The organism is Paenarthrobacter sp. YJN-D (assembly GCF_015040335.1).
In the GTDB taxonomy this organism is placed as follows: domain Bacteria; phylum Actinomycetota; class Actinomycetes; order Actinomycetales; family Micrococcaceae; genus Arthrobacter; species Arthrobacter nicotinovorans.
This window is the reverse complement of sequence record NZ_CP053549.1, coordinates 3145312-3375997: the sequence shown is the minus strand read 5'-3', so window position 1 is coordinate 3375997 and position 230686 is coordinate 3145312. Positions and strand designations below refer to the sequence as shown.

At 63.0% G+C, this 230686-nt stretch carries 198 protein-coding genes, 3 tRNA genes and 1 pseudogene (1 of these 202 cut by a window edge); 116 read left to right on the top strand and 86 right to left on the bottom strand.

Annotation, left to right across the window (positions count from 1 at the left end):
- The first annotated feature begins 250 nt into the window (after window positions 1-250).
- From HMI60_RS15590 to HMI60_RS15565, 6 genes are all read left to right on the top strand, one after another.
- Window positions 251-973, top strand: a complete 723-nt coding sequence (locus HMI60_RS15590; protein WP_018776935.1) for a glycosyltransferase — start codon at window positions 251-253, stop codon at window positions 971-973.
- Window positions 970-2412 (top strand): glycosyltransferase family 4 protein, encoded by a 1443-nt coding sequence (locus HMI60_RS15585; protein ID WP_193589939.1) that lies wholly within the window; start codon window positions 970-972, stop codon window positions 2410-2412. Before HMI60_RS15590 ends, HMI60_RS15585 begins: the two co-directional genes overlap by 4 nt.
- A gap of 4 nt (window positions 2413-2416) precedes the next feature.
- Complete coding sequence (locus HMI60_RS15580) at window positions 2417-5479, top strand: glycosyltransferase family 39 protein (protein WP_193589938.1); 3063 nt, start codon at window positions 2417-2419, stop codon at window positions 5477-5479.
- Window positions 5480-6604 (top strand): glycosyltransferase family 4 protein, encoded by a 1125-nt coding sequence (locus tag HMI60_RS15575; protein WP_193589937.1) that lies wholly within the window; start codon window positions 5480-5482, stop codon window positions 6602-6604.
- Between the two features lies 1 nt (window position 6605).
- A complete protein-coding gene (locus tag HMI60_RS15570; RefSeq protein ID WP_193589936.1) occupies window positions 6606-7412 on the top strand; it encodes a PIG-L deacetylase family protein in 807 nt (268 codons plus the stop codon).
- A 93-nt stretch (window positions 7413-7505) separates the two neighbouring features.
- Complete coding sequence (locus HMI60_RS15565) at window positions 7506-8795, top strand: hypothetical protein (RefSeq protein WP_193589935.1); 1290 nt, start codon at window positions 7506-7508, stop codon at window positions 8793-8795.
- 61 nt (window positions 8796-8856) lie between these two features.
- Here the strand turns inward: HMI60_RS15565 and HMI60_RS15560 are convergent, their stop codons facing one another.
- Both HMI60_RS15560 and HMI60_RS15555 read right to left on the bottom strand, forming a co-directional pair.
- Window positions 8857-9768 (bottom strand): diguanylate cyclase, encoded by a 912-nt coding sequence (locus HMI60_RS15560; RefSeq protein WP_110503730.1) that lies wholly within the window; start codon window positions 9766-9768, stop codon window positions 8857-8859.
- A complete protein-coding gene (locus HMI60_RS15555; protein ID WP_227453559.1) occupies window positions 9765-13193 on the bottom strand; it encodes a response regulator in 3429 nt (1142 codons plus the stop codon). The genes HMI60_RS15560 and HMI60_RS15555 overlap by 4 nt, the downstream gene beginning before the upstream one ends.
- Before the next feature lie 445 nt (window positions 13194-13638).
- Between HMI60_RS15555 and HMI60_RS15550 the strand changes: the two genes are divergently transcribed.
- Complete coding sequence (locus tag HMI60_RS15550; RefSeq protein WP_193589934.1) at window positions 13639-14658, top strand: LysM domain-containing protein; 1020 nt, start codon at window positions 13639-13641, stop codon at window positions 14656-14658.
- Between the two features lie 10 nt (window positions 14659-14668).
- Here HMI60_RS15550 and HMI60_RS15545 read toward each other — a convergent pair whose 3' ends face one another.
- Window positions 14669-15265 (bottom strand): low molecular weight phosphatase family protein, encoded by a 597-nt coding sequence (locus tag HMI60_RS15545; RefSeq protein ID WP_018776926.1) that lies wholly within the window; start codon window positions 15263-15265, stop codon window positions 14669-14671.
- 201 nt (window positions 15266-15466) lie between these two features.
- Between HMI60_RS15545 and paaA the strand changes: the two genes are divergently transcribed.
- The 6 genes from paaA to HMI60_RS15515 are packed head-to-tail and all read left to right on the top strand — an operon-like array spanning window position 15467 to window position 20389.
- Complete coding sequence (gene paaA, locus HMI60_RS15540; protein ID WP_189075366.1) at window positions 15467-16462, top strand: 1,2-phenylacetyl-CoA epoxidase subunit PaaA; 996 nt, start codon at window positions 15467-15469, stop codon at window positions 16460-16462.
- Window positions 16462-16890 (top strand): 1,2-phenylacetyl-CoA epoxidase subunit PaaB, encoded by a 429-nt coding sequence (paaB, locus tag HMI60_RS15535; protein WP_193589933.1) that lies wholly within the window; start codon window positions 16462-16464, stop codon window positions 16888-16890. The genes paaA and paaB overlap by 1 nt, the downstream gene beginning before the upstream one ends.
- A complete protein-coding gene (paaC, locus tag HMI60_RS15530; protein ID WP_018776923.1) occupies window positions 16887-17804 on the top strand; it encodes a 1,2-phenylacetyl-CoA epoxidase subunit PaaC in 918 nt (305 codons plus the stop codon). Before paaB ends, paaC begins: the two co-directional genes overlap by 4 nt.
- Window positions 17801-18385 (top strand): 1,2-phenylacetyl-CoA epoxidase subunit PaaD, encoded by a 585-nt coding sequence (gene paaD / locus HMI60_RS15525; RefSeq protein ID WP_193589932.1) that lies wholly within the window; start codon window positions 17801-17803, stop codon window positions 18383-18385. The genes paaC and paaD overlap by 4 nt, the downstream gene beginning before the upstream one ends.
- A gap of 10 nt (window positions 18386-18395) precedes the next feature.
- Window positions 18396-19601 carry a 1,2-phenylacetyl-CoA epoxidase subunit PaaE gene (gene paaE / locus HMI60_RS15520; RefSeq protein ID WP_193589931.1) on the top strand — a complete coding sequence of 402 codons (1206 nt, stop codon included), beginning with the start codon at window positions 18396-18398 and terminating at the stop codon, window positions 19599-19601.
- Between the two features lie 8 nt (window positions 19602-19609).
- Window positions 19610-20389, top strand: a complete 780-nt coding sequence (locus tag HMI60_RS15515) for an enoyl-CoA hydratase/isomerase family protein (protein ID WP_193589930.1) — start codon at window positions 19610-19612, stop codon at window positions 20387-20389.
- Here the strand turns inward: HMI60_RS15515 and HMI60_RS15510 are convergent.
- The 4 genes from HMI60_RS15510 to HMI60_RS15495 form a co-directional block, all read right to left on the bottom strand.
- Window positions 20386-21945, bottom strand: coding sequence for a hypothetical protein (locus HMI60_RS15510; protein ID WP_227453558.1), 1560 nt, complete (start codon window positions 21943-21945; stop codon window positions 20386-20388). The genes HMI60_RS15515 and HMI60_RS15510 overlap by 4 nt on opposite strands.
- A 270-nt stretch (window positions 21946-22215) precedes the next feature.
- Window positions 22216-22527 (bottom strand): hypothetical protein, encoded by a 312-nt coding sequence (locus HMI60_RS15505; protein ID WP_039242699.1) that lies wholly within the window; start codon window positions 22525-22527, stop codon window positions 22216-22218.
- Between the two features lie 137 nt (window positions 22528-22664).
- The gene (locus tag HMI60_RS15500) at window positions 22665-26228 is read right to left on the bottom strand and encodes a DUF11 domain-containing protein (RefSeq protein ID WP_193589929.1); all 3564 of its coding nucleotides are present in this window, start codon (window positions 26226-26228) and stop codon (window positions 22665-22667) included.
- Between the two features lie 422 nt (window positions 26229-26650).
- Window positions 26651-28162 carry a sigma-70 family RNA polymerase sigma factor gene (locus HMI60_RS15495; protein WP_193589928.1) on the bottom strand — a complete coding sequence of 504 codons (1512 nt, stop codon included), beginning with the start codon at window positions 28160-28162 and terminating at the stop codon, window positions 26651-26653.
- 443 nt (window positions 28163-28605) lie between these two features.
- Between HMI60_RS15495 and HMI60_RS15490 the strand changes: the two genes are divergently transcribed.
- Window positions 28606-29910, top strand: coding sequence for a GAF domain-containing protein (locus tag HMI60_RS15490; RefSeq protein ID WP_193589927.1), 1305 nt, complete (start codon window positions 28606-28608; stop codon window positions 29908-29910).
- 72 nt (window positions 29911-29982) lie between these two features.
- Here HMI60_RS15490 and HMI60_RS15485 read toward each other — a convergent pair whose 3' ends face one another.
- Both HMI60_RS15485 and HMI60_RS15480 read right to left on the bottom strand, forming a co-directional pair.
- Window positions 29983-31005 carry an aldo/keto reductase gene (locus HMI60_RS15485; RefSeq protein WP_193589926.1) on the bottom strand — a complete coding sequence of 341 codons (1023 nt, stop codon included), beginning with the start codon at window positions 31003-31005 and terminating at the stop codon, window positions 29983-29985.
- 20 nt (window positions 31006-31025) lie between these two features.
- Window positions 31026-31922, bottom strand: a complete 897-nt coding sequence (locus HMI60_RS15480) for an aldo/keto reductase (protein WP_193589925.1) — start codon at window positions 31920-31922, stop codon at window positions 31026-31028.
- A 92-nt stretch (window positions 31923-32014) separates the two neighbouring features.
- On the opposite strand from HMI60_RS15480, the gene HMI60_RS15475 reads away from it, so the two are divergent.
- On the top strand, window positions 32015-32896 hold the full coding sequence (locus tag HMI60_RS15475; protein WP_018776912.1) for a helix-turn-helix transcriptional regulator: 882 nt from the start codon (window positions 32015-32017) through the stop codon (window positions 32894-32896).
- A 48-nt stretch (window positions 32897-32944) separates the two neighbouring features.
- Here the strand turns inward: HMI60_RS15475 and HMI60_RS15470 are convergent, their stop codons facing one another.
- Window positions 32945-34000, bottom strand: a complete 1056-nt coding sequence (locus tag HMI60_RS15470) for a 2,3-butanediol dehydrogenase (protein WP_193589924.1) — start codon at window positions 33998-34000, stop codon at window positions 32945-32947.
- 11 nt (window positions 34001-34011) lie between these two features.
- Window positions 34012-35802: an NAD(P)/FAD-dependent oxidoreductase gene (locus HMI60_RS15465; RefSeq protein ID WP_193589923.1), complete on the bottom strand. Its 1791-nt coding sequence runs from the start codon at window positions 35800-35802 to the stop codon at window positions 34012-34014.
- A gap of 328 nt (window positions 35803-36130) precedes the next feature.
- Between HMI60_RS15465 and HMI60_RS15460 the strand changes: the two genes are divergently transcribed.
- Window positions 36131-36523 (top strand): hypothetical protein, encoded by a 393-nt coding sequence (locus HMI60_RS15460; protein ID WP_193589922.1) that lies wholly within the window; start codon window positions 36131-36133, stop codon window positions 36521-36523.
- Window positions 36524-36601: 78 nt separating this feature from the next.
- On the opposite strand, the gene HMI60_RS15455 is transcribed toward HMI60_RS15460, so the two are convergent.
- Complete coding sequence (locus HMI60_RS15455; protein ID WP_193589921.1) at window positions 36602-36853, bottom strand: hypothetical protein; 252 nt, start codon at window positions 36851-36853, stop codon at window positions 36602-36604.
- A 95-nt stretch (window positions 36854-36948) separates the two neighbouring features.
- On the opposite strand from HMI60_RS15455, the gene HMI60_RS15450 reads away from it, so the two are divergent.
- Window positions 36949-38412: a YdiU family protein gene (locus tag HMI60_RS15450; RefSeq protein WP_193589920.1), complete on the top strand. Its 1464-nt coding sequence runs from the start codon at window positions 36949-36951 to the stop codon at window positions 38410-38412.
- 385 nt (window positions 38413-38797) lie between these two features.
- Here the strand turns inward: HMI60_RS15450 and HMI60_RS15445 are convergent, their stop codons facing one another.
- The 4 genes from HMI60_RS15445 to HMI60_RS15430 form a co-directional block, all read right to left on the bottom strand.
- Window positions 38798-39214: a MarR family winged helix-turn-helix transcriptional regulator gene (locus HMI60_RS15445; RefSeq protein WP_026267045.1), complete on the bottom strand. Its 417-nt coding sequence runs from the start codon at window positions 39212-39214 to the stop codon at window positions 38798-38800.
- Window positions 39215-39290: 76 nt separating this feature from the next.
- Window positions 39291-39698, bottom strand: a complete 408-nt coding sequence (locus HMI60_RS15440) for an ASCH domain-containing protein (protein WP_193589919.1) — start codon at window positions 39696-39698, stop codon at window positions 39291-39293.
- Window positions 39699-39718: 20 nt separating this feature from the next.
- Window positions 39719-40180 carry a hypothetical protein gene (locus HMI60_RS15435; RefSeq protein WP_018776905.1) on the bottom strand — a complete coding sequence of 154 codons (462 nt, stop codon included), beginning with the start codon at window positions 40178-40180 and terminating at the stop codon, window positions 39719-39721.
- A gap of 165 nt (window positions 40181-40345) precedes the next feature.
- Entirely contained in the window at window positions 40346-40927 is a 582-nt protein-coding gene (locus HMI60_RS15430) for a DUF1349 domain-containing protein (protein WP_193589918.1), read from the bottom strand.
- Window positions 40928-41132: 205 nt separating this feature from the next.
- Here HMI60_RS15430 and HMI60_RS15425 point away from each other — a divergent pair, with 205 nt between their 5' ends.
- On the top strand, window positions 41133-41546 hold the full coding sequence (locus HMI60_RS15425) for an STAS/SEC14 domain-containing protein (protein WP_110503746.1): 414 nt from the start codon (window positions 41133-41135) through the stop codon (window positions 41544-41546).
- On the opposite strand, the gene HMI60_RS15420 is transcribed toward HMI60_RS15425, so the two are convergent.
- The 4 genes from HMI60_RS15420 to HMI60_RS15405 form a co-directional block, all read right to left on the bottom strand.
- Complete coding sequence (locus HMI60_RS15420) at window positions 41530-42288, bottom strand: cation diffusion facilitator family transporter (RefSeq protein WP_110503747.1); 759 nt, start codon at window positions 42286-42288, stop codon at window positions 41530-41532. The two genes, HMI60_RS15425 and HMI60_RS15420, sit on opposite strands and share 17 nt — an antisense overlap.
- Complete coding sequence (locus HMI60_RS15415; protein WP_110503748.1) at window positions 42285-42611, bottom strand: helix-turn-helix transcriptional regulator; 327 nt, start codon at window positions 42609-42611, stop codon at window positions 42285-42287. The genes HMI60_RS15420 and HMI60_RS15415 overlap by 4 nt, the downstream gene beginning before the upstream one ends.
- 79 nt (window positions 42612-42690) lie before the next feature.
- The gene (locus HMI60_RS15410) at window positions 42691-43428 is read right to left on the bottom strand and encodes a GAF and ANTAR domain-containing protein (RefSeq protein ID WP_018776902.1); all 738 of its coding nucleotides are present in this window, start codon (window positions 43426-43428) and stop codon (window positions 42691-42693) included.
- 96 nt (window positions 43429-43524) lie between these two features.
- Window positions 43525-44724 (bottom strand): glycoside hydrolase family 26 protein, encoded by a 1200-nt coding sequence (locus HMI60_RS15405; RefSeq protein WP_227453556.1) that lies wholly within the window; start codon window positions 44722-44724, stop codon window positions 43525-43527.
- Between the two features lie 72 nt (window positions 44725-44796).
- Here HMI60_RS15405 and HMI60_RS15400 point away from each other — a divergent pair, with 72 nt between their 5' ends.
- Window positions 44797-45249, top strand: coding sequence for an SRPBCC domain-containing protein (locus HMI60_RS15400; RefSeq protein WP_110503749.1), 453 nt, complete (start codon window positions 44797-44799; stop codon window positions 45247-45249).
- Window positions 45250-45282: 33 nt separating this feature from the next.
- On the opposite strand, the gene HMI60_RS15395 is transcribed toward HMI60_RS15400, so the two are convergent.
- From HMI60_RS15395 to HMI60_RS15370, 6 genes are read right to left on the bottom strand one after another with little or no spacing between them, the layout of a single operon-like run.
- Window positions 45283-45957 carry a response regulator gene (locus HMI60_RS15395; protein WP_079580903.1) on the bottom strand — a complete coding sequence of 225 codons (675 nt, stop codon included), beginning with the start codon at window positions 45955-45957 and terminating at the stop codon, window positions 45283-45285.
- Window positions 45957-48566: an ATP-binding protein gene (locus HMI60_RS15390; protein WP_110503750.1), complete on the bottom strand. Its 2610-nt coding sequence runs from the start codon at window positions 48564-48566 to the stop codon at window positions 45957-45959. Before HMI60_RS15390 ends, HMI60_RS15395 begins: the two co-directional genes overlap by 1 nt.
- 33 nt (window positions 48567-48599) lie before the next feature.
- Complete coding sequence (gene kdpC, locus HMI60_RS15385; protein WP_193589917.1) at window positions 48600-49211, bottom strand: K(+)-transporting ATPase subunit C; 612 nt, start codon at window positions 49209-49211, stop codon at window positions 48600-48602.
- Window positions 49212-49220: 9 nt separating this feature from the next.
- Window positions 49221-51353, bottom strand: a complete 2133-nt coding sequence (kdpB, locus tag HMI60_RS15380) for a potassium-transporting ATPase subunit KdpB (RefSeq protein ID WP_193589916.1) — start codon at window positions 51351-51353, stop codon at window positions 49221-49223.
- Window positions 51350-53017, bottom strand: a complete 1668-nt coding sequence (kdpA, locus tag HMI60_RS15375) for a potassium-transporting ATPase subunit KdpA (protein ID WP_193589915.1) — start codon at window positions 53015-53017, stop codon at window positions 51350-51352. The genes kdpB and kdpA overlap by 4 nt, the downstream gene beginning before the upstream one ends.
- A gap of 6 nt (window positions 53018-53023) precedes the next feature.
- A complete protein-coding gene (locus HMI60_RS15370; RefSeq protein WP_193589914.1) occupies window positions 53024-53122 on the bottom strand; it encodes a potassium-transporting ATPase subunit F in 99 nt (32 codons plus the stop codon).
- Between the two features lie 285 nt (window positions 53123-53407).
- Between HMI60_RS15370 and HMI60_RS15365 the strand changes: the two genes are divergently transcribed.
- The 3 genes from HMI60_RS15365 to HMI60_RS15355 all read left to right on the top strand — a co-directional run bounded on the left by HMI60_RS15365 (window position 53408) and on the right by HMI60_RS15355 (window position 56943).
- Window positions 53408-54373: a GIY-YIG nuclease family protein gene (locus tag HMI60_RS15365; RefSeq protein WP_193589913.1), complete on the top strand. Its 966-nt coding sequence runs from the start codon at window positions 53408-53410 to the stop codon at window positions 54371-54373.
- Between the two features lie 214 nt (window positions 54374-54587).
- A complete protein-coding gene (locus HMI60_RS15360) occupies window positions 54588-55496 on the top strand; it encodes an alpha/beta fold hydrolase (RefSeq protein ID WP_227453555.1) in 909 nt (302 codons plus the stop codon).
- 415 nt (window positions 55497-55911) lie between these two features.
- Window positions 55912-56943, top strand: a complete 1032-nt coding sequence (locus HMI60_RS15355; protein ID WP_227453732.1) for a hypothetical protein — start codon at window positions 55912-55914, stop codon at window positions 56941-56943.
- A 1252-nt stretch (window positions 56944-58195) separates the two neighbouring features.
- Here the strand turns inward: HMI60_RS15355 and HMI60_RS21080 are convergent.
- Window positions 58196-58486 (bottom strand): hypothetical protein, encoded by a 291-nt coding sequence (locus HMI60_RS21080; RefSeq protein ID WP_227453554.1) that lies wholly within the window; start codon window positions 58484-58486, stop codon window positions 58196-58198.
- Between the two features lie 678 nt (window positions 58487-59164).
- On the opposite strand from HMI60_RS21080, the gene HMI60_RS15345 reads away from it, so the two are divergent.
- On the top strand, window positions 59165-59635 hold the full coding sequence (locus HMI60_RS15345; RefSeq protein ID WP_227453553.1) for a hypothetical protein: 471 nt from the start codon (window positions 59165-59167) through the stop codon (window positions 59633-59635).
- A gap of 224 nt (window positions 59636-59859) precedes the next feature.
- A complete protein-coding gene (locus HMI60_RS15340; RefSeq protein WP_193589910.1) occupies window positions 59860-61098 on the top strand; it encodes an SGNH/GDSL hydrolase family protein in 1239 nt (412 codons plus the stop codon).
- A gap of 1322 nt (window positions 61099-62420) precedes the next feature.
- Here the strand turns inward: HMI60_RS15340 and HMI60_RS15335 are convergent.
- Window positions 62421-63533, bottom strand: a complete 1113-nt coding sequence (locus HMI60_RS15335) for an acyltransferase (protein ID WP_193589909.1) — start codon at window positions 63531-63533, stop codon at window positions 62421-62423.
- Window positions 63534-63776: 243 nt separating this feature from the next.
- Between HMI60_RS15335 and HMI60_RS15330 the strand changes: the two genes are divergently transcribed.
- The 5 genes from HMI60_RS15330 to HMI60_RS15315 all read left to right on the top strand — a co-directional run bounded on the left by HMI60_RS15330 (window position 63777) and on the right by HMI60_RS15315 (window position 67760).
- Window positions 63777-64172: a hypothetical protein gene (locus HMI60_RS15330; protein WP_227453552.1), complete on the top strand. Its 396-nt coding sequence runs from the start codon at window positions 63777-63779 to the stop codon at window positions 64170-64172.
- 43 nt (window positions 64173-64215) lie between these two features.
- Window positions 64216-65037, top strand: coding sequence for an alpha/beta fold hydrolase (locus HMI60_RS15325; protein ID WP_189075345.1), 822 nt, complete (start codon window positions 64216-64218; stop codon window positions 65035-65037).
- A 576-nt stretch (window positions 65038-65613) separates the two neighbouring features.
- On the top strand, window positions 65614-66423 hold the full coding sequence (locus HMI60_RS15320) for an acyltransferase (protein ID WP_193589908.1): 810 nt from the start codon (window positions 65614-65616) through the stop codon (window positions 66421-66423).
- A gap of 80 nt (window positions 66424-66503) precedes the next feature.
- Complete coding sequence (locus HMI60_RS21290) at window positions 66504-67058, top strand: acyltransferase family protein (protein WP_370584031.1); 555 nt, start codon at window positions 66504-66506, stop codon at window positions 67056-67058.
- Between the two features lie 12 nt (window positions 67059-67070).
- Window positions 67071-67760: an SGNH hydrolase domain-containing protein gene (locus HMI60_RS15315; RefSeq protein ID WP_227453731.1), complete on the top strand. Its 690-nt coding sequence runs from the start codon at window positions 67071-67073 to the stop codon at window positions 67758-67760.
- A gap of 462 nt (window positions 67761-68222) precedes the next feature.
- Here HMI60_RS15315 and HMI60_RS15310 read toward each other — a convergent pair whose 3' ends face one another.
- From HMI60_RS15310 to HMI60_RS15295, 4 genes and pseudogenes are all read right to left on the bottom strand, one after another.
- Window positions 68223-68663: a VanZ family protein gene (locus HMI60_RS15310; RefSeq protein ID WP_189075342.1), complete on the bottom strand. Its 441-nt coding sequence runs from the start codon at window positions 68661-68663 to the stop codon at window positions 68223-68225.
- A gap of 276 nt (window positions 68664-68939) precedes the next feature.
- Complete coding sequence (locus tag HMI60_RS15305) at window positions 68940-69566, bottom strand: LPXTG cell wall anchor domain-containing protein (protein WP_189075341.1); 627 nt, start codon at window positions 69564-69566, stop codon at window positions 68940-68942.
- A gap of 156 nt (window positions 69567-69722) precedes the next feature.
- Entirely contained in the window at window positions 69723-71576 is a 1854-nt protein-coding gene (locus tag HMI60_RS15300) for a DUF4012 domain-containing protein (protein ID WP_193589907.1), read from the bottom strand.
- Between the two features lie 42 nt (window positions 71577-71618).
- Window positions 71619-72963 (bottom strand): annotated as a pseudogene (locus HMI60_RS15295) (sugar transferase).
- A 513-nt stretch (window positions 72964-73476) separates the two neighbouring features.
- Between HMI60_RS15295 and HMI60_RS15290 the strand changes: the two are divergent.
- The 6 genes from HMI60_RS15290 to HMI60_RS15265 all read left to right on the top strand — a co-directional run bounded on the left by HMI60_RS15290 (window position 73477) and on the right by HMI60_RS15265 (window position 80077).
- A complete protein-coding gene (locus HMI60_RS15290) occupies window positions 73477-74520 on the top strand; it encodes a glycosyltransferase (protein WP_189075338.1) in 1044 nt (347 codons plus the stop codon).
- A gap of 8 nt (window positions 74521-74528) precedes the next feature.
- Window positions 74529-75533 carry a glycosyltransferase family 1 protein gene (locus HMI60_RS15285; protein WP_193589906.1) on the top strand — a complete coding sequence of 335 codons (1005 nt, stop codon included), beginning with the start codon at window positions 74529-74531 and terminating at the stop codon, window positions 75531-75533.
- Complete coding sequence (locus tag HMI60_RS15280) at window positions 75530-76606, top strand: polysaccharide pyruvyl transferase family protein (RefSeq protein WP_193589905.1); 1077 nt, start codon at window positions 75530-75532, stop codon at window positions 76604-76606. The genes HMI60_RS15285 and HMI60_RS15280 overlap by 4 nt, the downstream gene beginning before the upstream one ends.
- Window positions 76606-77487 (top strand): glycosyltransferase family 2 protein, encoded by an 882-nt coding sequence (locus HMI60_RS15275; RefSeq protein WP_193589904.1) that lies wholly within the window; start codon window positions 76606-76608, stop codon window positions 77485-77487. Before HMI60_RS15280 ends, HMI60_RS15275 begins: the two co-directional genes overlap by 1 nt.
- A 149-nt stretch (window positions 77488-77636) precedes the next feature.
- Window positions 77637-78806, top strand: coding sequence for a hypothetical protein (locus tag HMI60_RS15270; RefSeq protein WP_189075334.1), 1170 nt, complete (start codon window positions 77637-77639; stop codon window positions 78804-78806).
- A 38-nt stretch (window positions 78807-78844) separates the two neighbouring features.
- Window positions 78845-80077 (top strand): hypothetical protein, encoded by a 1233-nt coding sequence (locus HMI60_RS15265; protein ID WP_189075333.1) that lies wholly within the window; start codon window positions 78845-78847, stop codon window positions 80075-80077.
- A 487-nt stretch (window positions 80078-80564) separates the two neighbouring features.
- On the opposite strand, the gene HMI60_RS15260 is transcribed toward HMI60_RS15265, so the two are convergent.
- Window positions 80565-82043 (bottom strand): polysaccharide biosynthesis tyrosine autokinase, encoded by a 1479-nt coding sequence (locus HMI60_RS15260; protein ID WP_189075450.1) that lies wholly within the window; start codon window positions 82041-82043, stop codon window positions 80565-80567.
- Between the two features lie 380 nt (window positions 82044-82423).
- Here HMI60_RS15260 and galE point away from each other — a divergent pair, with 380 nt between their 5' ends.
- A complete protein-coding gene (gene galE, locus HMI60_RS15255) occupies window positions 82424-83437 on the top strand; it encodes a UDP-glucose 4-epimerase GalE (protein ID WP_189075332.1) in 1014 nt (337 codons plus the stop codon).
- Window positions 83438-83494: 57 nt separating this feature from the next.
- On the opposite strand, the gene wecB is transcribed toward galE, so the two are convergent.
- From wecB to HMI60_RS15240, 3 genes are all read right to left on the bottom strand, one after another.
- Window positions 83495-84637, bottom strand: a complete 1143-nt coding sequence (gene wecB, locus HMI60_RS15250; RefSeq protein WP_305082341.1) for a non-hydrolyzing UDP-N-acetylglucosamine 2-epimerase — start codon at window positions 84635-84637, stop codon at window positions 83495-83497.
- Window positions 84638-84735: 98 nt separating this feature from the next.
- Complete coding sequence (locus HMI60_RS15245; RefSeq protein ID WP_193589902.1) at window positions 84736-85284, bottom strand: YdcF family protein; 549 nt, start codon at window positions 85282-85284, stop codon at window positions 84736-84738.
- Window positions 85281-85745, bottom strand: coding sequence for an Lrp/AsnC family transcriptional regulator (locus HMI60_RS15240; protein WP_018776870.1), 465 nt, complete (start codon window positions 85743-85745; stop codon window positions 85281-85283). Before HMI60_RS15240 ends, HMI60_RS15245 begins: the two co-directional genes overlap by 4 nt.
- A gap of 171 nt (window positions 85746-85916) precedes the next feature.
- On the opposite strand from HMI60_RS15240, the gene pdhA reads away from it, so the two are divergent.
- From pdhA to HMI60_RS15225, 3 genes are read left to right on the top strand one after another with little or no spacing between them, the layout of a single operon-like run.
- On the top strand, window positions 85917-87110 hold the full coding sequence (gene pdhA / locus HMI60_RS15235) for a pyruvate dehydrogenase (acetyl-transferring) E1 component subunit alpha (RefSeq protein ID WP_193589901.1): 1194 nt from the start codon (window positions 85917-85919) through the stop codon (window positions 87108-87110).
- Window positions 87107-88192: an alpha-ketoacid dehydrogenase subunit beta gene (locus HMI60_RS15230; RefSeq protein ID WP_193589900.1), complete on the top strand. Its 1086-nt coding sequence runs from the start codon at window positions 87107-87109 to the stop codon at window positions 88190-88192. Before pdhA ends, HMI60_RS15230 begins: the two co-directional genes overlap by 4 nt.
- Window positions 88193-88194: 2 nt before the next feature.
- Complete coding sequence (locus HMI60_RS15225) at window positions 88195-89658, top strand: dihydrolipoamide acetyltransferase family protein (protein ID WP_193589899.1); 1464 nt, start codon at window positions 88195-88197, stop codon at window positions 89656-89658.
- 448 nt (window positions 89659-90106) lie between these two features.
- Here the strand turns inward: HMI60_RS15225 and HMI60_RS15220 are convergent, their stop codons facing one another.
- The 3 genes from HMI60_RS15220 to HMI60_RS15210 all read right to left on the bottom strand — a co-directional run bounded on the left by HMI60_RS15220 (window position 90107) and on the right by HMI60_RS15210 (window position 91823).
- Window positions 90107-90790 (bottom strand): hypothetical protein, encoded by a 684-nt coding sequence (locus HMI60_RS15220; RefSeq protein WP_227453551.1) that lies wholly within the window; start codon window positions 90788-90790, stop codon window positions 90107-90109.
- Window positions 90791-90883: 93 nt separating this feature from the next.
- Window positions 90884-91369, bottom strand: a complete 486-nt coding sequence (locus HMI60_RS15215) for a hypothetical protein (RefSeq protein WP_193589898.1) — start codon at window positions 91367-91369, stop codon at window positions 90884-90886.
- Window positions 91356-91823, bottom strand: coding sequence for a MarR family winged helix-turn-helix transcriptional regulator (locus tag HMI60_RS15210; protein WP_193589897.1), 468 nt, complete (start codon window positions 91821-91823; stop codon window positions 91356-91358). Before HMI60_RS15210 ends, HMI60_RS15215 begins: the two co-directional genes overlap by 14 nt.
- Before the next feature lie 63 nt (window positions 91824-91886).
- On the opposite strand from HMI60_RS15210, the gene HMI60_RS15205 reads away from it, so the two are divergent.
- The 7 genes from HMI60_RS15205 (at window position 91887) to HMI60_RS15175 (ending at window position 101656) form a co-directional block, all read left to right on the top strand.
- Window positions 91887-92255 carry a VOC family protein gene (locus tag HMI60_RS15205; RefSeq protein ID WP_018776863.1) on the top strand — a complete coding sequence of 123 codons (369 nt, stop codon included), beginning with the start codon at window positions 91887-91889 and terminating at the stop codon, window positions 92253-92255.
- Between the two features lie 339 nt (window positions 92256-92594).
- Window positions 92595-94052: a hypothetical protein gene (locus HMI60_RS15200; RefSeq protein WP_193589896.1), complete on the top strand. Its 1458-nt coding sequence runs from the start codon at window positions 92595-92597 to the stop codon at window positions 94050-94052.
- A gap of 257 nt (window positions 94053-94309) precedes the next feature.
- Window positions 94310-96481 carry a S8 family serine peptidase gene (locus HMI60_RS15195; protein WP_064721513.1) on the top strand — a complete coding sequence of 724 codons (2172 nt, stop codon included), beginning with the start codon at window positions 94310-94312 and terminating at the stop codon, window positions 96479-96481.
- A gap of 101 nt (window positions 96482-96582) precedes the next feature.
- Window positions 96583-97455, top strand: a complete 873-nt coding sequence (locus tag HMI60_RS15190; RefSeq protein ID WP_227453550.1) for an MBL fold metallo-hydrolase — start codon at window positions 96583-96585, stop codon at window positions 97453-97455.
- Between the two features lie 112 nt (window positions 97456-97567).
- Window positions 97568-98632: a hypothetical protein gene (locus HMI60_RS15185; protein WP_193589895.1), complete on the top strand. Its 1065-nt coding sequence runs from the start codon at window positions 97568-97570 to the stop codon at window positions 98630-98632.
- A gap of 98 nt (window positions 98633-98730) precedes the next feature.
- A complete protein-coding gene (locus HMI60_RS15180; protein ID WP_193589894.1) occupies window positions 98731-100308 on the top strand; it encodes a cell wall anchor protein in 1578 nt (525 codons plus the stop codon).
- A gap of 130 nt (window positions 100309-100438) precedes the next feature.
- Window positions 100439-101656 (top strand): MFS transporter, encoded by a 1218-nt coding sequence (locus HMI60_RS15175; RefSeq protein ID WP_193589893.1) that lies wholly within the window; start codon window positions 100439-100441, stop codon window positions 101654-101656.
- A gap of 91 nt (window positions 101657-101747) precedes the next feature.
- Here the strand turns inward: HMI60_RS15175 and HMI60_RS15170 are convergent, their stop codons facing one another.
- Window positions 101748-103085 (bottom strand): acyltransferase, encoded by a 1338-nt coding sequence (locus HMI60_RS15170; RefSeq protein WP_193589892.1) that lies wholly within the window; start codon window positions 103083-103085, stop codon window positions 101748-101750.
- Window positions 103086-103293: 208 nt separating this feature from the next.
- On the opposite strand from HMI60_RS15170, the gene HMI60_RS15165 reads away from it, so the two are divergent.
- The gene (locus HMI60_RS15165; RefSeq protein WP_082924569.1) at window positions 103294-103539 is read left to right on the top strand and encodes a hypothetical protein; all 246 of its coding nucleotides are present in this window, start codon (window positions 103294-103296) and stop codon (window positions 103537-103539) included.
- Window positions 103540-103606: 67 nt separating this feature from the next.
- On the opposite strand, the gene HMI60_RS15160 is transcribed toward HMI60_RS15165, so the two are convergent.
- Window positions 103607-104518, bottom strand: coding sequence for a phosphatase PAP2 family protein (locus tag HMI60_RS15160; protein ID WP_064721517.1), 912 nt, complete (start codon window positions 104516-104518; stop codon window positions 103607-103609).
- A 154-nt stretch (window positions 104519-104672) separates the two neighbouring features.
- On the opposite strand from HMI60_RS15160, the gene HMI60_RS15155 reads away from it, so the two are divergent.
- Genes HMI60_RS15155 through HMI60_RS15140 form a run of 4 tightly spaced genes read left to right on the top strand, consistent with a single transcriptional unit; the run spans window position 104673 to window position 109381 of the window.
- Complete coding sequence (locus tag HMI60_RS15155) at window positions 104673-106091, top strand: sugar ABC transporter substrate-binding protein (RefSeq protein WP_079580870.1); 1419 nt, start codon at window positions 104673-104675, stop codon at window positions 106089-106091.
- Window positions 106088-107053 (top strand): carbohydrate ABC transporter permease, encoded by a 966-nt coding sequence (locus HMI60_RS15150; RefSeq protein WP_193589891.1) that lies wholly within the window; start codon window positions 106088-106090, stop codon window positions 107051-107053. The genes HMI60_RS15155 and HMI60_RS15150 overlap by 4 nt, the downstream gene beginning before the upstream one ends.
- 8 nt (window positions 107054-107061) lie before the next feature.
- Window positions 107062-107934 (top strand): carbohydrate ABC transporter permease, encoded by an 873-nt coding sequence (locus HMI60_RS15145; RefSeq protein ID WP_193589890.1) that lies wholly within the window; start codon window positions 107062-107064, stop codon window positions 107932-107934.
- 28 nt (window positions 107935-107962) lie between these two features.
- The gene (locus HMI60_RS15140; protein ID WP_193589889.1) at window positions 107963-109381 is read left to right on the top strand and encodes a glycoside hydrolase family 32 protein; all 1419 of its coding nucleotides are present in this window, start codon (window positions 107963-107965) and stop codon (window positions 109379-109381) included.
- 105 nt (window positions 109382-109486) lie between these two features.
- On the opposite strand, the gene HMI60_RS15135 is transcribed toward HMI60_RS15140, so the two are convergent.
- From HMI60_RS15135 to HMI60_RS15125, 3 genes are all read right to left on the bottom strand, one after another.
- Entirely contained in the window at window positions 109487-110536 is a 1050-nt protein-coding gene (locus HMI60_RS15135) for a LacI family DNA-binding transcriptional regulator (RefSeq protein ID WP_055971451.1), read from the bottom strand.
- 246 nt (window positions 110537-110782) lie between these two features.
- Window positions 110783-110923: a DUF2510 domain-containing protein gene (locus HMI60_RS21285; RefSeq protein ID WP_193589888.1), complete on the bottom strand. Its 141-nt coding sequence runs from the start codon at window positions 110921-110923 to the stop codon at window positions 110783-110785.
- Window positions 110920-111549, bottom strand: a complete 630-nt coding sequence (locus HMI60_RS15125; RefSeq protein WP_026267033.1) for a DUF2510 domain-containing protein — start codon at window positions 111547-111549, stop codon at window positions 110920-110922. The genes HMI60_RS21285 and HMI60_RS15125 overlap by 4 nt, the downstream gene beginning before the upstream one ends.
- A gap of 103 nt (window positions 111550-111652) precedes the next feature.
- Between HMI60_RS15125 and HMI60_RS15120 the strand changes: the two genes are divergently transcribed.
- From HMI60_RS15120 to HMI60_RS15100, 6 genes are all read left to right on the top strand, one after another.
- Window positions 111653-112246 (top strand): hypothetical protein, encoded by a 594-nt coding sequence (locus HMI60_RS15120; RefSeq protein WP_055971462.1) that lies wholly within the window; start codon window positions 111653-111655, stop codon window positions 112244-112246.
- A 60-nt stretch (window positions 112247-112306) separates the two neighbouring features.
- On the top strand, window positions 112307-113326 hold the full coding sequence (locus tag HMI60_RS15115; RefSeq protein ID WP_018776846.1) for an o-succinylbenzoate synthase: 1020 nt from the start codon (window positions 112307-112309) through the stop codon (window positions 113324-113326).
- A 75-nt stretch (window positions 113327-113401) separates the two neighbouring features.
- On the top strand, window positions 113402-115492 hold the full coding sequence (locus HMI60_RS15110) for a PhoX family phosphatase (protein ID WP_193589887.1): 2091 nt from the start codon (window positions 113402-113404) through the stop codon (window positions 115490-115492).
- An 811-nt stretch (window positions 115493-116303) separates the two neighbouring features.
- Window positions 116304-118004, top strand: a complete 1701-nt coding sequence (gene menD, locus HMI60_RS15105) for a 2-succinyl-5-enolpyruvyl-6-hydroxy-3-cyclohexene-1-carboxylic-acid synthase (protein WP_193589886.1) — start codon at window positions 116304-116306, stop codon at window positions 118002-118004.
- Between the two features lie 152 nt (window positions 118005-118156).
- The gene (locus HMI60_RS21075; protein WP_227453549.1) at window positions 118157-118321 is read left to right on the top strand and encodes a hypothetical protein; all 165 of its coding nucleotides are present in this window, start codon (window positions 118157-118159) and stop codon (window positions 118319-118321) included.
- A gap of 156 nt (window positions 118322-118477) precedes the next feature.
- Window positions 118478-119110: a hypothetical protein gene (locus HMI60_RS15100; protein ID WP_227453548.1), complete on the top strand. Its 633-nt coding sequence runs from the start codon at window positions 118478-118480 to the stop codon at window positions 119108-119110.
- Between the two features lie 109 nt (window positions 119111-119219).
- Here the strand turns inward: HMI60_RS15100 and HMI60_RS15095 are convergent, their stop codons facing one another.
- The 4 genes from HMI60_RS15095 to HMI60_RS15080 all read right to left on the bottom strand — a co-directional run bounded on the left by HMI60_RS15095 (window position 119220) and on the right by HMI60_RS15080 (window position 123217).
- Window positions 119220-120014: an amino acid ABC transporter ATP-binding protein gene (locus tag HMI60_RS15095; RefSeq protein ID WP_018776842.1), complete on the bottom strand. Its 795-nt coding sequence runs from the start codon at window positions 120012-120014 to the stop codon at window positions 119220-119222.
- An 11-nt stretch (window positions 120015-120025) separates the two neighbouring features.
- Entirely contained in the window at window positions 120026-120817 is a 792-nt protein-coding gene (locus tag HMI60_RS15090) for an amino acid ABC transporter permease (protein WP_018776841.1), read from the bottom strand.
- Between the two features lie 94 nt (window positions 120818-120911).
- Window positions 120912-121709 carry an ABC transporter substrate-binding protein gene (locus tag HMI60_RS15085; RefSeq protein WP_018776840.1) on the bottom strand — a complete coding sequence of 266 codons (798 nt, stop codon included), beginning with the start codon at window positions 121707-121709 and terminating at the stop codon, window positions 120912-120914.
- Window positions 121710-121867: 158 nt separating this feature from the next.
- The gene (locus HMI60_RS15080) at window positions 121868-123217 is read right to left on the bottom strand and encodes an isochorismate synthase MenF (RefSeq protein WP_039242602.1); all 1350 of its coding nucleotides are present in this window, start codon (window positions 123215-123217) and stop codon (window positions 121868-121870) included.
- Between the two features lie 91 nt (window positions 123218-123308).
- On the opposite strand from HMI60_RS15080, the gene HMI60_RS15075 reads away from it, so the two are divergent.
- Genes HMI60_RS15075 through HMI60_RS15065 form a run of 3 tightly spaced genes read left to right on the top strand, consistent with a single transcriptional unit; the run spans window position 123309 to window position 126556 of the window.
- Window positions 123309-124070: a demethylmenaquinone methyltransferase gene (locus HMI60_RS15075; RefSeq protein ID WP_026267031.1), complete on the top strand. Its 762-nt coding sequence runs from the start codon at window positions 123309-123311 to the stop codon at window positions 124068-124070.
- Window positions 124071-124099: 29 nt separating this feature from the next.
- On the top strand, window positions 124100-125443 hold the full coding sequence (locus HMI60_RS15070) for a geranylgeranyl reductase family protein (protein ID WP_193589885.1): 1344 nt from the start codon (window positions 124100-124102) through the stop codon (window positions 125441-125443).
- A 9-nt stretch (window positions 125444-125452) separates the two neighbouring features.
- A complete protein-coding gene (locus tag HMI60_RS15065) occupies window positions 125453-126556 on the top strand; it encodes a polyprenyl synthetase family protein (RefSeq protein ID WP_018776836.1) in 1104 nt (367 codons plus the stop codon).
- Window positions 126557-126680: 124 nt separating this feature from the next.
- Here HMI60_RS15065 and HMI60_RS15060 read toward each other — a convergent pair whose 3' ends face one another.
- The 3 genes from HMI60_RS15060 to HMI60_RS15050 form a co-directional block, all read right to left on the bottom strand.
- Window positions 126681-127550, bottom strand: coding sequence for a type IV toxin-antitoxin system AbiEi family antitoxin domain-containing protein (locus tag HMI60_RS15060; RefSeq protein WP_193589884.1), 870 nt, complete (start codon window positions 127548-127550; stop codon window positions 126681-126683).
- Between the two features lie 391 nt (window positions 127551-127941).
- The gene (locus tag HMI60_RS15055) at window positions 127942-128367 is read right to left on the bottom strand and encodes a hypothetical protein (protein ID WP_018776834.1); all 426 of its coding nucleotides are present in this window, start codon (window positions 128365-128367) and stop codon (window positions 127942-127944) included.
- Between the two features lie 13 nt (window positions 128368-128380).
- Entirely contained in the window at window positions 128381-129013 is a 633-nt protein-coding gene (locus HMI60_RS15050; protein WP_193591195.1) for a trimeric intracellular cation channel family protein, read from the bottom strand.
- A 39-nt stretch (window positions 129014-129052) separates the two neighbouring features.
- Between HMI60_RS15050 and HMI60_RS15045 the strand changes: the two genes are divergently transcribed.
- The 9 genes from HMI60_RS15045 (at window position 129053) to HMI60_RS15005 (ending at window position 139000) form a co-directional block, all read left to right on the top strand.
- A complete protein-coding gene (locus HMI60_RS15045) occupies window positions 129053-129826 on the top strand; it encodes a sirohydrochlorin chelatase (RefSeq protein ID WP_018776832.1) in 774 nt (257 codons plus the stop codon).
- Between the two features lie 153 nt (window positions 129827-129979).
- The gene (locus tag HMI60_RS15040; protein WP_039242596.1) at window positions 129980-131722 is read left to right on the top strand and encodes a nitrite/sulfite reductase; all 1743 of its coding nucleotides are present in this window, start codon (window positions 129980-129982) and stop codon (window positions 131720-131722) included.
- A complete protein-coding gene (locus HMI60_RS15035; protein WP_052247260.1) occupies window positions 131719-132453 on the top strand; it encodes a phosphoadenylyl-sulfate reductase in 735 nt (244 codons plus the stop codon). The genes HMI60_RS15040 and HMI60_RS15035 overlap by 4 nt, the downstream gene beginning before the upstream one ends.
- Window positions 132450-133457 (top strand): sulfate adenylyltransferase subunit CysD, encoded by a 1008-nt coding sequence (gene cysD / locus HMI60_RS15030; protein ID WP_018776829.1) that lies wholly within the window; start codon window positions 132450-132452, stop codon window positions 133455-133457. Before HMI60_RS15035 ends, cysD begins: the two co-directional genes overlap by 4 nt.
- On the top strand, window positions 133458-134876 hold the full coding sequence (locus tag HMI60_RS15025; protein ID WP_018776828.1) for a sulfate adenylyltransferase subunit 1: 1419 nt from the start codon (window positions 133458-133460) through the stop codon (window positions 134874-134876).
- Window positions 134877-134975: 99 nt separating this feature from the next.
- Window positions 134976-135929 carry a homocysteine S-methyltransferase gene (gene mmuM, locus HMI60_RS15020; protein ID WP_193589883.1) on the top strand — a complete coding sequence of 318 codons (954 nt, stop codon included), beginning with the start codon at window positions 134976-134978 and terminating at the stop codon, window positions 135927-135929.
- 154 nt (window positions 135930-136083) lie between these two features.
- Window positions 136084-137235, top strand: a complete 1152-nt coding sequence (locus tag HMI60_RS15015) for an ABC transporter substrate-binding protein (protein WP_193589882.1) — start codon at window positions 136084-136086, stop codon at window positions 137233-137235.
- 99 nt (window positions 137236-137334) lie between these two features.
- Window positions 137335-138066: an ABC transporter ATP-binding protein gene (locus tag HMI60_RS15010; protein WP_018776825.1), complete on the top strand. Its 732-nt coding sequence runs from the start codon at window positions 137335-137337 to the stop codon at window positions 138064-138066.
- On the top strand, window positions 138056-139000 hold the full coding sequence (locus tag HMI60_RS15005) for an ABC transporter permease (protein ID WP_018776824.1): 945 nt from the start codon (window positions 138056-138058) through the stop codon (window positions 138998-139000). The genes HMI60_RS15010 and HMI60_RS15005 overlap by 11 nt, the downstream gene beginning before the upstream one ends.
- Before the next feature lie 70 nt (window positions 139001-139070).
- On the opposite strand, the gene HMI60_RS15000 is transcribed toward HMI60_RS15005, so the two are convergent.
- Both HMI60_RS15000 and HMI60_RS14995 read right to left on the bottom strand, forming a co-directional pair.
- A complete protein-coding gene (locus HMI60_RS15000) occupies window positions 139071-139703 on the bottom strand; it encodes a DUF305 domain-containing protein (RefSeq protein ID WP_110503785.1) in 633 nt (210 codons plus the stop codon).
- A gap of 126 nt (window positions 139704-139829) precedes the next feature.
- Window positions 139830-140264: a hypothetical protein gene (locus tag HMI60_RS14995; protein ID WP_110503786.1), complete on the bottom strand. Its 435-nt coding sequence runs from the start codon at window positions 140262-140264 to the stop codon at window positions 139830-139832.
- Between the two features lie 186 nt (window positions 140265-140450).
- On the opposite strand from HMI60_RS14995, the gene HMI60_RS14990 reads away from it, so the two are divergent.
- The 6 genes from HMI60_RS14990 to HMI60_RS14965 all read left to right on the top strand — a co-directional run bounded on the left by HMI60_RS14990 (window position 140451) and on the right by HMI60_RS14965 (window position 147441).
- Window positions 140451-141008 carry a dihydrofolate reductase family protein gene (locus HMI60_RS14990; protein WP_110503787.1) on the top strand — a complete coding sequence of 186 codons (558 nt, stop codon included), beginning with the start codon at window positions 140451-140453 and terminating at the stop codon, window positions 141006-141008.
- Between the two features lie 35 nt (window positions 141009-141043).
- On the top strand, window positions 141044-142087 hold the full coding sequence (locus HMI60_RS14985; protein WP_193589881.1) for an LLM class flavin-dependent oxidoreductase: 1044 nt from the start codon (window positions 141044-141046) through the stop codon (window positions 142085-142087).
- Between the two features lie 119 nt (window positions 142088-142206).
- Window positions 142207-143118 carry a glutaminase gene (locus HMI60_RS14980; RefSeq protein WP_055971492.1) on the top strand — a complete coding sequence of 304 codons (912 nt, stop codon included), beginning with the start codon at window positions 142207-142209 and terminating at the stop codon, window positions 143116-143118.
- 112 nt (window positions 143119-143230) lie between these two features.
- Window positions 143231-144493: a uroporphyrinogen-III C-methyltransferase gene (cobA, locus tag HMI60_RS14975; protein WP_110503789.1), complete on the top strand. Its 1263-nt coding sequence runs from the start codon at window positions 143231-143233 to the stop codon at window positions 144491-144493.
- A 20-nt stretch (window positions 144494-144513) separates the two neighbouring features.
- A complete protein-coding gene (locus tag HMI60_RS14970; protein ID WP_018776814.1) occupies window positions 144514-145980 on the top strand; it encodes an FAD-dependent oxidoreductase in 1467 nt (488 codons plus the stop codon).
- 81 nt (window positions 145981-146061) lie between these two features.
- Window positions 146062-147441: a rhodanese-like domain-containing protein gene (locus HMI60_RS14965; protein ID WP_193589880.1), complete on the top strand. Its 1380-nt coding sequence runs from the start codon at window positions 146062-146064 to the stop codon at window positions 147439-147441.
- Window positions 147442-147449: 8 nt separating this feature from the next.
- Here HMI60_RS14965 and HMI60_RS14960 read toward each other — a convergent pair whose 3' ends face one another.
- The 3 genes from HMI60_RS14960 to HMI60_RS14950 all read right to left on the bottom strand — a co-directional run bounded on the left by HMI60_RS14960 (window position 147450) and on the right by HMI60_RS14950 (window position 150914).
- Entirely contained in the window at window positions 147450-148130 is a 681-nt protein-coding gene (locus HMI60_RS14960; protein ID WP_079580847.1) for a FadR/GntR family transcriptional regulator, read from the bottom strand.
- A complete protein-coding gene (locus tag HMI60_RS14955) occupies window positions 148127-149407 on the bottom strand; it encodes an MFS transporter (RefSeq protein WP_193589879.1) in 1281 nt (426 codons plus the stop codon). The genes HMI60_RS14960 and HMI60_RS14955 overlap by 4 nt, the downstream gene beginning before the upstream one ends.
- A 64-nt stretch (window positions 149408-149471) precedes the next feature.
- Complete coding sequence (locus tag HMI60_RS14950; protein ID WP_018776810.1) at window positions 149472-150914, bottom strand: PucR family transcriptional regulator; 1443 nt, start codon at window positions 150912-150914, stop codon at window positions 149472-149474.
- Window positions 150915-151057: 143 nt separating this feature from the next.
- Here HMI60_RS14950 and HMI60_RS14945 point away from each other — a divergent pair, with 143 nt between their 5' ends.
- On the top strand, window positions 151058-152488 hold the full coding sequence (locus HMI60_RS14945) for a gamma-aminobutyraldehyde dehydrogenase (RefSeq protein WP_018776809.1): 1431 nt from the start codon (window positions 151058-151060) through the stop codon (window positions 152486-152488).
- A gap of 72 nt (window positions 152489-152560) precedes the next feature.
- A complete protein-coding gene (gene gabT, locus HMI60_RS14940; protein WP_018776808.1) occupies window positions 152561-153916 on the top strand; it encodes a 4-aminobutyrate--2-oxoglutarate transaminase in 1356 nt (451 codons plus the stop codon).
- 158 nt (window positions 153917-154074) lie between these two features.
- Here the strand turns inward: gabT and HMI60_RS14935 are convergent, their stop codons facing one another.
- Entirely contained in the window at window positions 154075-154314 is a 240-nt protein-coding gene (locus HMI60_RS14935) for a hypothetical protein (protein ID WP_193589878.1), read from the bottom strand.
- A 56-nt stretch (window positions 154315-154370) separates the two neighbouring features.
- On the opposite strand from HMI60_RS14935, the gene HMI60_RS14930 reads away from it, so the two are divergent.
- On the top strand, window positions 154371-154859 hold the full coding sequence (locus HMI60_RS14930; protein WP_193589877.1) for a hypothetical protein: 489 nt from the start codon (window positions 154371-154373) through the stop codon (window positions 154857-154859).
- Window positions 154860-155131: 272 nt separating this feature from the next.
- On the opposite strand, the gene HMI60_RS14925 is transcribed toward HMI60_RS14930, so the two are convergent.
- The 3 genes from HMI60_RS14925 to HMI60_RS14915 all read right to left on the bottom strand — a co-directional run bounded on the left by HMI60_RS14925 (window position 155132) and on the right by HMI60_RS14915 (window position 159803).
- Window positions 155132-157552: a polysaccharide lyase 8 family protein gene (locus tag HMI60_RS14925; protein WP_227453547.1), complete on the bottom strand. Its 2421-nt coding sequence runs from the start codon at window positions 157550-157552 to the stop codon at window positions 155132-155134.
- A 131-nt stretch (window positions 157553-157683) separates the two neighbouring features.
- Complete coding sequence (locus HMI60_RS14920) at window positions 157684-158778, bottom strand: LacI family DNA-binding transcriptional regulator (protein WP_193589875.1); 1095 nt, start codon at window positions 158776-158778, stop codon at window positions 157684-157686.
- Window positions 158778-159803, bottom strand: a complete 1026-nt coding sequence (locus HMI60_RS14915; RefSeq protein ID WP_227453546.1) for a hydroxyacid dehydrogenase — start codon at window positions 159801-159803, stop codon at window positions 158778-158780. The genes HMI60_RS14920 and HMI60_RS14915 overlap by 1 nt, the downstream gene beginning before the upstream one ends.
- A gap of 256 nt (window positions 159804-160059) precedes the next feature.
- Between HMI60_RS14915 and HMI60_RS14910 the strand changes: the two genes are divergently transcribed.
- The 5 genes from HMI60_RS14910 (at window position 160060) to HMI60_RS14890 (ending at window position 167118) form a co-directional block, all read left to right on the top strand.
- Window positions 160060-161103, top strand: coding sequence for a sugar ABC transporter permease (locus tag HMI60_RS14910; RefSeq protein WP_227453545.1), 1044 nt, complete (start codon window positions 160060-160062; stop codon window positions 161101-161103).
- Entirely contained in the window at window positions 161087-162016 is a 930-nt protein-coding gene (locus tag HMI60_RS14905; RefSeq protein ID WP_227453544.1) for a carbohydrate ABC transporter permease, read from the top strand. The genes HMI60_RS14910 and HMI60_RS14905 overlap by 17 nt, the downstream gene beginning before the upstream one ends.
- 31 nt (window positions 162017-162047) lie before the next feature.
- Window positions 162048-163697: an extracellular solute-binding protein gene (locus HMI60_RS14900; protein ID WP_193589873.1), complete on the top strand. Its 1650-nt coding sequence runs from the start codon at window positions 162048-162050 to the stop codon at window positions 163695-163697.
- 110 nt (window positions 163698-163807) lie between these two features.
- A complete protein-coding gene (locus HMI60_RS14895) occupies window positions 163808-165757 on the top strand; it encodes a DUF2264 domain-containing protein (RefSeq protein WP_193589872.1) in 1950 nt (649 codons plus the stop codon).
- Window positions 165754-167118: an alpha-L-fucosidase gene (locus HMI60_RS14890; protein ID WP_227453543.1), complete on the top strand. Its 1365-nt coding sequence runs from the start codon at window positions 165754-165756 to the stop codon at window positions 167116-167118. Before HMI60_RS14895 ends, HMI60_RS14890 begins: the two co-directional genes overlap by 4 nt.
- Here the strand turns inward: HMI60_RS14890 and rarD are convergent, their stop codons facing one another.
- Window positions 167119-168189 (bottom strand): EamA family transporter RarD, encoded by a 1071-nt coding sequence (rarD, locus tag HMI60_RS14885; protein WP_110503795.1) that lies wholly within the window; start codon window positions 168187-168189, stop codon window positions 167119-167121.
- A 118-nt stretch (window positions 168190-168307) separates the two neighbouring features.
- On the opposite strand from rarD, the gene HMI60_RS14880 reads away from it, so the two are divergent.
- The 6 genes from HMI60_RS14880 to HMI60_RS14855 all read left to right on the top strand — a co-directional run bounded on the left by HMI60_RS14880 (window position 168308) and on the right by HMI60_RS14855 (window position 176116).
- The gene (locus tag HMI60_RS14880) at window positions 168308-169747 is read left to right on the top strand and encodes an FAD-dependent oxidoreductase (protein ID WP_064721539.1); all 1440 of its coding nucleotides are present in this window, start codon (window positions 168308-168310) and stop codon (window positions 169745-169747) included.
- A 145-nt stretch (window positions 169748-169892) separates the two neighbouring features.
- Window positions 169893-171236 carry a helix-turn-helix domain-containing protein gene (locus HMI60_RS14875; protein ID WP_079580837.1) on the top strand — a complete coding sequence of 448 codons (1344 nt, stop codon included), beginning with the start codon at window positions 169893-169895 and terminating at the stop codon, window positions 171234-171236.
- A 96-nt stretch (window positions 171237-171332) separates the two neighbouring features.
- Window positions 171333-172856, top strand: a complete 1524-nt coding sequence (locus tag HMI60_RS14870; protein ID WP_018776796.1) for an aldehyde dehydrogenase family protein — start codon at window positions 171333-171335, stop codon at window positions 172854-172856.
- A 95-nt stretch (window positions 172857-172951) separates the two neighbouring features.
- Window positions 172952-173974 (top strand): alcohol dehydrogenase AdhP, encoded by a 1023-nt coding sequence (gene adhP / locus HMI60_RS14865; RefSeq protein ID WP_181423237.1) that lies wholly within the window; start codon window positions 172952-172954, stop codon window positions 173972-173974.
- Window positions 173975-173985: 11 nt separating this feature from the next.
- Window positions 173986-174402 carry a DUF779 domain-containing protein gene (locus HMI60_RS14860; protein ID WP_026267023.1) on the top strand — a complete coding sequence of 139 codons (417 nt, stop codon included), beginning with the start codon at window positions 173986-173988 and terminating at the stop codon, window positions 174400-174402.
- 166 nt (window positions 174403-174568) lie between these two features.
- Window positions 174569-176116: an amino acid permease gene (locus HMI60_RS14855; protein ID WP_193589870.1), complete on the top strand. Its 1548-nt coding sequence runs from the start codon at window positions 174569-174571 to the stop codon at window positions 176114-176116.
- A 178-nt stretch (window positions 176117-176294) separates the two neighbouring features.
- Here HMI60_RS14855 and HMI60_RS14850 read toward each other — a convergent pair whose 3' ends face one another.
- From HMI60_RS14850 to HMI60_RS14835, 4 genes are all read right to left on the bottom strand, one after another.
- Window positions 176295-176930: a DUF2461 domain-containing protein gene (locus HMI60_RS14850; protein ID WP_193589869.1), complete on the bottom strand. Its 636-nt coding sequence runs from the start codon at window positions 176928-176930 to the stop codon at window positions 176295-176297.
- A gap of 148 nt (window positions 176931-177078) precedes the next feature.
- Window positions 177079-178560 (bottom strand): catalase, encoded by a 1482-nt coding sequence (locus tag HMI60_RS14845; RefSeq protein WP_018776791.1) that lies wholly within the window; start codon window positions 178558-178560, stop codon window positions 177079-177081.
- Window positions 178561-178574: 14 nt separating this feature from the next.
- Window positions 178575-179054 carry a Fur family transcriptional regulator gene (locus tag HMI60_RS14840; protein WP_018776790.1) on the bottom strand — a complete coding sequence of 160 codons (480 nt, stop codon included), beginning with the start codon at window positions 179052-179054 and terminating at the stop codon, window positions 178575-178577.
- A gap of 30 nt (window positions 179055-179084) precedes the next feature.
- A complete protein-coding gene (locus HMI60_RS14835; protein ID WP_227453542.1) occupies window positions 179085-179855 on the bottom strand; it encodes a hypothetical protein in 771 nt (256 codons plus the stop codon).
- A gap of 63 nt (window positions 179856-179918) precedes the next feature.
- Here HMI60_RS14835 and HMI60_RS14830 point away from each other — a divergent pair, with 63 nt between their 5' ends.
- Window positions 179919-181190, top strand: a complete 1272-nt coding sequence (locus HMI60_RS14830; RefSeq protein WP_064721544.1) for an MFS transporter — start codon at window positions 179919-179921, stop codon at window positions 181188-181190.
- 112 nt (window positions 181191-181302) lie between these two features.
- Window positions 181303-182172, top strand: a complete 870-nt coding sequence (gene htpX, locus HMI60_RS14825; RefSeq protein WP_039242510.1) for a zinc metalloprotease HtpX — start codon at window positions 181303-181305, stop codon at window positions 182170-182172.
- Between the two features lie 17 nt (window positions 182173-182189).
- On the opposite strand, the gene efeB is transcribed toward htpX, so the two are convergent.
- The 4 genes from efeB to HMI60_RS14805 form a co-directional block, all read right to left on the bottom strand.
- Window positions 182190-183599, bottom strand: a complete 1410-nt coding sequence (gene efeB / locus HMI60_RS14820; RefSeq protein WP_193589868.1) for an iron uptake transporter deferrochelatase/peroxidase subunit — start codon at window positions 183597-183599, stop codon at window positions 182190-182192.
- Complete coding sequence (gene efeO, locus HMI60_RS14815; protein WP_039242502.1) at window positions 183596-184768, bottom strand: iron uptake system protein EfeO; 1173 nt, start codon at window positions 184766-184768, stop codon at window positions 183596-183598. Before efeO ends, efeB begins: the two co-directional genes overlap by 4 nt.
- A gap of 65 nt (window positions 184769-184833) precedes the next feature.
- Window positions 184834-185688 carry an iron uptake transporter permease EfeU gene (gene efeU, locus HMI60_RS14810; RefSeq protein WP_193589867.1) on the bottom strand — a complete coding sequence of 285 codons (855 nt, stop codon included), beginning with the start codon at window positions 185686-185688 and terminating at the stop codon, window positions 184834-184836.
- Between the two features lie 217 nt (window positions 185689-185905).
- Window positions 185906-186397: a YajQ family cyclic di-GMP-binding protein gene (locus HMI60_RS14805; RefSeq protein ID WP_018776783.1), complete on the bottom strand. Its 492-nt coding sequence runs from the start codon at window positions 186395-186397 to the stop codon at window positions 185906-185908.
- Window positions 186398-186580: 183 nt separating this feature from the next.
- Between HMI60_RS14805 and HMI60_RS14800 the strand changes: the two genes are divergently transcribed.
- Both HMI60_RS14800 and HMI60_RS14795 read left to right on the top strand, forming a co-directional pair.
- Entirely contained in the window at window positions 186581-186847 is a 267-nt protein-coding gene (locus HMI60_RS14800; protein ID WP_018776782.1) for a hypothetical protein, read from the top strand.
- 127 nt (window positions 186848-186974) lie between these two features.
- Window positions 186975-187056: transfer RNA gene (locus tag HMI60_RS14795), tRNA-Tyr, on the top strand.
- Between the two features lie 224 nt (window positions 187057-187280).
- Here the strand turns inward: HMI60_RS14795 and HMI60_RS14790 are convergent.
- Both HMI60_RS14790 and HMI60_RS14785 read right to left on the bottom strand, forming a co-directional pair.
- Window positions 187281-188039, bottom strand: a complete 759-nt coding sequence (locus tag HMI60_RS14790) for a potassium channel family protein (protein ID WP_026267022.1) — start codon at window positions 188037-188039, stop codon at window positions 187281-187283.
- Window positions 188040-188088: 49 nt separating this feature from the next.
- Complete coding sequence (locus tag HMI60_RS14785) at window positions 188089-188307, bottom strand: hypothetical protein (RefSeq protein WP_026267021.1); 219 nt, start codon at window positions 188305-188307, stop codon at window positions 188089-188091.
- A gap of 209 nt (window positions 188308-188516) precedes the next feature.
- On the opposite strand from HMI60_RS14785, the gene HMI60_RS14780 reads away from it, so the two are divergent.
- The gene (locus HMI60_RS14780; protein WP_193591192.1) at window positions 188517-189062 is read left to right on the top strand and encodes a thioesterase family protein; all 546 of its coding nucleotides are present in this window, start codon (window positions 188517-188519) and stop codon (window positions 189060-189062) included.
- Here the strand turns inward: HMI60_RS14780 and HMI60_RS14775 are convergent.
- Genes HMI60_RS14775 through HMI60_RS14765 form a run of 3 tightly spaced genes read right to left on the bottom strand, consistent with a single transcriptional unit; the run spans window position 189059 to window position 191518 of the window.
- Window positions 189059-189859, bottom strand: coding sequence for an ABC transporter permease subunit (locus HMI60_RS14775; protein ID WP_026267019.1), 801 nt, complete (start codon window positions 189857-189859; stop codon window positions 189059-189061). The two genes, HMI60_RS14780 and HMI60_RS14775, sit on opposite strands and share 4 nt — an antisense overlap.
- Window positions 189852-190844, bottom strand: a complete 993-nt coding sequence (locus HMI60_RS14770; RefSeq protein ID WP_193589866.1) for an ABC transporter ATP-binding protein — start codon at window positions 190842-190844, stop codon at window positions 189852-189854. The genes HMI60_RS14775 and HMI60_RS14770 overlap by 8 nt, the downstream gene beginning before the upstream one ends.
- Window positions 190841-191518 (bottom strand): TetR/AcrR family transcriptional regulator, encoded by a 678-nt coding sequence (locus HMI60_RS14765; RefSeq protein ID WP_193589865.1) that lies wholly within the window; start codon window positions 191516-191518, stop codon window positions 190841-190843. The genes HMI60_RS14770 and HMI60_RS14765 overlap by 4 nt, the downstream gene beginning before the upstream one ends.
- A gap of 141 nt (window positions 191519-191659) precedes the next feature.
- On the opposite strand from HMI60_RS14765, the gene trxA reads away from it, so the two are divergent.
- The gene (gene trxA, locus HMI60_RS14760) at window positions 191660-192049 is read left to right on the top strand and encodes a thioredoxin (protein ID WP_018776775.1); all 390 of its coding nucleotides are present in this window, start codon (window positions 191660-191662) and stop codon (window positions 192047-192049) included.
- 97 nt (window positions 192050-192146) lie between these two features.
- On the opposite strand, the gene HMI60_RS14755 is transcribed toward trxA, so the two are convergent.
- Window positions 192147-192425 (bottom strand): putative quinol monooxygenase, encoded by a 279-nt coding sequence (locus HMI60_RS14755; protein WP_018776774.1) that lies wholly within the window; start codon window positions 192423-192425, stop codon window positions 192147-192149.
- Window positions 192426-192508: 83 nt separating this feature from the next.
- On the opposite strand from HMI60_RS14755, the gene HMI60_RS14750 reads away from it, so the two are divergent.
- Window positions 192509-194185, top strand: a complete 1677-nt coding sequence (locus HMI60_RS14750; protein WP_193589864.1) for an AMP-binding protein — start codon at window positions 192509-192511, stop codon at window positions 194183-194185.
- A 132-nt stretch (window positions 194186-194317) separates the two neighbouring features.
- Window positions 194318-195238: an endonuclease domain-containing protein gene (locus HMI60_RS14745; RefSeq protein WP_189075283.1), complete on the top strand. Its 921-nt coding sequence runs from the start codon at window positions 194318-194320 to the stop codon at window positions 195236-195238.
- 67 nt (window positions 195239-195305) lie between these two features.
- Here the strand turns inward: HMI60_RS14745 and HMI60_RS14740 are convergent, their stop codons facing one another.
- Window positions 195306-196277, bottom strand: coding sequence for a DNA-3-methyladenine glycosylase (locus tag HMI60_RS14740; RefSeq protein WP_193589863.1), 972 nt, complete (start codon window positions 196275-196277; stop codon window positions 195306-195308).
- Window positions 196278-196420: 143 nt separating this feature from the next.
- Between HMI60_RS14740 and HMI60_RS14735 the strand changes: the two genes are divergently transcribed.
- Genes HMI60_RS14735 through HMI60_RS14720 form a run of 4 tightly spaced genes read left to right on the top strand, consistent with a single transcriptional unit; the run spans window position 196421 to window position 200749 of the window.
- The gene (locus tag HMI60_RS14735; RefSeq protein WP_039242487.1) at window positions 196421-196813 is read left to right on the top strand and encodes a VOC family protein; all 393 of its coding nucleotides are present in this window, start codon (window positions 196421-196423) and stop codon (window positions 196811-196813) included.
- 45 nt (window positions 196814-196858) lie between these two features.
- A complete protein-coding gene (locus tag HMI60_RS14730) occupies window positions 196859-198244 on the top strand; it encodes a cystathionine beta-synthase (RefSeq protein WP_110503802.1) in 1386 nt (461 codons plus the stop codon).
- 47 nt (window positions 198245-198291) lie between these two features.
- Complete coding sequence (locus tag HMI60_RS14725) at window positions 198292-199461, top strand: cystathionine gamma-synthase (protein ID WP_018776768.1); 1170 nt, start codon at window positions 198292-198294, stop codon at window positions 199459-199461.
- Between the two features lies 1 nt (window position 199462).
- Window positions 199463-200749, top strand: a complete 1287-nt coding sequence (locus HMI60_RS14720; protein ID WP_193589862.1) for a glycosyltransferase 87 family protein — start codon at window positions 199463-199465, stop codon at window positions 200747-200749.
- 91 nt (window positions 200750-200840) lie between these two features.
- Here the strand turns inward: HMI60_RS14720 and HMI60_RS14715 are convergent, their stop codons facing one another.
- Window positions 200841-202955 carry a phosphocholine-specific phospholipase C gene (locus tag HMI60_RS14715; protein WP_227453541.1) on the bottom strand — a complete coding sequence of 705 codons (2115 nt, stop codon included), beginning with the start codon at window positions 202953-202955 and terminating at the stop codon, window positions 200841-200843.
- 164 nt (window positions 202956-203119) lie between these two features.
- On the opposite strand from HMI60_RS14715, the gene HMI60_RS14710 reads away from it, so the two are divergent.
- On the top strand, window positions 203120-203653 hold the full coding sequence (locus HMI60_RS14710; protein ID WP_193589860.1) for a helix-turn-helix domain-containing protein: 534 nt from the start codon (window positions 203120-203122) through the stop codon (window positions 203651-203653).
- Window positions 203650-205020 (top strand): MFS transporter, encoded by a 1371-nt coding sequence (locus HMI60_RS14705; RefSeq protein WP_193589859.1) that lies wholly within the window; start codon window positions 203650-203652, stop codon window positions 205018-205020. The genes HMI60_RS14710 and HMI60_RS14705 overlap by 4 nt, the downstream gene beginning before the upstream one ends.
- A gap of 75 nt (window positions 205021-205095) precedes the next feature.
- Here the strand turns inward: HMI60_RS14705 and HMI60_RS14700 are convergent, their stop codons facing one another.
- From HMI60_RS14700 to HMI60_RS14685, 4 genes are read right to left on the bottom strand one after another with little or no spacing between them, the layout of a single operon-like run.
- A complete protein-coding gene (locus tag HMI60_RS14700) occupies window positions 205096-208182 on the bottom strand; it encodes a glycoside hydrolase family 2 TIM barrel-domain containing protein (RefSeq protein ID WP_193589858.1) in 3087 nt (1028 codons plus the stop codon).
- A complete protein-coding gene (locus HMI60_RS14695) occupies window positions 208183-209097 on the bottom strand; it encodes a carbohydrate ABC transporter permease (RefSeq protein ID WP_039242474.1) in 915 nt (304 codons plus the stop codon).
- Window positions 209094-210041 carry a carbohydrate ABC transporter permease gene (locus HMI60_RS14690; RefSeq protein ID WP_018776761.1) on the bottom strand — a complete coding sequence of 316 codons (948 nt, stop codon included), beginning with the start codon at window positions 210039-210041 and terminating at the stop codon, window positions 209094-209096. Before HMI60_RS14690 ends, HMI60_RS14695 begins: the two co-directional genes overlap by 4 nt.
- Window positions 210038-211372 (bottom strand): ABC transporter substrate-binding protein, encoded by a 1335-nt coding sequence (locus tag HMI60_RS14685; protein ID WP_193589857.1) that lies wholly within the window; start codon window positions 211370-211372, stop codon window positions 210038-210040. Before HMI60_RS14685 ends, HMI60_RS14690 begins: the two co-directional genes overlap by 4 nt.
- A gap of 144 nt (window positions 211373-211516) precedes the next feature.
- Here HMI60_RS14685 and HMI60_RS14680 point away from each other — a divergent pair, with 144 nt between their 5' ends.
- The gene (locus HMI60_RS14680; RefSeq protein WP_018776759.1) at window positions 211517-212131 is read left to right on the top strand and encodes a TetR/AcrR family transcriptional regulator; all 615 of its coding nucleotides are present in this window, start codon (window positions 211517-211519) and stop codon (window positions 212129-212131) included.
- Between the two features lie 37 nt (window positions 212132-212168).
- On the opposite strand, the gene HMI60_RS14675 is transcribed toward HMI60_RS14680, so the two are convergent.
- On the bottom strand, window positions 212169-213344 hold the full coding sequence (locus tag HMI60_RS14675; protein WP_193589856.1) for an acyl-CoA dehydrogenase family protein: 1176 nt from the start codon (window positions 213342-213344) through the stop codon (window positions 212169-212171).
- A 132-nt stretch (window positions 213345-213476) separates the two neighbouring features.
- On the opposite strand from HMI60_RS14675, the gene HMI60_RS14670 reads away from it, so the two are divergent.
- On the top strand, window positions 213477-214835 hold the full coding sequence (locus HMI60_RS14670; RefSeq protein ID WP_227453540.1) for a glycosyltransferase 87 family protein: 1359 nt from the start codon (window positions 213477-213479) through the stop codon (window positions 214833-214835).
- Window positions 214836-214907: 72 nt separating this feature from the next.
- On the opposite strand, the gene HMI60_RS14665 is transcribed toward HMI60_RS14670, so the two are convergent.
- Genes HMI60_RS14665 through HMI60_RS14655 form a run of 3 tightly spaced genes read right to left on the bottom strand, consistent with a single transcriptional unit; the run spans window position 214908 to window position 218361 of the window.
- Entirely contained in the window at window positions 214908-216434 is a 1527-nt protein-coding gene (locus HMI60_RS14665; RefSeq protein ID WP_193589855.1) for an APC family permease, read from the bottom strand.
- Window positions 216431-217636: a glutathionylspermidine synthase family protein gene (locus HMI60_RS14660; RefSeq protein ID WP_193589854.1), complete on the bottom strand. Its 1206-nt coding sequence runs from the start codon at window positions 217634-217636 to the stop codon at window positions 216431-216433. The genes HMI60_RS14665 and HMI60_RS14660 overlap by 4 nt, the downstream gene beginning before the upstream one ends.
- A 2-nt stretch (window positions 217637-217638) precedes the next feature.
- Entirely contained in the window at window positions 217639-218361 is a 723-nt protein-coding gene (locus tag HMI60_RS14655; protein WP_193589853.1) for a Tat pathway signal protein, read from the bottom strand.
- A 152-nt stretch (window positions 218362-218513) separates the two neighbouring features.
- Between HMI60_RS14655 and HMI60_RS14650 the strand changes: the two genes are divergently transcribed.
- The 9 genes from HMI60_RS14650 (at window position 218514) to HMI60_RS14610 (ending at window position 227457) form a co-directional block, all read left to right on the top strand.
- Window positions 218514-220031 (top strand): ATP-binding protein, encoded by a 1518-nt coding sequence (locus HMI60_RS14650; protein ID WP_018776753.1) that lies wholly within the window; start codon window positions 218514-218516, stop codon window positions 220029-220031.
- The gene (locus tag HMI60_RS14645; RefSeq protein WP_018776752.1) at window positions 220028-220702 is read left to right on the top strand and encodes a response regulator; all 675 of its coding nucleotides are present in this window, start codon (window positions 220028-220030) and stop codon (window positions 220700-220702) included. The genes HMI60_RS14650 and HMI60_RS14645 overlap by 4 nt, the downstream gene beginning before the upstream one ends.
- Before the next feature lie 32 nt (window positions 220703-220734).
- A complete protein-coding gene (locus tag HMI60_RS14640) occupies window positions 220735-221391 on the top strand; it encodes an MOSC domain-containing protein (protein WP_193589852.1) in 657 nt (218 codons plus the stop codon).
- A gap of 381 nt (window positions 221392-221772) precedes the next feature.
- Window positions 221773-223959, top strand: a complete 2187-nt coding sequence (locus HMI60_RS14635) for a DEAD/DEAH box helicase (protein ID WP_079580800.1) — start codon at window positions 221773-221775, stop codon at window positions 223957-223959.
- 212 nt (window positions 223960-224171) lie between these two features.
- Window positions 224172-224714: a LysM domain-containing protein gene (locus HMI60_RS14630; protein ID WP_193589851.1), complete on the top strand. Its 543-nt coding sequence runs from the start codon at window positions 224172-224174 to the stop codon at window positions 224712-224714.
- Between the two features lie 118 nt (window positions 224715-224832).
- Window positions 224833-224904: transfer RNA gene (locus HMI60_RS14625), tRNA-Thr, on the top strand.
- A 61-nt stretch (window positions 224905-224965) separates the two neighbouring features.
- Window positions 224966-225039 (top strand) — tRNA-Met (locus HMI60_RS14620).
- Window positions 225040-225100: 61 nt separating this feature from the next.
- Window positions 225101-225757, top strand: a complete 657-nt coding sequence (locus tag HMI60_RS14615; protein WP_018776748.1) for an SDR family oxidoreductase — start codon at window positions 225101-225103, stop codon at window positions 225755-225757.
- A 128-nt stretch (window positions 225758-225885) separates the two neighbouring features.
- A complete protein-coding gene (locus HMI60_RS14610; protein ID WP_039242464.1) occupies window positions 225886-227457 on the top strand; it encodes a Na+/H+ antiporter in 1572 nt (523 codons plus the stop codon).
- Between the two features lie 38 nt (window positions 227458-227495).
- Here the strand turns inward: HMI60_RS14610 and HMI60_RS14605 are convergent, their stop codons facing one another.
- The gene (locus HMI60_RS14605) at window positions 227496-228725 is read right to left on the bottom strand and encodes an ROK family protein (protein WP_110503813.1); all 1230 of its coding nucleotides are present in this window, start codon (window positions 228723-228725) and stop codon (window positions 227496-227498) included.
- Between the two features lie 279 nt (window positions 228726-229004).
- Here HMI60_RS14605 and HMI60_RS14600 point away from each other — a divergent pair, with 279 nt between their 5' ends.
- Both HMI60_RS14600 and HMI60_RS14595 read left to right on the top strand, forming a co-directional pair.
- Entirely contained in the window at window positions 229005-230237 is a 1233-nt protein-coding gene (locus tag HMI60_RS14600) for an ABC transporter substrate-binding protein (RefSeq protein WP_181423261.1), read from the top strand.
- A gap of 24 nt (window positions 230238-230261) precedes the next feature.
- On the top strand, window positions 230262-230686 hold the 5' portion of the coding sequence (locus tag HMI60_RS14595) for a carbohydrate ABC transporter permease (protein WP_110503815.1). 520 nt of this gene lie beyond the right edge of the window; 425 of the gene's 945 nt are visible here — the first part of the coding sequence; its start codon is at window positions 230262-230264; its stop codon lies beyond the right edge, outside the window.

Sequence of the window (230686 nt, the reverse complement as noted above, 5' to 3'; positions counted from 1 at the left end):
CGCTCCGACACTGAACCAGCAATTTCGCTCAGAGCGCCGGGCACGTCCCGGGGAAGCCGGGAGCGACCCCATCTCCCGGGAGATCCTCGCGGATCTGCGTCATGACTCGCGCAGCACCCCCACTGCTTATAGGCGAGCACGATTTCGTACGGTGCCCGGAAAGTTGGAGGTTCGGATGTTCACGCTTTACCCGCAAAGTTTTCACCCCGGCAAGAGAGGGAATCCTCATCCCCGGTGGCCCTCCGAATCCATGCGCCGGTCCGTCGTGGACCTTGAGGTCATCATTCCTGCCTACAACGAGGCCGCCAGGATTCCCCACACCCTGCACCAAACCATCGACTTTCTGGCCGGCCAGGCATGGTCGTCGCGCATCGTGGTGGTGGACAACGGCAGTGTGGATGAGACAGCTGCCGTGGTGCGCCGGATCTCCCGTGAACAGCGCGGCATCGTGCCGGTGTCTGTGGTGGGCTGCGCCCGCCGGGGCAAGGGGGCGGCAGTCCGCCGTGGCCTGCTGAGCGGAACATCGAAATTCACCGGCTTCTTCGATGCCGATCTCGCCACTCCGCTGGAAACACTCAGCAAGACCATGGCCCATCTCTCGCGCGGCGCAGCCGCCGTCATTGCCTCGCGCCATTCGCCCGGTTCCACCTTTGTGCGGCCCCAGCATTTGGGACGCCGGATGGGAGGCACAGCCTTCCGGGTATTGACGCGCTCCAAGGTCAAGGGGATCCAGGACACCCAGTGCGGTTTCAAGTTCTTCGAACGCGACGCGCTCACCGCGGCCATGGTGCAGTGCCGGAGCACGGGCTTCGCCTTCGATGTCGAACTCCTCCTGCGGCTACAGAACAACGGCGCGAGGATCATCGAACTCCCCGTGGCCTGGACGGATGGTGCTGAGTCCACTTTCCGTCCCTTCCACGATGGCGTTGCCAGCTTCGCATCAGTGATCCAACTTCAGAAAGCAACATCATGACCTTTGCCCTGCCCGACATGAACTCTCCCGCGAGGCTTGCTGGAAAGCGGGTACTGGTGCTCAACTGGCGCGATATCCGGCACTCCCTTGCCGGCGGTGCCGAGCAATACATGCACCAGATATCCAAGAGGTGGGTGGACAGCGGCGTAAAGGTCACCTGGTTCACAGCGCGCGACGCCGGCCAGTTGCCGGAGGATGCAATCGACGGCATCCGGATACTCCGTGCCGGCGGACCGCTGTCCATCTACGGAAAGACCGCAGCCAGACTCCTGCGCAGCGCCGGACAGTTCGACGCCGTGGTGGATTGCCAGAACGGGATTCCGTTCTTTTCCCCGCTGTTCCTGCCCAAGGATGTTCCGATCATCCAGCTGGTGCACCACGTCCATCAGGAGCAGTTCCGCAGCAGGTTCTCGCCACCGTTGGCTGCCGTGGGCAGGTTTCTGGAGAGTGCAGGAGCCAAGAGGGTCTACGGGCGGCGCTCGATGGTTGCGGTGTCACCGTCAACGCGGCTGGAATTGCGGAAGCTTGGCTTTGGCAGCCCCATCCACGTGGTTCCGAACGGCACCATCGACATCCCCAAGGCAGTGGCCACACGGGCAACTGAGCCAACCGTCGCCGTCGTCAGCCGTTTGGTGCCGCATAAGCGGCTGGATCTGCTGCTGGGCCAGTTCGCCGTTGCCGCACGAAGCGTTCCGAACCTGAGGATGGACATCGTTGGGGACGGGCCGGAACGGGCACGTTTGCAGCAGATCGCGATGGATCTTGGCCTGGATCATGCAGTGACATTCCATGGTTATCAGCCCGACGGCGTCCGCGACGAACTGCTGGGCAGGGCCTGGCTGACAGCTTCCACCTCGGCCTCCGAAGGCTGGGGTTGTTCGGTGGTTGAGGCCGCGGCCTGGGGAGTTCCCTGCCTGGCGCTTCGCGTGCCCGGAATACGGGACTCGGTGGTTGATGGCAGGACGGGCTGGCTGGTGGACAACCCTGCAGATATTGGCCGCACCATGGTTCAAGTCATGGCCACGTTGTCCCAGCCGGGCAGTTTCACGGCCATTGCGGATGAGTGCCGTGAGTGGGCCCGTTGTTTCACTTGGGAGCGCAGCACCAGGCTGCTCACGGGGGTGCTGCTGGAAGAGGAGAAGTTGCGGCGGGACGGTGGAGATCCCCGGGCCTGTCACTCGGATCTCTCCACCCTGGTTCGTTTCGAACTGCCGCACGGAGCATCCCTCAAGTCGATTCTGCGGCCTACCGATGAAGTAGCCCTGAGCAGTGACGGGCGCGTGGCGATCCTGATGAAGGGACGCGACGAATTCGAGGCTTTCGCTGCAGCACAGAGCATTGGCGTTGCCAATCCGGAACTTCGCCAGGCGGGCCGCTACACGCTTCTTGCCGGACCCGAAAGCCTGTTTGCTCCGGCTGACGTAATCGATGGCCAATAGCTCCGTGGACGCGGACACCGCACCTTTCCCTTCCCGGGAGGCGGACACAGGAGGCCGCGCCAACCGAACGCCGGACCAAGGCACGAATGTATCGCAGAACAGTGGCCTTCTTGCGGTCTCGGCCGGTGTAGTCGGGGTGGTCAGCTACGGCTGCACGTTGCTGATGGCGGCCCTGCTTCCAACCACTGATTACAGCCTGTTCGCAGCGGCCGCGATGCTGGTAGGCATTGTGGGCATCGTCGCCGCTGCGTTGGTTCCCCTTCCTCTTTCCCACACCGTGGCTGTTCACGCGGAGGGCTCGGAGGGTCGGCGGGATGGTTTGTCGTTCTCGGTCTTTGTGTCGTGTCTGGCAGGGCTGGTGGCAGCCATCGTGACAGGCTGCCTCACTCTCGTCATTGGTACTCCCTCCATGGCTCTTGCTGTCGGCTTGGCCTCCTTCACGATTTTTGTGGTGGCGGTGCCTGCCGGATGGCTCCAGGGCGAATTGCGCTTTACGTGGTACGCCTTGGGAACCGTGGCCGAGGTTGTGGTCAGGCTGCTTGTCAGCCTGGTGGTGGCCGTGCTGGCTTGGGGTGCCGGGGGCGCGGTGACGGGCTTCGCGGTGGGGGCCTTGGCGGGTTTGGTGGTACCGCGGGCTTTCTACCGTGACCTGCGCTGGCGTCCCAGGGTGCTGCGTGAGAAATGGCGTTGGGCGGAAACCAGCGACATCGCCTCAGTTCTCTGCGTCGTGTCTGTGCTGGTGGGCATGGACGTGGTGGTGGTTGGTTTCCTGGACCAAGGATCGGTGGCAGCGGCTGGGTTCCAGGCCCTCTCCACCTTGGCCAAGGGGCCCGTCTATGTGGCGGCCGGAACCGCGTTGGTGGCATTCCCCTTGCTGCGGAGTCCTGGCGCTGATGTTGGCCGGATTCTGGCCGGAGCCTTTTCCTCGTTCGGGCAGTTGGCCGTGGTGGCCTTTGCCATCATTGCCACGGCACCGCCTCAGCTGGCCGGCCTGGTGATTCCCCGGAAGTACCACGGTTCCATTGACCTCCTCCCGTGGCTGGCCGCATCAGGTCTCGGTTATGCCGGCCTGATGGTGCTTTCCACGATCCTTCTGGCTGTGCGCGCCTATCGCCGATGCCAACTGGGCCTCGCATGTGCATGCCTCTTGGTGGTTGGCGGCCTGTGGGTCGGCTGGGAGTTGAACAGGGTACCGGGCATGGCGGCAGGTGCCGCGGCCGGGGCAGTGTCGGCGGCCTTGGTCATGGCTGTTCTGGCCCGCCCTGTGCTGGCCAACGCCAACCCCGGAAAGGGAGCAGGCCGTTTTGCCATCCTGGCGGTCGCCCTGATCGTGGTCCTCGGCGTGGCCGCCCACCTGCAGCCGCTGCTCTGGCTTCTGCCCGCCATGATCAGCGGGGTCGCTGTCTTGGCGCATCAGCGTGGGTTGCTGCCACACAGGAATGACTTCAAGTTTTTCCGCCGCCGCACTCATGGTGCCCGTAGAAGGAGTTCCGGCCGTCGGTCCAACCACACGGGATCCCGGCGCGCGGGGCGCCTGCCGGCCTGGATCAGAAGAAGAGCGTCCAATAAATCACTGGCAGTCGGCTCGGTTGTTGTCGCAGCGTTCGGTGTCCGGGCGCTGGGGCTGGAGCGCGGCTTCGAGTTGTGGGTGGATGAAATGTTGTATGTGCGGCTGGGGGAGTCGGTCAGCAACGGCATGTTTCCCACGCTGCCGGACGGGCCGTTCTTCCTGCATCCGCCCGGATATTTCCTGCTTGAAGCAGGAGTCATCAAGGTGTTCGGCATTTTCGGGGACATCATCGATGTGACGCTGCAGCTACGGTGGCTCAACGGCGTTTTGGGGGCTGTCACCGTGGGGCTCGGATTCTTGTTGGTCGGCCATCTGGCCACGAAGACCGCTGCATGGCTTACCGCCGTGCTCCTGGCCTTTGAACCGTTCATCCTGCGCAACAACAGCCACGCCTTCCTTGAGACATCTGCCATGGTTCCCGCGCTGGCCGGGATGTTGTTGCTTGTGGGCGCCCGCGAGCCTGGGAGCAGGGCGCGATGGTTCCTCAGATTGATGGCTGCCGGATTGTTGTTCGGGTGCTCCATCCTGTGCAAGGACTTCTTCTTCATTTGCACGCTGGCTCCCGTGCTGGCCGCCGTTGTGTGGAAGAAGACCCTTCCGTGGCGGGAAGCGCTGGTGCTGACAGTCTTCGGCGTACTGCCTTATGCAAGCTACTTGCTGGTGGTTGCCGCCGGCGGTCATTTTTCCGATTGGGTGTGGGCAAAGACCCACGGGCTGGTGCGCATGTCCGGTGTGGAGAAGACCACCGGCTTCACTTCTGAGGGATCACCGAGCTTGGTGTCGCGCCTTATTGAGCAAAGCGGGCATTTCGGCACGAGCTATCTTCTCCTGGGCCTGTGCCCGCTGGTGGGACTCATCCTGTGCTTCAGCCATCATGCCGGGAGGCGACTGGTCGGGCTGGGCGGCTTGGCCCTGGGAGCCGCCGGCGTCTACAGCGCAGCGTTTGGCACCTTTGAGGAACAGTACGGGTACGGCGTCATGGTGGCCGGCGCGCTGTGTTCGGTCATTGTGGTGGTGGAGCTCAAAGAGAGACACCACCGCGCACGCAGAACCCTTGGCGTCGTCAGCGTCTGTTTCGTGGCGTTGACCGTGGTGCTGGGTCTTCGGACTGAATTGACGGTGGACAACGGCTTCGTCCGGTCCAACGACTGGGTGCAGGCGAACCTGCCAGCGGACGCACGGATCAGCGTCACCAACAGCACAGGCCACTTCGCCTATCTGGATGACCCGCGGTTTGGTATCTGGCCTTCGGCGCCCCTGATGAAGCAGAACGGGGCCAGCTACATCCTGACCCAATCCAAACCCACCAGCCAAGGCTACGGCTATGCCAATCCCACCATGCTCGCCTGGTTGAAGGAGCATGCAAGGCCCTTGGTCTCGACGCCGGGCCCGACCAACGGCGAAACGACCATCTGGTTTGTCGAACCGGCTGATCTCGAACAGGCGGCGATGACCAACATCGGTGAGCCCTCCAAAAGCTACGGAACGGAAAAATAGATGAGAGTACTGCATCTGGGCTTCGAAGATCCACGCATGCCAGGAGCCGGCGGAGGATCCGTGAGGACCCACGAGATAAACCAACGGCTGGCGGCGAGGGGTTTCGACGTAACGGTCCTCACCACCCGGTATCCAGGATGGGAAGAGCGTGTCCAGGACGGGGTCCACTACGTCCCCATTGGCCTCGGGGAAGGCCGCAACCGGCTGTCCAGGCTCCTGACGTATGTTCTGTGTTTGCCGTTTGAAACCCTCAGGAGGCACGGGAAGACAGACCTGGTGGTGGAGGACTTTTTTGCCCCCTTCTCAACGATGGCCGCACCGCTCTGGACCCGGCGCCCCACCATCGGGGTTGTCCAGTGGCTCCATGCCAGGGAGAAGGCGCGGCAGTACAAACTCCCCTTGCACTGGCTCGAGCGGCTGGGGGTGCGCTCGCACCGGAGGCTCATCTCTGTTTCGCAGGGAATCGCGGAGCGGTTGACGCAGCTGAATCCGCGCCTCCACGTGGACGTGATCGGAAATGGCGTGGACCCGGCCGCGTGGAAACCCATTCCACATCGGGGGAAGGACGTCATGTTCATTGGCCGCCTGGAGTACGGCCACAAAGGCCTGGACCTCCTCCTGGAAGCCTGGGCGCAATGCTGTGACCGGGTGGATGGCGACCTGCTGGTGGCCGGCACGGGTCCGGATGAAGCCAGGTTCCGCGAAGGCATCCGGGAGACGGGGCTGTGTGGACGCGTGCGGATGCTCGGATGGTTGTCAGGTGACGAAAAGTTCCAGGCGCTGAGCGATGCGCGGCTCGTGGTGGTGCCGTCCCGGCACGAAACCTTCGGATTGGTTGCCATCGACGCCTTGGCGGTGGGGACCCCCGTGATTGCCTTCGACATCCCCTGCCTCCGTGAGATCGTCCCGACGGGTGTCGGCTGGCTGGTCGAAGCGCTGAACGTCGCCAAGCTGGCTGATGAGATCGCCCTCCGATACACGGAGCCGGCGCTTGACGGGGTGGCAGCAGAGGGACGCCGGTTCGCCGCTGCGTATGACTGGGACGTGTTGGCCGAGCGCCAGGCTGCAGCGTACAAGGACGCGGTGGCAACCCTGAAACCGACCGCATCCGGGGAAGGGGCTTGACGTGCAACTCCTTAACAGGATCGAACGGTCCATGGCCGGGGATGCGCCCTGGCTGGTCCTTTCCCCTCACCTCGACGATGCCGTGTTGTCCTGCGGAGCGCTGATGGAAGCCCAGGCCCGTGGCCGCCAAATAGTGGTGGCCACGCTGTTCTCCGACGCAGATCCCGGCCCGCACACCAGGGCTGCGGGGTCGTTCCTGCGCCAATGCGTGGTGGGGGACGCCGGTGGCCTTTACAGGGCCCGGCAAAGTGAGGACCGGGAGGTCCTGACGGACATGGGCGTTCAGTCCCTTCACCTCGGGGCCGTGGATGCCCTCTTCCGGCGTCGACGGCGGCCGGCGCGGTGGGGGAGCAGCGCATGGGACCGGCTCCTTCCGGAGTTCACCCACCGTTACCCCACCTACCGCTTCGACATCGCCCAGGGCAGGATTTCGCGTGGGGACAAGGGGCTCATCCGCTCGCTCGCAGCCACCGTCGCCACGCTGCTGGCGGAGACTCAGGCGGAGCTGCTCTTCTGCCCGGCCGGCGTGGGGAAACACGTGGACCATCTGATTACCCGCCAACTGGGGACGGACCACCGGGACAGGCTGGTGATGTACTCGGATTTCCCCTACGACCTCCAGGCCGGACACGATTCACGGTTCATGAACCAGCTGGGATACGAGCCCTGGTCCTGGGACGACGGGCTTGCCGGGAAACAGCGTCGGATCAGGCAGTACGCCTCCCAGGTAGAGGCGCTCTTTCCCGACGGCGGGATTCCACGGAAACCGGAAAGCTACTTTGTTCCCGGGGCCGATGCCGGATGGTGACTTCACTGACGTTATCCACGGGACGAGGTTCATCGTTTTGCCCGGCGAGTGTGTCCATACGCAGAGTCCGGCGAACGGCGCCGACGGAGCGTCTTGACACTTTGGGGGATCGCAGTGGGAACTGCTGACATTGAATTGGGACTGCCGATGCGCCGTACCGGGGCGCAACCACGACGGCGGTGGACCGCTTTGGCGGTAGCGGCCACAGTTGCCTCACTCGCCATGGCCGGGGCGCCTGTTGCTACGGCGACGGCGACGGCGACAGCAACAGCCGGTCGGGCATTTTCGCCGTCAGCAGCTCCCACGGCCACAACTGCGGATGCGGCATGCACCAAGAGCGGTGCGACAGGCAGCACCGCCACCAGAGCCTACACAGTCACTACTACCGTCAACGATGCCGGGGACGACACAAGCGCCATCCAAAACCGCATCAACGCCGCAGGAGCAGCCGGGGGCGGCGTCGTCAAACTTGTAGCAGGCACCTACATCATCAACGGCAAGCTCAGAATGGCGAACAATGTGAAACTGGAGGGCGCAGGCCCGGCCACGATCCTCAAAGCAGGCCCGGATTTCCTGTCGACAAAAGGACCGTACGGTGGTTACCCCATTGTCACCACCAACTACGCCACGAATACCACGATCACGAACCTCACGGCGGACCATTCAGGCAACACCCTCCCAGCCAGTAACAGTTTGGACGGGCGCTTGAGCGAGTACGTCGTGGACATCCGGGGCGGCTCCAACAACCTCGTGGATGGGGTGCATGTAAAGAACCCGTTCACATACTCCATCGCCGCCGCCGGGACCACGAAGTTCTGTGTTACGAACAGCAGCACCGTTGTGGTCACGAGCGGCAAATATGACCAGCTTGACGGCATTCACGTCCTGGACTCATCCTTCGGCGATGTCATCAGCAATGCCATCGACCAGCGCGTTGGAACCGACGGTGACGACGGCCTTGTAGCCCACACCATCGATGGAACCACTCACGACATCAACTACATCGGGAACACGGTCCGGGGCGGACACCGGGGCAGCAGCATGCAACTAGCGGTCGGCAACCACTCGATCTATAACCTGAAAGTCGCCGATAACGAGTTCTATGGGGCGCCGTACGGTATCCGTACCGGCTATTATGACAACCGCACCGGGGCAGTCACTGGGGTGATCCTGAGCGGCAACTACATCCACGATTTGGAATTCGGTCACGTGCTCCCCGAAGGCAGCTACGACGCCATCCACATAGGCGACTTCGGCGCTCAAGGCCCGATCACCAACGTGGTCGCCACCGACAACAGGGCGTGTGCAGCAGGGGATATCCACTTGGCACCCGGCACCAGCAACATCAAACGAAACAACACCATACAAACAGGAACATGCTGACCCTGCGCCAGGACCGGATCCTGGCCGGCGGATTTAGCCGGCAGCTACAGCCACGCACAGATCATTCCGCATAGAAGTTATGGGCAAGGGCCACCCTGTTCCTGCCTGCAGCTTTGGCTGCGTACAGGGCGAGGTCGGCCTCCCGCAGGAGCTGTTCGGTTCCGGCGGGGTGGCCCCCCGAGGAAGCGGCGATTCCCGCGCTGATGGTCAGGACGCCGTCGGGGTCGCCGGAGTGTTCGATCCGCAGATCGTGCACGGCTGAGCGCACGCGTTCCAGGACCGTTTCCGCGGTAGTGGCCGTCTGTTCCCGGAGCAGCAACAGGAACTCTTCCCCACCGAACCGATACACGGCGTCCGTGGCCCGGATTTCGCCGGAAAGGGTGGCGGCGATGGCCACCAGCGCGGCGTCGCCTGCTTGATGGCCGTAGATGTCGTTGTAGCTTTTGAAGTTGTCAACATCCACCATGGCCAGGCAGTAGCCGTGGCTTCCGTCGTGCAGGTCTCCCAGATCCTCGGAAAGTTTGAGCCGGTTGTGCACCTTGGTGAGGGGGTCCGTGCGTGCCTGCTCGGTCAGGGCCGAACGGTACCGGGCGAGGTCCGCGTGCAGCGACGTAATACGCTGGGCGGCCAGGAGCCGGATGTGCAGGCTGAACGGGTCCAGGGGTTTGGTGACGTAGTCGTCGGCTCCTGCTTCCATTCCCGCAAGGACGTCCTTCCGCGAGCCATGGGAGGTCACCAGGATGACGTAGGTGTACCTGTCCTTCTCCGCTGCCCGGATGGCACGGCAGAGGTCCAGCCCGTTGAGCCCGGGCATCATCAGGTCCGTCACCACGGCTTCCGGTCTGTGCTCTTGGAAGAGTTGCCAGGCCGAGTCGCCGTCCACGGCCACGATGCAGTCATGCCCGGATTGTTCCACGGCCGCTTTAGTGATCATGCGGGAGATCTGGTCGTCGTCCGCTATAAGGATCTTCATAGGGCTCCCAATAAGATGCGCTCAAGGGCATGGTCAACCCTTGCCAGTTCTGCGGTCAGCCGCTCCAGCAGCCGCGTTCCATCAGCGACAAGCTCCGGCCTGCTCTCCCGGCCAAGGGTTTCCAGTTCCCGGCACAAGGCTGCGGCGCCCACGGCTCCGATGTTGGCTGCTGCGCCTGCAAGTTTGTGTGCGGCCGCTTCGACGGCGGACGGTTGCCCGGCGTCGATGGCTGACCGCAGTGCCTCTACGGTTCCGCCGGCATCTTGCCGGAAGGCCTCGATGGCCGCCGGGAGCAGGCCCACGCCGTCGTCGGGTCCCAGTTCGCGGAGGATCTGGAGGCGCCCGGTGTCGAGAACAACCGCGTCCGACGGCGGTGCTTCCGCCGGCTGCGGCACCCCGGCGGCGGGCGGTGTGGGAGCAGCGGCGGCTTCCGCCGTCGTCGGTTCTTCCAACTGCGGCACCCAACGCGCCAGTACGGTTCCCAGAGTAGCGAGGTCGACGGGTTTGCTGATGTAGTCGTCCATGCCGGCAGCGAAGCAGCGCTCGCGGTCCTCGTTGAGGGCTCCGGCCGTCATGGCGATGATGGGGATCCGGGCCGAATGCCCGTTGCGGGCGCGTATGGCGCGGGTGGCATCGAAGCCGTCCATGACCGGCATGTGGCAGTCCATGAGTACCGCCGCGTAGTTCCCGGTGAGGGCCGCCGTCACGGCTTGTGCGCCGTCTTCGACTATGTCCACGCCGTAACCGAGGCGGTTCGCCATGCCGCGTGCCACCAGCTGGTTGACCTCGTTGTCCTCTGCCACGAGCAGTTTTCCCAGCCGTGCTACCGGCTCGGCGGACGGAGCGGCCGCTGAGGGTGCCGGTGCTGCGGGGGCACGCATGGTTCTGGTGGCCATGAGGCGAAGGAGCCGGTTGTAGAACTCGGAACTGCGGACGGGTTTGGTGAGGTACTCGCGGATCCCGGCTGCTGCCAGATCGACTTTGTCCACCAACATGGTGGAGGTCAGCAGGATGATCCCGGGTGTTCCGGGGTTGGTGCTTTCATGGTTGATGAGGCGTGCCAGCTCCAGACCGTCGGTGTCCGGCATGCACATGTCCACCACGGCGATGTCGTAGGGGTGGCCTTCCAGGACGGCGTTGCGGTATTCGGTCATCGCGGAGGACGCATCGGCCACAGCCACCGGCGTCATGCCCCAGCTGTCCAGCTGGGTCTCCAGCACGAGGCGGTTGGTGGCGTTGTCGTCCACCACAAGCACCCTCTTACCCGCCAGGGAAGCAGGCAGGGTGAGAGTTTCCGAGGCCGGCGGTCCGATGGGCAGTTCCAGTTCGAACCAGAATTTGCTGCCGTTGCCCAGCTCACTGTCCACACCGATGCGGCCGCCCATGGCCTCCGTGAGCCGCCGGGATATGGCCAGCCCCAACCCGGTTCCACCGTAGCGGCGCGTAGTTGAAGCATCTGCCTGGGCGAAGGAATCGAACAGGCGGTGGTGGTCGGTGGCACTGATGCCGATTCCCGTGTCACGGACTTCAAAGCGCAGCGAGGCGTTACCGGCATCTGTCCCCAGCACGGAGACTTTGATTTCGACTTCTCCGGACGGGGTGAATTTCACGGCGTTGGAGGAGAGGTTCACCAGGATCTGCCTGATGCGGCCGGAGTCGCCCATGAGCCGTCCCGGAACATCGGGGTGGCAGTAGGAGATGAGTTCCAGATTTTTGCCTTGTGCGGCCTCGGCCACGAGTCCGGCGACTTCTTCCACGAGTGCCCGGGGGTCGAAGGCGGTGACTTCCAGATCCACTTTCCCGGCTTCGAGTTTGGAGAAATCCAGGATGTCGTTGATCAGCGTGAGGAGGACTTCGCCGGCTCCCTTCACACCTTGGGCGTACTGCCGTTGGCCTTCGCTGAGGGGCGTGTCCATCATCAATGAGGTCAGCCCGATCACGGCGTTCAGTGGTGTCCGGATCTCGTGGCTCATGGTGGCCAGGAATTCGGATTTGAGTCTGCTTGCTTCCAACGCGGCTTCCCGCGCGGCCATAAGTTCGGATTCGGCGGCTTTGCGTTCAGTGATATCACGCGAAATGAAGGCCACTCCGCGTATCCCGGACGCGTTCCGTACAGGGGAGAGAGTGACGGAAACAGGGATGGTGGTTCCATCACCGCGAAGGCGTTGCGTTTCGTAGTTCTGCACGTCCCCGGTCCGGGCTGTGACGTCCATTGCCCGGCGTTCTTCCTCCTGCGCAGCTGCCGGAATGAAGAAGTCGCCCTTCCTGCCGATCACCTCCGAGGCCGGATACCCGAAGATTTTTTCGGCCCCGGGGTTCCAACTGGTGATGACACCGTCCAGGCTTTCGCCGACAATGGCGTCGCCGGAGGAATTGACGATCGCCCCCAGCCCCTCAAGTTCGGCCGTGCGTTCGGCCACTTTCGACTCGAGGTCGCGTGTGAGCGTCACATTTTCGACGACGATCAGCACCTGGCGCACGATGACGAACCCCAGGACCACCAGGCCGGTGACCAGCAGGACGGGGTCGGCGCCGATGGGGCCGGTCCGGGAGAAGAACACGGCACTGAAAACGGGGAGGTAGGGGAGCAGCTCAAGGGCGGCGGCATAACCGCGGCCGTCCTTGCGATTGCTGCCGGTTTCCGGCACCAGCGGGCTTATGCCCACCAGCAGGAAGGCTACTACCCACCCCAGCGCCAAGGGCGATCCTGTGACACCTGAAATGCCTTCCAGGGTGAGCCGCATGTAGGCGAGGTCCGTGAGGGCAAGGATCCAGAAACCGATGCCAAGACTTAGCCACGGCAGTCTGCGCCCCCGGGCCGCACGCATGGTGAGGACGATGACCACGGAGACCATGAGGACGTCTGCGATGGGGTAGGCCATCTGTGTTATCCGGGCAAAGGCGTCACTGTCCTTGGCACTGGCCAGCGGACCCAGGACCGAACTCCACGCGATGAAGAACGTGGAGCTCGCCACTACCCCCGTGTCGAGGATGGCCCGGCGCAAAGGCAGCCGCAAACCCTGTCCGCGCAAAAGCAGGACCAAGCCAATGGAGGCCGGTACCGCGTACCAAACAAAACCGACGTCGGCGAACGACGGAAAAGGGTAGTCGTGGTCGAGGGTGATGCCGTTGAACGTCCAGATGCCTTGGCCGACAGACCAGAGCGCCAGTCCCGCCACAACGAACCAGCGGCCCGTAGCGTTGACCGGCTGTTTGAGGGCTGCGCGTGTATGGGTCGTCAGTGCCGTCAGGACGGCTGTGAGGATCGCCAGGTCACCTGCGAGCTGGGCTGTATTGGTGCCGGTTCCGCTTGCCAGGCCAACGGCCAGCAGTACTGCGCAGAAGGCAACCGCAATCAGGAAGAACGGCATTCCGCGTCCCGACCACGAGCGCTTCGAAAGAACCTCGTGCTTCACTCCCGCCACTGAACCCCTGCCTTCAAAAGTGGCCCCACCAAAAGCGAACGACGCCGTCTTAGCTGCGCTGAGGAGAGCATACGCTGAAAACACCCGTTCAGGGCACAATAAATGTCCTGTGAAGCGCGCAAGGCTGCAGCTGTTCCCGCCAACGTCCCATCAACCGGGACCTGAGTACTGCCAAGTAGTCCGTTCCCGGAAACTGCGTAATACCTGACAGCGCCGCGCTTCCCTTGCAGGGAAAGTCGAGTATCTCCTACTCGTGCAGCCGGCAATGCCCAATTCCTATATTTGAATTCGCAGGGGTTTATTGCAATTCCGTTCCTCCGGCTCAGCGGTGGACCGCACCCCGCCGTAGTGCGGCGGTGCTCCTCCCTATACATAGCTGCGCTTTCTGCACCTGGGCCACAACGGCTCCCACGCGCGGTCCAAGCCATGGAGTCCCGGAGTTCCCATGAACATGAATGATGTAGATCTTCAAACTTCCCTTAGTAAGAACAATGGCGTTGTCCGGCATACGCCGTTCAGTAAATCCAAGCTCATGATTGCCGGCGCCGTTCTTGCATTACTGGCATTGATCCCGCTGCTTTTCGGGGTAGTCAATTGGGCCACGCAACCGGCCAGTGTCGAACAATCAGTGTCGAATGAACAAGCGGCGGCGCCGGAGGCGTCGCCGTCGTCCGACGCAGCTTCGACACCATCCGCGGACGCCGCACCGGCCGCCCAGGCAGCTCCCGCAGCGGCGGCACCGGCCGCAGAGGTACCGGCTGCGGCACCTCCCGCAGAGGCCGCACCGGCCGCCGTCCCCGCGGTAGTTGCCGAGCCCGCGCCGGCCGCCGAAGCTGCACCCGCCCCTCCGGCCGGTGACCCCAACCTCTACACGGTGGCATCCGGTGACACGGTGGGCTCCATTGCCGCAAGGTTCGGTGTGGACGTCAACGCCATGCTGGCTGCGAACGGCCTGGGTGCTTATTCGGTAATCGTGCCGGGCCAGGTCCTGAAGCTCACTGGACCGCCTGTTGCGCCCGTCGCCCCGCCGGCGGCAGTGCAGGCCCCGGTTGCGCAGGCCCCGGTTGCGCAGGCCCAGGCCGCAGCCGCCCCTGCCGTCGTGGCAGCGCCGGCACCGGCACCTGCTCCTGCCCCCGCTGTGCGTACCATCTACGTGGCCGGTGCCGGTGGACAATCACTGGTGGATGCGTGCATCGGCCCGATCAACTACACGCCAACCAACGCCTACGCAGTGTTCATCACCGAGCACGACTTCTGCGGAGGTTGGGCCCGGTTCTCGGGGATCGGTGTTGGTGAGACGGTTTCCATTCCGGGGTACGGGACCTTCACGGCCACGGGCAGGGGCCAAGTGCCCAACCCCGGCACCACCAATGATGTGGCAGCAGTGTTCGGCGGATTCCCAGCGGTGGTCCTGCAGACCTGCATCCCCGGAACCAACCAGATGCTGGTGATCGCCCTGAACTAGCAGCTGATAACTAGGCCGGCGCCGTAAGGCGCGCGAACCGGAGGATACCCAGGATGGCCGGGGCCAACTGATCCTCCATCTGGTGGTAGACCTCTTCCGCTCGTCGGTAGGGGTCTACCACGTCGTTGTCGGCAGGATCGGACGGGAGCGCGAGGTGCCGGACAGATGCTGCGCGGGCGGGGAGGTCGCGCCAGAAGTCCACGATATTCCCGGTGGCGGGAGCGCCGTCGCGGGTCTCCAGGACGGACAACATGCGTGCAAATTCGCGGACCGTAAACGTGCGTTTCAGCAGCGATGCGTCCAACTGGAGTACTTCGCCGCGGTGTTTGGACGTCATGGCCAGCACCAGATCCGTTTCCCGGAGGATCTTCTGGGTGAGCTGCCGGGCCGCAAAATCGTCCGGAGTTCCGCGGAAGGTGCTGATGATCTGTGCCGAAAGGGGCTGGATGGGTTCGCCCACCATGGCCCGGGTGCCGGCGCTGCGGACCTCGAATGATCCGGGACTTACCTGGTTGAGCCCAGCCTGGAGCAACCTCTCGGCCACGGGGGAGCGGCAGATGTTTCCGGTGCAGACGGTGAGGATTCGGAAGGGCTGGGGCGATTGCACGTAGGGCTCTTTTCTTGCGTTGGCGTGGGGCGGTTGAGGCCCCACCCCAAGTTAACACGGGGAATCTCAGGAGCCTTGTCAACAACGCCAGGCCACGGGAACAGTCATAAACCGCTGACGCGGCCTTCCGGTGAACGCTTGACTGAGATCATCCGCTCCGCATATTCTGAACGAACGGTCGGTAATTTATTAGGAGCAACCATGGCATCGCAGAATCTGCAGTCAGTGCCCGCTGAGCTGTCCCCGGAAGAGCAGGAGCGGGAGGCAGCCGGACAGGCGTATTTTGAGCGCATCATTTCGGAGGACTCGCGCATCGAACCGCGCGACTGGATGCCGGCGGCTTACCGCAAGACTTTGCTGCGCCAGATCTCGCAGCACGCACACTCGGAAATCATCGGCATGCAGCCGGAAGCCAACTGGATCACGCGCGCGCCCAGCCTGAAGCGCAAGTCCATCCTCATGGCCAAGGTCCAGGATGAGGCAGGCCACGGCCTGTACCTGTACTCCGCAGCAGAGACGCTGGGGCAGAGCAGGGACCAGATGATGGAAGACCTGATTGCCGGCAAGGCCCGGTACTCCTCCATCTTCAACTACCCCACGGTTTCCTGGGCGGACATGGGGGCCATCGGATGGCTCGTCGATGGCGCCGCCATCTGCAACCAGGTGCCCCTGTGCCGGGCTTCGTACGGTCCTTACGGACGCGCAATGGTGCGCATCTGCAAGGAAGAGTCATTCCACCAGCGCCAGGGTTTTGAGATCCTGCTTGAGCTCTCCAACGGCACGCCTGCGCAGAAGCAGATGGCCCAGGACGCCGTGAACCGCTGGTACGCGCCGTCGCTGATGATGTTCGGCCCGCCGGATGACGATTCACCGAACTCCAAGCAGTCCATGGCATGGAACATCAAGCGCTTCAGCAACGACGAGCTTCGCAGCCGCTTCGTCGGCATGATGGTGGAGCAGGTCAAGGTCCTGGGCCTGACCCTCCCGGACAAAGACATCCGTTTCAACGAAGAAACCAGGAAGTGGGAGCACGGACCCCTGGACTGGAACGAGTTCAAGGAAGTCCTGGCCGGCCGCGGTCCCTGCAACTCGCAGCGCATCGAGCGCCGCCGCGAGGCACACGAAAATGGTGCCTGGGTTCGGGAAGCAGCAGTGGCGTACGCCCGCAAGCAAGCAGAGAAAGTGAACGCAGCATAATGGCTCCCCACGGTAACCCGGAAGAACAGGCAAGCGCCGCCAGCGAGATCAAGCGCGAAGCCCCCAAGGTGGCGGCTACGAACGCAGAAAGCACGACGACGGCCGCCGCCGCGCGCCCGGCCGGCACCCCCGGCGGCGCCAAGGAAGAGCACCCGTGGTCCTTGTGGGAGGTCTTCGTGCGTTCAAGCCGCGGCCTGTCCCACGTGCACGCAGGTTCCCTGCACGCGCCGGATGCGGCGATGGCCCTCCGGAACGCCCGCGACCTCTACACCCGCCGGAACGAGGGCGTCTCCATTTGGGTTGTCCCGGCCGAGGCGATTTCCTCCAGTGATCCCGATGCCAAGGGTGCCTTCTTCGAGTCCCCGCAGGGCAAGGATTACCGCCACGCCACCTACTACACCAAGAGCGAAGGCGTGAAGCACCTGTGACCACCAAAGACACTGACTTCGCAATCGAAGGCCACGGCGATATCTCCGTCGGCGTTCACGGAGCCGGAGCTTCCGGTGACGGTTCGGCCAGCGCAACGCGCATCACGCCGGGCAACGCCCTGCGCCCTGAGGACATCGCGCTGGAAATCAGCCGCGGCCAGGTCAAGCCCGACGAGGATGTGGCTGAGTTTGCCCTTCGCCTGGGCGACGACGGCCTGATCCTCGCCCAGCGACTGGGCCATTGGATTTCCCGTGCCCCGGAGCTCGAGGAAGACATCGCCCTGGGCAACATCGCCTTGGACCAGTTGGGGCACGCACGCTCTTTCCTGACCTACGCCGGAGCCGCATGGGGCAAGTCGGAGGACGACCTCGCCTACTTCCGCCGCGAGCACGAGTTCCGTTCGGCGCACCTGTTTGAGCAGCCCAACGGTGACTTCGCTGTCACCATCGCCCGTCAGTTCATCGTGAGCTTCTACCAGTACGGGCTGTACAGCCGGCTGATGGAGTCCACGGACGCCACGATCGCCGCCATCTCTGCCAAGGCTGTCAAGGAAGTGGATTACCACCGCGACCACAGTGCCCAGTGGGTGCTGCGTCTTGCCGGCGGCACGGATGAGTCCCGCGCCCGCATCATCCAGGGCTTCAAGCTCGTGTGGCCGTACGTGGACGAACTCTTCGAGGACGATGAACTCACCACCCGCCTGTCCGAAGCCGGTGTGACAGTCCAGCCTTCCTCCCTCCGTGCCGAATTCGATCGCCTCACGGGGCAGATCATGACGGAGGCTGAACTGGACATTCCAGGTGTCCCGCAGGCACCCGGCGGAGGACGGCGTGGAAAGCACTCCGAGTTCATGGGCTACATCCTTGCCGAAATGCAGGTCCTGGCCCGCGAGCACCCCGGCGCGAGCTGGTGACCAGCGTGGCAACCCCCTCGCAAACGCAGCCGCAAACGCAGCCGCTCAGCAAGGCTGAGCAGCAGGCTTGGAACATCGCGGCCACGGTCTGCGATCCGGAGATCCCGGTCCTCACCATCGAGGACCTGGGGATCCTGCGCGGCGTCCGCGTTACGGAAGCACCCCACCATGAGGGCGCTCCCGACGACGGCCCGGCAAGTACCGCCGTCGAGGTCACCATCACGCCCACGTACTCGGGTTGCCCGGCGATGGACGCCATTGGCGACGATCTCCGCAAGGCTTTTGAGAAGGAAGGCTATGCGGGCGTCCACATCAACCTGGTGTTGTCGCCGGCGTGGACCACTGACTGGATGACCGAATCCGGCAAGGCCAAGCTGGAGGAGTACGGGATTGCTCCGCCCAGCGGCAGGGCTGCCGCCGGCGGCCATTCCGGTCCCGTCCGCCTGAGCCTGGCCGTGAAATGCCCCCAGTGTTCCTCACTCAACACCAAGGAACTCACCCGCTTTGGTTCCACCTCCTGCAAGGCGCTGTTTGTCTGCCAGGACTGCAAGGAACCATTCGACTACTTCAAAGTCCTCTAAGGAAGCAGCCATGACCACCGAAACACAGACGGCCAGCCGCCGTCGTGCGTCTTTCCACAACCTGACCGTCGCGGAAGTCCGGCGCCTCACGGACGATGCCATTGAGGTCACGTTCGGTGTCCCGGCGGAACTTGCCGGCCAGTATGACTACCTCCCGGGCCAGTACGTCGCCCTGCGCACGACGCTTCCGGACGAGAACGGTGAGCCGCACGAGGTCCGCCGCAGTTACTCGATTTGCGCAGAGCCGCGCAGCTTCGAGGACGGCAGCAGCGAGATCCGGGTGGCCATCAAGAAGGACCTGGGCGGCCTGTTCTCCACGTGGGCTAATGCCGAACTGAAGGCCGGGGACGTACTGGATGTGATGAGCCCGCAGGGTGCGTTCATTTCGCGGCACGGCAAGGACGGTTCACCGGTCCAGCACAACGTCATGAACTCCATGAACCACCCGGAGGAACTGGCGGGGGAGCCGGGCAACTTCGTGGCGATCGCCGCGGGTTCGGGCATCACGCCGGTCATCGCGATTGCACGCACGCTGCTGGCGGCTAACCCGGAAACCACCTTCGACCTCGTGTACGCCAACAAGGCCGCCATGGATGTCATGTTCCTGGAGGAACTGGCGGACCTGAAAGACAAGTACCCCACCCGCCTGGCCCTGCACCATGTGCTGTCCCGGGAGCAGCGGATCGCGCCGCTGATGACCGGCCGCATCGACTCGGAGAAGCTGCAGGCCCTGTTGTCTTCGGCGATCCACGCCGAGGACGTTGATGAATGGTTCCTGTGCGGGCCGTTCGAGCTGGTCCAGTTGTGCCGGGACACCCTCGCCGCCCGCGGCGTGAAGCCGGAACACGTCCGTTTTGAGCTGTTCACCACCGGGCGACCGGACCGCCCTGAAGGCAACGCCGGCCGTCCTGTTGTGGAGGACGAGTCGCAGAACACCTACAAGATCACGTTCACGCTGGACGGCCTCACCGGCGACGTCGCCAGCCCGACGCATGCCCGCGAATCCATCCTCAACGCAGCGCTGCGCGTCCGTCCTGACGTTCCGTTCGCGTGTGCCGGCGGCGTGTGCGGCACCTGCCGCGCCAAACTGATCACCGGTACCGTGACCATGGATGAGAACTACGCCCTTGAACAGGACGAGCTGGACAAGGGCTACGTCCTCACCTGCCAGTCCCACCCCACCAGCGAAGAAGTTACCGTCGACTTCGACGTCTAAGGAGTCCCATGATCGAGCTCTCCATTGCCAACGGCATTGCCGAAATTGTCCTCAATGCCCCCGAAAAGCTGAACTCCCTCAACGAGGACGCCCTGGCGGAACTGGATAAGGCGTACGACGACGCTGCTGCCGCCGCCTCGCGCGGCGAAGTGCGGGCGCTGCTGCTTCGCGGCGAGGGCCGTGCCTTCTGCGCCGGCCGCGACATCGCGGCCGTGACTCCTGAAACCGATGATGCACAGGCGTATCTCGGCGGACTCGTGGAGCCGCTGTTGAAGAAGATGGCTGCGTTCCCGGCGCCCACGTTTGCCGCCGCGCATGGTGCTTGCCTGGGAGTCGGGCTGGGGCTGCTCCTGGCCACCGACGTGGTGTATGTGGCGGAGAACGCCAAGTTCGGATCGCCTTTTGCCAAGCTCGGGGCGACCCTGGACTCCGGTGGGCACTGGTACTTTGCCGAACGCCTGGGCATGCACCGCACCCTGGACCTGATCTACACCGCTGATCTGATCTCCGGGGCCGAAGCCGTGGCCCAGGGGATGTTCAGCCGGGCAATGCCTGCTGATGTCCTGCTCGATGAGACCCGGGCGATTGTTGCGCGGGTCGCCGCGGGCGCGACCCAGGCGTTTGTTGCGTCCAAGGAGCTCGTGGCACACATCCGCGACCAGCGCCTGGGCCTGTGGGATTCCATGTTGGAGGAGAACGCAGAGCAGGCACGCCTGTGCAAGACCGACGACTACGCCGAGGGTTTCCGGGCTTTCCAGGAGAAGCGGGCGCCCGTTTTCAAGGGCTAGACGAACTCCTTGAGGAGCTTGTAGCCGGCCACTTTCCCTTCCAGGGAGATGACGGCCATGTCCTGATCCGTGGTGGTCACATCTGTCAGGGCGCCGTAGGTAAAGGCCAGGGTGGCCGAGCCCCCCTTCAGGCACGGGAACGCCGTTTGAGTGCCGGCACCTATGTCGCCTCCCGGCCGGTCCTTGTAGGGACCGTTCGGTGGAGCGGTATATGTTGCCTGCTTCCAACAGATGAAGCCGTCGTCGAAACTTGCCCCGCGGGGCTTTCCGGTGTGGGTGTCTACCAGGTTTGAGTCCCAGAACGTGCCTGCAATCAGGAACTCACCGTGGCTTGCTGAAGGGATGAGGCCGTACTCGTCCCAGCTGTACACATAGACAGGTTCGCTCTCCCAGGATGCTTCGCCGGTCAGGGGGTCGTAGCCCACTACTTTGGATCGGGCGCCCCGGTATTTGCCCGCGGGAAACTCGATGTAGCCGTCCACGTATTCGCACCGTATGGGCAATGCGGTTCCAGTGCCCATCTTGGTGTCACCGGCACTCATTGTCTTTGAGCATTCGAGTGTGGAGGCATCCGCTGTCCATAAAACCCGTCCGCTCGAGGCTCGGAAACCGACGGTCTTAGTGCTTTCGCGAAGATTCAGCGATAAGGATTTTTCCGGGAATTTCTCGGGGTCGACACCCGTCGGATTGATTCCGACCGAGCCCACATAGAGGTCAAGCTTCTCAGAGTAAGTGAAATGCCACCCCAAATCGGTGGAAGCACCTTTTCCAAAAACCTTCTCTACTTCGATCTGCCACTTAACCTCGCCGTAGGAGACGTGAGCCAGTTTTTCGACACCGTCTTTTTCCACCGCATACAGTTCTTTGCCCACCGGCTGGAAGAATCCTGTGAGCTCGTTGATGTCGGCGCCTCCGGACTCATCTCCGGTTTCCAAGTCCACCCAGTGTTCAACTGACTGCGCTGAGTCGTCAAAGGCGATAAAGCACATGTCGAAGAGTTCGTCACAGGCGAAGGGGCGCGTACTGACCAGTTCAGGCCTTCCCCGGTAGAGCTCTTTGCCTGTGCCCAGATCAAAGGCGACAGGCGAAGTCCACCAGACGACGTCACTGTCGATGCCCGCCGGAGCGGCAGCGGCCTGCAGGAAGATTGCGGCGCTTTTCCCCGAAGCAGTCCTTGTCAGCGCAGGCTTCAACGGGTTCCCCGGAGCGTCGTATCCCGGATGAACCGGCTGCTTCCACAACTCCTTGCCCGTAGCCACGGAAAGGGCGTGGGCTTCCACACCGGCACTGCCCCGGGTGTAGACCAGTGCTACCCCGTCGGCGACCACCGGCTGACCGATGGGATCGAGCGCAACTTCCCAGGCCGCCGTCGCGGTTTCCTTGTTGCGCGGGGGTGCCTCCGCTGACGCGGGAGATTTGCTCGGCGAGGGTTCGGCCGAACGTGGCAGCGGGAGCATGGTGCACGCCGAAAGCAGGACGGCGGTCCCGAGTGCCAGCGCACCGAGCCCCCAGGACGTGAGGTGGGCGCGCAGCATCGCGGGTCGAGAATGAGTCAAAATTCCCCCAGAAAAAAGGCCATCCAGACGTGGCTCAAATAGAGAATACAGCCACCGGAGTCAAGTCAACATCCCATGGCAAAGGTTGTGTGGCCGGACCTGAGGGCGTTAATAGTCAGGCCGGCCACACTGGCTGCTGCCGGGGAAGGGGGGAAAGCAGCCAAAGGCGCCGCCGGCTTCGTCGTCCAAAGGCCAGTCGGTGCTCGGTGATTGGTCAGCAAGGGCGTTGCCCTCCGACTACGGCTGTCTCACGTCCCCCATTGGACAGCCTCACATCAATTGAGTGGGAAGAACTGCCGGAACGTGTCGTGATTCCGGGGTCCTATTCGTAACGGATTGGGCAGCTTCCAGAATGCCTGCAATCCAGTGCTCTATTCCGCCGTTGGCCGGGCGGCTGATATAGGTGCCGGTGCCGGGCAGATCCAGGATGGCCACAGGGCTGCGGCCGGTGTGATGGGGGCCTGCGTAAAGGGTCAGCTTTCCCCGGTGGATCCCCGCCACGGAGAGGCAAAGCTCGGTCCGGGCAGCCAACGCGGACTCCCACGCGGCAAGCGAGGCAGGTGTATGGGTGGTGATGGCCATCTTTTCCTCGTTCGAAGTTGGTGCACAAAAGCGACGGCCGGGAGTCGGGGGGACGTGATCCGGCCGTCGCTTCGTGTTCCCGGCGGGCACCCGGGAAGTGTTCGGCTTCAGCTCATTGAGCGAGCATCAGCTTTCTGTCATGCACGACGCCGGCGGGTCATCAAAGCCAGCCCGACGCCTGCGGCCAGGAGTACTGCGCCGATGCCGGCCACCAGGAACGGAACTCCTCCGGTGACGGCCAGCGGTGCCGGCTGGGCCTTGGGACCAACCGGGGTTTCAGCCGAGTCCGTGGGTGAGGAAACGTCGCCATCGGGGCTGACTGCTTTGGCCCCGGCCACGTTCCGGATCGGCTGACCGGACTCCACATCCTTGGTCTGCACCTTGTAGGCAGCGGTGCAGGTTACCGTTTCTCCCGGGGCGAGGCTCGTCGTCGGGCATTCGATGGTGACGCCGGCCTTGCCAAGCATCGGATCATCAACCACGACGTCGTTCAGCGTCACGGTCCCGGTGTTGGTCACCGCGAACGTGTAGTTGACCGTTTCCCCGGCGTCGGCGAGGTTGTCGCCGTCGGCATCAACCAGTGCAGCAGACTTGTCGATCACCAGTGCAGCAGCGTGCGGCACGTTGGTGGTGGTCGAGTCTTCATTCGAGGTGGTGGGCTGGTTGTCGGGGTCGGTTCCAGTGGCCGTGGCCACGTTGTGGACCTTGCCCGCATCCACATCAGCCTGGGTGAGCACATAGGGTGCAGTTGCCCTGCAGTGAGTGGATGCACCCACAGCGAGATCGGCGGCTTCGCAGGTCACCGCACCGGCCAGGGGATCGTTGACCGTGATCCGGCGAACCGGCACATTGCCATCGTTGGTGACCACGAAGGTGTAGTCGATGGTGTCTCCGGCGTCGATGATGCCCGAGGCGTTGGTGTCCTTGATGGCCCCTGCTGATTTCTCAAGGGTCAGGGCCGGGGCCTGCTCGGTGACTGGAGTGTTGGTGGTATCCGGGTCGGAGACAACCTTTTCAGTGTCGGGGTCCATGCCCTCGGCGTGGGCGGTGTTACGCACTACGTGTGCTGCTTCATCGGCCGACGTCACAACGTATGGTGCATCGGCGGCACAGTTGGTTGTTGCGCCGGGAGCAAGCTCCGTGACTTTGCACGTGACGGCGCCCGCAAGCGGATCCACCACTTCAACGGCGGTTACCGGGACGTTGCCGGTGTTGGTGACCGTGAACGTGTACGCGATGGTGTCTCCGGCGTCAGTGATCCCGGAATTGTTCACATCCACCGGAGCCGCGGCGAACTTCTCCAAGGACAGGGACGGGGCGGGAACCGTGACCTTGGTGGTGGTGGTGTCCGGAGGGGATGTGACGGGGTCGCCGTCGGGATCCGTGCCGGTAGACGTGGCGGTGTTGTCCACCGAACCGTGAAGCTCATCCATGTCGGTTACAACGTACGGGGCATCGCCCGTGCAGCTGATGCTCTCGCCAGGTGAAAGAGCGTTCTTTTCGCAGGTGACGGAACCGATTTTTGGATCGTTGACCTTGACGTCATGCAACGGGATATTGCCGGTGTTGGTGACCACGAAGGTGTAGGCAATGGTGTCGCCGGCGTCCGTGATACCCGAGTTGTTCTTGTCCACTGGCGTGCCGGCAGTCTTCTCGATGGACAGCGACGGCGCGGGAGCGCTGACCGGGGTTTCGGTGCTGTCTTCGTTGGAAACTACAGGCTGGTTGCGGGGATCGGTGCCCTGGGCCGTGGCAGTATTGAGCACCTTGCCGGCTGTCTCGTCTGCTTCGGTGATGGTGTAGGGCTGATCAGCTTTGCAGTTCGTGGAGGCGCCAGGGGCAAGTGATGTGGCCTCGCAGCTTACTGCGATTGCCGGGTTCTGGCCGCTCAGCAGCTTGTCATTGATGACGACGCCGGAGACCGGCAAGTTGCCGCTGTTGGTCACCAGGAACGTGTACGCGATGGTGTCCCCGGCGTCGGTAAGACCCGAATTGTTGACATCAACCGGCGTTCCGGCGCTCTTCTTCAGGGTTAGCGCCGGTGAGGACGCAATCGGCGTCGTGGTGGAATCGTCGTCCGTAGCGTCAGGCAATCCGGCTACTGTCCCGGTGGCTGTGGCCTTGTTGATCACTTGGCCCGCAGTGACATCGTCCTGAGTGAGTTTGTAGGGCGGAGCCGTGCAGGTGACGGTCGCTCCGACGGCCAGGGGGCCGGGAGGGCATGTGACTGCTCCCACCAGGGGATCGTTTACGCTGACTATTTCCAGCGGGACGGTTCCGGTGTTGGTGACGTCAAAGGTGTAAGGGACAGTTGAGCCGGCTGTGTTCCCGCTGAGGGCACCGGCCTTCTTGTCGAGGACCAGATCCGTGATTCGTGCGGCGTTCGTGAACGTGCAGAGCACAGCAATTCCATCGGATCCAGCAGCCGGCATGGTGAAGCTCCCGCTGGTTCCTGTGCCGCTGGAGATCGGAGCACCGTTGTTTTCATTGATGCACGACCAGCTCGAGGCGTATCCCACGCCCGTGCTGCCGGACTCGGAAATGGCATACGTCGTGCCTGTGCGGCCGAAGACCGGGCCTACTACCTCGCCGGGCTGGTCCTGGAGTCCGTTCTCAGTGCCAGCGGTGGTGGCTTGAACGCCGGTTACCGGTAGACCGTCACCCTTCAGGGTGAGCGTGGCCTGGTCGGCAGGGGTGACGCGGCCGTGCGGGAAGTCCTTCTTGACCGTGATGGTGTTGGGGGTTGCACAGGAGCCCAGGTCCACGGAACCGGCCTGGGAGAAGGGCTTGGAACTCAGGACTTCGCCGGAGATGGGGTCCACTTGGCGGAGCGTGTCCGAGCTGCCCAGGTAGACCAGGCCGTCACCACCAAACGCGATGCCGTTGATGGGCTGCGGGGTGGCGATGGAGACCAGCTGGTTGGCCGTCACGGCAACGGGTGCGCCGGCTGCCGCGGGTATCTCCTGCTGGATGACAGAGAGGATGCTGTGGGTTGACCCACCGCCCATCACGTACAAGCGGCCCTGTTTGTCGAAAGCCCAGTCGCCGTTGGCTCCGGCGTTGGGGATGTCACCGCTGGCCACCAGGCCGATTGAGACGTTGTTGACGGTGTCGAATCCGTAAACGCGGATCGTATTTCCGGTGAATCCGCCGTAGTAGTAGAAGCCGTTTTCAGGATTGATGGCGCCGTGGGTGACGGGAGTTCCTGCTTCGCCCACGCCCAGTACCGAGGTGGTGTTGGTCGCCCGGTCGTGGCGGTAGATGGTCCGGCCTGTGTCGTTGCTGTTGGGCAGGACGCCGATGGCAGCACTGCCATCGGCTGCGATGCCCAGACCATTGAGGTTTTGGTTGGACCCGGCAATGGTGAAGTTCCCGACGCTGGTCTGCGTCCCTGTCGCGGTGTTGACGAGCCACAAGTTGCGGTTGCCGCTGCCCTGGACCGAGTACACGGCCCCACAGCTCAAAGCATCTGCCGCTGTGGCCGGGCCTGCCGACAATGTCAGCGCACCTCCGGTAAACAAACCGGCGACGACGGCGCTGCTCGCCAGGAGTGCCAAAGCCTGCCTGCCGCCGCGCCTGCCTTTACCGGTCCGTGGCCGGCGACGGGCGGGAAGCCCGGCTGGCCTGTGTATATGTCGTTGATCTGCACCGACGGCGGGACCTGTCGTCCCGCCGCTGAGTCGGTTAGTGCCGTCAGCCAATTACTGCACCCCTTTTAAGGTGTCCGGTGGGAGCAGAGCCTTCCGCTCCCAGAGATTCGGGCGCTCCGTAGCCGTTAGATCCTGCACGCAAGAGCCACCCCCCATGACCCGGCGATGGGCATCACCGGGCCGTAAACTTCTACTTCCGTAGCCCGCGTCTGGGCGCGCGCCATCAACAATTCGGTCTGGTTTGCCTCCCAAAGCCTCTTTGATGCCGTTTCGGCACAACTGTGATGCGTCCGGCTAACCGGCAGGCACACAGGAGTCAGCGCCGTTACGATGAACGGTTCGCCGATGAAACGGAGTCAGGGCACAAGCCCTTCAAGATGTATACGGCTGTCACTTAAAAACGTGACGCGGGAATTCGAAAGTTTTTTTATTCGGTCCTTGTCCGGGGACCGCGGGCAGTTTCGGAGTGGAAGCTACGGAGTGCAGAACCACCACCACCAGGGGCAGGGTTCCCCTGGTGTGACGGTAGGAGTGGGCGTGGGTGTTGGCACACTTGTGCTGGTCGGCGTGGGGGTTGGTGCCACAGTGGGTGTTTGCGTTGGCGTTGCCGTGGGGCTTGGCTGGTGCGTTTCGCTGGGGCTCGGCGCAGGAGTGGCGTTTGTAGGCAGGGGTGTGCTCGTCGGCAGGGATGTCGGGGAGAAGCCCGGCGTGGGACCGGCGATGGTCGGCGCTGCCGTGCTGCCTTGTTGTGGGAACCTGGGTTTCTCCCTGCGGGTGGTCTCCGGCGTCGAACCGGCGGGGGAGTCCGTTGGAATCGGGCGGATGGATACAGGCAGCGGGACTTGGAGTGCTTCGGCACGTGGCTGGTCCAGTGAGATCACGGCGTAATCCGGACTGACACCTGCCGGCGGCACCCCGGCGCTGCCCGGACCCGGGCCGCCGTCCGCTGGGGTGCCTCCTGCCGGAGGCGCGCCAAGGGGTCCCGCTTCGGCCGGAGAATTCGCCGCATCCGTAGCTGACGGGGTTGAACCCAAGCCTGTCGCGACGGCGATAGCGCCGGTTGCCACGCAGGCAACCACGGCGATGGCGGCGGCCCACGCCCCGATTCCCATTCCAGCGGAGTGCGCTGCGGAACCGGTGGTGGCTGGGGCTCCGGGAAGTTGTGTGCCTGTCGTGGCGGGCAAGGCTACGGCTCCGGAACCAATCATCACGGGCACGGCAGCCGGTCCCACCAGCCAGGGCGCGACGGCCCGCCGCATCGTGGACCGAACATCCATCAGGGCCGTGGCAGCTGAGGTGCAGGCGAGGCATTTTGCGAGGTGCTTCTGCAGCCGCACGTCTTCAAACGGAGACAACCCGTCGACTACCGACTTGGCCAGCAGCGGCACATACGGCTTGCACGTCTCATCGAGGGAGGAATCCACGTAGGCCTCCAGATAAGCCAACCGGAGTCCCTTGCGGGCCCGGGCTGCAATGGCTGAAACGGCGTTGGGTTCGAGGCCCAGCAGCGGCCCTACCTGGCGGGGCCGTTCGCCTTCGACGTCCACATGCCACAACACGGTCTGCCAACGGGCCGGCAAGGACGCGAAAGCAGCGCCGGCCAGTTCCCGGTCCTTCTCGTGCAGGATGTGCTCGTAGCCGTCCTCGTCGTGGGGCAACTCCATCGGCTCCTCCACGAGTTCGTGGCGTGAGCGTGCTGTCCAATGATCCGCAGCTGAGGTCTTGATGGCCCGCAGGAGATAGGGACGGAAGGGGCCATCCGGTCCGTTTCCCCGCTGGATGGCATGAATGACCTTGAGGAAGGCCTCGGAGCTGACGTCATCGGCGTCGAAGCCGTTGCCCAATAGCTTCTTGGCGTAGGAAAGCCCGGCAGCGGCATGGCGTCGGTAAAGCTCTTCGATGGCTGCGGCGTCCTGGCCCTGGACGGAAGAGATCAGTTCTTCGTCCGATGGGTTCTCCGGAGTTTTCCCGGTATGCCCGGTCATGGTTTTTTACCGGTGAAAGCGTGGCTGGGCCTGCCCGAAGGCATTAAAAGGTGCTTGCGTGTGTTCTTCATCGTTCTGTATCGCCCCCATAGCGTTTTCAAAACCGGCCTTAGCGGAAACGGCAATTTCGCCTGTTTCCGGACACGACAGCGCGTTTCCCATCAATGGGATTCCTGGCATGGATATTGGCGAGCCGTTTGGACCCCTCCAGGCTCTTCTGCCCGCTGACGCGTAGCCGTTCTTCCTGCATCCTATACGAGAAGCATGAATGCGAAATTGGGCCGAATTACGCAACGGACCGGACTCCGGAGACATGGTGGTGTCCGGGCGGTCGGCTTGGTGACCCGCACCACATCCGGGGCTTGCCCGGTCTACACTGGGAAGGCGGCGCACGCTCCTGGAACGTGGTCCGGGCAATTCGATGGTGAATTGGAGGAAACTGCATGCCAAGTGTCACTGCCTCTGCAGCGCGCATGGATGGTCTGAGGCTTTCCGCGCCGTCGGAGTACGCCCGCATCCTTCGCAAAGCCCACGAAGCCACGATTTCCGGGCGTCCTGATCCCCGCATCCCGCAGTCCCTCCTGGAGTCCTGGCAGCGCTCCTTGGCGTTGGGGATCAATCCTGAGCGGCACAGTCCGCTCCGTCGCCACGAGGTGGAGGATGCCCGCAAGCTCGGTGCCGGCCATCCCTTGGCCCCTGTCATGCCAGCGCTCACGCAACTTCTTGCGGACGAATCCGCAGACGGCCGGCACCTCCTGATCGTCACGGACCAGCTGGGTGAGGTGCTGTGGCGGGTGGGCAGCAGCCATGCGCTTCGACAGGCCGATTCATTGGAGTTCGTTGAAGGGGCGGACTGGTCAGAGTCCGGGATCGGCACCAATGCCATCAGTGAGGCCCTGATTACGGGGGCACCGGCCCAGCTCCTTTCAGCCGAGCACCTCGTGCGTTCCCATCACGAGTGGGCCTGCACCGCATCTCCCATCCGTGACCCGCACAGCAACCGGATCCTGGGAATCCTGGATGTATCCGGGCCCATCGACTCGGTAACTCCGGACAGCCTGCGCATGGTGCGTTGCGCCGTCCGGCTGGCCGAGGAGCTTTTGCGTACCGCCGGTCCGCGCACACCTCATGCGGCTCCCACCCCTGCAGACAAAAGAACACCCGCAACGCTGAAACTGAACTTGTTGGGGGACGCCCCGACAGCAGAGGTCGACGGCGGTGTGCGGCTGCCGCTGACGCTCCGGCGTGCTGAAATCCTGGCTTTGCTTGCCTCACGTTCGGGTGGTTGGAGCGCTGACGAGTTGGCCTACCAGGTGCATGGCGAGGATGGTGCCGCAGCTTCCGTCCGCACCGAGATGCACCGGATCCGCGCCGTCCTGGGGAAGGTCCTGGAGGCCAACCCCTATCGCTTTGCGGCCGGACTGACGGTGATCACCGACGTCTCCACCGTGACCGAACACCTGCGGAAGGCCCGCATCGCCGAAGCTCTCCAGGCTTACAGGGCTCCGCTCCTTGCCCGCTCAGGAAACCTTGCCATCGAGCTCCTCCGCGACGAACTCAACGCAGCGATCAGCGCATCGGTGCGCGCCACCGGCGACCAGAACCTCATCCTGCAATGGGGCTCCAGCGACATGGGGGCCGACGATTTCGAAGCGTTGGCTGCCGCGCAGGCAGCGGCCGGCAATGATCCCCGCCTTGGAATGCTGCAGGCGAGGATGGCCAGGCGCGACCGCGAATTCCGGGCGTAGCGGGACCCGGAAAATGCACGACGATGCCGCCCGCCGCGTGAGGCGGGCGGCGCCGTCGTCGACGTGTTCCTGTCAGCGGCGCCTGCGCGCCCGGGGTGTGAGTTCGTGCGCGCCGTAGCTGTTGTCGTCCGGGTTGACCGTGACGCCGGGTTCCACGATCTCATCGATGCGGTCCAGGACGTCTGTGCTGAGAGCGACTGAGGCCGCCGGAAGATAGGACTCCAGCTGTGCCATGGTCCGCGGGCCAACAATTGCGGAGGTGATGCCGGGATGGTTGATGACAAAGGCAATGGCGAGCTCTATGAGGCTAAGCCCGGACTCTTCGGCCAGTTGCGCCAGGTCTTCAACGAGATCGAGTTTGCGCTGGTTCGCGAACCTCGTCATGTCGAACCTGGCGCTCGGACGCGCACTTGATGTGGGCGAAGATGCTGAATCTTGCCGCCATCGACCCGAAAGCCAACCGCCGGCAAGGGGACTGTAGCTGAGGGTGCCCATCCCATGGCGCTGGACGGTGGGAAGGACGTCTTCTTCTATCCCGCGCGCAAGAATCGAGTAAGGCGGTTGCTCGGTGACGAAGCGCTCCAGGTTGCGTTCCCGCGCCGCCCATTGTGCCTCCACGATTTGGGATCCTGAGTAGGACGAGGAGCCGATGTAACGGACCTTGCCCTGGCGGACCAGGTCCGTGAGGGCACCCAGAGTTTCCTCCACATCGGTGTCGGGACTGGGGCGATGGACCTGGTACAGGTCGATGTATTCGGTGTTGAGGCGGCGCAGGGAGTTCTCCACCTCACGGATGATCCATCGGCGGGAACCGCCGCTCTGGTTGGGATCGTCAGGGTTCATGGGCATGAAGAACTTGGTGGCGAGAAAGACGTCGTCCCGCCTGCCCTCGATTGCCTTCCCTACGATTTCTTCAGAGGTGCCGCCGGAATAGACGTCAGCGGTGTCGATGAAGTTGATGCCGGCGTCCAAGGCCCGGTGAATGATGCGGATGGCGTCGGCGTGGTCGTTGTTGCCCCAGGAGCCGAACATCATGGCACCCAGGCACAGGGGGCTGACCTTCACGCCGGTTCGTCCCAGAAGACGGTATTCCATAGCGGTTCCTTTGCTCGGTTCTAGGCTTCGGGGATGACCATGGCGAAGCGCTCTTCGCGGGCTACGTCAGGGTCCGGTCCATTGCGGACGCCCGTGTCCAGGGCATCGATGGCGGCAAGTTCTTCCGCGCTGAGTTCGAAGTCGAAGACGTCGAAGTTCTCGGCGATGCGTGCAGGGTTGGTCGATTTCGGAATGGCTGACCGGCCCTGCTGCAGGTGCCAGCGAAGCATGACCTGGGCAGGACTCTTGCCATGCTTGCGGGCAACATCGGCAATGGTGGGGTCTTCCATGACGTTCCGGCGGGCTTCGCCCCAACCGGGGTAGAACGTGATGCCACCGATCGGTGACCAGGCCTGGGTGAGTATGCCGTGCTCCGCGTCCGCTTCCTGGACGTCCCTTTGGATGAAGTACGGGTGCAGCTCCACCTGGTTGAGTGCGGGGACGATGTCCGTTGCGGCCAGGAGCTGCTTCAGGTGGTGGGGCATGAAGTTGCTGACGCCGATGGCACGCACCTTTCCTTCGGCGAGCAGGCTCTCCAGTGCTTTGTAGGCGGCGATGACCTTGTCGAAGCGGTCCGGAGCGGGCTGATGCAGGATCAGCAGGTCGAGGTAATCAACGCCCAGTTTGGCCGCGGCCTTCTCCCAGGCGTGCCGTGTCTGCTCGTAGCCGTAGTCGCTGACCCAGACCTTGGTTTCGATGAACACCTCGGACCGGTCCAGGCCGCTGTTGCGGATGCCTTCGCCGACTTCCCGCTCGTTGCCGTAGGCAGCGGCCGTGTCGATGTGCCGGTAGCCGGTGGCAAGTGCAGCTTCCACCGCCGCTGTTGTCTGCTCAGGGGGACTTTGGAAGACACCCAGGCCCAGGGCGGGCATCGTGACGCCGTTGTTGAGAGTAAGTTCGGTATTCATGTTTCCCATGGAACAGCACTTCCAAGCACTCCGGGAGTAACTCTTGTTCAGGGTAATGTCAGTGCCTCCCACCCCGGGCTGGCCCCGCGTAGCGTAGAGCCATGACACTTAGCGACGACGTTCGCAAATTCCTGACCTCCCGCCGTGCACGGATCACGCCGGAAGAGGCCGGCCTGCCCGCATACGGAGGCAAGCGCCGGGTGACCGGACTGCGCCGCGAAGAGGTGGCGATGCTCGCCGGCATGAGCGTTGACTACTACATCAGGCTTGAGCGCGGTAATCTCTCGGGCGCCTCGGACAACGTCCTGGAGGCGCTCGCCCGGGCCTTGAAGCTTGACGACGCCGAGACGGCCCACCTTTTTGACCTGGCCCGCTCCACCGCGGCGTCGCCGCGGGTTCGCCGCAAGAGCAGTCCCCGGACGGTGCGTCCCAGCGTGCAGCGCGTCATTGATGCCATCAGTTCGGCACCGGCTTGGGTCCGCAATGATCGCGGTGATGTCCTTGCGTCCAACGAACTGGGCCGCGCTCTCTACATGGACATGATGGCTGAGCGTCCCGGTCCGCCGAACAGTGCCCGGTTTACGTTCCTCAATCCGAAGGCCCGTGAGTTCTTCATCGATTGGGAGCGCAGTGCTGACGACATCGTCGCGGCACTGCGCTCGGCCGCGGGCAGGAACCCCTACGACAAAGACCTCAGCGATCTCGTCGGAGAGCTTTCGACCCGCAGTGAGGAGTTCGGCACGCGGTGGGCCCGGCACGATGTGAAGTACCACCGGACCGGACGCAAGCGTCTCCACCATCCCATCGTGGGCGATCTGGACCTCAGCTACGAGGCCCTGGAACTGGCGGCAGATCCAGGGCTGCGCATCAATGTTTACACCGCCGAGGAAGACACGCCCTCCGCCGATGCCCTGAAAGTACTTGCCAGCTGGGTGGCCACCCAGCGTGAAACGACCAAGGCGGCTGTCAACGAGGAGCAGTAATCCGCCGGCGCTCCTGGCGCCGGCGGATATGCCTGGGGGTGGACCTACCTAGGGATGGACGAGGATCTTCACCGCGGTGTCATTGTGGTGGATGAGCGTATTGAAGCCTTGCTCCACCAGGTCTTCCAACGCAATCCTCGCCGTGATGAAGGGCTCCAGGTCCACCTTTCCCTCCTGGACCAGCTTGATGGCCTCGGCATGGTCCCGGACGTAGGCTATGGTGCCGCGCAGGTCGATCTCCTTCAGCACGATCTTCTGCATGTCCACTGTCGCCGGCCGGCCCCAAATGGAAACGTTCACCACCACACCTGCGGGTTTCACCGCTGTCAGGAGCGTATCCAGCACCGCGTTGACTCCGGCGCACTCGAAAGCGACGTCCGCGCCCACGCCGTCTGTCAGCTCCAACAGCCGTGCCTGCAGATTCTCCTGGCCGGGGTCGATGACATAGTCGGCTACCCCGCTGGAGATGGCTTTGTCTTTCCGGGCCGCACTGAGTTCGCTGATCACCGTGGTGACCCCCTGGCTTTTCAATACAGCGGCTGTCAGCAGCCCGATGGGTCCTGAGCCACCCACCAAGGCAACGTCTCCGGGCTTGGCACCGCTGCGGGCGACCGCATGGTGGGCCACGGACAGGGGCTCGATCAAGGCGGCTTGATCCAGCGGGATGTTGCCGACTTTGTGGACCCACCTGGTGTCCACAACCACCATGCCGCCCAGGCCTCCACCTCCGCCAGAGAGCCCAATGAAGCCCATTTTGGTGCAGAGGTGATAGTTCCCCGCCTTGCAGGGCGGACACTCGTCGCACACGAAATAGGGTTCCACGACTACGTTGTCGCCCACCGAGAGCGCCTGGACACCCTCGCCAACGTCCACGATTGTTCCGGAGAATTCGTGGCCCATGGTCACCGGGGCTTCTTCCCCCGAGAGGGGATGAGGGTGTCCGGGGGCCGGGACAAAGATGGGCCCTTCCAAGTACTCGTGGAGATCGGTTCCGCAGATGCCGCACCACGCCACCTGGATCTTGACGGTGCCGGGCCGTACCTCCGGCTCCGGGACGTCGTCGATCCTGATGTCGTTGCGTCCGTGGAATCTTGCTGCTTTCACAATCGGCTCCTTCAGCGGGTGTGGTGGGATGGCTGCAGGCTGTACACGGGGGTGGGGAGCCCTTCCATCCGGGCCTTGAGCTGCAGGGCGAGGTACTTGGAGTAGTGCCGGCTTTGGTGCAGGTTTCCGCCGTGGATCCAGAGGTTCTCCACGTTGGTGGGTTTCCACATATTGCGCAGTTCTCCTTCCCAGGGCCCGGGGTCTTTGGGGGTGTCGGAGCCGTACCCCCAGCACTTGCCCACTTGGTCTGCCACTTCGGGTGAGACGAGGTCGGCGAGCCAGCCGTTCATGGAGCCGTAACCGGTTGCGTAGATGATCACGTCGGCTTCGAGTTCGTCGCCGTTGTCCATGATCACGGCGTTGCCGGTAATTTTGTTGACCTGGCCGTTGGCGAGCTTCACGCGGCCGTCGATGATCAGCTGCGATGCGCCGACGTCGATGTAGTAGCCGGAGCCGCGCCTCAGGTACTTGAGGAACAGGCCGGAACCGTCCACTCCGAAGTCCAGCTCAAATCCGGCGGCTTCGAGCTGGGAGTAGAACCCGGCGTCGCGCTTTGCCATTTCCTGGTACACCGGCACCTGGGCCTCCGGAAGGATGCGGTAGGGCAGGGAAGCGAAGAGGAGGTCGGCCTTTTCGGTGGTCACTCCGTTGGCCAGTGCTTTTTCGGAATAGAGATCGCCAAGGGCCAGGTCCATCAGGGATTCGCTCCGGGCGATGTGGGTGGATGAACGTTGGACCATGGTCACGTCCGCTCCGTGCTCCCAGAGGTCCGCGCAGATATCGTGGGCGGAATTGTTGGAGCCGATCACTACAGCTTTCTTGCCGGTCCAGTCTCCACCGCCGGGGTGCTTGGAGGAGTGGTATTGCTCCCCAAGGAAGGAGTCGGCGCCGTCGAAGACCGGGATGTTGGGGTAGCCGGAAACGCCCAGGGCGAAGACAAGCTGCCGGGGACGCAAGGTGACCCGTTCGCCGTCGCGGATGACGGTGACCTCCCACGTACCGCTTTCCTCATCCCACCGGGCTTTGGTGCATTCGGTATTGGACCAGTAGTTGAGCTCCATGATGCTGGTGTAGTGCTCAAGCCAGTCGCCGATCTTGTCCTTGGCTGCGAAGACCGGCCAGTCGTCGGGGAAGTTCAGATACGGCAGGTGGTCGTACCAGACGGGGTCGTGCAGGTGGAGGGACTTGTACCGGTTTCGCCAGGCGTCGCCGGGACGGGCGTTCTTGTCCACAATAATGGTGGGCACGCCCAGTCTCCGGAGCCGTGCACCGAGGCCGATGCCGCCCTGCCCGCCGCCAATGACCAGGGCGTAGGGCTGGTCCTCATAGCCGAGCCTGGCAGCTTCTTCCTCTTTGCGTTCCAGCCAGGACTTCCTGCCTTTTTCGATACTGTGGGCCACTCCTTGTTCGCGGTGGGGGCCCTTCTTTTCTTCGTATCCTTTGAGCTCCTGCATGGTTGTCAGCAGTGTCCAGCACTTTCCGTTGCGGAGCCGCAGGTGTGCGTAGCCCTTTCCTTGCAGGGTCTCGAAATTGACCCAGGCTTCGGGGTTCATGGCGTCGCCCGCGGCGTCCTCGGCCAAGGCCCAGTTGGATGGCTGGACATCGCCGAGCACGGCCTCCAGCATGTCCTTGATCCCGGCCTTGCCCTCAAGGGTCTTGAGGTTCCAGGTGAAGGAGACGAAGTCGCGCCAATACGATTCGTCATCAAACAGCGCCAGTGCTGCTTCGATGTCCCGGCTGCGCAGGGCTGCGTCGAACTGCGCCAGCCAGGTTTCCATAGCACCGTTGGGTGTGTCAGGCATGATTCCTCTTTCCGTTGCTTGCGAGTGGACACCATCCGGCACATCATTCGCTGGAAAGTGGCCCACGTCACAAGTAAAGGGCGGAGGGGGTTACAAGAGGGTTACACGGGACGTTGGGGGTGAAAGCTACCCTCCAACAATGGAGTACTCGCTCTTCAGCTTCGTGGTCAGGCGCTCGACGTTCCAGGGGACTCGCGGGGGAGCGATCGATGGTGGCGATGTACGACGGCGGACGCGTCACCGTCCGCTGGTGCCCGCCCAGGGTTAGGCTGGGGTTTCATAAGTTTTGGGGGAATGAATGAGACGTGGCTGGACGCTTTGCTGCGCAATGGTCATCCTGGTGGCCTTGTCCTCATGTGCCCGGCCCGGCATCGAGGAACTGGGACGAAGCGCCATCCGGGACCGCGCTGCAGAGGGTATGGACTGGTTCATCGGGTTTACCGCGGCCACGGATACGTCCGACAGGGACGCCGTGCGCTCAAAGTTACAGGGAAACAGCGTCACTTACTCGTTCGGTTGGGAGGCCGACGGCAACTTCCATGCCGACCGGTACTTCCGCGAACACCTAACCACCAGTGGGGGTTGGTGGGCTGAACAGCGAACTGTCAGCGCGTGTGTGCGATACACAGCAAAACCCGAAGGGCCGGTGATGGCATCCGTGGCCTGTCCGGACAGGCTCCCGTTCACGGAGCGGGTCGACGAGCAAGTCACCATTCCTTGAGCCGGAGCTGTCGGGTGTTAATCGCTGTTGGCCCGCTCTTTCAGCCGTAGAGGCCGGAAGGGAGGGGAGTGCGCCCGCCTAAATGTTGAACGGCTTGAGCACTACCATGACCACGATCGCCAGGACGATATCAAGGACAGCCAGCACGATCCCAGCAGTGGCCTTGACGCCTTGGGTCTCGGCTTTGCGGGCAAAGATAAAGGCCGCGATGCCCAAAGGAATCCCCAGGATGAAGATGCCGATGACGCCCAGGATGATTGAGGTCTTCTTATACGACTGGCCGAGCCTTCGTTGAATCTCGGTCTCGGTGGTGTCGGTTGTAGTAGTCACGGTTTGAAGGATAACCCGCGGACACCCTGAGTCTTGCAGTCCGCGTCGCTCAGCATCCTTACCACCCCCGCCCAAAACCGCCCTATCCTTAATTGATGAGCCACTCCGCCGAATCGACCATTGCCTTCGAGGGCCACTTCGCCCGCGACTTCCCCGAGCTGGCTGTTCCGTGGCGGGCGGAGGAGGCCCCGGATCCGCAGCTTCTGCTGGTCAATGAACCACTCGCCGTCGAACTTGGCTTTGACCCTGGTTTCCTGCGGAGCCCGGAGGGCGTGCGGCTGCTGATCGGCAACGCCCTGCCGGAGGATGCAACCCCGGTGGCACAGGGCTATTCCGGGCACCAGTTCGGTTTTTATTCGCCGCGGTTGGGGGACGGGCGCGCGCTGCTTTTGGGTGAGGTCGCCGACGCTGACGGGAAGCTACGCGACATCCATTTGAAGGGTTCCGGCCGGACGCCATTCGCGCGGAACGGCGATGGCCGGGCCGTCGTCGGACCCATGCTGCGCGAGTACATCGTCAGTGAAGCGATGCACGCCTTGAATATTCCGACCACCAGGTCCTTGGCGGTCGTCGCCACGGGCCTATCGGTCCAGCGCGAGACGGTCCTCCCGGGCGCGGTCCTCACCCGCGTGGCGAGCAGCCACATCCGGGTGGGCAGCTTCCAGTACGCGAGGGCCGGCAACGACATCGAACTGTTGCGCCGCCTGGCCGATCATGCAATCGAACGCCACCACCCGTCGTCGAGCACCGAAGACAATCCGTACCTCGCCCTGCTCAAGGGCGTCATAGCCGTCCAGGCGCGGCTTGTAGCCCAGTGGATGCTGGTGGGCTTCGTCCACGGCGTCATGAACACGGACAACATGACGGTGTCCGGCGAAACCATCGACTACGGTCCATGCGCCTTCATGGACGGGTTCGATCCCGGTGCGGTGTACAGCTCCATCGATGAGCAGGGCCGGTACGCCTACCGCAACCAGCCGGTGGCGGCCGAGTGGAACCTGGCCCGGTTCGCGGAATCGTTGGTGCCCTTGATCCATGATGACGAGGAGCAGGCGGTGGCGCTCGCCGTCGAAGCACTGGGCGGTTTCCGGCAGCAGTACAGTGCTGCCTGGTTCAGTGGCATGCAAGCCAAGCTGGGGCTTCCGGAGGGAATCGACGACGCCGTTGCCTCGCCTTTGGTGGATGACCTCCTGAAGCTGGTCCAGGAGGCGCGCGCCGATTACACCTCGTTCTTCCGCAACCTCGGCGAAGCTGCCCGCGGGGATGCCGAGCCCGTCCGCCGCGTGCTTCTCGATCTCCCCGCGTTTGACGACTGGCTGGGACGGTGGCGGGCCCAGAAGCCCGACGCTGATGCCATGGACCGGGTCAACCCGGTCTATATTCCGCGGAACCACCTTGTGGAGGAAGCTCTCGCGGCTGCGACGAACGGGGACACGGGCCCGACGGCGAAACTGCTGGAGGCGCTCGGTTCGCCTTATTCGGAACGCCCTGGACTGGAGAAGTTCGCGGCTCCGGCGCCTGAGAGTTTCGGCCCGTACCGGACTTTCTGCGGCACGTAGGTTAAATGCCAAGGGGAAGCGACCCGGCTGGGTCGCTTCCCCTTGGCATTGTCCTTTGCCTTAGCTCCAGACGGCCCTGACTACCATGTCTGCACCGGCAGCCAGGTGGTTGCCGGTGTGCCCTGCATCCAGAACACAGACATCCTCTGATTCAGGCGCGCCTGTTGATACAAGGCATTCTGCTGCCCTGAAGCTAAGAAGGTCTACGGGGAGGCTGTCGCCTATTCGAAGTTCACTCATGATGCCCTTTTGCTTGGTCCGGGCATCGCAGTACGTCACGCTGGCCCGGGGTGTGGAGATACAACTTTTCTAGCGCCGGACTTCATCAGCGTTAACTCCATACTGCCTTGCCGCGGAGGGTTCCGTCTACGCAGGCCCCTGAGAGCTAGTGGAAGGGGGTGTCCCGCACGATGGCCATGAGTTCGTCGCGGAGTCCCTCGGAGTCCAGATTGATGGTGGAGAGCACCGAGTTTTCCTGGCCGTGGGACTGTTCCAACAGGTCAAGGCCCAATGGGGTGATCGACACCAGTTGGCTGCGTCGGTCAAAGCGGTTGGGTTCTTTGAGGATGTATCCGCGGGCTTCGAGCCTGTTGAGGAGCGGGCCCATGGTCTGCGCCTGCACGCGGACGTTCTGGGCCAGTTTTCCAGGGGTGATGGGCCCACCCGTTGCCACGGCATCGAGGGTGAGCACTGCCGGATAGGTGAGGCCAAGCGGGCGCAGTTTTTCGTTCCATGCCAGCTCCACCAGTCTCGCTGCCGTAGACAGCAACCGGCTGGTTGGCCAACGGTCCATATCAGGCATTCAGGCACCCCCGGCCTATCGCAAATAGTCAGCTTGCTTACTATGCTACATCAGCCGTTGGACGTAAGGGCGGTGGTCAACCGGCGACCCTGAATTGTTCAAGTACAACAAGCGATGAGTCGGTGATGGTGAAATCCTCGCCAAGCTCCGCCTTCATTGGCTCTGATGACCAGAATTCGGTGTGGCCGACCAGCCAATCTGTGACCGTACCGTACCCCTCTCCTTCGGCCAGCACGTGATCCAACGGAACATCGCGGAGTGGGACGATCCGGACCGCGGTAGTGTGAATCACCGCCACCCTCTGTCCATCCGAATCGATGACCGCACCCCTGTGCCCGACAACGGGCAGCGGTTCGTTGCCGACCTCGTATTCGTGGAGAAGGGAAGTTGTAGCAGTCTTGCGGCCAGCCAGGATCGCACTGACCAAGCGATCGCGAAGTGGCCCGGGGAAGGCGAATTCAACGATGGGGAGCTGTTCATGCATACGAACAGCTAATCACTAAGTCAGGAGAGCTCGAACGCCGGACGTCCGCCGCTTCGCTCGTCGCTGTGCACTTGCAAGGCCCGGCGCATGGCCTGGCGGTTCTCTTCCACCGCTTCGAGGTTGCCGGCCACCCGGTAGAGGTCCGCGGCCCACTGGAACTCGTCTGCAGCGGCACGGAAACGGGCTTCGTCGAACAGGCGGCGGCCAATGTGGTGGCGGACGTAGGCTTCCTCGTCGGGTGTCCGAACGGTCCGGAGCGCCTTTTCGTGAAGAACTGCGGCATCGTGCCAGCGGTATTGCCGTTGGTAGACCTGGGCGAGAATCAGCAGCAACTCGCGGCGGTCGGGGGAGTCGGGTAGAAGCTTGAAGCCTTCGTCCAGGGCTTCAGTGTCCCGGCGGAGCAAGCCCAGGTACCTTACGCGCTCCATGGGCGGACAATCGCCGGCCAGTGCAGCTTCCAGTGCGGCGCGGTCGATCACCACGTCGCGGAATGTCGAAGGGTCAGTACGCCAAAGACTTGCAGTATCTTCCACCGTGATGTGCCCCCCATAGGACTGTTACGGAGCCGACTGTGTTGCAGACGCCGTCGATGGCAAGCTGCGGAAGTCTCCATAATCTCATGAAGTGACCACCCCGCAAGCCAATCGTCAGTGGAGCTGGCCGTCAGGGGGAGAAACCCGCCAGGAGTGGAACGGAACGGTGAGTCCGGCGCGGGTCGGGGCGCAGGTGAATGGGCCGGCGAAGGCGGCCAGCTCCGGGGAGAAAGGAACCACGCGCACCAGTTGCAGCGGGCCGGTCCCTGCCGCGGCCCGGATGGTCAGTGCGTCGCCCGAGCGGCTGATGCGCACACGTACCCGGCCGCCGTTCCATTCCGGGACCGGCGCCAAAGACCAGTCCGAGAAACGGTCGGTGACCACTGCGCCCAGTTGAGCGGCGCCGTCGGCGAATTCAACGCCTGCCTTGACCCAATGCCCGGCGCTGACTCGGACGAAAATCCCCGCCTGGTCGAACTGCTGCGAGAACGCGGCGGTGAACTCAACCTCCATGGCGCTGTCCAGCGGAAACGGGGCAAGCAGCGCGTGTTCGGTGTCGTGCACGAAACCGTAGGAGGTGACGCGCCAGGCGTCGCTGCCTTCGGCTGCGGTAACCAGCAGGTCAGTTCCATCCTCGACGACGGCGGCCGGCTGGTTGGTCCACTCGCCGCGGCTCCACGCTAGTTCCGTACTCACAGTGCTCCTTGTTTCCCGCGATCAGTGACTCCACTTTGACACATGGCACGACAGTGCCAATTGCGCGCGTACGGGTAGGTAGTTCCTAATGCCGACGGAGACAAAAGGCAAGTACCGATTACTCGGGCGCAGGGCAGATAATTGTTCTTTACTAAGTCCAGCGGATCACCGCAGGGGCAGGGGACGGTTACGTAGGAGGTGCAGGATGGAACAGATTGAGTTGGACGACAGCGTCCTCCGTCTGGAAAAGGGTGTCCTGCATCTGGTGTGGAACCACGGCGTGCGCATCGAAGCGGGGAACGCCCGTGCGGCCGTGGATGCCGTCAATAGACTTGCGAACGGTCGGAAACTCCCGCTGCTGGTGGACATGGCTGCCACTGGGTTCCTGAGCCGTCGGGCGCGGGAGGTCTTCGAGGAACCGTGCGCCGCGTCCAGGATCGCGTTACTGGGAGAGAGCCCGGTGGACCGCACCGTGGTCCAGTACCAGCTTCACACCAGCAAGGTTCCGTGCCCCACCATGTTTTTCACGTCGCGACTGGAGGCGTTGGGGTGGCTGGCTGAAGCTTCCACTGCTGAGGGCGCGTCTGTTTCTGCCGGGCGGCCTACCGGCTTTCGATAGAGATCCCCGGGAGCGGGGTTGCCGAAGGTGCACACCCGGCACAGCAGGAATCTGTTGCGTCCGTTTCCTTGGTGCCGATAGTGACCGATTCACCCGTGCCTTTCGGGTGCTGCACCACAGGTGCGCAGCAGCTGTCCCCCTGCCAGGCGTTGATGCCTTCCCTGACGGCGATGCCGGCTATGACCAGTGCGGCGCCGGCGTCCGCCCACCACCACCCCAGGGTGCTGTTGAGCACCAGTCCGATCAGCAGGACGGCAGAAAGGTACGTGCACAGGAGCGTCTGTTTCGAATCGGCGACGGCGGTCCTTGAGCCGAGCTCCCGGCCCGCGGTGCGCTGTGCCCAGGACAGTACCGGCATGATGGCCAGGCTAAGGGCGGCAATGATGATGCCTGCGGTGGAGTGCCGGGCTTCTCCGGCCCCTGTCAGCGAGCGGACGGCGTCGAGGGCCACGAACGCGGCCAAGGCAAAGAAGGAAAGCGCGATCACCCGGAGGGTGAGATGTTCACGCCGTTCCGGATCCTTGCTGGAGAACTGCCAGGACAATGCCAAGGCGGACGTGACTTCGATGATTGAGTCGAGACCGAAGCCGACCAGCGCCGAGGAATCCGCGACGCCGCCGGCCCACAGCGCCACGGCGGCCTCGATGACGTTATAGCTGATGGTGGCTGCAGCGAAAATCCGAATGCGGCGCATCAAGGTGAGCCGGCGCGCGGGGTGCATTGTTTCTTGGAATGTGCTCATGCGATGCAGCTCCCGTCGGGTGCGCAGCAGGCGGGATCGACGGAGAGGACGACGCTCATCAGGTCCTTGATGGCATGGCCCAGCCGGGGATCGGCGAGTTCATAGCGGGTACGGCGGCCGTCGGGGATCGCGACCACCAGTCCGCACCCTCGCAAGCACGTCAGGTGATTGGACATGCTTTGCCGTGATACGCCAATCGCGTCTGCCAAGTCGGACGGGAAGGACGGAGCCTCGGCAAGGGCCAACAGAACCTTGGCTCGGGTGGCGTCCGAGATCGCGTAGCCAAATCTGGCGAGGACCGGTGCGTTGGAGAGAACCTGCATAACTTTAGAGTACATCGATGAGTGTATTCATCCAATGATGTACCTAAGGCCGTTACGCGGCTCTTTCGGGTTACTGCAGCTAGTCCTCGAAGTTGAGCTTTCCGTCGCTGCTCCCGGTTACCCTTTCAACAATCTCTTCGGCTACGACGCGGAGTTTCTGGTTTCGGTGGCTGGAGGCGGTGGTCAACAGCTGGAACGCCTCGTCGTGTCCACAGCGGTTCTGGGCCATGATCACGCCGCAGGCAAGGTCAATCACTGTTCTGCTGGCCATGGCGGCCTTCAGGTCCGTGTTCAGCTGCTCTGTGGCTTCGATCCGGATAGCAAGGCGCAACGTGCTTCCGGCAACGTCCGCGAAATCAGTGGCCTCCCTTATGACGTCCTCGGTGAAGAGTCCCGGCGCCGGCGCGAAGAAGTTCAGAACTGCCTCCGAGGTTTCGCCCAGCATCATAGGCACCCCGAGGGCGCTGTGGACGCCTTCCGCTGCAAGCAGCCGGCTGTACTCGGGCCAGTCGATGTCAGTTTCGACGTCGGCCAGCAGCACCGGGCGCCCCTTGTCCAGAGCTTCCAGGCAGGGACCCTCCTTGAGGGTTTGTTCAATATGGTCCAGGTGCACAGCCTTCTCACTGCTGCCCGCAACGGTGGCTGTGCGTTTGCGCCGGCGAAGTGTCACGGCACAATCGATCCGGGCTCCGCTGGCTTGGCTGATGGCAGTTGATGCGAACCGGGTCAGGCCATCGAGGATTGCCTTGATGTCCGCGGAGCCAGCCACCAGCTCGTGGAGCCCGCGGATGTGCTCGGTAGGGTCAAAGGTCTCCATGCGCCTAATGGTAGGCCACTCCAGCCGCGCCTGCTCCCTGCTGCAGCCCCCTATCTCCCTGCTCTGGCCCCCTAATGCTGGTGTGCGCGCAGGGGCTCAGGATGGTGCGTCTCCGGCGGGCGAACATGCTGCGGGAGCGTCGGCGAAGGTGAACCAGCCCGGGAGGGCCGCCGTGTACGCCTCGCGCACCTGGGGATTTTTGGTTGCCGTCCAGTCCACGGTGGCCTTCACCTCAACCTCGTTCTTGTCCCATTCGAACCAGTTGATCATTTTCAGGGCGGGGTAGTCCGTGGGGATGGCCGGATCGAAGAGCTGACCCCACCAGGCCTCTTTAATGGCCAAAGCGTCGGCACCCTCGCCTGATGCGACCGTGAGGGCCGCAGTCTCAGGGATGGCCACGGGTTTGTTCCGGGCGGTCCCGTACTCGGTATAGAAGTCCGGGACGGCGAGATCGTCGCCGCCGGCACCGTTGTAGTTGCCGGTCAGTTGCTGAAGGAATTTGCCCTGTTCGGGAATGACGTTGGCACCCCAAGGGTAGGTATTGCCCCAGTGGTAGAGGGACATGCCCACCCAATCCACTGCATCATCCCCGGGGTAGTAGGGGGCGTAGGGATCGTCAACGCCGGTGACTTCGCCATCTTTGTTGGTGTCCAACGCAGCGAACTCCGGTGTTCCGGCTACGGCTTGATACTTACCGCCGCTAAAGGGGTATCCGCCGCCATAGTTCGGGGCCCACATCATGGCGCTTCCTGCGGCCTTTGCATGAACTGCTGTGGCCACGCGCTGATAGGCGGCCACGTAGGCCGTGGGTTGCTGGCCCCAGGCGTACCAGGACCCATTCATCTCGTGGGCGAACCGGACGATCACGGGAACGCCTGCGTTGTTGAAGCGGGCCAGCATGGTTGATAACTCGACGGCAACCTCCGGTGTGACGGAAGCCAACCCTTGCTTGGGCTCGAGGGTGAGCAGCATCGTCCCGCCGTTGGCACGGATCTGCTCGAACGCGGCTTCAACGTTCCCTCTATCTGTCCCCGACATGGGAAAGTCGGTGAACGTCACCGTGACAGCGGGCCGTTGCCCGAGGTTCGTCGCGTACTGCTCAAGGGTTTCGTGCTCCCAGTCCAGATTCACGCCGGCCAGGATGCCTTCAGATGGTGCCGAAGGAAAGGCGGCCCGGCACGTGGGGAGCGGCGAAGTGGTGGAGCCTGGCTGTGGTCCAACGCAAGCGCTCAGGGAACTCCCCAGCAGGGCCGCGCCAGTGACAGCAGCAAAGAATTTACGGGCTCCCCAAATCATGGCTTTCAATGTAGCAGCGCACCTGTAGCATCATCATCATCACCGCATTCCCGCGTAGAGGAGCCGGAAGCCATGTCTGAGATATCCGATGGAACTGCCACCACTACCAGCAAGACATTCAGTCGTGAGACGCGGGTAGCCACTCTCATCGACGCGCCTCCCTCCAAGGTGTGGGGGCTGTTGACCGACGCCGGGAATTACCCCACGTGGAATTCCACGGTGGTGTCGGTGGACGGTGAGATTGCTCCGGGATCGAAGATCACCTTGGTGTCCACGTTGGACCCCAGCCGCACGTTCAAACTCAAAGTCAAGGAATTCCAAGCGCCTGCCAAGCTCGCCTGGGGTGACGCTCTGGGAACCCGGACTTACACCATCACCGAGACCAACGACGGCCGGTCCCGCTTCGAGATGGCGGAGAAGATAGGCGGGCCCGTCTTCCCGCTCTTCGCCAATAAGATTCCGTCCTTCGACGCCAGTTTCACCCAGTTCGCCGCAGACCTGAAAGCGGCTGCCGAAAAAGCTTGAGAATGACGACGGCGGTGCGGGCACCTGCCGGACTCAGGGGACAAACCTGTAGCCCATCCCTGGCTCGGTGATCAGGTGACGGGGGCTCCCCGGTTCTTTTTCGAGTTTTCGGCGGAGCTGGGCCATGTAGACGCGGAGGTAGTTGGCTTCCTTGGCATAGGCCGGTCCCCAGACTTCCGTGAGGAGTTGCTGCTGGGTGATGAGCTTGTCCGGGTTCCTGACCAGGATGTCCAGGATGTTCCATTCCGTGGGTGTCATACGGACGTCCTGGCCGGCCTTGGTGATTTGCCTCTTGCCCAGGTCCACTGTGAAGGAGCTGGTCTCTACCCTGGTGATCTCTTCGCTGGGTTCGGTGCTTCGGCGCAACAACGCCCGCAGCCTTGCCAGGAGTTCCTCCAACCCGAAGGGCTTGGTGATGTAATCGTCAGCCCCTGCGTCCAAGGCTTCGACTTTGTCGTTGGAGCCGTGCCGGGCGGAGAGCACCAGAATCGGTACAGCACTCCATTCACGAACTGCAGCGATGACGGCGTTCCCGTCCATGTCGGGCAGGCCGAGGTCCAGGATCATCACCGCGATGGGTCGTTGGGCGGCGGCGCGAAGAGCGGACTCTCCATCGGTGGCGGTCACCACCGTGTATCCCTGGCCTTTCAAGGTGATGGCGAGCGCCCTGACAATGTGGGGGTCGTCGTCCACGACCAGAATGTTCACTAGGGGCCTTTCGGGGCAGGCAGTGCGGTAACAGAGGGAGCCGCGGGGCGTTGCGGCAGGTCCGGGGCGGGACCTGTGGAGAGGGGAAGCCTGATGAGCATGGTGAGTCCGCCTCCGGGTGTTTCTTCGGCGGTGAGTGTGCCACCCATGGCCTCGGTGAATCCTTGGGCTACGGCAAGGCCCAGGCCCACTCCTGTGGTCGCGGGAACATCGTCCAGCCGTTGGAAGGGCTGGAACATTTTCAGGACGTTGCTGGCCGGGACGCCTTGGCCGTGGTCAATGATGCGCAGTTCGCCGGCGGGCCTGCCGTCCAGGGTTGTGGTGCTGAACCCTCCCGCGGCGCCGGCGATGACCACCTCGGAGTCAGGGGCGTATTTCACGGCATTTTCCACGATGTTCGCGATGACCCGTTCCAGCATGCCGGCGTCGGCGTCCACTTCGGGCATGTTGGGTGGCAGGTCCACCCTGACCCGTCCAGGTGCGATGCCGTGCAGGGCGGCGGGGATCACGTCGTACCAGCGCAGGGGCTTGATGAGGGCGTTGACGGAGTCTGAAGTGATGCGGGACATGTCCAGCAGATTGCCGACTAACCCGTCCAGGCGGTCCGAGCATTCGTCGATGGTTGCCAGCAGTTCCTGCTCTTCGTCCTCGGTGTACTGCACGCCAGGCTGGCGCAGCCCTCCAACAGCGAGCTTGATGCCCGCCAGGGGTGTGCGGAGGTCATGCGAAACGGCCCTGAGGATGGAGGTCCGCATGGTGTTGCTTTCGGCCAGCCGCGTCACTTCCCGGCGGGTGGCGGCGAGCTGGCCACGTTCGAGCAAAGCGGACAGATGCGCGCCGAAGGCTCCGAGGAGCCGACGATCGCTGGCGGGCAGTATCCGGCCGCTGAGGACCAGCCTGGTGGTGCTGTCCACCTGTTCAATGTTGTCGACGTCGTCCTGGTCACCTTGGGTGCTGCCCGCAGCAGCGACGCGGCGCCATTCCGGCTCTGCTGGGGACGGCCGGAGCTGCCGGTTGTCCGCGGCGGAGGAAACGTACAGTGCCGCGCCGTGGACCTGGAAGACTTCCAGTGCTTGTTCCAGGAGATCCTGCACGGGGTCTTCTGCGGTGGTTGCCCCGCGGGTGAGGTCTGCCAGGGTGGCTGCTTCAGAGCGTGCGCGTGCTGCCTCCTTCGAGCGCCGAGCGGAGAGGTCCACCACCACAGCCACCGCGGAAGAAACTCCGGCGAACACCAGGAGGGCCAGGAGGTTCTGTGGGTCACTGATGGTCAGTGTCCCCATCGGCGGGATGGAGAAGTAGTTCACCAGGACGCTGCTCCAGAGCGCACCCAGAAGGGCGGGCCACAAGCCACCCACCAGGGCAACGGCTACCGAGCCGCTGAGCTGGATCAGCACTGCCGTGGCAATGTTGTGGGTTGGGGCTGCCGCAAGCACCAGCTGCAGCAGCACCGGAACGATCACGGCCATGGCAAAACCAACGGCTACACGCACGCGCCCGAGGTCGCGTTTGCGGGTGCGCTCCAGGCCCCGGCCTCCCAGGGGGTGGGAGACCATGTGGACGTCGATGTCGCCGGATCCTCTGACGACTCGGCTTCCCACGCCACCGCTGAGCAGGTTCGCGGGGAATTTGCGGCGTGATACTCCCACCACGATCTGGGTGGCGTTCACACTCCGGGCGAAGTCCAGCAGCGCCTTGGCAGGGTCTTCTCCGGAGACGGTGTGGTAGCTGCCCCCGAGGTCCTTGATCAGCGTGCGTTGGGCTTCCAGGTCCTGGGGGGACTCGGCGGCCACACCGTCAGCGGCCCGGACGTGGACGGCCAGGAGGTCACCGCCGTTTACCCTCTTGAGGATCCGCGCGGCACGCCGGATCAGTACTTCGCCTTCGGCGCCCCCGGTCAGTCCAATGACGATGCGCTCGCGGGCAGGCCAACTTTCCTCGATCTGGTTCTCTGCCCGGTAGCGCGCCAATCCTTCGTCCACACGGTCAGCGAGCCAGAGCAGCGCCAATTCCCGCAGTGCTGTCAGGTTGCCCACCCGGAAGTAATTGGACAGGGCGGCGTCGATCTTGTCGGCATCGTAGATCTTGCCATCGCCCAGGCGCTGCCGGAGCAGCTCAGGCGAAATGTCCACCAGATGGATCTGGTCAGCGCGGCGCACGACGTCGTCCGGGACGGTTTCGGCCTGCTTGACGTCGGTGATGGCGCTGACAACATCCCCCAAGGAGGCCAGGTGTTGCACGTTCACCGTGGACAGGACATTGATGCCCGCGTCCAGCAATTCCTCAATGTCCTGCCAGCGCTTCTGGTTCCGGCTCCCGGGAATGTTGGTGTGGGCATACTCGTCCACGACCGCGGTGTGTGGGCGCCGGGCCAGGACCGCGTCCAGGTCCATCTCTTCGAAGGTGCTTCCCCGGTACTCGATGGACCGGGTCGGCACGATCTCCAGCCCCTGGGTGAGCGCTTGGGTATCGGCGCGTCCGTGGTGCATGGCGAATGCCACCACCACGTCTTCGCCGCGGCCCAGCAGTCTGTGGGCTTCTTCGAGCATTGCGTAAGTTTTGCCGACGCCCGGTGCTGCCCCCAGAAAAATCCTCAGTGTTGCCCGCGCCATGTCCTCATTCTTCCACTCGGGAACCGAAGCTACTCACGGGTTCGCGGCCAGCCGGGCGACGTCCAGATTCAGCAGGGTCACGTTGACCGACGGCTGGCTGAGGAAGGCCTCGAGCCCGCTGCTGGTCTGCTGGTCCACCAAGGTCTGAACGTCGCCGGTTTCGAGTCCGTGGGCTTTGGCAACCCGCTGGACCTGGAGATCCGCGTAGGCCTTTGAAATGTGCGGGTCCAGGCCTGATCCGCTGGCCGTGAGGGCATCAGCCGGAATGTCGGCTGGGTTGGCGCCCTCTGCTGCCGCGATAGCTGCACGGTTGCTGTTCACGGCGTCCAGGAGTTTGGGATCGTTAGGTCCTAGGTTGCTTGCTGAGGACGATGCCGGGTCCCACATGACGGCGGATGGCCGGGCGTGGAACCACTGGGGGCTCTGAGTTCCTGATTCGTCCGCCATGGTCTGGGCTATGAGCGCTGATGCTGCCGGCCGCCCGGCGGAGTCTTTCACGATGGATCCGTTGGCCTGGAACGGCGCAACCAGCTGCCCTGCGCCGAAGACCACCAGGGGGTAGAGCAAACCCAGCACGATGGTTGCCAGCAGCAGGAACCTGGCTGAGGTGCCTGCTTGGCGAAGGTATCCGGAAATGGTGTTCATGGGTGGCTCCTAGCCGATGCCTGGGATGAGGGACAAGACCAGGTCAATGAGTTTGATTCCGAGGAACGGGGCAACCAGACCGCCCAGTCCGTAGAGCAGCAGATTCCGGCCCAGGGCCTGGTTGGCTGACACTGCCCGGTACTTCACGCCCCGCAATGCCAAGGGGACCAGGACAATGATGATGAGGGCGTTGAAGATCACGGCTGACAGAATCGCCGACGCCGGACTGGCCAGCCCCATGATGTTCAGCAGTCCAAGCCCGGGGAAGGCTGCTGTGAACAGCGCCGGGACAATGGCGAAGTACTTGGCAACATCATTGGCCACAGAGAACGTGGTCAAAGCTCCCCGGGTAATGAGCAGCTGCTTGCCGATGCCCACAATGTTGATCAGTTTGGTGGGATCCGAGTCGAGGTCCACCATGTTGGCTGCTTCTTTGGCCGCCGGCGTACCGGAGTTCATGGCGACCCCCACATCCGCTGCCGCCAGGGCCGGAGCATCGTTGGTGCCGTCTCCGGTCATGGCCACCAGGCGTCCTTCACTTTGCTCCCGGCGGATGACGTCGAGTTTGTCCTCGGGCGTGGCTTCGGCAACGAAGTCGTCGACGCCGGCCTCCGCCGCGATCGCTTTGGCCGTCACCGGGTTGTCGCCGGTGATCATCACCGTTCGGATTCCCATGGCGCGCAGCTCGGCGAAGCGGGCTCTCATGCCCGGCTTGACCACATCGGCAAGGTGAACTGTTCCCAGAACCCGTGCGCCGCCGTCGTGCGTGCTTTCGGCTACCAGCAGCGGGGTGCCGCCTTGGGCGGAAATCTCCTGCACGCGGCGCTGGACTTCAGCCGGGAGGCGACCGCCGGCGTCGGTGACAAAGTGCCCGACGGCGGATGCGGCGCCTTTGCGGATGAGGCGGCCGTCCAGGTCCAGCCCGCTCATCCGGGTGCTGGCGGTGAACTCCACAACCGTGATGTCCGAGTAGGCGGTGCGCAGTCCGGCGAGGTCGGGACCGCCGATACCGCGGGCATCGGCGAGCTCCACGATGGAGCGGCCTTCCGGTGTTTCGTCGGCCAGGCTGGAGAGCCGGGCGGCGGCGGTGAGTTCATCGAGTCCGACGTCGTTGGCCGGGAAGAAGTTCACGGCACGCCGGTTCCCGTAGGTGATGGTGCCGGTCTTGTCGAGCAGCAGTGTGGTGATGTCGCCGGCTGTTTCCACTGCCCGGCCGGATGTTGCCAGTACGTTGTGCTGCACCAGCCGGTCCATGCCCGCGATGCCGATGGCCGGGACCAACGCACCAATGGTGGTGGGGATGAGGCAGACCAGCAGCGCCACCAACACGATGGGCGACGGCGTGGCGTTCGCCAGCGAAGCGAAGGGCGCCAGGGCCATGGTGACCACCAGGAACACGATGGTCAGTGAGACGAGCAGGACGTGGAGGGCGATCTCGTTGGGGGTCTTTTGCCGTACGGCGCCTTCCACCAGCTTGATCATGCGGTCGATGAACGTTTCCCCGGGCTCGGCGGTGATGCGCACAACGATCCTGTCGGAGAGGACCTTGGTTCCGCCGGTTACCGAGGACCTGTCGCCGCCGGATTCCCTGATGACCGGGGCTGATTCGCCGGTGATGGTGGATTCGTCCACGCTGGCCAGGCCTTCGATGATTTCGCCGTCGGAGGGGATGACGTCCCCGGCTTCACAGACGACGACGTCGTTGAGCTTCAGTTCTGTGCCGGGCACCTCTTTGGTGGTTCCATCGTCCTGGCGGAGCCGTGCCGTGACTCCTTGGCGGCTTGCCCGGAGGCTGTCCGCCTCGGCTTTGCCGCGGCCTTCGGCGATGGCTTCGGACAGGGTCCCGAACAGCACTGTCAGCCAGAGCCACGCGGTGACGGCGATGCCGAAAATGTCCGGTTTCAGGACGCTGATCACTGTGCAGGCGGCGGCTCCCACCAACACCACGAACATGACGGGGGAGTGGACCATCTGCCGGGGGTCGAGCTTCTTGAACGCGACAGGAAGGGCTGCCCGCACGGTGGCGGCATTGAGCTTGGCCGGTGCCTTGGTGTGGTGTTTGTGTTCTGCGGGAGCGTCGGCGGGTGTTCCGCTGGCGAGGTTGGTGGACTCCGCGGCCGGAGCCGTGCTGGAGTTGGTCATTTGATAAGTCCTTCTGCGAGGGGGCCCAGAGCCAGGGCCGGGAAATAGCTGAGCGCGGTGAGAATGACCGTCACGCCCAGCAGCAAGGAGCCGAACAACAGGCCGTGGGTTGGAACAGTTCCGGACGAGACCGGGATTTTCCTTTGCCGTGCCAGCGACCCGGCAAGGGCAAGTACCAAGGCGATGGGCAGGAACCGGCCCAGGAGCATCGCCACGCCCAGCAGCGTCGAGAGGTAGGGGCCCGAGCTGGTAATGCCGCCAAAGGCCGAGCCGTTGTTGTTGGCGCCTGAAGTGAACGCGTACAGCAATTCACTGAACTGGTGCGGTCCGGAGGCCGGGGTGTTCGCCATCACGTCCGGGAGCAGCGCCGAGATAGCGGCGAGAACTAGCACCAGAGTGGGCGTCACCAGGATGTACAGGGCCGCGAGTTTCATTTCCCGGGGACTGATCTTCTTGCCCAGGAACTCAGGCGTCCTTCCCACCATCAGCCCGGCAATGAAGACCGCGATGATGGCCAGCACCAGCATGCCGTAGAGCCCGGATCCGGTTCCGCCGGGGGCTACTTCGCCGAGCATCATGTTCAGCATTGCCACGCCGCCGGCCAAGGGAGGCAGGGAGTCGTGGGCGACGTTGACTGCTCCGGTGGAGGTCAACGTTGTGGAGGCGGCGAAGATTGAGCTCGCTGCCGGACCCAGACGCTGTTCGAAGCCTTCGCCCAGGCCGCCGGCTGCCGCCGTCGCCGTTCCTTGTGCGGAGGAAACGGCCCAGGCCATCAGGCAAGTGGACGTCAACCAGAGCGCGCCCATCACAGCGGCGACGGTGTGGCCCTGGCGTTGGTCACCCACCATCCGCCCGTACATGTATGGCAGTGCGGACGGGATGAGGAGGATGAGGAACACCTGGAACAGGCTGGTGAAAACGTTCGGGTTTTCGAAGGGGTGGGCTGAGTTGGCGTTGAAGTAGCCGCCGCCGTTGGTGCCCAGGACTTTGATGGCTTCCTGTGAGGCGACGGGGCCACCGGGAATGGTCTGGTTGACGCCCGTGGCCGCGTTGGTGACGTCGGTGGACCAGAAGTTCTGTACGACGCCGCCAATCACCAGGGCGATGGCCGCCACCGTCGCGATGGGCAACAGGATGCGGAACGATGCCCGGGCGAGGTCCACCCAGAAGTTGCCCAGGCGGTCGGTTTTGGTCCTCACGATGCCACGGATCAGGGCGACGACCACCACGATTCCGACGGCGGCAGAGAGGAAGTTCTGCACGGCCAGCAGGCACATCTGGACGAAGATGCCCACAGTGGCCTCCGGCACGTACGTTTGCCAGTTGGTGTTGGTGACGAAGGAGATGGCCGTGTTCATGGCGACCCACGGGTCCACGCCGGGCAGGGAGTTGCTGCCGGGGAGTACGCCTTGGAGGCGTTGCAACGCGAAGATGACCAGAATAGAGATGAGCGAGAAGAGCAGAACGCTGCGTAGATAGACAGACCAGCTCTGTTCAGTCCCGGCGTCGACCCCCGCGAGCCGGTAGAAGATCCGTTCCGGCTTTGCGTGCTTGGTGCTGGAGAAGACCCGGGCCATGTACGTGCCCAGGGGCTTGTGGAGCAGAGCCAGAACCAGCACCAGGACGGCGACCTGGGTGATGAAGGATGCAGTACTGAAGACCACCCGGTGTCACCACTTTTCCGGGTTGATGAGCACTGCCAGCAGGTACCCTGCCATGGCCAAGCCGAGGACGAACAGGCTGACACACATGATGGCGTCCGCGGTCATCGCCCACTCACCGGGCCTTCGCCGTCGACCATCTTGCCCAAGAGGTGGGCCACCCACATCACGATTCCCATGCAGACCAGGAGAATCACCACAACAGCCACGTCGGCCACTGGAACGTCCTTTCATCAGTGCCCCTTTCTTTGGGGGCTGATGTCAGTCAACTCCTCGAAAAAGGGCGGAAAGGCGTTCCTTACGGTTCCTTAATGCGGTGGTGGGGAATCTTGATGCGGTCTTAACGCGGGGGCGTCAGCGGGGCTGCGGATCCTCGTGTGCTAACGATGGACCATGAGCGAATACGTAACAGAAGTAGAAGATGCCGCAGCGGCCAGGGGCGTTCACTACGTTTATGCCTTACTCCGAACGCCAGGTGCTTTTCGCATGGAGGATATCTTCTACATCGGCAAGGGCAAGGGCCTTCGCAGCCGGTCCCATTTCAAGGAGGCGCAGGAGGCCTTCCGAGGCACAGCCAAACAGGCCTTGCTTCGCTCAATTCTGGAAATGGACGACAGCTTGGAGAATATTGAGCGTCATGCTTACGTCTTGGTAGGCGGCCTTTCAGAACAGGATGCCTTCAATGTTGAGAGTGCGCTCATCAAAATGCTGGGCGGCCCGATGGGTTCTCAGCTCTTCAACCTCCAGTCTGGCCACGGTGGACAAGATGTACCCCAAGTTGTCCCTCTGAATGAGGCCAGGATCTATTTTGATGCGCTGCCGCAGGTAGTGGAGAAGCTACCTGCGGCAGAGCTCGCGGAGTACGAACCGAAACGGGCCGGCCGAGCTGTTGTTGTGGTGAAGGGGACGCATCTTCCTATTGCTGAGCCGATGCAGGAGTCGACTGGCGAACAAGGACCTGTGCCGCAGTCGGAGATTTTCAATGAAACTGAGCAGCTCAGAAATCTGCGAGGTTGGGACCCAACGAATCCGTGGACGGATCCGGAGGCCAGGGAACGAGCTTCTGTGTGGTGGGCCATATCGCCTCAAAATGTTCTGGCCCTTCAGGCTCTTGCGGCGGATAAGCAGGTCTTGGTTGCTCTGCTGGTTAGGGATCCGCGGAGCGGCAGTTCGGTAGTTCGGTATGTATGGGAAATCGACCCGATAGGCACGTGGCAATTTGCCGGAACTCAGTGGGGCATACCCCTTGGGAGTGCGGTTGAGGATCATCCATGGCGTGGTAGCAAGCTTTTGGCGCCCAACAACAGGCAGGTTTTACATGGGCATTCCACTGGAATTGGTTATGTGTCTGAAGGCTAAGCCTTAGTGGCCGTTGGTGTCGCAAGAGTGGGACTTAGCCTGACTCCCTGCTACATGGACTCATCCTAAGGACGGTCCACCCATACCCCGAAAGAGGTACCCAAGTGAGAACCCTGGGGTGACGCGCCCGCGGCCGTGAAACGAAAGGCTGGATACAGGGCGCACGGCGCGCACTGGGAAGGGATGTTTGAAGAGGTCAGTTAAGAAATTGCTCGTGACAGTCTCCGCCATTGGAGCCGTGGTGGCGCTGGGGTTGGCGACCACCACCGTGGTGAACGTGGTGGCGAGCGACGCCGAGAGCAGCAAGATCGAGTCTTATGGCCAGCGGGTCGATGTGAACGGCAGCAAGATGAACGTCCTGGTGACCGGTAGCGGGCTCAAAGACGTCGTCCTCCTGCCCGGGTTTGGAACGTCGTCGCCTGTTCTGGACTTCGCGCCGCTGGTGAGGGAGCTTGCCAAGGACCATCGGGTGATTGTGGTGGAACCTTTCGGCTACGGGTTGAGCGACGGGACCGACCGTGAGCGGACCACTGAGAACATCGTGCAGGAAGTCCACGGCGCCTTGCAGTCCCTGCACGTAAACCGCTACATCCTGATGGGACACTCGATCGCCGGCATCTACGGCATCGACTACGTCAAACGCTACCCGGATGAGGTTACTGGATTCGTTGGCATCGATACTTCCGTTCCCGGGCAACCGGGCATGGATACGGAGTTCCCTACCGGGCTGATGGCGGTGGCGAAAAACCTTGGCCTGCTGCGGCTGCTCACGGCCTTGACCTCCGCGGACGACAACCCCGCCTACTCGGACTATGCGAATGATCAAATGCAGATGCTCACCAACCGGAACTCGATGTCACCTACGTACCTCAACGAGATGGAGCACATAGGCTCGAACTTCCAGCGCGCCCTGGGAACGGGCTTCCCGAAGGATCTGCCGCTGCTGCTGTTCGCGGTTGCGGAGAACAAACAGAACCCGGAGTGGCTCGAGCTGCACCGCCGCCAGGCCGCCAGCGTCACCGACGGCACCGTGGTGCCCATCCCCGGCGAGCACTACCTCCACCACACGCACGCGGGAGAGATCGCTGATGGAGTGCGGGCCTGGGAGGTCGGGCGGGGTTAGGCTCAGTCGCGAAAGCGATCAGAAACGCACGACGGCGGTGCTGGCGCAAGACTCTGATGGGTTGGGAAGATGGATCTGCCTCACGATGAAGATTGCACGTTCGCGCCGCTCCCGCACAGATGATTTTGCAGAACGAGCCTTGCCTTCGAACCGCAGTGAGCTTTTCGAACCCGCGGAACGATGACTCCGTCAACGCTTTCTTGAGACGAAACCCTAATAACGGGCACCAATTTTGTCGTTCAGTCTATGGCCATGCCCAATTCCCACCATATATGCTCCAACAACACGCACCTCTCCGGGACGATACGTGGGAAATTGGTGCGTACTAAACGGGTGCAAGCTATTGAATTGAGGCATTTCAATGGTGAGTCGAGTTTCTAAGCTCCTAGGTGGCCTAGGCACAGGCTTGGCGATCGTGGTGGCGGGCGCGGCCGGCGTGACTTGGTTTACGAGTCAGAAATCCAATGTCGCGGATGGGCAGGTGGCCGAGCGGGCTATTCAGTCTCCTTCTGTTTCTACCACTGCTACGCCTTCGGCCACCGCAGGTACGTCTTCGCCTCCGCAGCAGGTACTTGCGTCCCCAACGGGGCCGGATTCGCTTGCAGACTTGTCAGTTGATGTGTCCCAGCCAGCGAAGATGATGGTGATGAGCGAGCAATGGATAGTCAAGGCTGGAGCGAAGATCGAAGAGTTTCCCGTTCAGCCCGCCCGGTTGGTCAGTCTCAGTTGTCTGAGAAACGACTATTCCACCATTGAGGCTTTCGAAAATTGTGTCAATAAAACTCCCGGCTGCACGCCGCAACAGAGGGAGTGGCTAGCTGCGAACGCTATTCCGAACTACGTCCGAGACTATGCAGTGGATGGTCGGATGCATCTGGGATCGGTCACCCTGACGAATAAGTCGACCTCCCCGCAGTCGCTGTCGTTCAAGGACATACGTTTGAAAGCTGAGTTTGCGCCGATTTCTGATGCCGGCTACAGCATCACTTGTACCAACTACAACGATTGGTCGGGAGGTGCGACAGCGGGATTCGCAAATTCCCGGGAGGTTGTAATACCTGCAGGAGCAGGCATCGGTATCTTCGGCGGTCCTGCGATCTATGGAGAGGACCTTACCCGCAATATTCCAGAGGGAATGCCTGCAGTTTTTAACCTGGCTGCAGGCGAAACGTCGAATGTCGATCTTGTTGTTAAAGTTCCTTTTCCCGTAGGTACGGTTACCGGGGGCGTCTATGCGACGGTAGCGGGTGCTGATGGGGAACGAGAAATACCTGTTACGGTTTCCATGCTTGCAACCGGGGCTGCTTCCTACGTATCCCTACCGCGAACAACTCTATGGATTGATGGTGGGGCATTATGCCCGCCAGATCCACCAAAGACCAAGAAGTATAGCGCTCGAGAGATATGCTCGATCCCTCAACTGTTGTCGGTGAGCAGACATGGCTAAGTCCGATAACTCGAAACCTGTTCAACAAAGCAATCCCCATGCTGAGGCCGAGGACCGCCAACTCGTTCCGAATGGGAAAGTGGTAGGCCTTCGCGGGGAGGACCCCGGCGGGTCTGCAAAAGTTCCTGTGAAGTCAACGGAACCAGTGCCTGGTCCTCCACACGTTCAAGAAGCGGGGCTCAAGGACCCAAAGAAGACATCTGTATGGAAGTCACGCGCTGGACGCATGTGGACGTTGGCGGTGACGGTGGTGACCGTGACTACCGCGGTCATTTCTGTTTTCCCTGTCTTGTTCAAGGATGAATCGAGTGTGCAGTCTCTTAAGGCTGCAATGAAGCCATATCGTGCGGAATCGGTCACACACTTCGCCTTACCAGTTGGGGCGCCAATAGGATCCTTTCCTTCCGGCGGAACTCTTTGCACGCAGGAACAGGAGGAATGGTTGCGGCGGTACGGCTTCCAGTTTCAAAGGGATTATCTCATTGAACTACGGAATTCGGCCGGGGGTGGAGGGTCTCTGGCTGTAGCGAATATACGCGGTCATGCCACTAAGTCAAGTCCAGTGGGGTCTGCTTATATAGTCGAATGTGATAAGTCCGGTGACTCTGGTGTTGTCGCCGAGCCGGGCAGACTATTGCTTGATTCTGGTGAACCTGCGTTTTTTGACAAGACGACATTGGGTGCCGCGGGAACCGGGCAGCCCAATAGTCCGTTGGCGTATAACCTTAGGCCCGGTGAGACGGGCCAAGTTGTGCTGTCGCTCTCTGCCAGATCGAGTTTCACCGGTGAAGTACTCACGAGCGTGTCGGCGGGTGATCGAACTTCGGATGTAAAAATCTCCCTGGAGGACGGCGGGGAGATTGAGGTGCCAGGCGTCTTGAGTCCCCGGACAATACTGGTCACCGTCAGAGATGGGAAACTGAACTGCAACGTCATCCCCAATCCCACAGCTCAGATCAGCTCGTGCACGGCGGACGATCTCTTTCTTAGGTAATGATCTCTTTCTTAGGTAATAGGGCGGAGCAGCGAGAGGTTGGCGGTCCGGACGCCAACGACGGATCGCCCAGCACGCCTTTACCGGATTCAGTAGGCCATCCGGTACCTGGACGAGGTCAGTGCCTTTCGTTTACGTTGGTACGTCCGCCACGGGTACCTTGCGTGGATGCAGAAAGCAATGATTTCCGATCAACGTTTCTGGCATGGGGATGGGCAGCCTGATCTGACAGGCCGTGACTGGCTTTCGGGCCACGCTTCATCCGCGGATATCACCCACGGCCGTCGCCGCGACCTGTACGCTTTCCCAGCCGCGTCTGGCAGCAGCGACGGTGGTGCCTTGGACAACGATGCCCTTGTTAAGCAGGATGGCCACCAGTGTGGCATTGACTATGTCTTCGCGAATTTCGGTCAGCCAAGGGCCGCGGATAGTCGGCATTACTGGCACTCGTGCCATCACGGTGAGGTAATGGCCCCCGACGAAAGCAGCGACCAAACAGACGGCACCCGTGACCACAAGTTTGACGAGGTCGTTTTGGTTCGTGCTCACGATGTATGCCGGCGGAGCGATCAAGGCAATGATGAGTCCAATGCGCAACAGAAGGATCTTTTGTGCAAGGCCAGAAGCACGTCTGCGACCCGTCGTAGCTGCCAAGCGCTTATCGCGGATGTCTTGCGCTTTCAACCGCCACTGACGTTGAGATCCCAGATGCAAGTTCACCAGGGCACGCGCGGCAGCTAGCTCCTCTGGGTGATCTCTCCTAAGTGCCGTTACGGAAGGATCTGGAACCTCCGCCCAGGCACTCTCCAATCGGCGATCGATTGCAGCAGCCATATCATCCAAGCTCAAGCGCGCTGCGCCCTCCGCGGCTTCGTCGACTCGGGCTGCTGCACCCGACGGGGAACGCTCTCCAGCAGTGTCCGCCCGATTCCCATAGCGCGGCGATCCATCGGGTAAATGGTAGTCATTGCTCATAGATGTCCCTGGCTCGATCGCCAGGATCCGAAGAGTCGAAAGGTGACCATGGCGCGCGCGGCACCCTGCCGCCCAAATACATTGTGAGCTACACGGCCAACGTGTAGCGCGAATCGACGAAATCGTTACGGCCGCCCCAGAGTGCGCCCCACGCGCTTGCCGCCAACCGAGACCTCCGGCCATCCATCGCATCGTTCAGTTTGTACTCGCTATGCCGGCAACGTTGTGCTCTACAGGAGCTACCCGGACGAGGTGAGCGCATTTGTGGGCATCGATACCTCTGTCCCCGGGCAACCGGGCACCGATACGCAGTTCCCCACGGGCCTGATGTCAGCGGCGAAGAACCTTGGCCTGCTCCGGGTACTCACTGCTATCGCGTTCGCGGACGACAACAACCCCGCCTACTCGGACTATGCAAATGATCAAATGCAGATGCTCACCAACCGGAATTCGATGTCGCCCACGTACCTCAACGAGATGGAGCACATAGGCTCGAACTTCCAGCGCGCCCTGGGAACCGGCTTCCCGAAGGATCTGCCGCTGCTGCTGTTCGCGGTTGCGGAGAACAAACAGAACCCGGAGTGGCTCGAGCTGCACCGGCGCCAGGCCGCCAGCGTCACCGACGGCACCGTGGTGCCCATCCCCGGCGAGCACTACCTCCACCACACGCACGCGGGAGAGCTCGCGGATGGAATGCGGGCCTGGGAGGTCGGGCGGGGTTAGGCTCAGTCGCGAAAGCGATCAGAAACGCACGACGGCGGTGCTGGCGCAGCCTCGTGCACTGGCGGATCGTTAGGTTTCGCGAGGACAGGTCCCCGATTGTAACTAGGTGCAATCCGTCTCAGCCGGGCGCCACGGCGCTTAATGCCACTTATGCCAGCGCTGCTGCCCTCGCGGGGAAGGCTGATACTTCCTCGGTCACAGCCAAGCTGGACAAGACCGAGGCGGTGGCGAAGTACGGCCCGACCACCTCCGCGCTCCAGGATGCATTGGGTCGCATCTACACGGGTGCCAGCGATGTCAATATCCTGATCATCTCGGATTCAACCGTGGCCCAAGGCGCAACCACGACGTGGGGCATGGGCCTACCAGCAGAGTTGGCGGCGCTGTTTCCTACGCACAACATCGTGACGCGCTGGTACCGCGACGGGAGCGTTGCCTACAACAACCCTGTCACCATCACCGGTACAGGTGCGCGCAACATCAACCTGTGGATGGGTTCTGTTGCTGGCAAGGATTCTGCCTACCCGGTTACCGGCTACGCCACGCTGGTCACCCCGGCAAACGCGGACGTCATCATCTTTTCCCACGGCCACAACGAGCTCTCGACAGACACGTTACGGCAGATGCGGGACCGGTACGTCCAGAACCTCGAAACCATCCGAACTTGGGCTCCGTCCGCGTCAGTCGTCCTTATGTCTCAGAACCCGGGCAGCAGCGCATCCGCGCAGAAGTCCGGCGTCCGTGTAGACATGTACCGCAGGATCGCCGCCGAACGCGGCTACGCGTTCATTGATGCGCACATGGTGGTCCTCCGCGATGGGCGGGACGTCAACACCGTTCTTGTTCAGGGTGACGGCTTGCACCCCACGGCGGCTGGCCATCTCGTGTGGCTTGCCGAGGTTATGCGGCACTTCCAGAACACCACAGTGGGGCAGCCAGCCACCTCCACGACACCTAGCCTCTACACGTCCCGTCGCAACATGCTCACCAATGGGGACTTGACGGGCACCAGCGTGCCAGGCGGGTTCGTCCTGGCCGGATGGTACGGAAAGAACGTGACCCACTCGCAGTCCACGGCCATAAAGAAATCCAAGAGATACAGCTACAAGGTGGCAAAGACGGCTGCCCACGCTTCCGCGAAGCTGTTCCAGACCATCCCGCCCGCGCTCGTCGCTGGCAAGGACGTGACGGTGGCGGTCCGCATGGACATCCCATCAGGCAAGCCAGCAACAGCAGGGCGGGTGTCCGTGGTTGACACCGTCTCGGCCCTGATGAACTCGACAGAGTACCGGCCGATTTATGATCAGTGGCATTGGAAGATCGTCACGACCACTGTTGCCGCAGCATCAACAGGGCTCACCGTGAACCCGTTCACCGACCCCAACGGAACCGCGAGCCTGGAAGAGGTCGACGTCGACAGGATCGTGGTCACACAGGGAAGCTTCCCCAATGACGTCTACTAAGCCGTAAGGCCGTACCAGTCAGTGGCGGGGGTGGTGTGGAAAGGGTGTTCACAGGCGCAATCTTGGCTACCCAAGGCGGTGGCTTCCCGCTCCATCGACAGGTCCGCGCACCTAGCGGGGCGGGCGGGGGAAGCCCCACCACGCTCCGTCTCAGGGCGTTGCCGGTCTCGGGCTCTGAGTATTCATGCTGGCACTGGGGCACTGAGTGGCCGGCGATGGCATCTTTTCTGAGGACTCCCGCACGATGATCACGACAACACCAGCAACGAAGGCACCAACGACAGACAGCGTCCAGACCATTTCCGCGTGCATGAGTCCCCCAAAAGTCGAAACCAATTGAGCTTCAGTGCACGGGTACCTAGCTGTTTCCTCGACCCGCGTCACGCCGAATGAAACGCGAGGACCGGGTCTTTTGATATCCGCTACGCCTGGGCTTTACTGAGGTGCATGGTGACGCGAAAGATTCCTAGCAAGGTGCTCGATATCCTCAGGGAGGAGGTGGGGTTTCACTGTCCCATCGATGTAGATGGGGATGTCTGCGGAAGCCCATATTTGACGTGGCATCACTTTGATCCTCCGTTCAGAGTGGAAAAGCACCATCGTCCTGAAGGGATGATTGCACTCTGCCGGGAGCATGCAGATAAGGCAGACAACGGAAGCTACACCGATGACCAACTGAGGCGCTATAAGGCCGAAGGTAAAGGCCGCGGACTCTCAGTGTCCGGTCGCTTTGATTGGATGCGAAGGTCGATCCTCGCGGTCGTAGGCGGTAATGCTTTTCTCGACACTGACGTGCTTATTCAGGCCGGGGACCGCAAGATAGTGTGGTTCTCCAAAAACGCGCACGGTGAGCTCCAATTGAACTTTGAGATGCCGACCACGTCGGGCAGGCCGCGTGCTTCCATTATCGACAATTGCTGGGTAATCGAACCGGACGCTGACTGCAAGGTGGAATGTCCGCCGATGGGCCGGCTGGTTAGCGTCACATACGGAAACGGCGACATGTTTAGGGCGGAATTCCTCACAATCAGAGACGAAGCTGAACTGGTACAGCGTGTTCCGGTAGTTCGACTGGATCCGGAGTTTCCGTTCGAATATCCCCTGACAGTGGTACAGCTGGCGCAGGTGGCCTCCAACACCGAGCTGCAGTTCCACCCGAACAAGACCACGACAGGACCACTCTCTCTTTCGGGGGGGGGGGCTGACAATTGGAGGGCCCCTAGGCATCGCCTTCGACAACTTGGCTCCCGATTTTGTCAGATCCTCGCCGCTCTCTGGCTTCGGCGTGCTCTTCGAGAGCGATTAGGTGGTGAACTTCGGTGCTACCTGACAAAGGCCCTGCGGCCCCTGGACGGTCGCACTGCTCCACGTCCAGCCCAATGCCTAATCTGCTTCTCTACCGGGCGCTCGAACCACTCATGCAAAGCTGCTGATCCAAGAACCGCAGCAATGAGCACCACGCCAGAGGCGAGGATTCCTGCAACGTTCGGAAGCCTATTGATTGCAGGAGCTGCGCTGAGAATGAACAGCTCGTGGACCAGATAGAGCGCGAATGACCACTCGCCAAGCTTGACTATGGGGCGGGCCGCGAAGTGACCGCCTGTGGCTCGTATATCGCGCGAAGCAGCAGCAGCGATGATAGCCGCAAACCCGGGCAGCATCCAAAGGTCCGCAACCACGTACGGCATACGTTCCGGATCCTTCAAGGCCACGTCTGTTGCCAGCATGATCATGGCGTAAAGCCCCGCTGAGAAGAGCAGGGCATGACTGAGGGTGAACTTAGGAGTCCAGCCATTTTTGATCAAGGTAGCCAAGCAGATGCCAATGATGAACTCACCCAGTCGAAACGCGGGAAGGGTGTAGAGCAGGTACCCCAACTGGCTTGTAGGAAACACCAGTACGCAGATCCCTGCGACGCCAACCATTGATACAGCAGTTATGACCATGACTCGCGCCGGACGCAGGAACCGCAGAGCTTGGAACGCGAATGGGAACACCAGGTAAAAGAACATCTCGCAGGACAAGGACCACGAGACTCCGTTGAAGGCGTACCTTATGTCGCCCGCCGGGAACCATCCTTGCGTGAGCGTCAGGACAGCAGGGAGAGCAGCCCAGTTGATGGTTGCGCCGGTGATGAATAGGGCTGTGACCATAGCGAAAATGGTCGTAAGGGCATGCAGCGGCCACACCCTAGCGAACCGCCGCCAGTAGAACTGAGAATTGGGCAGTCCTGGCTTTCTCGACCAGGCAAGGACGAAACCGGACAACACAAAGAAGAAACTCACCCCGGTATAGCCGAGGCCGACGACCTTAGAAGCTGGCCCTGCCGGTTCCAAGTATTTTGCAGTGTGGAAGAGCACCACGATCAAGGCCGCGTAAAAACGAAGGCCCGTAAGGCTGTCCAGGCGCACGTTGGCAGCGGTGACGTTATGCAAGTAGTTCCCCCAATGCGAATGTTGTCAAGTCAAAGAACATTCTAGAGGCAACATAAGACCGGTCATGCTCCTCCTCCGGTACATGCTCTCACTCTTCTGGGTCCGGCTGTTGCTAAGGATGTTTGAAGAGGTCAGTTAAAAAGTTGCTCGTGACAGTCTCCGCCATCGGAGCCGTGGTGGCGCTGGCATTGGCGACGACCACTGTGGCAACCGGGCACCGATACGCAATTCCCCACGGGCCTGATGTCAGCGGCGAAGAACCTTGGCCTGCTCCGGGTACTCACTGCTATCGCGTTCGCGGACGACAACAACCCCGCCTACTCGGACTATGCAAATGATCAAATGCAGATGCTCACCAACCGGAATTCGATGTCGCCCACGTACCTCAACGAGATGGAGCACATAGGCTCGAACTTCCAGCGCGCCCTGGGAACCGGCTTCCCGAAGGATCTGCCGCTGCTGCTGTTCGCGGTTGCGGAGAACAAACAGAACCCGGAGTGGCTCGAGCTGCACCGGCGCCAGGCCGCCAGCGTCACCGACGGCACCGTGGTGCCCATCCCCGGCGAGCACTACCTCCACCACACCCATGCAGGGGAGATCGCGGATGGAATGCGGGCTTGGGAGGTTGGGCGGGGTTAGCACATCCTTCCTGCCAGCGGCCGGGCGAGCGTACGCTGAGGCAATGGAGTCCGAAGTCAGGACCTTATCCCTGAACACCGGGATCAGCGTGCCTTGTTTTGTGCAAGGGAACCTTGAACAAACAGCCGACGACGGCGGCGCACCACTGCTGCTCCTACACGCCTGGGGCGAATCCTGGCGGAGTTTCGATCGCCTCATTGCGGCCCTCCCGGGGTTGGTGATTGTGGCACCTGGCTTGCGGGGTCATGGCGCGGCCGACAAACCCAGCAGCGGCTACTCGCTTCCTAACGTTGTTGAGGACGTCGTCGGCATGCTGGAGGTGCTCGGCGCCAAACAGGCACATGTCCTGGGTTCATCCAGCGGTGGTTACGTAGCCCAGCAACTCGCTGTCTCTCATCCGGACCGTGTCGCATCCTTGACGTTGGTAGGCGCACCCCTGACGCTCCACGGAAGGCCACCATTTGCGGCCGAGGTGGAGCGGCTTACTGACCCGATCTCAGAGAACTGGGTTCGTGAGTCTTTGGCCTGGTACAGAATGCTGCACGCCGTGCCGACCTCATACATTGAGGACCGAGTACAGGACGGTCTAGCCATGCCAGCCTCGATTTGGAAGGCTTCACTGCGAGGATTCTGCGAGGCCGTTCCTCCAACGGAGACCGGCGAGATTTCCGTCCCGACGCTGATGCTTTGGGGCGCCCACGATCACCTTGTGCCGCGACAGCATCAGGAAACCCTGGTTGGCCGCATCAAGGGCGCACGAGTCCAGATCTACGAGGCGACCGGTCATCTGGTGCTCTGGGAGTGTCCGGAGAGAGTCGCCGAGGATTTGACGCGCTTCCTCGGAGGGCTGTTCGAACGCCCGTAGCTTCGCCGACAGTGGCTCGAGCCGTTCCGGCATCAGGCCGCCAGCGTCGCCGACGGCACCGTGGTGCCACTACCTGGCGAGCCATACGTCCACCACAATCATGTAGGCGGGAGATCGTTGATGGAGTGCGGGCGCGGGAGGTTGGGTGGGGTTAGTGATGTGTCAGCACATAGGACACGACTGCGATAGTTGCAACGAGGAGGGCTGTGAGCCCAGCGTAGGCAGGCCACTTCGGCTTTGACTTCTGAGGATTGATGTCGATGTATGGCAAGCGATGTCCTTTCTACAGCAGCAATGCTGGTTCTCTTTGCAGAAGTCCTTGGTTCTGCACTCAGGTACCCAAGTTCACGAGGGAGCGGCACGCCCCTGTTTGGGCAACATTGAGTTGGAGCGTGCCGCCCGCATAATCATAAGGCTACTTTTCAAAATTATTGAATGCTTGGCGTGGATTTCGACTAGACGCACAATCTGGCCCGTTTCGCGGCTACTTATTACAAGGTCCAGGACTGGTAATAAGTAGCCTTCGAATTGGTCCCGTAGGATATACCTAGTCTCAGATCCAACAGCGGGGGAAACATGGCGCAATCGACGCTGACCAAATCCAGCCTCTCAAGTCAACGCGCGAGGAAGCCATCCAGTAAACGACTTGATATCCATGGGCTCCGCGCTGTCGCGGTATTGGCTGTCGTCGCGAACCACCTAACCGGCTTGCCGGGAGGAGGATTCGTTGGTGTGGACGTCTTCTTCGTCATCTCGGGCTTTGTCATAACGCTTGGCCTGATGCGGGAACACGAGATGAAGGGCACGATTTCGTTTAGGGACTTCTACGTCCGGCGGGTGGCTCGAATTCTCCCCGCCAGCACCGCGACCATAGTCATTACGGTCACAGCTAGCTACTTCGTTTTCTTCGCCGCGCGAGCCAGTGGCGTGCTTCAGGACGGCGTATGGGCGCTTCTATTCTCGGCCAACTGGCGCTTTGCCTCGAGCGGCACGGACTATTGGGCCGAAGACAGCCCGATCTCTTCCTTGCAGCACTACTGGTCTCTTGGCGTTGAAGAGCAGTTCTACTTTGTTTGGCCTTGGGTCCTCGTCCTGGTCTTGGGTATCGCTGCCAAGTTCGGTGCGTCGGCGCTTCGACGAAGATACGCCCCTAGCGACCGTTCTCTTCGGTCTCGCGCTTGTTTCGTTTCTTTGGGCGATGGCCGAGATCGCAACCCACGCACCTTGGGCCTATTTTTCGACGGCTTCCCGCGCATGGGAGCTTGGCGTTGGAGCGCTACTTGCCGTCATTGCGCCCATGTTCAATACCATTGGGCAAACGCTTCGATCTGTCCTGGGGTGGACTGGCGTGGCAGGCGTGGCGCTGAGCCTCGTTATTATCACTAAATCCTTTACGTTCCCCGCGCCTTGGGCAGGGCTTCCCGTGCTTTCAACGGCTTTCATCATCGTGGCTGGAACGGGTGGCAATGTACCTGGATTCACGCTCGACCAACAAGGTCTCCGCTTACATCGGAAATGCTTCGTACTCGCTATACCTTTGGCACTTCCCCGTGATCATCTTGATTGGCGCGTTGTGGCCGAAAGATGACCTTATGTACTACCCCGTGGTGCTAGTACTGATCGCATTCTTGGCGTGGACGTCATATGAATTCATCGAACTACCAGCCCAAAGGTATCTAATGCGGGCGTACAGGGGTGGAGGGTGGAGACCGCGGCGTAGCGGGAAAGCCGTCCACGGGACTTCACGGTCGGCGCTCTTCGTGCTGGGAGCGCTTGCGGTGGGCGTCGTGGTCGTCGTGCCACTGTCCCTACGTCACACAGCGCCAGCTATCGTGGCCGGGGTGCCGGCTCCTGCATCTCCCACGAAAGCCTCATCTGATCGTCCCGCAACGAACACTAATGCGGCCCGGCTGCAGGTTGAGATTAACTCTGCGTTGGCTGCAACGTCGTGGCCGACGTTGAGCCCCTCATTCGATAACATAATGGACGCTGGCAGACCGGACGAAGATCGCGACGGCTAGGGTAATACTGACCTGTCCAAGGCCACCTGCATTTACGACACAGGGAAGCCTAAGACAGCTGTCGTATTCGGGGATTCCACCGGAATAACCCTGCTGCCCACCCTCCGTGAGGCACTGGCAGACGAGTACAACATTCGTGGCATGACCAAAGCTGGTTGCGTCATGCTGGATCTGGAAGTGAAGGACGACCGTGAGGGTTTCACGGAGCAATGCAGCGCATTCAGGTCGGCCGCCATAGCTGAGATCAACACAATCAAACCCTCAATCATTTTCTTGACCAATACGTCTGGAGTTCTCGGGCGCCTGGCATCCGGGACGGCCGAGGCAAGTGCAGGCCCCGAATGGCGTAACGCGACGACAAGTATCCATTCAGCGTTGAAGCCGAGCGGTGCGCAACTTGTCGTAATAACGGCCCCGCCGTCCGGCAAAGCACCTGCCGAATGCGCCACACGAACGAGTACTCCACGGGATTGTATGTACCAGATCCCCCAAAATTTCTACATCACCGCCGCGGCGATGTCTGAAGCGGCGATGGCAGCGGGAGCCAAGTTTATTGATACGCGCGGCTGGTTCTGTGGTTCGACCGACTATTGCCCGGCGTTCGTTCAGAACGTTCCGGTAAAGCGGGACACCGTACACACCACTAAGCAGTACGCCGTAGCCCTGGTCCCGGTGCTCAAGGAGGCTCTGGCCGCGCCGTAAGCTCGTTATGGCGCGCTGGAGGCGGTTGGCGTACGTCTAGGGCTAGAGGCTGTTCTGAGGGCAAACGTTGCAGCGGCACGTCCGGGAGAAGGGCTTCAGTCCCGTGGGGAAGTCTGCCGCTCACAACAGGGCGCCTGCATGCTTTACGTTCTAGCCTTTGTGGGAGTTGTGCCCACAGGGAACCTCCGGGCGCCGCTGCAGGGCTCATACCCGGTTTGGTGGAGTCGCGCTGACAGAAACAAGTTCTAGTGAGGTTGCTGTCGCCCGGCCCTGCTGGCGCATACTGGGTGCCTGTCGCAAAGAGCGGAAAGCTGATGCCTACTTCACGATAGTTTTCACCTTGGAGCAGTCGCTTGGGTCGGGGGAGAGGCCCGATGCATGCCATCTAGTCCCCCGGATTGGGGGGGGGCAAGAAACCCTAAAGTTTGAGTGAAGCGTTGTGGGTGCCGTTAGGAAGCCAACCTACCTGGGCTGTGCCGTGCAATCCGGCATTTTAGGCAGTGCTAGCGCGATAAGGCGGACTAATGAAATGCCAATGACGGCTCCGACTGTATTTGTGACAACGTCGATGAAGCTTGAAAAGCGGCCCGCTATGAAGAGCAGTTGTACCCCTTCCATGCAAACGGAGACAAGCAGGCCGAACACGGAGAGTTGCCACCACGATCTTGCTGGGAGTGCCATTGCAGACAGAATTCCAAATGGAATAAACAAGGCTACGTTGGCGGAGGCCTCGACGAAGTGATAGTCAAACCAGCCGGGCACCCCGTTACTGTGGAGGAATTTCAGAAGAGCGGCGAGATTTCCTTGGACTGGTTTATCTACAGGTGTCGGCCAGAAGCCGACCGCAGCGAGGGCAATCAGGTAGCTTGCCAGTCCTGCTCGCCAGAACAATGAGTTTTTCAATCGGGCCTTCAGGTAGTTCGAGCGAGAGCCCAGATGCTGGCGCTAAAAGCCGCAACGGCCAGGAGGCCGAGCAGGACATACTTCGGAAAGGTGACGAGTCCCAGAGATGGCAGCAAAGAAGGGTTACGCAGGGCGACACTCCACCTACGTCTTTGCCAATGCCGCCCCATGGTTCCTATGGATACCACAGCGCCGCGGGATGAGTAAACACAAACTAAGGGTGGGCTGCCAACAATGAACTTGTCAGCAACCCACCCTAGAGTGGTTCAGGTGTTACTAGGCAGAAACTTCAGTGCCCTTTGCGCGGCGGCGAGCCACTACGACGGATGCCGTACCAGCTGCCAATGCACCTGCGCCCACGAGGGACCACAGGATGAGGCTGGAGTCAGCACCAGTGTTAGCCAGCGGAACCCCGCCTGTGTTAGCCAGACCGGTGCCAGTGCCGGTTCCGGTGCTCCCACCAGTGTTGGAAAGTGCGGCACCGCCGACGACAACAGTTACCGGGCCTACAGTTACACCGGATGAGTTGCCGGTAGCAGTAACCGAGTACGCGCCAGGTTCGTTGATGACGATCGGAGCTGAGAATGCGCCGTTACCGTCAGCCGTAGCCGAGAGGGTAGACGGAGCCAGCGGGATACGCGCAGCTACCGAAAGGCTTCCGGCAGAAACGCTGCTGCCACTGGCAGCCGGCGTGCCCGTCGGCGTCACGGTGATCGTGATGCCCTCACCCGGAGTAAAACCCGTGCCGCTGAAGACAAATGCTTCACCCGGAGCTACGGAGGCGTCGGAAACGGCGACGCTGGTGTTAGGTGCCGGGTAATTGGCGTTGTTTGCTACGGCCGGAACTGCGCCGAGAAGTGCGATGGAGCCTGCAAGCGTAAGCGCTGCAAGAGATTTCCTCATGTGTGTCCCCCCTGAGACCTTAAGTGGTACGACGTGGTGTTTGGAGATTTCCGAGACCCTACGTGACCGTAAGCGAAATCTCAGTGTGCTGCCCAAATAGAACTTACCATTTGATGGCTCCTAGCAGCAAAGAAAATCCATACCCGTTACAAAGGATTAACGTGCCGGTCCCTGGCTATTCACAAGTGGACTTAGTGTGGCTTGGATCACATCCTTGACTGGCTGTGTCGTCGGTGTAACAACTACCTTCGGCTCCGAGTCCTGGACGATGTGGCCGAAATTGAAGTCAAGGGTCGTGCTTTGACCGGGAGCAAGCCTGATTGTGGATGTGCCGACCGCGCGTTGACTGTGCCTCTGCGCTGCGAACGGTACTTTTTCACCATCTTTGACAACCGTGTCAATATTCGACTGGACGGGGCCATAAGCTACGACATTGGTTTGTACTGACCCAGCCGGGATGCCGAAGGCTCCGCCGCCTGTGACGTACGCTGGCAGGGACTTGGCAGCGTCGATCGGGGCCGAGTTCGTACTGGTGACCCTGACGGTGACCTCCCGGTAGCCATCCCGCGTGCAGTCCTTCACTATCTGAACTGAGCGTTTGACCCAGTAATCCATCTTGGCGCCAGTCCCATCGTTGAAGTAAACCCCAAACTGGGCTGGTGAAATGGAAGCACCCGAGACCATACCGCCGAGAGCGTACTGACCTATAGTGCTCTCTTCTTCGACTGCAGCGGACCACAAGAGTATGCGTCGTTCCTCGGCGCCTCTTGAGAGGGCCTCCATAAGCTTCTTGGGGTCGGTCTTTCCCGAAGAAAGAGCCCCGAAAATCTCCTTTGCCGCGCCCGCGAAGTAGACATCCTGAAGCTTGGGCTCATCGATTTTGGCGTAAGCATCTGACAGCAGTGTCTGCACGACGTTCTTACCAGTCAGTTGCGCGGGTAGATCACGGCCAATCTGCTGAACAACGGGATCCTTGATCTGCACCGGGCCCGTAGCGTCGAGTATGAAGCTCAGCGCGACTGGATCCAGCGACAGCACGCCGTCAAGACGCTCGCCGGTGCTCTTTTCCCACATGGCCTGGGCTGTGCGGGCACTTGTGGCAAAGTCTGGCGTTAAGTTGACGTCTTGCATGAATTTGCCAATCCGCCCTGAATAGATTGCTTGCTGTTCAGCATCAACGGCAATTGGAGGCACAAAAGATCCGAGGGCCGCTGCGCTCGTTTGCGACTCAAGTTTTAGGCTTCCCTTGTCAACGTCGAGAACTGCCACGGCTCCAGGGATTCCACCCGTCGCTCGTATCTCCGCGTTGTTTTGCATAAGCAAGAGGTACCGCCGTGGCGAGTTGGCGCCAAGCATGTTGGGAGCAAGTTTGGCTGCGTCGGCGGCAGAATCGAGCTCGCCTTGAAGGTCCGTCAACTTCTCGCGGGCATCAATGAGTGGTGCCGAAACCTCTGCCATCAAGCTATCTGTCGGAATGTGGTTGAGCCGCTGAACCGATTCGCGGACCGCGTAAGCTGCCGAATCGACCATTGGCGCAGCCGCTTCCAACGGGGCAAGGTCCATGGGACCGTTGGTGGGAGTGAGAGCCTTCCAGTCGAGCGATTGAAACGCTTTGACAAGTGGCGTTGCTCCGAGTCGAGCAACATCGTCGGCAGACGTGGCAACTTCACTGGCCGCCTGAAGATTCGGGCCGATCCAGGGTAGGACAGCGGCCGCCTTCCAGAGGGGGTCACTTGCTGCGTCACGCGCCTTTCCGGTGTGTTGGACAAGTGTCTCGACTGTTTCCGTCGCTGCTACCGCATCATTTTCGGCTACTGCGGTCTTGAGGTTCGGAAGTAACTGAGTGGCGGCATGCAGTTCTGTTTTTACGATCGCCGCCCTTGAGCCAAGCCAAGCAGATGCGGCAATCAGGACTATCGCTATGGCTGCTGACCAGATGCCTGCAATTTTGAGGCGCTGTCGAATCTTGCGCTTGGAACGAGTGACGTTACTGCCAGAATTCGGGGACATGCAGCCATAACCTCTTTTGGATTGAGTCAGATCAGAACACGCTTAGTACGCGCCGGTGCTGTGGAAGACGGCCCTCACCGTTCGCAGGATGATCACTAGATCGCCAGCCAACGACCAATTCTCCACATAGTAGAGGTCTAGTCGCACAGAGTCCTGCCATGAGAGATTTGACCGGCCGCTAACCTGCCATAGGCCCGTTAGGCCGGGCTTGACCAAGAGTCTCCGGCGTACATCACTCTCGTACGCCTCCACTTCACGGGGAAGCGGGGGGGCGGGGTCCGACCAGACTCATAGATCCGGCAAAAATGTTGAACAGTTGGGGGAGTTCATCCAGGCTGTACTTCCGTAGCGTAAGGCCTACGCGAGTGATTCGAGGGTCGTTCTTTATCTTGAAAAGGACTCCTTGGCCCTCATTGCGATGCTGGAGTTCGGAAAGACGCGACTCAGCATCGACAACCATGGAGCGGAACTTAACCATCTGAAAGTGGCGCCCTTCCATTCCGACGCGATCTTGTTTGAACAACACCGGACCCTTGCTATCAGCCCGAACGAGGACGGCAATGAATCCCATCAAAGGTGCTGTAACCAAGATCAGGAGACCGGAAACTACGACGTCGAACAGACGTTTGGCAACACGCTGGCCCCCTTCCAGCGTTGGCGTTGTTACGTGAATTAGGGGCAGACCTGCTACTTGCTGCGTATGAATTCGAGGGCCGGCGATATCAGTTAGTGCGGGGGCCATGATCAAGCCAATATTGCGAGCTGCAAGTTCCCATCCGAGGTGCCGGATCGTTTGAGGGTGCAACTGAACGCCGGCTGACACCGCCACGGCGTCGGCTTTGCATTCGTCAATAGCTTCCAACACTGAGGCCGTATCGGTTGCGTGTCCGAGTATGGGAAGGTTTGAGCCGGGTTCGACGGAAATGCTCTCCGGACCGCCGGGAATGTATGCAGCTACGGGGAGGTATCCCGCGTGCTTTTCACGATGAAGTGAGGAGGCCAAATGTGCTACCGCGCTGGGGCCTCCAAGCAGGAGGAGACGCGACATGCTCCCCCCACGTTGCCTAGCGACACTGAGATGCTGGCGCAACAGCCAGCGAGCAAGGAGTAGACCTGCGAGTCCGACTGGCAGCGCGATTGCCACGTAGCCACGTGCCGTGTCCACTCGGAGAACGTACGAAACAATTGCAACGAGACCGAACAGCCAAAGAGTGGCGGCCGCGACACGTTTATATTCGTCGGGGCCGGCTCCGAGTATCCGGCTATGTCGACTGCTCCAAGCACCCAACATGAACCACCATGCGATGGCGAGCCCAATAGAGAGTAGAACGTAGGCAAACTCGTGATCCGACGGAAGAGGATCCGTCGTGTAGCCGAACCTACCGATGTATGCACCTATCACAGCCCACGTGACTACGAACCCATCTACAAGCGCGAGCCGCCGTGAGTGGCGGATTCTCCAGTCGTTTTCCCCCAAAGGAAGCAGCCTTTCATCAATTATGGAGCCGCCAATGGTCACAAGCATCCAACGAGGATGTTAGCTCAATTAACCTGCTTGTTAACCCCAGGACGTTGGTGGCATCTAGAGGGATGTTCTGCAGCGTAGACTGTCTCAAGCCTTCCATATCCGAGTGGTCGCTGCTCCATCGCCTCTCAAGATTTCGTCATTACGACTGTGGGTTGGCGCGCTGAAGCTGCAACCCATAGCATTTTCTGGGCGAGCCCGAGACTCTCCCAAGGGTGTGACCCAAGCGTAGGGCTGATTTTTTGGGCAGGCCGGCCTACGGCTTACCGAGCTTAGGTCAACCAGCTACTTGCGTAATGCACGCGTTGTCGGGAAACTACGAACATCATCCGTACCAAACCAAAGGACTGAGAGTCTGGGGCTCTCGTGGGGGACATGGCCAAGATTTTGCACGTGACGGAGTGTCATTATGGTGGGGTGAGCCGAGCCATAAGAAAGCTCGTCGATCTGACCAGCGAACATCAGCACTACTTGCTAGTTGACGGCCAGGATCAAGATTTTTCGGCTGGTGTTTTGGAAGCCCGTCGATTTCAGTCGAGCGGCACGATTGGTCGAACCCTAGAGGTTCGCAAGGCTGTCGCAGAATTTCGACCGGACTATGTCCACTTGCATTCAAGCTGGGCCGGCGCCTATGGCCGCCTCACGCGTCTTAGGGCAAAGATCATTTATCAGCCGCACTGCTATAAGTTTGACGATGTCACCTTAGAGCCTGCTAAGAAGTGGCTGTTTAGGTTCGCCGAGAAAATGCTGAGTTTCCGTTCTCATGCAACGGTTGTACTGTCCCCCCACGAACGAACTTTGACGATGCAGCTCAATTCCAATGCCGAATGCGTTTATGTTCCAAATGCACCCAGCTGCGACCTGCTCGAGAGCCTAGACGGTCGAGACGAGGTGACCAACAGGGTCAAGCGTGTGGTCATGGTTGGGCGGATTTGCAAACAGAAGGATCCGAGCTTCTTTGGGGAGATCGCGAGACTTGCTGCCTCCAGTTCTACGCTTTCTGATTGGGAATTTCGGTGGATCGGAGACGGGGAACCTGACCTCAGGCAGTCATTAGCGTCCCAAGGAGTGCAGATAGCCGGATGGAAGGAAAGCGATGAGTTGATCGCTGAGCTTGACGCCGGTGACTACTACGTTCACACCGCTGCTTACGAGGGCTTTCCGATCAGCATTCTTGACGCTGCGGCTCGAGGACTGCCAATTGTCGCCCGGGAGATAGACGCCCTTGCGGAATCCGGAGCTTACCAGGTAACTACCCCTGAGGATGTCGTCGCAGCCCTGGAGAAGTCTCATCTTGATCCCGAATTTCGCGCCATGCTAGTTGAAAAGTCTGTTCATCTCCTCGATGCAATGAATGAGTCGAGTCAGGAAAAAGCTTGGCACGGCCTCTACTCAGGACATGCGGGTGTTGCGCCGTGAGGGTCGTTATGCCAAGTCGAATCCTAGATCGGAATGTCGGGGGCAACACGACGTACGCCAGGGAAATTGCAACCAGGCTTCCGGAGCACGGTGTTGAGATAGATCGTCTCCGATCGGGCAGTAACCCGATTTCAACCATGGTCACGGAGTCGATCGACTCTAGGAAGTACGCACCTGAATCGGTCGTACATTTTGTGGCAGATACTGGCCCACTTCTTTCTCCGCGGATGCCTTCGGTCGTGACCGTTCATGGCGTGGCAAGCCGTTGGATATCGACTGCTAGGAGCTCACAGCAGGAGTTCATTTGGCGGGCCAGAGTGGGCGCGGCTATCCGCAACTGCGATCACGTCATAACGGTCTCAGAATCTAGTGCAGACGATGTCTCAACGGTTTTCAAGTTGGATAGAGCACTAATCTCGGTGATACCCCATGGCATCAGTCAATCCATGTTCGCGCATAACGAAGAATACTCGGACTCCATTGCTGGCCTCGTCCCGGAAGAGTTTCTCCTTTACGTCGGAAATATTGAGCCAAGAAAGAATCTCATCGAGCTGATCCAAGCTGTAGAAACCAACCGCGATCTCCCACGCCTCGTCCTCGCTGGCAAGCCGGCTTGGAACTTCTCGGAGTCGATGGATGCAATTACTAAAGCCACTCGCACTATCTATTTAGGCTTTGTCAGCAACGAGGATCGCGCGGCACTCATGAGTCGCTGCGCAGCCTTTGTGTTTCCTAGTCTCTACGAAGGTTTCGGATTCCCGGTATTGGAAGCCATGGCATCGGGTGCGCCCGTGATCACAACTGACCGCGGGTCTCTCAAGGAAGTAGCCGGACCGGCCTGGATACTTCAGGGGACCGACAGGCAAGCTATCGGCGACGGCATCGTGGCAGCCCTTGACGACACAGCTTGGCGGCGGGACGTCCGTGAACAGGGAAGAAGCTGGGCATCCAAGTTTTCGTGGGATGAGAGCGTAAGCAGGCACGTCGCTATATACAGGAGTCTATTGACATGAGTGCGACGCGAATTCTGCTTCTTCACGGCTACAGTTCAATCAACAGAGGGGACGGTCTTCTCGTAGACGAGTCCTTGCAAATGATTCGCGAGGTGCACGGTGAGGAGGCACGGATTGACCTGGTCACCTCGTATCCGGAGTCTTTTCGCTACGCAGGGCTCAAGTCATACTGCTCGAAACCCTCCTATTTGGGGTACGACACCAAATATCTACGTCTACTTCTGAGTAGATTCCGGGACTACGACCTCGTTGTCGGAGTGGGTGGTGGATACCTCAGGTTTGGCACACCAGTCGAGTGTCTCAAGACCTTGCTCGTCATGGGCCCGCAACTCCTGGCGGCTGCTGCCAGCATCCCGCCGACTGTCTATTTGCCGCAGAGCATTGGCCCAGCACGCTTTGGGTTCGGACGGCCGTTGCGGTTCCTGCTCGCTAAGCTGAACAGAGTCTGGGTACGGGACAACCGAAGCCTTGAGCAATTCGGGGTGGGACAAGTTGCTCGGGCCTCGGATCTGGCACTGCTTGCGATGAAGCGGAAGGTCCATCCAGACGTCAACGTTCTTACGCCCGTAATCAGCGTGCGTGAACACAGGGGCGGTGTACCTGAAGGAGCCGTCGTCTTGGCCGGCCAAATCGGTGACTTCGATGGGTATGTCCAAAGTGCAGTGGCTGGCAATAACGACGAATTAGCAGTTCGAAGCCTAAAACCATCCAAGATCTGCACTTACGACGAGTTCATCGGATCGCCGACATCTGCCCGAGTGGTCGTCGCCGTTCGTCTGCACGCTGCTTTGATGGCCATTCAGGCCGGCCACTACGTGGTGCACCTGGCCTACGAACGGAAAGGATTCGGAGCCTTCGAGGATCTGGGACTGGGCGACTTTGTCTTCAACGTGCACAGCTTTTCAACCAGTGATGTTGAGGACATCGTACGGCGATTGATGACAGATCCCGTAGCCCGGGAGGCATACGATGCTCGCATCTTCGCGGCGAGTGAATCCATTAGAGCAAGCAGAGTACGAGTCTTGGAGTCATTGTTGAACAGCACCGCCCGATCGAGTGTAGAGGCTCCGTGATGGCATCGGAAGCACCTTCACGCCCTGAGCCGGTTTCTGTTTCGGTCGTGATTCCAAGTTTGCGCCCAAGCGAGGGGATTCTGCGACTTGTGGGGTCGCTCGAACTGCAGCGCTTTGAATACTTGCAGATTGTCGTCGTAGACCAAGGCCCGGGGCTTGAATCGCAGAAATTATTGGAGCGCTATGACGGACCTCTTCGTTCAAAGATAGAGGTTGTTGCATCGCCGCCGGGATTGGCCAAGGCTCGCAACGCGGGTTTGAGGGCGCTTCGTGACGGATGGGATGTCGTTCTCCTGCCTGACGATGACGTGTGGCTTGATGGTGACGTCAGCGATTCCGTAACGCAAGCAATCCGGGAAGGTGCCGCCGCCGGAAGCGGACGACTGCTTCCCGAAGAGGTCGATGGCGAACACCGCATTGACTTCCCGGACCGCCAAATAGACCTAACACCACGAAACGTCTGGCGAAGCTCGATAGAAGCGTGCTATTTTCTCACCCCTGAATTTCTCCGCGGAGTGGGCGGCTATGACGAATCTCTGGGGCTCGGTGCGGATACACCCTGGCAGTCTGGAGAGGGTACGGATCTGTTGCTTCGCGGGCTTCAGCAAGGTCATTCAGTTGTTTACGTCCCGGGGTACGCGCTTGTTGAGGCCACTATGCCGACTCTGTCGGCAGAGAATAGCCGTCGCAGGCTACGTAACTACGCACGTGGCACTGGCAGGGTGTTCGCCAGAAACTACTCGTTGAGGGGGCGATGCACACTGCTCATCCGCTCGCTTGGAAGATTAATACTGCATGTCCGGCTGGGTCGCGAGACCTTCCAAGACAATTGGCAGATCTTGCTCGGCCGGGCTGAGGGCATAATAGGCAAGTCACTGTGAGACTCATACAGAACCAAACTGAGGCTGGAGCCGCGACAATTCGTGCCCCGTATTCTGCGGCAATTACCAGCCTCATTGGCGTTGGGATAGTCGTCGCGGCATACCTTCTTTGGAATGAGTCGAAGTCGGTTGGGATGGTCCTAGCGCCCGTGATAACGATCGTCACCGCGCTGGCGGTCCGCAATGCCCGGGCCGTTGCCATTGCAACTCTGCTGAACTACCCTTACGCTTTAGGGGCATATATTGGCGCATTAAATGGGGTGACGTTCTTTCCCCGCCCACCACTTTCTAGCTACGAAGCTGTTGCACATGAACAGACGCTTACGTTGCTCACAGCACTTGGACTCACTCTGGTTCTCGGTATTGCCCAAAAGTTTCAAAACGCCCTCGCGGATGGATGGAGAGTGTTTTCCGCCGTCGGGCGTAACAGTGTCAATTCAGTTCACAAGCGTATCGAGATCGTTCTCTGGGCTGGCCTCCTCGTTGGTCTTCATGACGCTGCGTTCCTAGCCGCTAACCTGGGTGCTGTTCTAAGCAGTGGTCGTCACAGTTTCAAGCAAGAGTTCTGGGTGGGGAATGGGCTTTTTGGTATCGTATTGGCCTTGGTGATCGGAATCATCTTGGTCAGCGTGTCAATGACAGTCAAGAGGTATCGCTTCAGGGCTTTGGCTATTCTAGGAATATTTTGGGGCCCTAGTCTTATCGCGGGATCCCGGAATTACTTCAGCGTGCTCATGGTGGCTGCCCTGTGCGCCGCCTTCTTCGCAATTAAATCGGGCCGTCATAAGCTCTGGCTAACGGTGGCCGCGATATTAGGAATCTCTGCATTTACCTGGCTTCCAACCTTGTGGTCTACGAACGATTTGGTTGGTTTCAATGAGTGGATACTGCCAACCAGTTCATTGCTTCCGTTGAGTCTGGGCCTCTATACCGCAGAGTCCCTGGGGGCGACTTCCATACTCCAACAGTGGGTTCTATTGTTACCTTCTCCACTGCGACCTTACCCCGTCACCCTGTACGCCGATGAGTTCGCCGAACGTAAGTTCACGAATGTTGGTGTAGCCGGAAACCCTTGGGCCGACGCGTATGATCCCGACCTTTTCGTAAGGGTCTTGATTTTTGCTATTGCGTTCGCGTGTGTTTTTCTAATCGCCGGGCTTCTGCGAAGAATCCATGTCTTCGTGCCATTTATTGCTTTCGGAATGATGGCATTTCTGGGGCGATCTATATTCTGGAATATTATTGTGGTACTTCTCTATTCTGCGATACTGCTTCGTTTGCTTATTCCAGTCAAATCAGTTGAGGGCCAAGTTACTTGAGGCTCCTTAGATACTCCCTGGGCTTTATAGATCAAGGTGTGCTCAGCCTAGCTAGTATTCTTTTCCTTGTTTTAGCCGCTCAATTTCTCTCTCCGGAGCAGTTGGGAACCTTTGTCCTTGGGCTGTCGACAGCAGTACTGATTCAAAGTCTCGTGAGGGCTCTGAGCGGCGAAACGCTTTTGGTTCGTTCAACACGGGAGAATTTTGCGGCGGACGAAAGAGGGAATTCTCTTGGTCTGTCCCTGGTAGTTGCCATTGCTATTGGGGCCGTCATGATAGCCCTGGCCTTTACCATTCCACAGAGTGCCGATTTCTACTTATCTCTTGCCGTGGCCCAATTTGGTCTTCTGATCCAAGACAGCGTGCGCTTTGCCGCTATCTCGACTGGGCGGACTGCGGGTCTTCTCGCCCTCGACGCGACATATACGGTGGCCAGTTGCTCGGGTATTTTCGTCGCGGGGACGCTTGGCCTGGACGGTAGCGGCATGCTCTTATTCCTGGGCGCGTCGGCTACCCTGCTGGGCGCGGTCGCAATGTTTGCTTTTCGTTTGCTGCCCAGATTCGGAGCAGGCATTCAATGGCTGGCGAGACACTGGAGGCTGAATTCCTCGTTCGTTTCCGAAGCTGTCTTGGGGGCCGTCCTCGGGTATTCCATTACTCTGATTCTCAATTTCTACGCAAGTGGTCCTGAGCTTGCCGCTTATCGGTCGGCATTGTCCATCTTCGGCATGACAAGCCTCGCCATTAATTTCCTTCGGACTATGGTTTTGCGGGATCTTCGCCCTAATCATCTGCTGAGAAGGAGATCCTACTGGCGCAGGATGGCTGCGATGTCGTTGTTGGTGGCGGTAACAGTGGGTGCAACGTACCTTGTTCTAGCCAACCTACCTGCGCGACTTGGTGCTGGTTTATTCGGCGAGACATGGGTCATTATGGTGGGGCTGTTTGGGGCGACAGCCCTCAACAGATTTTTTGCAGGCTTATCAGTGGTTCCCACAGTTTTTTTGCGCGTCCAAGGCGTTACGTGGCGGGCGACGATAGTAAGAATCGTCGTGACTATCTTGGGTTTTGGGCTGGGGCCGGTGGGCGCATTTCTTGCAGGTGCTCAAGGCGCATTACTGGCAGAAGCTGCCCTGTACCTCATGCTTGCAGTTTCACTCACGGTGTTGTCGCGCAGGTCGACCGGGAGGCCGCTGCACCGACGTTCCGGCCCGAATGCGCGTTTACTGCGTAGAGAGGGAGCTAGCGTTTCCGGGGGCCCGAACGTCTAACTGGAATAGCCGGCGTTGTTGCGACCTACAGCCCATGCCCGTTACTTGGAGGATAGGCACTTCGGCGGCTTAGGGCGGATAATCCGTTCCTCTTGCCTGACACTCAGTGGCGGCTTGCAGTTCGAAGTAGGCAAAAGGAATTCCCCTGAGTAGAACCGTGACAGTGCCTGTCAGGGTCTTTGCGTCTTGGTCTCTTTGTCTCTAAAAGAAGAACTGCGAGCTGGGATGCGTGAAGGTACAGCGGCGCCAACTCGACCGAGTGACGCGAGCTTCTGCGAGTGGCTGGCAACTCGGCATCTTCGCTGCAACTGTCCAATTTTTGGTCCGGAGCAGCAAGATAATAGGGGCTGCGGGTCTGGAGGACTACGGCTGTCGTTCAGCGCACCTAGTACCAATGAGCGGAGTTGACAAGAGAATTGGCCAATCTGTCCCGTTAGATATATCGAACCCGACCAGGATCCCAAGCGCTAGAGAGCTGAACCCTTAGCTAACCCCGGATGTCGTCCATATGCGAGGCAGGGAACCGCTGGGCTGCTCTGGCGGGTGGCTCCGGGGTCGAATCGTCCAGCCGGGCGGGAACTTCAGAGCGTTGAGCCCGACGAGTTTTGGCAGTGCTTTCAATGCTTCCGTAGTAGCCGTATCCATAAGCATCCGGACCCTTGATTGGAAGGCGGTTCAAAACAATGCCAAGAAGATTCGCGTTGACCATGCTCAGCGCGGCCATGGATTTCTGGACTTCCTGTTGAGTCGTTTTCTGGACACTGACAACGAGAACTACGCCACCGACGTTCCGTCCAAGAACGGCGGCGTCTGTAACAGGAAGCAGAGGAGGCGCATCTATGATTACGGCATCGAAAACAGTTTCCAGACGTTCGAGCAGGTTGCTCATTTCCGTAGAGCCAAGAAGCTCGCTTGGGTTTGGTGGAATTTGGCCGGAGGTGAGGACGAATAGATTGTCCTCACCCCAAGGTTGGAGCAAGTCATTGATGTCCGCGTTGCCAATGAGCGCGGTGGTCAAACCCGCGCTTCTGTCCAAACCGAGATACTCGTTGACCATCGGGCGGCGTAGGTCACCATCAATGAGACATACGCTCTGGCCAGCTTCAGCCATCGCGATTGCGAGGTTTGTTGCGGTTGTGCTCTTACCCTCGCCAGGAAGTGATGACGTAACGAGCACAGTCTTGGCATTGCCTGTGACATTAGTGAATTGCAGGTTCGTGCGGAGCTGTCGAAATGACTCAGCTCGGGGGCTTTGAGAGCCGGTCTGCGTCAGAAGCGGCTGTTTAGTCGCTGCAGGGTCGAAAGATATCCCGCCTAGCAGTGGGGCATCCGTTGCATGGCGGAGGTCCGCTTCACCGCGAATGCGGCTATCCAGCAGGCTTCGTGTGATGCTGGCAGCGATGCCGAGAGCGAGGCCGACTACAAGGCCAAGGAGCAGGTTGGTCCTGGCATTTGGCGCGGAGGGGCTCGTGGGAGCCTGCGCCGGTGTGATTATGGAAAGTCCCACTGGCGAGGTGCCACCAGTTTTTGGGCGTTCCAGAGACTCGACAGCGGTCACGAGGCTGTTAGCGACGGCTTGAGCAATTGCGGCCGCTTGGACCGGAGACTTATCGGAGGCGGTAATGCTTATCAATACCGTGTTTAGGTCAGCACTCGCTTTGACTCGCTTGGATAGATCTTCCGCAGATTCGTTCAGACCCAGCGCATCGATCGCGGGTTGCAGAACAACTGGCGTGGACACAGTCTTAACATAAGACTGCACTCGTGCTTGGCTGAACGTGTTTCCTTGCTGGAGTTCCTGGACTGACCCTGAATTCTGAATGGAGACGAAGAGCTCTGCCTCGGACGTATACGTAGGAGCGGTCAGCGCTGTCGCCGTCCCACCCACCAGAAGCCCAGCTAAAGTCAACGATGTAATCAGAATCCAATTTCGCCGCACCATTCGCAGGTAGTCGCGTAGATCCAAACCGGGGTCCCCCTGATAATTTTTGTTGCGCTGACGTGCCAACAGCTGAGCTGCGGATCGAGTCTATTCTAGCTGCCCCCTTCACGTAGCTAGCACATCACTACGCCGAACTGTCCCGCGGTAGCGGCTTTGCATAGCAGCTAGGTGTTGTAGCGGCAGGGTAGGCTTCTCGGTTGAACCTACCTTGCGCGGATGCACTCCGCATGCGGTGGCCCCGACCCGCTTGCCGGTCGGCGATTTCGCCGATGCCTGGGGCGGCTGCTTCGGGGGATGCGGACAGTTGACGAGCCAGAGCCCTCGAGGTCGACTGTAGCCAAGAGTTCATCGAACAAAAAAGTAACCGAACTGTTCAGGCCGCTGCCTCGCAATAGAATCGAAATATGAAGGTACTGGTCACCGGCGGCGCCGGATACATTGGGTCGCACACCGTCCTTTGCTTGCTCCAACAGGGCCACGAAGTGGTTGTGCTGGACAATCTTTCCAACTCAAGCCAAGAGTCCTTGAAAAGAGTTGAACGTCTGACCGGGGGGACCATACTCTTCGAATGTGTCGAGCTATTGGATGCCGGCGCTGTCGAGTCTGTCCTCAATCGGGGTGATTTTGACGCCGTAGTTCACTTTGCAGGGCTGAAAGCTGTAGGAGAATCGGTTGCTGATCCCCTCACTTACTACGAGACAAACATCGTTGGAACAATCAACCTTCTTCGAGGAATGCAGAAGGCTGGTGTCCGTAGGCTCGTCTTCAGTTCGTCGGCGACTGTTTATGGAAATTCTGAGAATGTTCCACTTACTGAGAAATTGCCCTTGGATGCGACCAATCCATATGGCCGCACCAAGGAACAGATTGAGGACATCTTAAGCGATCTGTGCGCAGCAGATCCCAGCTGGGGCGTGGCACTTCTTCGCTATTTCAATCCTGTCGGAGCCCACGAGTCGGGACTCATCGGAGAATCGCCACGAGGAGTGCCCAATAACCTCTTGCCCTACGTTGCTCAAGTTGCAGTGGGGCTGCGGGAGAAAGTGTTCGTTTTCGGCGCCGACTATCCAACTCATGATGGCACTGGTGTCCGTGACTACATACACGTGATGGATCTCGCCGAGGGGCATCTTGCCGCTCTGAACCACGTATCCAACAATTGCGGTGCTTTCAAGTGGAACTTGGGAACGGGGCGAGGCTCTTCTGTGCTGGACGTAATCAAAGCGTTCAGCACGGCAGCTGAACGGACTATCCGGTACGAAGTAGTAGCGCGGAGGCCCGGTGATGCCGCTATCAGCTATGCGGATGCTTCAGCAGCCTTAGCTGACCTTGGGTGGTCGGCACGGCGTGATTTGGCGCAGATGTGCGAGGATCACTGGCGCTGGCAGTCGTCTAACCCGAACGGGTACTCCCAGTAGACCCCGTTGGGCGCCGATGCCTGCCATCGAAGCTTCTTCCACGGGCAGGAGCTGCGCCTAACCCACCCGCTCCATCCCGAACTCCTCCACGCGCCTGCCCACTCCCAGCAGCTCAGCAATCGCAGCGATTGTCCGCTCGGCGGCAAGCCCATCCCCATACGGGTTCACGGCATTCGCCATGGCCTCGAAATGGGGAGCATCGTGAAGCAGCCGGCTAACCTCGGCCACGATCCGTTCTTCGTCCGTGCCGATCAGTGCCACTGTCCCGGCTTCAACGGCCTCGGGGCGCTCTGTGTTGTCGCGCATCACCAGTACAGGCTTGCCAAGGCTCGGTGCTTCTTCCTGGACTCCGCCTGAGTCGGTCAGGACAACGTGGGCCAGGGAGAGCATGCGGGTGAACTCGCCGTAGGCCAAGGGCTCGGTAACCAGAACGTTCGGCTTCCCTTCCAATGCAGGTAACACGGCTTCACGGACCACGGGGTTCTTGTGCGCAGGCAGAACGATCGTCAGTTCGGGCTCGGCGTCGGCGATCCGGGCAAGGGCCCGGCCCACTCCGCGCATGGCATCACCTTGGTTCTCGCGGCGGTGCGTGGTGACCAGAAGAATGCGGCGGCCACTCACAGCAAGCGACTCCAACGCAGGGTCAGAGAACGGCACTTGCTTGTCCACGGTGGTCAGCAATGCGTCGATCACTGAATTTCCGGTGACCACGATGTCTGCAGCAGCAACACCCTCGGCCAGCAGGTTGGCCCGACTGGTAGTGGTGGGAGCCAGGTGCAGGGAAGCGATCTGGCTGGTGATCTTCCGGTTGGCTTCTTCCGGGAAAGGGGAGAGCAGGTTCCCGCTGCGGAGGCCGGCCTCCACGTGGACCACGGGAATGCCGTGATAGAAAGCGGCGATGGCGCCGGCGGTGGAGGTAGTGGTGTCACCCTGGACGATCACCGCATCCGGCTTTCCAGCAGCAAACAGGGAGTCGAGCCCCCTCATGGTGCGGGTCATGATGTCCGTGAGGGACTGGCCCGGCTGAAGAATGTTGAGGTCGTGGTCCGGGGTGATCCCAAAAAGCTCGTTGACCTGATCCAGCATTTCCCGGTGCTGGCCCGTGACTGTCACAACGCACTCGAAGAGCTCCGACTCCATCAGTGCACGGACAATTGGAGCCATCTTGATGGCTTCCGGCCGGGTCCCAAAGATAGGCATGATGGTGTGCACGTTTTCCCCCAAAAAGACCGGCCCTAAGGCGCCCGAAACTAGTGCAATCCTAGCCGTTCACAAGCAAGCAGAATTCACCAGAACCCTTAGCATTCAGGGCGTAGCCAGACATCGAACAGACCACCTGTTTCCACCACGAAGCGCCAAAGCCAACCGGCGGGGGAGAGCTGCGGTTTGGTGCCCACCATGTGCACGTCAGCGGCTATGCATTGCTTCATCAAGGTTCCTGCCCGGAGCAGGTGATAGTCGGACGTCACCACAGTCACCGACTTCCAGCCGCGCTCCGCGGCAAGGTCCCGCAGATGGGCGGCTTCACCCCTGGTGTTCAGCGGATCCGGACGGAAGCAGTCAAGGTGAGCATCGCCGTCGTGCGCTTCACAAAACTGATCCGAACCGGCGTTGGCGGGCAATCCCGTGGTGACCACCACCAGGTCCGGAATGTTCAACTGCTCCCGCAAAGCCAAGCCCTCCGGGAGGCGTTCGCTGCTCATGCCGCCCAACACCACAATCGCGTCGGTCCGCTGGGGAGTGGGGTGGGGCGGGTTGTGGAAGAGCTGGTAGGCAGCCATCAGCCACAACAGCCCTGCGAGCATGGCAGCAACAACCGTCCAGATGACTTTTCGCTGGAACGTCACCGGGTATCGACGTCTTCGAACACCAGGAAAGTCTGGGTATCCAGGATGCCCTCCATGGACTGAAGCTGATCGAAGATCACGCGGCGGAGGTGGATGTTGTCGGTGGCGCGGACCAGGAGGATGACGTCGAAGTCGCCGCCCACCAAGGCGATGTGGTGGATCTCCGGGATGGCCCGCAGCTGTTCCTTCAACTCCCGCCAGGAATGCTGCTGCACCTTCAACGTCACATACGCGGACGATCGCAGGCCGGCTTTGATTGGATCCACCAGGGCCGTGAACTTGGTCAGCACGCCCTCGCCAGTGAGCCGCGCAATGCGGGAATACGCGTGGGCGCGGCTGATGTGCACGTTCTCGGCTACCTGCGTGATGGACATGCGCCCGTCCGTGGTGAGCTCGCGGATGATGTCGCGGTCCACACTGTCCAGCGGTACGGCGGTCTGCTCCGCCTCGGCCTCGCTCACGGTCTCTCCAATTCGTCTACAGCACAGGCGCGTAACCCAGCTCACAATTGCAATTCGTCTTTCAGAATACCCAGTTTAGGCAAGGTCTTCCATGATTCAGCGGAAAGCTGGATACGAAACTTCAGCGGGGAACATACTGGAAGCACATAGTGGCTAGAGAAGGACGGACCAATGACGATCCACGCAGACCACTCTGCGCCGGAAACGGTTGTAGAGGACCAGGCTGCTGACGTTCGGACAAAATTCGGCATCAGCGTTGAGGACTACATGCTTCCCGCCCGGCACCAGATCCAAATGGTGAACCCGGACGGCACCCTCCGCCCCCATGACGAACAAGGCACCGAACCCGGCCACGAGTACCCCACGCCCGGCGACTCTGAACTGATGGCCGCCTACGAGCAGCTCGTCGTCGGGCGCCGCGTCAACGACCAGAACTCGGCGCTCGTCCGGCAGGGCCGCATGGCCGTCTACCCCTCAAGCCACGGCCAGGAAGCCTGCCAGGTGGCAGCTGCCATGTGCCTCAGCGAAGGTGACTGGCTGTTCCCCACCTACCGCGACGCCGTCGCCGTCATGACCCGCGGGGTAGACCCCGTAGAGGTGATGACCATCTTCCGCGGCGACTGGCACGGTGGATACGACCCCAAAGAGCACAACGTCGGCATCCAGTGCACCCCGCTGACCACCCAGTTGCTGCACGCCGTGGGCGTTGCCCATGCCGCCAAGCTGCGCGGTGAAAACACGGTAGTGATGGCCATGTGCGGCGACGGTGCCACCAGCGAAGGTGACTTCCACGAGGCACTGAACTTCGCCGCTGTCTTCCACCTGCCCGTCATCTTCTTCGTGCAGAACAACAAGTACGCCATCTCCGTACCGCTCAGCCACCAGTCCGTGGCGCCGTCGCTGGCCCACAAGGCTGTCGGCTACGGCATGGCAGGTGAGCGCGTTGACGGCAACGACCTCGTCGCGCTGCTCGCCGTGATGGACCGGGCGGTGAAGCTGGCCCGCGAAGGTTCCGGCCCGTTGCTGATCGAGGCCCACACGTACCGCATGCAGGCCCACACCAACGCCGACGACGCCACCCGCTACCGTCCCGACAGCGAAGTGGCCGAGTGGCAGGCCAAGGATCCGCTGACCCGGATGAAGTCCTACCTGACGGACAAGGGACTCCTGGATGACGCCGCCAGCAACCGCATCGCCGAGCACGCGGAAGCCGTCGCCACCCAGCTCCGCGAAGGCCTGGGCGAGGACGTCCCGGTGCAGCCCCTGGACCTCTTCAAGTACGTCTTCGCCAAGCCCACCCCGCAGTTGAAGGAGCAGTCAGCCATGCTCGCCAGTGAACTTGCCCGCGAGGAGAGCGCAAAATGACCGTCACCACCGCCACCGCCAACGTCAGCGCCGCTACCGCCAGCGCCGCCGCTTCCGCTGCGGCCACCGCCGAGGCAACCGGGCCGCAGAGCCTCACCATGGCCAAGGCTCTCAACACCGCCATGGCCGACGCCATGCGTGCGGACTCCTCAGTGCTGGTCTTCGGTGAGGACGTCGGCATGCTCGGTGGCGTCTTCCGCATCACCGACGGGCTCATGGCCGAATTCGGCGAGCAGCGCTGCTTCGACACCCCGCTCGCAGAATCAGGCATCGTCGGCATGGCCGTGGGCATGGCCATCAACGGCATGCGCCCGGTCATCGAGATGCAGTTCGACGCCTTCGCCTACCCGGCCTTCGAACAGATCGTCAGCCACGTCGCCAAGATGCACAACCGCACCAAGGGCAAGCTCAAAATGCCCATGGTCATCCGTGTTCCCTACGCCGGCGGTATTGGGGGAGTGGAGCACCACTGCGACTCCTCCGAGTCCTACTACGCCCACACCGCAGGCCTGAAGGTCTACACCCCGGCCAGCGTCGCCGACGGCTACCGCATGCTCCGCGAAGCCATCGACTCCGATGACCCCGTCATGTTCATGGAACCCAAAAAGCTCTACTGGTCCAAGGACCAGGTGGACCTGGGCGCCCTGCGCGCAGAGCACGACGCCGGAACCTCCACCGAGGGCCGCGCGGCTGTAGCCCGTCCCGGCACGGACGCCACGCTCATCGCTTATGGACCGTCCGTTCCCACCGCACTCGCCGCCGCGGCCGCTGCCGCGGAAGAGGGACGTTCGCTCGAAGTCATCGACGTCCGCACCCTCGTCCCCTTCGACGACGAGACCGTCTGTGCGTCCGTACGCAAGACGGGACGCGCCGTCGTCATCGCCGAAGCCCACGGCTTCGCCTCCGTGTCCTCCGAGATCGTGGCCCGCGTCCAGGAACGCGCGTTCCATTACCTGGCCGCGCCGATCCTCCGTGTGACCGGTTTCGACGTCCCGTTCCCGTCTCCCAAGCTGGAGCACTACTACCTGCCAAGCGTCGACCGCATCCTCGACGCCGTCGACGACCTTCAGTGGGAGGACTAACCATGAGTTCAGATATGCAGGTCTTCAAACTGCCCGACCTCGGAGAAGGACTCACCGAAGCCGAACTGGTGAACTGGCTCGTCGCCGTCGGTGACGAGATCGTGGTCGACCAGCCCATCGCCGAGGTTGAAACCGCCAAGTCCATGGTTGAGGTGCCCTCGCCTTACGCCGGTACCGTTGCCGAGCTGCACGGGGAAGCCGGCCAAACGCTCGACGTCGGCAAGCCGCTGATCTCGATCGCCCGTGCGGGTGCGGGGTCGGGTTCGCCCGCTGCCGCGGCTCCGGCTGCCCTGTCTTCCGGGATCGAGGCGTCGCCCGCCGTGGATGCCGCAGCTGAGACGTACCGGACCGAGGAAAAGGCCGGCTCCGGGAATGTACTGATCGGCTACGGCACGCCCGGGGGAGCGACCGGCGGCCGGACCCGCCCGCGCAAGGCGAGTGTCGCAGTCGTCGACCGGGCAGCCGAGCGCGTGGCTGAGCCGGCTGCAGTAGCTGAACCGGTTCTTGAGCCGGCTGTTGCCGGGACACGCATCCCGGGCAAACTCAGCGCTGTCATCTCGCCGCTGGTACGGAAGATGGCGCGGGATCACGGTGTTTCGCTTGACGCGATTGAAGGTTCGGGCGCGAGCGGGCTGATCATGCGCAGGGACGTTGAAGCTGCGATTTCTGCGCCGGAGGCTCCGGTTGCTGCTGCGCCTATTGCTGAGGCTCCTGCTGTTGCCTCTGCTGCTGCGGGGGCCGTTGATGGCCGCACCGGATTGGCTGTGTCTGCCCGGACGCCTGTCCGTGGAGTCCGCAAGGCAGTGGCTGCGAACATGACGAAGAGCCGCTCGGAGATCCCCGAAGCCACGGTATGGGTGGATGTGGACGCAACCGCGCTCCTGGAGATGCGGGCCGAGCTCAAGAAGCGCGCTCCGCACGACACCCCTGGCCTGCTGGCCTTCATCGCTCGTTTTGTCACGGCTGGGTTAAAAAAGTATCCGGCCCTGAACACGCGCTTTGAAACCGCAGCCGACGGCTCCCAGGAAATCGTGGGCTTCGAAGGAATCAACCTCGGTTTCGCCGCCCAGACCGACCGCGGACTCGTGGTCCCGTCGGTGCGCAACGCCCACGGGATGAGCGCCCGCGAACTCGACGCAGAGATCCGGCGACTCACCGCCGTCGCACGTGACGGAAAGGCGACCCCTACGGAACTGGGCTCCGGCACCTTCACGCTGAACAACTACGGTGTGTTCGGCGTGGACGGCTCGGCCGCGATCATCAACTATCCGGAAGTTGCGATGCTCGGGGTCGGCCGCATCATCGACAAGCCCTGGGTGGTCAACGGAGAGCTGGCCGTCCGCAAGGTCACCGAACTGACCCTGGCCTTCGACCACCGCGTGTGCGACGGCGAAACCGCCGCAGGCTTCCTGCGCTACGTGGCCGACGCAATCGAAAACCCGGGCGGCGCGCTCGCAGACATGTAACCCCTCGACGCTCGCTCACATCCCTAGGGCTTGGGTCGGACGCTCGCTCACGTCCCTAGGGTTTGGGTCGGACGCTTGCTCACGTTCCGCGCCCTTGGGCGGGACGCTTGCTCACGTCCCGCGCCCATGGGCGGGACGCTTGCTCACGTCCCTAGGGTTTGGGCGGGACGCTTGCTCACGTCCCGCGCCCTTGGGCCGGACGCTTGCTCACGTCCCTAGGGTTTGGGTCGGACGCTTGCTCACGTCCCGCGCCCTTGGGCCGGACGCGCGCTCACTGTCCAAGGGCTATGGGACGTTGGAGAGTCTCTTGATTTACCGTAGGGGCCGCACCCGGCCACTCGCCGTATCGGGCCACGAGATCGGCCCCCATCGCCGGGCACTGTGCATCCGGCGAGCAACGCTGCGCAGAGCAACATGACGGTCATGCCCGCTCCTGGGTGTTGACCCCTCATTTGCCGGGCGGATCAATGTCGGCGCGCTCGGCGATCACGATGTCCTTAACATCGGTGACGTCTGAGGGCTCCGGCGCTGGGGCGAACAATGACACGGGAAGCATGGCATCGGCGCAGTCCAAAGTCGGGACGCTCGCTGAGGATTCCACCCGCATGGTGCCGTCAGCCAGCCGTTCCATCCGGTACTCGACGCCGTGGCCCTTCAGCTGGGAAGGCACTTCTCCCTTTTCCGAAGACCACGCAGTTGCTCTGCACCCCCTGACAGCTGCCCGGTCCGGGTCGCCCCGGAAGTTGGGCGTCACAGAGAGGGGCAAGAACGGCGTTGGCCCGGGAAGGATGTCCGGGCGCCGTCTCTGTTTCACGTCGTCGAATGCCGGTCTCGCTGCACGGCTCCGCATATCCCTGCCCGCCGTTTTGACGAGTTCAGGTATCGAGAAATCGTTGATGTTGCGGGCCACGGCTTCTGCTTCGAGGAAGTCCCTTGTGGCCATTACCCACGGGTCGGACTCCAACGGTCCTGTGGGAGCAGCCCCCTGCCATTCGACGGTCGGGTACGGCGGCGCCGGCCGCTTTTCAACCCTGCATCCTGCCAGCCCGCCGGCCGTAACTGCGGTGAGCACAACGATTGCCGTAGCCGAAAGCAGACGGCGATGCCGCCGTCGTGAATTTGTATTGCGCATGTCTTCCCCCAAAGTGCCCAAGGTTCCCGGGCACCTTCCACCCTAGGCGGACCGGGCCGATGCTGCGATGGGCACCCCAGCCCATGCGTGTCGTCAGCGTGCTGAGCGGAGCGACGGCGGAAGCGACGGCGGGGACGCGGGCCAGGTGCCGTATCGCTCGTCAAGGTCCTGGTTGGCGAGCTCCAGCGAGGATCCGCCACCGTATTGCTCCGAATTGATCCTTAAGGACACCAGTAGTGTCTTTGTTTTCTCCGGCGTCTGCCCCGGCCCATCAAAGTTCAGGCGCACGAACTGTCCCCGATCCACCTCGTCCTGGGAGGCCAGTTGTGCCAGCGAGTAGTCAAGAAGCGCGGCCGGATCGCCGGCGAAGGCGTCCGTTACGGACAGCGTCGCGTTGACGTAGGCCGTCGTACCGTTCCGCGCACGGTCCGCTTGGAACGTCGCGCCGGGGATTTCCGACACGGCTGCTTCAGCTGCCGCCATTGGGCGCGACGGTGCGGCGGGTGTGGTGCAACCGCTCAGCAGAACACCAACGACGGCGGCTGCGGCACCTTTCCGGAGGGTGCTAATGATCCGCATCGTTTGCATCCTGGTTGTCGTCGCGCAGGGAGTGGACCATGCTTCGCAGGATCCTGAGCGCTGTTGATTGGTCCTCTTGTGTCATGCCGGCCAGCATCCTGAGCTCAACCTCCCTGACCGCAGTGGTCGCCGTCTCCAGCTTTCGCCGGCCAAGGGGGGTGAGCTGCGTAGGCAGGACTTTTCCAACCCGGGCCTCTGCCGGTCGCGTTACGTATCCGTCCCGCTCCAGTGCTTGGAGCAGGACATTCATGGATTGCCGTGTCACGAACGCTCCACGGGCCAGTTCGGAGTTCGACAAACCGGGGCGCTGCGCAAGAAGCTCCAGGCACGAGTAGTGGGTCACGGTCATCCCGAGCGGCCGAAGTGCTGCCTCCATGGCGACGCGGAGGGCGCTCGAGGCTTCCTTCAGCAGATAGCCCAGTGACGTGGTGAGGTCGATCCCGCGTTGACTCATGTCAGTATTCTGACATAAATTGATGCGTGTCAGATAACTGACATAGAACTAAGGAGTTCCACCATGCCTGTCACCGGCCCCGACTTCATCTCCCTCCAAGTCCGTGATCTCGACGCCTCGCGGGCGTTCTACGAGAACTACCTCGGCCTCATCCGCTCGCAGGCCGGCCCGCCCCACGCCGTCGTCTTCGAAACCAGACCCATAGCCTTCGCGCTGAGGAGCATCGTCCCGGGTACTGATTTGGAATCCGTCGACCAACCCGGCATCGGCGCCGCTATCTGGTTGCACGCCACCGATGTCCAGGAAATCCACGACGCCCTGGCACGTGACGGCCACCCAATCGTCACGGCTCCGATCGACGGGCCGTTCGGTCGCACCGTCACCTTTGCCGACCCCGATGGATACCACGTCACGCTTCACGACCGGACCTAGGCAAAGAATGCGGGTGAGCTGTGGTGGTTCGCTCACCCGCAAATAAGAGACGTTGATCACTCTTCCGCATCTCGACATCACAAAACGCGGCCTGAAAACACGAACTTGCTGAGGGACCCCCTGCGCTGGATGCGCGGGCCGCCGTCCTTTGTTCTCGTTTAGTTCAAGTTGAAGGAAATAATGCTGAAACGTCTCGCCGCGGGTTTGGCCGCGTCAACTCTGTTGGTTGCGGGGGTATTTGCTGCGCAGTTAGGCATGCCGACTCCCGCAACCGCAGTGGCACCCCCAACTGCAAGCACCTCCTTTGAGGCTCCACCTTGCCCGGGTACCACCGCACATGTGACCGACCCGTCCACCACCGTCGAGGGAGTCAGCCTCGCCAACTACAACCGCGGGCTCGTCGTTCCCCTGTACACCGCCAACGGTGTCGCTCCTAACGGCGGCGATGCCACTGTTCCTCTGTGCGGCGTGCGGTACGCAACCGAAGCTGAAGGAGGACCTGCCAATGGCGGTCCTGTGAGCGCCTGGATGTACTGCACGGACCCGGAACTGCAGTCGTGCATCGATGGCCGTCCGCTTCATGACGACGTTGACAAGAACTCTGGCATGACCGACTTCCAACGTCGCGCCTTCGCCTACATCGTTCAGAACGGGTTCCAGTACACCAGCGGAACCGAAAGCGTATTCGTCACCTCTGATACGGACTCCGAGTCGCGCTACCGGGTTCAGCAGCTGGCCTGGTGCGTCGCGGATTACAACAACTTGCGGGAATACGCCCAGTCCATCTGTGATGAAAGCAAGCTGGGCCCGAACGATATCGAGGAGACACTCGACTTCCTGGCCGTGCCGTACGTTCCCGAGCTGGGCATTTCGCCGGTAACCCAGGGCCCCCTTTCTGTCGGCGACGAAGCGCGGGTAACGCTGAAAACCAACGTTGCAGGTACTCCCATCAACCTCTCGGCCTCCACGGGAAACGTAACCCTGTGCCCGGATGAAACAGACGCCACGCTGCGAGGCAACCTCCTGACTGTGGACACACAGCCCGTCGTTGGCGATTCCGTTGACGTCGATCTCTGTGTCACGGTTGACCAGCCCGGCACCCTGAAGCTGTCCGCCTCCGTGGTTCCCGCGACCGATGACAGCCTCAACTGGTTCCACAACGGCGACACTGACTGCCAGGTTTTCGCGGTCTTCAACCACGTTGACTCCAAGGTTATCAACGCATCGGCCACCGTCACTGTGGACGAGATCCCGGTAACGCCGACGCCGACTCCGACGCCTTCGGAGACGAAGCCGGTTGAGACGCCGACGCCGACCCCGTCGCCTTCGGAGACGAAGCCGGTTGAGACGCCGACGCCGACTCCGACGCCTTCGGAGACGAGGCCGGTTGAGACGCCGACGCCGACCCCGTCGCCTTCGGAGACGAAGCCGGTTGAGACGCCGACCCCGACGCCGTCGCCTTCGGAGACGAAGCCGGTTGAGACGCCGACGCCGACCCCGTCGCCTTCGGAGACGAAGCCGGTTGAGACGCCTCCGGCGACGTCGACCCCCTCGGAGACGACCCCGGCCGTGGCGCCGAGTGAGGACAGCTGCGAGGAAATCCCGGGCGTCGCAGGTAATGGAACCTCGAATTCGGGTGTTTGCGCGGACAGGTCCGTGAATGAGGGCTCGGATGAGAACCTGGCCTCCACTGGTGCCCAGGCGACTCCCTACGTAGCGATCGCTGCGGTTCTTGTCCTCTTCGGGCTGGTCCTGATGTTGGTCACCCGCAGGAAGGCAGCTTCCCGTCACAGCTAATCGTCACTAGCGGTAGGCACCAGCCCATTACGGCATCCCGTCGGATGCTGTAGTGGGCTGGTCCTGCTTTATCCGGCACCGTTCCCGTCACAAATGTGACGGTGTGCACGGAGAGTCGAGAGTCAGCTTACAATTTCCTGGGGGTCAGCTGGTGGTCTCCAGTTGCCCGCGATCAGCCGTTCAAGGCTGCCGCGATTTCCCTAGGATGCCCAGTGAATAATCCCCGACTCCGTTCTCTAAGAACCATTGGCTTAGCCATGACCACGCTTCTGATCACCGGAGGACTGGCCGTCCAGCCAGCCGCTGCTGACCAGATCAACATCATTCCGAGCACCCCCAAGGTCCTCAAGGCCGCTGCAGAGACCCCCACTGACCAGTTCATCGTGGGTATTCGCGACAGCGCGGCCCAGGCTGCTGCGGTGAAGGCCGAGAACGCGGCGGACAAAGCAGCCACCAAGCTGGGGGTGCAGGCCAAGAGCTCCCGCGAAAATGCCACCGGGGGTCACGTCATCAAGCTCGATGAGGCACTTTCGGCAACGGAAGCCCAGGCTTTTGTGGAAACCCTTCGCGCGGATCCCAACGTGGCCTACGCAGAGGCTGACGACATCATGCGTCCCACCTCGCACTCACAGGACTACGGCTACTTGGAGCAGTGGAACCTGTGGGACAACCTGTCCGGCGTCCGCACCCCGGGTGCCTGGGACTACAACCACGGCGAAGGCGTAGTTGTTGCCGTGGTGGACACTGGCATCACCAACCACCCTGAACTCAACGCCAATGTGTTGCCCGGCTACGACATGATTTCCAGCGCTGCCGATGCGCGGGATGGCAACGGCCGCGATCCCGACCCCACGGACCAGGGCGACTGGGTGCCGGCGGAAGAGTGTGAATCCGGCAGCCCCGCCGAGAACTCCTCATGGCACGGAACCCATGTGGCCGGAATCGTGGCGGCCCTCGGAAACAACAGCATCGGCATCTCCGGCGTTGCGCCGGGTGCCAGGATTCTCCCCGTCCGGGCGCTTGGCGTCTGTGGCGGCTACAGCTCCGATATCGCCGATTCAATCATCTGGGCTGCAGGTGGCGTAGTGGCTGATGCTCCCGTAAACCCCAACCCGGCCAAGGTCATTAACCTCAGCCTGGGCGGCATCAAAGAGTGCTCCACCACGTACCAGAATGCCATCAACTTTGCATACAACGCCGGAGCCGTGGTTGTTGCCTCGGCAGGTAACTCCAACCGCCCTGCGGCTGATGCCAGCCCTGCCAACTGCCAGAACGTCGTCGCCGTAGCTGCCAGCGACAAAGCCGGAGCCCGGGCCGTGTACTCCAACTACGGTCCCACCGTGGACGTCACCGCACCCGGCGGCGACATGTCGGTTGACGTGAGCCGCGGAATTTTGTCCACCCTGAACTACGGAACCACCACGCCCGGCGAGCCGGCTTTCGCATGGATGGAGGGAACGTCCATGGCCGCTCCCCACGTGGCGGGCGTTGCAGCTCTTCTTATGTCCGCCGAGGGCAGCACCGTCACTCCTGCACAGGTGGAGCAGCAGCTCAAAGAGTCGGCCAGGCCGCTGCCGGGTGGCTGCTCGGCCGGATGCGGCGCGGGCCTGGTGGATGCCACCGCAGCATTGAAGAAGTTCGGTGGCACCGCCCCCGCTGCAGCACTGAACAAGAAGCTCACCGACTTCAACGGAGACGGCACCAGCGACGTCATTGCCCGCGACGGCAGCGGTGCCCTGTGGCTTTACCGGGGCAACGGCTACGGAGGCTGGAAGGGCGGCCGCACCCAGATCGGTGTGGGCTGGAACGGCATGACCTCCATCGAGGCGCCGGGCGACTTCAACGGCGACGGCTACGCAGATGTCATTGCCCGCGACGGCAACGGCGTGCTTTGGCTTTACCCGGGCAACGGTTGGGGCGGCCTGCTGGGCGCCCGTCAGATCGGTGCCGGCTGGAACGTGATGACCTCCATCAAGGCATCAGGTGACTTCAACGGCGACGCAACTGCTGACATCATTGCCCGCGACGGCAACGGCGTGCTCTGGCTTTACCCGGGCAACGGCACAGGCGGCTGGCTGCAGCCTCGCCAGATCGGCGCCGGCTGGAACATCATGACGGCCATCGACGGCGTAGGTGACTTCAACGGCGACGGCAAAGCAGACATTATTGCCCGCAACGGGTCCGGAGCACTCCTGCTCTACCCGGGGAACGGCACCGGCGGGTGGCTGGCCACCAGCCAAATCGGCTCCGGCTGGAACATCTTCAACGCCATTGAGGCGCCGGGTGATTTCGACGGCGACGGCAAGGTGGACGTCCTTGGGCGCAACACAGCCGGAGATCTGCTGCTCTACACCGGCGATGGCTCCGGATGGTGGCTGCGCTTCGGCCAGGTCGGCGCCGGCTGGAACGTCATGACCGCCATTCTCTAAATCCCCGCACCGGCGGCCGGTTCATTCCGCTCCCTCCCAGCTTTCCGTGGGTAGAGTAGAGGCCTGAACATCGCCGGATTGCAGTGGATACGGAGAACGCATTGTCAGCTTGGCTGGAACTTGGACCGGACAACTACGTCTTGGAAACCGAGGGATCGTTACTCAACACCGGGCTGGTGGTGGGCTCTGAGCTCGCCATGGTCATCGACACCGGCTGCGGCCCGCGCCAAGGCCGGGAGATCCTTGCTGCGGTTCGTGAAAAGACCCAGCTGCCGCTGGTGGTGGTGAACACCCATGCGCACTACGACCACTTCTTCGGTAACGCCGTTTTCGCTGACGACGGCGTTACCGAGTTTTGGGCGCACGCCAACTGTGCGGCCACCATCGAACGCGACGCCGACAACCAGCGACGCTTCGTGGCCACCAACGAACCCGAGATGGCAGCGGGGGAGGGCGACGCCGTCGAAATTGTTGTCCCGAACGCGCTGGTCCACGACCAGCCTGTGCTGGTGGACCTCGGCGGGATCACCGCCACGCTGTTCTACCTGGGCCGCGCCCACACGGACGGCGACCTGCTGGTAGGCACCAGCTCCACCCTGTACGTGGGTGACCTGGTGGAGCAGGGCGCGCACCCGTCGTTCGAGGACTCCTATCCCGAAGAGTGGGCGGATGCGCTGCGGCACATCTCGGCGCTGAGGCACCGTTACGAATTCCTGGTCCCGGGCCACGGAAAACATGTCAGTGACGAGTTCGTCAAGACAATGGCAGACACCATGGGCACCGCGGTGCGCCAGGCAACCCAGTCCATCCGCGACATGCCCTCAGACGCCACGAAGGCCATTCCAGTGCTGCCTTACGGCCCGGAACAATCGCGCTGGTTCATCAAGCGGCTGCAGGAAACCAACGCCCAAGGACGCACCTCGCTGGGCACGGCAGACTTTGGTCCGGGGAAAACGGGCTCCTACCCGTCATAAACAAGGTTCCTTACAAATTTCTCATCTTCTTTACTCCTGACTATGGACTATTCCAATAGTCCTTCCTAGGATGAAGGCGACCATTGGTTCGCGACTACCTGGGGGTGTCGAGATGAGGGGTTCGCGCGTTTTTCCGCGTGCTGCCAGCATTCTCCGCTCCGTCATGGTCGCGGGTGCCGGTACCGCAATCTGGATGGCGCTCTCAGCCACCGCTGCAAATGCGGACGCGGGTCCTGGCGAAAAGAACCTCTTGGAGAGCACGACCTCATCGAGCTCCATCAGCATTCCGCTTCCCGACGTAGCCCTGCCGGCCGCCGTCAAGGGCTTGCTGCCGGCCGATCACCTCAACGTCCCCGTACCTGCCGTCACGCCCGTGGTGCAGCACGCGGGCGGCACAGTGGACCAGGCAATAAGCGCCGTGCCGGTGGTCAACCAGGTCCTCCCAGGGGACACCGCGGGAACAGTCGTGAACACAGTGCTCGTTCCGGCTACAGATACCGTGGACCGCACGGTTGACGTCGTTGTCCCGCCGGTGAACTCAGCCCTGGAACCCGTGCGCCTGGAACCTGTGACCGATGTGCTCAACCCCGTGGTGGAGCCGGTGGTGGGCGTGGTCGATGCTGTTCTGCCACCCCTCGATTCCGTGGTTCCACCAGTGACCCTTCCACCCGTGGTTGTGCCTCCGGTTGCCGTTCCTGCGGAAGAGGTCCCGGCTGCACCCGTTACCAGTGGATCAGTACCTCCGGCCGGACTGGACGCCGGCACCTCGCCGGGGACCGACGTCGTAATTCCAGCTGACCCGGCCACAAGTGCCCCGGCTGAACAAAGCCAACTTTCGGAACCGTCCGCGGCTGCGGGGGCCGCACTCGATGCATCTCCATGGGTGATGTCCACCCGCAGCTTCGGCCCCACCGGAATCACCGCGGTGCTTGGCGCCTCGTCGTCGTCCGCTGATCCGGCAACGCAACCCGGTCTGCCGGGGGACCGCGACACGGTCCCATCAGGCCTCGCCGGCGGCGGTTCAGCCGGGTCTTCCAACGGTCCGCCAAACCCGGCGGCAGCGTTCCTCGCCGCCGCCCTGATCATCCCTGCCGACGCACTTCCTGGCCTCGCAACGGCCAGCGACGAACAACATCCCAAGCCGGTTTCATTCGATCCCGGCTCCTCTCCTGACTAGGTCCCCAGCCTTGCTGCACCGACTTTCGCGGCAGACGGCACTACAGACGATCCGTCATCGGACGTCTCCGGGAACAAGACCTTCAGGAGAAAAAGACCATGAACACGACCATACGCAAGTGCCTGATCGGCACCTGCTTTGCCGGGGGCATGATTGTCCTCAGCGCCACCGCAGCAAACGCCGCGGATACCACCAGCGGCAAAGACGGACTTCTGTCCGGCACGCAAGTGGTGGCGCCAGTAACAGCGCCCATCAACCTCGGCGCAACCTCTTTGGGCCTGGTGGGGGACTCGGCAGCAACCAGTTCTGCCACACCTGCTGCAACTTCGGGTTCAGCACCCGCAGCCACCACCAACGGTTCCAACGGCATCGGATCCGGGACGCAAGTGGTAGCCCCGGTAACGGTGCCCGTAAATCTGGGCTCGTCGTCAGTGGGTCTGCTGGGGGGCTCCACTGCGGCGAGCTCAGCCACACCTGCCGCCCCGGCCGGGGCAACAAGTTCGACGCCGGCAGCAACCACCGGCGGCGCCGACGGTATCGCCTCGGGAACCCAGGTTGTCGCACCGGTGACGGTCCCCATCACGGTGGGGTCGACGTCGGCCGGCGTACTCGGTGACTCGGCAGCAACTTCAGGATCAGCAGCTCCTGCACAGGCCCAAGCGCCCGCGCAGGCAACAACGTCGGGGGGAGAGGGTATCGCGTCCGGCGCTCAGGTAGTGGCTCCGATTTCGGTCCCTGTTAACATCGGAGCCACTGCCGTGGGTGTGGCTGGGGATTCTGCAGCTACGTCCAGCGGTGGAGGTTCAGCTGCTTCTCCTGCCGGCATCGGTTCGGGTGCTTCGACGTCCGGGTCCGAGGGCGTTGGTTCGGGGACGCAGGTTGTTGCTCCGATTACGGCTCCGGTGAGCGTTGGTTCAACCTCTGCTGGCGTGCTGGGTGACTCGTCAGCCACCACCGGCGGTACCAGTGGTTCCACGGGTGGTTCGGCTCCTGCTGGTTCGGGTGCTTCGACGTCCGGGTCCGAGGGTATTGGTTCGGGGACGCAGGTTGTTGCTCCGATTACTGCCCCGGTGAGCGTTGGTTCAACCTCGGCCGGGCTGTTGGGTGACTCGTCAGCCACGTCCGGTTCCAACGGCTCCACCGGCGGCACGACCGGCACCTCGCCGGGTGCCAGCACCTCGGGATCTGACGGCATCCTTGCAGGCACCCAGGTGATCGTTCCGATCACCGCTCCCGTAACTATTGGCTCGACTTCGGTAGGCATCGGTGGCGGTTCTGCCGGTAACGTAACACCTCCGGTAGTCACTCCTCCGGTAGTCACCCCGCCGGTAGTCACCCCGCCGGTTGTTGCTCCTCCGGTAGTCACTCCTCCGGCCGAGTCCCCGATCACCGGAAGCCCCTCGACGGGCGGAGAACCTGGCGTGGACGAGCCCGTTGCCGGCGCCGTGACCGGAAGCATCACTGGCGGAAGTATCGTGACCGCAGGCAGCGTTCACTCGGCTGTTGGCACCAAAGGTTCGGTGACCGCGGCAGCTTCCACCGCCGTCGGAAATGCCAAAACCCTGGCCGCTACGGGACTGGATGGCAGCTTCGCACTCTGGGCAGGAGCGTTGCTCGTGATGGGCCTGGTCCTGACCGCCCTTGGTCGTCGGAAGGCAGCAGCCATCCGCAGCTAGGGCCGAGTGGTAATTCCGCTTCGCATGTAGTTGTTGCGGCTCCGGTCTTCGGAGCCGCAACAACTGCGCGCCGCACCCAAAACAGGGTGCGCGGTCAGTGAGGCTCTTGACGAGTTCTAGGATGAAAGGGATGACCACCACCCAAGCAGACAAGAACTTCAGCCTTCGCAGCATTGCGCTTCCGGCCTTCGGGCCCGCTCTGCTGTTCTGTATAGGCGAGGGGGCGGTCCTGCCGGTCATTGCGCTCTCGGCCCGGGAGCTGGGCGCTTCGGTGGCTGTGTCGGCGTTGATCGTGACGCTCATTGGGCTCGGCTCGTGGATCTTCAACATTCCGGCGTCGATCATCACCGAGAAGTTTGGTGAACGATGGTCAATCGTTGGCGCCGGTGCCTTGGGAGCCATGGCCTTGGGTGCTGCGGCTTTTGCCCCGCAGGTGGAGCACGGACTCTGGTTGCTCGCGGCGTCCATGACGTTGGTGGGCATGTCCGCGAGCGTCTTCAACCTTGCCCGGCAGAAGTACCTCACCGAGGCCGTGCCGGTCATCTTCCGGGCCCGGGCGCTGTCCACTCTGGGCGGTGTCACCAGGATCGGCATCTTCATTGGACCGTTCATTGGTGCCGGCGTGATGCAGTTCGCGGGCATCAGTGGTGCGTACTGGGTGGGGTTCGCGGGAATGATGGCGGCGGCTGCCTTGTCGCTCACCATCCCGGATTTGGTCGCCCCCGACACGTCCGACGGCGGTCCGCGCCCTCCGGCGTCGACGCTGCGGAGCGTAGCGGTGTCGCACGCGGGGGTGTTCCTGAGCGTCGGTTTCGGCATCCTGCTGCTGAGCGCACTGCGGGCTTCGCGCCAGGTAGTCATCCCACTATGGGCCGATCATCTGGGCCTCGACGCCACCCATGCTTCACTGCTGTTCGGCTTGTCCGGAGCGATCGACATGCTGGTCTTCTACCCGGCGGGGAAGCTCATGGACAGGAAGGGCCGGCAATGGGTGGCGATACCGTCCACGGTGATCATGGGGTCGGCACTGATCCTGATCCCGTTCACGGCTGGTTTTGTCCCGTTGCTCCTGGTCGCACTGCTGATCGGCTTCGGCAATGGCATCAGTTCCGGATTGATCATGACGCTGGGCGCAGACTTCTCGCCGGACAACGGGCGGAGCCATTTCCTGGGAATCTGGCGTTTCATCGCGGACTCCGGCGCCACCGGGGGACCCGTGCTGTTATCGGGGCTGACTGCTGCGCTCTCGCTCTCGGCAGGCATCTGGGCCACAGGAATACTTGGCTTCGCAGCGGCAGCGGTGTTCGCCGTCGCAATTCCGCGGCTGAAGCACCGCCGCAACTACTGAAGCGCGAGCCTTCGCTACCAACTTTTATCGTGTCCTCGCCTCAAATCAACCCCATTAGGTTGTTTCAGCGCCGATCCCGCCCCAAAGTAGGTCAGGAAGCCACGCGTCCCGCGAGCGGACGCTTCCACGTCCGGTCTGGCACCTTGCCCGTCACCAATGCCACAGCGATCACCAGCAGCACCAGCCCCCACGTCGCGTTCGCTGTGTCGAGGGCCGTCCGCATCACCACAAAGGGCGGAATGACAGCCAGAACAGTGGCAGTGATGATCCGCCACATCGCCGGCCTCGACGCACCCGGGGCCAGGGCAGTGCTTGCAAGTTCCAGCCGGACCAGCGGCATGGAGGCCAGCAGCACCAGGGCCCACGCTGCCACATAGAAGAGGGGACGGCTGAGCCACCAATCCAAGCCCGCAGGCTCAGGGAACGGAAGCCGCAGCAGCAATGCGATCCCGAACATGGCAATGATCAACGGCAGGTGCCACAGGTAGATGGTCATGGCCCGGCTGCCCACAACGAACATCACTTTCTGCACCCAGCCACGATGCACGCAGCGCTGCAGGGCCGGGTACGCAGCCTTGACCAGCAGCACATGCGCCAGGCCCACAAGGATCAGCGGAAACATCGGCGGGTTCTGGTTGGTCAGCATGTCCACGGGATACGGGCCCGAGTGAGTGAGCAGAACCATCGCCGCGTAGCAACCGACCGCAGCCAGAACCAGCTGCCAGCGCGCAAAGCGGTCGAAGAACCCGTCGGCGTAGAAGAATCCAAGCTGTTGCAGCAATCCCCAAACGAACACCATGTTCAGCAGCCCGATCGGGTTGGAGTCGAAACCCCAGGGATTGTGCTCCAGGCCCAGGCGGAGGACATCGACGACGACGGCGCCCGCGGCCAACGCGGCGATGGTCCGGTAGGGCGCGGCTTCGTGGAGCTTGGCCATGGTGGGGACCATGGCCTGGCAGATCAGGTAGGCGGCAAGGAACCACAGCTGTACTCCTGCTCCTGCGGCGATCACGGTGAGCAGATCGCCCGGGACGCCGGCCGCCGTCGCAATCCAGAGCGCAATGGCGAGGAACGCGTACAACGCAACCGTAGGACGAACCAGGCGCAGCACACGGTTCCTTAGGTAGTCGCCGGCATCGCCTCCCTTGCGGCGCAGGCTCCGCCACGAGGTCAAGGAGGCGAAACCGCCGACGATGAAGAAGAGCGGCATGACCTGGCCGAACCATGTGCCTTGAGCAAACCAGCTCAGGGAAGTCAGCGGATTGCCGACGCCGATGCCGGATTCGTCCACGCTGATGCCCATCATGAGCAGGTGCACAGCCACCACGGCGAACATGCAGGCAACCCGGATGAAGTCGACCACCAGGTCGCGTGAGGCAGGGGCGGCCGGATTGAGACCGCGAGGGCCGTGCTTAAGGGTGGAAGACATGGGAGCTCCTGGAGTTAACCGCTGTTTGTCCATCGATTGGAGTAACTCTAGCGCATGCGATCACATCCGTCGACGTCATTCGCGGAAACGTTGCGTCTTACCGGGTCAGTATTGCCGCCGCCGGGCGTAGCCTTGATGGGAGGGCCCGGCCAATTTCCCGAGTTTGAGGCAGTGCATTGAGGGTCCCGCCACATCCCACCAATCAAGAATGGCAGCGCTGATCACTATGCACATCAGGGAATTTTGGAATCAGCTTTCTTCCGAAACGCAGCAATGGCTCATCAACAATCCCGGCAGTGTCATCGTGCCGCGGACAGTCACGGCAATCATCAAGGGGCAGACGGGTGAGGACGGTGCCGTAGACGGACACGGGGGCACGGTGCTTACGGATGAGGACCGTGCCTTCATCCGGGAACAGGCCCGCCGGACCCGTAGCGAAGCTGTCGAGGGCTGAGCCGTTCGGTGGGCGGGCGCCGTCGTCGGGCTTTAGGCCTTACGTTGGGCTTTAAGCCTGACGGGGGTCAGGCCTTGCGGGCCGCCAAGCCGAACAGCCATGTACCGCCGAGCGCTGAAAGATATCCGGCGATCACGATGAAGGCCGTGCCCGCCCAGAAGTAGTCGATGGTGCTGTCCGCACTGAGTCCGGGCATCACCTGGAGCAATGAATAGGCGGCCACCATCAAGGCGGCCAGCAATGCGGCGACGGTGAGCCAGACCCAGATCCGGGAGGCGGCCCAATGCTCGCCGTAGCCCTTCCACACGTTCCATGTGCTGCCTGTCCGCAGGACCAGCCATCCCGCCGGCAGCATCACGGCGCCCACCACCAGGAACGCGGCGATGACGTCGGCGGGGCGGTGCCATTGGTTGATGAGGGTGGAGACTCCGGTGGCCACCGCGAAGGTACTTCCGAGGAAACCGGCCAGCGGACGCCAGCGTGGGGACACCATGAGGAAGACGGCTGCCGCGGCGGAGGCGGCCAGGGTGGTGTGCCCTGACGGGAGCGAGTTTAGTTCCAATGTCTGCACGCCGCGGTCGGGCCGGTCGGGGATGAAGAATTTGAGGATTTGGGTGGCCAGGTTGGCGGCGACGCATGCAGCCACGGCGATCCCCGCGGCCTTCCAGCGGCGGCGCGCCACCGTTACGAACAGCACCATGATGGTGGCTATTGCCAGCGAGAGCATGGGGAGCATGTCCAGGAATTCCGTGGAGGCACGGCCGGCGGTTCCGCTGAGGGCCGTCGCTTCGACCAGTGCCGACTCGTCGATGAACTGTCCAGGCGTGGTGCGCACAAAGAAGTAGTACGTCGCGACGAGGCCCACGATGCTTGCGGCCGTGGCCAGGCAGAAGAGGAAGCCTGTGCCTGCGCCTGCGTCGCGTGCTGGAAGCGGCCGTTTGCTCGACCTCCCGCTGGTGCGGAATTGCTGGGAACTCATTCTGACTAGACTGCCACAATTCGCTGGACGCCTCATGTGAGCTCCTCCCGCGCGTTGCGGGGTCAGTGAGCCACAAGCAACATTCCTGTGACACTTGACACGTGTTAGGCGCTCGTCATACGCTTCCTAACACGTGTTAGGGAAGGAAATCTACATGTCGGGAACCAATGGGGCTTTGCGCGAATTCACACGTAGAAGTGCCCTCACAGCCCTCGGCGCCGGGATCGTTGGAGTCACTGCGGCATCGTGGCCGCGCCTGACCGGGGCCGATATCCCAGGCCGGGGCGACAACAGCCTCAGCATCGCCATCATGGGCACCGCCGCAGACGCCGCAGCCCGCCAGAAGGTCATCGACGCCTTCGCGAAGGTCCACCCGGAAATCAAGGTCAAGGTCCAGGCCATCCAGGCAGTGGACTGGAAAGACTTCTTCACCAAGATCCTCACCATGGTGGCAGCAGGCACTCCGCCGGACGTCGTCTACGTCGCAACCGAAGGCGCCCAGCTGTTCGCCGAGAAGTTGGCACACCCGCTTGACGAGTACCTTCGCCGGGACGCCGACCACATGAAGGAGTACTTCGCGGACGTCCACCCCAGCCTGGTGGAAGCGTTCATGTACAAAGGCAGCCTGTTCCAGCTTCCCATCGACTGGAACGCCGCCAACATGTACTACAACACCACCGCACTCGGGCAGGCTGGCCTGGACAGGCCGGCCGACGACTGGACCCACACCGACTTCCGGGCCACCCTCGCGGCCATGAAGAAGGCCAATCCCAAGGACTTCACACCGTACTACTGGACCAACCGCCTGTTCGGCGGCGTGGTCCCATGGCTCTACGCCAACGACACCAGCTTCCTCAAGGAAACCAAATCCGCGGGCGGCGAATGGCTGTGGGACGGCTTCTACGCCAACGACCCCTCGCGCGGCCTCCGCTCCGGCGGCTACCAGTGGCTGGAACCCAACGCCGACGATCCCCGGGTCTTCGAATCCTTCGACTACCTCCGTGGACTGGTCAAGGACGGCCTTGGCGTCCGGCCCGAGGAAGGCGGCGGCAGCGCGCTGATCGGCCTCTTCGCCTCCAACAGGATAGGTACGACGCCGGCAGGCGGCTATTGGGTCCAAGGCCTCCATGAAGCGGGGATGACAGAGGACGAATTCGATGTCCAGTTCTTCCCGAAATGGCGGACACAGCGGCACCAGTTCGGCACGGCAGGCTACGCGATTATGAAGACCGCCAAGGACAAGGACGCAGCCTGGGAATGGGTGAAGTTCAGCTCCAGCCTGGAGGCCATGCGGATCGTGTTCCCCACACCAAACACCACCCCCGCCCGCCGCTCCATGGTCAATGAGCAGCTCTATGCAGGAACCGGTCCACGGAACTGGAAGGTCTTCTACGACACCTTGGACAAGTTCCCCACCACAGGTCCCATTCCGGCGCCACCCCAGCAGGCCGCCGTCGAGACCGCCCTGATGAAAAACGTAAGCCTGGCTGTCAGCGGCGACGAGCGCCAACTCAAGGACGCTCTCAACTCCATGCAGCGCGACCTTGAACTGGCCCTGAGGAGGCAGCCATGAGTACCGCAACCAGTACCTCCACGGGGACGGGAAGTGAGCCGGGCCGCCGGCAAGCGGCCCGTAAGAACGCACAGGAGACCAAGCGCGGCCGCGTGCAACAGCGCTGGCTGCCGTGGGCATTCCTGGCCCCGACCATCGCGGGCATGGGAATTTTCACCCTGCTCCCGATCTTCGCTTCGATCGCGCTGGCCTTCTTCCGCTGGGACATCATCTCCGCGCCGACGTTCGTTGGCTTCGACAACTTCGCCGAGGTAGTCCAGGACCCCACCGTCCGGGTCTCGTTCCTGAACACCATCGTGTTCGTGGTGGTGGCGGTGGCGCTCCAGCTGGGACTGGCGCTCGGCCTGGCGATCATGGTGCAGGAGAAGCTCCCGGCCTGGCTGCGGGTGTTCTTCCGCTCTGCATTCTTCTTCCCGCTGATCCTGTCCGCGGCCTCGGTGTCGATCTTCATGCGCTACCTCTTCAACGAGCAGTTCGGCGTCGTGAACTGGTTGCTGTCCATCGTCGGCATCCCCGCGGTGCCTTGGCTGACGACGCCAGGCGGGTCGGCCGCCGTCGTGATCCTTGTGTACGTGTGGCAGAACTTCGGGTTCTCGTTCCTGCTGTTCATCGGCGGGCTGGCTTCCATTCCCGTGGAGACGTACGAGGCCGCCTCCATTGACGGCGCGACGGGCTGGCGCAAGCACTGGTTCGTCACCCTGCCGCTGCTAAGCCCCACCACCCTGGTGGCCTCGGTCATGGCCATCATCAACGCACTCCAAGTGTTCGACCAGCCCTACGTCCTCACCCGCGGCGGGCCCGGCGACTCAACGCGCACAGCCGTGATGGTGATCTTCGAGTCCGCGTTCCAACGCCTCGAGTTCGGCCAGGCTTCGGCGATCGGCGTGATCCTCACGCTCATCATCATGGCCATCACCGCCGCGCAGTTCCGGCTCAGCAAACGATTCGTCTTCTACCAGTAAGGCCCGCCATGACAACCATTCAAGAACGTGTCACCACCACGGAGCCTGTCGTCACGCGGAAGAAGCGCGATTGGTCAGTGGCCGTACGCGTCGTCGTCTTGCTGATCGCGTCCGTCTTCGTCCTGGGCCCCGTGCTGTGGACGCTGTCCACCTCGCTGCGGCCGCCGTCGGAATCCTTCAAGCTGCCGCCCGCATTCCTGCCGCTGAACCCGGACCTGACCTCCTACGAGCAAGTGTTCAAACAGCTCAACATCGTGGCCTTGGTAGTGAACAGTGCCCTGGTGACCGGGCTGATCGCCGTCGGGCAGATGATCACAGCCGCCCTGGCAGGCTACGCGTTCGCACACCTGAAATTCCGGGGACGCGGCGCGCTCTTCTCCATCGTGCTGGCCACCATGATGGTGCCCGCGCAGGTGACGATCGTGCCGGTCTTCATGCTGATCCGTGGAGTAGGTCTCTCCGACACCTTGATGGCGCTGATTATTCCGGCCATCCCGACGGCGTTCGGCACCTTCCTGATGCGCCAATACTTCATGGGGTTGCCGGGTGAGCTCGCTGAAGCGGCAGCCATCGACGGAGCCTCGCCATGGCGGACCTTCCGCTCCGTCTACGCGCCGCTGGCCATGCCCGGCCTGGCGATCGTGGGCATCCTGGCGTTCAACTTCCACTGGAACGAGTTCTTCAGGCCCCTCATCATGACCATCTCCGAGCAGAACTTCACCCTGCCGCTGGGACTGGTGTCGCTCCAAGGCAACCTCGGCACCGGAAGCATTTCAGTGGTCCTTGCCGGTGTTGTCCTCTCCATGATTCCCGCGCTGGTGGTGTTCATGTTCGGCCAGCGCGCGCTGCAGGACGGGCTCACCGCAGGCACGGGCAAGTAGTTTCCCACTCACTCTGAAAGGTGTTCCGTTGACGGACCTTGCCCTTGACTCTCTCTCCTCAGCTACGACACATCCGGATGCGGCGTTCCCTCGCTTCCACCCGCGGCCGGCGCAGGGCTGGATCAACGACCCCAACGGCGTCAGCTACATCAACGGCCGCTACCACGTGTTCTTCCAGTACAACCCGGACTCCGCCCGGCACCAGCAGATCCAGTGGGGGCACGTCAGCTCTCCGGACTTGGTCCGCTGGGAAGAGCACCCGGTTGCACTCGTTCCCCAGGCCGATGGACCGGACTCCGCCGGGTGCTGGACCGGCGTGGTGACTTCCGACGACGGAGTGCCCACCGCAGCCTACTCGGGCGTTCAGGACCACGGAGGGCATTCGCAGGTTGTGATCGCGCGCGGCTCCTCGGATCTGGTCACGTGGGAGCAGGACGGGCACGTTGCCGTGTCCATGCCTTCCGACCCGCTGGTTACCGCCGTCCGCGACCCGTTTATCTTCCACTTCAACGGTGCACGCTACGCCATGCAGGGAGCCGGACTGGCCGACGGTCGCGCCGCCTTGCTGCTCTACACGGTGGAGTCCCTGGACGACTGGAAGTACCAGGGGATTTGGCTGACCACGGCTGACCCCGTAGCGGCTGTCCACACACCGGCTGAGATCTGGGAATGCCCGCAACTGGTGCAGGTACCCGCATCTTCGGGTGGTTCCGCATGGGTCATGATGTTCTCGCTGTGGCTCTCCGGGGACGACCACGAGCACGCGAACGGCGTGGGCCACCTGATCGGTTCCATGACCTCGGACCCCGACACCGGTTTGCCCGTTTTCGCGCCCGTGTCCGGCGGCAAGTCCGATCTCGGCCGGGACTTCTACGCTCCGCAGATCATGCAGCTCCAGTACGGTTCCGCAGATTCTGCGCCTGCGGCTCTCTTGTGGGGATGGGCCAACGAAGGCCCCGGACGCGACGGCCGGCGCGGCCGCACCCAGGAAGAAATCGACGACGCCGGGTGGTCGGGTGTCCTGACGCATCCCCGCGTTGTGTCGGTGGTTGACGGCGCGCTGGCAATCACTCCTGCGCCCGAGGTTGAGGCTTACCGGGGCACTGCCGTGGCTTCCGGTGCTGCCGGATCCGTGGCGCTTCCGGGGTTCGCCGAGGTGCTGGTCCGGGGTGCCGTGGCCGGGTCTGGGTCTTCGGGGGCCGGGGCCGGGTCTTTGGGGGCCGTGCAGTTGGTCCTTGGTTCAGGGGATAACGCACAGGTGGTCTACGCAGGTCCCTTGGCCGGGGAGTTGCGGATCTTCATTGATGCATCCCTGGTGGAGGTGTACCAGTCCGGGACCGTGGCCACCACCCTCCGGGCCTACCCGGCTCCGGGGGAGGGCTGGTCCCTCAACCTCCCCGACGGCGCGACTGCCGACGTCTGGGAGTTGGCGCTGCCCGCCGAGTAATCCTTCACATTGCGGGGCCCGGTCTGCGGTCTATCCCTGTCTTTTGGGGCGCAGATCGGGCCCCGCATTGTTGGGCCCAGCAATGCACGGGCCTCATTGTTCAGCTCAGTGAGGTGCCGGGCCGGTCGACTCACGCACCACCAAGCGGCAGGGGACCATCGTCTCCATGGTGCGTGCCGCCGTCGTGCCTTCACCGCCCTCGATGGTGTCCAGCAGGGTGGTCATGGCCGCGCGGCCGATTTCACGCAACGGCAGGGCCATGGTGGTGAGGGCCGGGACCATGGTGTCCGCGATGCGGGCTTCGTCGTCGTAGCCCATGATGGACAAGTCCCGGGGGACACTTAGGCCCAAACGGGCCGCGGCGAGGGCGACGCCGACAGCCAAGCGGTCATTTGCGCACATGATGGCCGTCGGGCGATCAGCCGGGGACACGCCGTCGAGCAGTTTCATTGCGCCGTGGTAACCGGCATCGATGTCCCATCCCGCCATGAAGACCCGCTCGTCGCGGAACGGAACTCCGGCCAAGGCGTGGGCATCCCGGTATCCCTGGACGCGGAGCGGTGCTGCGGGAGAATCCTCGGAGCCGGCGAGCAGCGCGATGTCCCGGTGCCCCCATTGCAGCAGATGCTCCGTGGCCTCCCTGCCGCCGGTGATCTCGTCGGGAATGACGTGGTGAAGCTGCGGTTGCGGATGTTCGTCATAGCAATTGGCCAGCACGGACGGTATGCGGAGCATCCCCTGCGGGATCTCGATCGGTTTCAGGCCGACAGTGACGTACATGAGGCCGTCCACCTGCCGGTCCAGAAGCGTCTCGATTGCGCTCGCGTCCCGGGCAGTATCGCGCTCGGTGTCCATGACGAGAGTTACGAATCCACGGCTGCGGGCGATGTCGTCCGCCCCGCCGATGATGTTGCCGTCGAACGGGCTCACCACTACTTCGTCGGACAGGATGCCGATAACCCTGGACCGCTGGTTCCGGAGGCTCAGCGCGATGGCGTTGGGGGAGTAGTTCAGCTCCTTGGCGGCCTGTCGGATGCGGTCCTGGCTCTCCTTGGCCACGTTCCCGTCACCGCGCCCGTTGAGCACCAGCGAGACCGCGCTCCTGGAAACCCCCGCCCTCTTGGCGACGTCCAGTGCGGTGGCCTTGCGGTTCATGGGCTTCCTCTCCTGCCGGTTACTCAGCAGTCTACCTAACGCGTGTGAGGGGGCGGTCTGTCAGGTCGGGTAGCCCAGTTCTGAGAAAACAGCCTGCATGAAAGAGAGCGATTTGAGAAGACGTAGCCGGGATCGATGGAGGCATAGCCGCTGCTGTTAATGTACGGACGGACCTCCACACTCCACGTCAGCATCAAGGCGCCCACGCCGAAAGGCAGGCAGGCGATGAGCCGGATGAAAGGGTTCTCAACGCCCTGGTCCTTGCCAAGCAATGGGCGTCGGTTGGAATGCGGGCGGTCGCACGCGGTCCGTCCAACCGGTGCCGTTCCACCAGCGCAAACAGCGGGGATCAGCCGGGTCGGGATACCATCCCGGCGCCGCCGTCACGTGGTGACCGAGTATCCGAACTGCGAGTACATCGACTGCATGAAGTTGGACATCCAGATGCCCGATACCACCAAGCTGATCACAAACACGGCAATGGTTGCCCAGATCGGCCACAAGCCTCTCTTGGGGGCGACCTTATTGACGATGACCGAACGGCCAATCACGTAAACAACGGAATTGAGGAACGCCCAAGCCCAATGGAAAGGACGCTCGACGCCGGACTTCAGCAGGCGCTGACGGTCCAGGTACGCGAAGAACACCGACAGTCCGTAGGAGACGAAGCCCGACCCCATGAGCAGGAAATACGCCGGGGTGTAAATGGAGAAGGGATCAACGGTAGTGACGCCCTGCCGGGTGGTGATCATCCTGAATTCCGGCTGCCAGGTCAGCATGAAAATGACCGAGACAAGCGGCAGGAACGTGATGACCCAAATGAAAGGGTTGTACACAGGAGTTTGCGCACTTATCTGCGGACGTGGCTGAGGAACCGGCGCCTGGTACTGCATGGTGCGCGGAGCCTGCTGGGCAGTCCACGCAGTGCCGTCCCACCAGCGCACGAACCTCGGGTCCGAAGGGTCGGGGTACCAGCCGGCAGGAGTTGTGGAACCGGGCATTGATTGAGTCATGTTTCCCCCACGTTGTGTTGTGACTTCGAGAATATCGCGGTTGCCGTCTCTCGGTTATCAGGCGACCTTCCCCAGAGGTTATGTGGCGGTGTAAGCATGAATAATGAGCTTCTTTGACGACCTCCCCGAGCCCCCTGTCCGGCAACCCCTGACACAGCCGGCTCAGCCGGAATGGTCGGGGCCGCCGTCGGGCGAACTGCCCGGTGTAGTGTCCCCCGGCGGCTTTGTACTCCGCGGTGCCAACGCGGTGGTGGCCCTGAAAATGGTGGAAGTCTTCTCTACGGGATGCCTCTTGGACCTCGTATGGTGTGTTCGGCGCTCAAACGAATCCGACCAGGAGTGGCGGGACGTCATGGAACGGAGCTTCCAGCGGCCCGGGCTGCCGGGAATCATGATCGGGGCAGGGCTCCCGGACGGGCGCAAGGCGTTTGCCGGGGCAACAAGGCCATCCATGTTCGAAGGTTCCGAAGAGGTTACGGGGCCGGTTCTCGTGGAATGGGGAGGTGCCGGCGGCAGTGCCGGGGATCAGCAGGCAGAAGGCTCTGCACGGTATTGGCTGTGGCCGTTGCCTGCAGAGGGGGAGCTGAAAATCGTTGCAAAGTGGGATAACCAAGGGTTGGCCGAAAGCACCTTGACAGTTCCCGGTGAACGGTTGGCAACGGCACGGGAAGAAGTGCGCGGGTACTGGTCGGAGTAGTTGTCCACATAGCCCGTTCGGCTTGTCCTGGGCCGAAAAGGCCGCCGGTACAGTGGCACTATGCCTGTTCGCCTTCCTGATCTCCAAGAACTTCTCGATTCCGCCTACGTCGTCTCGTTGCCCATGCGCGTGAAGTTCCGCGGCATCATGGAGCGCGAGACCCTCCTGTTGCGCGGACCGCTCGGCTGGGGAGAGTTCTGCCCTTTCCCGGAATACGACGACGACGAATCCTCCCGCTGGTTGGCGGCCGCCTTGGAAGCGGGCTGGCTTGGGTTCCCGGAAGCGTTGCGGGACGCAATACCGGTGAACGCGACGGTCCCCGCGGTTTCGGCTGACCGCGTCCCGGAGGTACTCGCCCGGTTCGGTCGCGTAGATGCAGTCAAGATCAAAGTCGCTGAAAAAGGACAGCAACTCGCCGATGACCTGGCGCGGGTAGTTGCCGTGCGCGAGGCCCTTCCCGATGCCGCCATCCGGGTGGACGCCAACGGGGGCTGGGACGTGGACCAGGCAGTGGACGCGCTGGGGAAGCTATCAGCTGTCGGCTTGGAGTATGCAGAACAACCCGTGCCGACCATTGACGGCCTGGCGGAAGTCCGCCGCAGGCTTTCTTCGGCGGGAACACCGGTCCTCATCGCCGCGGACGAGAGTGTTCGCAAGGAAGATGATCCCCTGCGCGTGGCACGGGCCGGCGCCGCCGACCTCATCGTGGTCAAGGTTGCCCCACTCGGAGGAGTACGCCGCGCCTTGGACATTGTCCAGCAAGCCGGGCTGCCCGCCGTCGTCAGTTCCGCACTCGACACCTCCGTAGGTATCCGGGCGGGCCTTGCCCTCGCGGCTGCCCTTCCGTCGCTGCCGTACGCCTGCGGTTTGGGCACCGTTTCGCTGTTCGCGTCGGACATCACCGTGGATCCCCTGGTGGCCGACGACGGCGCCATCCGCTTGCGGGACACGGCCGCGGATACCGGGCTGCTTGAGCAGTACGCAGCTTCGGCGGAGCGCCGGGACTGGTGGCTGGACCGCCTGCGACGCGTCCACTCCGTCCTTGCCGGGAACCAGCACCGTTTGTTCACCGGGTCTTAACCGGAGGGACCTCTCAGCTTTGGATTCCGCTGAAAGGCTCAGCGGGAACCTCGTACACACTCTGGAAGGTCCCCCATGTCTGAAACCACCGGACGCACGTTTCCGCTGCTCCCCATGCTCGGCCACACCAAAGGCAAGCGCAGCGCCGTAACCTGCGCACTCAAGTGTGACAACGCCTGTGCCGGCGATGTCTGCAACACCAGCGCCAACGGCTACTTCCGCGACATCGCCTCCACGGCCATGTCCCGCCGCGCCGCCCTGGGCCTCGGCGCGGCAGGTGCGCTCGCCGTCGTTCTTGGTGGTGCCGTAACCGGTGCTGACTCTGCAGTCGCCGATTCGGGCAACGGACTGTCCAACGCCGCCAAGAAGGGCTTCGAGAAGTCCAAGCTTCAGTTCACGGCCATCAAGCCGGTCGACGCCGCCGTCGACGCTTTCACCGTTCCCGAGGGCTTCGGCTGGAACCCCATCATCCGATGGGGAGACCCGCTGTTCGCCGACTCACCGGCTTTCGATATCACCAAACAGACAGCTGCCGCCCAGGCCCGTCAGTTTGGTTACAACAACGACTACACGGACATCCTGCCGATCCCTGGCTCCAAGGACCGCCGTGCCGTTCTCTTCACCAACCACGAGTACACGAACGAGAACATCATGCTGCCGGTCGGCTTCGACGCAGCAGAAGCCCGTGCCATCGGCCGGGCCGCCCACGGCCTGGCCGTCGTGGAGCTCGAGCGCAAGAACAAGAACAAGCCGTGGAGCTACGTCCAGGGTGCTGCCCTGAACCGGCGCTTCCTCACCGACACTGTGTACGAACTGACCGGTCCCGCCGCCGGTACCAACCTCGTCAAGACCATCGATGATCCCGCGGGCCGCTGGATCAAGGGCACCCTGGGCAACTGCTCCGGTGGCACCACGCCGTGGGGCACCATCCTCTCCGGCGAGGAAAACTTCAACGGCTACTTTGCGACACCTGGAACCAGCGACGCAGACAAGCGCTACGGCCTGTCCTCGAAGCCAACCACCCGCCAGTGGGAGCTCGACGAGCCGCGCTTCGACACCCGCAATTCCGGCTACGCCAACGAAAGCAACCGCTTCGGCTGGATCGTGGAAGTTGATCCGTTCGACCCCACCTCTACGCCGAGGAAGCACTCCGCCATGGGCCGCTTCAAGCACGAGGGCGCCAACGTCATTCTTGCTACGGACGGCCGCGTTGTTGCCTACATGGGTGACGACGAGCGCTTCGACTACCTCTACAAGTTCGTCTCCAAGGGCAAGTACCAAGCTGGTGACTCCAAGGCAGCACGCAAGAACAATATGAGCCTGCTCTCCGAAGGCGACCTGTATGTCGCACGCTTCACGGGCGACTCGCCTGCGGCCGAGATTGATGGCACCGGCAAGGTCCCCGCCGACGGAGCCTTCGATGGTTCGGGCGAATGGTTGCCTTTGGTTGTCGGCGGCGCCTCAGCAGTTCCCGGCATGTCCGTGGCAGAAGTTTTGGTGTACACGCGACTGGCAGCTGACAAAGTCGGCCCCACCAAAATGGACCGTTGCGAAGACGTTCAGCCCAACCTGCGCACCGGCAAGGTCTACGTGGCCTGCACCAACAACTCGGACCGCGGCAAGGCAGGCAAGGAAGGGGCGACCGAGGTCAACCCGCGCACCCTCAACCGGGATGGCCACATCGTCGAGATCACCGAAGGCAAGGAGCAGACCGGCACCAAGTTCAACTGGACCCTGCTGCTGGTGGCCGGTGATCCCGCCAAGAACAACGCCACGTACTTCTCCGGATTCCCGGCCAACAAGGTGTCGCCGATTTCCTGCCCGGATAACGTAGCGTTCGACTCCGTCGGCAACCTTTGGATTTCCACCGACGGAGCCCCGTCCACCATCGGCTACAACGATGGTTTGTTCAAGGTCACTTTGGAAGGTCCGGAGCGCGGCAAGGTAGAACAGTTCCTGGCCGTTCCCCGCGACGCCGAAACGTGTGGCCCGATCGTCCACGACGAAGAGCGCACCGTGTTTGTCGCGGTCCAGCACCCGGGTGAGGAAGGCACGTTCGACGCGCCCCACTCATACTTCCCGGACTATGTTCCGGCCGGGGCCACCCCGGCTGCCGGCGCGATTCGGGCACCCCGCCCTTCGATCGTGCAGGTGTTCCGCAAGTAACTGAAACCCCGAAACGCTCCCTTACCTCCTGGAGGTAGGGGAGCGTTTCTGCACCCCCCCAACGCTTGCTCACATCCCTTGGGTTTGATCCCGACGCTTGCTCCCATCCCTTGGGTTTGATCCCGACGCTTGCTCACATCCCTCGGGTTTGGTTCGGACGCTTGCTCACATCCCTTGGGTTTGGTTCGGACGCTTGCTCACATCCCTTGGGTTTGATCCCGACGCTCGGTCATGTTCCTCGGGTTTGGTTCGGACGCTTGTTCACATCCCTTGGGTTTGGTTCGGACGCTTGCTCATGGTTCCCGATAACCACGGATCCACCGCTATTCCGACAGCCCCATTGGGACGTCAACGAAGGTCCCGCCAAACACCCGGGGCGTGAGCAAGCGTTTGGTGGGAAGGGCACGGGGAGTGAGCAAGCGTTTGGGGGAAACGCACGGGTTGTGAGTGAGGGAGAGGGGGAAGCGCACGGGTTGTGAGTGAGGGTTGGTGGGAAGGGCGCGGGGAGTGAGCAAGCGTTTGGTGGGAAGCGTCTGGAATGTGAGTGAGGGTTGGTGGGAAGGGCGCGGGGCGTGAGCAAGCGTTTGGTAGGAAGGGCGCGGGGAGTGAGCAAGCGTTTGGTGGGAAGCACCTGGAATGCGAGTGAGGGCTGGTGGGAAGGGCGCGTGGCGTGAGTGAGGGTGTGGGTGAAGGGGCCGGGTTGTGAGTGAGGGTTGGTGGGAAGGGCGCGGGGAGTGAGCAAGCGTTTGCTGGGCAGCGCCCGGGATGTGAGTGCGCGTTGGGGGACTGCAGCCCCCAATAGACTGGAGCGGTGACTTCACAGGACTCTCTGACTTCCATCGCCGCCGCCCGGATCGCCGTTACTGCATTGCTCGACGGCGGCGTGCGGCACGCGGTGGTGGCCCCCGGTTCGCGGTCGGCGCCCATGGCCTACGCCCTCGCCGAGGCAGAAGCCGCGGGGCGGGTCCGACTTCATGTCCGGATCGACGAGCGGGACGCCGGCTTCACCGCCCTGGGCCTGGCGCTCTCCACGGAAGCCCCGGTCGCGGTCCTGACTACCTCGGGCACAGCCGTGGGGAACCTCCTGCCCGCTGTGATGGAGGCCAACCACTCGGCCGTTCCTGTGGTGGTCATCTCCGCCGACCGTCCCGAGGAACTGCACGGTACCGGGGCGAACCAAACCACCATCCAACTGGACCTTTTCGGCGATCACGTGCGCTTCGCCGTCGACGTCGCCGCGGGGGACAACCCGCAGAAGGCAGTTGCCACTGCGCTGTATGCAGCCACCGGTGCGCTGGAGGACACGCCGCCAGGTCCGGTCCAGGTGAACATCGCCTTCCGCGATCCGCTGACTCCCGGAACCGGGGATGCCCTGCCGGATGCGCAGGGACACGGCGTGTTCCATTACGACGCCGGACCGCAGGCTTTGGAGCTTCCGGCAGCGTCCAGCGAACTTGCCGAGCGACGGACCGTGGTCCTCGCTGGCCATGATGCCGGACCGGTGGCGGAGGCCTTCGCCCGAGCTCACGGTCTTCCCTTGCTGGCAGAGCCGTCCTCGAACGCCCGCTTCGGCCCCAATGCCGTTGGTCCGTATCGTGTGCTGCTGGAGCACTTTGGCCCCGGTTCACCTGCTCCCATCGAGCGTGTTGTCCTCTTCGGCCGCGCCACGCTGTCCCGCCCCGTTGCGGCACTCCTGGCCCGCGAATCGGTGGCATCAGCGATCTACCAGCCTGTCCCGGTCGCTTGGTACGACGCTGGCCGACGCCGCGAAACGCCCATCGAAACCCTCCCGGAACTGGCCGCTTTCGCCGGCCGCGGCCCGACTGAATGGCTCGATACCTGGCTTCTCGCCGGCGCCGCGGCCCAACATGCACTGGATGGCGTGCTCGCGGGGGAGAGCCTTGCCAACGGCCCGTCCGTAGGAGCCGCCGTTTGGGAACACTCCCGCGGCCAACTCGTCCTCGGCTCCTCCAACGGCATCCGCGACGTGGACCTCGCAGGCCAACCGCATCAGGGCCCGATCGCCACCGTGTACGCCAACCGTGGCCTCGCCGGCATCGACGGCACCATCGCCACAGCTACCGGAATCGCACTTGGCAGCGGACGCGAAACCACCGTCCTCTTGGGCGATGTCACCTTCCTGCACGACGCCGGGGGCCTGCTCCTGGGTCACGGTGAGCCGGTGCCGGACCTCCGCATCGTGGTGCTCAACGACTCAGGTGGCGCCATCTTCGCACTCCTCGAACACGGCGCCGTGGAAGACTCAGGCGCCTACGGCACCGCCGTCGAACGCCTCTTCGGTACCCCGCACTCAGTGGACATCGCGGCACTCGCGGCGGCGTACGGCGTCGGGCACCAAGCAGTAAGTACGACGGCGGAACTCGCCGACGCACTCAAGTCGCCCTTGAAGGGTCACACCATCGTGGAGGTACGCGTGGACCGGGCGGGTCTGCGCGGACTCCATGCCCGGATCAAGGAAGCCATCAACGCCGCCGTGGGCCACGGAAACTGAGGCAGGCCACAGACACTGACGGGGGCCACCCAAATTTGGGTGTCGTCAGTCCGTTTTCCGGGCACTCGGCAGTTTGCGTGGCGAGCGGTGGGTTGTCCACATAGGCCAACTCTGCCCTCGTGCCGCAGAAGCGGCCCACGAAGACTGTTGGAATGCGAAGGCTACCCAAACTCATTCTCGCCAAGGACCTGTCCATCCTCGGAGGCAATTCCAGGCCATTGTCCATGGATGCAAAGGCCGGGAAGCTCGTCCGCATCAGGCACGGTGTCTACGTCGATGCCCCTCAATGGCAGCAGTTGGAGAGCTGGGAACGTTAAGCCCTGAACGTAGAAGCGGCAGCGGTGTGCTTGACGGCTCCGACCATCTTCTCGCACCACTCGGCGGCGTCGATTCACGGAATCCCCACTATCCTGCGCCACCAGCCTGTTCATGCCCTGACGACTTACACCGGAGGAGGCCGTTCGCGTGCGGGGGTGAGACGCCACTTGGTAGCCGAAGGAAGCGAGCGGGCCCAGGAAATCAACGGCTTCCTGGTCACAGACAGGATTCGGACCGTACTGGACATCGCCGCGTCGGTTCCGTTTGCCGAGGCCGTCGTCCCCGTGGATTTCCTGCTGAACAGAAAGCGAAACTCCCAGCCTGTGACCAAGGAGCAACTCTTGGACGGCATCAGCGGGACTTACTCCAAAGCAGCGGTCGGGCGAATCACAGCGGCGGTAAAGTTTGGTGCCGGGAACTCCGGTTCACCCGGCGAATCCTATGCCCGCGGCTTGATGCACGTCCTCGGATTCGAGACTCCTTTGCTGCAGTATGCGGTGAACACCTCAAGGGGAACGGTGTACACGGACTACTACTGGGAGGGGCTTGCGTTGGTTGGAGAATTCGACGGCCGCGAAAAGTACATGAAGCCGGAGTACTTGCAGGGACGTACGCCTTCCCAGATAGTGATCGAAGAGAAGGCCCGCGAAGACGCCATACGCGCCACCGGCCGAAGAGTGTTCCGGCTGGTGTGGAGCGACCTGACGGTGAGCAAGCTGGAACGCGTGCTTGAGGCCGCCGGGGTTCCCCGCCGTCGTCGTGCTTCTGCAGTCCACCCAAATTCGTAGGCGAACCGGAAACGGGAGGGCGACACCCAAATGTGGGTGTCGCCCTCCCGTTTCTGTGGCGCCAATCAATATGCGCGGCGCCGACGGCGCCAGCGGCGCCGCTGAAAAGCTACGCTTCCTCGACGCCGATGTGCGTCGGGTCAAGGACGCGGCGCAGGAATTCCTTGGTACGCGGCTGGGTGGGGGCGCTGATGACGTGCTCCGCCGGCCCTTCCTCCACGACGACGCCGGCGTCCATGAAGACCACGCGGTCGGCCACTTCGCGGGCAAAGCCCATCTCGTGGGTGACCACCAGCATGGTCATGCCTTCCTGAGCCAGCTTCCGCATGACCGCAAGGACGTCGCCCACGGTTTCAGGGTCCAGTGCAGAGGTCGGCTCATCAAAGAGCATGAGCTTCGGATCCATGGACAAAGCGCGGGCGATGGCTACGCGCTGCTGCTGGCCACCGGAGAGCTGGTCCGGGAAACGGTCGGCCAAGTGTCCCAGGCCAACGCGCTCAAGGTTGTGGCGCGCAACGTCGGCCGCTTCGGACTTGGAGCGCTTGAGCACTTTCATCTGCGAGATTGTGCAGTTCTCCAGCACGCTGAGGTGCGGGAACAGGTTGAAGTGCTGGAAGACCATGCCCACGCTTTGGCGCATCTTGTTGAGGTCCACGTCGGGGTCGGTCGCTTCGAACTCGCCCACGTTGATGGTGCCGGCGTTGGGGTGTTCCAGCAGGTTGACGCAGCGAAGAAGGGTGGACTTGCCCGAACCTGATGGTCCGATCAGGCACACAACCTGGCCGGGTTCCACGGTCAGTGAGATGCCCTTGAGGACCTCGTTGCTGCCGTAGGACTTGCGCAGGTCTTTGATGTTGACGCCGGCGGCGCGAACGGTGGCCGTGCTCCCAGTGGAGTTATTCATGACTGTCCTGCCTATCGCTTGGTCCGCGCGGAGCGGCTTTCGAACTTCCTGGCAAGGAGGCTCAAGGGGATGGTGATGACCAAGTAGAAAGCACCTGCCACGAGCAGGGGGGTGAGGCCCGCGCCGAGGCTGGAGATGCCGTCGCGGCCGAACTTGGTGAGCTCGTACTGGGACGCTGTGAGGCCCAGGACGTAGATCAGCGAGGAGTCCTTGGTGAGCAGGATGATCTCGTTGGTCAGCGGGGGGAGGACGATCTTGAAGGCCTGGGGAATGACGATCGAGACCATGGCACGCCAGTGCGGCATACCCAGTGAACGCGCTGCTTCCATCTGGCCCTTGGGCACGGCTTGCAGACCGGCGCGCAGGGTTTCAGCGATGTACGCAGACGCCACCATGCCCAGGGAAACCATGACCACGATGTTGACGTCCCACTGCACACCGAAAGCCAGGGGGACACCGTAGCCGAAAGCGATGAAGACCAGCAGGGCAGGCACGCCGCGGAAGAACTCGATGTACCCGGTGGCGATCCAACGGTACAGGGGGAAGGAAGAGAGCTTCATGAGGGCCAGCAGGAGGCCGCCCGACAAGCCCACCACGAAGGCCAGCGCCGTGTAGATAAGGGTGTTCTTGAGGCCAACCAGGAAGATATCCGGGAACATCGGCCCGATTTTGGCGAAGTTGAAGACGCTGGTGCCGATCGTCTTCCAGTCCACAGCAAGGATTACTGCGGCCAGGACCACAACGAATATCCCGGCCTGGACGTACAAACTGACTTTGGCTCGTTGACGTGCAGTCATTGCCATGGTGTTCTCACATTCATGTTGCGCAGCCGGGCCCCGAAACAACGTATCGTTTCGGGGCCCGCCTGCGTGGATCTCGGGAGAGCCGGGGCTCGGACTACTTGGTGGCTTCGCCGAACCAGGTGGTCTGGAACTTCTTCAGGGAGCCGTCATCAGTGATGCGCTTCAGGGTGCCGTTCACGGCGTCAGCCATGGCGGTGTTGCCCTTCTTGATGGCGATGCCCAGCTTCTCGCCCGTCGCGTAGTCCTCGACGCGCTTGAGGTTGGAATCGTCCTTGATGGCGTAGCCCAGCACGGACTGGTTGCCGATGGCTGCGTCGATGGTGCCGGCCTTGAGGGCCTGGACCAGGAGGCCGGAGTCCTCGAACTGCTGCGCGTCGATGCCCTTATCCTTGGCGTACTGGGCGCCGGTGGTTGCCTGCTGGACACCCACCTTCTTGCCCTTGGCGCCGTCAATGTTGTTAATGCCCGACGACGAGGTGGCCACCAGGGTCAGGTCGTCATCGAGGTAGGGGTTGGAGAAGTCCATGACGTTCTTGCGGACGTCAGTGATGGAGATCGAGGAGATGGAGACGTCGCACCCAGTCAGTGCAGTGCCGGTCTCGATGGCTTCGAAGGAGCTGTCCACCACGTTGAGTTCTGCCTTGATGTCCTTGGCGATCTCGGCAGCGATGTCCATGTCGAAGCCGACAATCTTGCCGTCCTTCTGGAATTCGAAGGGCTCGTAGGGCACATCCGAGCAGACAGTCAGCTTGCCGGCATTGATGAGTTTCAAGCCCGAGCCATCCGAGGCTGCGGGAGTGGAGGAACCACCGCAGGCGGTGAGGGCCAGTGCGCCGGCTGCGAGCACGGCGGCAATCTTGGTGCCGGACAGAACCGAACGGGAGATCTGCATGTTGTTTACCTTTTGTTGCGGTGGATGCTGAACTGAGTCGGTTTTAGTGTAGCGCCGAACATGAGATGTGCATCACAGGAAACGAAGTTTCACTATTAGATAACTAGTTTACGCACTTATCAACCACCGGAACCGAGGTCCTGTCTGGAATCCCAGATTCAGCGCTTGATTCCCAAGGCCTCAAGCATCGGCCGGAACTTTGCCCACGTCTCGGCCAGTTCAGCCTCCGGCTGCGAACCCTCCACGATGCCGCACCCGGCATAAAGCCGCACGGTGTTGGCGTCCTCGATCACGGCTCCGCGCAACGCAATTCCCCACTCGCCGTTGCCTGCAGCGTCCAGCCATCCGACCGGTCCGGCATAGGGGCCGCGGTCCAGATGTTCGAGTTTCCGGATCAACGCACCGGCCACCAGGGTGGGGGTTCCGCACACCGCAGCGGTTGGGTGCAACGCGTTGATCAAGGCCAGGCAGGTCGGCACGTGACCTTCGATATCGGCCAGTTCCGCCTTCACATCCGACGCCAGGTGCCACACGTTGGGCAGCTCAAGGATGAAAGGCTCGCTATGGGAGTTCATCGCCTCGGAGAACGGTGCCAACTGTCGGGTCAGCGAATCGATGGCGATCTCGTGTTCGTGGCGCTGCTTTTCCGAACCGGCCAGGACCCGCTCCGCATATTCCATGGGGGAGCCGTCCATGCCGTCCGCATCCCGGCGATCCAGCGTCCCGGCCAGGACCCGCGCTTGCGCAGTGCGGCCCTCCACCTGGATGAGCATCTCGGGGGTCGCGCCCACCAGGCCATCAACACCGTACGTCCAGCATTCGCGGTACCTTGCGGCAAGTTGGCGAAGTACCTCCGCAGCGTTGACGCCCGCGGGAAGGGTGGCAACGACGTCGCGCGCCAAAACCAGCTTCTCCAGCTTGCCGGCGCGGATCTCCTCGACGCCGTCGGCAACCGCCTTCATCCAGTTCGCCTCGCTGAGGGAACCATGGCTGAGGTAACCAGCCGAACCGTTGGCGGCAACAACCTCAGGTGGGAGTTCGACGTCGGACCCTCCTGTCGCTGAGCCGTCGCCATTGGGTTCGGTCAGCCAGCGTTCCACGGCGGCGAGGACACCGGCCTCGGTGAGGGGGCCGTCGTCGAACGTCAATTGAGTGGCCCAGCCGCGGCCGTCGCGGATACCGACCACCAATTCCGGGAGGATCAGGCGGGACACGTGCGGGGATGTTTTGGAGAAGGCGAACGAGCCGAAAGCCACGGGACCCGTGCCCGGAAGCTCCACGTGGTCCGTGATCTCTGCCTCAAGAATGAGGTGCCGCCACCAGATATCAGCCTCAAGGAAGCGCTCCGGGCCGGTGGCATTGAAACGGGTCAGCTCGCCGTAGCCCACCAGGCCGGCCTCGCGCCGGGACCAGCAAAGGACGTCGTCCCGCACCAGAAACGACGGCAGCCCCCCTGGGGATGATTCAACATCGAGGGGGACTGTCAAGGTGCGGAGCGTGCTCGTCATGATGGAACAACAGTACTCCCGCGCGCAACCAGAACCTGAGCCGACTTCTACAGCGAAGCAAAGTCTGCTGAATGTCTGAGACAATTACTGGGTGAACCGAGCATCCTTGGAAAAGCGTCCGGACGAAGTTGCGACGATGTTTGATGATGTCGCCCCAAAATACGACGTCGTCAATGACGTCCTGTCCATGGGACAGACCCGGCGCTGGCGCCGGATCGTGGTGGACGCCATGGATGTGAAAGCGGGCCAGAAGGTCCTTGACCTCGCCGCCGGAACGGGCACTTCCAGCGAACCCTACGCCGACGCCGGCGTGGACGTGGTGGCCTGCGACTTCTCCCTGGGCATGCTCAAAGTGGGCAAGCGCCGCCGCCCGGACATCGACTTCATCGCCGGTGACGCCACCAATCTGCCCTTCGCGGACAACAGCTTTGACGCCTCCACCATTTCCTTTGGCCTGCGCAATGTCGTAGAACCCCGCAAGGCCCTGGAGGAAATGCTGCGCGTCACCAAGCCCGGCGGCCGCCTGGTCATTGCCGAGTTCTCGCACCCCGTGGTTCCACTGTGGCGCAACCTCTACACCGAATACCTGATGCGCGCCCTGCCGGCCATCGCCACCAAGGTGTCGTCAAACCCGGATGCCTACGTCTACCTCGCTGAGTCCATCCGCGCCTGGCCGGACCAGGACCACCTGGCCCAGTGGCTCGCCGATGCCGGCTGGACCGACATCACCTACCGCAACCTCAGCGGTGGCATTGTTGCCGTGCACCGTGCGCAGAAGCCCGCAGAGCACCGCGAGAGTGTTCCCGTTGCCAAGCTGCGACGCCAAATCAAGCCGCGCCACCAGGCCGGCTAGCTCCGTACTGCCTGCTGACTTAGGACGACGTGAAAGTACTGATTGTTGGCGCGGGCCCGGCCGGGTCCACAGCCGCGTATTACCTCGCCCAAGCGGGCATCGACGTCACGGTGCTGGAAAAGACGTCGTTCCCCCGCGAGAAGGTCTGCGGAGATGGCCTCACCCCGCGGGCTGTTCGCGAGATCCAGAAGCTCGGCCTGCCCCACGCTGTTGAGGAAGGGTGGCGCCGCAACAAGGGCCTTCGCCTCATCGCCGGTGGTCGCACCATCGAGTTGCCCTGGCCCGAAGTTGCGGATTTCCCCACCTACGGACTGATCCGCACCCGCCTTGGCTTCGACGAGGACCTTGCCCGCCACGCGGAGTCGGCCGGTGCGGTGGTGCTGGAACGCCACAGCGTCACGTCCGCACTGACCGCCGATGACGGACGTGTCATCGGAGTCCGCGCTTCAATCCTGGACGAGTCCGGACGCAAGACGGGCGAAACGCGCGACTTCCACGCCGACGTCGTACTCGCCGCCGACGGAAACTCGACGCGAACCGCCGTCTCGCTGGGTATGCACAAGCGTGACGACCGCCCGCTGGGCGTCGCCGTGCGTACTTACTTCACGTCCCCCCGCCATGAAGACGACTGGATGGAAGGCTGGCTGGAACTCCCCGGCAAGTCCGGCAAGCCACTGCCCGGCTACGGTTGGGTGTTCGGCGTCGGCGACGGCACGTCCAACGTCGGCCTGGGCATCCTGAATTCGTCCAAGGAATTCGGCAAGCTCGACTACAAGCAGGTCCTGCGCGAATGGACCGCCGGTATGCCCTCGGAGTGGGGTTTCACCCCTGAAAACCAGATGGGGGAAATCCGCGGCGCGGCGCTGCCGATGGGCTTCAACCGCACGCCGCACTACTCGCCCGGGCTGCTTCTGCTGGGCGACGCCGGCGGCATGGTGTCCCCGTTCAACGGCGAAGGCATTTCCTACGCAATGGAGTCGGCCCGGTTTGCCGCTGAGTTCATCATCGACGCCTCCTCCCGTTCGGCTTCAGCCGGGTGGACCGCCGACGACGCCGACGCGCACCTTTCCCGGTACGCGGACTATGTGCGGGACCAGTGGGGATCGCACTTCACGCTGGGAAGGCTCTTTGCTTCCTTGATTGGCAAGCCCGCGGTGATGAAGCTCGCGCTGCGCACCGGTATGCCGATTCCCGTGCTGATGCGTTTTGTAGTGCGCATGCTCGCGAACCTGACCGACCCGTCCGCGAAGGGCTTCGAAGACCGCGTGATCCGGGTCCTCGAGATGCTGGTTCCGGCAACGTCCAACAGTTCCTCTGCCCGCGCTGTGACGCCGGCAGGCTCCGACACCGCGGTTTCCGCAACAACTAGTTAGGGTTAACCCGTGACGAACTCTGCCGAACACAGCTGGACGCATGCCGGGCACGGCTTGCCGGACTCCACCGAGCCTTCCTTGAACACCACGGCAATTGCGACGGGCCTCCAGCTGCCCGCAGGTTTTGCTGCCATTGCAGGCGACGCCGAGCTTGGCCCTGCCATCACCAACAACCTTGCCCGGGTGGAGAAGAAGCTTCGCGAAGCCATCTCCAACTCGGATCCCTTGGCTGACGCGACGTCACGTCACCTGGTGGAAGCCGGTGGCAAGCGCATCCGTCCGCTGCTCACCCTGCTGTGCGCACACCTGGGCGATGCTTCCCGGCCCGAGGTTGTCCAGGCAGCCGTGGTTGTTGAGCTCACGCACCTCGCGACGCTCTACCACGATGACGTGATGGACTCCGCCCCGTTCCGCCGTGGAGCTCCCACCGCCCACGAGGTCTGGGGCAACTCCGTGGCCATCCTTACCGGTGACCTCATCTTCGCCCGCGCCTCCATCCTGGTCTCCGAGCTCGGCTCCCGTGCACTCGGCATCCAGGCGCGCACCTTCGAACGCCTCTGCCTTGGCCAGCTGCACGAAACCGTGGGGCCCCGCGAGGACGAAGATCCCGTAGAGCACTACTTGTCCGTCATCGCCGACAAGACCGGTTCACTCGTAGCGGCGTCCGGCCAGCTGGGTGCGATCTTCGCCGGCGCTGATGAGGCATTTGAAGACTTGTTGGTGGAGTACGGCGAAAAGGTGGGCGTTGCCTTCCAGCTGGCTGACGACGTCATCGATGTCACCGGGGTGAAGGTCAAGTCCGGAAAGTCCCCGGGCACCGACCTCCGCGAAGGCGTACCCACTCTGCCCGTCCTGTTGCTGCGACGCGATGCTGCCGCAGGGGATACCTCCGCTGCCGAACTCCTTGAACTGATCGACGGCGACCTCTCCTCCGATTCGGCACTGGCTGAGGCCGTGGCCGGCCTGCGCGAGCACCCGGTCACGAACGAGTCCTGGAAGATCGCCCGCCAGTGGTCCGCCGAGGCCGTTGCTGCCCTGGCTCCGCTGCCGGAGGGTGTGGTGAAGGATTCACTGACCAACTTCGCCCACGCAGTGGTGGACCGCAGCAGCTAAGTCTTCCTGGGCGTGGCTTCCTGACCCGCTTTAGGCGCTTGACGGCCGCTTTGCACCCTTTTCGGGTTGCAAAGCGGCCGTTTTCGTTCCAAAGTAGCTCGGGTCGCCACGGCGGACGGTCGAATCACGACGCCGGCACCCACTTTGGCGTCCACCTGGACGGTCCGAAGTGCCCGGCTTCCCTGTTACCCAGCACGATGAGCACTTCAGCCACCATCTTCCCCGGATGGTGGACGACGTCGGAGTAGTAATAGCGGAGAACCAGCAGCCCGCCACGCATGCTGGCGTTGTTCCGGTACTGGTCCTTCTTTACCTGCCTGCCTTCCAAGTGGGTACCGCCGTCCAGCTCGATCACCAGGCAATCGTTGATCAGGCAGTCGACTTCACCAACTCCGGGTAGCTGCACGTGCATCTTCACCCTGAGTCCTGCCCTGGTGAAGTGGACATGAGCCAGGACTTCCAGCAAAGAATCTGCCCTGGGAAGGACCAACCCCACAACAGCCCGCGCCCGGCCATTGCGGGGACCCGCCAGTTTGGACCTTAGATAATCCGGGCTGAGCAGCGCCTGGCTCACAGCACTCTGGACCATGACCAGGGACTCCAGCTCCGGCCGGCAACGAAGGGCGTGAATGAGAACGTCAGCCACGCCTGCAACAGGTAGATAGGGATGCGGGGGATGGGTCACGCCGGCGTGGTCGACAACCCGCGGGTTGGGCAGGCCGTTGCCGCAGCTTAAGTGCGAAGTTTCTGGTTCGCGAAGCACCCAAAGGCCGTAGAACCTCGCTGCCGAGATACAGGTCAGGCGGCCATTCGCGCGAAAGGCGGCTACGACGTCGGGGTCTGCTCCTTCAGTGACGTAGACGCCTCGCTGCAATCGGGTGATCACCCCGTTGCTCAACGCCGATGCCAGTGTTCGTTCAGAGAACCCGGCCCGCTTCAAGTCTGCGGTTCTGGCCGCGCCGAGTCTGGATCGGAGGAATTGGGTGAGGTCCATCAGGCTATGGTTGCGGCGTTGGAGACTCCCCAGAGCCTGCTTTTCGGCCTATGTGGATAACTACACCGGGCCGTAAAAATGCAACGGCATCTTTGAATTTACGTTGACGCTAAGAGTTGCGCTTGTGACAGGATTGTCATAAGCTATTCACGGATCCACTAAATGCCTCCGGTGGGTCTGATGCGAACGGAGATTGTGGTCCCGGTTCGGTGCAGCGTATGACTCGTAACGTTGCAGCGAGCCGGGGCCATTCCGTTTAAGCCCGGAAACCCGTGGCTTTGTGACCTTCTTTCAACGCAAAACAGCCCCTATGCAATCAATCAAGGTTGCATAGGGGCTGCGCGTCGTTCAAACAAGGTCAGGAAGCCACGGGGGCGCCCTGAAAAAGAACCTAGTCCTCGTCGTCGTTGAAGGCCCACTCGAACATGTCGAAGACGAACTCGGAGAACGTGCCTTCCTCGCTCTTCCATTGGCCGCGGGCGTTGTTGCGGCGCCAGACGATGGGGTCCGGGATGCTGAGGTCGGCGGTGCGGAAGCCCCAGGTGAACTGTTCGTCCTCGTCCTCAAGGAACATGAGGAAGCCTTCGTCATCGACTTCAAGTTCCTCGGGGTCCCAGAAGTAGTGGTAGGCCTCCATGAGGTCCTCGCAACCGCCGATAGCGAGGTAGAACTCGCGAAGGACCAGCGGGATGGTGAAGGAGTGTTCAGCGAGGGCGTCGTCCAGTTCGTCGGGCGTGAGGCCGTCTTCTTCCTGCCATTCATCCTCGAGATACTTTGGGACCAGCGCGCGGAACTTCTCGAGGAACATGTCAGTCATGCTCTTATCCTAGCTAATCCCGGGGACCCGAAATTGCGCCCCCACCAGTACCGGCACGGTGCCATCCCCGGACAGCCAACGGCACGTACCAGCTGCGTCGCCAGGCCGTCACCCGGAACGCGAAAACGACACCGGCAATGACACAAGCAGTGAGCCCGCTGAAGAGCCCCAAATGCCACATCAAGGTGGTCAAGCCAGCACCCACGAAGGCAGGCAGCGCATAGATGTCGCGGTTGTTGAACAGGGTGGGGATCTCATTGGCGGTGATGTCGCGAAGCAAACCACCGCCGACGCCCGTGGTCACACCCAGCAAGATCGCAGCCACGGGGTTCATGCCGGTACTGATGGCTTTGAGCGTTCCGGTAATGCAGAACAAGGCGAGTCCGCCGGCGTCGAACAACGTCAAAAGCGAGGTGAATCGCTGGACGGAGGAGAACAGGTAGTAGACCAGCATGGCTGCGAGCAGCGGCGGCGCCAGATAGGCGGGATTCGTGAAGGCGATGGGAGGCCCGGCATTGATGACGATGTCGCGGATCACGCCGCCGCCCAAGGCAGCGATGGAGGCAAGCAGTATGGAGCCCACAAAGTCGAACTGCTTCCGGGCGGCCAACAGCGACCCGGAAACCGCGAAAAAGAACACGCCGATGAGGTCAAGCTAGAGAAGAACAATGTCAATGGAAATCAAGTGGACTGGTTCTTTCTTAACGTGCTTCACAACAGGTGCTGGCTCAACGTTACGCTAGCTCCCATGAACAGCCCCGTTTTGATCGCTTGCGCCCACGGAACCCGCAACGCTGAGGGCCAGGCGGCCATTCGCCGGGTTATGGCCGAGATCGAGGAACTCCGTCCCGGACTCCAGGTCCTGGAGGCCTACGTCGACGTCCAGGAACCCGAGTTGTCCGGCGTGGTGGAGGGCCTGCCCGAGGGGACTGCCGCCGTCGTCGTGCCACTCCTGCTGTCCACAGGCTTCCACATCAAGGTCGACGTGCCCAAGGCGATCAAGAGCCGGCCCGAAGTCGTGGCCGCCAGGCCGCTGGGCCCGGATCCCCGGCTTGCCGAACTGCTGGCCACTCATCTGCGCGCCTCGGGACTGGAAGAGAACGACGGCGTCCTGCTGGCTGCCGCGGGCTCGTCGCTGCCGGACGGATCGGTGGACTCGGAGGAGCAGGCTCGCCTGCTGGGGGAGCTGCTGCCGAACAAGGTGCGGGTCGCCTATGGTGCCAGCGCCCAGCCCAACGTGCCCGACGGCGTCGCCTCCTTGCGTGCCGAACTCGCCAACGATCCGAGCGGCTCCCACGGCAGGGTCTTCATTGCCTCCTACCTGCTGGCCACCGGCTACTTCCATGACCAATTGGCGAAGGCCGGTGCCGACGTTGTTGCGGCTCCGCTGCTGCCGTCGAAGGTTCTGGCCGAGATTGCCCTGGAACGCTACGACGCAGTGTTGGAAAGCCTCTCCTAACCTTTGTTTGCAAGGAAAACCGCCCTTCGGGGACCTGCATATCAGGCTGTCCGGAACAAGGCCGCTGGCGTGTTCGTGACGAAATGTTTCCCTAGGTGACTCAACATTTCCGGACCTTTGCTGGCGAAATCTGGCCAGACCTACAGTCGATGTATGACAGATACAGCTGTAGCCGGTGCGTCCGCTGACGCCGCAGTCCCTTCGCGCCCAGCACGCACCCGCCCGGCGGCCAAGCCCCATGGCCAGTGGAAGGTTGACGGCACCGCGCCGCTCAACGCCAACGAGACCTGGAAGCAGGAAGACAACGGCCTGAACGTCCGTGAGCGGATTGAGTCTGTCTACTCCAAGGAAGGCTTCGATTCGATCGACGGAACCGACCTGCATGGCCGTTTCCGCTGGTGGGGCCTCTACACACAGCGCAAGCCCGGGATCGACGGCGGCAAGACCGCCACCCTGGAGCCGCACGAGCTCGAAGACAAGTACTTCATGCTGCGCGTCCGCATCGATGGCGGTGCGCTCACCACCGAGCAGTTGCGCGTTATCGGCCAGATCTCCGTGGACTTCGCCCGAGGCTCCGCCGACCTCACGGACCGCCAGAACATCCAGCTGCACTGGATCCGCGTGGAGGATGTGCCGGAAATCTGGCGCCGCCTGGAGGGCATCGGCCTGTCCACTACGGAAGCCTGCGGCGACGTCCCGCGCGTCATCCTCGGCTCCCCGGTTGCGGGTATCGCCAAGGACGAGATCATCGATCCCACGCCGCTCATCCACGAACTCGCGGAGCGCTTCATCGGCGACCCCGAGCTCGCCAACCTGCCGCGTAAATACAAGACCGCCATCACGGGCCACCCGTCCCAGGACGTCGTGCACGAGATCAACGACTTCGCCCTGGTGGGCGTAGTCCACCCTGAGCTTGGCGCCGGCTACGACCTCTGGGTTGGCGGCGGCCTGTCCACCAACCCCCGCCTGGCCGAACGCCTGGGGGTGTTCGTTTCCGCCGACGTCGCCGCTGAAGTGTGGCTGGGCGTCACCAGCATCTTCCGTGACTACGGCTACCGCCGGATGCGCACCAAGGCCCGCCTGAAGTTCCTCATGAACGACTGGGGCCCGGCCAAGTTCCGCCAGATCCTCGAAGACGAATACCTTGGCTTCAAGCTTCCGGACGGCCCTGCCGCGCCCAAGCCCAACGCCCCGGGTGACCACATCGGCGTGCACGAGCAGAAGGACGGCAAGTTCTTCATCGGCGTGACCCCCACCGTGGGACGCACGTCCGGCGAGGCACTGGTGACGCTGGCCGACACCCTGGAAAAGCACGGTTCCTACCGCCTGCGCACAACTCCCCACCAGAAGCTCGTCATCCTGGACGTGGCCAAGGAGCAGGTGGAGCCGCTCATCGCTGAACTGGACACCCTGGGCCTGTCCGCCCGCCCGTCCGTGTTCCGCCGCGGCACCATTGCCTGCACGGGCATTGAGTTCTGCAAGCTGGCCATCGTCGAAACCAAGGTCACGGCAGCTACCGCCATCGCCGAGCTGGAACGCCGCTTGGCCGACCTCGTGGAGACCAAGCAGCTGCCCTCGGCACTGTCCCTCCACATCAACGGCTGCCCGAACTCCTGCGCACGTATCCAGACGGCCGACATCGGTCTGAAAGGCATGATGCTGCCAACGCCCGACGGCGACCCCACCCCGGGTTTCCAAGTCCACCTCGGTGGCGGGCTGGCGAACAACGAGCGCGAGGAAGCCGGTTTGGGACGTACCGTCCGTGGCCTCAAGGTCACGGTGGAAGACCTGCCCGATTACGTGGAGCGCGTGGTCCGCAAGTTCGTCGCCGTCGGCGCCGAGGGCCAGACCTTCGCCGAGTGGGCACACTCCGCAGATGAAGGAGACCTCCAATGACAGATCCCCAAACGCTTCCGGCCGTGCGTACCCTGCGGTCTCCGGAAGAGCTCAAGGCACTGGCCGAAGCCGGTGCCGCGGAGCTTGGCTGGAACGCCACGGCCCAGGAGGCAATCGCCTGGGTGGCACGGAACTTCGAACTGCCCGCCATCACCGTGGCGTGCTCCATGGCCGACGCCGTCCTGCCGGCCATGGTCGCGGACCAGCTTCCCGGCGTCGATGTTTTGTTCCTCGAAACCGGCTACCACTTCAAGGAAACCTACGAGACCCGCGACGAAGTAGCTGCCAACCTGCGCGTCAACGTCGTGGACGTCCTGCCGGAGAACACCGTGGAACAGCAGGACCGCTTGCTGGGCAAGGATCTGTTCGCCCGGGACGCCGCACAGTGCTGCGCGCTGCGCAAGGTCCAGCCGCTGCGCCGCTCGCTGTCCGGCTATGAGGTGTGGTTCACCGGCGTCCGTCGCGATGAAGCCCCCACCCGCACCAACACACCGGTGGTCACCTGGGATGAAGGTTTCGGCCTGGTCAAGGTGAACCCGATGGTGGACTGGTCCTTCGATCAGTTGCTGGAGTACTCCGAGGACAACATCCTCCCCGTCAACCCCCTCCTGAGCCAGGGCTACCCGTCCATCGGCTGCCAGCCCTGCACCCGCAAAGTGGCCCCGGGCGAAGACCCCCGAGCCGGCCGCTGGGCAGGTTCCGACAAGACAGAATGCGGACTACACACATGAGCACTCAAACAACCAGCGAGGACCTCGAGTTGAACCAGTTGCAGAGCGAAGCTGAAGGGGCCGCCGCGGCGTGGCGGGCATCGCGAAGCGGGCACGGCGGCCCTTCAGCTGAGCGCCTGAGCTCACTGGACACCCTCGAGTCCGAAGCAATTCACATCATCCGTGAGGTAGTTGCCGAATTCGAGAAGCCTGCGCTGCTGTTCTCCGGCGGCAAGGACTCCGTGGTTATGCTGCACCTGGCCACCAAGGCATTCTGGCCCGGCAAGGTCCCTTTCCCGGTGCTGCACGTCGATACCGGCCACAACTTTCCGGAGGTCATCGACTTCCGCGACCGCACCGTTGAGCGCCTCGGTTTGAAGCTGGTTGTCGGTTCGGTGCAGGAGTTCATCGACCGCGGCGAACTGGCTGAGCGTGCCGACGGCACCCGCAACCCGCTGCAGACCGTCCCGCTGCTGGACGCGATCCAGCGCAACAAGTTCGACGCCGTTTTCGGTGGTGGCCGTCGCGACGAGGACAAGGCCCGCGCCAAGGAGCGCATCCTGAGCCTCCGTGACGAATTCGGCCAGTGGGATCCGCGCAACCAGCGTCCCGAACTCTGGAACCTGTACAACGGCCGCCACACGGTGGGCCAGCACGTCCGTGCGTTCCCCATCAGCAACTGGACCGAGCTGGACATCTGGCGCTACATCGAGCGCGAGAACATCGAACTTCCCAGCCTGTACTACGCACACGAGCGTGAAGTCTTCGCCCGCGACGGCATGTGGCGTGCAGTGGGCGAAGTTTCCCAGCCGCTGCCCCACGAGGACGTCATCACCAAACTGGTCCGCTACCGGACCGTGGGCGACATGTCCTGCACAGGTGCGGTCGAGTCCGACGCACGCACCGTGGCCGACGTCGTAGTTGAAGTCGCTGCCTCCACCCTGACAGAACGTGGCGCCACCCGGGCAGATGACCGCATCTCCGAGGCCGCCATGGAAGACCGCAAGAAGGACGGCTACTTCTAAATGAGCACCGAAACATTGGCTGCCGGGCTGGAAACAGCCCTGCCCACAACCCTGTTCCGTTTCGCCACTGCCGGATCGGTCGACGACGGCAAGTCCACTCTGGTGGGCCGCCTCCTTCACGATTCCAAGGCGATCCTTGCCGACACGCTCGACGCCGTCGCCCGCACCTCTGCCGACCGCGGCTTCGGTGGGGAGAAGGGCGGAATCGACCTCGCCCTCCTGACAGACGGCCTGCGCGCCGAGCGTGAGCAGGGCATCACCATCGATGTGGCCTACCGGTACTTCGCAACGGACCGCCGCAGCTTTATCCTTGCCGACTGCCCCGGCCACGTTCAGTACACCAAGAACACGGTGACCGGCGCGTCCACCGCGGATGCCGTCGTCGTACTCATTGACGCCCGCAAGGGTGTGCTGGAGCAGACCCGCCGGCACCTCTCCGTGCTGCAGTTGCTGCGCGTTGCCCACGTCATTGTGGCGGTCAACAAGATCGACCTGGTGGACTTCAGCGAGCAGGTGTTCCGCGACATCGAGGCTGATGTGCAGAAGGTCGGCCGTGAGCTTGGCCTTGGTCGTGACGATTCAAATGCGGGCGGGGTGACCGATCTTTTCGTGGTTCCGGTATCCGCCCTGGATGGCGACAACGTAGTGGACCGCTCGGACCGTACCCCCTGGTACACCGGCCCTGCGCTGCTGGAGGTCCTCGAAACCCTTCCCGCCGCCGACGAGCTCGAAGCCGAACTGGAGAGCTTCCGCTTCCCGGTACAACTGGTCATCCGTCCGCAGGGGGCCTTGGCTCCTGATGCTGTGGCCGGCGGGCTCGACGTAGAGGCCTACCGCGATTACCGGGCCTACGCAGGCCAGATCACGGAAGGCTCCGTGAAGGTAGGCGATGAAGTGTCCGTCATCAGCCCCGGCCATGAACCGCGCATCACCACGGTGGTCGGCATCGACTTCGCCGGCCAGTCGCTGGAGGAAGCTGCGGCACCACAGTCTGTGGCCGTCCGCTTGGCTGACGAGATCGACATCGCCCGTGGTGACACCATCGCCGCTGCCGGGACTGTCCGCGAAAGCTCCGCCGACCTCTACGCATCGTTGGCCTGGCTGTCACCGAAGCCGCTGCGCGAAGGCCAGAAGGTCCTGGTGAAGCACGGTACGCGCACGGTCCAGGCCCTGGTCCGCAACGTCACCGGCAAGCTGGACCTGGCTACCTTCACCGTAGAGCCCACCAGCACCTTGGAACTGAACGACATCGGGCATGCCCAGCTTCGGCTCGCCGCTGCTTTGCCGTTGGAAAATTACCTGCACCACCGCCGCACCGGCGCATTCCTGGTGATCGACCCCATTGACGGCAACACGCTGGCCGCCGGTCTGGTCAAGGACCACCCGGGCGACCACGAGGACGAACGTTACGTCATTTAGGGTCATACGTAGTCACAAACCGCAGCTTGTTCGCGACCCTCACGTTGTAAGGCGTGACCGACGAACAAGCTGCGGTTTTCTTTTACCGGGGAAGGACCCATGCCACAGAACACCACACTCAGCACCCTCCTTGAGGCAGGCACAGACCTGGTCCTGGACGGAGCGCTGGCCACCGAATTGGAAGCCCACGGCTGCGATCTGGAAGATGCCCTGTGGTCTGCCAAGGTCCTGCTGGAACAGCCGCACCTGATCAAACAGGTCCACCGCGACTACTTCGACGCCGGTGCCTCCGTAGCCATCACAGCCAGCTACCAGGCGACCCCACAGGGCTTCGCGCGGCGCGGGCTTTCCGTTCCGGAGTCATTGGAACTGGTGGCATTGAGCGTCCGCTTGGCCGATGAGGCGCGACAGGAAGCCTTGGCGGGGGGTTCTGCGAATGGGCCATTGCTGGTATCCGGATCCGTTGGACCGTACGGCGCCTACCTTGCCGACGGCTCCGAGTACCGGGGCGATTACACGCTTTCCGCCGCGGAATTCCAGGATTTCCACCGGCCACGGATCGCGGCGCTGGTAGCGGCCGGCGCGGATTTCCTGGCCTGTGAGACGCTGCCGTCGTACGCCGAAGCAGAGGCGCTGTTGGCGCTCGTGGCGGAGTTCGACGTCGAAGCCTGGTTTACGTTTACGCTGCGGGACAGCGGCCACATCAGTGACGGAACGCCGCTGGAGCAGGTGGCTGCGCTGCTCAGCGCGGAACCGCGCGTGGCCGCCGTCGGCATTAACTGCGTGCCGCTGGAACTGGTGTCGGAGGCGCTGGGCAACCTTCAGCAGGCCTCCGGCAAACCACTCGTGGCGTACCCGAATTCGGGTGAGACCTACGATGCCGTGACGAAAACGTGGGGACCGTCCCAGGGTGTCCAGGGCGGCGCCACGCTGGCGGGTAACGCTGCGGACTGGCGGGATCGTGGAGCCCATCTCATAGGTGGCTGCTGCCGCACAACTCCGCGCGACATTGAAGAGCTTGCGGCGAATATGACGCCACGTGAACCTTCGTGAACCTTGGTTTCTGCGGGATTGAAGCGGAAATATGACAGTCCTTACTGTGAAGGCATGACCTCTCCGGAATGGTCCTTCCTTGCCCAACACGGGCGATGTCACGGGGCCTGATCTTCGCCCCCTTTCGCATCCCACTTCTCATAAGGACCCCCCCATGGCAAACACACCCGAGTCACAGAAACCCGATTCCGGTACCACCCGCATCGTCGCCGGTGAGACCGCACCCAAGCCCAAGCGCCGCCGCACCATCGAGATCGCCCTGGCCGTCGGCCTCGTGCTGCTGATCGGTGCAGGCGCGGCAGTGGCCTCCGCAGTTTCCAACAGCAACCAGGCTGCGCCGGCCCCCGCCACCACACCGGCGGCGGAGCTCAAGCTCGGCTACTTCAGCAACGTCACGCACGGTCCGGCCCTGGTCGGTACCAGCAAGGGCATCTTCGCCAAGAACCTCGGCGACACCAAGCTCACCACCCAGATCTTCAACGCCGGTCCCGCCGCCATCGAAGCCCTGAACGCCGGAGCCATCGACGCCACCTACATCGGCCCGAACCCGGCCATCAACTCCTTCGTCAAGAGCAACGGCGAGTCCATCAGCATCATCGCCGGCGCAGCATCCGGCGGCGCCCAGCTCGTGGTCAAGCCGGAGATCAACTCCGCAGCCGACCTCAAGGGCAAGGTCCTCAGCACGCCCCAGCTGGGCGGTACCCAGGACGTTGCACTGCGCGCCTGGTTGGGTCACCAGGGATTCAAGACCAACACGGACGGCAGCGGCGACGTCAACATCAACCCGACCGAAAACGCCCAGTCGCTGAAGCTCTTCCAGGACGGAAAGCTCGACGGCGCGTGGTTGCCTGAGCCGTGGGCCTCCCGTTTGGTCCTCGAAGCCGGAGCGAAGGTCCTGGTTGACGAGAAGGACCTCTGGGAGAACGGTGACTTCACCACCACCATCCTGATCGTGAACAAGAAGTTCGCCGCCGAACACCCGGAAACCGTCAAGGCACTCCTCAAGGGCCACGTGGAATCCGTGAACTGGCTCAACTCGGCCTCGGCTGAAGAGAAGGCCACCACCATCAACGCAGTCCTCAAGGACACGGCAGGCAAGCCACTTCCGGCGAATGTCATTGAGCGTGCTTTGAAGAACATCAAGTTCACCACTGACCCGCTCGCCGGGACGTACAAGAAGCTGCTCCAGGACGGCGTGGACGCGGGTACCACCAAGACCGCGGATATCAACGGCATCTTCGACCTCCGCACCTTGAACGAGGTTGAAGGCAAGAAGACCTCCGCCGCGGGTCTTGGCCAGGACTAAGCAGTAACGGGCTGGTCCGCTTCCCCTTGCGATTCTCATGGGGGAGCGGGCCGGCCCTTAGGCACATCAGCTCTACCAATCAACACGAAGGACGGGACCATGCCAGTCGTACTCGAGAACCTGGGCAAACGCTTCGGCGACGGCGCCCCGGTGCTGGACGACGTCAACGCCACCATCGCGCAGGGCGAGTTTGTCGCCCTCCTCGGCGCGTCCGGCTGCGGCAAGTCCACCCTGCTGAACATCATGGCGGGACTGGAGAAGCCGACGTCGGGCGCTCTTGAAGTACCCAGCGATGGTGCCGCCTTCATGTTCCAGGACGCGTCCTTGTTCCCGTGGTTGACCGCGCGGGGAAACATTGAGCTTGCGCTGCAGTTGGCCGACAAGTCCAGCACCAAGGCGGGACGTCGGGAACGTGCCAACGAACTGCTGGAACTCGTGCACTTGGGCGGCGCGGGGGACAAGCGTCCCCACGAGCTCTCCGGCGGCATGCGGCAGCGCGTGGCCTTGGCGCGTTCACTGGCACAGGACCGGCAACTGCTGCTGATGGACGAGCCTTTTGCCGCCTTGGACGCCATTACCCGGGACCTCCTCCACGATGAGCTTGAGCGCATCTGGAAGGAAACCGGCCGGACCATCGTGTTCGTGACCCACAACGTCCGTGAAGCCGTTCGCCTGGGCCAGCGCGTGCTGTTGCTTTCGTCGCGTCCGGGTCGTGTGGTGGCCGAATGGGAAGTCACCGAGGAACACCGGACCGACGCCGGCCGTGCCGGGGAGTTAACCGGTGTCATTACCCGACGCCTTCGCGAGGAGATCCGCCGCCATGCCAAGTAACCCCATCACCACCGAAGAGCGGACCCTTCCCGTGACTGAATCCAAAGAACACATCACGTCGCCGTCGCTGAAGGGCAATGCCTCGGATCTCCGCGACCTCGAAGCAGGTTTGGACAACCTCCAGTCAGACGTCGGGGGCAAGCGAGGCATCGACTGGAAGCGTGTCCTCCTGCCCGTCGTGGCGCTGGTGGTCCTCATCCTCGCCTGGCAGTTCTACGTGTCGCTGGGCCTCAAGCGCCGTGACCAGGTTCCCGGTCCTCTTGATGTGCTCAACCAGCTTGTGGTCCTGTGGAGTGAGGGCAAGGTCCAGGAATCCGTGTGGACTTCGTTGCAGCGCGGCTTGGTTGGCTTCCTGATCTCGGTCGTCGTCGCCACGCCCGTGGGCTTGCTGCTTGCCCAGGTTGCGCCTTTGCGGCGTGCCTTCGGTCCGCTGATTTCCGGTCTTCAGGTGTTGCCGTCAGTGGCCTGGGTTCCCGCCGCCATCATCTGGTTCGGTTTGACGGACGCAACCGTGTACTTTGTGGTCCTCATGGGCGCCATCCCGTCCATCATCAACGGGCTCATCTCCGGCGTCGACCAGATCCCGCCGCAGTACCGCAGCGTTGGAACCGTCCTTGGTGCGAACCGGCTCCAGATGGCGCTGCAGATCGTCCTTCCCGCGGCCCTTCCCGGGTACATCGGTGGCTTGAAGCAAGGGTGGGCCTTCTCCTGGCGCTCACTGATGGCCGCCGAAATCATTGCTGTGGGTGGCACCATCGGCTTCGGCCTGGGCTCGCTCCTTGACCAGGGACGCGCGTTGTCCGATATGGCTATCGTCATGGCCGCGATCCTGTTGATCCTATTCGTGGGCATCCTGATCGAGCTCCTGGTGTTCGGGCCGATCGAGAAGCGCCTCCTGCAGCGTAGGGGTCTGCTGGCAGGCAGCTCGCGCTAACTCCGAGAGCGTTGTTGTTCGGAACGCCCGACGGCGGCCTCCCGCCGTCGGGCGTTGACGTTAACGCGCGTTAGAGACCGGCCAGCAGCCCCTTCATGTCCTGGATCTCCCGCTCCTGCGACGTCACGATGTCGCGTCCCAGCTGGATTGCCTCCGGATATTTACCCTGAGCGATCTCGGTCTTGGCCATGGCCACCGCACCTTCATGATGAGTGATCATCTGGGTCAGGTAGAGCTTGGCCGCTTCCGTACCTTGGGCGTCCTTGAGCTTCTGGAGTTCGGCCTCGCTCAGCATGCCGTCCATACCGTGTCCTGCGTGCCCGGAGGACGCCATGACGGGCATGTTCCAGCCCTCCAGCCAGGCCGTCATCTTCTGGATTTCGGGTGCCTGGGCCGCCTTGATCTGAACGGCCAACTGCGTCACCGACGCAGGAATGTCCTTCTTGGCCAGGATCGCGTCCGACATTTCCACGGCCTGTGCGTGGTGCGGAATCATCATCTGGGCGAACATGACATCCGCCGCGTTGTGGGCTGTATCAGAGCTGCCCGCGGAGCCGTTGCCTGGTGAAGGGCTGGCCGAGGGTCCCGACATCCCGTGATCCATGCCGGGCATCGAATCGGAGCCGGGGGTCGATGCGCAGCCGGCCAGCGCGATCAGGGCCGCAAGGGCAGTCCCCGTGACAGTAAAGCGTGTTTTATTCATCAGTGAATGGTCCTTTGCCAATTCAGGCGGCTCATTGATGCCGCCAAGGGTAAGCAGATGAGTGCCCCGAGGCTTTGGGGCGTCGGGGGGACGGCAGGGTTGCCAGTCGGCGACCCTGTCCAGTGCTTACGTCCTGCTAATGCTGAGTTGCCCCGGGGTGGGGCCTGCAGGTTGATAGGACCAGGATGGCTGGGGCTCGTCATGTCCACGGACAGGGGAATCGGCGGCGACGGCGTCGCCGGGAGCCGATGCAGCGAGGGAACCCGTCTTCAGGGAAGGGGTACAAGTGGGGCCGGCGGCCTGGGAGCAGGCGCAGCTTCCCGACGTGCATTTGTCTGCTTCGGCAAGCGGAGTCTGCGAAAGGTGCTGCGAAGTGCCGTGCGCGTGGTGGGCAGCAGCGGCCGTCGGCAGCGTTGCGGCTGCGGTGAATGCGTGCGTGCTATGGGATCCGTTGACCACGTGCATCCCGAAGATGCCGGCGATGACCGCGGCCACCAGCAGCAGGAGTGAGGCCCGCCGTCGAAAAGCCGCAAAAGTCCGGTAGGACAGGCGATTGGACACGTTTACCTGTGCTCCTTCCCTTGCTCCGGACACGGCCAGTATACCCCTGGAGGGTATATGAGTCGAGTCATTCAAAGTGTGCAGCGCCTCAACCGGAACACTGCCTGACCCGGCGAATCAGGCAATCCCGAAAAGGAACACCTCGACCCTGCTGCGTCGATCTGCCGGTAGCCCTACAATCGGCGAATGGGCCTTCTAACGTTCAGCATCAACGTCACCTTGGACGGTTGCGTCGACCATCGGGAGGGCATCGCCGATGACGAAACGCACGCCCTTTTCACCCGGCTCCTGGACCAGAGCGGCGCGATGCTCTGGGGCCGCACCACGTACGAGATGATGGAAAGCTACTGGCCGCTGGTAGCCAGCGGGGAAATCGATGCCCCGCCGGCGCTGCGCGAGTGGGCCCTGACATTGGAAACCAAACCGAAGTATGTCGTGTCGGCTACCCGAAGTGATTTCCCGTGGACCAACAGCCACCACGTCACGGGCGACCTCCGAGCAGCGGTCCAGGAGCTCAAGGACAGGACTCCTGCGGGGGTGCTGGTCGGCAGCGGAAAGCTTGCCACCGAGTTGGACCGGCTGAACCTGATCGACGAGTACAAGTTCCTGCTCCATCCCTTCATCGCCGGCCATGGCCCCACTTTGTATCACGAGGGACTGCCCGCCACCCGGCGCCTGGAGCTGGTCTCGGCGGAGCCTTTGAGCAACGGCACGGTCGCCATGCATTACCGCCGTGCTGATTGAGGAATGAGCAGGCGCCGGCCAGCGTTGTTCCGGACATGCACAACAAACGGATCGGTTTCCTGTCCTTTGGCCATTGGGCCCGCGTCCCCGGCTCCTTGGTTCCCACTGCCGGTGAGGCCCTGAAGCAAGCGATCGAACTGGCCGTCGCCGCGGAGGAAGCGGGCATCGACGGTGCGTTCTTCCGTGTGCACCACTTTGCGCGCCAGCAGGCCTCGCCGTTCCCCCTTCTTGCAGCCATCGCAGCTCGGACCAGCCGTATCGAGATGGGCACCGGCGTGATCGACATGCGCTACGAAAACCCGCTCTACATGGCCGAAGAAGCTGCCGCCACGGACCTCATCAGCGACGGCAGGCTGCAGCTCGGCGTGAGCCGTGGTTCACCCGAGCCTGCCCGGAACGGTGCCGCGAACTTCGGCTATGTCCCCGCCGATGGTGAAGACGGCGGCGACATGGCCCGGCGTCACACAGCATTGTTCCGCAAAGCAATCGCCGGTCACGGCGTGGCCGAAGCCGATCCGCACTACTCCGGAGGTGCGACAGGTTTGCTTCCCATCCAGCCCCAGTCGCCGGGCCTTCCGCAGCGGATCTGGTGGGGAGCCGGCACCCGAAAAACAGCTGTGTGGGCTGCCGAGCAGGGCATGAACCTGATGAGTTCAACACTCCTTACTGAAGACACCGGCGTGCCCTTCGATGAATTGCAGGCAGAACAGATCCGGATGTTCCGCGAAGCCTGGGCCGTTGCAGGTCATGATTTTGAGCCCAGGGTCTCGGTGAGCCGCAGTGTTATCCCGATCGTCGATGCTGAGGACAACCGCTACTTCGGCCTCCGCGCCCAGGCGGACAGCCAGGACCAGGTAGGGATCCTCGATGGGGCCTTGTCCAGGTTCGGCAAGAGCTACATCGGGGAGCCGGACGCGCTTGCGGACGAACTGGCCAATGACGCAGCTGTCCAGGCTGCGGACACCGTCCTGCTGACGGTACCCAACCAGCTGGGAGTGGAATACAACGCCAAGCTGCTGGGGAATGTGGCCAAACACATAGCGCCGGCGTTCGGATGGCAGGCCAACCACGTAGTGTGAACCGGACGGCCCCTAAAGGCCGGTAGTGTTGCTCGCTGTGCGCGGTTGCCGTGCACCCCAGGAGCACTTGTGCGCCACGTCAACGACGACGGGACGCACCCAGGCATTAGAGGTTTCCCATGGACATTCAGAATCTCCTCGAAGACATCGTCGGCGCAGTCCAACCGCACGTTGGCCAAGGGAAGGTGGCCGACTACATTCCACAGCTGGGATCCGTAGACCCGGACCAGTTCGGGATCTCGGTGGTTACCCGGGAAGGCGAGGTGTTCTCGGCCGGGGATGCCCATGTGGAGTTCTCCATTCAAAGCATCTCCAAAGTCTTCGCCCTCGCCTTGGTTCTGGCTTCCGACGGCGACCGTATCTGGAAGCGCGTCTTCCGCGAACCCTCGGGCAACCCCTTCAACTCGCTGGTCCAGTTGGAAAGCGAGGAAGGCATTCCCCGGAATCCGTTCATCAATGCCGGTGCGATCGTCGTGACGGACCGGCTCCTGAGCCTGACAGGCGACGCTGCGCACGCTGTCCGGGAATTGATGCGCCAGGAAACCGGAAATACGGGCCTCGATACGGATCAGGTCGTGGCGTCGTCCGAACTGGGCAAAGGGCACCGCAATGCCTCCTTGGCCCACTTCCTGGCCAGCTGCGGCAACTTGGAGAACCCGGTGGATGATGTCCTGGACTCCTACGCCAAGCAGTGCGCCTTGGCCATGACCTGCGAAGACCTGGCGCTGGCGACCCGGTTCCTCGCTTCGAACGGTCTGGGAGCCGACGGAACCCTGGTGCTGTCACCGGCGCAAACCAAGAGAATCAACGCCGTGATGCTCACCTGCGGAACGTACGACGCCGCCGGGGAGTTCGCGTACCGGGTGGGCCTGCCCGGGAAGAGCGGGGTTGGTGGCGGAATCGTGGCCGTGGTTCCGAACAAGTGCGCCATCAGCGTGTGGAGCCCTGGGCTGGGGCGTTCCGGCAATTCCGTGGCAGGTGTGGCCGCGTTGGACGAGTTCACCACGCGCACCGGGTGGTCCGTCTTCTAGCCCGCCGGATCCCGGGGCCCTTTGCAGACTTTTTGTGACGTTGGATTACCCAGCGTTACCGGTTGTTTCCGAGCCTTTGAAGCATATTACGGCGCCGCCCTACAGTTTTTTCATGGCAATACAGGACATTTACCCCACCGCGCTGAGGCTGCTCGGCCGCCCGGTGCTGGTCGTGGGCGGCGGCCCCGTCGCGGAACGCCGCGCCAAGGGGCTGCTCGACGCCGGTGCGAAAGTCACCGTGGTCGCTCCCATTGCCACTGAAACACTTCAAAGCCTCGACGCTTCGGGACTCCTCTCCTGGGAAGCGCGCGAATACCGCACGTCAGACCTCGACGGCGTCTGGTTCGTCCAGACGGCGACCGGCACTTCCGCCGTGGACACCCAGGTGGCAGCCGACGCCGAGGCGCAGCGCATCTGGTGCGTCAACGCCTCCGACCACGAAGCTTCAGCCGCGTGGACGCCTGCCGTGGCCGTGGTGGACGACGTCAAGATTGCCATCAACGCCGGAGGAGACCCACGCCGCGCCATGGCACTGCGCAACGCCGTGGCCACAGCCCTTGAAACAGGTGACCTCCCGCTTCGCAGGCACCGCAAGCCGGGAGCAGGCGGCTCTGTGGCTCTGGTCGGTGGCGGTCCGGGCGACTCGGGACTCATCACCGTCCGCGGCAGGCGCCTGCTGGGCCAGGCCGACGTCGTTGTTGCCGACCGTCTTGGTCCCCGCGAGCTGCTCAAAGAGCTCGCGCCCGACGTCCGCGTGATCGAGGTCGGCAAGACGCCAGGCCACCATCCCGTGCCGCAGCTCGAGATCAACCGCATCCTCGTGGATGAAGCCCTGAAAGGCAATCGTGTGGTCCGCCTGAAAGGCGGCGACCCCTACGTCCTGGGGCGCGGTGGCGAGGAAGCAGAATTTTGCCGGCAGAACGGCGTCGAGGTTGAAGTGGTGTCCGGCGTGACGTCCGCGATCTCGGTTCCGGCAGCCGCCGGCATCCCGGTGACCCACCGCGGCCTGGCGAAGGGCTTCAGCGTGGTCACCGGCCACGAGGAGCTGTCCGAAGTTCCCGCACGGCCCGATCACACTGTGGTGTTGCTCATGGGAGTGGCGCAATTGCGCGATTCCGCGGCTGCCCTGGCAGGCTCGGGTCTGCCTTTGGACACTCCAGTGGGTATCGTAGAGAACGGGTATTTGCCGGACCAGCGCGTCACCATCGGCACTTTGGGAAGCATTGCGGACCAGGCGGAAGCCGTGGGTGTGGCCAATCCAGCGGTCATCGTGATCGGCGACGTCGTCCGGGTCAGCCCCTTTGCGCCCCAGCATTTCAAGACCGCCGACTACAGCACCATCACCCCCAACCGTCCCCGCGTCCGCAGTAACTGAGAAGAAGAAGGAACACAGCCGTGTCAATTAGCACCCCCGTAGGTTCTGCGGACCGTCCGCTCCGCGTCGCCGTCATCGGCTCCGGCCCCGCCGGCGTGTACGCAGCTGACATCCTGACCAAGAGCGAGGCCGTCAAGAGCGGCGAACTCAACGTCAGCATCGACCTCTTCGACCGCTACCCGGCCCCCTACGGCCTGATCCGTTACGGCGTTGCTCCGGACCACCCCCGCATCAAGGGCATCGTCAACGCCCTGCACAAGGTGCTGGACCGCGGCGACATCCGCTTCTTCGGCAACGTCGATTACGGCACGGACATCTCCATCGAGGACCTCCGCAAGCACTACGACGCCATCATCTTCGCCACCGGTGCCATCAAGGATGCCGACCTGAACATCCCGGGCATCGAGCTTGAGGGTTCCTTCGGCGGCGCGGACTTCGTGTCCTGGTACGACGGCCACCCGGACGTTTCCCGCGAATGGCCCCTGGACGCCAAGGAAATCGCCGTCCTGGGCAACGGCAACGTGGCCCTGGACGTGGCACGTGTCCTGTCCAAGCACGCTGATGACCTCCTGGTCACCGAGATCCCGGACAACGTCTACGCCGGCCTGAAGAATTCCCCGGTCACGGACGTCCACGTCTTCGGCCGCCGTGGCCCGGCCCAGGTCAAGTTCACCCCGCTGGAACTCCGCGAGCTTTCGCACTCCAAGGACGTCGACATCATCCTCTACGCCGAGGACTTCGAGTTCGACGAAGAGTCCGACCGCCAGATCCAGACGAACAACCAGACCAAAACCATGGTCGGCACGCTCACCAACTGGATCGCCGAGCAGCCCGAGGACCTGTCCGAGCTGAAGGCTTCCCGCCGCCTGCACCTGCACTTCCTGCACAGCCCGGTGGAGATCGTTGACTCCGCGGAGACTCCGGGCAAGGTTGCCGGCATCAAGTTCGAGCGCACCGAGCTGGACGGCACGGGCAACGCCCGCGGCACCGGCGAGTTCATCGACTACCCGGTCCAGGCCGTGTACCGCGCCATCGGCTACTTCGGTTCGGCGCTGCCGGACGTCGAGTTCGACCACAAGAAGGGCGTCGTGACCAACGACGGCGGCCGCGTCCTGGACGCCGACGGCCAGCACGTTCCTGGCCTCTACGCGACCGGCTGGATCAAGCGTGGTCCCGTCGGCCTCATCGGCCACACCAAGGGCGATGCCCTGGAAACCGTCACCTACCTGCTGGAGGACCGCGAAAACCTGCCGCTGGCTGAGGTCCCCGCGGCAGACGCCGTCGTAGATCTGCTGGATGCCCGCGGCGTGAAGTTCACCAGCTGGGAAGGCTGGCTGGCACTGGATGCCCACGAGCTCGCCCTCGGCGCAGCAGCCACCGAAGCCGGCGGCTCCCACGGCGTTGAAGTCAAGCGTGAGCGCATCAAGGTTGTGCCGCGTGAGGACATGGTCGACATCTCCCGCGATGGAGTCTCGGCACAGGTCTAAGACCAACGCGGGGTCACTTAGGGCCCATTCGGAGCTTCCGGATGGGCCCTAAGTGACCCCGCGTTGTTTTAAGGTGGGGGTATGGACGTCGTCGTCATTGAAACGCCCCAGCTGGGGGACCGGAGCTACCTTGTCCACGACGGTGCCGTCGCCCTGGTGATCGACCCGCAACGGGACATCGACCGGGTGGAAGCGGCAGCCGCCGACGCCGGCGTCCGGATCACCCATGTGGCCGAGACCCACCTTCACAACGACTACGTCACTGGCGGCCTCGTCCTGGCTGAAGCGCACGGAGCCGAGTACTGGGTGAACGCTGCGGACGAGGTGTCATTTGCGCGCGTCCCCGTCTCCGACGGCCAGGTTCTCCGCGTCGGCCGGCTGTTGGTGAAAGTGGTTGCCACTCCCGGGCACACCCACACGCACCTCTCATACGTGGTCCGCGATGACGCGCCCGACGGCGGTCCGGAGGCTGTGTTTTCAGGCGGCAGCTTGCTCTACGGTTCCGTTGGGCGGACGGACCTGGTGTCACCCCACGACACCGCCAAGCTGGCCCACAAACAGTATTCTTCGGTCCGTCGGCTGGTGGACGCGGCACCCCCGGACGCGGCACTCTACCCAACCCACGGATTCGGCTCGTTTTGTTCCAGCGGATCCGCGAGCTACCAGGATTCATCGACGATCGGCGAGCAAGCCCGGACCAACCATGCCTTGACGGACCCCCATGAAGACCACTTCGTCTCAGAGTTACTGGCGAACATTACGGCATACCCTGCGTACTACGCCCACATGAGTCCCCTCAACGCGGCCGGTGTTGGTCCGGCGGAGCTGGAGGTGCCGGACCCCGTGGATGCCACGGAATTGGACAGGCGGCTCAAGGCGGGGGAGTGGGTAGTGGATCTGCGCAACCGCGTGGCTTTCGCGGAGAGCCATCTGCACGGCAGCGTGAGCTTCGAGTACGGAAAGGGGGACAACTTCACCAGCTACCTCGGCTGGGTGATCCCGTGGAACCAACCGCTCACGTTGTTGGGACCGCGCGACGAGGTGGAGAAAGCGATCCGGGACCTGGCGAGGATAGGCATCGAAAGGCCGGATGCCGCCGTCGGGCCTGACGGCGGAGCCGTGGACATAGGTGCCTTGGCGCCGGAGTCTCCACAGGCGAGCTACCCGCACGGTGACTGGGCTGCACTCCTCAAGAGCAGGGAACCGGAGGACATGGTGTTGGATGTGCGCCGACCGGAGGAATTCGTGGCGTCCCACATCCAAGGTGCCCTGAACGTTCCTGTCTACGAGCTCCTCGGCAGGATCACCGAGCTGCCGGACGCCAGGATCTGGGTGCACTGTGCCACGGGATACCGCGCCAGTGTTGCTGCCAGCCTGCTGGACCGGGCCGGCCGTGACGTGGTGCTGATCAACGCAAGGTTCAGGGACGCGGCCGGGGCAGGGATCGAGACCACGCCGTAATTGATGGGCTAGCGCGGGTTTTGGTCCGAGCAATAGTCGAGATTCCGGTAGACGCTGCGGACAGCGGCGTCGGGATCCCGCGCTTCCAGGGCGTCCACCAGTTCGTCGTGGCCCTCACGGGGAATGCCGTTGAAGCCGCCCTTGCGTTGCTGCCGCAAGAGATCGTTGTGGAAGACGCCGCCAAAGGAAACATAGAGCTGGTGCAACAGCGGATTGCCTGATGCCAGGGCGACGCGTTCGTGGAATTCCCAATCGGCGCTGGCCCATGCAGGGTAATCTTCCGCAAGCCATGCATCGTGGCGGGCGGCAAGGAGCCGGCGCATCTCTGCCAGATCCTCCGTGGTGGCGTGCTTGGTGGCCAGGCGGGCAGCCTGGGTGTCCAGGCCAAGCCGGACTTCCACGATGTGTTCCTGCGTGTGCTCGAGGTACATGCGCTGGGCTGCCCCGGACATCTCGCTGTTTGCACGCACATACGTGCCGTCACCGCGGCGGACTTCCAACATGCCTGAGTGCGCCAGTGCTTTGATCGCCTCGCGGAGGGTGCCTCGGGAAACCCCCAACGTGGACATGAGCTCGGGCTCAGCCGGGATGCGTTCCTGCAATGGCCACTCGCCGGACTTGATCATGTCCCGCAGCTTCGCGGTAATTTCCTCGGCCAGGGCCGGGCGGTGGGAAGGCGTCAGGGTCATACGGTCCTCGGTGCGGTCTTGGTGGCAGTGCGCTTGCTGGTGAGCAGGTGGCAAGTGACCATGAGCGCCACAGCCACGATGGACAGCAGGCTCATGGGCAACACCCAGCCGCCGGTGGCGCTGTGGAGCAGCCCCATCCCGAAGGGGCCGATTGCCGCAATCAAGTATCCCAGCGATTGGGCGATGGTGGAGAGTGCGGTGGTTTCCGCCGTCGAACCTCCGCTTCGGCTGATGATCACCAAAACCAGCGGGAAGATGCCCAAGCCGAAGCCGAACAGCACAGCCGGCACCACGGCCATCGACGTCGGCAGCCACAGCATGGCGGCGATGGCCACCAGCGTGGAGCTGCTTGCGAGGTAGAGCGCGGGGCGGAGCATGCCGGGCCGTGAGCCGAAAGCGAGGAGGATCATTCCGGCCGCCACCGAAACCAACTGCATGACGCCGAACTGGAGGCCGCTTTCGGAGGCACTCAGCCCTTGGGAGGTGAGGATATAGGCGAACCAGCTCATCACGGCATATGCGAGGAAGGCCTGGAAGGTGAAGATGGCGGTGATCAGGATGCCGAGGCGCGTGCGGAGCAGTGGCCACATGGAGACGCGCGGGCGGTCGGTCTTGGTGGTGTTCCGGTGCGTGTGCAGGACTACGGGCAGGAAACCGAGGAGCGCCGCGACACCCAGCAGGCCCCATGCCGCCAGCCCCATGGACGGCGAGCCGAGCTGCTGTGCCAAGGGAACGCTGACCGCTGCGGCGAAGGTTGCGCCGCCGGACATGGTGAACGTGTAGAGGCCGGTCATCATGGACGTGCGGTCCGCATAGTGCTCGCGGATGAACGACGGCATGGCCACGTTGCACACTGCCAGTCCTGACATGGCCAGGACCGTGCCGCCCAGCAGGGCGCCAGTCACCGGCACGCCACGGACCAGCAAGCCCGCAGCCAGGAGGGCCAAGGCGATGGCAATGGCTTTTTCGACACCTACGCGGCGGGTCAACCACGAGGTTCCCATGCCCGCCACTGCGAAGCACAGCAGAGGGATGGATGGCAGGACCGATGCCACCAGGGCCCCGTAGCCCAGGACCTGCTGCAGCTCGTGGAACAGGGCCGCGGCACTGGTAATCCCGGCACGCAGGTTCAGGCCGATGAGCACTACGGCAATTATGCCGACGACGGCGACGACGCGCGTCCTGGGGGCTGCCTGGCTGGCCGAAGCGGAAGAAGCCTGGGTAGCAGCAATCGTCGGGATGTTTCCTGTCGTGGGTGTCAGAGGGGTCGTCGCCATATTTAAAGGTTAGACGTTTGACGTCTAATGTCTACAGTTTTGTGGCGAAGCTCTCCGGGAGCGGCTACCTGGGGTTGCGGGAGCCGAGCCGCTGAACCGCCAAGGCGAGCCACAGCTGAACCCGGTCCTGGGTTTGCGAGGGGTCGTAGCCGGTCAGTTCCGTGATCTGGGCCAGACGGTATCGCACGGTGTTCCTGTGGAGGGTAAGCGCCTCGGCAACCGCGGCCACGGAGCCGTTGTGGTTCAGGTAGCTCTCCAGGGTGGCCACCAACTCTGCGCCATGGGCGGCATCAAACTTGCGCAGCGGGGTGAGGGACTCGCTGGCCATGTCCGCCAACGGAACGTCCTCGCTGGCCAGCAGCAGGGAGGTCAGGCTCAGGCGTTCGGGCTCGTTCACCGGCAAGCCGTGCGCCGCGGCGTCGCGCGCTTCGAAGTAGCTCCACCGCAGGCCGTTCGGCTTGGTGTAGGCCCCGCCGATGCCGATCACGGCGTGGATGCCGGCCTCTTGCAGGTGATCGCTAAGGCTCTTGGCCAGGGCGGTGGCGGAACTGCCGTCGTCGCTGACTACCGTCACCAAATCCTTGCCGACGACGGCGCTGACGCCGCCTTCCAGCGCCTGGGGCAGGGAAATACTGACCAGCTGTTTGTGGTGTGCCGTGGACTCGGCAACCAGCACGACGTTTTTCCTTGTGCTGTTGATGCCCACACCTGCCAAACGGCGGGCTGCCTCGATGGTTTCCAGGGTGCCGTGGATGACGTCGTCCAGCACCTGCCCGGCCATGGCACGCTGGGACTGCCGCTGCTTGACCATGTTGTTGAGCTCCACGCTGATCAGGTTCTGCGCGTAGCTGACGATTCCCGAATCGATGAAAGGCTGCCGCAACCAGAGCGTGCAGGCGTCCCTGCGGCCGGTGGGAATCGGATACGAAGCCCAACCGTCCGCCGTCGGGGCCGGTTTCCCCACCACGCTGTTGTAGAGCTGCGCGCTGAACTGGGTGAGCACGACGTCAGTTCGCAGCATGCTGCCAAGTTGCTTGAGGAGTTCATTGAGGCCGCCGCCGGTCAGGAGCGAGCGGGCCAGGATCTGGTGCCCGGCCAAGAGGCGTTCGAGATTGGAATAATGGTCGGCGGAGTGGGACTCTGCCACGAGTTTGCCGATGGCGATGAACGGGATTTCGTAGGGCACCTCCACCAAGGGCAATCCCCAGCGGTTGGCCTCTGCGATCAGGGCTTCGGGAACCGATTCATGGGTGAGGCCTATACCGAAACCGATCCCCACAGCACCCGCGCGTTGGACCTGGCGGACGAAGCGCCGCTGATCAGCCGCGCTTTTGAGGCGAAGGCCCGTGGTGAGGACCAGCTCGCCGCCACTGAGGAAGCGTTGCGGGTCTTCCAATTCGGTCACCGCGACCCAGCTGATGTCCTGGTTCCACGTGGTCTCGGCGAGGCCGGACTGACGGAGTTTCAGGGAGGGGACAGCGACGAGCGAAGCGAGGGACAGAGCCATGTTTAAAGCGTAACCCGGCGCTGGGCAAGCGCACTAAGCGGGGTGTGCTTGTGTGTGCAGCTGACTATTCCTTGCACCCCCTCCCTGGCATAGGCTCTGATCAGCTAAATCCATGCCCAGACACCGAAAGAGGGTTGCACGCCGTGGTTCAAACCTTGCAGAACTTCATCAATGGCGAATTCGTCACGCCGGCAGGTACGGGTCTCCTGGACATCGTTAACCCTGCCACCGGGGAAATCGTTGCCAAGTCGCCCATTTCGGTGCAAGCCGACGTGGACGCAGCCATGACCGCCGCCAACGAGGCCTTCAAGACCTGGAAGAAGGCAACCCCCGGCCAGCGCCAGCTCATGCTGCTCAAGCTCGCCGATGCCGTGGAAGCCAACAGCGACGAACTGGTAGAAGCCCAGCACCGCAACACCGGCCAGGTCCGCTCCCTGATCGCCTCCGAGGAAGTTGCGGCCGGCGCCGACCAGCTCCGCTTCTTCGCCGGTGCCGCCCGCATCATGGAAGGCAAGTCCGCAGGCGAGTACTTCGAGGGCCACACCTCCTACGTGCGCCGCGAACCGATCGGCGTCGTAGCCCAGGTTGCGCCGTGGAACTACCCGTTCCTCATGGCCATCTGGAAGATCGGCCCCGCCTTGGCCGCGGGCAACACCGTGGTCCTGAAGCCCTCGGACACCACCCCGGAGTCCACCCTGGTACTGGCACGCCTTGCCGGCGAGATCTTCCCGGCCGGCGTCCTCAACGTTGTCCTGGGCACCGGCGAAACCGGCGCCATGATGGTTGACCACAAGGTTCCCGGACTGGTGTCCATCACGGGCTCCGTCCGCGCAGGCATCGCAGTTGCCAGCGGCGCAGCCAAGGGCCTCAAGCGTGCGCACCTGGAACTTGGCGGCAAGGCTCCGGCCATCGTCTTCAAGGATGCCGACATCAAGAAGAGCGCAGCGGCCATCGCCGAGTTCGCTTTCTTCAACGCCGGCCAGGACTGCACCGCCATCACCCGTGTGCTCATCGAGGACTCCGTCCACGATGACGTCGTGGCAGCCATGGTGGAGCACACCAAGACCCTGCACACCGGTTCGCAGAACGACGAAGACAACTACTTCGGTCCGCTCAACAACGTGAACCACTTCAACGCCGTGACCTCCGTGGTGGAGCACCTCCCGGCGAACTGCAAGATCGAAACCGGTGGCCACCGCGCAGGCGAGAAGGGCTTCTTCTTCGAGCCCACCATCATCACCGGCGCCAAGCAGAGCGACGACATCGTGCAGAAGGAAACCTTCGGTCCGGTCATCACCGTGCAGAAGTTCAGCACGGAAGAAGAAGCACTCGAGCTGGCCAACGACGTCGAATACGCCCTGGCGTCCAGCGTCTGGACCACCGACCACGGGACGGCCATGCGCATGAGCCGCGACCTGGACTTCGGTGCGGTCTGGATCAACACCCACATCCTCCTGACGGCAGAGATGCCGCACGGCGGCTTCAAGCAGTCCGGCTACGGCAAGGACCTCTCCATGTACGGCGTCGAGGACTACACGCGGATCAAGCACGTGATGAGTGCATTGGATGCATAACGCAATTGCATAACGCAGTTGCGTAACGCGTCCGCGTAACCCGTACGAATTTCCCAGAAAGGCAACCACCCCATGACCACCACCGCGAACGAACTGTCGTACCGCATCGAGCAGAAGCGCAACATCAACGGCGCTTTCCCCGGACCCAAGTCGCAGGCACTGGCCGAGCGTCGCTCCGCCGTCGTTGCTGCCGGCGTCGCCTCGGGCGTCCCCGTCTACGTTGAAGACGCCGACGGCGGCATCATCCGCGACGTCGACGGCAACTCCTTCATCGACCTCGGCTCCGGCATCGCCGTGACCAGCGTCGGCGCGTCCGATCCCGCCGTCGTCGCCGCTGTCCAGGAAGCTGCAGCGCACTTCACGCACACCTGCTTCATGGTTACCCCCTACGAGGGCTACGTTGCAGTTGCCGAGCAGCTCAACCGCCTCACCCCGGGCGACCACGCCAAGCGCACCGTGCTGTTCAACTCCGGCGCTGAAGCCGTGGAGAACGCCGTCAAGGTTGCACGCCTGGCCACCGGCCGCGACGCCGTGGTTGCTTTCGACCACGCCTACCACGGCCGCACCAACCTGACCATGGCACTGACCGCCAAGGCCATGCCGTACAAGACCAACTTCGGCCCGTTCGCGCCCGAGGTCTACCGCATGCCCATGAGCTACCCGTTCCGTGAAGAGAACCCGGAGATCACGGGTGCCGAGGCAGCCAAGCGCGCCATCACCATGATCGAGAAGCAGATCGGTGGCGACCAGGTTGCCGCGATCATCATTGAGCCCATCCAGGGCGAGGGCGGCTTCATCGTTCCGGCCGAAGGCTTCCTGCCGGCACTGTCCGCATGGGCCAAGGAAAAGGGCATCGTCTTCATCGCCGACGAAGTCCAGTCCGGCTTCTGCCGCACGGGCGAATGGTTCGCCGTTGACCACGAAGGTGTTGTCCCGGACATCATCACCATGGCCAAGGGCATCGCCGGCGGCCTCCCGCTGTCCGCGATCACCGGCCGCGCCGACCTGCTCGACGCCGTTCACCCGGGCGGCCTCGGCGGCACCTACGGTGGCAACCCGGTTGCCTGCGCAGCAGCACTCGCCGCGATCGACACCATGGAACAGCACGACCTCAACGGCCGCGCCCGCCACATCGAAGAGCTCGCCCTGGGCAAGCTGCGCGAACTCGCTGAAGAAGTTTCCGTGGTCGGCGATATCCGTGGCCGTGGCGCCATGCTGGCCATCGAGCTCGTCCAGCCCGGATCCAAGGAACCCAACGCCGAGCTCACCAAGGCCGTTGCCGCTGCTTGCCTCAAGGAAGGTGTCATCATCCTCACCTGTGGCACCTACGGCAACGTGATCCGTTTGCTCCCGCCGCTGGTCATCAGCGACGAACTGCTCCTCGACGGCCTCGAGGTCCTCGCCGCAGCCATCAAGGCCAACGCGTAACTTTCACCGCTGTACACAGAGGGAGGGCCGGGGTTTCCCGGCCCTCCTTCTGCGTGTGCGCCGGGTTCGCTGGTTCGCCGGGTTCGCCGGGTTCGCCTGAGCGCGCCGAGATCGCCGTTCCTCGTCGAGATCGCCGTTCCTCGTCGAGATCGCCGTAGCTATCCAGCGATCTTGCATGGCTCCCGCGATTTCGACGCCGGAATGCACGAGGTGCCCAGCGTCAGGTTCTTCTGGTGACCATGTCCGTCCAGCTGGACCTCGATGACCACGGGCCCGACACTGACCAGGCGCACGCCGTCGCCGGAGCACGCCGTCGCCGGAGCGCGCCGAGATCGCCGGAGTGCGCCGAGATCGCCGGAGCGTGCCGAGATCGCCGTTGCTATCCAGCGATCCTGCATGGCTCCGGCGATCTCGACGCCGGAACGCCCTAGGCGCCAAGCCTCAGGTTCTTCTGGTGGCCATGTCCGTCCAGCTGGACCTCGATGACCACTGGCCCGACACTGACCAGGCCCACGCCGTCGCCGCAGTGGCCCGAGTTCGCCGGAGCGCGCCGAGATCGCCGTTGCTATCCAGCGATCCTGCATGGCTCCCGCGATTTCGACGCCGGAACGCCCTAGGTGCCCAGCGTCAGGTTCTTCTGGTGACCGTGTCCGTCCAGCTGGACCTCGATGACCACGGGCCCGGCACTGACCTGGCCCACGCCGGGATTATCGTAGCGAGCCGAGATCGCCGTTCCTCGCCGAGTTCGCCGTTGCTATCCAGCGATCCTGCATGGCTCCCGCGATCTCGACGCCGGAATGCACGAGGTGCCCAGCGTCAGGTTCTTCTGGTGGCCATGTCCGTCCAGCTGGACCTCGATGACCACGGGCCCGGCACTGACCAGGGCCACGCCGGGATCTTTGGAGTGTGCCGAGTTCGCCGGAGCGCGCCGAGATCGCTGTAGCGAGCCGAGATCGCCGTTGCTATCCAGCGATCCTGCATGGCTCCGGCGATCTCGACGCCGGAACGCCCTAGGCGCCCAGCCTCAGCTTCTTCTGGTGGCCGTGTCCGTCCAGCTGGACCTCGATGACCACTGGCCCGACACTGACCAGGCCCACGCCGTCGCCGCAGTGGCCCGAGTTCGCCGGAGTGCGCCGAGATCGCCGTTCCTCGTCGAGATCGCTGTAGCTAGACAGCGATCCCGCATGGCTCCCGCGATCTCGACGCCGGAGCGCCCTAGGTGCCCAGCGTCAGGTTCTTCTGGTGGCCATGTCCGTCCAGCTGGACCTCGATGACCACGGGCCCGGCACTGACCAAGGCCACGCCGTCGTCGGCCTGTACAACGGTGCGCCACTGAGAACCAGGCAGCGTGATCCGGACGCTGGCTTGGGTCCAGGATGGGTCGGCCACGGACAGGGTGAGCTGGTTCCCGGCCTGGTGGGCTGCCAGGGTGCACGAGCCGGAGACGGCATAGCCGCCTGCAGTGCCTGCTGCGAAGAAGTTGGCCAGGACGAGTTGGTCCTTGACCAGCTCAACCATATGGACCTCCGACGAATTGGCCAGGACGTTGACATCGGGGTTGGCCGACTGGGAGAACGTAGTGGAATGGCTTGCCGCGGGCAACACCATGTAGGCATAGCCCGATCCGGATGGATCCACACCGTGGCGGTGCGTGACGGTCACATAGTCCCGGGTAACAGGATCGGTTGACCCGCCGGTGTCTGCTCCGGAGTTCACGTCGAACCAGCTCCCCGTTCGGCGGACCACGGCCACTTCAGGCACCCCGGACACTCCCGGCGCATCAAGGAACACGTAGCCGCCGTGCCCCTCGATGTGCACGGACTTCTGGAGCTGTACTGCTGCATCGCCGGGTGCCATGCGACGGTTCCGGGAATCGGTCCGCAACGCAGGCACGGTTCCTGACGCGAACGCCCTGTTCTCCACCGTGGTCTGGACGGCAGCCCCACCCGTGCCGGTGATGCCCGCCCCCAGGCAGACCACCGCGTCATCAAGGAAGAACCAGGACTTCCTGCCGGACAAGGTCTTGTTGTGGTTGAGATGGTCCATGCCGATGACACCCCACCGGGCATCCACGGTGAGCCCACCGGCAAAAGCCTGGAAAGCGCGCGGAATTCCGGTCCCGGCGCCTCCCGCGCCGCTGGCCCGTGCTTGGTCATTGACCGTGGTGCCGGGAAGGGCGTAAGGATCCACCGTCGGCCAGAAATCGGAGCTGAACTGCGAGGGGTCCTGGCGGGTGTAAACGAACGTCATGCCGTCGCCCTGGTACCAGCCAAGGTTGTTCTCGCTGTTGCCCCACTCGTACCTGCCGATGCGCTTGGAGGACAGGTTCACCGTGCAACCCCACTGGGGGCGGTGGTGGACCAGTCGGTCCTGATCGGCGAACATGCGGCTGTACACCGGTGCCGGCGCGGAGACCACGGCGGTATCGGAGAGGACGTCCAGGGACAACAGGGACTTTGCCAGGCTCTGCGTTGGGTGCCCTACGAGTTTCTGGTCTGCGCAGCGTTCCAGCCAGCCCTTGGCCAAGGCCAGGAACCGGGAACGGTACGGCTGCTCGCAGCCCGGCGCCAACAGCAGCACCGCGGAGATCAGGCCGAAGCCGCTGACGTAGTCGGGTTCCCGTTGCCGCGACACGGCACGGCCGCGGACGGTGTCCATGATCCGGCCGTCCCACACGAACGGGGCATAGGTCTGTTCCACTGCCTCAAGGAGTACGGTTCTTTTCGGGTCGCTGACGGCCCACAAGCTCCCGCCCAGCATGGCAATGATCTCTGCGATACCGGCTAACGCCACCACGCCGTAGGTCCCGGCATAAGGCAGGTACGTGTGCTGCACGAAGGAGCCGTCGGTATAGAAGCCGTCGCCGCTGGTCACGTAGGTGAAGACGCTGTTGACTCCACCGCGGACGGTGTCGCTCAGGGCATCACGTCCCAACGCGATTTCATCCGGATTGTTGTCCAGGATGCCGCGCATGCAGCAGGCCAGCGCCTTGTCCACGCGGTTGGCGCCTGTCTCGGCGAAAGATGTAGCACGGCCGCGCCAATTCGGGTTCGGTGCGAACCAGCGGACAGCTGCCAGCAGGGACGTCCGCAGGGCTTCGGGGACCTCGGTATGAAGCAGTGTCAGGATATCCACTGACTTGCGGGGAACACCGATTTCCCAGAACCACCAGTTTCCGGCAGCGCGCATCCCGGGCTTGTACGCGGTGTCATTGAGGAGCTTCAGTCCGGCAACAATGTCAGCGGCCAGTTCCGGGTTCCCGGCGTAGGGATTGCCGGGGACCGCGTAGCCCAACGCCATGTCGTAGAGGCGGTTGAAGTGCAGGCCCATGTTGCTGGTGGCCGCGGTGGACTGTCCTATGCCCGTCAAGGGGATGTCGCTCCACAGAGAGGTCCGGACCGGCGCCTTGTCCATGGACGTCCACCACGTACCGGCGGTGCTGCCCATCCCTTCGAGCTGCCCTGCGAGTTCGGGGACATCCGCGGCGCTCCGGCTCCCGGTAAGGACCAGGCGTCGACGATCTATGAGTTCCTGCAAGCCGGCGTCGCCGGCTGCCATGGACGGCGCTGTCTGGGACAGCAGTGCCCCGGCGAGGGCGGCAGCCCCCGTGGTGCGGAAGAGATTTCGGCGGCTCATGGTGGGTCCAGTGAAGTTCAAAACTGCTCCGTTCAAAACTGTTTCGGGGGTGATGGGAATGCGGCTGCGGTGAAGCTCTCCGCAGCTTTATGTCCGGTTCCCGGGCCCCTCAACAGCAGTGAACGGAGAGTTCACGACTGTTTGGGAAATGACACCGAGTCCCGGATGACTATGTGCGTGCCGACGGTGAGGGTGTTGTCGGAGGAGGCGCCGGCGTCGTGCGGAGACTGGGCCAGCGCCAGCCGCACGGCTTCGCGTCCCAGTTCCTCGAGCGGCACCCGCACAGTTGTCAGGCGGGGACGCAGCTCGCTGGCCACGGGAACGTCGTCGTAGCCAACAACCGAAATGTCCTCCGGGACCCTGATTCCGCGTTCTTCGAGAGCCTCCAGGATTCCGGCGGCGACGAGGTCGTTGGCACCAAAGACGGCGGTGAACCCAAGGTCCTGCTCCAACAGTTCGCGCATCCGGCTGTAGCCGAAGCCGCGGCCAAAGGCTCCTTCGTGGACCAGGGCAGGATCGCGTTCGATACCTCGGGCATCCAGGGCGCGGTAGAAACCGGCCAGCCGGGACGCCGTCGTCGAAAAATCACGGGGGCCACCGACGTAAAGGATCCTCCGGTGTCCCTGCGAGATCAGGTAGTCGGTAATGGCGAAGGCGCCTCCTTCGTTGTCGTAGGTGACCATCTTGGTGGGAACACCAGTGCCCAGGGACGGCCTGCCGCACAGGACCAACGCGGATCCTGCCGCAGCAAGCGCCCGGGCACGGTCGGCCATCTGCTTCCGGTAACGGGGGTCGTCCGACGCGCCGCCCACCACGATCACCGCATCAGTCCGCTGCTCGCGCATGAGGTCCACCAGCGCGAGCTCCCGTTCCTTGTCGCCATGGGTGGCGGTGATCAGGCACAGGCGGCCCTCGGCGCTCGCCTGCCGCTCCACGCCCCGGGCAATGTAAGCGAAGAAAGGGTCGGCGACATCGTTGATGATGATTCCGACCGTGCGGGTAGTGGCACCGGCCAGGGCACGGGCATGCGCGTTGGCCACGTAGCCGAGGTCCGTCACGGAGCGGAAGATCCGCTCACGCGTGGCTTTGGCCACCGGGTAGTTGCCACTCAGGGCCCTGGAAACGGTGGCCACGGACACGCCTGCCGCCTGCGCGACGTCGGCAATGGTGGCGCCGCTGCCGCCGCGGGCATGGATCGGATCTGTGGGGGAGCTTTTGTCAGTCACTAGGCGATTCTCGCAAGATCCGCCGCCAATACCGGATAAGCCAAGGGCAAGCCCTCGCTCAATCGCCGGACTTCCGTGACGGCGTGGCTGCCCAGACGGTGGATCTCGTTGCCCATTGCCCCCGCGATATGAGGCGTCAGCACCACATTGGGCAGGGTGTGCAGGACCGAGTCGGCAGGAAGCGGTTCCGGATCCGTGACATCCAGATACGCGTCCAGCCGCCCCGACACGAGTTCCGCCGTCAGGGCTGCTGCATCGATCAGCGCGCCGCGTGCGGTGTTGATGACCAGTGTCCCGTCCTTCATGAGGGCAAGTTGCTGCGCACCGATGATGCCGCGCGTTTCAGCGATGTCCGGAGCGTGGATGCTGACCACATCGGAGAGGGCGCAGAGCTGGTCCAGGCCAACAGTTTCAACACCCAGTTCGGCGGCCTCGACGGCGGTGAGGTAGGGGTCGTAGACCAGTACCCGCGCGTCGAGGTTCTTGAGCAGTCCGATCACTTGGCGCCCGACGCGGGAGGCGCCCACCAAGCCGATCGTGACGCCGTTGGTTCCGATGGTGGGAAACCCTGCGGCGTTGCGGGAGGCGCCTGTCATGCGCAGTTGCTCACTGAACCTCCGGGCCCTCTTCAGGCCCATGACGATCGCGGCGAACGTGAACTCGGCCACCGGCACGGCATTGGCCGCGGCCGACGACGACACCTGGATTCCCCGGGTGTACACCTCAGGGGACAGGAAAGTTTTCACGGTGCCTGCCGCGTGGACGATGCAGCGCAACCGGGGCAAGTGGTCCAGTACGAAGGCATCAATGAGAGGGGCGCCCCACCCGGTGATGAGCAGTTCGGCGTCTCCGAGGCGCTCAAGGGTGCCCGGGACGGTGAAATCGGAGACGGGCTCGGGATCCAGCAGTGTGACGATTCCACGGAGCCGGGCAAGGTCCTCGGTGCTGAACAGGGTGGGCAGATTACTGCGGCCCATCACGAACGCAGCCTTGATGGTGCCGGCGTGCTGGAGGTTGGTGGTCACTGCAGGTTTCCGTCCGGTCGTGGTGATGAAAGCATAGAAAGCGCTTGCTATTTGCATGTCAGCGTAGGTGTGTCGAAGAATGGCTGTCAATCCCAGATTCCAATCAAAATAAGGATCTTTGTGTGTTATTGACATCACACAATTCTTCTGGGTAGCTTGTTCCCCATAGTAAACGCTTACTATTTCTAGCCGTCGAGCGCTTCCGGGCGCCGGGCCACTCCACATCCGCCGGCTTCGGCGCAGACAGAGGAAATACATGAGCAGCAACAGCCAGACACTCACGCCCCAGGCGACGCCCGACGTCGGCGGGCCGGCGCCGGTGGCGGACGGCCGCCGTCGGGGTCGCCCACCCGGGGGACCCGCCGCAGGCCGCGGCCGCAAGAAGAGCCTCATGGCCCGGATCCGCCGCGACAAAGTGATGTTGCTGCTGATCGCGCCGGGCTTCCTGTACTTCGTGGTGTTCCACTACGTCCCGCTGGCCGGCAACATCATCGCCTTCCTTGACTACAAGCCCTACCTCGGATTCGTGGACAGTGTTTGGGTGGGCCTGGACAACTTCGCAGCCATGTTCCAGGACGGCGCCTTCTGGGAAGCCCTGCGCAACACCCTGGTGATCACGGGCCTCCAGCTGGCCCTGTTCTTCCCGGTTCCCATCTGCCTGGCCTTGCTGTTGAACAGCATCGTGTCCGACAGGATCAGGAAGTTTGTCCAGAGCGTGGTCTACCTGCCGCACTTCATTGGCTGGGTGATCATCGTGGCAGTCTTCTCCGAAGTCCTCGGTGCCACCGGCGCTGTCCCGCACCTGCTGGAGAGCCTGGGCCTTCCGCGCTTCGACGCCATGACCACCCCGGAGTTCTTCCCGTTCCTGGTCACCATCCAATCCATCTGGAAGGACGCCGGATGGGGCACCATCATCTTCCTGGCAGCCCTGATGAACGTGGACCAGGAACTCTACGAAGCCGCGGCCGTAGATGGAGCCAATGCACGGCACCGGCTCTGGCACATCACCCTCCCCGGAATCATGCCTGTGATCATCCTGCTCCTCATCCTCAACCTGGGCAGCATCCTGTCCGTCGGTTTCGAACAGATCGTTCTCCAGCGCGACAACGTGGGTCCCGGTGCCGGAGAAGTCCTGGATACCTATGTGTACTTCCACGGCATCCAGGACGGGCAGTGGGGTCCGGCGGCAGCCGTGGGCCTGGTGAAGGGCATTGTGGGCCTGATCCTGGTGCTCGGTGCCAACAAACTCGCCCATCTCTTTGGACAGGAAGGTGTCTATTCCAATGGCAAATCCAAGTAGCACCCTGGTGGCCGGCCTGGGCCGGCTGAAGCCCAAGGACACACGCCCGATCTGGATGGAGAAACCCAAGCCCGCCGTCCAGGTTGCCAAGACCATCGCATTGGTCATCATCTGCTTCCTGGCCCTGTACCCGCTGCTGGCCGTCTTGGCTACGAGCCTCTCCAGCCAAAGCGAGATCGCCAACAACAACGGCTTGGTCCTCTTCCCCAAAGAGCCCACGTTCGCTGCCTACCAGACCATCTTTGCCGGGGGAGTGGTGACTGATGCGTTGATCCGTTCACTGCTGATCACCACCGTGGGCACGGCCCTCTCCTTGGTGGTTACGGTGGCCATGGCCTACGGCCTCACGCGCCGGGACCTGGTCGGCGGGCGCTTCTTCCTCATGACCGCCCTGTTCACCATGCTTTTCAGCCCCGGCATCATCCCCAGCTTCCTCATGGTCAAGGAACTCGGACTGCTGGACAGCTACGCGGCGCTGGTCCTGCCCACCTTGATGAGTGCCTTCAACCTCGTGGTGGTCCGGTCCTTCTTCATGAACCTCCCGCGGGAACTGTTCGAGGCCGCAAAGATCGACGGCGCGGGGGACTTCCGCATCCTGGTCCAGATGGTGTTGCCGCTCTCGCGAGGCGTGCTGGCCGTCGTCGGACTGTTCTACGCGGTGGGCTACTGGAACGCGTTCTTCAACGCCATGCTCTACCTGAACGATGACAAGTGGCCGCTGTCCATGATCCTGCGGCAATACGTGTTGCTCGGCCAGCCCATGGGCGACTCCGCAGTGGCCGAGATCGCGGTGCCGTCGCAAGCGATCCAGATGGCCGTCGTCGTGATTTCCCTGATCCCGATCGTGATCGTGTTCCCGTTCCTCCAGCGCTACTTCACCAAGGGCGTCCTCACCGGCGCCATCAAAGGCTAGTCCAACTCTCCATTCTTGAAAGGGAAGACCCATGAACGCAGTACCCTCTGCCGGCCCCAGCCGCCGGAACTTCCTCTCCGTAGCAGGCATCGGTGCGCTGGCTCTCTTCAGCGGCGGGGCCCTGGCCGGCTGCGGGCAGCGCACCACCAGTGTCGCCTCGAACGCCAGCGAAGCATTGTTGCCCACGCACATGCCCCTCCAGGCAGCCGCTGCCGACATCCCCGGTACAGCGCAAGGTGTGCCGTCGGCGTTCTACAAGTACCCCGCGCCGTTCCGCAGCGTGCAGACAGCACCGCTGAAGGGAGGCAAAATCACAGCTATCACCAACTTGTTCGGCACGGCGCCGAACGCGCGGGCGGACAACCCTGCGTGGCAGGCCATCGAAGCCCGTCTGGGCGGGCAGGTGGACATCACCTCGGTCTCCTCGGACGACTACGCCACCAAGTTCAACACCATCATCGCCGGCGGCGAGCTTCCGGACCTCATGCTCAACGACGGCGCCGCCGTGCCCAACATCGTGGAGTTCCTGCAGGCCAAATGTGCGGACCTGACACCGTTGCTGGGTGGCGACAAGATCAAGGACTATCCCAACCTGGCGGCCATTCCGGAGGTGTTCTGGAAGCAGACCGTCCAGGCCGGCAAGCTGTACTCGCTGCCCATTCCGCGCAACCTCACCGGTGGGTCCGGCTTCGTGAACCAGACGCTGTTGGAGAACGTCGGCGTCAAGTCCACTGAAGACATCAAGGACAAGGACGACTTCTACCGGGTGGCCAAGGAACTCACCAACCCCTCCAAGAACCAGTGGGCGTTGGGCAGCACCAAGTTTGGGCTCACCATGCTGCACCACATGTTCCGCACACCGAACGTCTGGAAGAACGACGGCGGCAAACTCACCAGGGCGTTCGAGACGGACGAATACATGGCCGCGATCGAGTTCGCAGCCAAGCTCTACAAAGATGGCTTGTACGTTCCCGGCTCCGAGGGCTGGACGAAGTCGCAGATGGTGAACTCCTTCATCTCCGGCAAAGTGGCCATGATCTACGACGGACTCCCGGCCTACATCGGACCCACTGGGTACGGCCGCAGCGTTCCCGCAGCCAACAAGGCCAACAAAGCCGTCCCGTTCATCCCTGTGGGCCACGACGGTGGCAAGGCGCAGACCTGGTTGGACAACATCACGTTCGGCACCGTGATGCTCAAGAAAGCCGACGAAACCAAGCTCAAGGAAGTCCTGGCCGTGGCCAACTTCCTGGCGGCTCCGTTCGGCAGCGAGGAGTACCTGCTGCTCAACTACGGCGCAGAAGGGGCCGACTACACCTTGGACGCCAGCGGTAATCCCGTGGTGACCGATCGCGGCCTGCTGGACAACGCCGTGCCGTGGAAGTACCTGGCCGCACCGCAGCAAGTGGTGTACGACCCCAGCAACAAGGACATTGTGGGCGTCATGCATAATGCCTACTCGAAGCTCATCCCGTTGGGTGTCGAAGATCCCTGTGGCACGCTGTTCAGCCCGACGAACGCCAGCAAGGGCGCCAAGCTGGGCCAACCCGTCTCCGACGCCGCCACAGCAGTCATTGCCGGACGTGGCACCATGGACGCACTTAAGACTGCCGTGGCGGACTGGAAGAAGAATGGTGGCGACACCATCCGCGGCGAATACGAGTCAGCGCTGGCCAAGTAGCCGGCCCGCCCCGCCCCGGTCCGCTAAACCGGCCAGCACAACCCGGCCTGCACAACCCGGCCAGCACAACCCGGCCTGCACAACCCGGCCTGCACAACCCAAGGAACCCTGTGACACAGCTCCCGCCAGTAACCCAGCCCTGGCTTCCCCATCCTGATCCCGTCCTGTCCCCGTTCACGGGCTGGACCCGCGGCCATTGGGAAGCCACGGCCGACCATTGGCTCGGACACATCCGTGCCTACTCCAGCCCGCTCAAGGCCAGTCCACGCCTTCCGGGCCCGGTGACGCGTGACGGCGAGCGCCGGGAAGGCATGGAGACCATCGGACGGAGCATGCTGATGGCCGCGCCGCGGATCGCCGGTGCCCGTGGCCGGGACCGCTTGGAGTTGGCGGCTTGGTACCGGGAGGCGCTGCTGGCCGGTACCGATCCTGACGGTGCAGAACGTTGGCCGTTGGGTGTCACGTGCAAGTCTCCGTTGCTGGGGGTGACCAACTCGATTGTGGAAGCGGCGAACATCGCTTTCTCGCTCCACATCGCCAGGGAGTGGTTGTGGGAACCGTTGGATGCCGATGAAAAGAAGCAGGTTGCCGGCTGGTTGCGGCACCATGCCCGGCTCGAGGTGTGGGGTAACAACTGGCAGCTCTTTCCGGCAATGGCGGAGGGTTTCCTGCGTTCGGTGGGGGAGGACGTGTCGGGCTGCACGGGTGCGCGGAATGTGGCCCGGGTGGAGTCCTGGTATCTGGGCGATGGGTGGTACACCGACGGGCCGGAGCACGCCATCGACTACTACAACGCGTGGGCCATCCACCCTTATTTGTGGGCCTGGTACAAGATGACCGGCCGTGAGGATACCCCCGAGGGTCGCCGTCATCTGGAGCGCTTGCGCGAATTCGTGGGTACGCAGAGCCTGATGTTCGCCAGTGATGGGGCAGTGCTGCATGTCGGGCGATCCCTGGCGTACCGCACCGCGGTCCTGGCCGCTTTGTGGTGTGCCGAGATCTCTGGCGTAAACCCGTTGACGTCGGGTGCCACGCGTCGCCTGGCGTCCGGGGTCCTGGCGAACTTCACGGCGAAGGGCGTTGGCGTTGATGGGCCGCCGAACCTGGGCTGGTATGACGAACATCTGGGCTCCTGCCAGGCGTACAGCGGGTTCGGTTCACCGTATCTGGCAGGCATCGGCTTCCTGGGGTTGGCGCTGCCGCCGGAGCACAGGGTGTGGCAGGACGTGGAAGAGCCGCAGCCCACAGATGGCCCGGCCGCTGTTCGGGCGTTGCCTGATGCGGGTTGGACTGTGATCAGCGATGGCGGCTTGGTCCGTCTCACCAACCACGGCAGCGACCATTGCGGCCTGCCCGTGGGCGGCGGCACGGACCCCGATGATCCGCACTACGCCAAGTTCTCCTATTCCACCCATACAGCGCCGGGTACAGGAGTTGCGTGGGAGGACAACGTGGATGGTCACCTTGCGTTGTTGGGGTCCGACGGCGTGGCGAGCCGGCGCTGTGCCCTGCGCGCCACCCGCACGGACGGACTCGTCAGCGGATCCGTCCACATCCCTCAGCTGCACGGAAAGACCCTGCCCGGCACGGCCGTCATCACAGTGTCGGTGGTGGACGGCATCCACGAGCTTCGCTGCCATTTGGTCCGTGGCCCGATGGAGTATTCCGTCCGGGAGGGTGGCCATGCTGTTGCCGGCGCCACGCCGGTGGACGTTGGAGCGACGGACAACACCGCGTGGGCCGGCAACGGTGATGTCTACGTCGCTGTGACGGCGGTGCACGGCTGGGAAGAGCCGCGGACCACGCGGTATACGGATGCCAACGCCATGGGCAAGCACTCAGCAGTCCCGAGCCTTGGCGCGGAGCGCAACAGTGAGGAAACGGTCCACGTTGCCCTCCACACGCTGACCCGGGGACCGGCTCCTTCGCCGGAAGCGCTCCAGGCGGCTGCCGCCGTCGTGGTTTCAGGTACGGAAGTTTCCGTGTCGTGGGCTGGCGGCGCACAGCAATCTTTTGACCTGCGGACGTTTGTGCCGTGGGACGGGCAGGTGGGGAAATGATCGAGCTCAAATATGGAGCCGCCAGGCAGGAACCACGGCAGGATGCTGCGATGCAGCGGTTCCGCGGCCATCGCGTGGGGCAGTTCATTCACTGGGGACTATATGCGTTGCCCGCCGGTCGCTGGGAAGGCAAAGATGTGGAATTCGCCGCTGAGTTCCTGCCCCGCGTGGCGAAGATTCCGCAACAACGCTGGGAGGCGCTCGCGAACGATTTCACCTTGGCGGATTTCGACGCCGAGCGGTGGGCGGACACGGCAGTGGCGATGGGTGCCCGCTACATGACCATCACCACCAAACACCATGATGGTTTCTGCCTGTGGCCGAGCGCGCACACGGACTTCCACATGGGGAACACGCCCTCCGGCCGCGATGTCCTGGGTGAGCTGGTGGCCGCCTATGAAGCCCGGGGGATTGACGTCAACTTCTACTACTCGGTGCTGGATTGGCGGCACCCGGACTGGCGCTTCACGCTGGAGAACGACGCCGACAACCTGGCTTTCGCCCGCTACCTCGACTTCGCGATGAAACAGTTGGAAGAACTGGCCGAACGCTATCCGAGCGTGAAGGGCTTCTGGTTCGACGGCACGTGGGACGAATCCGTGAAGGCCAACGGGTGGTGGACCTGGGAGGTGGAACGGATGTTGAAAGAACGTCTTCCCGGCGTGGTGGTCAACAGCCGCTTGCGGGCGGACGACCTTGGAGCCAGACACGTGGACTCCAACGGCCACCTCATGGGCGACTACGAAAGCGGCTACGAGCGCCGGCTTCCCGAGCCCTGGGACACCAGCGTTGCCACCCGTGACTGGGAAGCCTGCATGACCATTCCGCAGGCGAGCTGGGGATACCACCAAGGCCCGTGGGCGCAGTCGACGCTCAAGCATCCCTGGGATGTGGTGGACATGATCGCCCACTGCACATCCCTGGGTGGTAACTTCCTGCTGAACTTCGGCCCCCGCGGCGACGGTTCCATGGCCCCTGCCGAGGTGGAGATCGCCCGCAGGGTGGGGGAGTGGCTCGCGGTCAACGGTGAAGCGATCTACGGGTGCGGGTACGCCGAGGGCTGGGACTATCCGGGGTGGGGGTACTTCACCCGGGACAGCAGCAGCGGACAAGTGTTTGCTGTGGTCACGCGCCTGCCGGCGTCGGGGCGGGTGCGCCTGCAGCTCCCTGCGGGCCTGGAGCTCACGGGGCTCCGGACACCCGGGACCGGCGCGCACCCGTACAACAGGCTGGCAGATTCCGTATTCGAGGTGGAACTGCGGGCTGGCTCAGAGGCTGGTCCCGCCGTTCTTGCCCTGGAAACTGGACTCCTTGCCGGGCCTGCTTCCGAAAAGGAGCCCAATCCGGACGTGCTCGACTAGCTAAGCTCCGGCCGCTGCCACCCGGGCCTTCTTCCTCAGCACGGAATTCTTCCTGGTGGTCCGCAGCATGTCGATGGTCAGGAGGACCAAAGCAAGCCAGACAACGCAGAAGCCGATCCAGCGGGCCGTCGTCATTGTTTCGTGGAACACCAGCAGCGCCACAACAAACTGGAGGATCGGCGCGAAGTATTGGAGGAGGCCGATAGTGGTCATCGGGAGGCGACGGGCAGAGGCGCCGAAGAAGAGCAGCGGAACAGCGGTGATCACGCCGGAAGCCACCAGCAACCAGAAATGTCCGGCGCCCATCGTCGTGAGGGTTTCAGCCCCCGTGACACCCAGGACCACCATGGTGATGGCAGCAAAGGGAGCCAGCACCACGGTCTCAACGCTCAGGCTCGTCAAGGCATCCACCTTGGGACCAACGCGCTTCTTCACGAAACCGTACAAGCCAAAGCTGAACGCCAGAATCAGGGCGATCCAGGGGAGTTGCCCGTACGAGAAAGTCAGGACTCCCACCGCGACGAATCCAATGCCCACGGCCGTCCACTGCAAGGGGCGCAGCTTCTCCTTGAGGACGAAAACACCCAGGAGGACCGAGACCAGCGGGTTGATGAAGTAGCCCAGGGAGGTCTCAACAGCATGCCCGGTAGTGACGCCGAACGTGTAGGTGAGCCAGTTGATGGCGATCAGGCCGGCGGCGAGCGCGAGCGGCCCGAAGACGGTACGGTCCTTCAACGCTGCACCGAAAACCCGCCAGGCCCGCGTGATGGTGATCAGGAGGGCGCAGAAGATGAGGGACCAGACAATCCGGTTGGCCACGATTTCGATCGCCCCGGCAGGCATGAGGATAAAGAAGTAGAGGGGAAGCAGGCCCCACAGGCCGTAAGCGCCGATGCCAAACAGGATTCCCGCCGTCGACTCGCTCCTCACAGGCTTGGCTGAACCGCCGGTTCCTGCTCTACCGCCCTTGGCCGCCGCCGTCGGGGGCTGGTTTGAAGGGGAGCCTGAGATGATCTGTTCCGGAGTCGACACATTGTCGCCAACACCGGGTATTGCTGCAATATTCCGCAATTTTTATGAATCTCTGTGACTCCTGCCATATAAGCGGCCGGGTGTAGGGTCGACACCTAGAATTGAAGTCTGCGCGCCCCCAACAGCGGCGTGGCTCACTGCTTCGGAAGGGCTCACGGTGTCCAACTCAGCCGCAACCATCCCCAATCGTCCCCTTCGCGTTGCCATTGTCGGCGCAGGCCCCGCAGGGGTTTACGCCGCGGATATCCTGACCAAGTCCAACGAGGTCAAGGACGGGCATGTTGAAGTGAGCATCGACCTCTTCGAGGCGTATCCCGCGCCCTACGGACTGATCCGCTACGGTGTGGCGCCGGACCATCCCCGCATCAAAGGAATCGTCAACGCCCTCCACAAAGTGCTGGACCGTGGCGACATCCGCTTCCTGGGCAACGTCACGTACGGCCGTGACCTCACCCTGCACGATTTCCGCTCCTTCTACGACGCCGTGATCTTCTCCACCGGCGCCATCAAGGACGCGGACCTGAACATTCCCGGCATCGACCTGGAAGGGTCCTTCGGCGGCGCCGACTTCGTCTCCTGGTACGACGGCCACCCGGACGTGCCCCGGGAATGGCCGCTGGATGCCAAGGAAATTGCCGTGATCGGCAACGGCAACGTTGCACTGGATGTAGCACGGATGTTGGTCAAGCACCCTGAAGAGCTGTTGGTCACCGAGATCGCGGACAACGTCTTCGCAGGCCTCAAGAATTCGCCCGTCACCGATGTCCACGTGTTCGGGCGCCGCGGCCCCGCCCAAGTGAAGTTCACGCCGCTGGAGTTGCGCGAGCTCTCGCACTGCAAGGACGTGGACATCGTGCTGTACCCGGAGGACTTCGAGTTCGACGAAGCCTCGGATGAGGCGATCCGCAGCAACAACCAAATCAAGATCATGGTTAACACCATGACCAACTGGCTGGTGGAGGAGCACGCCGAATCCGAGCAGCCGTCCTCCCGCCGCCTGCACCTGCACTTCCTGCACAGCCCCGTGGAGATCCTTGACTCGCCGGAGACGCCCGGGAGGGTGGCCGGCATCAAGTTCGAACGTATGGAGCTGGACGGCACAGGGAACGTCAAGGGCACCGGGGAATTCGTGGAGTACCCCGTCCAGGCCGTGTACCGCGCTATCGGCTACCACGGCTCGCCGCTGGATGAACTTGAGTACGACGCCCGCCGCGGCGTCATCCCGAACGACGGCGGCCGCGTCCTGGACGCCGACGGCAAGCCCGTGCCGGGAATCTACGCCACCGGCTGGATCAAGCGCGGACCCGTGGGGTTGATCGGCCACACCAAGGGTGACGCCCTGGAAACCATCGGCTTCCTCCTGGAAGACCGGCTCAACCTGCCGCCGGCCGAAAACCCGGACCCGCAAGCCATCATCGACCTCCTGGAAGAGCGCGGGGTGGAGTACACCACCTGGGAGGGCTGGAACCGGCTTGACGCCCACGAGGCCGCACTTGGTGCTGCCTGGTCAGCGTCCGACGAGAATCCGGACGGTGTGGTTCGTGAGCGCATCAAGGTTGTGCCGCGTGAGGAAATGATCCGGATCTCCCGCGGCTGACCCTTGGAGTTTTTGTACACCTAATGCCCCTATTCGGACGCTTTAGGGTCATCAGCTGTACAAAAACTCCATCTGGCGAATTAGACTCTCTCGTACTGTGCTGCCCACCGCGCGCGGCCCAACGCACAGAATGTCAGGGAGTTCGATGAGGAATCCAGTCCACCCGCCGGTTCCAGGCAGCGATGCCGCGGAGCTGCTGCAGAAGCGTGCCCTGGCCGGCCATGAACGCCTCGAATCCCTGCGCATTGGCGTGCCGGAAGATATCGTCGGGCTGCGCCGGCTGGTCCGGGAATCCTGGCAGCGTTCGGCGAGTCTCCAGGCCAACCCCGACGTCGCCGAAGCCCCCTTGGCGATGGACCGCGATGAGCTGGAGGAGTACCGCCGGCAGCACCCTTTGGCCACCATCATGCCCGTGATCAGGAAACTGCTGGTTCAGCCCAGCCATGACAGCGGTCTTCTCGTGGCCGTGGGGGACGACGTCGGGCGGCTCTTGTGGGTGGACGGCGATCCGGTGATGCAGCGGCGGGCCGAAGGCATGATGTTCGTGGCCGGCGCCGACTGGTCCGAAGCCTCCGTTGGCACCAGCGCACCCGGCACGGCACTCGCCCTCGACCGGAGCATCCAGATCTCCGGAGCCGAACATTTCAAGCGCTCCGTCCATCCCTGGAGCTGTACCGCGGTTCCCTTCCACGATCCCGATTCCGGCGCCGTGCTGGGCGTTGTGGACATCACCGGGACAGAAACGGCCGTGGCGCCGCACACCCTGTCCCTGGTGGAGGCGACGGTCGCAGCAGCCCAGGCGCAGCTGCGGATTGAACGGCTGCAGCTCGCAGCCGCCGTTCGCGACAAACCACGACGCCGGAGCGCGGCCGCCGCTTCAAGCCCCGCTTTGTACCGCAACAGCCTGCAGTTGCTGGGGCGTGACAATGCCCTGCTCAGCATCGCCGGCCGGACGGTCTCCTTGTCCGCACGGCACAGCGAAATCCTGGCCATCCTGGGCAACCATCCGGATGGACTGAGCGCCGATGACCTCTGCGCCCTGCTGTACCCGGGCGACGGTTCTTCCGTGACGCTCCGGGCGGAGATGGTGCGGCTCCGGAAAGTCATCCAGGAGATCAGCCCGGACGCGGTTCCCGAATCCCGCCCCTACAGGCTGCCGGTCGAGTTGCTTCCGGACTCCGGACAGGTCCTCAATTGCCTGCAGCGCGGCGCCCACCGCATTGCCCTGGAAATCTACAAAGGTGCGCTTTTGCCGCGTTCGGAGGCACCAGGCGTCGTGCAGTTGCGGGAGCGGGTGTCCCACCTGCTGCGGGAAGCGCTGCTCAGCGACGGCAGCGTCGATTCGCTCCTGAAGTATGCGGAACTGCCCGAGGCGAAGTACGACGTCGACCTCCGCCTCGCCGTGCTGAAGCTGCTGCCGCCGCGCTCACCAAAGCGGGCGGCCGTGGTCGCCGATCTTGAGCGGATCGACGTCGAGTTGAAAGCGTGAGCTGACTCACACTGTTGCAACGTAGCTGCAACCCCCTGGCTCCTAGGCTCGGATCAATGGCGACAGCCACCGTGATTCGCAGCAAAGGAGCTAGCAATGACTGTTTATGCACAGCCGGGTGCCGAGGGTTCGAAGGTCACCTTCAAGGACCGCTACGAGAACTGGATCGGCGGCGAATGGGTTGCCCCGGTCAAGGGCGCCTACTTTGAGAACATCACCCCCGTGACGGGCAAGGCCTTCTGCGAAGTTGCCCGGGGGACGTCGGAGGACATCGAACTGGCCCTGGACGCAGCGCACAAGGTTGCACCGTCCTGGGGGAAGACCTCCGCCACCGAACGCGCAGCCATCCTGAACAAGATCGCCGACCGCATTGACGAGAACGTGGAGCTCCTGGCTGTTGCCGAGACCTGGGACAACGGCAAGCCCGTCCGCGAGACCTTGAACGCTGACATCCCGCTGGCAGCTGACCACTTCCGCTACTTCGCCTCCGCCGTCCGCGCCCAGGAAGGCCACCTCTCACAGCTCGACGAGGACACCACGGCGTACCACTTCAAGGAGCCGTTGGGCGTTGTCGGCCAGATCATCCCGTGGAACTTCCCCATCCTCATGGCCGTGTGGAAGCTGGCCCCGGCGCTCGCAGCCGGCAACGCCGTGGTCCTGAAGCCGGCTGAGCAGACGCCGACGTCGATCCTGGTTTTGATGGAGCTCATCGGTGACCTGCTTCCGGCCGGCGTAGTAAACGTGGTCAATGGATTCGGTGTGGAAGCAGGCAAACCGCTGGCGTCCAGCCCCCGCATCCGCAAGATCGCCTTCACCGGCGAGACCACCACCGGCCGGCTGATCAGCCAGTATGCGTCCAACAACCTCATTCCGGTCACGCTGGAACTTGGCGGCAAGAGCCCGAACATCTTCTTCGACGACGTCGCCGCCCAGAACGATGCCTTCTACGACAAAGCGCAGGAAGGGTTCACGCTCTTCGCCTTCAACCAGGGCGAAGTCTGCACCTGCCCGTCCCGCGCACTCGTTCAGGAAGGTATCTACGACTCCTTCATGACCGACGTCGTGGCCCGGACCAACAAGATCATCCAGGGCAACCCCTTGGACACCGACACCCAGATCGGCGCCCAGGCCTCCAACGACCAGTTGGAGAAGATCCTCTCCTACATCGACATCGGAAAGCAGGAGGGCGCCAAGGTCCTCACCGGCGGGGCCCGGGCAGAGCTGTCAGGCGACCTGGCCGGCGGCTACTACGTCCAGCCCACCATCTTCGAAGGCCACAACCGGATGCGGATCTTCCAGGAGGAAATCTTCGGCCCGGTGGTGTCCGTGACCAAGTTCAGCGACTACAACGACGCCATCGGCATCGCCAACGACACCCTCTATGGTCTTGGTGCCGGCGTCTGGTCGCGCAACGGAAATGTCGCCTACCGCGCGGGCCGGGAAATCCAGGCCGGCCGTGTGTGGGTCAACAACTACCACGCCTACCCGGCAGGTGCCGCTTTCGGTGGCTACAAGTCCTCAGGTATTGGCCGTGAAAACCACGCCATGATGCTGGACCACTACCAGCAGACCAAGAACCTCCTGGTCAGCTACAACGAGAACAAGCTCGGCTTCTTCTAAGAGTTTTTGTACAGCAGATGCCCTTATGGAGCGGACTTAGGGGCATCAGCTGTACAAAAACTCCCATCATTCGTACAGATCAAAGGAGATCGTCAATGACCACCACTATGCAAGCAGCAGTAGTCACTGAATTCGGAACCGACCTGAAGGTCATGGAGGTCGAACGCCCGACGCCGGGTCCCGGCCAGGCGCTGGTCCGCCTCATTACGTCGGGGGTATGTCATACCGACCTGCACGCCGCCGAAGGCGACTGGCCCGTCAAGCCGACACCACCGTTTATTCCCGGGCACGAGGGTGTCGGCGAAGTGGTAGCCCTCGGCGAAGGGGTCACGGACGTGGCGGTCGGCGACCTCGTGGGCAATGCCTGGCTGTGGTCGGCCTGCGGAGACTGCCAGTACTGCCGGACGGGGTGGGAAACCCTGTGCGAGTCGCAGCAGAACGGCGGCTACAGCGTGGATGGCTCGTTCGGTGAATACATGTTGGTGGACACCCGCTTCGCTGCGCGCATCCCGGCAGGCTCGGATCCGGTGGAGGTTGCACCCGTGCTCTGCGCCGGCGTCACGGTGTACAAGGGCTTGAAGATGACCGAGGCCAGGCCGGGGCAGTGGGTCACCATCTCCGGCATTGGCGGCCTGGGGCACATCGCCGTCCAGTACGCAGTGGCAATGGGTCTGCGGGTGGCAGCGGTGGACATTGCCGACGACAAACTGGCACTCGCCAGGGAGCATGGTGCCGAGTTGACGGTCAATGCACTGCATGAGGACCCGGCGGAGGTCATCCAGCGCGAAACGGGCGGCTGCCATGGCGTGCTGGTCACGGCCGTGCACCCCTCGGCGTTCGGACAAGCCATTGGCATGGCCCGGCGCGGTGGAACGATCGTCTTCAACGGCCTTCCGCCCGGAGATTTCCCGGCGCCGATCTTCGAGATTGTCCTCAAGGGCCTCACGGTCAGGGGATCGATCGTGGGCACCAGGCAGGACCTCGAGGAAGCGCTGGAGTTCTATGCCCAGGGGAAGATCAAGCCAACGGTATCCACCCGGGAGCTCTCGGAAGTCAACGCTGTCTTCGACGAGATGAAGCACGCCAAGATCGACGGCCGAGTGGTTCTGAAGTTCTGATGAACGCCAACATGTCCCAGGACATCCTGGAAGCTTCGGTGACGCTGCCCGGGGAGGACTTCTCCCGGGTGGCGCTCACCGGAGCATCCGTCGAGCTGCTCCTCAAACTCTGGGAGCAGCACGGCCCTTTGATGTTCCACCAATCGGGCGGCTGCTGCGACGGCTCGGCTCCCATGTGCTACCCGGCGGGGGAGTTCTTGACAGGTGACTCCGACGTTCTCCTTGGGCGGTTCGACCTCGGGCCCGATGGAAATGCCAAACCACTGGAGTTCTGGATGTCCAAGGAGCAATTCAATTACTGGTCCCACACCCACCTCACCGTGGATGTGGTTCCGGGCCGAGGCAGTGGGTTCTCCGTTGAGTCTCCCGAGGGGAAGCGATTCCTGATCCGATCAACGCTCATGGACTGGGACGTGCCAAGCATTTAGGGTGGGTGGCTGGTGTGATGAGGGTTACGGGCCTTCATCACACCAGTCACACCTGTCACGCGAATTCGGCAAGCGTCTCACTATCTGGGATAAATATGGCCGTCCATTGGTCGGACACTATTCTTGATGAGTCCTATACCACCCCCATCCAGAATGTGGCATTTTTATGAACATTTTCAGGACCAAGTCGATTGAGCAGTCGATCGCCGATTCCGACGAGCCTGGTCGCAAGCTCAAGCGCAGCCTGAGCACGTGGGACCTCATGATCATGGGCGTCGCCGTCGCTGTCGGCGCCGGTATCTTCTCGGTGGGCGCGAAGGCTGCCGCCAACTTTGCCGGCCCCGCCGTCACCATTTCCTTTGCCATCGCAGCAGTCACCTGCGCGTTGGCCATCATGTGCTACGCGGAGTTCGCGACCGCAATTCCCGTTGCCGGTTCCGCCTACGTCTTCACGTACGCCACCATGGGCGAAGTCCTTGCCTGGATCATCGGCTGGAACCTCATCCTCGAACTTTTCACCGCCGCGGCAGTGATCGCCAAGTACTGGGGCATCTACCTCAGTACGGTGTTTGGCTTGATGGGCGTGGAGATGCCGCCCTCGATCAGTGTGTTTGGCGTTGACCTTTACTGGGGCGCCTTCCTCATCGTCGCGATCTTCACCGTGCTGCTGGTGCTGGGGACAAAGTTGTCCGCCCGCGTTGGCAACGTCTTCACGATGATCAAGATCGCTGTAGTGCTGTTCGTGATCGTAGTGGGTTTCAGCTACGTGAAGTTCTCCAACTACACACCGTTTGTTCCGGCCTCCGAACCGACTGCCGGAACGGGCGCGGCCGATGTCATGAAGCAGTCCTTCTTTGGCTTCCTGACCGGTGCTGCTCCGGCCCAGTACGGAACGCTTGGCATCTTCGCAGGCGCGGCCTTGGTCTTCTTCGCCTTCATCGGCTTCGACGTGGTGGCCACCTCCGCCGAGGAGGTCAAGAACCCGCAGAAGACCCTGCCCCGGGGCATCTTCGGCGGCCTGGCGCTGGTGACATTGCTCTACATCCTGGTCTCCCTCGCCCTCACGGGAATGGTTTCCTATACGCAGCTGGCCGAAGTCAAGAACCCCACCCTGACCACGGCTTTCGAAGCTGTGGGCAACACAGACGCCGCCAAGGTCATCGCTTTCGGTTCGCTGGTAGGCCTCACCACCGTCATCATGGTGCTCCTCATGGGCTTGTCCCGCGTGGTGCTTGCCATGAGCCGAGACGGTCTGCTGCCCCGCTCCCTTTCCAAGACCAGCGAGAAGCGCTCCACCCCGGCCCGCCTGCAGATCATCTGCGGTGCCGCCGTGGCGATCGTGGCAGGTGTGACCAAGGTGGACCTCCTGGAGGAAATGATCAACATCGGAACGCTGTCCGCGTTCGTGATGGTCTCCCTGGGCATCCTTGTGCTCCGCAAGAAGCGCCCCGACCTCAAGCCGGCGTTCCGCGTTCCGTTCGGCAAGGTCCTGCCCTGGGTCTCCGCCGCACTGTGCGTCTACCTCATGACCAACCTGGCCGTGGAAACCTGGATCTTCTTCGCGATCTGGCTGGTGATCGGCATGGTGATCTACTTCTCCTACGGCCAGCGTCACTCGCGGCTCAACGAGAAGTTCGCAGCCGCCAAAGCCGCTGTCGCAGGCGGCGGCAAGACCACCGGCGACGAGGACGAAGACACCTTCACCAAGGTCTGACCCATCGCTGTTGCTTGTCAGACAGCTGCTTTGTCATAGCTCAAGGGGAACGCCCGGGAACCGCTGGTTTCCGGGCGTTTTCTGTTTCCGGGAGCGCACCCGTCCAGAGGGCCCTTCGCTGGGCGCCAGCCTTGGGACCCTGGCCCTCGCAGCGCTGGCCCCAACGCCCCACCAGCCCTCACGGCGCCGCGTACTCACTGACCCACTCCACCAGGGGCCTCAGCGTCTCCCATCGCGAGGCAATCTCATCCTTGGCCGCTGCGGTGGACAACCATGCCGGCTGCCCGACTTCCACACCGGCCGACAAGGACTTGTGCTTTAGCAGCTCCGCCCGCGGATGGTCCTTGTCAAAGCCGCGGGGAACGGTCTTGAGTTTTTCCCCTTCAATGGCAAAACCAGCAGCGGAGACGGCGTCGGTGATCTGTTGCAGCGCCAGTCCACTCTCCGGCGCGTCGACTGCGGCCCGGTAGCGTGCCAACTGGGCGGGCGTGTGGGAGTGGTAGCCCCCACCGATCAGGAGACCGTCGGCGCTGATCTGCACGTAGTAGCCAACGCCCTCCCGTGTGGCTGCGAAGGCTCCCTGGGCCGTTTTATAGGGTGACTTGTCCTGGGAGAACCTGATGTCCCGGTTGGGGCGGAAGATCTTTGCAGGCCCGAACCTCGGCTCCAATTCCGCGAGGAGAGCCGTCAGCGGTTCCCTGACCTCGGCGTCGTAGGTCGCTTTATGCTCCAGCCACCACTCGCGGTTGTTGTTCTCTTCAAGGTCCTCGTAGAAGCGGAAAGCGGCTGCCTGAATGCCTTCAAATGTGTTCATACAGGGATCCTATGGAGCGGCATGAGGGCGCAGCCATAGCTGGAGGCTGCTATGTGGAAACAAGTGCTATGTGGAAAACAAAAAGAACACCCCGCCGCGGAGTGGATCCGCGGCGGGGTGTTCTTGGCAGTGCTTGGAGCAAAGACGCTTAGAGCTTGTTGGCTGCTTCGGCGTCGGACTCGGTCTGGCCTGCGCCCAGGTTGGCGCGGAGCTTGGCGCCGAGGTCGGCGTCAACGTTCGTCCAGTACTGGATGGCGCGTTCCTTGATGTCGGCGTTCTTCACGCCGCCAACAGCACCGGTGATGGTGTCCAGGAGGCGGGCCTTGGCGGCGTCATCGTAGACCTCGCGGTACAGGGTACCGGCCTGGCCGAAGTCGTCATCCTCAGCGTGCAGGGTGTGCGCGGAGAGGGTGAGCTCGCCGTCGTTCTCCCAGCCACCGGCGGGGGAGGTCGGCTCGACAGCAGCCGGGCCACCAACGGAGTTCGGTGCGTAAACCGGGGTGGACGGAGCGTTGAACAGGTAACGTCCCTGGCCATCCTGGCTGTAGTTGTTGACCTGGTTCTTGGGCTGGTTCACCGGGATCTGCGCGTGGTTGGTGCCAACGCGGTAGCGGTGTGCATCGGCGTAGGAGAAGATGCGGGCCTGCAGCATCTTGTCCGGGGAAGCAGCGATGCCCGGCACGAAGTTCGACGGCGCGAAGGTGGCCTGCTCGATCTGCGCGAAGTAGTTCTCCGGGTTCTTGTTCAGCTCCATGGTGCCCACGTGGATCAGCGGGTAGTCGGAGTGCGGCCACACCTTGGTGAGGTCGAACGGGTTGAAGCGGTACGTCTTGGCATCCTCGTACGGCATGACCTGGACGTGGAGTTCCCACGACGGGAAGTTGCCGGCCTCGATGTTCTCGGAGAGGTCGCGGATGTAGAAGTCTGCATCCGAACCGGCCAGCTCTTCAGCCTGGTCACCAGTGATGGTCTTGACGCCCTGGTTGGACTTGAAGTGGTACTTGACCCAGAAACGCTCGCCGGCGGCGTTGATCCACTGGTAGGTGTGCGAACCGTAGCCCTGCATTTCACGCCAGGAAGCCGGCAGGCCACGGTCGCCCATGAGCCAGGTGACCTGGTGTGCGGACTCGGGGGAGAGGGTCCAGAAGTCCCACTGCATGTCAGCGTCACGCAGGTGGGTACCCGGGAGGCGCTTCTGGGAGTGGATGAAGTCCGGGAACTTGATGCCGTCGCGGATGAAGAAGACGGGGGTGTTGTTGCCCACGAGGTCGTAGTTGCCCTCGGAGGTGTAGAACTTCACGGCGAAACCGCGGGGATCGCGCCACGTGTCGGGAGAACCGTTCTCGCCTGCAACGGAGGAGAAACGGATCAGCATGTCCGTCTCGACACCCGGCTGCAGGAAAGCAGCCTTGGTGTAGGCAGAAACGTCAGAGGTGGTCTTGAAGGTACCGAAAGCTCCGCCGCCCTTGGCGTGCACTACGCGCTCCGGGACCCGCTCGCGGTTGAACTGGGCGAGCTTTTCCACCAGGTAGTGGTCGGTCAGGATGATGGCACCGTCAGCGCCGACGGACTTCGAGTGCGCGTCGGACGTAACGGGGGCACCTGACTGGGTCGTTGAAATGGCAGTCATTGTTCTCCTTTTTCCTATTTCTGAGTTACTGAAGTATTTACGGGAAGCTGTTGTTTGGCCTGGCAATCCTGGCAGATGCCTTGGTAAAGGACGTCTGCGATCTGGATTGTCATGGGCTTGGAATTTTCGTTCCAGTGCGGTGTGAGGCACGGTGCGTGGCCCACTGCGCAGTCCACGTCCTCCACCTTGCCGCAGCTGATGCAGACGGCGTGGTGGTGGTTGTCGCCTACCCGGGTTTCGTAGAGCGCCGGGGAGTGCGGGGGTTCAAAGCGGCGCAGCATCTGCAGATCCGTAAGGTCGCTGAGCACTACATAAACGGACTGCGCCGTCAGTTCAGGCAGTTCCTGGCGGGCAGCGGCAAGGATGCCTTCTGCCGGGGAGTGCGGATGGTGCTGGACTGCGGCCAGCACTGCCAGCCGCTGTTTGGTCACACGCCTGCCGTGGGCATGCAGGGCCGCGGCCCATGCTTGCTGCTCAGCAGTGTGATCTGTCATGCATTCATTCAAACACTTATTTTGATAAGTTCACAATAAGGCAAGGCTAACTTCCGGTGAACGAAACAATTCCACTACCGGGTTGAGTTCTTCCGCGGCCGAGCGGCCGAGCGCATGCACCCGCAATGGCGTTCCCGGGGTCAGCGACTCCACGGCCAGGCAACTGAACCCGCTGACGCCACCGGACAGCGGCAGCGCGCCCAGCGATGCACCGATCGCCAGAAGGTCAGCAGGCAGGAAGTCCCGAACTGAGGCCACGCCGCTCACGGGCTCCATGACGGTATGGCGCTCACCCGCAGGAATCGTCCGTACCAGCACTGCGGGGTCCGGAACAGGTTCGACGGCGGCCCTGGCCGCGTCTGCGGACGCCACGATCGCGTCGGGCAGCTCCCGGCGTAGTGACTCACGGATCGCCTCGTCGGTCGCCTCCAGTTCGGACTCGGGGAGGGCCACCCGACGGTGCGCCGGCAGCGAGAGCTGAAGTCCCGGCGTCGTGGTTTCGCCTGCCCAGCGTCCAAAAAGATGGAACGTCGGAGTTGACGATTCAGCCACAGGTTCACCCAGCCCGGCTCCCAGCGGATGCCACTGATGGGCGAACATGACGGCGCAGTGCTCGACGCCCAGGACCTTCGCCAAGGCGGCGCGTGCCAGATGGTGGCAGAAAAGCCAGTCAGTTGCGGACGGGAGCGCGAAATCCGTGGACGGATCAGACAACCTGACCACTACGTGCGCGGCTGTGAGGGGATGACGTGGCCGGGCGATCTCCCAAAAGCCCGAACGGTACAACAGTCGTCGTGACATGACCATGTCAACTCCTTCCCCGGGGTGAGCCTACCAAGCCGTGGCGCTGGTTAGGGTTGGACGGTGGCAAAACTACTGGCAGACATCACTCCGCTCAAGGAGAGTCCTGCTTTTCGTCGTCTCTGGCTGGGGGCGTCCGTTGCCGCCATCGGCACCCAACTGACCCTCGTGGCTGTCAGCCTGGAGGTGTACCGGCTCACCCAGGAAAGTTTCTACGTGGGGCTCCTGGGTATCTTCGCGTTGGTTCCCCTGGTCATTGCCGGCCTCTACGGTGGATCCATCTCCGATGCCTACGACCGACGCAAAGTGGCCTTGATTGCGTCCCTCGTCCTATGGGCTTCCACGGCCGGCCTGGCACTGCAGGCGTGGCTGGGTCTGGGCAACATTTGGGTCCTTTATGCGCTGGTAGCCATCCAAAGCGGCGCGCAAGGCATCAACGGCCCGGCCCGGAGCGCCATCATTCCACTCCTGGTCCGCAAGGACCTGCTCCCCGCGGCCAACGCCTTGAGCATGCTGACCTTTGGCCTCTCGATGACCGCCGGACCACTCCTGGCCGGGGTACTCGTGGCAACCATCGGCTTCGGGTGGACCTACACGATTGACGTCATCAGCTTCACCTTCGCGCTGTGGGGACTTTTCAGGCTTCCGCCGCTGCCGCCCTCCAAGGATGCCGTCCGGCCCGGGTTCCGCTCCGTGGTGGAGGGCTTCCGGTTCCTGGGCGGGCGGCCCAACGTCCGCATGACCTTCATCATCGACCTCATCGCCATGATCTGCGCGCAACCCCGGGCCCTGATGCCCGCCATTGGCGCCGTGATGATCGGTGGAGGCGAAACCACCGTGGGTGTGCTGCTCGCTTCCACGGCTGTGGGAGCGTTCCTTGCGGGCCTCTTCTCTGGTCCGTTGGGAAGGGTACGCCGGCAGGGCAGCGCCGTGGTGTGGTCCGTGATGGGGTGGGGCGCCTCAATTGCCGGCTTTGGACTGGTGGTGCTCCTCGCAGGTGACGCCGGACGCAATGGAACCACGCCGTGGCTGATACCGGCTGCGCTCTGCTGTGCGCTCGCAGGTATTTCGGATTCCGTGAGTGCCGTTTTCAGGACCACGATTCTCCAGGCTGCTACCCCGGACCATCTCCGCGGGCGGTTGCAAGGGGTGTTCATCGTGGTGGTAGCTGGCGGGCCCCGGGTGGGAGACATGCTTGCCGGTGGAGTGACCCAGTTCCTCAGCGAAGGCGGGGTGCTGTTGCTGGGTGGAGTTCTGTGCATTGCCCTGGCATGGCTCGCTTCCCGACTCCAACCCGGCTTCGTCGCCTACGATTCAAAGCATCCGGTGCCCTGAGCAGGCGGGGGCCAAGCCAGGAACCGGCGCCTGGGCCCGGAACAGGCGGACCGGCGTCGGCGTTAAACGAAGCAAAGCCCTGCAAGAGCTGAAGAAAGAGAACGAGAGCAACGTGCATAAACACAACAATGGACTCAAGACCGCGGCACTCTTCGGTGTGCTGTGGGCGGTGTTGTTGGGTTTGGGCGCCATCATTGCCTCAGGAACCCGGAGCACCGCCCCCATCTGGATCATGGCCCTGATCGGCGTGGGCACCACAGCGTACGGCTATTGGAACAGCGACAAGATCGCCATTCGTTCCATGGCTGCCTACCCGGTCACTGAGGCCCAGGCTCCCCAGCTGTACCAGATCGTCAGGGAGCTGTCCGTGCGGGCGAACAAGCCCATGCCACGGATCTACCTTTCACCCACCATGACACCCAACGCCTTCGCCACCGGCCGGAACCCCAAGAACGCCGCTGTCTGCTGCACCGAGGGCATCCTGCACCTGCTGGACGCCCGGGAACTCAGGGGAGTGCTGGGCCATGAACTGATGCACGTGTACAACCGCGACATCCTGACGTCGTCCGTGGCCGCGGCCGTGGCCGGCGTCATCACATCCGTGGGCCAGATGCTGTTGATCTTCGGAGGCGGCGACCGGCGCAATGCGAACCCCTTGGCGACCATTGCCATGGCGCTGCTGGCACCATTTGCGGCCTCGCTCATCCAGATGGCGATCTCCCGCACCCGTGAATTCGACGCGGACGAGGACGGCGCCCAGCTCACCGGGGACCCGCTGGCACTGGCCTCGGCGCTGCGCAAGATCGAGTCCGGGGTGAGCCAGTTGCCGCTTCCGCAGGACCAGCGGCTGGTCAATGCCTCGCACCTCATGATCGCCAACCCGTTCCGTGGCGGCGGCATGCGGCGCATGTTCTCCACCCACCCGCCCATGAAGGAACGCATCAGCCGACTGGAGGGAATGGCAGGGCGCCCGCTCGCCTGACGTGCTCGCAGGGACTGCTACGCGAACAGTCCTTCGCCGATGAACCCGCCGGCCTGCACCCCGGGAGGAACCGCAAACAAACCCGATCCGGTGTGCTTCAGGTACTCCACGGACAACGTGTCGCCCTTGGCCATTGCCAGTTGCATGGACACGTAGTGCGTCCGCGGATCCTTCACGAAAGCGATGAAGAAGAGACCGGCATCCAGATGCCCCAGCCCATCCGAACCGTCCGTGAAGTTGTAACCTCGGCGGAGCATCCGCACGCCGTTGTTCTGGTCCGGGTGGGCCAGCCGCATGTGCGAGTCCATGGGAATCAGCGGCTCGCCATTGCGGCCCGCCATGGCAAAGTCCGGTGTGCTGAACTCATCGCCGCCCGACAAAGGAGCCCCGACGCCCTTGGTGCGCCCAATCAGCCCCTCCTGTTCACGCAGTGAGGTGCGGTCCCAGATCTCAATGTGCATCTGGATCCGGCGGGCCACCAGATAGCTGCCGCCTGCCATCCACTGCTCGGATGCAGGGCCGCCAGGGGCCACCCACACGTGCTCCTCCAGCAGCGCGTTGTCCTCGACCTTGAGGTTGTTGGTGCCGTCCTTGAAACCGAAGAGGTTGCGGGGAGTCACCTGTGCCCGGGACGTTGAGGAGGTGCGCCCGAATCCGAGCTGGGACCAACGGACGCGGACCTTTCCGAATCCGATTCTCGCCAGGTTGCGGATGGCGTGCACCGCAACCTGCGGGTCATCGGCGCAGGCCTGGACCACGATGTCTCCTCCTGTGCGCCCGGGCTGGAGGTCGTCGCCCGGGAAGTGGGGGAGGTCGATCAGAGCTTCGGGTCGCCGCCCGTCCAGGCCGAACCGAACCTTGCCGTCCTTTTCGAACAGTCCGGCACCAAAACCAAACGTCAGGGTCAGTTTCGACGCCGCCAAGTCCAAAGCCTCGCCGGTGTCCTCCGGCGGGGCGTCATAAGGTCCATCGACGGCGCCGGTCTTGCCGGTGGGGTCCCCGGCCGCCATCGCCTGCGCCGCGGCAGTCCAGTCCTTCAGGAGCTTGATGAGTTCCTTGCGGTCCTCGGTGGTGACATCGAACGCGGCCATGTGGAGACGGTCCTGGGCAGGGGTCGTGATGCCTGCCTGATGGTCTCCGAAGAACGGGACTACCGCTTCTCCGGCGGCCGGAACGGAGGCAGATGCTGCGGTTGCCGTCACGGCGTCGTGGCCCAGGAAGCCGGCGGCCAGGCCGGCAACGGCTCCGGCCCCGCCCACGCCCGCCAGCGACAGCAGGCCACGGCGGGACATCCGGGGGGTGACGGCTTCAGCGGTAGCCGCTGTGCCGCCGTCGGACGCCCCTCGGGACGTTACGACGTCGTTCGGCTCACCGGAACGCTCGACGCCGGCGGCGTCACCGGTTTGCCCGAAGGGGCAGCCGCTCACAGAACCACGGCTGAGGTGAGCTTGGAAAGGGGCTCACCCAGCGAGTCAACCAGCGAAGCCAACCCCTGGACCTGCTCCGGGCTGAGCTCGTTGTAGTAGGCAAAGCCGTCGCCCTTTGCGTGCTTCTTCAGTTCGGCCTGCAGCGCCGCGAACTTTTCATCCAAGGACTTGGAGAGCTCAGCGTCTTTCTGCTCCAGGGCCGGCTTCAGGCTCTCGAAGGCGATGCGGGCGCCGTCAACATTGGCCTGGAAGTCCCAGAGATCCGTGTGCGACCAGATTTCTTCTTCGCCGGTGACCTTGCCGGTGGCCACTTCATCCAGGAGTTCCTTGGCGCCATTGCCCAGCTTGTCCGCAGTGAGCTCCACGGTACGGGTGCGGGTGGCGAGGTCCTCGGTGTCGGCGACCAACTGCTTGGAGATGGCGGTGCGCTCAGCAACGGTCATGGCCGTGTAGCCTGCGGGCGGGAAGAGGTCCTTTTCGGCGCGGTGCCATCCGGTCCATTCCTGTCCGGGCTCAAGGTCGGCTTCGCGGGCATCCAACTTGGGGTCGAGGTCGCCGAAGGATTCAGCCACCGGCTCGATCCGTTCCCAGTGCATGCGGGTGGCTGCGTAGAGCTCGCGTGCCTTCGCGGCATCACCGGCTGCAAAAGCGTCGGCGAATGCCTTGGTGCCGGTGACGAGCTGTTCGGTCTGGTCCTTGACGTAGGCGGCGTACTGCTGGGTGCCGGTGTCCAGGAGCTTCTGGAAATCGGCGTCGACGCTGGGCTTGTTGCCGGACTCGGTGACCTCGAAGGAAGCGCGGATGCCATCGCCCTGCATGCCGGGCTTGCACGCGGTGTTGTACTTGCCGGCCGGGGCCGTGACCACCAGGTTGCGGGTGATCCCGGGTCCGATGTTCTCCACTTCGCCCAGGATGCGCAGGCCGTCTTCTGCCAGCAGGTAGAACTCCGTGACCTCGGTGCCTTCGTTCTTCACCGCGAAGGTGAGGTTGCCGCTGGGTGCGGTGGCAGCCGAAACCTTGCACTCGTTGGCCGTGCTGCTGACCTGGATGGGGCCATCCGCGGCGGCTGTGGTCTTCGTGTTGTCAGTGCAACCGGCGAGGACCAGGGGTACGGCCGCGGCCGCGCCGATCACGGCAAGGGTCTTGCGGAGTTTCGTTGAAACGGGCATGGGTGAATCCTTTGTCTATGAATGGGCGCACGGCGGTGTGCCTGAAGGCGTAAGGGGAGACAGCCTTAGGGCTGTGCTGCGACTGCGGGAGCTGGGATGGTGCCGGCGGCTTTGGGACGGGAGGAACGGTTGGCCCGGATGTACAGGGACAGCACGGGGATCACGTACAGCAGCCAGGCTGCCGCTTCCAGCCACGTGGTGGCGGGGGAGAAGTTGAGGGTGCCTTTCAGCAGGGTGCCGTACCAGGACGACGGCGGGATGGCGGCTGAGACATCGAAGGCCAGGTTGTGCAGTCCCGGAAGGATGCCGGCTTCCTGGAGGTCGTGGACACCGTAGGCCAGTACGCCGCCGGCGATGATGATGAGGCCGACTCCGGTCCAGGTGAAGAAGCGGCCCAGGTTGACCTTCAGGACACCCCGGTGCAGCAGATAACCCAGCCCGGCGGCTGCGACCAGGCCGAGCAGCGCACCGAGCAAGGGGAGGGTTGTTTCGCCTGTGGCTTGGGCTGCAGCCCAGATGAAGAGGGCAGTTTCCAGCCCTTCCCGGCCCACGGCCAGTGCCGCCACGAGCACGAGGCCCCATGCGGCGCCGTCGGCCGCTTTGTCCACTTGGGAGCGCAGCTCGCCGCCGAGGCTGCGGGCGGTCTTGGCCATCCAGAAGACCATCCAGGTCACCAGTGCCACTGCAATGATGGAGAGCCCGCCGCCGATTGCTTCCTGGGCCTCGAACGTCAGCCCGCGGGGGCCGAAGGTCAGCAGTGCGCCGAAGCCGAGGGAGACGCCCATCGCGATTCCCACGCCGATCCAGAGGCGGGGAATCAGGTGCCGCCGTCCGGTCTTGATGAGGTAAGCCATCAGCAGGACCACGATGAGGGAGGCCTCCAGGCCTTCGCGCAGTCCGATCAGGAAGTTGGCGGTCATGGTGAGTGTTCTTTCGCTAAGGGGAGCCGTACTTAGGCTCGCCTAAGGAAGAAGAATACTGTGCCGCGGCTATTACGCAAACTAATCGTGCTCTAATTTTCCCGTCCATTACGACAGTCGCTGTAGTTACAGGCAACGAAAAAGCCGGGACGCGCTGCCCCGTGGGGCGTGCATCCCGGCTTTGGCGCGCCCTGGCCAATGCCGGGCGACCGCTTGGTTAGCTGCGGAAGTTCACGAACTGGAGGTCGGCCTCTTCGAACTTCTTGAGGATGTTCATGGTTTCCTGAAGGTCGTCGCGGGACTTGGAGGTCACGCGGAGTTCGTCGCCCTGGATCTGGGACTTGACGGACTTGGGGGCTTCATCGCGGATGATCTTGTTGATCTTCTTGGCGATGTCCTGGGCGATGCCTTCCTTGATGGTGCACTCCAGGCGGAATTCCTTGCCCGAGGGGTAGGGCTCGCCCTGGTCGAGGGACTTCAGGGAGATGCCGCGCTTGATGAGCTTGGACTGGAAGACGTCCAGGACTGCAAGGACGCGGTCCTCCGAGTTGGCCTTCATGAGGATCTTTTCGCCACTGAAGTCGATCTCCGCGCCGACACCCTTGAAGTCGTATCGCTGCGCGATTTCCTTCTGGGACTGGTTCAGTGCGTTGGCGACCTCTTGCTTGTCTACCTTGCTGACGACGTCGAATGTGGATTCGCCTGCCATGACTCTCCTTAGGTTGGGGGCCCTGTGAGGGCGGGTTGGGTCTGGCATCCAGCCTAGTACGGAAGCCGGCACTTGGGACGGTGGAGGGCTTTCACAGTTCGCTCACAGCACACGCAAGGTGGGAACCGAGGTAGCTGGCCGAGAGTTGTACCAGTTGAAAGAACGTATCGTCGGAGGATCAGCATGAGCAGCAAGGCCGTCCAGTCCATCAGCAAGTCCGCCTCGGCAGCAGCCGGTTCGATTGGCACGGCAGCCGTGGCAGCTGCAAGCGCCGTCGCTGCGGCGGCCGTGGCTGCGTCGATCGTACTGAGCCCGGTTCCCGATGCCACTGCCCGGATGGACGGCGTCCACGCAGATCTTCTGCGGGCCGTGCAGCTCAACCAGATCACTGCCGAACAGGCCGAGAGGTTCGAAGCCAAACTCGCGGGCAGGATCCTCGGACAGGCCTGAAACACGCGGAAAATCAGGGTGTCTGCGCCCGATTAGATTCTTCGCTGAAACTTCTGTAAGGTTGTCTCTGCCTTCGGTTACCGGATCGAAAGAAATGGTCTCCGGAAGTGATCTTCTTTTGAAGTTCGGCAGATTACCCGAGCGGCCAAAGGGGGCTGACTGTAAATCAGCTGGCAACGCCTACGGGGGTTCGAATCCCTCATCTGCCACCCAAAGAAAATCCCCGGAACCACTGGTTCCGGGGATTTTTTGTGCCCTGGTGAAATCTCACGATTTGAGCTGCCATTTTCGTCCGGGCTGCGGCAATGGACGGAGGACACCCAAATTTACGTGTCCTTGGTCCGGGGCGATGTCCGCAGTGAATGTGGGTGTCCCCAGCCAGAGGGAGGCGGGCCCAGGGTGGGGCGTCTGAGCCGGGGGCAGAAGTGGCCGCTCAGCGACTCTCCGAGATTTTCCGGAGTTCCGCAATCTCCAGCCGCAAGGCCGCGATTTCGCTCACCAGGTCCGCCATTTCAGCCCGGACTGGTTCTTCGGCCGCTGCTGCCTTTTCTCCCGCTGCGGCGGCGACCCCCTCGGCGTTCTCCTCGATCCGCTGGACAAGCCAGGAAGCGATGGAGGCCGTCACGATACCGAGAACAGCGATGCCGCTCATCATCAGGGCAGCGGCTACCACCCTGCCAATGGGCGTCACCGGGTACAGATCGCCGTAGCCCACGGTGGTAATGGTGGTGACGGCCCACCAGGCTGCGTCGCCGAAGGTCAGGATCTTGGCGTCGGGGGCGTTCTGTTCAACATCCAACACCGCCAGGGCGCCGATGAGGATGAGCATGGCGGCGGCCCCGGCGACGTAGGTTGCCACCCGGCCACGGAGGGTTTCGCCCACGGTGCGTTGCAGCACGGAGAGGAGGGTGACCAGGCGCAACAACCGCAAAGGCCGGAAGAAAGGGAGCACCACGATCAGGAGTTCGTGGAGGTTCCACACAAACCAGCGCATGCGGTCCTCGGCAAGCCAGAGGTTGATGAAATAGTCCAGCGCGAAAATTCCCCAGGTGATCCACAAAATCACCTCGAAAGGGACCGCCGAGGGCCCGTCGACCCGGCCAATGACCTGCCACGCGTAGGCGGCGAGGAATATCAGTGCCGTGGCCATGAGCGGCCATTCGACGAGGTCCCGGTATCGCGCTTGAGTCATACGGGAATACTAGCCACAGGCCGGGCCGGCCGGGGGCTTGCGGAGTTGCTCAGGCGGTGGTTTCCAGCCAGTAGCCGTCCAAGTGGTGTATCAGTTGACGGCCCAGGCCGCCCTTGAGCTGGATCCAGAGGGTGCTGCGGTCGTCGGTCATTCCGTCCAGGGTTCCTTCGATGCGGTTCCCGCGCGCGTCCTGGAGCACCACTGTCTGGTGGCGCTGGAGTTCGGGCCAGACGTCGCCGCTGGGCCTGCTGGTTTGCAGCGTACTCAAAGGGATCTCCCTGATGTTTTCTTCCAATACGAGTTCCAGATATTGTGCACGTCTTTGATGAACCAGCGGTAAACGTTAGTGCAATCGTTGGACATAAAGTTGAACAAACAGCGAGGCCCGTGCTCGTTCCTTTGGCTGAATCCAGCAGAGCGTCCCACAATGCGGTCGGCATCTTTCGCTGGAAGTTACTCATGGGTAACATTGTTGCCATGCATCTGCTTCTACGCACCCTCATGTTGCTGTTCACGTCCTCCAAGCGCACGCCGTTGAACGTTTGGGACGAATCGTCGCTGCCCTTGCGGGTGCTTCCCACGGACATCGACATCGCCATGCACGTCAACAATGGCATGTACTTTTCCCTGATGGACCTGGGCCGGTTCGACCTCATGGTGCGCAGCGGGATCTGGAACACGATGCGCAAACGGGGTTGGAGCCCGGTGGCTGCGGGGGAGACCATTGCGTTCCGCAAATCCTTGCAGTTGTGGCAGCGCTACACCATTGAAACCCGCATTATCGGGCTCGATACCAAGGCGATCTACTTCGAACAGCGCATGGTGGTGGACGGTGAGATCTACGCCCGTGCCCACATCGCCACCCGCCTGGTGGCCAAGGGCAAGCCCGTGACACAGGAGGAGATCATCGCCGAGTTCGGTGCGCCGCCGGCGGACCTTGAACTGCCCGAATGGATCCACGAGTGGCGCGAAAACAACGCGCTGCCCGGAGCGCGCCGTCCCGCACCGCACGTCTGGAACTAGACCCCAACGTCCCGCCGCTGCAAGGCCAAAGTTCCCAGCGCAATCAGTGCCGCCGATATGCACAGCAGCCCTGTCACAGCGCCCCAGTCAGCCCCGTTGGTCACGGGTGAATTGCCGTACGCCCAGTGATACGGCGAAAGGTTCAGCAGCCACTCCACATCGGGGCTTTGCCGGCCCACCGCGTTGAATACGTAGCCGAGGACTGCAACAGCAGCACCGGCAGCGACTCCGTACACCTTCCGTCCCGTGAGGGCGCCGGCACACAGTGCGGCTGTACCGCTCAGAAGGGCCAGGGCGGCGAACAGCAGCACTGCGCCGAAAAGATGCCCGACGTCGATCTCAAGTTTTGCGGGTCCGTTCAGTACCAGCACCAGCACGAAGACCAACGCGGTGAGCAGCACAATGCGGACCAAAATGGCCAACGCCCGCTCAAGGACCACCTGCACGCGGGTGACGCTGTGGGCGAGGGTGAGTTCCAAAAGCCCGGACTCCTCGTCACCTCCCACCGCCGCCGCGCCCCAACCAATGGAGGCCATGGACATCAGCAGGAAGCCGATGAGTCCGAAAAGGGTGGCCTGGGTGTAGCCGGGTCCCGTCGCTATTTGGTCGTAGTTCAGGGCCTTGGTCATGCCTTGAGGGAGGGCATCAATCATTTGCTGCATCTGGGCGCTGCCTCCGATGGACGGATACAACGGCAGGTACAGCATGATCGCGCCCGTGAGTCCCAGCGCCCAAGCCAGGGTGGAGCGCCACGAATCAGTCAGTGCTTTGGTGAAGAGCGGCAATGGCCTAGGCACGGTGGGCTCCTTCCGGTTGATGGCTGGCTCTCTGGGGATTTCCCATACTGGAGGGCGCTTCGCCGCCCGTATAGAGCGTCAGGACGGCTTCTTCCAGGTCCGGCTCTTCCAGGACCAGGTCTGTCAGATGCAGCCGTGCCAGTTCCTGGACCAAGGGCTGGATATGGCCGGACAAGGTGGCCGTGGCTTCCACGGTTCCGCTCGCATGGCCGTCTGCGGGCAGTTCCCGCACCGCGATATTGGCGACGCCCGGCACCCGGGCCAGCAGCGCGCCGACGTCGTGCGCTTCCGTTCCGATGCTGTTGAACCGCAGCTGCCTGACCGCCGCCGTCCTTAAAGCCTCCACAGTGGAAACGGTGACAATGTCGCCGTCGCGGAGGATGGCGACGGCGTCCGCGGCCTGTTGGACTTCGCTCAGGACATGCGAGCTGAGGAACACGGTGGCGCCGCCGTCCACGGCCTCGCGGACCATGGCATGGAAGACCTGCTGGACCAAGGGGTCAAGTCCGCTGGTGGGTTCGTCCAGGACCAGGAGCTCAGGCTTGTGCATGAACGCCTGCAGGAGGCCCAGCTTCTGCTTGTTTCCCTTGGATAGCTTGCGGGTCTGCCGGTCCAAGTCCAACTGAAGGCGGTCTGCGAGATCGTTGACGTGCCGCTCATCCACCGGGCCGCTGATGGCAGCAAAATGCTCCAGCATGCGGCGGCCCGTGGTGCGGTTCTCCAAATGCAGCTCCCCGGGCAGATAGCCGATCCGCCTTCGCAGTGCCGTGCCGCCCCGCCTCGGATCCTGTCCCAAGACGGAAATGGAACCGCCGCTGGGTCGGATGATGTCCAGCAGGCAGCGCATGGTGGTGGTCTTTCCGGCACCGTTCGGTCCGATCACCCCGAAGACTGTCCCGGGTTCCACCGCGAAATCCAGCCCGTGCAGAACCTCGCGTTGACCGAACTTCTTGCGTAACCCCTTGACGACGATTGCCTGGGTCACGGGGCATGCTCCCTTCCGTTGTTGGTGTTGTTTCCTTCCAGGGCTTCGCGGGCTGCGTGCAGGAACCGCGCGTCCGAATAGAAGCCATGCGTATAGATCTCAAGAAGAGGCAGGGTGAGCTGGCGCAGAAGGTCGGGGCCGATGCCGTTGGGTTCCGGGGCCGGAGTGCCCAGCGTCCGCGAGAGGTGCCGGCCCAGCATGAGGATCGAAAGGCTGTTGGACGCGATGATCACCGCGATGGACCGGATGTCGTCGAATTTCCGGATGGTGCCTGCTTCGATGCCGGTGTGGATGAGGTCCTGGCACTGGTTCACCACAGCGTCGAAGAAGGCGTCTCCGGCGTCGGATTCATCACCCAGGCTGCGCCGGATATAGGCGATCTCTTCCGTGTACTGGTCCGGGTTGTTCAAGTAGTCCTGGATGAGCCTGCCGGTGGAACCGGGGTCTGCTTTTTCCCTGCCCTGAGTGGCTGTGAGGGCCAGGACGTGTTGGTCACAGGCCTCTCGGAGACCGGCTTTGCTGCCGAAATGATGGATGACCAACCCCGGGCTGACGCCGGCAATGGAAGCCACTGCCCGGACTGTGGCCCTGGAGAAGCCATCGCGACCGAAGAGTCCGATCGCGGCGTCCCGGATGCGCGCCCTGGTGGTTAAATCGTCTGCGGTTGAACGCATGTTTCATACGCTAAACACTTGTTCAATGCGAAACAAGAGATTCCTGAAACGGCGGGTTGCCGCTTTATTCCCAGTGACGCGGGAAGCGAACAGTGGCCCGCCCGGCGGGACTTCACAGACCGGGACGCGTACCGTGGAACCATGGCTACAGTTGACATCACTGGTGAACAGTTCGCATCGACCATCGAAGACAACGACATTGTCCTGGTGGATTTCTGGGCTGCATGGTGCGGCCCCTGCCGGCAGTTCGCGCCCACGTACGGAGCGGCATCGGAAAAGCACTCCGACGTAGTCTTCGCCAAAGTGGACACGGAAGCCGAGCAGCAGCTCGCCGCCGAGGCCGGGATCACCTCCATCCCCACCTTGATGGCTTTCCGCGAAAAGGTGCTCGTCTTCTCGCAGCCCGGCGCCCTGAACGCCCAGCAGCTTGAGCAGGTCATTGATGCAGTGAAGGGCCTGAACATGGAAGAAGTCCACGCCCACGTTGCAAAGTCCCGTGCCGAGGCTCAGGAAAAGGCACAGGAAAACTAGACTCCATCCGGCGAAATCGCCGTTAAAGCCCGAGGTCGCCGTAAATTTACGGCGACCTCGGGGCTTTAAGGCGTAACTGCAGCGTTTAGGCGTTCTCTTAGAGACGTTCCAGCTTTACGGGTTCGGCAAGCAGCGCGCTGAGTGACTCGTTCAGGTCCTGGACGGCGATGCCCTTGGAGTGCTTGTCCAGCAGCTCCTCGGATTCCCAACGCTCGGTCAGGACAAGCTTTTCCTCGGTGGCTTCGGTCAGTTCGTAGCGGATGCAGCCAGGCTCGTTGACGACCTCATCGATCGCGATTTCCAAAGCGAGCTTCACGCGGAAGAACTCGCCCTCGTTGGGGATGAACGTGGCCTGCAGGTCAATGGGTGCACTCATGGCTCCAACCCTACCGGCAGGACACGGCGCCGCTGGAGGTGGTTACGGTTCTGTTGCGCGGCCGGGCTTGGTAGCGTTCCGTCATGTTGTCCTACACCGCCGGAGACACTGACGTCCCGCTGCTCGAAGAGACCATTGGCGCCAACTTTGAGCGCATCGCCGCCCAATTCCCTTTGCGGGACGCACTCATCGAGGCCGCCGCCTCGCCCGGCGAAGACGCCCGCCGCTGGAGCTACCAGAAACTGAACGACGACGTCGACCGCCTCGCCCGCGCGCTGCTCGCCACCGGCGTGGCCAAGGGGGAGCGGATCGGCATCTGGAGTCCCAACTGCGCCGAATGGACCATCCTCCAGTACGCCACCGCCAAGATCGGGGCCGTGCTGGTGAACGTGAATCCCGCCTACCGGAGCCATGAACTGGAATTCGTGGTGAAGCAAAACGGGATGCGGATGCTGGTGACCGCCCCGTCGGACAGGAACAGCGACTACGTTGCCATGGCCAGGCAGGCAGCGGCTGCCTGCCCTGCACTCAAGGAGATTGTGTTCCTGCCGGGAGATCCTGCGGTGGGACTCCGCGCAGGCGTTCCGGAAGCCGGCCATGAACTCACGTACGGCGAGCTCCTGACCCGGGCGGACGGCGTCGGGCCTTCAGCGGTGCGCGACCGCATGGCCCAACTGGACCCGCACGATCCCATCAATCTGCAGTACACCTCGGGCACCACGGGATTCCCGAAAGGTGCAACGCTGACGCACCACAACATCCTCAACAACGGGAACTCGATCGGGCGGCTGCTGGGCTACACCGAGCATGACCGCGTGGTGATTCCTGTGCCGTTCTACCACTGCTTCGGGATGGTGATCGGCAACCTCAACGCGCTCAGTTTCGGGGCGGCCACCATCATTCCGGGCCGGGGCTTCAACCCTTCGGCCGCGCTGGAGGCTGTGCAGGATTTTGGCGGGACCTCGTTGTACGGTGTGCCCACCATGTTCATCGCGGAGCTCGCGCTGGAGGACTTCGGCTCCTACGATCTCTCAACCCTGCGAACCGGAGTGATGGCGGGGTCGCTGTGTCCCATCGAAGTGATGCGCCGCGTCATCGATGAGATGCACATGGTGGATGTGGCCATTTGCTACGGCATGACCGAGACCTCGCCCGTGTCCACCATGACCCGCGCCGGGGACACCCTGGAACAGCGGACCTCCACCGTGGGACGGACCATGCCGCACCTGGAGAGCAGGATCGTGGATCCGGGTTCCGGGGAAGTGGTGGAGCGGGGTGTGATCGGTGAACTCTGCACACGCGGCTATGCGGTGATGCAGGGGTACTGGGGCCAGCCCGACAAGACGGCCGAAGCCATCGACGGTGACGGCTGGATGCACACGGGGGACCTTGCCCGCATGGACGAGGACGGGTACCTGGTTATTGAGGGCCGCATCAAGGACATGGTGATCCGGGGCGGGGAGAACATCTACCCCCGCGAGATCGAGGAGTTCCTGTACCTGCACCCGTCCATCCAGGATGTGCAGGTGATTGGCGTGCCGGACCAGAAGTACGGCGAGGAACTCATGGCCTGCATCATCCTCAAACCCGGTGCGGAACCGCTGACGGCCGCGGACCTGGCCGACTACTGCCGGGGCAAGCTGGCCCACTACAAGATTCCGCGTTACATCGATGTCCGTGAGAGCTTCCCCATGACGGTGTCCGGCAAGGTCCGCAAGGTGGATATGCGCCAGGAAGCCGTATCGCGCCTCCACCTCTAAAGCCAACGCGGGGTCACTTATGGCCCATGTTTCCGCCATTTATGGGCCATAAGTGACCTCGCGTTGCAGTTGTCGGGAGGCAACCTGTGGATAACTCCATTCGATGGCCGCATTGCCGAGACACTGGATTGCATGGTTCGCATCAGTCCCTTGCCCGAGGTCCTCGGCGCCCGTCCTTTCACCGTCTATGAGTCACGCGCCTTGGGCGTGCCCAGGAAGCGCCTTAGGGCAAAGGACATCAAGGATGGCGGCCGGCTTATCTATCTGCCAAGGGAAACAGATCCGGATCTCTTCGAGCGCGCTCGGGTGCTTACGGCAGCTACCCCCGGTGCCTGGGTCTCGCATGAAACCGCGGCCGAACTGACCGGGTTGGGGCTTCCGCCGTGGATGGGGAACGGCGAAACGGTGCACTTGAGCAAGCCGCATGAACTACCCCGGGTTCGGCGGGCCGGTGTAACTGGTCACAGAGTTCGTGTTTTTCCGGGCGAGGTCATGGATCACCAGGGCATTCCGGTATCGGTCCGCCCCAGAACTTGGCTTGATTTGGCGAAGTCGTTGCCGCTTCCGTATGTGATCGCGATGGGCGACCAACTTATCCGTCGGCCAAGGCCGGCCCTGGAGATGCGTACTGAGCCGTACGCCCATAGTTCCGGATTGAGGTTGCTCATCCGGCAACATCCCAACCTCCAAGGGGTGGAGAAGGCACGTTTGGCGTTGGATGAAATGCGGGTGGGCGCGGACTCGTTTCCTGAGACGTTCCTGCGCCTGGCTATGCGGGACGCCGGTCTTCCGGAACCGGAACTGCAATTGCCGCTGAATCTCGAGGACCCGTGGTCGCCGACGGCCGACCTCGGCTATCGACGCTTCCGGATCGCGATCCAGTACGACGGCAGACATCACCTTTCCAGGGAACAGCAGTCGAGGGACAACCGGCGTGATGAAGCGTTCCTCAGCGCGGGGTGGTCGTATTTCAAAGTGAACGCCGATGACTTGGCGGAGGGGTTCGCCGGAGTGATCTCACGCATCAGATCGGTGAAACTCCGCGCCCTGTAAGCCAACGCGGGGTCACTTATGGCCCATAACAGGGGGAAATATGGGCCATAAGTGACCCCGCGTTGCTTTAGTGGTGGCGGTGATCCTGGACGGTCATCCGGGGCCCGAAAGTGGGCTTGCGGAAGCCGCTCAAATACAACATCCGCACCAGGCGTTGCCTCTGCCCGCTCCACGGTTCCAGCAGTTCGATCATGCCGGCGTCGTCCGTTTTCTGCCCGGTCAGGGCGTAGCCCACATAGGACGCCAGATGGTAGTCGCCGACGGAGATTGAATCCGGGCAACCGTGGGTCCGCTGGACAACCTCGGCCGCGGTCCACACTCCGATCCCCGGAATCGTCTGCATCCGGGCGCCGGCCTGCACTGAATCCAGCGCCGCCAAACGTTCAAGCGCGACGGCGGATTGCAGCGCCCGCATGACCGTCGCCGAACGCTGCGGGCCAACTCCGGCTTTGTGCCACTCCCATGACGGAATGGCCAGCCACTGCCGGGCCGTGGGAGGAACGAGGAGACCGGCCGGCGCTTTGCCTGGAGCAGGCGTTCCATAGCGGTACATCAAGTAGCGGTAGCCACGCCTTGCCTCCAAAGTGGTGACCTTTTGCTCCAAAATGGTGGGCACCAGGGAGTCAACCACCCGGCCAGTGGAGGGCAGGCGAACGGCCAGGTTCCGGCGTCGTGCTTCTGTGACCCGGCGCGGGAGGGTGGCGTGGAAAGCGGGTTCATCGAAAGCGGACCAGTCGTCATCGGCGCCCAGCAATCTTGGCACTCCGGCCACTGCGTCCGATGCGCCCGGACCCCATGCCTGGGCATCGACGAACGAATCGGAACCGGAACCACCGCCGGACAGTCGAAGCGTCACCGGGCCGGAGGCAGCCGTGAAGGCCATCCAGAATCCGCTGGAGTGTGCGGCGAAGGACGGATCCGCGTTGCCGCGCATGAGCGGAAACATGGTTTGGTCCAGACGGAAGGGGGCTTCAGGATGCCATCTGACGGCCGCATCTGCCGCGGCCGCCACAAGGGGCGGGGCGTCTGCGATGGTCATGTTTTCATGGTCGCACGCCGGGCTGACAATCCCATCAAAAGCCTCTTTCAGGGATGGCCGCCCGGGGCTAGACTCCGTGCTGTGGCGTGGGTGGGCCGCGCCGGAACCAGGGAACAGAACCCCACAAACGAGGAGTGCCAGCCATGGCCGCCATAGTGCATTTTGAGATTCCCACAGAAGACACCGAACGGGCCAACAACTTCTACCGGACTACTTTCGGGTGGAACCTGAGCCCCATGCAAGGGATGGATTACACCATCGCCCTCACGGCGCCCTCCGATGAGCAGACAGGCACGCCGAAGGAACCGGGCGCCATCAACGGTGCGCTGTTCCCGAGGACTGATGCGCTGAAGACACCCGTCCTGACCATCGACGTCGACGACATTGACGCAGCTTTGGGGCAGGTCGAGTCCGCCGGAGGGTCGGTAGTCCAGGCCAAGAACCCGATACCCGGCATGGGGTGGTACGGCTACTTCAAGGACACCGAGGGCAACGTGATGGGTGTGTGGCAGACCGATCCATCGGCAGGGAGCTAGCCGGCCGGTCCGGCCCCAAAGCGGGCAGGCGGTAACTTTGTATCTATGAAGTACGCCCAGTCCGTGTTGGACCTCATCGGCAACACGCCGCTCATCAAGCTCAACCACGTTACGGACGGGATCAGGGCCACGGTCCTGGTCAAGCTCGAATACATCAATCCCGGCGGATCCATCAAGGATCGGATCGCCGTGAAGATGATTGAAGAGGCCGAGAAAGACGGACGCCTCAAGCCGGGCGGAACCATCGTGGAGCCGACGTCGGGCAACACGGGCGTAGGGCTGGCCCTCGTCGCCCAGCAGAAGGGCTACAAGTGCGTTTTCGTGGTCCCGGACAAGGTGGGCGAGGACAAGCGTGCTGTCCTGAAGGCGTACGGCGCCGACGTGGTGGTGACCCCCACCGCCGTGGCTCCTGACAGCCCGCAAAGTTACTACGGTGTCTCTGACCGCCTGGTCAAAGAAATCCCGGATGCCTTCAAGCCGGACCAGTTCTCCAATCCGGCCGCCCCCGGCAGCCACTTCGAGTCCACCGGCCCTGAAATCTGGAACGACACCGATGGCCGCGTCACGCACGTGGTGATCGGAGCCGGGACCGGCGGCACCATCACCGGCACCGGGCGGTACCTCAAGCAGGTTTCGGCTGACCGGCCGGAGTCCGACGGCGGCCCGGTCAAGATCATCGGCGCGGACCCGGAAGGTTCGGTCTACTCCGGCGGTACCGGCCGTCCTTACTTCGTCGAAGGCGTGGGCGAAGACATGTGGCCCGCTAATTACGATCGCGCCGTCCCGGATGACGTCATTGCTGTTTCGGATGCCGATTCCTTCGCCATGACCCGCCGCCTGGCAAGGGAAGAGGGCCTCCTGGTGGGCGGTTCCTCGGGCATGGCGGTGGTGGCTGCGCTGCAGGCTGCCAAGGACCTGGACGAGTCCGCCGTGGTGGTGGTCATCCTTCCTGACTCTGGCCGTGGCTACCTTGCCAAGATCTTCAACGACCAGTGGATGCGCTCCTACGGCTTCCTTTCCGGGGGCGAAGAAGCTTCCGTGGGCGAGGTGCTCAAATCCAAGACGGGAGAAATGCCGGACCTGGTCCATATCCACCCCAACGAGTCCGTCCGCGACGTCATCAACATCATGAACGAATTCGGCGTCTCGCACATCCCGGTCCTCTCGCAGGAGCCCCCGGTGGTGATGGGCGAAGTCCTGGGCGCGGTGGACGAGCGAAGCCTCACCAGCAAGCTGTTCCGGGGTGAAGCGAAGCTCACGGACAAGATCGCACAGCACATGGGGGAGCGTCTCCCGGTGATCGGCTCATTGGAGACCATTTCTGCCGCGCGCGAGCTGCTGTCCGACGTCGATACCGTCATGGTGACTTTCGCCGGCGCCCCGGTGGGCATCCTGACCCGCCACGACCTTCTCGCCTACCTGAGCAACTGAAGCGCCCCGCTTCATCCATACCGTTGAACGAACAAAGAGGAGCTTCCATGTCTGCCAACACCAACGCCGGGTTCAACACGCGCGCTGTCCACGCCGGACAGGCCTTCGAACCCCGCACCGGCGCGGTTGTCCCGCCCCTGCACTTCAGCTCAACCTACGCCCAGGACGGGATTGGCAACCTGCGTTCGGGCTACGAGTACGGCCGCGGCGGCAACCCCACCCGCGATGCCCTCCAGGAACAACTGGCAGCCCTGGAAGGTGGCTCAGCCGCATTCTCCTTCGGTTCCGGACTCGCGGCGGAAGACTCCCTGATCCGTGCCGTGGCCCGTCCCGGTGACCACATCGTTCTTGGCAACGACGCCTACGGTGGCACCTACCGGCTCATCAACCGCGTGCTCGGCGACTGGGGCATCGGAAACACCCCGGTGGACATGTCAGACCTCGACGCCGTTGCTGCCGCGGTTGCCGCGAACAAGACCCGCATGGTGTGGGTTGAGACGCCCTCCAACCCGATGATGAAGATCACCGACATCGCGGCGCTCGCCGCCGTGGCGCACGACGCCGGGGCCCTCCTGGTGGTCGACAACACCTTTGCGTCTCCCTACCTGCAGACCCCGCTCGCCCTGGGCGCCGACGTCGTGGTCCACTCGACCACCAAGTACATTGGCGGGCACTCCGACGTCGTGGGCGGCGCCATTGTGGTCAAGGACGCCGAACTGGCCGAAAAGATCGGCTTCATCCAGTTTGCCGTGGGCGCCGTTTCCGGTCCCATGGACGCCTTCCTGACCACCCGTGGCTTGAAGACCCTGGGTGTCCGCATGGACCGCCACAGTGACAACGGCCAGGCCGTGGCCGAGTGGCTGCTGCAGCGTCCGGAGGTGGAAGCTGTGCTGTACCCGGGCCTGCCGGACCACCCCGGCCACGAGCTTGCCGCGAAGCAGATGAAGAAGTTCGGCGGCATGGTGTCCGTGCAGTTCAAGGGTGGAGAGGCCGCAGCGCGGACCGTTGCCGAGAACACGTCCGTTTTCACGCTTGCCGAATCGCTGGGCGGCATCGAGTCCCTCATGAACTACCCGTCGGAAATGACGCATGCTTCCGTGAAGGGTACGGAACTGGCTGTCCCCGTCAACCTCCTGCGCCTGTCCTGCGGCATCGAGGAAGCCGAGGACCTGATCGCGGATCTTGAACAAGCTTTCGCCAAGATCAGCAACGGCTGACATGGCGGCTTCTCCTTCACAGATGGTGGCTTCCACCACCAAACGGGGCTGGATCCTCACGGTGGCAGCAGCCTTGGCCCTCGTGGTGGCAGTGTGCTTCCTGTACGCGTACTACGAGCCCGCACTGAACGACTTCGAGGTTTACTTCTACGGCGGTGGCAAAGTCATGGAGGGCGGTGACCTCTACGCCATCCGTGATGGATTGCCGTTTACCTATCCGCCGTTCGCCGCCCTGCTCTTTGCCGGGCTGGCGGCGCTGGGGTTCTTCGCGGCCAGTATGATTTTCATTCTGGTGGCCCTTGCCGGTGCCGCCATTGTGGCCGCCTGGCTGGCCAGGCACTACTTCGGCCTGATGACCTGGCGGGAGGCTTTTTCCGATTACCGTTTCAGGACTACGGCGCTGCTGGGAACCGGTGCCATTCTGTTCCTGGGCCCGTGGCGTGACACGTTCGTCTTCGGGCAGATCAACATCATCCTGATGGGCGTGATCCTGGCTGACTTCGCCCTGTACGGGAAAGCCCGTGCGGGTGCCATCCGGTGGCCTGCGGGTTTGTTGATCGGCCTGGCTGCCGGGGTGAAGCTCACTCCTCTGGCCTTTGGTTTGTACTTCCTGGTCCGTCGCGACTTCAAAGCCCTGGGGTGGATGGCCGCCGGGTTCTTTGGTTCGATTGCGGTGGCCTGGGCTGTACTGCCCCAGGCTTCGCTGGATTTCTGGACCAAGATCCTTCCCGATACCGGCCGGATCGGCGGGCCGGCCTACGTCGACAATCTGTCCGTCAAGGGCCTGCTCCTCCACTTCGGCATGCCGGACTCTTCGGTCACCAACCTGGTGTGGATGGTGCTGTCCTTGGCCCTGGTGGTCGTCGCCGGCCTCATCATCAAGTGGTCGGTGGCTGTAGATGAGAATTTCGTGGCAGTATCCGCCACAGCCGTCCTGATGCTCCTGATCAGTCCGGTGTCGTGGTCGCATCACTGGGTGTGGGTTGCCGTTGCCCTGCCCAGCATGGCCTTTGCGATGCACCGGGTGCCGTCCCGCAACGGACGGATGCGACTCGCGGGGTGGGTCATTGTGGCGTGCTCCACCGTTGCCTTTTACATGACGCCCAAGAACCTGGCCGTGTGGGCGGGCGCTGCCGAATGGGGCAAAGACCCCCAGACCCAGTGGCAACTCATGGTGTCGAGCCTGGGCGTGGTGTGCGGGATCGCGATGATGGTCTATTGGGCATTGGCGTACCACCCGTCCCGGGCCGGACTGGTTCCCGGTGGAACCAGCCTGAAACAGCGCTGACCCCTCCACGCAGGGCACCCCGCCCTTGCCCGCCTGCCACACCCTTTTGCGGTGAGGAGGCAGGACAAGGGCAGGATGCGCCAATCGTCCGCTAGCCGGAGATGCCTTCCTGTCCGTCTTCCTGGCGACCGGTCAGCCGGCGTCGGAACGTAGCGTCCTCGGCAGCGGTGACCTCCAGGTCATACCAACCGTTCAAGGTTTCCCAGCCGATCTTCTTCGAGTGCCCGGCTTTGAGCTTCACACTTTCGTGGCCCTGTGCGTACTGCAGCGACTTCAGAATCAGGGTCACTGTGGCCTTGCCGTTGTTGCGCACTTCCAGTTCCACGGCCTTGTTGCCGCGGCGTCCGTTGACTGAAACGTCGACGCCGGACGCCGCGCCCGCCGTCGTTCCCTTCAGTTCGTACTGGAAACGGTTGGGGCCGGTGACGACGACGTCGAACCCGCCTGAGGCAGGTGCGAGCTCCACCGTGGTATTCCCGAGGACGTCCACATGCCGTGGCTCCGTGACTTCGCCGGCGTAACCGTAGATGGCGAAATGGGTCGACCGGGAGCCTGAGTTCCCCAGTGCCAGGGTGATTTTGCCGGGCAGCACAGCGGCCGAAACCTGCGGGCGGTAGGGGAGGGGCCTGGCCGGGCGCGTGCCACTTTCCTGGATCGGCGCCACTTGGACGGCGGGTGGGGTGGGCCGCCAACGGCTGATCTTGGCGGGCACGGATGCTGGGTGGTCCAGAACCGGCGGCTTACCTGGCGAGCTGAAATTGAAGACGCCGGTCAGGTCGCCGCAGACTTCCCGGCGCCAGGGAGAGATATTGGGTTCCTGCACCCCGGTCCAGCGTTCGAGGAAGCGAAGGACTGAGGTGTGGTCGAAGATTTCGGAGCTGACATAGCCACCCACCGTCCAGGGGGAGACCACCGTCATCGGTACCCGTGGACCCAGCCCGATGGGCAGCGCCGTGGTCCAGTCGGCGGATTCGCCTGTCGACGGCCGCGGCTGGACGGGTGGCGGGACGTGGTCGAAGTAGCCATCGTTTTCGTCGAAGTTGAGGAAGATCGCGGTGCTGTCCCAGGTCTCGGGGTTGCTCGCTACCGTGTCCAGGAGGCGGTAGACGAAGTTTGCGCTGCCCACCGGTGTGGAGGCTCCGGGATGTTCGGAGTCGGCGGCCGACGGTACCAACCAGCTGACCTGCGGGAGGCTGCCTGAGGTGATGTCGGCGCTGAGCCGTTCCAGGAGGGTGTCCGGGCGGCCACGCCACATGGCTTTGTCGAAGAGCGACCTTTCGGCCTCCGTGAGGGTGGCGCGGCCCTGCTCCAGCTGGGCCAGGAGATGCTCCTGCTCGTCGGCCGTCTTGCCTGCCAGTTGGTCGTAGAACTCCTCGGTGGTGCGCAGCTTGCCGTCAACCGAGGCCAGCATCTTCCGCCCGATCACTTTGAAGGTCTGGAAGTACTCCACGGCGTTGTCCGTGAAGTTGTCCCAGTCCTGGTAGATCCTCCATGAGACCCCGGCCTGTTCCAGCCGTTCAGGGTAGGTGGTCCAGTCGTAGCCGCCGTGGTCGTAGCCGTAGGCCGCATTGGTCACAGCCCGGTTGTTCGTGCCGGGCTCCTTGCCGGTGGTACCGCTCCAGAGGTAGTTGCGGTTGGGATTGGTGGAGCCGTTGACGGAGCAATGGTAGGCGTCGCAAATGGTGAAGGTGTCTGCGAGCTCGTATTGCAGCGGGATGTCCTGGCGCTCGTAGAAGGTCATGGTGGATGCGCTCTTGGCAGGAATCCACTGATCGCACCAGCCGTTGTTCCACGCCCGGGTGGTCCCTTTGAAGGAATGGTCGAGGTCGCCCAGGTATTGGATGTCGGTTCCGGGTCGTCCCGCGAGTTCGGCTGCCTTGCGCAGGGAGAACGGCAGGACGCTTTCCCCGGTGGCGCGTGGCTGTTCGAACATGGATTTTCCGTTGGGCAGCCGGGTGACGGAATGGTCGCCGTAACCCCGGACTCCGCGGAGCGAACCGAAGTAGTGGTCAAAGGAGCGGTTCTCCTGCATCAGCACGATCACGTGCTTGATGGATTGCAGGCTCCCCGGCGGGGTTGGCCTGGCCATCGCCGCCTGCACGGAGGGGGGAAGCAGTGATCCGGCTGCCGCCAGCGCCGTCGCTGCCGCTGCCGTGCCAAGGAATCCACGCCGGGAGATTCCGGGAGATTCGGTTGAACGTTTCACCAAGTCAGGGTTGTTCAAGGACATTCAGGGTGCCTTTCGTGGTCAGAGTAGACCCGGCAAGCGTAGGCACCCCAGATGAACCGTGAGTGAACCTGGCAGAACCTGCAGGGTGTGTCGCCGTCATCCTCTAGCTTTCTTTAGGAAAGTCAACTAGCTTGGTTCGCATGCCTCTTCGCTCTGACTGGTCTGCCCGCACGTGCAGCCTCGCCCGTGGCCTTGATGTCCTCGGAGATCCCTGGGGAAGCCTGGTGCTGCGGGAAATCTTCTTCGGCAACGGCCGTTTCGACGCCATCAAGCAACGGCTCGAAGTAGCCGATACAGTCCTCAGCAAGCGCTTGGGATGGTTGCTCGAGGCCGGCTTGCTGGCACAGCGCCCCTACCAGGACGGGAACCGCACACGGCAGGAGTATGTCCTCACCGCCAAGGGCGAGGACTCCCTGCCCGTCCTGAACGCCATCATCATCTGGGCAGAGAAACACTTGGACGCACCCAACGAGGTATCCCACATGCGGGTCATCCACACGGACTGCGGACAGGCGACGTCGTCGGCCGATACCTGCACCCATTGCGGCACCCGCCTGACCGCCGCCAACACGAGCTGGCACAGCTTCAAGCGGACGGACCACCCGGTTCCGCTCGCTGTGGCGCCATCTGAAGCAAGCACAGCAGCTCCCTTTGAAACGGAGATCCCCGCATGACCGCTCCCGACGTCACAGGGGTCCCCACCGAACCGCCGCGGCTTCCTTCCGGCAAGCGTCGCCGTCTCCACCCCGCCTGGATCGTGGCGGCAGTGGCCTTCCTTGCGCTGGTGGGAGCTGCCGGTTTCCGTGCAGCACCGGGCGTGTTGATGGTCCCGTTGCAGCAGGAGTTCGGCTGGTCCACCACGGTGTTGTCCTTGGCTGTCAGCATCAACCTGGTTCTCTTCGGGCTGACGGCACCTTTCGCTGCGGCCCTCATGGAACGCTTCGGCATCCGCAAAGTAACCGCGTTGGCGCTGTGCCTGATCGGTCTGGGTTCAGCTTTGACGGTCCTGGTGAACCAGTCGTGGCAGATCCTGCTTACGTGGGGAGTGCTCATCGGGCTGGGAACGGGATCCATGGCACTCGTCTTCGCGGCGACCATCGCCAACACTTGGTTCGCCAAGAGCCGCGGCCTGGTCATCGGCATCCTCACGGCAGGAAGTGCCGCCGGCCAGCTGGTGTTCCTGCCCTTCATTGCCGCCCTTGCGCAGAACCCCGGGTGGCGTGGAGCCTCCCTCCTTATCGCTGCGGGTGCGCTCGCAGTGGTACCGCTGGTGCTGCGGTGGTTGCGGAACTCGCCTGCCGACGTCGGGGTGTTGCCTTATGGGGCTGAGGAACCGGTGGTTCCCGCCGCCGACGCCGGAGCCACCCCTGCGGCGTCCGGCATGCCTGAGCCTGGTCTTCCCAAAGACTCCGCGAACGCTGCCGTCCGAGCCCTGCAGGTGCTCAAGCGAGCCGCCAAAGTGCGGACGTTCTGGGCCTTGGCCGCGGGCTTCGCGATTTGTGGAGCCACCACCAATGGGCTGATCGGCACGCACTTCATTCCGTCGGCACACGATCACGGCATGCCCGAAACCACGGCGGCAGGCTTGTTGGCCGTCGTCGGGATTTTCGACATCGTGGGGACCATCGCTTCCGGCTGGCTGACCGACAGGTTCAACCCGAAAGTCCTGTTGGCCGTGTACTACCAGTTCCGGGGGATCGGGCTGCTGGTTCTGCCGTTGCTGCTGGGCTCATCCGTGGAACCGAGCATGATCATCTTCGTGGTGGTGTACGGGCTCGATTGGGTAGCCACCGTGCCGCCCACCGCAGCCATCTGCCGCTCGGTGTTCGGCGCAGACGGTTCTGTGGTGTTCGGCTGGGTGTTTGCCGCCCACCAGCTCGGGGCCGCTGCGGCCGCCCTGGCTGCCGGGTTCATCCGCGACGCCACCGGTCACTACAACTACGCCTGGCTGGGGGCGGCAGCCATGTGCACGGTGGCTGCGGTCATCAGTGCCACCATCCGCAAGGACGCGGCGAAGAAGGAACCCATCGCTGTTGCCTGACGATGTTGCGGGGCCCGCTCTGCGCTCCATTTTCCCCTGGAGTCGCGCAGAGCGGGCCCCACAACGGAAGGGGTACTAGCCCGCTGCGGTGATCCGGAAGGTCAGCGAACGGGCTTCGGGCCGCAAGGCGTAATCCGGCCAGACATCCGGTCCGCATGCCCTGGACCCGAGGCCGTGCTGTGCCGCGTCCAGGTACAGGTAGCTGCCTTGGCTTGCCGGCAGCTCATGCGGGTGTGCGGCTGCGGAGATCTCGTGGGCTGTGTGCCGGGAAAGCGTGAAGCCCGGCAGGCGGCCACGGGAGTCCGGGAAGGCATTGAGCTGCAACCAAGGACTACCGGAGTCCTGCAGTTCCAGTGACCGTACGGCACTGCGATGACCCGACTCCTGGGGTTTGGCGTACGGAACTGAGAGCTCGTCGATTCCTGCCGAATACCGTCCCACCAGTGTCGCGTGCATGCTGTCGGGGTAGGACTCGCGGGGACCCGTGCCGAACCACGACGCGCCATCTACGGAACCTGGAAGATCCAAGCGGACGCCCACCCGTGGCCAGATGATGTCCCAACCGGTGCTCGGTACGATGTCCACGCGAAGCCACAGTTCGCCCCCGGACACTTGCCAGTTTTCCTCCACGGAGACCCAACGGGCGGTGTCGGCTGCGGAGTAGCGGGTCTGGATCACCACCCCCGAATCGTCGGCGGAGACCTTTTCAACCCGGCCCGTGAGCCGGTCCAGGCCAGCGGCGCGCCAGATTTTTTCCATGGAAGGGGCCGGAACGCCGTCGCCGTTGTTGAGCCAAGGATCAGCGAGGTCGTAGCTGCCGCGTCCGGCGCCGGCGTCGTTATCCGTAGGGGCGCGCCACAACTCCAGACGGGGACCGCCAACCGGCAGCCCGGCCAGCGAAACCAGGCGTCCTTCTTCGAACCGGGCAGGTCCAAGGTTGAGCGTTGAATCCACCGCCGCCATGGCCCGTCCGGCCGATCCGAGGGGTCGCGGGGCTGCCAAGCGGGGACGTGTCACCGCCAGTTCCAGCTGTGCCGCGGAGATCACGTGCCCGGCCTCGGCCCAGGCAGTGTCCTTGCGGAGCACCGCCTCAACCGTGAGCCAGTGTTCGCCGCTTCCATTACTGTCCAACGGTGGAAGTTCAATGCGCGCCGTGCTACCGGCGCCGAGTGACGCGCCCGTGGAATCAACAACGTCGAGCTCCCCGGACACGCCAAGCACGCCGTCCACCTCGGTTCGCCAGCGCAGCACCACATCCGACGCATCAGCGGTGTGCCTCAAATTGGCGACGGAGACGAAGCGGCGAGTGCCGCCGTCGTTCGTTTCGGTGGAGAAGCCCAAGCGGATCGGTGCGACGATCTGCTTGTACTCAAAGAGGCCCGGGCTCGGCGTGGAGTCGGACAGGACCATGCCGTCCATCACGAAGTTCCCGTCGTGCACTACCTCGCCGAAGTCACCGCCGTAGGCAAAGAACTCCGTACCATCGGCCGCGGTGGTGCGGATGCCGTGGTCCCGCCACTCCCAGACGAACCCGCCGTGCAGCCTCGGGTAGCGGTCCACGAGGTCCTCGTATTGGTCGATCGCGCCCGGGCCGTTGCCCATCGCGTGGACGTACTCGCACAAGATGAACGGTTTGGTACGCTGCCGCGCCGACTCCGCAGCGGAGCAGCCGAGCAGAAGGGAGCCGGAATCATCGCGCCCGATCGCCTCTGTTTCCGGTACGGACGAGTACATCCGCGAGTACACGTCCGTATAGGCGCCCGTGTAGTCGCCCTCGTAATGGACGGGGCGGCCGGCATCGCGGGCGTGGGTCCACGCGGACATCGCCGCGAGGTTGGCGCCGGTACCGGACTCGTTGCCCAGCGACCACATGACGATGGAGGGATGGTTCTTGTCCCGCTCCACGGTGCGTTCCATGCGGTCCACGTACGCCTCTCGCCAGGCGGGGTCGTCACTGGGGTTGCCCACCCAGCCGTGCCGTTCGAAACCGTGGGTCTCGAGGTCGCATTCCAGGATCACCCAGAAACCCAGTTCGTCCGCGATGTCCAGCAAGCGGGGGTGCGGCGGGTAGTGGCTGGTGCGGATCGCGTTGACGTTGAACTGCTTCATCATGGCCAGGTCCGCGCGGGCAAAGTCCTCGTCGAACACACGGCCGCGATCCGGATGCGTCTCATGCCTGTTCACACCGTGGAACACCACGCGCCGGCCATTCACCAGGAACCGGTCGCCCCGGATCTCCACGGTCCGGAAGCCCAACCGCAGCGAAACGGTCTCGCCTTCGCTGGCCACCGTCGCGTTGTACAGGCGCGGAACCTCCGCGGACCAAGGCTCGACGGCGGGAACCGCCACCGGGGCGACGTCGGCAGCGGAGTTCCAGACGACGTCGACCTCCAGTTCGGGGACGGACAGGCGAACCGGGTAGGCGGCCTCACTGGCCGTGATTTCCGGGTCAATGATCCCGGCGCCGGCGGTGAAGGACGTCCGCAACCAGACGTCGTCGAGACCCTTCCGTGGCCGGGCTTGTAGTGTCACATCGCGGAAGATGCCGGGCATCCACCACTGGTCCTGGTCCTCGATGTAGCTTGATGCGGACCACTGATGAACGCGGACAGCAATGACGTTCAAGCCCGCACGGACGGTGTCGGTGATGTCGAATTCCTGGGCCAGTCGGCTGCCTGTCCCCACTCCGATCTCGGTACCGTTGAGCCACACCTTGTAGCGGGACTCGACGCCATCGAAACGCAGTACTGTCCTGTCTGCCGTGTTCCAATCCGAGGGGAGCTCGAACGTCCGGCGATAATCGCCGGTGGGGTTTTCGTCCGGGACATGGGGTGCATCCGTGGGGAACGGAAACTGGACGTTGGTGTAGATGGGCCGCCCGTAGGCGCCGTCTCCCTCCAACACCCAGTGCGCGGGAACGGGGATCCGGTCCCAGCCGGAATCGTCCAGGTCCTCTGCGGCAACACCCTCCACTGCTTCGCCCGCAGGGAGGACGCCGCGTCCGCCCGGGGTACCCGGCGCCCCGGGCAGCAGGCGGAACCGCCACTGGCCGTTCAATGAAAGAGCGGGCGCATCGCTGTGCAGCCAGCTCCGTGCGGGGAGGCGGTTGCCCGTGCCCGGCCCTGGATCCGTGATGTAGCCGGCTGTTTGGTAGGTGGTCATTTACTTGACGGCTCCTTCTGTCAGTCCACCGCGCCAGAAGCGCTGCAGGACAATCATGGCGATGCTGAGCGGAATGATGGAAAGCAGCACCCCGCCGGTAGTCAGTTCGTAGAATTCGGGCAAGCGGTCCACCTGGCTGAGCCAGTTGTTCAGGCCCAAAGTGATGGGGTAGAGCTCGGAGTCGGAGAGCATGACCAGCGGCAGGAAGTAGTTGTTCCAGATACCGACCAGCTGGAACAGGAACACCGTGACCAGCGCAGGGGTCAGTACCTTGAGCCCGATGGTATGGAAGATGCGGAGTTCGCCGGCACCATCAATCCTGGCGGCCTCGATCAGCGAAGTGTCCACCGTTGCCTGCGCGTAGATCCTGCACAGGAACAGACCGAACGGCGAGACCAGCGAAGGCAACAACACACTCCAGTACGTGTTGGCCAGGCCCATCTGGCTGAACAACAGGAACAACGGAAGCGCCGTCGCTGTACCGGGAACCAGCACGCCGCCGAGGATGGTGCCGAACACCAGGTTGCGCCCCTTGAACTCGTACTTGGCCAGGGCGTAGCCGCCTGCTGCCGCAAAGTACGTGGCCAGGAGCGCGCCGACGCCGGCGTAGATGGCCGAGTTCAGGAACCAGCGGCCAAAGATTCCGTTGTCGTAGCTGACTACGCGGCCGATGTTTTCCCACAGGGAGAACGTGGGAGCGAACCAGAAGCCATTGGTGGAGAAAAGGTCGGACGTGGACTTCGTGGAGGCGACGAAGACCCAGTACACGGGAATCAGGAAGTAGAGGGCAACCACCACCAAAAGGGCGGTGACAATGATGGTGGACGACCGGCGTCGTCCGGCTGATCGGTCCGGACCCGCGGACCGGGCCTTGGCAGCGGCTGTCGCGGGTGACTTGGTAGCTGTAGCGGTCATGATGACTTCCTGTTGGTCAGTGCGAGGAAGGCGAACGAAAGGGTGAAGGCGGCGACGGCGATGATGACCGACTGGGCGGCCGCGACGTTGTAGTCGTTGTAGGCAAAGGCCGTGGTGTAGGCGCTCAGGTTGGGCGTGTACTGGCTGTCAATGGCAGGGGCCACGGTTTTGAGGACCTGCGCTTCAGCGAACAACTGCAGGGTGCCGATGATCGAAAACACCGTGGTGAGCATGAGGGCCGGACGGATCAGGGGAAGCTGGATGCTGCGGGCAACCCGCCAGGTGGACGCTCCGTCCACCTTTGCCGCCTCGTAGAGTTCCACCGGAATGGCCTTGAGCTGCGCCACGATGATCAGCATGTTGTAGCCGGTGTAACTCCAGGTGACGATGTTGGCGATGGACCACAACACGCTGTTGGCGCCCAGGAAGTCCGGGGTAAGGCCGACGAGCTTGGCCGCGTCGAACAGGGGGCTGAGGCCGGGCACATAGAGAAAGGACCACAGGATGGTGGCAATGACGCCGGGAACGCCGTAGGGCATGAAGTAGGCGGCGCGGAAGAAGCCGGGCCATTTGGCCGATGCCGATTCCAACATCAAAGCCAGGACAGTGCAGAGGACGATCATGACGGGGACCTGGACGATGCCGAACAGCAGCATGCGGCCGATCGATGCCACGAAACTGCCGTCTGCCAAAGCCTGGGCATAGTTGCCGAACCCGGCGAACTCACTGGTCACGCCCGCCTCGCCGAAGAGCCCGCTCCTGGTCACCTTGGTGAAGCTGGAGAGGATCGCCACCACAATGGGCAGCAGGAACGTGAGGGCGAAAAGCGCCAGGAACGGGGCCAGGAGAAGCCAGGGCGCGCGCGCCGCTGCGCCGGTGCGCTTGCCCCGGCGGGGTGCTTCTTCGTGACGCTCTGCGGTAGGTGCCATGCGGGTGGTCGTCATGCCGCTTCCTTCCGGATGGTGAGGCCCTTGTTCTTGAAAACGGTGATGATTTGTTGCTCGGAAGCGGCAATCGAGTCCACCAGGGAGGTCCCGAAGGCCTTCTTCCGGAAACCGTCACTGAGGATGTTGAAGGACTGCTGGGTTACGGGCCACCAGGACCAGTCAGGGTTTTGCTGCTGGGCTGCCGGGACGAAGATGTCCTGGTTGTAGTTCTGGCCGCCGAAGAAAGCCGAAGGTTGTTGCCGGTCCGTGCCAATGAAATCGGGATTCGGCGACCACCCGATGCCGCTGTTTTTGATCTCGGCGTCGATGCCTTCTTTCGAAGTTGTCAGCCAGACGGCGAACTCCACCGCTTCCTTGGGGTGCTTGCTGTTGGCCAGGACGGCTGCGGTGGAACCGCCAAGGTAGCTGGAGCCGTATCCGGTGCCGCCCCACGTGGGCATGGGGGCGACGCGCCACTTTCCCTCCGAACCGCTGACGCCCTCGACCAGGGCATCGCCCCAGCTGCCGGTGACGGTGGAGGCAATGCCGCCCTTGCCTGCGGCAGCGAACCAGCCCGGTGAGAAGGCACCGTACGCAGTGGTGACGAGGTCGTCGTCGATCGCTTTGTCGAAGAAGCGCGCGGTGTTGAGCGTGGCGTCGTCGGTCATGTTGATGACCCAGCCATCCTCCTCCGGACGCAGCCAAGCGGCTCCTGCCTGTCCGGCGAAAGAAGCGAAGGGTGAGGCGTCGCTGATCGGGAAGCAGTCCAGGTACGTGTCCACGGAACGAAGCTCGCGGGCCAGTCCGGCCCATTCGTCCCAGGTTTTCGGGGGAGTTCCACCCACCTTGTCCAGAATGGCCGGCTGGTAGAACATAGCCATCGGACCTGAGTCCTGGGGTATTCCGTAGACGCCGCCCGTGTAGCTGACCTGTTTCCACAAAGTGGGGTCGTAGAGGTGCGCGTGGTCGTTGGCTCCGTAGCGGGAGATGTCCATCAGTCCGTTGACCAGCATGAACTCCGGAATCGACCGCAGCTCCACCTGCGCCAGGTCCGGGCCACCCCCGGCCGCCAGTGCCGAGTAGAGCTTCTGGTATCCGCCTGCGTTGCCGCCGGGGATCCAGACGACGTCCACTTGGATGTTTGGATTCGCTGCATTCCAGATGTCGGCAACGTTCTGGAAGTCCTTCAACCAAGCCCAATACGTAAGCCGCACAGGACCACTGGCGGCGGGGATGGTTGGTGCACTGTTCACGGACTGGGTTCCCGGAGTTGCGCAGCCGGACAGTAGCCCCATGGCTGCCGTGCCCAGGCCAGCGCCCAGAAGTTGTCTTCGAGTGAAACGGGTCATGAGCCTTCACCTCTTTGTGTCAGGTTGACGCTGCCGGCACCCGGAGGGCGGGCCCCGGCACGTCGATTGTGACCACGGTAACAGATAATTCGAGTGGTCACTCGAATTTCAAGAGAGGCCGGGATCCGCGTACACTGGCTAGCCATGACCACAAAGGACGTGGCCCGCGCAGCGAAGCGCGGCCCTTACGCGAAATCCGAGGAACGGCGCCAGACGATTCTGGACGCTGCGCATGCGGTGTTCGCTGCACGTGGCTACCGCGGGGGATCGCTGCAGGACGTCGCGGACCGTGCAGGGATGAGCCAGACAAGCTTGCTGCACTATTTCCCGTCCAAGCGCGACCTCCTGATGTCCGTCCTGGAACGTCGGGACGAGATCACCAGTGGCGCTTTTCCCGACGACATGGAAGAGGGCTTGGCCGATTCCGTCATCCGGACGGCCCTCTACAACGAGGACATTCCCGGAGTGATTGAGCTTTACACGGTCCTCTGCGCCGAATCGGTCACGGATGAGCACCCTGGCCGGGACTACTTCACCGAGCGCTACGAGCGGTTGCGCGCAAGCTACGGCCGGCGGTTCGAGGAACTCGCAGCTGTTGGCAGGCTCCGCCCGGGCGTGGATCCGGACCAAGCTGCGACCTCCCTGGTGGCTCTCTGGGACGGACTCCAAACCCAATGGCTCCTTGCCCCGGACCAGGTGGACGTGGCCAAGGGCCTTCGCGGCTACCTGGAACTGGTGATCCTCCCGGAACCCAACTAGGGGTCAGCGGGCCAGTTGGGGCAGCCGCGTGGGCGGGTCAGCCGCGGAACGCCCCGATGCCAGTGATGTGTTGGCCCAGGATCAGGGTGTGGACCTCGTCCGTGCCCTCGTACGTTCTTACCGATTCCAGGTTGTTGGCGTGCCGAAGGGGCGAGTAGTCCAGTGTGACGCCGTTGCCGCCCAGGATGGTGCGGGCTTCGCGGGCGATCTTGATGGCTTCCCGGACATTGTTCAGCTTGCCCATGGAAATCTGCTGCGGCTGGAGCTGCCCGGCATCCTTCAACCGGCCGAGGTGAAGGGCCAGCATGGTGCCCTTCTGGATTTCCAGCAGCATGTTCACCAGCTTCTCCTGGGTGAGCTGATAGCCGGACAACGGTCGCCCGAACTGCAAACGGTCAGCGGCGTAGGAAAGTGCGGCCTCGTAGGAATCACGCGCCGCCCCCATGGCGCCCCACGCGATTCCGTAGCGTGCCTCGTTCAAGCAGGAGAACGGGCCCCTCAGTCCCAGGGCGCCCGGGAGGATTGCCGCCGGCCCCAGCCGAACGGCGTCGAACGTTACATCGCACTGAATGGACGCGCGCATGGAGAGCTTGGGCTCGATCGGCGTGGCGGTGACGCCGTCCGTCCCGGCTGGAACAAGGAAGCCGCGGATGCCGTCATCAGTCTTTGCCCACACCACCATCACATCGGCAATGGAGGCGAGGCCGATCCAGCGCTTGGCGCCGTGGAGAATCCAGCCCTCGGATGTCTCACGGGCCTCGGTGGTCATGGACGACGGATCGGATCCTGCCGTCGGTTCGGTCAGCGCGAAGCAGCCGATCAGTTCGCCCGCAGCCATCCGGGGGAGCCATTGCTCCTTCTGCTCCTCCGAGCCCCACTTGTGGATGGCGGTCATGGCGAGTGAACCCTGCACCGAGACGAAGGTCCGGATGCCGGAATCGCCGGCTTCCAGCTCCATGGCTGCCAAGCCATATTCGACGGCGGTCCGGCCGGGACAGCCGTAACCGTCCAGGTGCATGCCCAGGACGCCGAGCTCGCCCAGCTCAGGAGCGATCTCCCGGGGAAAGACCCCGTCTTCGTACCAGCGTGAGATGTTCGGGCGGATCCGCTGGCTGGTGTAATCGCGGACTTTATCGCGTAGGGCCAGCTCTTCATCCGAAAGCAAGGAGTCCAGGGCGAGGACGTCGGAGGTGTTCGTCGTTGAATCTCTCATTCCAGCATCGTAGGCGCCCGCAGCTGCCGGAGCTCCACCCGCTTCAGCGGATGCCTGGAGGCCCTTCAGTAGGATGGGTGCGGGGGCGACACACTTCCCCCATTGCGACTTTGCTATTTTGGGGGATTTTGTATGGCACTGCCTGACGTCGATCCAAGGGCCACAGCGGCCGCCTCGCGACCACAAAGAACTGCGCCGACGTCTTCGGTGCTGCTGCGCCTGCTGCCCGTGGCGGCGGTGGTGTTTCCGGTGTGGATCATGCTCGCCGAATGGGCCAAACAGGGCCTGGACTTCAGCGTGTACTGGTTCGGCGGGAGCATCCTGAACCAGGCCGGTGCCTCACCCTCGGACCTTTATGGCCCCACCGTGGCGACGGCCGGCGGCCCCCAGCTTCCTTTCACCTACCCGCCCTTTGCCGCGCTGGTGTTTGGGTTGTTGGCCCGGTTGCCGCAAACCATGGCCCTCAACCTCTTCAACGTTGCCGGTGTTGCCGTGGCCGGATGGGTGGCGGTCACGATTGTCCGTTACTGGTCATCCAAGACGGACCTCCGGGGCGCGCTCTCCTCCACGAAGGGCTGTTGGATTGCTGCAGCCCTCTTCCTTGCGATCCTCTTCCTGGGACCGTGGCGCGAGACGTTGGCCTTTGGCCAGATCAACATCCTGCTGATGGGCCTCATGGTGCTGGACTTGCTGGTGCTCTCCAGGCGCAGGGGTTCCCGGGCAAGCGGGTTCCTGGTGGGTGTCGCCGCAGGCATCAAGCTGACACCCCTGGTGTTCGGACTGTATTTCCTGATGCGCAAAGACTGGCGTGGCCTGGCGAACATGTCCCTGGGATTCGCCTTTACCGTCCTGCTTGGCTGGGTTGTGCGCCCGGCGGAGTCCTTGAAGTTCTGGGTGGAGATCCTGCCCGACACCTCCCGGATCGGCGGGGCCGGCTACGTGGACAACCTCTCCATCAAGGGTGCGCTGCTGCACTTCGGAGTACCCCAGGATGCCGTGACCTTGCCCTGGCTCGCCCTGAGTCTGGGCACGTTGGTGCTGGCGGCCTTCCTGATCAGGGCAGCGAGCCAACAGGGTGCCCGGGTCGTGGCCGTCTCCACCACAGCCCTGGCCATGCTCCTCATCAGCCCGGTTTCCTGGTCTCACCACTGGGTCTGGATGGCCGTGGTCCTGCCCGCGTTTGCCTGGACCATCAAGGACACCCCGGTGCGCCTGAAGGCCCAGCGGACGGTGATGTCAGCTGTTCTCGTTCTCGCCACCCTGGCGTTCTTCTTCTCGCCCAAGACCATCGGCACAATGCTCGGCGCCGCTGACCTGAACGTCCAGACGCCCGGTATGTGGATCATGGCCTCCAGCGCCGGCGTTTTCTGCGCCGTCGCCATCCTTGCGTGCTGGCTTGGGGCGCTGCGCCGGAACGCTATCCGCACTGACGAGGTGCCGGACGTTCCCACACGGCTGCGGGAGTGGGCCGCAGCCCAAGTCCGCAGCTGAGCAGCCCCAAGTCCAGTTGAGCTGCCCCGACTCCGCAGTTGAGCTGCCCCGACTCCGCAGTTGAGCTGCCCGCTACTCGCCGCGTACCACTCCGGCGTCGGCCCGCTCACCCGTGAAGTAAGCCCGGGTGGAGGGAGCGAAACGGCACACAATTGCCAGGACCACGCCGAGTGCCAGGAGCAGCACGCCGCTCACGAAAGCTCCGCCGATCCCGAAGATCTGCGTATCGCCGTACGCCGGGTCCCACATCTGGACCGCGGAGATGAAGAACGCCGCTGTGAGTGACAGAGCGCCCAGAAGCGGAAGGATGCCCCGGAACCAGAGATTGCGGGCGGAGTCCCGGAGTGTCGAGCGGAAGTACCAGACGCAGGAGAACCCGGTCAGTGCGTAGTAGAAAGCGATGAACAGGCTGATGGCGCTGATGGAGTCGGAGAGCAGGTTCTCGCTCAGGAAGCTCATAACCACGTAGTAGACCACGGCCACCGCGCCCATCACCTGGGTGGAGAAGCCCGGCGTCATGAAGCGCTCGTGGACCTTGCCGAAGCGTGCAGGGAGGGCACCGTGTACACCCATGGACAGTGTGCCGCGCGCCGTCGGCAGGATGGTGGTCTGCGTGGAGGACAGGACGGACGCCAGGACTGCGACGACTATCAGCCAGCCCCAGGGGCCCAGAACGACATCCTTCATGGCCAGGAAGACGTCGTCCTGGTTTGCTTCGTTGCCCAGTCCGATGCCGTCGGTTCCAATGGTCGCGTACATCATCACCAGCAGGGCGACGGAAACGTAGATCGCCACCAGCACGGAAGCAGAGATCACGGCACCGCGCCCGGGAGTCTTGGCCGGGTTCTCGGTTTCTTCGTTCAGGGCGAGGCAGGTGTCCCAACCCCAGTAAATGAACAACGCCAGCAAGGCGCCGTGGACCACGGCACCGGGATCGGCGAACGCCCCAGCGGGGTTGAACCATTCAAAGTCGAACGCCTGCCCCTCGGGCGCGCCGCCTGCGATCCGGAAAATGATCGCGACCGCGAAGATGCCCAGCGAGATGTACTGGATGTAAGTCAGTGTCCTCTGGACGTGTTCGCCCAGCCTGATGCCGCGGTGGTTCACGTAGGTCACGAACACGATGAACAGCACGCCGGTCGCGGTCACCAGCCACTTGTTCTCCGCCAATGAACCATCCCCTACCAGCAGCCAGAGGTACTTCCCGGCGATCTGGGCAAGATTTGCCAGCACCACGATCCCGGCCAGGGCCACGCCCCAACCTCCCAGCCAGCCGGCCCACGGACCAAACGCTTTGCGGGCCCAGAAGAACGTTGTTCCACAGTCCGGCATGGCGCTGTTGAGTTCACGGAAGGCATAGGCAATGAACAGGACGGGGATGAATCCGAGGACCAGGATCAACGGTGTGTAGTTCCCGTTGACAGCAACAATGAGGCCCAGCGTGGCCGCCAGCGAGTACACAGGCGCGGTGGACGCCAGCCCCAGCATGACGGAGTCACCCAGGTCCAGGATCCCTGCGTGGAGGCCTTTGGAAGGTACGACGGCGGTACGGTCGCCGCCCGCCGTGCCGCCACCCGGCGTCGAGGTTTCAGTGCTCATAGTGCAGCTCCATAGGAAGTAGCAGGGGGCGCGACAGGCGCGGGGGAGTCGATGGTGTTGGGAACAAAGCGGCAGAAGTAGTCCGTGATGGGCCCGTCCGACTCGCGGATTCCACACCCTACAGACTCGCCGTCCACCACCCACAGGCCCAGGACCGGGTGGTTTCCGTCGTAGTCGGGGAGCGGATGGTACTGCTGGTAGCACCAGCCTTCCCTGCCATATCCGCCGGGCTGGGAGATGTCGATGCCGGATGCATGGATCCGGATGTTGTCGCCCTCGCGTCCGTGAAGTGGCTTGGCCACCCATTCCTTCAGCGGTCCGGGGTCTCCCAGGTAGGCGGGCAAGAGGTTTTCATGGTTCGGGTAGAGGTGCCACAGGGCGGCCAGCAGGGCTTTGTTGGACAGCAGCATTTTCCATGCCGGTTCCACCCAGCGCGGGTTGTGGGCGCGCTGCAAAAGGCGGTGCCCGAAAGGCTCCTTCATCATCAGTTCCCACGGGTACAGCTTGAACATGGTGCTGATCATGAAATTGTCCAGGTCCACGAACCGGTTCAGGTTGGGATCCCAGCCGATGTCGGACATGTTGATACCGATGGTGGTCCAGCCGCCCTGGCTGGCCACATCGCGCATGTAGGCAGCCGTCATCCAGTCCTCGCCGGACTCCTCGGCTTCGGAATGGGCAACATGCAGGGTGCTCATGCCGGTGCGGAACTGCAATTTCTTCCATTGCCGGATCAGGGCTTCGTGGATGCCGTTCCATTGGTCCTTCTCCGGGAAGACATCCTGCAACCAGAACCACTGGGCAACCGACGCTTCGATCAGTCCTGTGGGGGTGTCGGCGTTGTACTCCAGCATTTTCGCCGGGCCGCCTTTGCCGTCATAAATGAAGTCGAAGCGGCCGTAGATGTCCATGTCCCCGGCTTGGAGCGACTCGGCGGCAAGCTCCAGCGCCTGGCGCCCGATGCCGATGTCGCCCATGGCGCCGCTGGCAAGGTACTTCGCTGCCTCCAGGCACATGAGGTGCATGTCCTCGGCGGTCTTCTCGAGGGTTTCCACCTCGTCCACGGTGAACTCGTAGTAGGCCGATTCGTTCCAGTACTCGATCTTGCGGCCATCGGGCATGGTGGTGGTGGAGAAAACCAGGCCCTGTTCTTCGATCTTTTGCTTCCAGTCCGGCCTGGGCGCGGAGTGCAGTCGACGCACGCCTAGCCTCCCGAGCTTCCGCCGCTTTTGGAACTGCTGCCGAAGCCACCACGACTGACCGTGCCGCCTTTGGTGCTGTATCCCGTGGAGGACTTGGCTCCCTGGGGCACCGTCTTGGTGGCGGTCGGGTAGGAGCTGCGGTTCTGGCCGACGGCGGGCACACTGGCACCGCGCGAGTAGAAGTACCAGGCATAAACCCCGGAGCTCCGGCCTGCGGAGCTGCTGTTGTTGCACTGGTCATCGTCGACGCGCTCGCCGGTTTCTTCGTTGAAACAGACCTGGGCGTAGTCAGCTTCCTGCTCGTTGGAGGCGACGATGGCGGTGATGGTTCCAGCCAGCAGGGCCGTCACGCCCAAGCCCACCACGACGGTGCGGCGCTGGGAACGCTTCTTCTTCTTGGCTGCGGCGGCGGCATCACGTTCGCGTTCGCGTTCGAACGGGTCCACGACGGGGAGGGGTTGCCCCGATTGGGGTTGGCCTGCTGCGCCGCTGGCAGCTGTTGCCCCGGCTGGTACCTTCTTGTTCCTCGCCGGCTTGTTCTTTGCCGGCTTTCCGCCCTCTTCCGGACCGTCTTCGACAGGGGTGAAGAGCTCAGGATGGAGTTCCGGCTTCGGTACCTGCCATGGCGGCGGCTTGGGAGGGTTGTTGGCCGCGTTGAAGGCATCGTTGTTGTCCCCGCCGCTGCCTTTGTTGCCGGCCGCGTCAGGGCTGTCTTTCGGGTCCATGTGTATCCCCCTGGATAGACCGTGGTGTGCCCGGCGCCACGCCGGGACCGGAATGCTCAGAGCAAGCCTAGTCCTTGCGAACGCCGCAGGCACTCACCCCGGCGGAAAGTGGGGAGAAGTACCCACCTTTGGAACCGTGTAAGGATGTAGCCATGGCGGGAACTGAGGCTCAGGGCAACGGCGATGACGGCGCGCTGCTGAGGTTTCCCACCGTGCGCGGTATCGGCCGTGGACGGGTAACGGCAGGACTGGTCCTGGCGCTTCTGTTGCCGCCCGCGGTGGAACTGGCGGTTACTGTCCTTAATTTCCGCAACTTCGCCATGATCATGCTTCTCCAACTGGCCGTGGCTGTAGCGGTAGCGGCCATTGGGGGTCTCTGGCCGGCCGTAGTGGCAGCGGTCCTGGGCAGCTTCCTCCTTAACTACTTCTCCGCAGACCCTGTTGGTTCGTTGTCCATTGCGGATCCCACCACGTTGTTCACCTTGGTGGTCTTCCTGGCCGTAGCCTGCGGAGTGGCCTTGGCCGTGGGCCTGGCCAGCCGCCGGGCGCAGGAAGCGGCAAGGTCAGGGGCGGAGGCCACGGCACTGAGTGAACTTGCCCTCCGGATACTGAGCTCGGATGGGAGCCTGGAGACCTTCCTGGAGAAAGTACGCGGCAATCTCGGCATGGATGCCGTGACGCTCCTCGGCTCGACGGCCACCGCCGCCCGAGGCGCCCCTGCCGAATGGCGCGTCCTCGCCAGCGCCGGCCCCAATCCGCCGGTGACGCATGCCGCTGCCGACCACGCCGCCGTCGTCGATCCGCATTACACGTTGCTGCTGCGCGGAGGGCCCTTGTCTCCGCAGCATCAGCGGATGCTGGTGGCGTTCGGCGCGTTCGTGGTGGCGGTGCGGGAGCGGCAGCAGTTGGTGAAGAGCCGGAGGGACAACATCCGGCTGTCCGAGGGCAACAAGATGAGGACGTCCATCCTCCGGGCGGTGTCCCACGATTTGAGGACTCCCTTGGCCGGAATCAAGCTCGCTGTCAGCAGTCTCCGGCAGGAGGATGTGACGTTTCCCCGGGAAGTCGAGCGGGAGCTGTTGGAGACCATCGAGGATTATGCGGACCGCCTGGACCACCTGGTGGACAACCTCCTGGACATGTCCCGCATTACTGCCGACGCCGTAAATCCGTTGTTGAGCGGGATTTTGTGGTCGGATGTGCTGCCGGACGCGTTGCGGGGCGTGCCGCACGAGCGGCTGCGCAACGAACTGCCACCCAACCTGCCGCCCGTCCAGGCGGACGCAGGGATGCTGGAGCGGGTTGTCGCCAATATTGTGGAGAACGCCATGAAGTACGCCCCCGACTCGGATGTAGTGCTGACGGCCAGGACCGGCGAGGGCATCACCCTGGGGGAGCAGCCCGCCAGCGAACTGCGGATCACGGATCACGGGAAGGGTGTGGGCCACGAGGAGGTCCTCACCATGTTCCAGCCGTTCCAGCGCTTTGGTGATTCGTCTACGGGCGCGCCCGTGGGAGGAACAGGGACCGGCGGCGGAATCGGTTTGGGGCTTGCCGTGGCGAAGGGCTTCAGCGAGGCCATGGGCGGCAGGCTCGCGGCGGAGCCGACGCCGGGTGGCGGCTTGACCATGGTTGTCACCTTGCCGCTGTGGGCAGGTGATCCGCTGTGACGCTGGTGTTGATCGTTGAGGACGAGGCCCGCATTGCCCGGGCCATGCAGGTCACCCTCCAAGCCCACGGATACCAGGCCCTGACAGTGGGCAACGGAGCCGACGCGCTAAGTGCGGCCGCGAAGCATCCGGTCAACATCGTGGTGCTGGACCTTGGCTTGCCGGACATCGATGGCGTGGAGATCATCCGCCGCATCCGCGGCTGGAGCAGCATGCCCATTATCGTTTTGTCGGCCCGGCACGCTTCGGAGGACAAAGTGGAGGCGCTCGACGCCGGTGCGGACGACTACGTGACCAAGCCCTTTGGTTTGGATGAGCTTCTTGCCCGGCTCCGGGTGGCGTCGCGTCGTGTGGTCACCGGGGCCGAAGAGCCAACGTTGGCCACCGCCGATTTCGTGGTGGACCTGGCCGGCAAGCGGATAGTTAAGGACGGGGCCGAAGTCCGGCTGACCCCCACTGAGTGGAACATCCTCGAGCTGCTGGTCCGGAACAAGGGCAAGCTGGTCAGCCAGCAGCAGATCCTCACCCAGGTCTGGGGGCAGGCCTATGCCAAGGAAACCCAGTATCTGCGGGTCTACATCGCCCAGCTGAGGCGCAAGCTGGAACGGGATCCCGCCGAACCCCGCCACCTGCATACGGAAGCGGGGATGGGCTACCGTTTTGATCCTTAATCCCCTGCCCGCCCATCCGTAGACTGGTGCCCATGAACACCGCTTCCGTCCTTGCCGTTTGCCGCGTCCATCAACTGCTTCCCGATCCCCTGGGAAGCGTGGGCGTCACCGCCATCGACAAACGTCCCATCGAGGGACCGGTCAAGGTCCACAAGCTGGGTATCCATGGGGACGTGCAGGCCAGCCGTCTGCATCACGGTGGGGAAGACCAGGCCATTTACGCCTATTCGCAGGAGGACGCCGATTACTGGTCCGGCGAGTTGCAGCGGGACCTTCCCGCGGGAATCTTTGGCGAGAACCTGCGTGTATCCGGCATTGAGACCACGGGTGCTGTGATCGGCGAAAGGTGGAAGGTCGGACTGGATGTGGAACTTGAAGTGACCTCTCCCCGCACACCCTGCGCCACCTTCCAACGCGTTTTGGGGGAACCAACGTGGGTCAAGCGCTTTTCCGAGGCCGGGCGGGTGGGCACCTACCTGCGGGTGGTCAAGACGGGAAGCATCTCAGCGGGGGACCATATCCACCGCACGTTCATTCCCAAGCACGGAATCACCGTTGGCCAGTGGTTCAGCGATCCGACTCCGGAACTGGTCCAGACCCTGCTTGATGCGGAGGCGGACGGGGAGATCCGTTTGCAGGAGGATTACCGCCCCGAGTTCGAAAAAGTGCTGCGGAGGAGCGGACTCTAGCAGCTCCGGATGCCGGGTGTGAACAAGCTCACCCGGCCATCGCGGGTTCTTAAGTCGCGGTGGGGCCACCCTGTGCCCTACACTTGAAATATCCCCCACTCCGGAAATCCCTTTATCCTGCCCAATTCTTGAGGCAGGACTGGTAAGTGTTGGGGCCCGCAAATGTGTGCGGGCATTTTCATAGGGAGAGCCGGCTAAAGAAAACGCTGTACAGACTGCTGGGATAGCAGCCAAGAGATGCAGCGGGAAGTCCTGCCATGGGATTGCGATAGCGCCGGACTTCTTGCGAAAGCAGGGCACCTTGCCTGCTTTTGCGACGAGTAATGCGGCCAAGCCCAACCGGGCCGCGCCGACTGCCCTATGGATGAGGAATTTCCCCCTATGACCGAAAATCTCAACGAAAACTTCGACGCACGGAACACCGACTCCGCTGAAACAGCAGAGGTCACCGCACCCGCCGAAGCTGAAGCACCGGCTGCTGCCGCTGCCCCCGTCGAGACTGCCGCAGCTGAGTCTGCAGCCCCCGCCTTCACCGAAGCTCCTGCCCCCAAGGCAGAAGAGACCGAAGCTCCTGCCCCCAAAGCAGAAGAAGAGGAAGAAGAAGGCGTTAAGTTCGTCGATCTTGGTATCGATGGCCGCGTTCTGGCCGCCCTGCAGGATGTCGGCTACGAAAAGCCGTCCCCCATCCAGGCAGCCACCATCCCCCTGCTGCTTGAAGGCCGCGACGTCGTCGGTCTCGCCCAGACCGGTACCGGCAAGACCGCAGCTTTCGCTGTTCCTGCCCTTTCCCGCCTGGCCGAACTCCACGACCTCAACGGCCCGTCCCGCAAGACCCAGGCCCTGGTCCTGGCTCCTACGCGTGAACTGGCCCTGCAGGTTGCCGAGGCGTTCACTTCCTACGCCAAGCACATTGATGACTTCACGGTCCTCCCGGTGTACGGTGGCTCGGCTTACGGCCCCCAGCTCGCCGGCCTGCGCCGCGGTGCCCAGGTTGTTGTCGGTACCCCCGGCCGCGTGATCGACCACATCGCCAAGGGTTCGCTGGACCTCTCCGAGCTTCAGTACCTCGTTCTTGACGAAGCTGACGAAATGCTGCGCATGGGCTTCGCCGATGACGTGGAGCAGATCTTCCAGCAGACCCCCGAGAGCCGCCAGGTTGCCCTGTTCTCTGCCACCATGCCGGGCCAGATCCGCCGCATGTCCAAGCAGTACCTGAACAACCCTGCCGAAATCTCCGTGAAGTCGAAGACCACCACGGGTGCCAACACCAAGCAGCGTTACCTCCAGGTCATGGGCCCGCACAAGCTGGACGCCCTGACCCGCATCCTTGAGGTTGAAGACTTCGACGGCGTCATCGCCTTCGTGCGCACCAAGATGGCTACCGAGGACCTTGCCGACAAGCTGAAGTCCCGTGGCTTCCAGGCTGCCGCCATCAACGGCGACATCCCGCAGCAGCAGCGCGAACGCACTGTTGACGCGCTCAAGGAAGGCCGTATCGACATCCTGGTAGCTACCGACGTCGCGGCCCGTGGCCTTGACGTTGAGCGCATCAGCCACGTCATCAACTACGACATCCCCCACGACACCGAGTCCTACGTGCACCGCATCGGCCGCACCGGCCGTGCAGGCCGTTCCGGTGACGCGATCCTCTTCATGACGCCGCGTGAGAAGTACTTGCTGCGTTCCATCGAAAAGGCCACCCGCCAGCCGGTGGAGCAGATGCACCTGCCGACCGCGGAGACCGTCAACACACTTCGCCTGGGCAAGTTCGCCGAGCGCATCACCGAGACGCTCGCGTCCGAGGATGTTGCTGCGTTCCGCGACCTCATCGCCTCCTACGAGGAAGAGCACAACGTTCCGGCTTCGGAGATCGCAGCCGCCCTGGCCGTCATGGCGCAGGGAGGACAGCCCTTGCTGGTCAAGGAACTGCCCGCAGCTCCGGAGTACCAGAAGCGCGAGCGCTCCAAGGACGGCTTCGGTTCCCGTGGCCCGACCCGTGCGCTCACCGAGGGCAACGCAACCTACCGGATCGCCGTCGGACGCCGCCAGCGCGTCATGCCGGGCTCCATCGTGGGTGCCATTGCCAACGAAGGCGGCATTTCCTCCGCACAGATCGGTGGCATCGACATCCGCTCGGACCACTCCCTGGTGGAGCTCCCGGCAGACCTGAGCCCCGAGCAGTTGCGCGCACTGTCCCGCACCCGCATCGGTGGCGAGCTGATCCACCTTGAGCTGGATAACGGCCGCAGGCCCAACAGCGAGCGTGGCGGCTACTCCGGTGGCGGACGCGGCGGCTACGGCGACCGTGAAAACCGCGGAGGCGGCAACTTCAAGGGCAACGGCGGATTCAAGAAGGAATTCCGCAAGTCCGACGGCGAGCGTTCCTCCGCTGACCGTGGCGGCCGCTCCTACAGCGACCGCACCGAGCGCACGGCAGGCAGCTACGGCGACCGCGACCGCGGCCAGGCCAGCGGCTCACGCTTCGGTGGTCACGGTGACGGTGCCCGCAAGCCCCGCACGGGTGGCGAAGGCAGCAACCGCGACTTCAACCGCAAGGGCAAGTGGTAAACACCAGCCCGGTAGTAAACATTAGGTAGTTCCCTTCAGGGGGCCGGCTTTCGAGCCGGCCCCCTGAGGCATTTAACGGGCCAGTCCCGGTCTTGTTCGCCCGACCCTTCGCGTTGTGCAGCGGGATATCGGGCAGGACCGGGTTCCGCCCGGCTGACACCGGCCGTACGATCGAGGCACAGACCGAACCGCGCAGAACAGGGGAGTGCTCCATGGGATTGCTGGATAACTTGAAGAAGAACCTTGGCTTCGGGGACAAGAAAGACGGGGACCGAGGCCATAGGGACACAGAGCACGACGACAGGCAACACACGGACAGCGTTCCTGCGGACAGCGTCGCGGCCGCGCCCCAGGAGGACCAGACTGCCGTGACCCAGGCCGCGGAGGACGCCGCCGCCGTCGAGGTTTCAGCATCGGACACTGCCGCAGCCGAAGCCGCGGCAGCCCAAGCTGCGCAGCAGCAGGCAGCAGCGGACGCAGCAGCCGCAGAGGAGGCCTCGCAGGAGGGACTGGAACCCGATGCCCCGGAAGTGCAGCCACAGGCGCAGGAGGCGGCCGCTGAGGCCGCAGCAGGGACAGGACAGCCCGGGCCGGTGGCGCCGCGTGTCACCGAAGTCGTGGTGGAACAGGGGGACACCATGAGCGGGATCGCTGCGCAGTTCGGAGTGGACCTTGGTGCCTTGATCGCAAGCAATGCGGACACGGTGCCCAATCCCGACCAGATCTACCCGGGCCAAGTGCTGCGCCTGCCCTGATTTTCTCCGTTTGTAGATCAGCAAAAGTGCGTCTTTGCAAATTGTGTCGACGCGGTTTTTCCCCGTCGATTCGCCGATTTGTAGCTTCTGAAAACGTCCGGTAGAGTATTTACTCGTTGCCCCCCTAGCTCAGTGGTAGAGCGCGTTCTTGGTAAGAACGAGGTCACCGGATCGATTCCGGTGGGGGGCTCTGGATGAGGGCCTGTGTCAAGGCGGTTTTGACCGGCTTGACACAGGTTTTTCTCATTCGTGGCGGTGTAGCTCAGTTGGTTAGAGCGCACGACTCATAATCGTGAGGTCGGGAGATCGAGCCTCCCCACCGCTACAGAGCAAGACCCCGCAGATGTTGTCTGCGGGGTTTTTCGTTTATGGGACACAATGGGTCCATGAGCCGAATCGCGATTATTGGCGGCCACGGGAAAGTGGCCCTGCATCTGTCCCGGATTCTTAGTGGTGAAGGTCACGACGTCACGTCGTTCATCCGCAATCCCGACCACGTGGCGGATGTCACGGAGACGGGCGCCTCCGCCGAGGTGCTCGACGTTGAAAATTCGACGACGGCGGAACTCGCCCAAGCGCTCCGGGGCCATGACGCCGTGGTCTGGTCCGCAGGCGCAGGCGGAGGCAATCCTGCCAGGACATACGCCGTGGACCGGGACGCTGCCATCCGTTCCATGGTCGCCGCGGCAGAAGCGGACGTCCAAAGGTATGTCATGGTTTCCTACCTCGGTGCTTCCAAGGATCACGGGGTCCCTCCGGAGAACCCCTTCTTCGCCTACGCGGAGTCCAAGGCCGCGGCCGATGACTACCTGCGCGGCACTGAGCTGGACTGGACTGTTTTGGGCCCTGGCACCCTGACGGACGACCCCGCCACCGGCCTGATCGAGCTGAACCCGGAAAATCCGGGCGAGGGCACCGGGACCTCCCGGGCCAATGTTGCGCTCGTCGCTGCGGCCGTCCTGGAACTGCCCGGGACCGTTGGACGTACCATCCCGTTCAAGGACGGGACCGAGGACGTGGTGGACGCCCTCACCAAGGACTGACACCCGGACCGGTTCCCCTCATGGGTGGGCTGCGGTCGGGGGAAGGCCTGTGCCTCGGGATATGTTGGTAGGGAACTTTTCCGGTGTTGCCCGGGGAAGGGCCTTACACCATCCGGGGAAGCAGGAAAATGGACCAGCTGGCGCTCATAGTCGGATTGCTGCTTGCAACGGTGGTTGCTGTTGGCCTGGGGGACCGGCTCCGGCTTCCTTATCCGGTCCTGATGCTGCTCCTTGCGGTCGCGCTCACCTTCATTCCGGGCTTCCCCGAGTTTGAAATTTCGCCGGAACTGATCCTGCCGATCTTCCTTCCTCCGTTGCTGTTCGCCACGGCGCAGAAGAGTTCGTGGGCGGTGTTTCGGGTGCGCTGGCGGACACTGCTGCTGCTGGCCGTTGCCCTGGTGGTGGTCTCCACTGCTGCGGTGGCCGGTGCTGCCTGGCTCATGATTCCGGGCATTGGAATCCCTGCTGCGATCGCATTGGGTGCCATGGTGGCGCCCCCCGATCCCGTGGCAGTGGAGTCCGTGGCCGGGCGGGTGCATATGCCGCGCCGGCTCGTGACGGTCCTGCAAAGCGAAGGCCTCTTCAACGATGCCGCGGCCATCGTGATCTTCCAGGCCGCCGTGGCCGCCACGATGTCCGGCAAGGAAGTGGGCCCGGAGGTGATCCCCCAGTTCGTGCTGGGCGCGGCACTGGCTGTGGTGATCGGCATTGCCATGGGCTTGCTGACCCGGTTCATCACCAAGCTGGTGACTTCCATGGTGGCCCGCAGCGCCGTGACCTTGGTGGTTCCTTTTGCGGCGTACATCCTCGCCGAAGAGCTCCACGCCTCAGGTGTGGTGGCCGTCGTCGTCACCGCTTTGGAACTGCAGCGCCATGCGCGTCCCCAGGACGCCGCTGAGCGCGTCACCAGGACAGCCTTCTGGGACGTGGTGGAGCTGCTCGCCACGGGCCTTGCCTTCGGCCTGGTGGGGCTGGAAATCCGCCAGGTCATCCGGGACGAAGGAACAGCCATCTTCGGGATGATCGGGATGGCGGTTGTCATCTGTGTTCTTGTTTTCGTGGTGCGGTACCTATGGCTTGGGCTGCTTGCCCTGACGGCCCGACGGCGGCGCAACCTCCTGCAGCCCACCTCGCCCAAGGAGGTGCTGATCCTGACCTGGTGCGGAATGCGCGGGCTTGCCACGTTGGCGCTTGCGTTGGCACTGCCGCTGACGTTGCCTGACGGCAGCGATTTCCCCGCGCGGCACGAGATCCTGGTCATTTCCTGCGCCGTACTTCTGGCCACCCTGGTTCTTCCCGGGCTAACCCTCCCATGGCTGATGCGGGTTCTGGACGCCACGGAGGACGGCTCCCATGAAAAGGACGCAGCCAAGGAGCTGGCCAAGCGGGCCCAGTCTGCCGCAGTTGCCGCCCTCAAGGAGCACGATCTCATGAAGGAACTTCCGCCGGAGAAGGTTGCCTTGATCAAGGAGAAGATGCGGCGTCTCCACGCCGAACTGCTGGACGGCACCTTGCGGAATGAATCGGCGGCCGAAAAGCGCAAGCGGGGACGCGAACTGTCCATCGCCGTGCAGACCATTGCCCTCGATGCGGCACGCCAGGAAGTGGTGGCAGCCCGCAACGAATTGGGGACCGACCCCGAGGTCGCGGACAGAGTCCTGCGTCAGCTGGACCTGCGCACCATGTCGATGCCGGACTAACCGGCCACTCTGTTTTTCGGCGCTTTATGTGTCGACGCTTAGTGTTTCGACGCCGGGTGTTTCGGTAAGGAGGCCGGGTAAAGGTCCAGGGCGTGTTCCTCTACGTAGTCCAGGGCGTGGCGGATTGCGCCAAGCGACACGATCCCGTCGCCCAGGACCGAGGCAGCCAGCCGCGGGGGAGTAAAGGTGAAGTCCGGCAGCTGCTTCGCAATGCCAGGAAGCAAAGCTTGGGCCGAGGGTGCCACGCCGCCTGCAATGACCACCAGCTCAGGGTTGACCAACGTGGCGATGGAACCGATCACCCGGGCCATGCGCCCTGCCACGCGCTCCAGGGCCTTCAAAGCGGCATGATCGCCGTCGGCTGCTGCCTTGAAGACCATTTCAGCGGTCAGTGCGGCGGGATCGTGGCCGCAGAGTTCGCCCAGTACCGAGTTGTCCCCCGGCGATTCAAGGGCCTCCTGTCCCCAGAGCACTGCGTAGTGGGCTATTCCGTAGGTGTCGCCGACGCCGTCTACGTTTTCGAGGAACCCGAGCTCCCCGAATCCGCCACGCTGGCCGTGCAGCAAGCGGCCGGACTCCAGGATGCCGGAACCCAGCCGGTCGCCGGCCAGCATGACCACCAGGTTGTCCACGCCTTGGGCTGTGCCCTGCCATCGCTCGGCCAACGCGGCCAGGTTGGCATCGTTTTCCAGGAGTACTTTCCATCCATGCCGCTCGGAGATGATCCCGCGGACATCGAAGGACTTCCAGAATTCCTGGGCGGTCAGGACTTCCCCGTCACGGCTGACCGGGGCAGCAACTCCGACGGAAACGGCCAGTACGGAGTCCGCTGTCGCGCCCGCCTTCTCCAACGCGTCTGCTGCGATCTTGTCCAGGACATCGGCACGCTCATCGGCGCCCACGGTGTCCGTCCGGAAGGACATGGTGACTTGGGAGAGTGGAGTGCCGGCCATGTCAGCCACGATCGCGGTGATCTTGTTGGCGCCGATGTCGATTCCGATCACGGTGGCCGCGCTGTCGTCGAAAACGAAGCGTCGGGCCGGCCTGCCTTTGACGTATTCCCCGGCTCCCCGCTGGTTCTCCAGTTCCTGGAGCCACCCGAGCCTGACCAGTTCGTCGCAGATGGAGATGACCGTGGCGCGGGAGAGTCCGGTGGACGCCATCAGTTCCGTGCCTGTCACCACTCCGGCGCCGCGCATGGCCTTGAGCATCGCGCCGGCATTGACCCGGCGGACGAGTTGGGTGGACGGAGCAGTTCCGGTCAGCATTCCGACTCCCGATGGATGAAGAAGCCGCCCATCGGAGTGACGGGACGGTGCATCTAAATTTAGTGCATAAATTTAGATGACAACACATTTCGTCTACCACTTGACGCTGTGGCGCCCATCACCCAACATTATCGATGGGTTATAAATTTATCACCTATCAAAAGTTGGGGACGAGGCCGCGGCCGGCCACTCCGCCATGGCATGGAAGCCATCCGGAGTTCCCGCGACGAAAGGACTACGGAGTCTGTGAAAGCAACGCGCAGGAAACGCCTGGCGGCGATGGTTTTGGGGTTGGCCCTCCTGGCCGGTCTCCTCTCGGGCTGTACCGGGGCACCAGGCAAGGAGACCATCCGCTTCACCTTCAGCAAGCGGGAGGCCATCGGCTTCATGACCAAGCTCGTCGCAGACTACAACGCCTCCCAGGACAAAACCGAGGTAGTACTGGACACCTCTGGCGTGGACGTCGTTTCGGCCAGCTTCGTCAGGGGCAACCCGCCGGACGTGGCCTTGGCGAACTACAACATGGAGACTTCCCGCTTCGTGCAAAGGGGAGCACTCAGTGACTTGTCCGGCACTGAAGCTGCCGGCCGTATCCGTGGGGACCTCCAGCCGCTTATGGACCAGTACGGTTCCTATCCCGGCCGCACCAGTGCATTGCCGTACTCGGTTATGGCGTCCTCGGTGATCTACAACAAGGAGATCTTCGCAGCGCACAACATCGCCGTGCCCAGGACCTGGAGCGAACTGATCGCAGCGTGTGATGCCCTGAAGGCAGCGGGTGTCACCCCCTTCTACGCCACGTGGAAGGACGACTGGACGATTGCGCAAGGATGGTTCGACTACTCGGTGGGCGGCCAAGTGGACACCCTTGACTTCTTCAAGAAGCTCGACGCCGAAGGCACCCGGGTGGGGCCGGATTCATCGGCGTCCTTCCAAAAGGATTTTGACCAGCCCGTGGGGAAGATGCTGACGCTGGCGCAGAACTACGTCAACAAGGATGCCGCGAGCCGGGCGTACGGGGACGGCAACCTCGCGTTCTCCCAAGGCAAGGCGGCCATGTACCTGCAGGGGCCCTGGGCGTTCAGTGAAATTGCCAAGACGGCCCCCGGCATGGACCTGGGTACGTTCCCCTTGCCGATGACCGAGGACCCCCAGGATCTGCGCGTCCGCGTCAACGTCGACCTTGCGGCCTGGATCCCGGAAGCGTCACAGCACAAGGAAGCCGCGCGCGACTTCCTGGAGTACCTCTACCGTCCTGAAGTAATCGACTCCTACAACGCATCGCAGCTGGGCTTTGCGCCCACCAAGGATTCCGCCAAGGCCACCGACCCCCGGGTTGCGGGAATGGTGGAGTACTACGAGCAGTCCCGCGTGTACCAAGGCCCATCGGTGCTGGTTCCGCGCACCATCCCCATCATGAACTACACGCAGGCAATCGTCTTCGGCGCATCCCCTGCATCCACCCTCCGCACACTCGACGCAGATTGGGCGCGGCTGGCGTTCCGCCAGTAGTGCAGATTCCAGGGAGTCAGACACATGTCCAGCATGACCACGTCATCCACATCCACCACGTCCGGCCAAGGGCAAGGCCGCCGGCAAAAGGCCGGCCCCGCATTGCGTAGCAAGCGCCGGGTGGAACCCATCTTCTACTTCTTCCTGGTGCCGAGCCTGGTCCTGTTCACCCTGGCCATCACGGTTCCCGGCATTATCGGCATCTTCTTCAGCTTCACCGACTCCATCGGAATCGGGGACTGGGACTTCGTCGGCCTCACCAACTACATCGCGATCTTCAGTGATCCTGCCATCCTGCAGAGCTACCTGTTCACGTTCGGTTTTTCGATCGTCACGGTAATCGCCGTCAACCTGGTTGCCTTCCTGCTGGCTGTGGGACTGACCGCGCGCATCCGGATGAAGACAGCACTGCGGACGGTCTTCGTTATTCCGATGGTGGTCTCCGGCAT

Coding starts and splice junctions, on each gene's coding strand:
- HMI60_RS15275 (WP_193589904.1), top strand. CDS start 76,606: ATGGCATCGGAAGCACCTTCACGCCCTGAGCCGGTTTCTGTTTCGGTC.
- paaE (WP_193589931.1), top strand. CDS start 18,396: ATGACCACCGAAACACAGACGGCCAGCCGCCGTCGTGCGTCTTTCCAC.
- HMI60_RS15425 (WP_110503746.1), top strand. CDS start 41,133: ATGGAACAGATTGAGTTGGACGACAGCGTCCTCCGTCTGGAAAAGGGT.
- HMI60_RS15015 (WP_193589882.1), top strand. CDS start 136,084: ATGGCAAACACACCCGAGTCACAGAAACCCGATTCCGGTACCACCCGC.
- HMI60_RS14700 (WP_193589858.1), bottom strand. CDS start 208,182: ATGACCACCTACCAAACAGCCGGCTACATCACGGATCCAGGGCCGGGC.
- HMI60_RS14835 (WP_227453542.1), bottom strand. CDS start 179,855: ATGTCACGACGACTGTTGTACCGTTCGGGCTTTTGGGAGATCGCCCGG.
- HMI60_RS15560 (WP_110503730.1), bottom strand. CDS start 9,768: ATGAAGATCCTTATAGCGGACGACGACCAGATCTCCCGCATGATCACT.
- HMI60_RS14600 (WP_181423261.1), top strand. CDS start 229,005: ATGGTTTTGGGGTTGGCCCTCCTGGCCGGTCTCCTCTCGGGCTGTACC.
- HMI60_RS14765 (WP_193589865.1), bottom strand. CDS start 191,518: ATGCGTTCAACCGCAGACGATTTAACCACCAGGGCGCGCATCCGGGAC.
- HMI60_RS15160 (WP_064721517.1), bottom strand. CDS start 104,518: ATGAGTTCCCAGCAATTCCGCACCAGCGGGAGGTCGAGCAAACGGCCG.
- HMI60_RS14755 (WP_018776774.1), bottom strand. CDS start 192,425: ATGAGTGCACCCATTGACCTGCAGGCCACGTTCATCCCCAACGAGGGC.
- HMI60_RS15450 (WP_193589920.1), top strand. CDS start 36,949: ATGAGCCACTCCGCCGAATCGACCATTGCCTTCGAGGGCCACTTCGCC.
- HMI60_RS15135 (WP_055971451.1), bottom strand. CDS start 110,536: ATGAACCGCAAGGCCACCGCACTGGACGTCGCCAAGAGGGCGGGGGTT.
- HMI60_RS14735 (WP_039242487.1), top strand. CDS start 196,421: ATGGCCGCCATAGTGCATTTTGAGATTCCCACAGAAGACACCGAACGG.
- HMI60_RS15060 (WP_193589884.1), bottom strand. CDS start 127,550: ATGGACCTCACCCAATTCCTCCGATCCAGACTCGGCGCGGCCAGAACC.
- mmuM (WP_193589883.1), top strand. CDS start 134,976: ATGCCACAGAACACCACACTCAGCACCCTCCTTGAGGCAGGCACAGAC.
- HMI60_RS15185 (WP_193589895.1), top strand. CDS start 97,568: ATGAGGGGTTCGCGCGTTTTTCCGCGTGCTGCCAGCATTCTCCGCTCC.
- HMI60_RS15575 (WP_193589937.1), top strand. CDS start 5,480: ATGAGAGTACTGCATCTGGGCTTCGAAGATCCACGCATGCCAGGAGCC.
- HMI60_RS15150 (WP_193589891.1), top strand. CDS start 106,088: ATGAGTACCGCAACCAGTACCTCCACGGGGACGGGAAGTGAGCCGGGC.
- HMI60_RS14665 (WP_193589855.1), bottom strand. CDS start 216,434: ATGAGCACTGAAACCTCGACGCCGGGTGGCGGCACGGCGGGCGGCGAC.
- HMI60_RS14875 (WP_079580837.1), top strand. CDS start 169,893: ATGAGGAATCCAGTCCACCCGCCGGTTCCAGGCAGCGATGCCGCGGAG.
- HMI60_RS15095 (WP_018776842.1), bottom strand. CDS start 120,014: ATGAATAACTCCACTGGGAGCACGGCCACCGTTCGCGCCGCCGGCGTC.
- HMI60_RS14980 (WP_055971492.1), top strand. CDS start 142,207: ATGGACATTCAGAATCTCCTCGAAGACATCGTCGGCGCAGTCCAACCG.
- HMI60_RS14650 (WP_018776753.1), top strand. CDS start 218,514: ATGGCGGGAACTGAGGCTCAGGGCAACGGCGATGACGGCGCGCTGCTG.
- HMI60_RS14985 (WP_193589881.1), top strand. CDS start 141,044: ATGCACAACAAACGGATCGGTTTCCTGTCCTTTGGCCATTGGGCCCGC.
- HMI60_RS15215 (WP_193589898.1), bottom strand. CDS start 91,369: ATGCGGATCATTAGCACCCTCCGGAAAGGTGCCGCAGCCGCCGTCGTT.
- HMI60_RS14900 (WP_193589873.1), top strand. CDS start 162,048: ATGAACGCAGTACCCTCTGCCGGCCCCAGCCGCCGGAACTTCCTCTCC.
- HMI60_RS14695 (WP_039242474.1), bottom strand. CDS start 209,097: ATGACCGCTACAGCTACCAAGTCACCCGCGACAGCCGCTGCCAAGGCC.
- HMI60_RS14635 (WP_079580800.1), top strand. CDS start 221,773: ATGACCGAAAATCTCAACGAAAACTTCGACGCACGGAACACCGACTCC.
- HMI60_RS15085 (WP_018776840.1), bottom strand. CDS start 121,709: ATGCAGATCTCCCGTTCGGTTCTGTCCGGCACCAAGATTGCCGCCGTG.
- HMI60_RS14845 (WP_018776791.1), bottom strand. CDS start 178,560: ATGACTGCCATTTCAACGACCCAGTCAGGTGCCCCCGTTACGTCCGAC.
- HMI60_RS15010 (WP_018776825.1), top strand. CDS start 137,335: ATGCCAGTCGTACTCGAGAACCTGGGCAAACGCTTCGGCGACGGCGCC.
- HMI60_RS15550 (WP_193589934.1), top strand. CDS start 13,639: ATGAACATGAATGATGTAGATCTTCAAACTTCCCTTAGTAAGAACAAT.
- HMI60_RS14655 (WP_193589853.1), bottom strand. CDS start 218,361: ATGGACCCGAAAGACAGCCCTGACGCGGCCGGCAACAAAGGCAGCGGC.
- HMI60_RS15300 (WP_193589907.1), bottom strand. CDS start 71,576: ATGTCCCCGAATTCTGGCAGTAACGTCACTCGTTCCAAGCGCAAGATT.
- HMI60_RS15090 (WP_018776841.1), bottom strand. CDS start 120,817: ATGGCAATGACTGCACGTCAACGAGCCAAAGTCAGTTTGTACGTCCAG.
- HMI60_RS14805 (WP_018776783.1), bottom strand. CDS start 186,397: ATGGCAGGCGAATCCACATTCGACGTCGTCAGCAAGGTAGACAAGCAA.
- HMI60_RS15475 (WP_018776912.1), top strand. CDS start 32,015: ATGACACTTAGCGACGACGTTCGCAAATTCCTGACCTCCCGCCGTGCA.
- HMI60_RS15205 (WP_018776863.1), top strand. CDS start 91,887: ATGCCTGTCACCGGCCCCGACTTCATCTCCCTCCAAGTCCGTGATCTC.
- HMI60_RS14685 (WP_193589857.1), bottom strand. CDS start 211,372: ATGACCCGTTTCACTCGAAGACAACTTCTGGGCGCTGGCCTGGGCACG.
- HMI60_RS14680 (WP_018776759.1), top strand. CDS start 211,517: ATGACCACAAAGGACGTGGCCCGCGCAGCGAAGCGCGGCCCTTACGCG.
- HMI60_RS15370 (WP_193589914.1), bottom strand. CDS start 53,122: ATGACCGCGGACGCCATCATGTGTGTCAGCCTGTTCGTCCTCGGCTTG.
- HMI60_RS15460 (WP_193589922.1), top strand. CDS start 36,131: ATGGTCATCCTGGTGGCCTTGTCCTCATGTGCCCGGCCCGGCATCGAG.
- kdpB (WP_193589916.1), bottom strand. CDS start 51,353: ATGACCAACTCCAGCACGGCTCCGGCCGCGGAGTCCACCAACCTCGCC.
- HMI60_RS14910 (WP_227453545.1), top strand. CDS start 160,060: ATGAGCAGCAACAGCCAGACACTCACGCCCCAGGCGACGCCCGACGTC.
- HMI60_RS15290 (WP_189075338.1), top strand. CDS start 73,477: ATGGCCAAGATTTTGCACGTGACGGAGTGTCATTATGGTGGGGTGAGC.
- HMI60_RS15585 (WP_193589939.1), top strand. CDS start 970: ATGACCTTTGCCCTGCCCGACATGAACTCTCCCGCGAGGCTTGCTGGA.
- HMI60_RS15175 (WP_193589893.1), top strand. CDS start 100,439: ATGACCACCACCCAAGCAGACAAGAACTTCAGCCTTCGCAGCATTGCG.
- paaA (WP_189075366.1), top strand. CDS start 15,467: ATGGCATCGCAGAATCTGCAGTCAGTGCCCGCTGAGCTGTCCCCGGAA.
- HMI60_RS14905 (WP_227453544.1), top strand. CDS start 161,087: ATGGCAAATCCAAGTAGCACCCTGGTGGCCGGCCTGGGCCGGCTGAAG.
- HMI60_RS14780 (WP_193591192.1), top strand. CDS start 188,517: ATGCATCTGCTTCTACGCACCCTCATGTTGCTGTTCACGTCCTCCAAG.
- HMI60_RS15400 (WP_110503749.1), top strand. CDS start 44,797: ATGTCTGAGATATCCGATGGAACTGCCACCACTACCAGCAAGACATTC.
- HMI60_RS14960 (WP_079580847.1), bottom strand. CDS start 148,130: ATGACCCTGACGCCTTCCCACCGCCCGGCCCTGGCCGAGGAAATTACC.
- HMI60_RS15180 (WP_193589894.1), top strand. CDS start 98,731: ATGAACACGACCATACGCAAGTGCCTGATCGGCACCTGCTTTGCCGGG.
- HMI60_RS14870 (WP_018776796.1), top strand. CDS start 171,333: ATGACTGTTTATGCACAGCCGGGTGCCGAGGGTTCGAAGGTCACCTTC.
- HMI60_RS15005 (WP_018776824.1), top strand. CDS start 138,056: ATGCCAAGTAACCCCATCACCACCGAAGAGCGGACCCTTCCCGTGACT.
- HMI60_RS15325 (WP_189075345.1), top strand. CDS start 64,216: ATGGAGTCCGAAGTCAGGACCTTATCCCTGAACACCGGGATCAGCGTG.
- cobA (WP_110503789.1), top strand. CDS start 143,231: ATGGCAATACAGGACATTTACCCCACCGCGCTGAGGCTGCTCGGCCGC.
- HMI60_RS15280 (WP_193589905.1), top strand. CDS start 75,530: ATGAGTGCGACGCGAATTCTGCTTCTTCACGGCTACAGTTCAATCAAC.
- HMI60_RS14790 (WP_026267022.1), bottom strand. CDS start 188,039: ATGACTCAAGCGCGATACCGGGACCTCGTCGAATGGCCGCTCATGGCC.
- HMI60_RS15145 (WP_193589890.1), top strand. CDS start 107,062: ATGACAACCATTCAAGAACGTGTCACCACCACGGAGCCTGTCGTCACG.
- HMI60_RS14935 (WP_193589878.1), bottom strand. CDS start 154,314: ATGCAGGATCGCTGGATAGCAACGGCGATCTCGGCACGCTCCGGCGAT.
- HMI60_RS15115 (WP_018776846.1), top strand. CDS start 112,307: ATGCCTGTTCGCCTTCCTGATCTCCAAGAACTTCTCGATTCCGCCTAC.
- HMI60_RS14955 (WP_193589879.1), bottom strand. CDS start 149,407: ATGGCGACGACCCCTCTGACACCCACGACAGGAAACATCCCGACGATT.
- HMI60_RS15000 (WP_110503785.1), bottom strand. CDS start 139,703: ATGAATAAAACACGCTTTACTGTCACGGGGACTGCCCTTGCGGCCCTG.
- galE (WP_189075332.1), top strand. CDS start 82,424: ATGAAGGTACTGGTCACCGGCGGCGCCGGATACATTGGGTCGCACACC.
- HMI60_RS14670 (WP_227453540.1), top strand. CDS start 213,477: ATGGCACTGCCTGACGTCGATCCAAGGGCCACAGCGGCCGCCTCGCGA.
- HMI60_RS14860 (WP_026267023.1), top strand. CDS start 173,986: ATGTCCCAGGACATCCTGGAAGCTTCGGTGACGCTGCCCGGGGAGGAC.
- HMI60_RS14640 (WP_193589852.1), top strand. CDS start 220,735: ATGAACACCGCTTCCGTCCTTGCCGTTTGCCGCGTCCATCAACTGCTT.
- HMI60_RS15170 (WP_193589892.1), bottom strand. CDS start 103,085: ATGTCTTCCACCCTTAAGCACGGCCCTCGCGGTCTCAATCCGGCCGCC.
- HMI60_RS14750 (WP_193589864.1), top strand. CDS start 192,509: ATGTTGTCCTACACCGCCGGAGACACTGACGTCCCGCTGCTCGAAGAG.
- HMI60_RS15210 (WP_193589897.1), bottom strand. CDS start 91,823: ATGAGTCAACGCGGGATCGACCTCACCACGTCACTGGGCTATCTGCTG.
- HMI60_RS15040 (WP_039242596.1), top strand. CDS start 129,980: ATGACAGATACAGCTGTAGCCGGTGCGTCCGCTGACGCCGCAGTCCCT.
- HMI60_RS15420 (WP_110503747.1), bottom strand. CDS start 42,288: ATGAGCACATTCCAAGAAACAATGCACCCCGCGCGCCGGCTCACCTTG.
- HMI60_RS15080 (WP_039242602.1), bottom strand. CDS start 123,217: ATGACGAGCACGCTCCGCACCTTGACAGTCCCCCTCGATGTTGAATCA.
- adhP (WP_181423237.1), top strand. CDS start 172,952: ATGACCACCACTATGCAAGCAGCAGTAGTCACTGAATTCGGAACCGAC.
- paaB (WP_193589933.1), top strand. CDS start 16,462: ATGGCTCCCCACGGTAACCCGGAAGAACAGGCAAGCGCCGCCAGCGAG.
- trxA (WP_018776775.1), top strand. CDS start 191,660: ATGGCTACAGTTGACATCACTGGTGAACAGTTCGCATCGACCATCGAA.
- HMI60_RS14605 (WP_110503813.1), bottom strand. CDS start 228,725: ATGCTGACCGGAACTGCTCCGTCCACCCAACTCGTCCGCCGGGTCAAT.
- HMI60_RS15390 (WP_110503750.1), bottom strand. CDS start 48,566: ATGGCGCGGGCAACACTGAGGATTTTTCTGGGGGCAGCACCGGGCGTC.
- HMI60_RS14840 (WP_018776790.1), bottom strand. CDS start 179,054: ATGACAGATCACACTGCTGAGCAGCAAGCATGGGCCGCGGCCCTGCAT.
- HMI60_RS15220 (WP_227453551.1), bottom strand. CDS start 90,790: ATGCGCAATACAAATTCACGACGGCGGCATCGCCGTCTGCTTTCGGCT.
- HMI60_RS21075 (WP_227453549.1), top strand. CDS start 118,157: ATGCGAAGGCTACCCAAACTCATTCTCGCCAAGGACCTGTCCATCCTC.
- HMI60_RS21290 (WP_370584031.1), top strand. CDS start 66,504: ATGTACCTGGATTCACGCTCGACCAACAAGGTCTCCGCTTACATCGGA.
- HMI60_RS15365 (WP_193589913.1), top strand. CDS start 53,408: ATGAGCGAATACGTAACAGAAGTAGAAGATGCCGCAGCGGCCAGGGGC.
- HMI60_RS14990 (WP_110503787.1), top strand. CDS start 140,451: ATGGGCCTTCTAACGTTCAGCATCAACGTCACCTTGGACGGTTGCGTC.
- HMI60_RS15120 (WP_055971462.1), top strand. CDS start 111,653: ATGAGCTTCTTTGACGACCTCCCCGAGCCCCCTGTCCGGCAACCCCTG.
- HMI60_RS14850 (WP_193589869.1), bottom strand. CDS start 176,930: ATGAACACATTTGAAGGCATTCAGGCAGCCGCTTTCCGCTTCTACGAG.
- HMI60_RS15155 (WP_079580870.1), top strand. CDS start 104,673: ATGTCGGGAACCAATGGGGCTTTGCGCGAATTCACACGTAGAAGTGCC.
- HMI60_RS14675 (WP_193589856.1), bottom strand. CDS start 213,344: ATGAGAGATTCAACGACGAACACCTCCGACGTCCTCGCCCTGGACTCC.
- HMI60_RS14705 (WP_193589859.1), top strand. CDS start 203,650: ATGACCGCTCCCGACGTCACAGGGGTCCCCACCGAACCGCCGCGGCTT.
- HMI60_RS14890 (WP_227453543.1), top strand. CDS start 165,754: ATGATCGAGCTCAAATATGGAGCCGCCAGGCAGGAACCACGGCAGGAT.
- HMI60_RS14740 (WP_193589863.1), bottom strand. CDS start 196,277: ATGACCATCGCAGACGCCCCGCCCCTTGTGGCGGCCGCGGCAGATGCG.
- HMI60_RS14965 (WP_193589880.1), top strand. CDS start 146,062: ATGGACGTCGTCGTCATTGAAACGCCCCAGCTGGGGGACCGGAGCTAC.
- HMI60_RS14745 (WP_189075283.1), top strand. CDS start 194,318: ATGGTTCGCATCAGTCCCTTGCCCGAGGTCCTCGGCGCCCGTCCTTTC.
- HMI60_RS14800 (WP_018776782.1), top strand. CDS start 186,581: ATGAGCAGCAAGGCCGTCCAGTCCATCAGCAAGTCCGCCTCGGCAGCA.
- HMI60_RS15320 (WP_193589908.1), top strand. CDS start 65,614: ATGGCGCAATCGACGCTGACCAAATCCAGCCTCTCAAGTCAACGCGCG.
- HMI60_RS14725 (WP_018776768.1), top strand. CDS start 198,292: ATGTCTGCCAACACCAACGCCGGGTTCAACACGCGCGCTGTCCACGCC.
- HMI60_RS15480 (WP_193589925.1), bottom strand. CDS start 31,922: ATGGGAAACATGAATACCGAACTTACTCTCAACAACGGCGTCACGATG.
- HMI60_RS15195 (WP_064721513.1), top strand. CDS start 94,310: ATGACCACGCTTCTGATCACCGGAGGACTGGCCGTCCAGCCAGCCGCT.
- HMI60_RS15125 (WP_026267033.1), bottom strand. CDS start 111,549: ATGACTCAATCAATGCCCGGTTCCACAACTCCTGCCGGCTGGTACCCC.
- cysD (WP_018776829.1), top strand. CDS start 132,450: ATGAGCACTCAAACAACCAGCGAGGACCTCGAGTTGAACCAGTTGCAG.
- wecB (WP_305082341.1), bottom strand. CDS start 84,637: ATGCCTATCTTTGGGACCCGGCCGGAAGCCATCAAGATGGCTCCAATT.
- HMI60_RS15025 (WP_018776828.1), top strand. CDS start 133,458: ATGAGCACCGAAACATTGGCTGCCGGGCTGGAAACAGCCCTGCCCACA.
- HMI60_RS14710 (WP_193589860.1), top strand. CDS start 203,120: ATGCCTCTTCGCTCTGACTGGTCTGCCCGCACGTGCAGCCTCGCCCGT.
- HMI60_RS15440 (WP_193589919.1), bottom strand. CDS start 39,698: ATGCATGAACAGCTCCCCATCGTTGAATTCGCCTTCCCCGGGCCACTT.
- HMI60_RS15410 (WP_018776902.1), bottom strand. CDS start 43,428: ATGGAGACCTTTGACCCTACCGAGCACATCCGCGGGCTCCACGAGCTG.
- efeO (WP_039242502.1), bottom strand. CDS start 184,768: ATGCCCGTTTCAACGAAACTCCGCAAGACCCTTGCCGTGATCGGCGCG.
- HMI60_RS15035 (WP_052247260.1), top strand. CDS start 131,719: ATGACAGATCCCCAAACGCTTCCGGCCGTGCGTACCCTGCGGTCTCCG.
- kdpC (WP_193589917.1), bottom strand. CDS start 49,211: ATGAACACCATTTCCGGATACCTTCGCCAAGCAGGCACCTCAGCCAGG.
- HMI60_RS14610 (WP_039242464.1), top strand. CDS start 225,886: ATGGACCAGCTGGCGCTCATAGTCGGATTGCTGCTTGCAACGGTGGTT.
- HMI60_RS15405 (WP_227453556.1), bottom strand. CDS start 44,724: ATGATTTGGGGAGCCCGTAAATTCTTTGCTGCTGTCACTGGCGCGGCC.
- HMI60_RS14925 (WP_227453547.1), bottom strand. CDS start 157,552: ATGAGCCGCCGAAATCTCTTCCGCACCACGGGGGCTGCCGCCCTCGCC.
- HMI60_RS15110 (WP_193589887.1), top strand. CDS start 113,402: ATGTCTGAAACCACCGGACGCACGTTTCCGCTGCTCCCCATGCTCGGC.
- efeU (WP_193589867.1), bottom strand. CDS start 185,688: ATGACCGCCAACTTCCTGATCGGACTGCGCGAAGGCCTGGAGGCCTCC.
- HMI60_RS15230 (WP_193589900.1), top strand. CDS start 87,107: ATGACCGTCACCACCGCCACCGCCAACGTCAGCGCCGCTACCGCCAGC.
- HMI60_RS15515 (WP_193589930.1), top strand. CDS start 19,610: ATGATCGAGCTCTCCATTGCCAACGGCATTGCCGAAATTGTCCTCAAT.
- HMI60_RS14950 (WP_018776810.1), bottom strand. CDS start 150,914: ATGGCTCTGTCCCTCGCTTCGCTCGTCGCTGTCCCCTCCCTGAAACTC.
- HMI60_RS14720 (WP_193589862.1), top strand. CDS start 199,463: ATGGCGGCTTCTCCTTCACAGATGGTGGCTTCCACCACCAAACGGGGC.
- HMI60_RS15330 (WP_227453552.1), top strand. CDS start 63,777: ATGTCAGCGGCGAAGAACCTTGGCCTGCTCCGGGTACTCACTGCTATC.
- HMI60_RS15465 (WP_193589923.1), bottom strand. CDS start 35,802: ATGCCTGACACACCCAACGGTGCTATGGAAACCTGGCTGGCGCAGTTC.
- HMI60_RS15055 (WP_018776834.1), bottom strand. CDS start 128,367: ATGACTGACATGTTCCTCGAGAAGTTCCGCGCGCTGGTCCCAAAGTAT.
- gabT (WP_018776808.1), top strand. CDS start 152,561: ATGACCACCACCGCGAACGAACTGTCGTACCGCATCGAGCAGAAGCGC.
- HMI60_RS15225 (WP_193589899.1), top strand. CDS start 88,195: ATGAGTTCAGATATGCAGGTCTTCAAACTGCCCGACCTCGGAGAAGGA.
- HMI60_RS14615 (WP_018776748.1), top strand. CDS start 225,101: ATGAGCCGAATCGCGATTATTGGCGGCCACGGGAAAGTGGCCCTGCAT.
- HMI60_RS15590 (WP_018776935.1), top strand. CDS start 251: ATGCGCCGGTCCGTCGTGGACCTTGAGGTCATCATTCCTGCCTACAAC.
- HMI60_RS15165 (WP_082924569.1), top strand. CDS start 103,294: ATGGCAGCGCTGATCACTATGCACATCAGGGAATTTTGGAATCAGCTT.
- HMI60_RS14730 (WP_110503802.1), top strand. CDS start 196,859: ATGAAGTACGCCCAGTCCGTGTTGGACCTCATCGGCAACACGCCGCTC.
- HMI60_RS15495 (WP_193589928.1), bottom strand. CDS start 28,162: ATGACCGGGCATACCGGGAAAACTCCGGAGAACCCATCGGACGAAGAA.
- HMI60_RS15445 (WP_026267045.1), bottom strand. CDS start 39,214: ATGCCTGATATGGACCGTTGGCCAACCAGCCGGTTGCTGTCTACGGCA.
- HMI60_RS15485 (WP_193589926.1), bottom strand. CDS start 31,005: ATGGAATACCGTCTTCTGGGACGAACCGGCGTGAAGGTCAGCCCCCTG.
- HMI60_RS15305 (WP_189075341.1), bottom strand. CDS start 69,566: ATGAGGAAATCTCTTGCAGCGCTTACGCTTGCAGGCTCCATCGCACTT.
- HMI60_RS14690 (WP_018776761.1), bottom strand. CDS start 210,041: ATGACGACCACCCGCATGGCACCTACCGCAGAGCGTCACGAAGAAGCA.
- HMI60_RS15490 (WP_193589927.1), top strand. CDS start 28,606: ATGCCAAGTGTCACTGCCTCTGCAGCGCGCATGGATGGTCTGAGGCTT.
- pdhA (WP_193589901.1), top strand. CDS start 85,917: ATGACGATCCACGCAGACCACTCTGCGCCGGAAACGGTTGTAGAGGAC.
- HMI60_RS15415 (WP_110503748.1), bottom strand. CDS start 42,611: ATGCAGGTTCTCTCCAACGCACCGGTCCTCGCCAGATTTGGCTACGCG.
- HMI60_RS14855 (WP_193589870.1), top strand. CDS start 174,569: ATGAACATTTTCAGGACCAAGTCGATTGAGCAGTCGATCGCCGATTCC.
- HMI60_RS14630 (WP_193589851.1), top strand. CDS start 224,172: ATGGGATTGCTGGATAACTTGAAGAAGAACCTTGGCTTCGGGGACAAG.
- HMI60_RS15505 (WP_039242699.1), bottom strand. CDS start 22,527: ATGGCCATCACCACCCATACACCTGCCTCGCTTGCCGCGTGGGAGTCC.
- HMI60_RS15285 (WP_193589906.1), top strand. CDS start 74,529: ATGCCAAGTCGAATCCTAGATCGGAATGTCGGGGGCAACACGACGTAC.